The sequence below is a fragment of the Pseudodesulfovibrio piezophilus C1TLV30 genome (assembly GCF_000341895.1).
Taxonomy (GTDB): domain Bacteria; phylum Desulfobacterota; class Desulfovibrionia; order Desulfovibrionales; family Desulfovibrionaceae; genus Pseudodesulfovibrio; species Pseudodesulfovibrio piezophilus.
Genome location: NC_020409.1, coordinates 425,343 through 656,028, shown reverse-complemented (window position 1 = coordinate 656,028; position 230,686 = coordinate 425,343). Strand labels below are relative to the sequence as shown.

Here is a 230,686-nt window from a genome sequence, read left to right as displayed (position 1 = left end):
TACAATGTTGTAAAGTGATATGTAAAGAATATATGTCACCTCATATGTAAACTGTAGATCGTAACTTTACTAATATCAATGCCTAACGCCGCTTTAGTCGAAGACTAAAGCGGCGTTAGCCGCTTCTTTTGCGCGATTTTGCATTGACACTTGTTGTTCTGATGGGGCAGATTGTTGACAGTTCCCTTATTACCTTTTGAACTCGTGCTGCTGGCGCGAGAAGGGCAATAGCTTTTTGGGTACATTTTTGCGCATCGTCCTAATTGAGCATTCGACTCAAATGCGGAAAAAATGACCTCGGAAACCAAGCTTCCGAATCCAACAGCTGGGGGCACGATGCTTTTGGGAAACCTTTTGCGCGCTGCCCATAGACACCATTAGTGTCAGCGCGGAAAAAGCCACGGCTCAGTACCCGGTTCAAGTACTGAAGGAAGTTATGCCGCTCAGCGGTCATGGGGATCTAGTGATTCTTCCTGAAGCAAAAATCTGATTGGTCTCAAGAAGAGTCGCCCTGATCAGGGGCAATAATTCTGATCAAAGTGAAAAGCGATGGCCAAGAAATACGGAAGCCCAAAGCGTCAAGTTAAGCTCGTTTATGAAGTGTCTGGTATCAAACGCATAGGCTCTTCTAAACATGCAGCCAAGGAGGTTGCCAGAAAAGACGGGGCGAGGACCTGGCGAGATTTGGGTAAGAAGCTCGGTATTCATTCGTATAGTACTGCAGATGCTTATCGAGAGTGTTGGAGAAGGTGCTTTATTCACGCAAGGGATAAGTATGGTTTGAGGCAATTGACTCGGATAGAAGCCCGGCACGTTCAGTCGTATTTAGAAGAGTGCATTGAGAGGGGGGTGGCAAGAGCTACATACAATCAGTACGCAGCTGCCCTGAGTAAGCTGGAAGTGGCTCTTAATGGCTTCGCAGATAAGACGGGGATGAAGCGACGTTTTGAGCTGCAAAGCGGCATTGAGGCTACGAGAGAGGATGCAAAAGAGCTGAAGCGGTTTGAATCGACGAGGGCGTACCATCAACCTGAAGCTTTAATCCAATTTGTTTCTAATGCTGACCATCAACTCGCAGCTCAGATGCAATATGAGGCCGGGAGTCGAGTTAATGAGATTTCGTTGATTCGGAAAGGTCAACTTCGGCCAGGGGGGCAGTTTGAAGCGAAGGGGAAGGGGGGGAAGGTGTTGAGGCCGCAACTTTCTCCTGCAACATTTCAGAAGTTGAAAGAGCATATTCAAAAGTACGGTAAATTTAAAATTAATAAGGATCATTATAGGGCTGGTTTGAAAGAGGCTTCCGCGCTTACTTCTCAGAAGTATAATGGTTCTCATGGGCTTAGATGGAATTACGCGCAACGGCGTATGAAAGAATTACGTCAAGGTGGTGTTTCTTATTATGAAAGCCTAGGTCGTGTATCCAAAGAAATGGGCCATGAGCGGCCCGATATTACGGAGCATTACTTGAAATGACGTTCGAAGAGTACGGGCTTAAATGCTATATGGCGAAAGAAAAGGTGGCCGGTGGAAATGTTGAGAAGACGCTAAAGGCCTCATTTCTAGGGGTGAACGTTTCTTCGTTGCTGATGCTTGCCTATTTGAAAAGTTGGTTTCAGGCTTATTTATACAACAAGATTGGATCAATAAAGTCAAATGTTGATTCCTTTGGAAACGATAAACAGGGCTATTTGACCTTCTCTAAATGCCAGAAAGATGGGGAGGTCTTTTTGCATGCAAGGGTCGCGCTGCAAGGGCGTGTCTTGAATGAAATAACCCTTAACTACCAGCAGGTTGTGATGGTTGAAATCGTTTTGAATAAAGCCGTAAATTTTCTAGATGTAGATAGTTAGACAGGTATACCCCCCTTCTCTCGGAAAGTCGAAAGGGGCTCATCGGTCAAGTTTTCTTCTTTTTCGTTTTGACCCTTGGTGTTGTAGTTTTTGAAGAATATTTTTGGGAGTTGATAAATGAAATTGAAGAAGGTTCAGAAAAACCTCGATAAATCGTGTAACTACTGTGGCAAAATATGCGAAGGACGATGGGTAAAGAGTCGGGTTTGCGAACAGTGTGGAAAGCAGATTATTGAAGAATCCGACCTAGAAGGCACTCCAGGGGCAGTTGTTTGGGCGGAGCATATACGGCTCGAAGTGAAACCTTATCTAACAGAGATGGTGTCGTTTTTGGAGTCGAAGGCTGTAGATGAAGAGGATCTGGTGGTTAGTCAGGCGGATGTTCCACATATTCAATCCGTATTTGAGGCTACGATGGCCGACAAGTCTGCTTCATCTTGGATTGAGAAGTTTAGGTATCCGAATAAAAGAAAGGTGTTGGATCACCTTGTCTTTTCTGCCCTGAAGAGGAAAATGAAGAGGCATTGGCGTTGGGATAAAGATCGAACTACTGTGTCTAGTCGTTAAGGGCTAATCCCCAGTTGGGTGTTTGGAGAAAGGTGTCAAGTGTACCAACTTGATACCTTTTTTTATGTCTACTAAATCGTCTTCTCCTGATTTTACCATATTTGACGATTGGACTCAGTTGGGCCAAGTTGAGCAAACGTCAAATTCTAACGTGAGGTTGAATAATGGGCAAAGTTGAAGAAGTGGTATGTTCATTTATGAATTATGGCCCAGAAGCTCTTCCCGATCTTACTTCTTTGAAGTTCAAGAAACGTCTTTCGGCGTATTTGGATATTTATCGTGAATTCCTGAAGCTTTCAGACTTTATCATTGATAGCGAGATTGGGAAGCGAACTGTGAAGTGTAAGCCGGGGTGCAGCTTTTGTTGCAACCAGATTATTCACGCTTATCCCAGCGAATTGCTGTGCATAAATGAGTTTCTAGATAAGCAGCCTGGCATCCGGAATAGCTTTGCTGAGAAGTATCCACAATGGGATGTCGATTTTGAACCATTTAGAGAAGCCTTTTGGGATAGCTTCAAACAAATGCCCACCAAAAGGGCTGAGTTTAGATCCATCTGCCGCGAATTTAGCTCTCAATGTCCGTTTTGTGACGATGGGGTTTGTTCAATTTATGCAGTCCGGCCAATGGTCTGTAGGACATGGTTCACGAAGCGGAGGTTTACCAGTTGCAATGAGAAAAACAACAAGGATAAACAGTTGAAGTTGTCGTGCTATGAAGGCCTTCATATGGCGCAGCTGCATCTTGATCAGTATTTCATGGAGCAGTTTGAGATTGAGGGGCTGCCGCTCGGAGCCTTTGTTTCAACTTTGTCACATGGTGTATTTTTTATGAACAGTTCGTCCCTGTATATTAAAAGTCTTAAGCGGAAGGCTTCATAGTTATAATGCTCTTACTTGATTGTAGACTTTAATGGTATGAAATGTTTGCCATTCTGATTCTTTACTACACGGCATTCAAAAGGTATTATAAGTTTTTTGAATCAACAATCTGATTGATGGCAAGTTTAGCATGTCGGTGAGGAGCCTAGATGCCACCCATTTTTTCATTACCGCAGGATTTGATTGAGCAGTTGGGGATAACTGAGGTCCATGACTGCTTTCAAGGTGCTCAAAAATATGTGTTCATTGTGAGTCGTGGAAATGAAAAGTTTGCTTTGAAGATGTTCAGGTACCGCTTTAATGAGCGGGATGAGCGGGAGCTAGATTTTTACCTTGAAAATAAGCACCTTGATGGCATCCCTAGGGTTGTTGAAGTCGTTCTTTACAAGGGTGAAACTGTTGTCATTGAGGAGTATATCGAAGGGCTTCCGCTTAATAAGATGTTGCGTCTCAAGTGGGAAGATTCATCGATTAAGACATTTGTTCAGGGCCTTTGTGGCGTGATGGAACCAATATGGCAGGAAGGCAAAACGCATAGGGATTTAAAGCCAGAAAATATAATCGTTACAACTGGTGGTGGGATTTATGTAATCGATTTCGGCATCTACAAAAATCCTGAAGACTCCACAATCACAACAACAGGATTTCAGCCTCACACAACGGGCTTTGCTGCACCTGAGCAACTGAGTGGAGATCGTGATGCCATTTCATATCGAACCGATTTTTTTAGTATTGGGATCATAGCTTATGTGATGAAGTATTCCTCTCTTCCGTTCGGTTCAACTGAGGATGAAATTCGTGCGACCTTTGCTGCCGATAGTTTCGACTATAATGTGGATGACGATTGTTCTCTGAAAAAGTTTTTTGAAAAGATATTTGTGAAGAATATTTCCTTACGTCCTAGAACTGTGAACTTGTTTTTAGAGGAGCTCTAATATGGAAATCTACCACCAACTAGGCCACAATCATAAATGGAGCCTTGATAGCCACTTTGTTAACGATATTGGTGATGGATTCATTTTTAATGCCTACAGTTTTATGTATGGAAAGATTGGCAACCCTATCAGTGGATATAAAGCAGAAGACTATCTGCCTATATCGATGATTGACCATCAGTTTTTTGGAAATAAGGCTTCTCAAGGTGGTAAGTTGGGCACGTATCCCTACCACCCTATCCATGATTCCTCATCACAGGGCACATGCGTGAGCGGTGTCGACTGCATAATGGCATCGATAAAGTATCAGCAAGAACTTGGACTTAAGAGGATAATAGTCCCAAGCTTTTTTTATGAACTGGGGGACGTCGCTAGAACTATTGATATTCTGAATAGGGTGAACAAGAAGCTTCAGAAGGTGAGGGGCGATGAGGAGTTTTATATGACTCTATGCTTTTCCGATAATCAAATCGCTAGTTCAGAGTATATTGAAAAGATTCTCAGAGCTGCAACTGATATGAGTATTGCCTTTGACGGATACTATATAGCAAGTGGTGCAAGCTTAGAGTACAAAAAGAAAATTAGCGTAAACGTAAGCTATTACACAAACTTGCTAAATGTACTTACGACTTTAAAGGCCCAGGGGTTTAAAACTATTTTAGGATACGCCAATTGGGACGCCCTGGTCTTTCTTTCCCTTGTTGATGTAGATGGTGTCACTATTGGCACATATGAAAATCTGCGAAACTTCAGTGTTACTCGATTCACAGAAGATACTGCTGGCGGCCCTTCAAAGGGTTGGTATTACTCTGAAAAGCTTTTGAACATGATCAAGGCGCAACAGTTGGGAATCGTTCGTGCAAGAAACTGTATCTCATTGATTGCAAATGAAAAGAATATCTTTTCGGATGTCATTCTTCAAGATGAGTATTATAGGGATACTCACAAGCCGGATGTTCACAAGAACTACCTGCTAGCAGTATCTCGTCAGTTGAAGGAACTGGCGGGCAAGCCGTTATCTGCTAGGCCATCTGCATTCTTGGAGCGTGTTGAAGAGGCCCGAGAGCTCTATGAGCGTTTAGAGAGAGACCATAAGGTCTTTCTGACAGATGAAAGTGCTGATTACCACCTTGGTATATGGCAATCTGTAATCAAGATGAATGCAGCTTAGTTAATACTTGCTCATTCAAAAGCATGTTCATTTTGCTGCTAATTGGCTGCTCGCTAGGCGGAGCATAAATAATATCTAAATCGCCACAATCGCGAAGGGTTAGTAGTCCAACCTCCATTTGTTTAAACAAGTGGAGGTTGTTTAATGCTGGCCTAGAGTTGGAAACCGGCAAGCAGACATAACTCTCATTCGAGAATGATTTATAGCGGTAAGCTTGATTAAGTGCTCTCTTCCAATTTTTGAGCTTTGCCTCTATCGCGATCGTGTTTTTTATAGAGCAGTAGTACTCTCTTTCAAGTCTAACAACATCGCTCTCAAGAGAGACATAGGCATCTTCAATAAGTGCTTCTACACATCTGTTGATAGAGCGTTTAGATGCCCTTGTCTTGTCTTCAATGCAGGGGAGTGTTGCCGATCTAACGTTTTTTAATAGCTCAAGAATGGTTATATGTAGATTCGAAAAGAAATTATTCCTCATTAAAGGCTTTGGCGGAAGGTATTGAGTGATGACTAAGTCGGCAATGCCATAGCCTAAGTTGACTTCATCTAAGACCAATGTCTCATCAGACTTCTGAAACAAAGGTCCTGGCAACTGCTCCTTTAGCAGGTCTACTAATGCTTGTTCAGAATCAAACATCATTAGTCCTCACATAGATATACGTTGCATCATCTTGATTTTTGCCTTGGATGAGCTTGTTTACTTCTTTCTTTGCGCCTGTAGGAGTGTGGCGTAAAAAGATATCATGAAATAAGGACTTATCTTTTTCAAAAAGAGAGCAGAAGCCGTCGGTGCAAAGCATATAATCAGAAAATGAACTTATAAATTCTTTGTAAAAGATGTCAGAGTGCTCTAGTTGCTCCATGCCAAGGTAGCGTGTCAAAACGCTTGGATGACCATCGATATGATGATCCTCTGTGAGCTGTTCGATAAATTGTTTGTCTACGCCATAGATTCTTGAGTCACCTAAGCTTGCAATCTTCACAGGTCGAGTTTTGTCTTTAGGGATGGCTAAAATAGCGCAGGTCGTATAGGGCTTTTTGTACTTACTCTCTCTGATCTTAGCATTCAGAGATTCAACTATTTTAACAAGATCAATGTCATTATTGTGTTTGTTTTCGTAGAAGATTCTCCCTAGCTCTCTGAGTGCTAAGTTGACTCCATTTTTAGCGTTGGCGAGGCTGCTAACGCCATCAAAGATCGCAAATAAGCTGTATCCATCGATGTCCAAATCGAAGGCCCCAACGCCATCCTTATTAGATGTTCTATTGGTGCCTTTTAACGATTCATATGCATATTGAACTGAACTAGTCGTCATTGCTCACTCTTAGGATTCAAAGATTGCAACGATAGCGCCTCTGCGACTTCTTGATCCTCTTTATAAGTTAGTGACATTTCTCACAATGTCAAGGACTAACGATGGCTGGTATTGTATTTATTACAGGTGGTTGCAGTGGGAAGTGAACCCACGACCTATTGAATGGGAGTCAATTCTTATCCTATTCTGACTCTTTACAGTTCGATTGTACTAACACAGGAGTTTAAACCGAACACTGATTTGGCTTTAAGTGTATTAGGAATGCTAAGGGCGCAGGAGGGCACTTGTTTGTGGGTGGTATAATAAATGGTATAAAATTTTACTTTAATTTTATATATATTTATAATCATTGTGTAAAATTATGATTTTCTGATCCCTCCCTCTCCGCCATATGAGTATCATGGGCTTTTCTTGAAAGAGAAAAGCCCATTTTTTGTGAGTTAGGCAATTTAATGGGGTGTATGATTGGTTCTAGGATGCTTTCTCTGACGTAGATAAACAGCAGGGCGACAACTGTTTGTTAGGCAAAACGCCCTATCAGGCTAGATAGAGCAGGGGGGGAGGGAGAAAAAAAGGTTATTCGGTTGTTTTGACTTCTTCCCAGAGGGCATTCATATGCATTAAGTCCAACTCGGAAAAATCTACCCCACGAGATTCTGCGAGTTCTTCCATCGCCTGAAACCGTCTTAAAAATTTCAGGTTTGATATGTCGAGTGCACTATTTGCCTTGATCCCTTTGCGTCTACCGAATTCCACAAGTGTCAAAAGATAATCGCCAAATTCCTGTTCAGAGGATTTCTTGTCACCGGACTTGAGAGCGTTCTGCCATTCCTGCCATTCTTCGTTGAGCTGTTTTTCTACTTCGTCATCTGACTGCCAGGTAAAACCGTTTCGAGCTGCTTTTGAGTTTATTCGATAAGCTTTGAGAAGAGGGGGAAGCCCTTTGGGCAGAGAGTCGAATACATGTTTTTTGTTGGTACCCTTATTTTCATCTTTTTTGATGGTTTCCCAATTGTCCAAGAGGGTTTCTCGGTCTTCAAAACAGGTGTTGGCAAACACATGAGGGTGGCGTCTGATCATTTTGGCAGTAGTATTTTTGAGGGAGTCAGAAAGCGTAAAGAGTCCTGCTCTTTCAAACAGGGTGCTTAGGAAGAGCAGAATGAATAGGACGTCCCCTAGCTCTTCCATGGATTCTTTGGGGTCGTTACTGCGAATCCCTTCAATGAGTTCAAAGGTTTCTTCGGCGAGATAATCACACATGGAGAGGGGGGTCTGCTCTTTGTCCCAGGGGCATCCCTCTGGGGCAAGCAATGTATCAATAATACCTAAGAGTTCCTGCATAGCGTCAGTATGTGGATTGCTTGCTTGTTCGCTCATTGGCGTTCATTCCTTGTGTAGGTGATAAGTACGAAATTCTAAGAAAAATTATTATTGCGGATTATCAATCTCATCGTCAAATCCAATAGCTTCTTTTGCTGAGTCCATGGCCTGTTGAGCTGATGGGAGCGAAAACCCTTTGGGCATAAGAGTCTCTCGTGCTCCTTCTGGTAACAGATCACCTGTTAACTTCATTAAGTGCTGGACGCGTGGGGCTATGCTGGATTCCCTGAGTTGAGAAGAGTTTGGAGAGAATGACTGAAGAAAAATGAGAAGAATTAATCCAATAATGGCACCCTCAACACAACCGAACAAAGCACCAGTGAGTCTATCGACCCATCCCAGCAGGGCTATCTCAAGCATGGATCGAACAGCTTTTGCTATGAGCCAAAAGAGTATAATCGTTCCGAAGAAAAGGATAACTGAAGCAAGGGCGCTTACAGTAATGGCGCTGTGAATATAAAGCTCTAAGTGGGGAATAAGGAGGTGCTGGTAATTGGTGGCAAGAAATATCGCCAGGAGGATGGCTATCAGTGAAAGAGCCTCCTGAACCAACCCTCTGAAAAAACCACGTATGGTAAATATGACGACTATGCAGATAAGTGCTATATCGAGAAAGTTCATGTAATTGAATCCTTAATAATATGAAAATGATTCTCCCAAGAAAGGAACTAGCAAACCATCGGGCAAATGTGAACAGGTTGTATGTTTTTTTTATGGCAGCGATTGCTACATGGGGTTGTGTCCGACTTTGAACTCGGATACATGGTACCGTCAGTCAGGCCAACATAAGGTGAGGAGGGCAGATGCAGGTCTATGAGACCGGTTTTTCCGGCCTTTTTGTGCTGGAGCCGAAGGTCTTTCAGGATGAGAGGGGCTTTTTTCTTGAAAGTTATAATAAGGATTCATTCCGCTTATTAGATATTGAATGTGATTTTGTCCAAGATAATCACGCCTATTCAAAAGACTTAGGGGTCCTTCGAGGTTTTCATTTTCAGAGGCCGCCCATGGCTCAGGCTAAATTAGTTTGGGTCACCAGAGGAGCTGTGCTTGATGTCGTCATTGACTTGCGACTCGGTTCCGTGACCTATGGAAAATATGCTCCAGTTGTCTTGAGTGCGTCGAATTTTAAACGAATGTTCATCCCGAAAGGGTTTGGACATGCATATATAACCATCATGCCGGATACGGAATTTCAATACAAAGTTGATGCTCCTTATTCGCCGGACCACGAGGGGGGGATTGCCTGGGATGATCCTACTATCGGTATGGATTGGACTCCCGCTTTGCATGGTCAAAAACCAATATTATCAGAAAAGGATCGTCGATTGTCCCGATTCGTCGATTTCCATTCCCCCTTCATATACGAGGACTACTAATATGCAGAAGAACAGGCCGCTCAAGGCCCAATTCGCCGAAGAGTGCCATGCCATTATCTTGGCTGGAGGGTCTGGCACCCGTTTGTGGCCATTAAGTCGTAACCTCCTGCCCAAGCAGTTGCTTGTCTTGGATGGGGAGCAAACTTTATTGCAGCAGTCTGTCGCCCGAGTGCTCGAGCTTTTTGACCCAGAAAAAATATGGGTTGTCACAAATGATGAGCATGTTTTCGAAGTGCGCAAGCAGATCGCAGAAATTTGTCCCAATATGGAAACACAGGTCCTGTCCGAGCCTGTTGGGCGAAATACCCTACCAGCAATCATGCTTGGTCTTGATAAGGTCGTGGAAGCAAACCCCCGCGCTCAGGCTGCGATTTTTCCTTCCGACCATTTGATAGGGAATTGTCAGGCTTGGGGGGAGGATATTGTTCAGGCCTCTTGTCTGGCTGCTGAAAAGCTCTTTGTCACTTTTGGTGTCAAGCCACGAACGCCTGAAACCGGGTATGGATACATCACTCTAGGAAAAAAAATATGCGATGATGCTTTTGCCGTGGATGGGTTTGTTGAAAAACCCGGATTGGAAAAGGCTGAGGCGTTTCTTCGAGAGGGGAGTCATTTCTGGAATAGTGGCATGTTCTTGTTCCGTGCTAAGGATTTCTTGACCCAAGTTGCCAAATTTCAACCGGATCTATGGGATTGGTGGATGGAAAGAGATCAAACGTCTCTGGTACAGGGTTATCGAGAACTTCCCAATATTTCAGTAGATTATGGTGTTGTTGAAAAGATAGACAATATAGCGGTGGTTCGTGCCCAATTTGATTGGGACGACCTTGGCAGTTGGGAAGCATTATACCGTATTGGTGAAAAGGATCAGAATGGCAATGTTATACAAGGTGATGTACTTGCTATGGATTGTCATAATTCATTGTTGATCAGTGAAGGGGGAAAGCTGGCTGTGGTTGGGGTGGAGAACATGATTATGGTTCAAACTCGCGACGCCACTTTGTCTTGTCCCATGGAACATGTACAGTCAGTGCGAGATGTCGTGGCTACTCTCAAGGCCGAGGGAAGCCGACTTGTGGAAAGTCATCCCACTGTTGTGCGCCCTTGGGGTAGCTACTCGGTGTTGGAAGAGGGGCCTCATTACAAAATCAAACGGATTCAGGTAAATCCTGGGGCTCGGCTGAGTTCTCAAATGCATCACCATCGGAGTGAGCATTGGGTTGTAGTGGATGGGACAGCTGAGGTCGAAGTTGATGAAAAGCCAGTAATCCTAGTGGAAAACCAGTCCATCGATATCCCCAAAGCTTCTCAACATAGACTTGCTAATCCGGGAAAGGTTCCTCTCAATATTATTGAAATTCAGAGTGGTCCATACTTGGAAGAAGACGATATCGTTCGTTTTGATGATGTTTACGGACGAGTTCAGAAATAAATTCTGTATGCCGTAAGGTCCCGATACTGTAAAGATTTTAGTGGTTGTATGCGCTTTTGAGAGATCGTGAAAATTTTCATATTCTCTTGACACGAAAACAATCCTTACCGTATGGGAACTTAGTTCAATTGGTGTGATTTTCACTTAAACTTTAGAGTGATGGGGCGAGGTTATGGAGGAAAGAAAAGCATCGAAACGGTGTGGAGGGGGACTTCCCTTTATCATCGGCTTCCTGACCACCTGCGTATTAGGTTGGGCTGTCATTCCGGGATTGTTCTACAAAGATGTCGAACAACCGATTTGGTTCAGTCATGCAGTGCACGTGGAAGATCAGGGAATGGATTGCGAAAGCTGTCATTATTTCCGGGATGATGGCTCTTATGCCGGATTCCCGACAAATGAAGTCTGCGCTGAATGTCACGCGGTCGATCCAGAGGAAGCAATGGAGGCCATTGCTGAAGAAGGAATCGACCCGAATGATTATGAAGCTATTATGAAAGCTGAAATCGGAGCTATTGAAGACAACTTGGCTTCTGGCGATGAGGATAAGCTGCAGGCAGAACGCGAGTATGTGGTCAAGTATTTGATCCAAGGCAAAGAGGTCCCTTGGTTGAACTATCAGTATCAACCGGATAATGTGTATTTCTCGCACAAGGCTCATGCTGGGCTTGACATTGCCGAGTTGGCAGACATGAAAAATGACCTGTCCAGCGTCGTCGATCCTTCGGTGTTCGACGAGCCTGCCGAACAGAATTGTAATCTGTGTCATCTTAAGGATATTCACCTGAATGATGTACCGCCGGCTTTTGAGCAGAACAGGCTGACTGGTTACAGTAAGACGACAATGAAGATGTGGAAGTGTGAGCGGTGTCATGCCCTCAAGGGCCAATCAAACGCCTGTTACACTTGTCACAAGTAGAGGGGTACTGAGAATGAGTGTAGCACGCAGAGCTTTTATACAGATGACTGTGGGCGCAACCGCCGGTATCCTTTTTACACCGACGGTTTGGACGGCCCTTGATGATGCGTCGATATGGACGCAGAACTGGCCCTGGATCCCCACCCTGAAATATGGTGAGGTGAAAGGAATTCCAACTGTTTCTAAAATATGCGAATCCGGCTGTGCCGTGAAGGTTCGCACCGTAGCTGGCGAAGCCTTCGGAACTGAAGGTAACGTGGACAATCCGCTCTCTGGTGGTGGTATATGTCCTTTGTGCGCCAATGGTGTGCAAACCAAAAACAGTCCGACCCGCATCAAGACACCGATGCTGAACGGTGAATCCATTACCTGGGAAAAGGCTACAGAAGTTGTTGCCGAAAAACTGGAAGCAGCCGGCAACAGAGTTGCTGTCATTTCCGGTGATCAGACAGGCACAATCAACGAAGTTTTATCCGCATTATTGGTCGATAAGGGAAGCGATGCTTTCTACGCCATGCCTTGTGATATGCAAGCTGCTGATAAAGCTTGGACTGGTTTGATGGGCGGCTCTGGTCAAGTTGGGTATGATATGGAAAGTGCGGATGTTGTTCTTCTTGCCGGTGCGGATGCACTGGAATCATGGGGACCAACCGTTGCGAACCTGAAAGCCTTTGCAGCCAACGAAGGTGGAAAATTCATCTTTGCTGGCCCTATGCAGACAAAGACCGCATCCGTCACCAGCAAATGGGTTCCCGTGCCGACTGAAGGCATGGCAGCTTTTACCCTTGGCGTATGCTATCATGTGTTGCAAGCTGGCAAATCCGTGCCCGCTCGTGATTTTGATCAGTTTAAAGCCATGGTTCTGAGTGGGTATACTCCTGTCAAGGTAGAGGCTGCGACAGGTGTCAAGGCTAGTGATATGGCCGAGGTTGCCAAACTCTTGCTCGCCGCTGAAAATCCGGTGGTGGTTCCAGGTGGATCCGTTGCCGCACATGCAGCCGCGTTCGCTTTGAACCTGCTGCTTGGTGGTGGAATGAACATTCTGCCAGAATTCGGAAAGGCTGTAGAAACGGCGATGACTCGTTCTGAGATGCTCAAGCAGGATATCCTGCAAGGTGTTGAAGCCGATCTGCTGTTTGTTTATGAAGCAAATCCCACGTATGCTTTGACGGAGCAAGTTAAAGCCGGATTCACTGTTGCCTTTGATTCGGTGAATACTGAGACTACAGCAGCTGCGGATCTTGTTCTCCCTACGCCTCATCCTTATGAGCGGTATGATGATCTGGTAAGTCCTTACGGAGTTGCTGCCGCCACATATTCAATGGGAGCGCCTGTAGCCAAGCCGATTTATGATGTCATGAATGCCGGAGACTTTGTTCTTGGTCTGATTGATCTCGGATTTGAGAGCTTCCAGGAAGTCATTGAAGCCAAAGTTGGAGTTATTGGTGCTGATCTGGATGAATTGACCGAAGGGGCTGCCTACATTCTTGAGGAAACTCCTGATATGTCGGGTGTCATTTTGGCTGCCAATGTTCTGAGTAGAGCAGCCGTTCCTGTCAAAGGAACTGGTGCAGTCAGCTTGGCTCCCTATACGATGCTCAATGTCGGTACAGCGAATCAGGCAACGACTCCCAATGCTCCTTGCACTATTAGCAATAACCAGCTTCTCGGCGATAATATGGTCGTGATGATGGCTTCCGTGACCGCCAAAAAACTTGGTGTAAACGTCGGCTCCAAGGTGAAGCTTTCCGGTGGCAATGGAGATTGTGAAGCTTTGGTCCAGATATTCGAAGGCGTGTTGCCTGGCGTGGTCGCTGCTCCTTTAGGGATGGGGCACACGGTCGGCGATGAGTTCTCGAAGGGCAAGGGCGATAATGTCTATAAGATCCTCACGGTGAGCTCCGAAGCTGCCACTGGCGCTTCCACATGGGCCGGTTCCACTGTGAACATCGCCAAAATCTAGGGGGAACCGACATGCATATGAAAGAATTCAAAATTAAGTGGGGCATGGTCATTGATATTGACAAATGCACCGGGTGCGGGGCCTGTATGGTCGGCTGCCAGGTGGAGAATAATATCGCTCCCATGACGAAAGAAGACCCCTATAACTATGTCCAGGCATTGACTAAGGACCGCGATGATGCGTCCAATAAGCTCAAGACCCTGACCTGGATGAATGTCTACGAACTGTCTAACGGCGAAGTCTTCCCGAATCACGAGACGGCATATCTGCCGAGACCATGCATGCAATGTGGTAATCCTGCTTGTGTGCCAGTGTGTCCGGTGGTCGCTACGGAAAAGAATGAGGAAGGTGGTATCGTCTCGCAGGTATATCCACGTTGTATCGGCTGTCGGTACTGCATGGCTGCGTGTCCGTATCACGCCCGGTACTTCAACTGGTGGGATCCCCTCTGGCCTGAAGGTATGGATAAGGGACTTAGTCCGGCCGTTTCCGTTCGTCCTCGTGGTGTGGTTGAAAAATGTAACTTCTGCCATACGCGTTATATGAACGCCAAAGATGAAGCGCGTCAAAATGGTGAGGACCCGATGAATCTGCCTGATGGTGCATATATTACCGCGTGTGCGGAAATATGTCCTACTAAGGCGATTACTTTCGGTGACCTGAATAATCCAGAGCATGTCGTTCACGATCTCGCCAAAAGCAAACATGCTTTTCGGCTGGTTGAAAAGCTCGGTCTGGAGCCTCAGGTTTACTACGCCTCGGAGCGCGAATGGGTCCGCAGGCAGGGCGACAACTACAACGCCGATGGCGGCGGTCATCACTAAAGGGAGCTGAACAATGGATAGCAAACTCTTCCCGGAAGGGACGCAGCGGTGCTCCTTCGGTCAGTACCTCATCTGGATGGCTTTCCTTGTGGGCGTCTTCCTGTGGGGCTTCTACGGAGCTGTGCTTGTATTGTATAATGGAATCGGTACTACCGGATTAGACAACTATTTCGGGTTTGGTGCCTGGATTACCTTTGACCTTGCGGTTATCGCACTTGGTGCTGGTGCCTTTTTCACTGGCTTGCTCAAGTATATTCTCAAGATAAAACAACTGGAAAAAATCATTAACCTGACGGTTATCGTCGGTTTTTGTTGCTATGCTGGTGCCATGTTGGTTCTGGTGCTCGACGTCGGTCAGCCCACACGTGCATGGTTCGGTTACTGGCATCCGAATGTTCATTCCATGTTGACCGAAGTTATCTTCTGCATCACCTGTTACCTGACTGTTCTCATCATCGAGTTTATTCCGTTGATTCTGGAACAGAAACAGTTGAACAAGATACCTTTTATTCATGCCCTTGCGCATAATATGCATGTCAATATGGCTTTGTTCGCCGGTATTGGTGCTTTCTTGTCTACATTCCACCAAGGTTCCCTCGGAGGAATGTATGGTGTCCTTATCGGGCGTCCGTTTTCCTTCCGTGAGGGATTCTTCATATGGCCGTGGACCTTCTTCCTGTTTGTCCTTTCTGCCGTCGGGTCCGGTCCGGTCTTTACCGTTCTGATCGCTACCACTATGGAGAAACTGACAGGCAAGAAGCTGGTGGACTTCAAGACAAAAGCTTTGATGGGTAAGATTGCTGGCACCATGTTGAGTGTGTACATGTTCTTCAAGATTCTTGACACATGGGCATGGGCGACTGGGTATCTGCCTTCCGTCGGCTTGACTTTTGATGATATGTTCTATGGTGTGGCCTACGGAAAGTGGCTGATGTTCTCCGAGATCATTCTCTGCGGTGTTGTACCTGCTATCATGTTGGTTGTGCCTGCAATAAGAAATCGTCCCGGTTTGCTTTATACAGCCGCTATTCTGGATTGCATCGGTGTTTCTCTGAATCGGTATATTTTCACGGTTCAGACTATCGCCTTTCCGTCTATGCCTTTTGATAAGTGGCAAGTCTACTTCCCGAATTGGGTTGAGTATGCAACTTCTATCATGATTGTCGCTTTTGGCGGAATTGTGGTCAGTCTTGCTTATCGTTATCTGCCGGTCTTCCCACTGGAGACAAAGTTAAACTATCAGTCTGGCGAATAAGAGCAAATACGTAATGAATTGAGAAGGCCCGTTCGAAAGAGCGGGCCTTCTTTTTATTTATTGCCTCACAATGCTTTATTTCGAAGATCCCCAATCAAGATTGTGAAGACGTCTCTTCTTTCATGTGGTAAAGAGTAACTGTTCGTTTCTTTTCTGTCCTGTCAGAGGTGGGAGTAATCGGAAATATTATATCATCACGACTCTATAGAGGAAAACACATCGGGGATAAGGTTCAACTCTTTGTGAATGTTCTCCTGAATAGAACACAAGTGAGCTTTGTGTCATAGAGTAAAAAACACGTTGTTTTCGTATTTGTCCGTCAGTAATTATAAGTCTTTTGCAAAAGTGTTTTTAAGGCGTAGATTCGTCTGTCAAATGAACGGTACCTTGACTTTTTTGCAGATTCGGATAAGTACTTACTGGCAATTCCGATGCCCGGTCTTACCAATCGGAAGCACCCGACAGACTGGCTAGGATTCATTTTTTTGCCCAATTTACGTTTGGAGTTTTTCTTATATGGCAATGATCGAAGTGCAGAAACTGCATAAATGGTATGGTGATTTTCATGTTCTTCAAGGAATCACCGAGTCCGTCAACAAGGGCGAAGTCCTCGTTATCTGTGGTCCTTCCGGATCCGGTAAATCTACCTTTATCAGGTGTATCAATCGGTTGGAAGAATATCAGAAAGGGCAAATCTTGTTTGATGGGAAGGATATTCTGGACAAAGATGTTAATATTAATGACCTGAGGGCAGAAATAGGCATCGTTTTTCAACAATTCAACTTGTACCCCCATCTCTCGGTGCTAAAAAATGTTACATTAGCGCCCATCAAGGTCAAGAATGTACCCAAGGAACAAGCGGAAGAGACAGCTCTTCAGCTCTTGGAGCGTGTTGGCATTCATGATCAGGCTCATAAGTATCCTGCAGAACTTTCCGGTGGGCAGCAACAGCGAGTGGCTATTGCGCGTTCCTTGGCCATGAAACCTAAAGTGATGCTCTTTGATGAACCGACTTCAGCTCTTGATCCTGAAATGATTAATGAGGTGCTGAATGTCATGAAAGACCTGGCTCGTGAGGGAATGACTATGCTCTGTGTCACACATGAAATGGGTTTTGCCCGAGAAGTCTGTGACCGGGTCCTTTTCATGGATGGCGGTATAGTTGTAGAACAAGCTCCGCCAGATGAATTTTTCAAAAATCCCCAGCATGAACGTACAAGGAACTTCCTGAAGGAAATTCTTTAATATTGGTATTCAACCCGTAATTCCTATTGAGAGAGGAGGAACTATGAAACGTCTGGTTATCGTTCTGGCTTTGGTATTGTCCTTCATGTTCGCGGCATCTGTGGCCTCGGCCGGCAAAATTGAAGATGTTAAAGCTGCCGGTGTACTTGTCTGTGGTGTTAAGGACTCTGTGAATCTTTTTGGTTTCATTGACCCTGACACCAAGGATCTGGTTGGCTTTGATGTTGACGTTTGCAAGTACATTGCTTCCAAACTGGGTGTGAAGACTGAATTTAAAGTGGTTACTTCCAAGAATCGTATCCCGATGTTGGCTCAAGGGTCAGTCGATATCCTGGCCGCAACCATGACTCACAAGTTCTCTCGTGACGAGCAGATTGATTTTTCAATCACCTACTTCATGGATGGTCAAAAGCTCCTTGTGAAGAAGGGATCTGGCATTCTGTCCACAGATGACTTGGTGAACAAGAAAGTTGGAACTGTTAAAGGGTCAACTTCAGAAAAGAATATCAAAGCTGCTCAGCCCAAAGCTCAGGTTATTTCTTATGATGAATATCCGCAGGCTTTTATGGCTTTAAAGCAGGGTAAGGTGAAAGCTGTCACTACTGATTCCGGTATTCTCGCAGGTCTGAAGGCTGGCGATGACAACCCAGATAATTGGGAGATTGTTGGAGAATTTTTCTCTTCAGAGCCATATGGATTGGGTGTGCCTTCCAATGACTCTGCTTTCCGCGATTTCGTCAATAAGGCCCTTAACGAGATGTGGCTCGACGGTTCATACCAAAAAACGTTCAAAAAATGGATGGGATACGACTTGCCTGCCGGTTGGTCTATCGAAATCTGGCCCATGTAATTTGATAGTGTCTTCTTACCGGGAGTACCCCAGGGTGCTCCCGGTTTTCCTGTTTTTCTATTTCACTCAAACCGACGGATAGAGCCTTGCAGTATACGTTTCACTGGGATAAAATGTTTTCCGGCGAACCCGCTCTTTGGATGTGGGAAGGATTTGTCACAACATTGCAGATTTCTACAATCGCTTTGATCTGTGCCATGATTCTTGGGATCATAATTTGTATCATGCGGATGGTTCCATTTAAACCTTTGCAATGGCTGAGCCTTGCTTATACTGAATTTTTCAGGAATACACCGCTGCTTGTTCAGATTTTCTTTTGGTACAATGCTTCCCATTTTGTGATCCCCAGCGCCATTAATGAATGGATGAATGATTTGTACTATTGGTTCCCCGGACCTTTTTCACTCTTAGGACATACTTTTGTCGGTGAGTGGATTCTTTTCAATGTTGAGTTGATTTCCGGTGTGATTGCCTTGACTGTTTATAGCTCTGCATTCATTGCCGAAGAGATTCGAGCTGGCATCTTTTCCATCCCTAAAAATCAACTTGAGGCCTCGCGGGCAGTAGGACTTTCTTTTCTGCAGGGATATCGTTATGTCATTTTGCCACAAGCTTTGCGGATTGTTATACCACCACTCATTTCCCAAGCTTTAAATCTTATCAAAAACTCATCTTTGTGTATGGTTATTGGGGTGACTGATCTGATGTATATGGCGAGTCAGATAGAGTCATACCACGCCATTCCGTTCGAGGCATTTTCCGTTGCATTGTTGATTTACCTGATCATTTCTCTGGTCGTCTCCTTCTGCATCACTATGTATAATAAACACTTCATGATCCAGGTCATGTACTAGGGGGATACTTTGATGCATTGGGATATTGTTCTAGATAATTTTGATTACTTCCTTTGGGGGCAAGCTAAATTCAATGGTGTCTTTCCATTTGTTCACAACTTGGGTGGGTTAGCTGCTGCAATTATACTCGCAGGCGTTGGAATCTTTGGCGCTTTTTGGATAGGACTCGCGGCAGGCCTGATGCGTCTTTCTCGTAGATGGTGGGTTAAACTGACAGCTGTCATTTATATAGAAATGATACGCGGAATGCCGCTCTTGCTTCTCATATTCTGGTTTTTCTTTCTTGCTCCAGTTCTGATAGGTCGTTCTTTGCCGGCTTTCTCTACAACAATGGTCTGCTTTATGATTTTTACTGCGGCATACGTAGCTGAGATTGTTCGTGCTGGGGTGCAAGCCTTGCCTAAAGGACAGATGGAGGCTGCGCGAGGCTCGGGACTATCTCATTACCAGGCTATGCGATACGTTATTCTTCCACAGTCATTGAGGAATATGATCCCCTCTTTTGTCAATCAATTTGTATCGTTGACAAAAGACACATCTCTCGCAGCCATACTTGGTGTCAATGAGTTGACCCGGACTGGAGTTCAGGTTGATAATAGAGAAATGGTTGCTTCGTTCGAGGTATGGATTACCATCGCGGCTCTGTACTTCATGGTTTGTTACATGTTGACTTCATACAGTCGTCGACTTGAAGCACAGCTTTCGCGATATCAGGCTCGGGATCGCTAAGTGATACCGAGACAAGAGGACATTGCGTCCTATCTTGACCATACGCTGCTTAAACCCACCGCCACGGTCCGAGAGTTAGATGAAGTCTGCTCTTAGGCCGTGCGGTTTGGTTTTATGGTGTTAGTGTTAACCCTCATTTTGTTTCGCGAATAAGCGCAAATTTGGACGGGGCCAATTCACTCGCTATTTTGGTGATAGTTTTTCCTTTAGGGGCAACCTTTACAGAAGTAAAAGTTCTTGAGGCACGAGCAGCCATTGCATCAGGAGCGTGTGAAGTTGACATGGTTATGAATATTGGAGCGTTCAAAAGTGGAGACGAGTTGTTTATCGCAGAAGATATTGTATCGGTTGTCAACGCTGCGTCCGGTAGCCTTGTTAAGGTTATTCTTGAGATATTAATCTTGTCCAAAAATGAGACTGGGAGAGCATGCCTTTTGAGTCTTGAGAGTGGAGCTGCTTTTGTTAAGATATGCACCGGTTTCGGTTACGGTGGAGCCTCAGTTGAAGCGGTAAAAATAATGCGCAGGACTGTTGGTTTTGATATCGGGGTGAAAGCAAATGGCGGAGTTTTGAACTATAAAGATGCTCTTGCCATGATAGAGGCCGGAGCTAATCGACTTGGAACGTCGGCACCTGTTGCCATTATTTCGGGTCAAATGGGGGAAGAATGCCAAAAATAATGCTTCAGAATTTTAAAAAACCCGAAGAAATCGAAGCTGAATCGTTTCGCATTATCGATTCGGAAATCCCTGAACCGCGAAAATTTGATGGCCAAAAATGGCAAATAGTCCGCCGTATGATTCACACAACGGCTGACTTTGAAATGCTCGATCTTGTCAGATTTCATGAAAATGCCTTGGAGTCAGGAATTGAAGCCCTGCGCTCAGGAGCAACCTTGGTTACTGATACGGAGATGGCCAAACGAGGTATTCCTGTTCGTAGACTTACCCCCTTAGGCTGCCAGGTTCATTGTCTTATGAATGACAAAAGAGTGGTCATAAGAGCGAAGAATGAAGGTATTACGAGAGCTAAAGCAGCTATCGACATCGCGATTCAAGAAATAAAACCGAAGATTTATATTGTTGGGAATGCTCCTACAGCGCTCATTCGGCTTGTTGAACATTTTGATCTTGGGAATGTTTCGCCTGCTCTGGTGGTCGGAATGCCTGTTGGTTTCGTGAATGCTGCGGAGTCAAAATATTTACTGATGAGTCGTGACATCCCTTATATTGCGGTAGAGGGGCGTAAGGGGGGGAGTGCTCTTGCTGCATCCGTGATCAATGCATTGGCTCTTCTTGCTCTTTGATTTTTATTTTTTACAAAACAAAAAAAGCGTCGGAAATAAAGATTTCTGGCGCTTTTTTTTTGTTTTTCATTTTTATTTTAAGAATCCCTCGGAAGGAATTTTCGAAAAGCCTTTACACAGGAAAAGAACCTGTTAGGAGTTCAGGTATATACCATTGGGTATGAAAATCTATTGACGTTGTCTTGAACAACTTGCTGGGCATGATGCTCAGAGTAAAAGCATTGGTGGAAGGAGCTATGGCCAAGAGAGAAAAGGGAAAAAGTAAGGTTACCGTCTATCCTGACTGGTGTAAGGGGTGCGGCATCTGTGTTGAATTCTGCCCAGTCAAGGTTCTTGAATTGAGCGATCAGGGGAAAGCTGTGGTAACACACGAGGAGGATTGCATCCGGTGTGGATTTTGTGAACTGCACTGTCCTGATTTTGCGATTATCGTAAAAGATAAGGAAGAAGGTGAGGGAAATGATGACCCTTCAGATGTGCATTCCAAGAAGACCAAGGGAGCATAATAGTTATGCCTAGGCCCAAAAAACATAGGGAAATTTTTGCTTTAGGTAATGAGGCAGTGGTTGAGGGAGCTCTTTTGGCAGGATGTTCTTTTTATAGTGGATATCCTATCACGCCTTCTTCCGAAATTATGGAGATCATGGCCAATAGGCTCCCAAAGCTTGAAGATGGAGTTTTTCTTCAAATGGAAGATGAAATAGCAAGTATGGGTGCCGTCATTGGTGCTTCTCTTGCTGGTAGAAAGGTTTTAACAGCAACCAGTGGTCCTGGCTTTTCACTGAAGCAGGAAAATCTTGGATACGCTATCATGGCTGAAACTCCATTGGTTTTGGTAAATGTTATGCGGGGCGGCCCATCCACGGGGTTACCAACATGTCCGGCTCAGGGAGATGTACAACAAGCGCGGTGGGGAACTCATGGAGATCATCCTATAATCGTTTTATCTGCATCCAATGTTCAGGAATGTATGGATATGACAATTACGGCGTTTAACATGGCTGAAAAATATCGAACTCCAGTCATATTACTTCTTGATGAGGTGACCGCCCATACGCGTGAGAAAATAGAGATTCCTAATGAGGGTGATTATGAGGTGTTTTCTCGAACTATCCCCTCTATGCCACCAGAATGGTATAAGCCGTATGAAGAGACCGTTCGCGGAGTTCCGCCCATGCCACCGCTTGGTTCAGGATATCGTTTTCATACGACAGGTTTGACACACGATCGGAATGGATTTCCCACTCAGCGCCCTGAAGAAGTCGTTGAATTGATGGAGCGCATTCATCGTAAAATTGATCAATTTTTTTATGATATTCAATTGGTAGGCGAATATCTACTCGACGATGCCGATATTGTCGTCATTGCGTATGGCAGCGTTGCCAGGTCTGCCGAACTCGCCGTTCAAAAAGCCCGAGAGAATGGTATGAAAGCCGGACTCTTGAAGCTCAAGACTTTGTTTCCATATCCTCGTCGAAAAACCGAAAAGGTTTTAGCTCATGCTAAAACCCTTGTTGTACCAGAAATGAATATGGGGCAGATGTCGAGAGAGGTTAAGCGAGTGAATATGGGGAGGGCTGCAGTTCGTACCATCAATCGTATTGACGGGCAGATTGTCACTCCTACCGAAATTCTCAAGGTTATCATGCAGGGATAGTACGATGAATACATTTACCGGAAATGAAATAATTCATCAATATTTGAGGCATAACAAGAAATTTCCTCATGTATTGTGTGCAGGTTGTGGGCATGGCATCGTGCTCGGTACTCTTATCCGCTCTCTTCACTCTTTGGGAATTCCCAAGGATGATGTTGTCATTGTTGCTGGGATTGGGTGCTCGGGGCGGTTGGCTGTTTATGTGGATTTTAACACTATTCACACCACACACGGGCGTGCTTTGACTTTCGCTACTGGTATCAAGATGGCCAATCCCAAGCTTAACGTCATAACCATCATGGGTGATGGAGATGCCTTATCCATAGGTGGGAATCATCTTATCCATGCGGCCAGAAGGAATATTGGTGTTACAGCCTTAATCCTCAATAATAATATTTATGGAATGACTGGTGGTCAAAGTTCTCCCGCGACACCGGCGGGTTCAACCACCATGACTAATCCATATGGTCAGCTTGATAAGAGCTTCGACACCGTTGAATTGGCCAGAGGGGCTGGGGCTAATTATGTGGCACGAGGAACTGTCTTTCACGTCAGAAAGCTTGAGAGAGTTTTGACCGATGCTATTGCCCGGCCTGGCTTCAGTGTGGTTGAAGCCATCACCCCGTGCCATACGCAATATGGGCGTAAAAATAGCTATAAGACTCCTGTGGATATGTACAAATGGATGAAAAAAGCGGCAGTGCCCATAGATCGATATAATGAAATGCCAGAGCAGGAACGCGAAGACCGTATTCCTATCGGAGTTTTCGTGCAGAAAGATCGAGATGGCTTTGAGGAAAAGTATTCCGCCTTACAAAGACGGCTCCTTGAGCAAGTTGAAAAGGGGGACAAATAATATGAAACCGCAACAGGATTTGGATCGTTTTGAAATACGGTTCTCCGGTCTTGGCGGGCAGGGAATTATTACCCTTGGGCGTGTCATGGGCCAAGGGTTGGCTCTTGGTCATGGATATAATGTCACTCAGACCCAGAGTTATGGGCCTGAAGCTCGCGGTGGTTCAAGCCGATGTGATCTTGTTATCAGTTCAGAATCGATTAGTTACCCAAAGGCTGAGAGTTTGGATATATTGGTCGCGCTTTCTCAGGAAGCTTGTAATGCCTACTATCCTTATCTAAAACCTGGTGGTATTTTGATTCTGGAGTCGGATTTGGTTCCACAGCCACCGACGAATAGATTTCTTGGGTTAGCTTATACCAAGCTAGCCAAGGAGAAAGTTGGCATTGTTCAGGCTATGAATACAGTTGTGCTTGGCTCTCTCTCATTTCTTTTGCCCTTCATAAATCAGGCTACAATGCGGAAAAGTTTGGAGTCATCACTTCCGGCCAAGATCCGAGCGGTGAATACCAAGGCCTTCAATTTGGGGCACCGATTAGCCAAGAAGGAATGGGGAATGGACGCTGGTGATGTTTGGTCGATAGATAGTTAGCTCAGACTCTGTAAATTAAAATGGGGAAGCTTTCTAGCTTCCCCATTTTTTTTGAGAGTGTCTTTACATTTCAATACGGATGTTTTCTGGACTGAGTTTTCTTTCCAGTCGTTTTGCATAGAGGCTCATAATGTAACTGAACATGAAATACAAGACCACGACAGTGGTATAGATTTCAAAGGGATAAATCATAAGCCTGTTGTTGACTGCGTAGGCAGCTCGGGTCAGATCCATGACGCCGATGATGTAGAGCAGAGAAGTATCCTTGAAGGCAGCGATGAACATCCCTACCAAAGCAGGAAGCATTTGTTTGAGAGCTTGTGGGAGGACTATTTTGCGCATGGTCTGGAAGTAACTCAACCCGGAGGCTTTTGCTGCTTCAACTTGGCCCACAGGAATATTTTCAATGCCCCCACGGACAGTCTCTGCGACATACGCACCAAAGAAGAAGGTCAAGGCAATGGTGCCAGCCCAGAAGGCGTGAATATCGATTTTGAAAACAAAATCCAGCACGACTTGATAAAACCAGAAAATGACGAGGAGTAGGGGAATTCCACGGACTAATTCGATGTAAAGCATACAGGGGATTTTGATGGCCCTGTTCTTTGCTGTACGCCCCATACCGATGAAGAGGCCAATGATAAAGCTACCACTGATAGAGAATATCGAAATGAGCAGGGAGCCCGAGAGGCCTCCAAGTCCCATGAAGAATTCTGTATCATCTCCCTTTGGAAATCTCCAAATGAGCAATGACTTCAAGTTTGCAAAGATTACATCAAAATTAAAGGCAGCGACAGCCATTATTATTAAATAGATGAGATACAGCAGGGCGATGACAAAGAGAGTCTTTGCCGCTTGTATCAGGGTTTTCACACTTGTATGAAGCAGGCGGCGAAACGGTGAAACCGTGCGAGCTTCGGGAGGTTTTCTAAAGTACCAGAATATGTATTCAAGACTGGAGCCTATTAGGCCAAAGGGCATGAAAACAATATCGGCAATCCGCCGGAGGAAAGACGTCTCGCCTCTTGGCATGATCTTGAGTTTTTCGTTTACTATATTGAGAATACACGCAATCGTCAGCGAGAGTATCAAGTAAATAACGGTAGCAGCGGTAATGGATTCGAATGTGCGGTATGTCAGTGAAAGAACTTCCTGCATGGACCAAAAAAGTTCGGTCACTCCGATGGTCATGGCAAGGGATGTATTTTTCATATTGTTGAGAAATTCACTTCCCAAGGGGGGGATAATTTCTCGAAAAGCCAGTGGCAGGATAACCTTGCGTAGAGTTTGTGTGAAGTTCAAACCTGATGAGTAGGAAGCTTCCAGTAATCCTTTGGGAATAGATTGTATACCGGCTCGGATAATTTCAGCCATGAATGCGCCTGTGAAGATGCCACAACCGATTGTAGCTACCCAGAATTCAAAATCAAGTTCAAAAATTTTAAATCTGATTTCATCAGGAAATGCATAGGGGAATGCAAAGTTCCAGAAAAAGAGCTGAATGAGAAGTGGGGTATTGCGGAATAGCTCGACGTAACAGGTTGCAAACCAGTATACGGGTTTGAAACTCGAAAGTCTGGCCAATCCGAAAATAGTTCCGAAGAGGAGCGCTATGACGGCTGAGTATATAGTAATCGTCAGGGTCAGGTTGAGACCGTTGAGCATCAGATGTCCCATGTGCCCATACTGACCTTCGGTGACGAAGACGGCCCAGTCAAAGTCGTATTTGAATTCGAAGAAAAAGGTGAAATAACAAACCACCAAGCCGAGCATTGCCAGCAGGGTGAGGTTCTGAACCCAGGCCTTTTCAAAATATCTTTTCAGCATGTATATATCCGAAGCAAAGGTCCCGAAGCCGGGGCTTCGGGACCTGGTTTGGCGTTCAGCTCTGGGCTTAAGGCCACATTTCGATCTTGGAAGTCATGGGGAACGGATAGGAAGACTCAGGACCGAACCATTTATTGTAGATGGTCATGTAGGTGCCGTCTTTCCACATATCCTGCACTGTGAAGTTGATGGCGTCACGCCAAGCAGAGTCATCTTGGGGCAGGCCGATGCCATACGGCTCATCGGAGATGAAATCTCCAACCAATTCGAACTGGCCGGGAATCTTTGCTGCATATCCAAGAAGAATTGTGGAGTCAGTGGTAATAGCTTGGACACGGCCGGAGCGCAGAGCCTCAAACATGGCAACTTCGCCATCATAGCCTGTTACTTTCGGGGACGGATTGCCAAGTTTCTTCAGGTATTCTGTTGCATTGACAATAGAAGTTGTTCCTTGCATGGAACCAACTTTCAAGTTTGCCAGATCCTTGATATCTTTAACTGCGCCTTTTTTTGCCAAGAATTTTTGGCCATCAAAGAAGTAGGTGATGGAAAAATCAATCTTCTCATCACGGACGCGTTTGTGAGTCATGTTTGACAGGACCATATCAACCTTGGGCGGATTGGTCTGAACAAAGGAAATACGTGTGTTGTTGTTAACGACGACCTTTTCGAGCTTGGCACCAAGGCGCTTGGCTATTTCGGTAGCCATGTCGACATCAAAGCCGACCCACTCATTTTTTTCATCAATGAAACCAAAGGGAATACCTTGGTTTGAAAGACCAGCCTTGACAACCTTGGTGGACATGACGCGGTCATAAGTGGGACCTGCGAAAGCGGCTACGGAAGCAGCCATGACCAGCAAAGCGGCCAGGACAGTGATTTTGAGAACTCTCATTTACCTCTCCTAACAGTTGAGTTCAAAACACAAGCCCGACCAGCACACTGCCGTCGAGCATATATACCTTAACTAATGGCTAAGGATCTTGCTGAGGAAGTCCTTTGTGCGTTCACTTTGAGGGTTATTGAAGAATTCTTCGGGTGTGTTTTCTTCAATGAGGTTACCGCCATCCATAAAGATGACGCGGTCAGCAACTTCGCGGGCAAATCCCATTTCATGTGTTACGCAGATCATGGTCATGCCCTCACGGGCAAGAGATTTCATGACGTCCAGGACTTCGTTGATCATCTCCGGGTCAAGAGCTGAAGTCGGTTCGTCAAAAAGCATGATTTTAGGTTGCATAGCCAAACCTCTGGCTATGGCGACGCGTTGTTGTTGGCCTCCGGAAAGTTGCGATGGATATGCGCCGGCTTTGTCGGGAATATCAACTTTTTTAAGTAACTCCATGGCCAATGCTGTCGCGTCTCCCTTGCTTTGATGGCGAACCATAGTGGGAGCAAGAAGTATGTTTTCCAGTACAGTCATGTGCGGGTACAGATTAAACTGCTGAAAGACAAAACCGACTTCTGCCCGAAGCAGGGCCATATTGGTCCGAGGGTCTGAGACATTCATGCCATCAACCAGAATGTCTCCCTCCTGGGTCGGCTCAAGTCGGTTTATGCACCGAATCAATGTGGATTTTCCTGAGCCTGAAGGGCCACAGATAACCACAACTTCGCCTTTTTGTATAGTAAGGTTGATATTATTGAGGACATGGAAATCCCCATACCATTTGTTAACATTTTTGAAAGAAATCACAGAAAACTCCCCAATGACTTTATTCGGGCCAGAAGACCAGAGCTGTGCCTAGCAAAATATTATACGATGAGCAATCATAATTCAGCCATTGCAGAATGATTGCGAATTATATTCTGTCAATTTTGTAATTTTCGTATATTGAGTAAAATTTAATATATACAGGGTGTTGACATATTAACACTCTGTCATGGACAAAGCCAGACCACCAAGAGATGTTTCTTTGTATTTTCGAGACATATCGCGTCCAGTTTGTGCCATCGCATGTATGGCTTTGTCCAAATTGACGATATGGTAGGATTCATCAAGGGTTGAAGCTATTAGATAGGCATTGTAGGCCTTGACTGCCCCCATGGCATTCCTTTCAATGCAGGGAATCTGAACATACCCCCCCACAGGGTCACATGTCAGGCCTAGATGGTGTTCCATTGCTATTTCTGCGGCATTTTCAGTAACCTGAAATCGATAGCCTCGAGCGTAGGCCAGAAAAGCCGCAGCCATTGCCGAAGCGACCCCTACTTCCCCTTGGCAGCCGACCTCTGCACCGGAAATTGATGCATTGTGCTTACACAAAAAACCAATCGCAACTGCAGCAAGTAATCCTTGACGAACCTCTTCCTGTAAGGCGCCCATGTGTCGTTTAAGCATGAAAACGACAGAGGGAATAACTCCTGCTGCCCCACAAGTCGGAGCTGTTACAACACAACGACCTGACGCATTTTCTTCAGACGCGGCAAGGGCATAGGCGTTCAGTGCCTTAATGAAGCCTGGTCCCTGAAAGTGCTCTTCCTTGGCTCGCGCATACATTACAGAAGCTTTTCGCTTCAATCCTATTTCACCTGGGAGGAAACCTTCTCTTGATATGCCGGTTTCAACTGCGTTTTCCATAACTTCAATAATCTGGTCTAAACCAGCATTAATTTCATCAAGACTCTTGCCAGTAAGAGCCTGTTCGTTTGCAAGAATAAGTTCATGAAGGCGGATGTGATTCTCTTTCAGGTGCTTTTTTAACTCAGCCATGGAGTTGTATGGATAGAGAGGAAGGCTACGCTCTGGTTCCTTCCAACCTTGCCATCGCAGAAAACCACCACCGACTGAAAAATAAATTCGTTCACAAATTACTTCACTATCGGCTTTTATTCGAAAGACCATCGTGTTGCTATGCAGATAGCTATGTTGAACCTGGTCAAAGATTATGTCGCTTGGACTATATGGAATTTCAAGTCCGCCAAGGTTCAGCTGAAAGATTTGGCTTAAATTATCACATTGCTCAAGAATATTGGGTTGGCAGGTATGTGGAAGATGGCCAAGTAAGCCAGACATGACGGCTCGACGAGTACCGTGTCCTTCTCCTGTCGCTGAGAGGGAGCCGAAAAGACGTATTTCGAGTGTATTGCATCGCTCCTTCTCTTTCTGTGGAAGGTGTCGAGCAAAGTCCATGAAGTCAAATCCCGCTTTCATTGGACCAATAGTATGGGAGCTTGAAGGTCCTGGACCAATTTTGAGTAGCTGGAAAATCGAAGTATTTATTGGTGGCATTGAGTATCCATTTTAATACTGTAAGGTATCGTTTAAAGTTATTGAAGTAGCATACGAAAAATCAGAGCTGAGGAGAAGATTTTTTCGGCTACTAGACGTGTTTTGGAATCTTTTATATAGAGTAAGTTGGAATTCCATAGGCTGTGCATGTGTACGGTCCAACAAAAAGCGTGCTCCTGTTGAGTACAAGGAGAAGTTTAATGAAACAATTCAAGAGTCTTAGTTTCATAATTTTTATAGCGATTTTGCTTGTGCTGCCGAGTCAAGCCTTAGCTCATTGCCAAGTTCCTTGTGGTATTTACGATGACAATGCTCGCGTAGAAGCTCTGTTGGAAGATGTTGCTACTATACGAAAAGCAGTAACCATGCTTCAGGAGTTGGTCGATAAAACAGATATCCAGTCTCGTCAGCAGTTTGTTCGTTGGGTTGATAATAAAGAAATACATGCTCAAAAAATTATCAGCACCATTTCTGATTATTTCCTGACTCAACGAGTCAAGGCGGATCAGAAAGATTATGTTGAACGTTTAAAGAAGCATCATGCCGTTATAGTCGGAGCCATGAAGGCCAAGCAAAATGCTTCAATAGAGCCAGTGGATGCTCTTGAGGGATACGTCAAAGCTCTTCTTGAGTATTACCCTGAGCATAAGCACTAATCGGTATTTTGTGTACCGTCAGGTCGCGCTCGAAAGACTCTTCTTTCGGGCGCTTTTCTTTGGGGAGGGCAAGAAAATTTGTTATTGAAATGTGTTTTGCTCTGGTGCAGGTATTTCTCAATTGGATTGTCATAGGAAGGTGACTAAAGATATTTTTTTGATTGACTAATCAGTCAAAATAAAGAATATATTATAATATTCTGTTATTCCAATATGTTAAGCATGAAAAAAAATCTGGATAAAAGATTAAGATGTGTTATCGTTTAGACGTGAGTCAGGAAAGTCCTGGCAGATTAAAAGAGACAATTCAAATTTTGAGGATAATACAATGAAAACTTCTGGAATATTTTTTGTGCTGTTTCTTATGATATCGGCATTCATTTTTTCATCCCAGGAATCTTATGCCGCTGGGCCATACAAGGCTACATCTGTTGCGGAAGCAAAGGTTTCTGGCATTGACACCAGTGTTGTATTGAATGGGCATTTTGTTCGCCAAATTAAGGACAATGAGTTTCTGTTTGCAGACAATACAGGCGAATTGCTGCTTTATGTGAATGATGCTGGAATACAACAGGCTGTCAATGAAAAGAATGAGGTGCAGGTGGAAGGCATGATCGTTCAAAACTTCATGTACACTGAAGTTCAGGCGTGTGCTGTTAATACCATTAACTAAGAGTTGAAGTGTTGATTGAAGAAGGGGAGGGCAATAATGTCCTCCCTTTTTTTTATGCTTCGACCAACAAGGACATGGACCATGTGGCAGAGTTGGTGATCTTGAAATGTGCTCGAATTATTCAAGTCTCAACAGGGTCAGTGTGATATAGTTATCATAATCTAATAAATTGATTTTGTCTGATGCTTGCATATATGAAAGTGCCTCCCGCATGAGCAGGAGGCACTTTACACAGTTAAAGAGGGGGATTTACCCTCTCATTTTGCTATAATGGAACTCGTGGTCCTTTTATCTTCCATCGTCGCATGCGCTGCCGCTTTCAGGACGTGAGTGTTCTGCTGTGCTTGTTGATTCGCAAAAAGGCTCTTCCAGGTCTTTGGGCGCGATGAATTCTTCTGCGGCCATATATTCTAATTGAGCATAGCGATCAGCATAATTTTTTTCGATTTGACTACGAAGCCTTTTTGCTGTGTCAGGCTGGAATTTTTCAAGCATGGCGTAGCGGTTTTCGCCGGAAAGGAATTCCTGCAGAGAGCCGTCAGGTGCTTTAGATTCCAACATAAAGGGATTTTTTCCTTCGCTTACTCTCTCAGGATTGTACCTGTATAATGGCCAATACCCTGAATTGACAGCCAGTTTTTGTTCGAATTGTGTTTTACCCATGCCCTTTTTTATTCCCTGATTAATACATGGAGCATAGCAGATGATAAGTGAAGGGCCACTATAAGCTTCCGCTTCCTTAAATGCCTTAAGCATTTGTTGTTTATCTGCTCCCATAGCTACTTGTGCTACATAAACGTATCCATAAGTCATGGCCATGCGTCCCAGATCTTTTTTGCCGGTTCGTTTTCCGGCAGCGGCAAACTTGGCGATAGAACCAAGTGGTGTCGCCTTTGAAGACTGACCGCCTGTATTAGAGTAAACTTCGGTATCAAGCACCAGGATATTGACGTCTTCACCTGAGGCGAGCACATGGTCAACACCACCATATCCGATATCATAAGCCCATCCGTCTCCACCAAAAATCCAAATGGATTTTTTGGTGTAAATATCAGACATTGAGGCTATTTCGCCAAGTAGCCCCTCTGTTTCCCCGTGCAATGCTGCTTTCAATTTGTTGCCCCATTCGGCAGATTCTTCATTTTTATCCATATTGGCAAGCCAGCCAACAAGTGCTGTTTTCGTGTCTCCCTCACATCCATCCGCTAAAACTTGTCGGGCAAGCTGAGAGAGTTTTTCTCGACGATGTGATATAGCCATGTCAATACCATAGCCAAATTCCGCAGCATCTTCGAACAGGGAGTTCCCCCAGGCGGGACCATTCCCGTTCGAATTGATACAATATGGCGTAGAAGGAGCTGAGGCTCCCCATATAGAGGAACATCCGGTTGCATTGGCAATGATCATTCGTTCCCCAAAGAGCTGTGTAAGTACTTTGACATATGGTGTTTCACCGCAACCGGCGCAGGCACCGGAGAATTCCATAAGTGATTGGCGAAACTGGCTTCCTTTGACTGTCTCGCGCTTGAATGCATCTTTGTAAGAAACGGTTTCTGAAAAGTTAAAGTTGGGAATTTGTTCATCCACCTGGGAATCTAACGGTTGCATAACAAGTGCTTTCTCCTTGGCCGGGCAAATATCTGCACAATTGCCGCAGCCGAGGCAATCCTGGGTATTAACTTGGAGTCTGAAGTGCAGTCCCTTGACGTCTTTTCCCTTGGCTTCGAGAGTCTTGAATGTGACCGGTGCGGACGTCATTTCATCTTCCGTTGATAGAACCGCGCGAAGAGCTGAGTGTGGGCAAACAAAGGCACACTGGTTGCATTGAATGCAGTTGTCAGGAATCCATTGAGGGACGCTTATGGCTACTCCGCGTTTTTCATATTTTGCAGTTCCGGCAGGCATCGTGCCATCAATGGAAAATGCAGAAACAGGTAAAGTGTCGCCCTGTTGGGCGAGAATAGGGCGCATAACATTAGTGACATATTCAGGGACCGCTTCAGCAACAGGTGTTTCGTTTGCAGGTGTTGTCCATTCTTTTGGAACTGGAATCTCAACAATGGCATCGATGGCAGCGTCCACGGCTGCATTATTCATACTGACAATTTTATCACCCTTTTTACCATATGCTTTCTGGATACCATCTTTCAGTAACGAGACAGCCTGATCAAAGTCGATAACGTCGGCAAGTTTAAAAAACGCTGTCTGCATGATCATATTAATTCGTCCACCAAGGCCGACTTCTCCTGCTATTTTAACTGCATCTACCGTATAGAATTTGAGTTTTTTTTCGGCTATTTTTTTACGCATGGATGCGGGGAGTTTGTGATCCATATCTTTAGCAGACCATGACGTGTTTAGTACAAAGGTGCCGCCGTCTTTTATACCGTCAAGTATGTCGTATTGATAAACATAGCTTGGGTTATGACATGCTATGTAGTCGGCAGCAGTGACGAGGTAGGTTGATTGAATCGGTTTTTCGCCGAACCGTAAATGGGATATCGTGATTCCACCTGACTTCTTTGAATCATATGCAAAATACCCTTGTGCATACATGTTCGTATTATCACCAATAATTTTTATGGCCTGTTTGTTTGCTCCGACTGTTCCATCAGAGCCGAGGCCCCAGAACTTGCACTGTACAGTGCCTTCCGGGGTGGTATCCAGGGCCTCGGCAACAGACAGGGAAGTATGAGTGACATCATCTTCAATGCCGACATTGAAATGTGATTTGGGCGTTGGATTTGCCATGTTATCAAACACTGCTTTGGCCATAGCGGGAGTAAATTCTTTTGAGCCTAACCCATAACGCCCTGATATAACATTGTTTTCATGTTTATTCTCATTGAAGACAGTGCAGACATCCTGATAGAGAGGATCGCCTAATGCCCCAGGCTCTTTGGTACGATCCAGAACTGTTATGGTCGATGCCGTTGCAGGAAGGACAGACAGTAGGTGCGTTGCTGAAAAGGGGCGAAAGAGTCTGACTTTGATCAAGCCGACCTTTTCTCCATGTGAGAGCAGTGTATTAACGACTTCTTCAATCGTTTCGCACGACGATCCCATGGAAATGATGACGCGGTCAGCATCCGGCGCACCAACATAGTCGAAAATTTTATAGCGACGCCCTGTGAGCGTGGAAACTTTTTTCATAGAGTCTTCGACAATAGAAGGAAGAGCTTCGTAGAATCGGTTTGTAGCTTCGCGCCCTTGATAATAAATATCAGGATTTTGGGCAGAGCCACGAATATTGGGATTTTCTGGACTCATGGCGCGTTTTCGAAATTTTTTGATTTTCTCCATGTTAACCAAGGGTTTCATGTCTTCGTAATCTATGGTTTCAATTTTTTGAATCTCGTGAGAAGTTCGGAATCCATCGAAAAAGCTGACAAAAGGAACACTTGATTCTATGGCTGATAAATGTGCAACCAAAGACAAATCCATAACCTCCTGAACCGAAGCAGAGGCAAGCATGGCAAACCCTGTTTGACGGCATGCCATCACATCCTGATGGTCCCCGAAGATTGAGAGAGCGTGGGCTGCTATTGCCCTGGCCGAAACATGAAAAACACCAGGGAGCAGTTCGCCTGCTATTTTGTACATATTGGGGATCATGAGAAGAAGACCTTGGGAAGCGGTAAAAGTCGTCGTTAAGGTGCCGCCTGCGAGGCCACCATGAACTGCTCCTGCTGCACCTGCTTCGGATTGGAGTTGCCGAATTTTGACCTGCTGGCCAAAAATATTCTTGCGGCCTTGCGCTGCCCACTCTTCGGCAATTTCACCCATAGTCGATGATGGGGTAATAGGGTAAATTGCAGCTGTCTCAGTGAGAGCGTACGCTACGTGCGCTGCAGCAGTATTGCCATCCATGGTTTTCATTTTCTTTGGCATGATGTGCTCCATTCTATTGTGTCAATTACGTATATATTCTGGGGATTACGCCCTTAGTCATTGACGACTTCTGCCGTGGCTTTCGCGATTTCTAATTCCTCGTTGGTGGGGACCACGAGAACTTTGATCCGACTCTGTTCAGTATTAATATACCGTGCCTCGGCGGTTTTTTCATTATTTTTTGTGGGGTCAATATTGATACCGAAATTCTCTAAACCATCACATGCCATAGACCTGACATCAGGATCATTTTCTCCGATGCCAGCAGTGAAAACAATGGCGTTCACCGATCCGAGGATCGCAAGATAGGCACCGATGGTTGCCTTGACCCGGTAGGTAAACATCTCGAAAGCAAGCTGTGCATCGTCGTCACCGTGAAGCCGGGCTTCATGGATGTCACGCATGTCGTTCTTTCTACATATTCCTAATAATCCACTTGATTTATTGAGTAATATATCAATCTCGGAGAGGGGTAATCCTTTGTTTTTTGCAAGAAAAATATGAAAAGCCGGGTCAATATCTCCACATCGAGTCCCCATCATGAGGCCAGCCAACGGAGTCAAGCCCATAGAAGTCTCAATGCATTTACCATTTTTTATGGCAGCCATGGAGCAGCCATTACCAAGATGCACAGTAATGAGACTGGTCTCTTCAATTTTTTGTCCGATAAAGACTGATGCTGTTTTACTAACATATTTATGTGAAGTGCCATGAAAGCCGTATTTGCGTACCTTGAACTGTTCATAAAATATCTTCGGCACAGGATACATATAGGCATGCCTTGGAAGTGTTTGATGGAATTCGGTATCAAATACTGCAACATTTGGTGTTTCGGGGAACAGGATCATTGCCTGTTCAAGGCCTATGAGGTTGGCAGGGTTGTGAAGGGGGGCGAGTGGGATATTATCTTTGATCGTATTCATGACATTTTCATCGACCAATACTGGGTGAGAGAAAGATTCACCCCCCTGAACAACTCTATGTCCTATTGCGTCGATTTCATGAGGGGATTGGATAACTCCATTGGTGAGTTTTGAAACCATAAGCTTCATCGCAGCCTCGTGATTGAGAATGGGCAATTCTTCCGTATCCTTGGTATCAGGCCATTTGTCTGGAAAAGATCTTTGTGTGATTTGGCCCATGGACTCACCTATCCGTTCCACCACGCCGCTCGCCATGACTCTCTGGGTGTTTATATTTCGAAGCTGGTATTTCAATGAAGAACTGCCGCAATTGATAACGAGAATGTTCATAACAGGAATCCTTTTTGCCTGTATCCAAGTGTGTGACAGGAGACAGGGTGCCAAGATACTCGTATAGTATTGATGGTCAACATTGTTTATGGTGTGGTCTTGATATTATTACCTTGAAACATCGTAGGAGTCCTTTTTCTTTTCCCGGAAGCGGGAGGGTTTTCGCAGCAAAACCCTCCCGGACATGAGCGCCGTATTGTTGTCGAGGGAATACTGCGTCATGTTACTTTCTGGGAAAGCATATTTTGTCCTTATTCTTCAAATGTGTTCAAAACTCCCTGAGTTTCCTGTGCAGAGTCGCCATCATAGCAGAGCAAGCCGCAGCGAAGGCAGCGATCTGCCTCTTTTTGCGCTTGTCTCTCCGAAAGAGTCCCTTCTACCTCATTGAATGTACAATTTCTTTCCTCGCCATAACAAAGGAGAGGAAGAGTCGCTCGTTCTTTCTTTTCTTTAACACTAACTTCCTTGAATAACGTATATGGGATCATTGTTGTTTGTGTCTGGTCGGAGAGAGGAATAATGCCCTTTGTCATATGGTAGTGCATGGCTCGTGCGGCTTTTCTGCCATCGCCAATTGCCGATATGACCAAATCAGGTCCAGTATAGACATCTCCGGCAGTAAAGACTCCTGGTATAGCTGTTTCGAAAGTCTCGGAATCTGCAACAATTGTTTGCCATCGGGTTGTTTCCAAAAGGCAGCTTCCTTCTTCTTCATTTTCATAAAGACACTTGAGATCTGGTTTTTGTCCTATGGCCGGGATAATCAGATTTGCACACATACGTTGTTCAGAGCCTTCTTTCTTGATAGGTTTTCGCCGACCAGATTCATCTGGTTCTCCCAGTTCCATCTCATAATACTCCAAATGAGTGGCGTGGTGCTTTTCATCTCCAATGACTCGCGCAGGGGCTGCCAAAAACTTGAACTGGACTCCTTCGTCTTCTGCTCCAATAATTTCTTCCATATCAGCAGGCATTTCAGCACGAGTTCGTCGATACATAAGAGTGACCTGTGCCCCGAGACGAATACAGGTCCTCGCAGCATCAATAGCGGTATTTCCTCCTCCTACGACGATGACATGTTCTCCTGTTTCAATCTTTTGTCCCATGGCGTGTGCAGTGAGAAATTCGATACCGCCCATGACACCATTCAGGTCTTCTCCTTCTGCATACATACCTGAAGCTTGCCAAGCTCCAATACCAATGAAGATAGTCTCAAAGTTGTCTTTTTTGAGTGTCTCAATGGTAAAATCAACACCGAATTTTGTATTCATTTTCGCTTCGATCCCAAGATCGAGTATGCCTTGAATCTCCCAATCAAGATCTGCTTTAGGAAGGCGATATTCCGGAATGCCATAGCGGGTCTGCCCACCAAGTTTTGGCATTGCTTCAAAAATGGTTGGTTGATGCCCCAGTCGACGTAGAAAATAAGCGCATGAGAGGCCTGCTGGACCTCCGCCGATGATGGCGACTTTTTTCCCGGTATCTTTGGCGCAGGAAATAGGGAGGTGTTTTCCTGTATGAAGTTCCCTATCTGCCACAAACCTTTTGAGCATGTTTATACCGACGGTCTCATCCACATATTGACGGCGGCATTCAGTCTCGCAGGGGCGGGGACAAACTCGTCCACACGTTAGAAGAAGAGGATTACGCTCTTTGATAGTCATAATCGCACCATTGTAATCACCAGATTTTATCTGTTCAATATATCTGGGAATATTTATTTGTGCAGGGCATTTTTGGCGACATGGGGCAAGACAGTCTGATGTGAGGTTGAGATGGAGCAGACGAGCAGAGATTCCAGCTACACCAATAACTCCACGAGGGCAGGCGTCAACGCAGTTTCCACATGCCTTGCATGCCAATGGATCAATGATTGGAAGATTCTGGTCATTCATTTGGATAGCATCGAAAGGGCAGGCCCGCATACAGGTTCCCAGGCCGAGACATCCTTCAGGACAGGATTTTGAACCACCATAGAGGAGATGGGCGGCTCGGCAGTCATGTGCTCCTTCATAATGGAAGGAATCGGATGCACGCATTCCTCCTGAGCAATCCCGGATAGCGAGTTCCGGTTCTCTTTCAATAACCTCCTGCCCCATAATTCCTGCAACAAGCAGACTCATTTCAGAGTCGGCAACAATACAGACTGTCGCAGGAGCCTTGCCAGCCACAATTGCTGCTGCTGCACCTGAACACCCAGGGAAGCCACAGCCACCGCAATTGGCTCCGGGGAGGGACTCTTCAATCAAATTAATCCGTGGATCTTCTTTTACGTAGAGGAGTTTCGAAGCTATACCCAATATTGCAGCAGCTCCAAGACCTATGCTGAAAAGAGTGAGTCCTGATATTAATATCATATGATTAGTTCCTCTGATGAATGGTGTCGGCTCTACTGTATTTCAAATTTTTTGATTTTAAATCATTCCCTTGAAAGCGAAAAAAGTCAGGGACATCAGCCCTGCCATTATCAAACCGATAGGCGTTCCTCTCATGGATACTGGGAGTCTTCGAACGGCCAGTTTTTCACGAATTCCAGCGAGAAGAACCAGAGCGAGCATGAAGCCAAGTCCGGAAGCAAAGGCGAAAAGTACGGATCGGAGCAGACCGAATTCCTCTCGCTGACAGATCAGAGCGATACCCATGACTGCACAATTTGTTGTAATGAGAGGTAAAAATATGCCTAGGGATTTGTATAAAGGAGGAATCATTTTTTTGAGAAACATTTCTACAAATTGGACTAATGCTGCAATAACCAGAATAAAGGCCAATGTTTGAAGATAACCGAGTCCAAAGGGGATAAGCAGATGGTGTTGAACCAACCATGTAATCCCTGTGGCCATAACTGCGACAAAGACAACGGCTCCACCCATGCCGATTGCAACACCTGACTCTTTGGATGTGCCTATGAAAGGACAATTCCCGAGATATTGGGCCAGAACAATGTTGTTGACGAACATTGCACCAATAAAGAGAAGAAAGTAATCTTGCATTGTTTATGCTCCACTATGAACAGTTTGACGCTTTGCCACATCCGCCGCACGCTCCGCAATCGTGTGTAGGACCTTCTATTGCGGCTAACCCTCTGCGTTTTCGCTGTATGTTTTCAACAAACGTCATCAAGGCGAGTAGAATTCCGAGGCTGACAAAAGCTCCAGGTGCCTGGACCATTAATCCGACGGGTTCGAAGTCTCCCCAGGCAACGTACGTACCAAAGAGTTTTCCGGTTCCAAGAATTTCACGAAGAGCCCCGAGAAACGTGAGCGACATGGTGAATCCGACCCCCATCCCCATGCCATCGGCCATGGCCATAAGTGGGGAATTTTTGGAAGCAAAAGCTTCAGCTCGCCCGAGGATTATACAATTTACCACTATCAAAGGAACAAAGATGCCGAGTTGTTGGTAGAGAGGATAAGCAAATGCTTGCATAAGAAGTTCAACCGCCACGACAAGCGAAGCGGAGATAGCAATAAAACAGGCAATACGGACCTTCGAGGGAATTATCTTTCGTAGTAATGAAACCACGAGGTTTGAGAGGGTGAGTACAAAGATAACAGCCACCCCCATGCCAAGGCCATTTTGAGTCGTATTCGTGACAGCAAGGACTGGACAGAGGCCGAGGACCAGTTTGAAGGGGGGGAGATCTTTCCAGAGTCCTTTGGAAAATTCTTTCCATAATTGATTCATTGTCTTCTCCGAATGAGGCATTTGTCAGCCTAGGACCAGCCGTCGGCAAGTTCTGTTTTGAGTTGCATAAAGAGAGATATTGCATCTTGAACCGCAGCGACTGTGCCGGTTGACGAGATGGTTGCCCCTGCTACAGCGTCTATATCTCCACCATTTTTTTTGAGAGCTATGGATTGGATTGGGTGGCCTCTGAATTGTGTCGTATAACCATGTTCGGCAACACGGGAACCAAGGCCCGGAGTTTCTTTCAGGGTTGTGATGCCAATGCCTGAAAGAGTTTGAGTAGAGATATCAAAACCAACCATGACACCGATATTTCCGCCATATCCTTTGCCAGAAGTTTCAAATGCTATGCTTTCGAGGATTCCATTCTTTATGCCTGGAAATACTGTCACTACTCGAGTATTCAGAGAATATTTTTTTCGGTCTTTTATGGGGTCATTGTCGTGGCTCTTCAGCACATACTCAATTGCCGGAGCCTGAACAAAGGTCAGTACCTGCTCTTCGATTACAGGTGAGGTGATCTCCTTCAGTGCGGCAAGAGAAATCCCTGCAAAGCCACAGATAAGAGAAAGAACAAGCATCATTTTCATCATTTCTTTCATATGTCACCTCACACCAAAGGGCCGGGGGCGAATTCGCTCGAAAACCGGAGTAAAAAGGTTTGCTATTAAAATGGCAAAAGGGACGCCATCCGGGTATGAACCATAAATTCGAATAAGAACAATCATTATCCCGATGAGTAAGCCGAAGAGGAGCATGGGGATTTGTCTGTTGGGTGAGGATGAACCATCGGTTGCGAGGAAAAAGGCTCCGAAAAGTGTTGATCCGGTCAGGAGGTGGAAGCCGGGTGTTGCGTAAATGTTTGGATTGAGCATGTTGAAGAGTCCAGCGGTGATACAGACTCCGCCGATGACCCCCATTGGAATGATGGATGAAACATGCCTCTTAGCCACGAGGATAATGCCACCAAGCAAGATTCCGGCTATTTGAACAGCACCTAATCCCCCAAGCTGTTTGCCCAGAAAAAGTTGTTTTGTATCGGTTATCATGACCGAGTTCAGTCCGAAGTCCTTGAGTTGGGCCAGGGGGAATGTCAGGTCGGCAGAAAGCATGGAAGCATCAATATCCATGAAAGCAGGCCATGAGATTCGGCAAACCGCCCATCCGATGAGAGGAGCACAAAAAGGGCTTCCACCGAGGGGGCCAAAAATCATTTTTCCGAGAATTATGGAAGTGGCACTTCCAAAAGTGACAAGCCACCAAGGTGCTGATGCCGGTAAGAGGAATGCAAAGGATAATCCCACGATAAAGGCATGGAGATTCTCAAGTTCACTTTTACTTTCCATAAGCCAATGACAGAGAGCTTCTGTGAAAATTGCAGCACTCATAGAAAGACACATGACCCTAAGAGCTGGCATGCCATAGTTGGCTAGCCCCATGGTTGCTGCCGGAAGCATAGCCAGTAGAATGGCAAACATCCTGCCGCGTATTGAAGTGCCGTAATGACGATGGGGCGGGACAGATACTGTCAGATGAAATGGGATAATTGGCTTCATAGTGCTCCCTCCTCCCTGGATTTGACTGTACCAAGGGCCAATTCCTTTTTTGCTAAGCGTATATACTGGAGCATGGGGCGGTGTGCGATGCAAAAAAAGCCACAGAGTCCACATTCAAAACAAGTGTTTACAAATTCTTCGGCAGCTTTTTCATAGAGGCCAAATTCTGCATAGCTGGTAATCATGGCAGGATCGAGACGGGCGGGGCAGTGTCGGACACATTCTCCACACCCAACACAGGCCGCATCCAGTGCGATTGGGACAGGGGTTCGAATAAGTGTAATGGCATTGGTCTTTCGATCTACTCCTTGCGTCGCTGATGCCGCAGCTGCACCGCGCAGAGCGCCTCCTAGGACGATCCTGTCGTGATCAACTAATTTTTCTCCAAAATGTTCTAAAATGTCACCGACTGCCAAGCCAAGAGGGACAATGTGTGCTTCTTTACCAATTGTGACCATTGTTTCAAATAAAGGGAGTCCGGTTTCCATAATTCGGCCAATGTGGAATAGCGTTTCCAAGTCAACCACGAGTGTCTTTTCTGGTGATTCAATGCCGGTTACGGCTAAGGCTACCAGGGGATCAAGTCCTGCCGGGTATTGGTCCGAGATTTCGACGCAGAGGAGGTTTCCCAGTGAATTTGATGTGCCTTTGAGTGTTGCCATGACAGTCAGTTCTGGTTTGTAGAGGGTTTGAATGACTTCAAGTCCACATTCAAGAGGGGCTTGAGACGTAACCAGAAGTTCCTTACGAGTCAGAACACCAATTTCTGCATCAACGCTATTGATGATAAGAGTCTCGACCTCGGCTATGGGAGGAATGTCGGCTCCAAGTTCAAGAAGTTTTTTATAGAGTTGCTGTCCTTTGAATTTATTGAGATCAGTAAAATCTACTTCTTCGTTACCTTCGGCTGTTATACGGATACGGAATGAATCAAGATGGCTGACTCGCCCTGCCACGGGTGAATGGATATCACCCATGCCTTGGATTGAAGAGGTCGCCAACCTTTGCCCTCGTTTGACGGTTTGCCCACATGTCACCAGGGGACAATATTGCATCAGGGTGAATTCCGCCTGTTTAATTGGAAGGATATCTTGGATATTCATTGTTCTGATTACCTACTAATGTGGCATTTGTTGCAATCGTCGGGACCATATGGGCCAGCTCCTTCTTTTTCGTGACAGGAGAGGCATTGATCATGAAATGCATTCATACGTGGAAGAACCAATTCTCGTGCTTCGGCTTCATGGCATGAATTGCAGGATGTATAGTCTCCTTCATATTTGGTCATATCCACTTGGACATGGCATGATTTGCAGCTTGATAATCCAGTCTCAAACATATCCTCATGACAATTTGCACAGCTTTGATGTCCTGCTTGTCGCATACTGATCAGTCCATTGATATCATGGGACTTATGGCAGTGAGAACATCGCTGAGGGGTGGGTTCTATTTCTTTGCCATGGTGACAATCAGAGCAGTCGTCAGCATATTCTTTGTGTTCTTCGTGATTAAAGATAACTTCGGCAAATTCAGTATGATGGCATCGGACACAGTATGTTTCATCTGGAAAGGAATCCATGTGACTGGCAATGAATTCTTCATTAAATTCATTCGGGTGACAGGAGCCACAATGTAACGCAGTGTCATCTTGTGAGAGAGGTTTCTGTTTTTTGTCATGATGACATGTGGCACAATCTATTTTGTAATCCCGGTGGTGTATCAGGTGGGAGAATATGACTTTCCCCCCATTGTTTTCAAAAAGTATCCGTACTGGCATGTGTTGTGTTTTTCCTGGATGAACGTAGCCGAAAATAGCTACCACCAAGAGAAGAACAGCTACCAATATGATCGGAATTATCTTCGATTTTGAGCGCATCTTTCCTCTCCGCCGTAAGATTACGGCAGCTCAAGTAATAAAATTGATGACCGGGGGCTGAACCTACGGGCGACCGGTTGGTCGCCCGTAGGCAGGATATTATTTAGGCATGACAGCCCAATCCGGTACGACATTGAGGTCTACACCCCAGATGACGGGCAGGAAGTATACGACAAATGCCGTGATTAGAATGGTTCCAAGGATATTCAACCATAAACCGGCTTTTGCCATTTGTTTGATTGAAACACATCCACTGCCGAAGACAACGGCATTTGGAGGGGTGGCAACCGGGAGCATGAAGGCAAATGATGCAGCGACACAAGCTCCGACGATTGTAGCGTATGGATGGACTCCCATGGCAATGGCTGCACTTCCCATGATTGGGACAAGCAGAGTTGCCGTAGCGGTATTTGAAGTTATTTCCGTCAGGAAGATAGTGATCAAGACAACAACAGCCACAAAAATGAGAATACTTGTTCCTTCTAAAGCTCCAAGTTGAGAAGCTATATAGGAGGCAAGTCCTGTCTTTGCAAAACCGTTAGCAATGGCAAGACCTCCACCAAAGAGCAAGATGACATCCCAAGGGATTTTGACTGCTGTTTTCCAATCCAGAAGGAATTCACCTTTTTTGAAGTTTGTAGGCAGAGCGAACAGAATCAAGGCACCAAGGATACCGATTGTTGCATCATGGATGTACCCGAAGTGGGGCATGGCATCGATGATGAAAGGAACTTTTTTGAGAAAGCCACGTGCCAACCAGAATACGGCGACAAAGCAGCCTACGATTACAATTTTCTTTTCTTCTGATGACATGGGACCAAGTTTCTTGACTTCATCATTAATAATCTTGTCCCCACCGGCAATTTGCATGCTTCCCATGGGGAAGAGCCATTTCGTCAATATAAACCAGGACAAAAGGACCATAATGGTGGCAAGAGGAACTCCGAAGAGCATCCATTGGCCGAATCCTATTTCAACACCAAACATTTTTTCGACCATACCTGCCATGACTGTGTTTGGTGGAGTACCAATGATAGTGCCGACTCCACCCATGGAGGCTGCATACGCGATACCCAGCATGAGGCATTTTCCAAAGTTCGCTTCCGGCCCGGTATTGGTGCTGGAACGGAGATCACTGGATTCAAAGCCTGTTGCCTGTTGGATGACAGCCATTCCGATAGGGACCATCATCATTGTGGTCGCGGTATTGGAGACCCACATGGACAGAAAGGCCGTGGCGACCATGAATCCCATGATCATTCGTCCGGGGCTGGTGCCTATTGCACGGATAGTGTAGAGGGCGACACGTCTGTGCAGATTCCATCGTTCCATAGTCACAGCCAGGAAAAAACCACCCATGAAAAGATAAATAAGATGGTTGGCGTAAGGAGCGGTCGCGGCCGCAGATTTCATGATCCCGAGCAGGGGGAACATGGCGATAGGGAGGAGCGATGTCGCAGGAATGGGAATCGCTTCGGTGATCCACCAGATGGCCATGAGAGCAGTGACGGCTGCTACCCGCCATGCTTCGACTTTCATGCCTTCCGGAGCCGGAATGATGAGCATTAAGACAAAGATGACGGGGCCTAAAATAAACCCGATGATTTTGCCATTTCCGCTCTCTGCAGCTTGAGCACTCATTGTTTTTCCTCTCTTGTCTTGCGGTGTTCATCACCGCGTGTTGGACAGCAATCCCAGTGCTGGCTCCCTGAGGTCTTCAGGGCCGGGCAGGGCCGCAACTCCCCGCCCGGAAGGATTGATGCTAAATCCCAAGGTCGTATGAATCCACAAAGGAACTCACTCGTTTCGTGGAGTCAGCAATGCGTTGACGCAACTCTTTCCGATATTCATCAAGATTGAGTTGCTTTCGTGCAATGCCAGCCTCCATGGCGGCCTTGGCCACTGCCACGGAAACATATTCGATCAGACGAAGGTCAAGCGCTTTGGGGATGACATAGTCACGACCGAATTCAAGTTTATCGACGCCATAAGCATCGCATACGGATTGAGGAGCCTCTTCCTTGGCCAGGTCTGCAAGGGCTTGGGCTGCCGCTAGCTTCATTTCCTCCGTAATGGCAGTTGCTCCGCAATCAAGCGCTCCACGGAAAATAAAAGGGAATCCAAGTACATTGTTGACTTGATTTGGATAGTCGGAGCGACCTGTGCCCATGATGCAATCCGGGCGGGCCTCCTTGGCGTCGTTGTATGTTATTTCCGGATCAGGGTTGGCGCAGGCAAATATGATCGGGCAATTGTCACTCATGGATTTGACCATGTCTTTGGACACCATGTCCTTGACAGATAAGCCGAGGAAGCAGTCCGCACCAACCATGGCTTCAGCAAGAGATCCATACTCGATATCCGTAGCATATTGTTGTTTGAATTTATTCAAGTCAGTGCGAGACTTGTTAATATGTCCACGTGAATCAAACATGGCAATATTTTCAGGTTTGACTCCCATGTTTCGGTATAGATTGGTGCATGCAATGGCCGAGGCCCCTGCGCCTGAGACGACAACCCGAAGGTCCTGAGCTTTTTTTCCTGAAATTTCCACGGCATTCATCATGCCTGCGGCAGTCACAATAGCTGTGCCGTGCTGATCGTCATGGAAGACAGGAATGTTCATTTCCTTTTTTAAAGTCTCCTCAATGTAGAAGCATTCCGGAGATTTGATATCTTCGAGATTGATACCACCAAAAGTCGGTTCCATTGATTTTGCAATTTCAATGAGTTTGTCAGGATCGGTCACATCGAGGTTGATGTCATAGCAGTCAACGTCGGCAAAGACCTTGAAGAGCACACCTTTGCCTTCCATAACCGGTTTGCCCGCTGCTGCGCCGATATTTCCCAATCCAAGAACCGCTGTTCCATTGGAAATAACTGCAACCAGATTGCCTCGTGCAGTATACTCATAGGATTTTGTCTCATCTTCAGCGATTTCAAGGCAGGCTTCAGCCACACCAGGGCTGTATGCCATGGATAAGTGTTTTTGTGTTGCGCAAGGTTTGACTGGGACAACTTCGATTTTCCCCTTTCTCCCCATGGAGTGGTAATCGAGAGCTTCCTGTTTGGTAAATAAAGCCATTTCTATCTCCTTGTAGTTAGATTTTGTTATTCAATGCCTGCAGCTTTGCGATCCGGGACGGCATAAAGCTCCCCGCCATGAGAGTCATTGATGACAAGAAGTGGAAAGTCTTTGACTTTCATCTCACGAATAGCTTCGGGACCGAGTTCGTCAAATGCAATAACAGTGGATTTGACGATGGAATTCGAGAGAAGAGCACCAGCTCCACCCGTTGCGCCAAAATAAACTGCAGTATGATTCTGCATGGCTTGACGGGTTTCATCGTTGCGCTTTCCTTTTCCAATGGTCGCTTTCAGTCCAAGGCTGTGCAATCTTGGCGCATAGGAATCCATTCGGTAGCTCGTGGTAGGACCGGCAGCACCGATTGGTCGGCCAGGGGGAGCCGGACTTGGTCCGACATAATACACTGCTGCGCCTTCCAGCTTGAATGGCAATTCTTTATCTTCATCCAGTAGATCTATGAGTTTTTTGTGAGCGGCATCTCGCGCGGAATAGATGTATCCGCTCAAGAACACGACATCTCCGGCTTTGAGTTGTTTGATATCTTCATCCGTCAATGGAGTTGTGAGTTTGTATTCAGCCATTAGAGTTCGACCTCCTCGTGCCTCTGAGAGTGACACTGTACATTGACTGCAAGTGGCAAACTCGCCAAGTGACAGGGTTCGATGGCCAGTTTGACGCTCAGAACGGTTGTCTTGCCGCCAAGCCCCATGGGTCCGATCCCCAATTTGTTGATAGAATCTTCGAGTTCTTTTTCTTTGGCTGCGATTTCAGGGTCAGGATGAGTGTCATCAAGTCGACGTATTAACGATTTCTTCGCTATTTTAGCCGCATGATCGAATGTTCCTCCTATTCCAATGCCTATAATAGTGGGAGGGCATGGATTAGGACCTGCTTCAGCTACACGGTTGATGACAAATTGTTTGATGCCTTCCCAGCCTTGGGCTGGGGCGAGCATTGTGGCGCGGCTCATATTTTCTGCTCCACCGCCTTTGGCCATATATATGATTTTGAGCTTGTCCCCAGGAACAAAATCATAGTGGATGACTGCCGGGGTTCCATCTCCCGTATTGACACGAGTCAATGGGTCGCAGGCGGATTTACGAAGATAACCTTCTGCATATCCTTTGCGTGTACCTTCATTGATCGCGTCTCGGATATTGCCATCAATACGAACTTCATCTCCGATTTCAACGAAGTAGACAGCAAGTCCACAGTCTTGGCACAAAGGCAGTAGAGTCTCTTTGGAGAGGTCTGCATTCTCCAGTAATTGACGAAGCACTTCCTTGGCAGATGCACTTGTTTCCTCAGCCATGGCCTGTTCGAGCTTGGCGCGGACATCGTCCGGAAGTTCGGTGTTGGCCTTGATGCACATGGAAGCCACTGCATCAATGATTTCAGATGGATTGATAGTGCGCATAATTACTTCTTTTTAAATATGTCTTTGAGTGCCGTAATACCCATTTTACGACGAAGGAATCCCAGTTGGTTCTGCAAGGGCAAGCCTTTTGGGCAAACATCTTCACAGGCCAACAGGCCCATGCAGCCGAATATTCCTTCATCACTTCCAATGACTTCATAATATTCTCTGTCAGTGCGTTCATCTCGAGGATCCACCACAAAACGGGCAACTCGATTGAGAGCAGCTGCCCCCATGAAATCGTCACGAAGACGTGCTGTTCCACATGCCGAGACGCAGCAACCGCATTCTATACAGCGCTCCAGCTCATAAATGTCTTCAGCTATGGCGTTGTCCATGCGTTCCTCTTCCGCAGTTGGATCGAAGACTTTCCTGGTGTGAATCCAGGATTCTGTCTTTTCATACATAGTGCGGAACCAGACGCCGGTGTCGACGGAAAGGTCTCCTATCAGCTTGTACACTGGAAGCGGGTGAAGGATGATGTGGCCTGGTTGGTCTTTGGTTTTGGTTTGACAGGCCAGCCCTGGACGTCCGTTGATAACCATGGCGCATGCACCACATATTCCTGCTCTGCAACAGAAGTCGAAGACAAGACTCGGGTCCTGTTCTTCGCGTAGTCTATTCAGTGCTATGAACAGGGTCATATTCGGGGTTTCGTCAAGGGAGTATGTTTGCATACGCGGGATATCCCCCTTTTTTTGGGGATTATACCGGAATATCTCGAATTTTATTTGTCTACCCATGATGGATTCCTTTTTTAAACCGGGTTACTTCTTTTTGCCGATTTCGGTCACAGGGCTTTTTACAGTTCGATCAGTGACATATTTCTCGTCAGCTGGAATGATCGTTCCACCGCCGTAACCGCGGTCGCCCGGAGGCAATTCGAAAACAGGAGTGGTATCTTCATAGACAAATTCCGGCATGTCCGAGCCTTCTCGCCAGTAAGCCAGAGTACGATTAAGCCAGTCTTTGTCATTGCGATCAGGGAAGTCTTCCCGATTATGGGAACCGCGAGATTCGTTTCGTTGCAGGGCAGCTTGAGCGATACACATGGCAAGCTTAACCTGACCTTCTATTTTGAGAGTTGCGGCGAGTTCGTGGTTTGGACCCTCTCCACTGGATACAAGGCCGACTTTGCGAGATTTTTCCAGGGTTCCTTGCAGGGTCGCCACGCATTCTTCAAGCCCCTGCTGATTTCTGAAAACGAAACAGCCTTTCATAAGAGCTTCCTGCATCTCATTACGAACGTCATAGACGTTGAGTTTCCCCTTGCGGCCGTGGATCACATCGTGAATTCGTTCTTTCTGCTGTTTGACTGCGCTGTTAATGCAGGCCGTATCAAACTTGGTCTCGTAACCTTCAAGGAATTCGACAATCTTTGCGCCGATGATTCCTCCAGCTACGACGGTCTCAGCGAGTGAGTTTCCCCCCAGACGGTTGAATCCGTGCATATCCCAACAGGCTGCTTCTCCGGCAGAGAACAAACCTGTCAGGCCGTAGACTGCTCCATCTTTATTCGTTCGGATGCCAGCCATGGTATAGTGCTGCGTGGGGCGGACCGGGATTAACTCCGTACGGGGATCAACCCCGAGGAAGTGATGGCAGATTTCATCAACTTCTCGGAGTTTTGTGGAGATGTGTTTGTCTCCAAGATGGCGGATATCAAGCCAGAGATGCTCTCCGTATGGACTCTTGACCCCTTTGCCTTCGCGCATGTGGTGTGTCATCCATCGAGAGACAACATCGCGTGATGCAAGCTCTGCTTTATCCGGTTCATAGATGTGCATGAACCGTTCTTCGTTGCAATCCAGCAGAGTTCCTCCATCGCCTCGACATCCTTCAGTCACAAGAATATCCGTTGGGACAATTCCTGTTGGGTGAAATTGAATGGATTCAGGGTTTCCTATGGGGACCAAACCGGTATCGTGAGCGAGGATATGTCCTCCTCCATCGCAGATAACAGCATTGGTTGTGGCTTTGTAGATGCGGCCAAAACCGCCGGTGCAAATGGTTGTTGCCTTGGCCAAAAAAACTTCCAGTTCGCCAGTGCGCAGACATCGAACCACGGCTCCCATGCATGATTCTCCGTTATGAATAAGGGCGATGGCTTCTTTTTTGTCAAAGACATCAATGCCCAATTCTGCACACCGATTGTCCATGGTGCACATAACGGCATGGCCAGTTCCGTCTGAAGTGTAGCAGGTTCGCCATTTGGCGGTCCCACCGAATGAGCGGGCAGTTATGAGTCCTTCATTTTCTTCTTTTTCAAATTTTTCGAATTTTTCTCCGCCTTTGAAATAGAAGGACTGTCCGGGAACTACGCGATTCCATGGGACCCCCCAGTGCGCTAAGCGACGCATTTCAATGGGAGCGGCATCAGCAAAAAGCCTGGCGACTTCCTGGTCACATCCCCAATCAGAACCTTTGACAGTATCTATGAAGTGGATGTCGGGTCCATCTCCTTCACCTTTGGCACAGTTGCCTAAAGCTGCCTGCATTCCACCTTGTGCTGCGGATGAATGAGAACGTCTTGCCGGAACGATGGAAAGGCAGGTGGCTTTGAATCCCTTTTGGGCCGCTTCACAGGCTACACGCTCTCCGGCCAGCCCGGCACCAATGACGAGCAGATCTGAATAGTAAGTTTGCATAGAATGAACCTCGTTAGCCTAACGTTACAAAGCGAATCAGGGTAATGACACCGATGACCATGAAAATGGTGAACAGGGTCTTTTCGAATTTCTTGAACCCTTTTCGCTGGTCTGATTTCACGAAGCCCCATTTCACGGCAATGCGGTAGAAACCGACACTGACGTGAAGCTCCACACATGGAAGGAGAATCATGTAAAAAATAAACCACCAAAACTGTTGCATTCTGGCAGCTGATTTCGCGGCTGTAATAGGAAGATCATTGAGAACAACCCACATGTGTATCGCTCCCAAAATAAGAATGATCATGGCTGTTCCAGCCTGGATAACCCAGAGCCATGTATCTTTGTGCTTGAGCATCTTTGCATGTGCCCAGATAGTTGTTTGTCCTTCAACTCGGAAAGGTATCTTGCGCGCTGCGAGTATAAAATGGACCAAAAAGGTCAGAAAAATAAGTGGGCCGCCTACTTGGGCCATAAATGTAGCCTCAAAAAAATTGGCGATGGCATTCATGATGCTTGGCGAGATCACCACAGAAGAGACGAGCAGCATGTGACACCACATGAAGAGAATCAGACTTGCTCCGGTCAGCATCTGAAGCCAGTCGAGACCGGCGTCGATACGGGACGCACCCGGGACTGATGTCGTGTAGGTTTTCATCTTAGGTTCACCTGTTGTTCTTGATTTATATGATACTGGCGACGCCAGGGCCTCATGCTTGATGTGAGTGCGTCGTCTGGCGGACGCAACAAAAGCGGCGAGAGCAAATAGATCACATTCGGATTTTGGCGTGCTTCAGACACCCTATGCATTTCCAAACCTCCTCCTTAAATGAAATTGGATCGCAACGAGTGACAAATAAGCAACAGGTGTGCCATGGGATTACATTTTGTAATCCACTGTAAAATAGACGTTTATTTTTTGAAGAGAAGTGATATCGGCGGTTTTCTGCTTATAGTATATATAATCATAAGCAAAAAACCGCCGATGTGTTATTCAGGTCTTTTCAGATTGTACTTGACCATTTTTTCATTAAGGGTGCGACGGGGTATTCTCAGATCGGTAATGACGCTTTTGATATTTCCATCATTGCGTATGAGAGACTCTTGAATGAGATGCCTTTCAAAAAGGGTGACTTGATCCTTGAGGGATACTGCCGACTCTCTTCGGTCAACTACCTTACATGATAGGAGCTTGGGAATTCGTTCTTCTGCCGGAAGCGAAGAGAGAATGTATCGTTCAGCAAGGCTTTTGAGTTGACGGACATTGCCGGGCCATTCGTAGCCCATCAAGGCCGATATACTGCCAGGTCCTGGAGGATCGACTGTTTTGCCATATGTGTCAGCTGCCCTTTCCAGAAAAAAAGAGAAAAGAAGGGGGATATCTTCCTTCCGGTCTCTGAGTGGCGGAACCATCATTTCTACTGTGTTAATTCGAAAATATAAGTCCTCTCTGAGACGTCCCTCATCAATTGCCTTTCGTGGGGGTTCATTCATGGCGGAGATCAGCCTGAAGTCTACAGAGTGGGACGTGTTAGCTCCAAGAGGAGTAATTTCTCTGACTTCGAGGGCACGGAGGAGTTTTCCCTGAACATCCATTGGCATGGAGTTCAGTTCGTCCAGGAAAAGCGTTCCTCCATTGGCGGCTTCAAGCTTTCCTATTCGTTTGCCTTGTGCCCCAGTGAAAGCTCCCCCTACATGGCCAAAAAGCTCACTTTCCGCCATATTGACAGAAATAGTAGCGCAGTTGAGTGCCAGGTAAGGGCCATTTTTCAGTGAACTCATATTATGGATGGCGCGGGCAATAACCTCTTTCCCCGTACCGGTTTCTCCCAAGATCAGAATGTTGGCTACTGTCGGAGCTATATGCCCAATTTCTTTTTTAAGGGACCGCATCAGAGGACTCGTTCCGACCAAGCGGGAATCGATATCCTCGCAGCCTTCCAGGGCTTTTTTTAGTCGTCGATTTTCTAGAATAAGGCTTCTTTTTTCTTGAGCACGTTTGATGGTTTCGACGATTCTTTCGGGGTCAAATGGTTTTTCCACAAAATCATATGCACCACCTTGAATGGCGCTCACAGCCATGGCAATATCACCATGCCCCGTGAACAGGACAACCGGTATATCCGGATCAATGGATGCAATCTTTTTTTGAAAGGCGAGTCCATCTAGGCCGGGCATTTTGACATCCGAAAGGACAATGCCGTCATAATCGCTTTCTATGTGGTGCAGCGCGGTTTGGGCGTCACCAAAGTCTTTGACTATAAAGTCCGAAAGTTCAAGCCACTGACGGGCTGAATCGCGAACAGACTGTTCATCATCTACCAGAATAACATGCCGCATGCCTTACCCATCCTGTTTTTTCCTGGACAATGGAAGATGAACGAAAAATTCCGCACCGTGGTGTTCTCGATTGGCTGCGCGAAAATCTCCGTTCATATCTTTGATTATTTTATAGGAAATAGAGAGTCCAAGCCCAACTCCGATGCCTTCTTTTTTTGTTGTTACAAAAGGTTCAAAAATGCGTTTGTCTACCTGTTCAGAAATGCCGGGACCGTTATCCCAGACATGGATTTTGGCTCGCTCTTTTACCTGCCGAAGACTGACGCCGATAATTGGTTTTTCTGTCTCCTGGAGGGCATCCAGAGCATTTCTGAAAAGATTGATAAGGACTTGCTCCAGGCGAACACGGTCACCGATAATATAGACGGGGTCATCCGACATATTTAAATCAAGTTCACAGTTTTCCACATGAAACTGATGCTTCATTAAAGTCAAAGATTCTTGAATCGCGAGGCGAAGGTCAAATTCACTTTTCTTATCAGAGGATTTACGTGCAAAAGATTTCAATTGTCCTGTAACTTTTCCCATTCGGTCGCCGAGTTCAGAGACCTTCTGCAAAGTTGGGTCAAGGTCCTCAGTTTTCCCCCGCTTCAGCATCAATCGACAACTTGCAATGTATGTTTTGACAGCGGCAATCGGTTGGTTCAACTCATGGGCTATAGCTGTCGCCATTTCACCAAGGGCTGCCAATTTACCCGCTTGAACAAGTTCTTCCTGCGCAGCACGAAGTTCGTGTTCCGTTCGTTTGCGCTCTTCAACCTCAAGTGCCAGTTTTTTATTGATGTCGCGGATATGTCCGGCTTCAATGGCTTGCAACCTGGAGAAACGTTTTTGCTGGCGTTCTCGAAAAAAAAGTCGAGTAAGAATGGCAAGACCAATCAGGACGAATGAAGTCAGAGATGTTCCAAGGGTGCGTTCCCATAGCTGACCTTGGGGCATGAGATAGCTGATAGTCCAATCCATACCGGGAATAGATCTGGAATTTTCCAGGAAGCGTTCATTACCAATACTCACTTCACGGGCAAAACCAAGACGGACTGTGGTTTTCGAAGACAATGGTCTAAGTTTGAATTCGGGGTATTGCTCTCGATCATGTATTATTTTTAGAGTTGCCTTGGAGAGAGGAGCTAATGTTCTGTATTTCCATGCTGGTCGACTGGCCAAAACAATCACACCGCTTGAGTCAGCCACAAAGAGGGTTTCTCCTCCTTCCTGCCATATATTCTCTAAGGGGGATAAGACTATTTTGGCGACAGCGACACCGACGACCTCATCTCCGCTGCGTACCGGATGTGAGATATAGAAACCAGGCTCTCCGATCGTGATACCAACACCAAAGAATTTGCCCTGCATACTTTGCATAGCGTCTTGAAAATATGGTCGAAAACTGAGGTCAAGGCCGAGAAAATTTTTCTCTTCACGCCAGTTGCTCGCGGCAATGACGACTCCCTGTTTGTTAATGACATAGAGTACTGATGAACCGGCTATGGTGTTTGCTTTTTCCAGGAATTGGCTCACGGACTGTGGGGAGCCTCCGTCTTTAAGCAGGCGAGCGACCATGCCTGTTTCGGAAATAAGGTAGGGAAGATACTCAAATTTTTTAAGTTCTGATTTGAGTGTACTTTCATACAAATTGAGTCGTTCCGTAGAGACTCTTTCCAGATCATGTAAGTAATCATACTGGACAAGGAGGGCTACTCCAAAAGGAATTCCTAGAAGAATCAATGCACAAATCACAAAAGGAATTGTTCGAATGTTGATACTTCTCAGAAAATTCATTGATAAACCTGATCCAAATTTAAACTGCGTGTTAAGACCGATAGGCTAAAATCCGCTCAATACTTCTGATGGTGTTTGATTCTTTTGATCCGTTGTTTAACTAAGTATCTTTCATAACAATGTTTTTAATCTATAATTCATTTACCTATTATGAGATTAAAGCAAGATTGATACCGATTAGTAACAATAATTTCATCGGGCAGGAAAGTTCTTGGAGAGAATAACGGATTGATCGGGAGAAAACCAGACCGCAGCGGTTGTTGGATAATATTTATCGAGGAATTCCTGTCCATTGATCGGCCCCATGATAAAGAGTGTGGTAGCCAAAGCGTCCGCACGTTCTGCGGTGTCGGAGATGACAGTGACTCCGATGGATTGGTGCGCTGAGAGCATAGTGGAAGGGTTAATAATATGATGTCGTCGTTCACTCCCTTTTTTGTCTTCGAATGTGACATATTGTTGATAATCACCTGAACCGCAGACGCCTTGTTCTCGAATGGCGAGCGTGCCGAAGAGCTTTTTATCACGAGGATGACGGATTCCAATGTGCCATTCTCGGTCTCCAAAGCAATAAAAGTCTCCGCCTGCTTCGACTATTCCGGATTTGATACCTTGTTTTTTTAAAACGGTCACTGCGGTATCTATTATTGTCCCTTTGGCAATTCCCCCCATATCGAGTGCCATCCCCATCCTGGCAAGGCGGATTCTCTTTCCTGAAGTATCTATCTCAATAAGTCTGTAATCAACGAGTCCTTTCTTCTTTTCTGCAAGATGCGTATCCAGTGCATAGTAGATTGGGGATGTTGTTAAAGCACCGACCGAAGGATCAAAGATTCCTTGTGATTGTCTGCTGATGACCAATGTTCTCATGATGAGGCCAAAAGACCTCTGTGATGGTTTGACCCAGCCATGGCCTGCATCTCGATTAATTCTTCCGATGGATCCATGAGGACTGCGAAAGTCGAAGTCCTGCTGAAGCGCACGCATGGTCGTAAGGGTTTTTCGAGCGGCATCATCTGCTTTTTTTTGACTGTCAGCGACGAGGGTCAGATTGACAATGGTGCCCATAGCAACATCGGTGAATTGGTATATTCCATCATTTATATGGGAATCTTTTTGCAAAAGCACCTTACTCCTGACGGCTGCTGGAATAATCAGAAATAGAGCTAAAGTTAGTGCAACTCCCCATGCGATTCCTCTGCCAAAATGAAAGTGACTCTGAAGTGCAGAGCACAGTAATGGAACACAAGAAAGTGCGCCTAGAGTGGCTGCAATTTGGAGAACAGGATTGATAGAGTGTAGTTCCGGAATAAGAAAGCCGCCAAGCAATGGGCCAATCAGAAAACCGAGACCTGCTGCCAGGTGAGCGGTCCCAAAAATCTTACCTTGTTGTAACGATATATCGGATGCCATTGACATTGATGCCGGAACAGAAAGAGCGGCACCTATGCCCATCGTTGATCCAAGGGTGATAAATTGCCAGGAGGTTTCGGCTTCTCCAAGAAAAAACATGGCTAAGGAACTTAACAGCATGCCACAAATTGTCATATGCAGATCAGGCTTGTGTTCAGCAAATCTGTTTATTGCCAGAAGTCCGAGGCAGGTTGCCAGGCCAGGAATGGCAAAAAGGAGGGCGATCTTGATGCCTCTGCCTAGAATTATACTCAGTAATATTGGGTAGAAAGCAGCCAGAAATCCAATTCCAATAGTACGGCCACCAATAGCAATTAAGAGCGCAAGGGTCTGTAATCCGAAGGAAAAAGATGTGTGTTGTTTTGAAGGAGATACTGTCGTTGTTGTTTGTTTTGGGAGTAAAAAGATGCTGACAAGGCAGCTCAGCCCCATGCATATCGACAAGCCTATTAAAATGGGCTGAACTGATCCTTTGATATAAAATATCCCTCCAATCAGGGGGCCGATGAAAAGAGCTATATGATATGAGAAGGCGTGAAATGCAAAAGAGCGTGGAAGTGATTTCCTGGCAATATTACTTCCCAAAATGGCCATTCCGACTGGTTTTATAAGTCCGGAAATGAGTCCTAAGGAGAATTGGACAAAATAAAGAACCTCTAAGTCATTTTTCAAGAGTGCGAAGAGTGGAATAAGACAACCGGCTAAAGTCGCACAGATCAGCACAGGCTTTGGTCCGAATTTATCAGCGGCAGCTCCACTGAGAGGTGCCGCCAAGAGTTTGGCAAAATAATATCCGGCAAAGGCACTCCCAAGCCAAGCTCCACTAATTTTCTCATCCAGACTCATAAGTGGAACTACAAAAGAAAAAAGGCCAATGCCTAACGAGGTGAAAAAGCCGATAGCCATGACCACTGTAAGCAGTCTAAATTTATTGGATGGCAATTGGGAGTGCACTCTATCCATATGAATATTTTTTAGGTATAGGTTTAATTAAACTGACTTAACAGAATGTTTTTTAAATAATTTTTCAATATGAACCCCCTGCAGTTTTATAGAACCTGTATTGTTCATATTTGCGTTATCTCTTTCTTTCCTGCCTATCATTCTGGCAGGCACATGTTCTGTCCGTTCATGATGGTTCCTGTCAATCTTTTGTGTTCTCTGCGTTAGTGACACAAATGTCCAGATTTTAGAATTCTAGGGTTTGAAAAAAGATTTTACAGCCCATCTAAATAAAGAGAAGAGCTATGAAGGTGTTCTTTTTGACAAAGCCTTATGGTAAAAAAAGTCTGCTTGAAAGATTTGATTCTGTTTTAAATATAACCGGAAAAATTCTGATCGTTTCAGGGGGAGCCGGTATCGGCAAGAGAGTCGTTATGCGAGAGTTGGGACAACCTCTTGTTGAGTGAAAAGTTGTGTGTCAGGGACAAATTTAATCAATATCGACATTGGCAACAAGCATATAATCAGATGAAGGATGGGGAGCGAAGGTCAAGCTGGCGATCATGGAAGATCATGCTGAAGGGGGGATATTTAGGTTCCAGTGAATCAGGTATGAGTACATAGTTTTTGTCTCTATTTCATACCGATATTTCTGCTGATGGCGGGTCGTAAAAGAAAATTGTCTCAATTGACTCCACAAGGAAACGTTGAGTGGAGCGATGCCGTTAGTCGTATGTTACAGATAAATAAATGGCAGTTCTTGACGCTCTTTAGAATCAACTTTCGGGGAAATGGCCTCTTTATATGAGCCAGTCATGATTATATTGTCAAAACAACTGCCTACTGCGCTATATTAAGCGGGTGTAGGTTCAGATTTACACCCGCTTAGTAACAGAATAGCAGTATTAGATTCCGTCTTCTCTGGACTGATGCCCCGGCCCTGCGTCAAGTTCAACTTCATAGGGCTTATCGGGACGTTCGAAAGTGCATAGCCCAAACTCATCCGTTCGTCCTTTCCAGATGAGAGCGTTATCTTCTTTACTGTAGAGATTGACTGCGATGCCAGCACCCATGACACCATTTGAAAACATTCCTTCAAGTTCGACCATGTTGTCTCCGTCATCGCTCAGAGTAAAATATAGTGTATGGGCGTGAGCATTAAAGCATAAGAACAATATGAAAAGTGGAATAAGTACGGTAGTAATTTTCATGTTTAAGTCCTCCAGGAGCAGTGACTATGTATAATTAATTAATGAGGGAGACGGCTAAACTCGTGAATCAATCCAATGTTTTTTTAGCAGTTGATGAAGGTCTCATAATGGGGCGATATTTTTCCCCGAAGAAAGAGCCCACTGTGTTCGAGAAGTAGTGCCATCCCATTGGGTGAGTTCAATCCAAATTTCGACGCCTTCAAGTTGCCGGGGAAGGCGAAGTGGGGCAAACGCTATTTTTTCAGCTCCTTTAACTCGAACGCCTCGCGCACTTGACCCTTTGGCTTTCGTTAAACCGATGAGTATGGTGCGTGCATCCTCGAATAGACCTCCCTCAATATTGGGGAAAACCATTAAACGCCCGCCTGGCTGTATCGGGTTGATAGCATCATTTCTAGGGCCAGCCTTGATTCGTAATGAAACATTGAATGGGCCTGCTTGTTGAGAAGAGAATGCTTGTTGTGGAAGTGCTGGCTTTGGTTGGCCCATTGAAACCATATGCATATAACCAGCGATCAAAGCGACGAGCACCAGCACGTTGATATATTTGAAAAGTCCCATGGGACCGCCCCAAGGTTTACCCCAATGCCAGACCTTTCTCCAGCCAAGTTGCTTTATTGATTGCCGTGTACGCTTGAGTGAAAAATAAAGCCCTGAGACTGAGAGGAAGCAAGTTCCGAGACCGCAAAGAAACCAGATGCCTTTCATGATCATTTGAGCAGGCCAACCCCAGTTCTTCGGCAGTAATTCTCCATGATGTAACTGGCTCATTCCTTGAAAAGCGTATTGACTCAAAGAGAGATCCTCGGACAAATTGGCTCCGATAATTTCAGATGTAAAAGGGTTGATGGATATGGAATTAGAGTCTTTGCCATGAAGATATTCATCTCGATCGCCGTAAACAACAAAGGGCATATTCAGATTCATCGGGGGCATGATACCAGTAATGGTCATATCTGGATACGCAGAGAGAACAACGGATATGAGGTGGGCCCCGCTTTGCCGATGAGGTGTTTGTGGGCCGAGTGCATCAAGGTCCGCTTGGCTGATATTATGAGGTGAAGGTTGGGTCTCTATTATATTGGGCACTAGGCCGAGGTGAGCAAGAGGGAAGTTGTAAAAATACCAACTTCCAGTCAAACTGATAATAAGCAAGAATCCAATCGACCACAATCCAATAAGCCTATGGAGATCACCAAGCAGTATACGTGTGCCGCGTTTAAAGCGGGGGATTTTGAAGAGAGATTTCCAGAACCGTTTGTAGATAATTAATCCGGAAATCGTGATTGCGAGCAATAATACTCCACAGAAATTGACAACGTAAAAACCGAATAATCCTTGAAAGAGTACTGCGTGCATGCGCGCTATGAAGCTGTGTACAGTCATATCAGGTATTTCACCAATTATTTTTGCAGTATAGGGGTCAATGCTGACTGTACGACGCTTGTTGTCTGGGAAAATGATCGTTGTCTTGGCAGGAGCATATCGATCATGGGCGGCCATATCTATATATGTTATCCCCATTCCGGGATAAGCCTGAGTTACAGCATCATATATGGCTCCTGGGTTGATTTTACCTACCCCTTTTTGGGGGAGAGATAGCCGCATTTCAGGGTATATCAATTGATCCATTTCCGGAGCAAAAACAGCCAGAGTTCCGGAAAAAAGGACAAGAGAGAGAAGGATAAAGAACCACAATCCTGCAGCAGAATGGATGGCCGATGCGATTCGCACCGCGGGTCCTTTGACCCGCGGTTTTGTTTGAATTGTATTTTTTGATAATGACATTGAGAGTCCTCTGTCTAAAAGCTATACTTTATGCCAACACCAAATTTTCGAGGATTGCCGACAATTGCTCGTCCAACCGTCAGTTCACTGATTGTATAAAATGAATCAAATACATTGTTGACATATCCATAGACGGTAAACGGGTCGTATTCATAACTGGCCTGGAGATCGACAACAGCATAATCTCCTGCGGAAAGACTATCGTTGGTATCTTCGCTTTTATATTCTCCCACATAACGTGCGCGGCCACCGATGGTTAGATTTTTAATAAGTTCATAATCAGCACCGAGAGACAAAGTAATGGATGGAGAGCGCATGAATGAAGCACCTTCAGCATCTATGCCACCAGCATCATCGAATTTTTTAATCTCGGTTTGAAGAAGGCCGAGCCCTGAGTAGATGTGGAGCTTCTCTGTGGGGAGATAGTCAGCACTTAATTCAAGACCGTAGCTCACAGCTTCTTCAGCATTGGCGATTCCATAAACAGCGCTGCCATAGAAATCTCCGGCAAGATAATTGAGTTGGTAATCGGAGTAATCTGCGTAGAAGATATTGGTGTTAAGGACGAGTCGGTTTTCAAGTAACTTGATACGGGAGAATATCTCATAGTTCCATACTGTTTCTTCATCGAAGTAGTTTGTTGAGCCATCTGACCACAGAAGTGTCACTCCACCAGGGTTGAACCCTCGTGAAACAAGTGCACCAATTCTGACATTATCAGATACATCATACCCGATCGATATTTTTGGAAGAATAGATTCAAAAGTTTTGTCATATTCCATGTCTATGTTGTATAGACTCCCGCCAACAGTTGCGCCTGACCGGTCCTGCCGGTCTTGCTCATACCGAACCCCCATTGTCAGATCCAACCGGTCCGTGATATCGTAATTCACTTCAGTGTAGAGTCCGAGACTCGTTTGCAAATCATCAAAAGTCCCTTCTCCTGCAAGGCTGTAATTGAGGTATTCATCACTATTGGTGTGTTGGTAAAAGACCCCCATAAGCCCTGACAATCCGGATTCCTGATTTTCCCAATGCAATGTAGTCTCATTGGATACTTCATCTTTTTCCGATTTGGCTTTCCCAGATGTTGGGAGATCAACATAGCGATTGCTGTCAATGTCGGAGTATGAAAAACGGTTGCTGAGCTTTATTGAATCTGAAAATTCATATGAAACATCATGTATTCCTGTCGTCGCGATCAGACGTCTTGACGGCAGATTCGTAGAGATAGACTTCAAGTCTTTGATGGAGCCTGTTGTTTTGACATACTCAGCCTGTGGTGCCTCATTTCGAGTGCTTCCGAGAGTGAATTTCATTCTCAATTCAGGAAGACTCGTGGGCTCCCACAAGACCTTTCCTCGAATAACGCCGTTGAGAAAGGTATTAGGGTCTGGTCCATAATCCGACGTCGGCTGAATATCAATGAAACTGTCACTTCGTTGAAGATCTGCAGACAGAAGAATGGCAAGTTGGTCTTCCACAAGAGGGCCTGAAGCTGATGCTGAGATTCTGCCGCTTTTATAATCACCGTACTCGGCCTGTGCTTTGAAATGTGGTTCATATGTAGGATCGGAGGTGACAACATGAATGGCACCAGCAATAGAGTTTACTCCCTGAGAAGTGGTTTGTGGACCTCGGAAAACCTCGACTCTTTGAACATCCCATACAGAGGTGGCCCCAAATATGAATTCATCGAAACTGACAGAGCGTCCATCAACTGTGATAGTAGCCCTCGGCCGAGAGCCTCCAAAGAAGGCATAGACTCCACTTAATGGGCCACCCGCTTTAACACCTCGGATTGTTGGCCCTTCATTGCTGTTTCCTCCCAGGTCAACGTTTGGAATAGTTTGAAGGATGTCGTCAACTTCTTTGAAAGAAGGGGTTTTCTCTATGTCTTCACCTGAAACGACTGCAGTGGACGCCGCAGTCTCATACAGTGTGCGTTCCGACCGTTCCCCGGTGACTATGACGGGAGCAAGTTGAAGTCCCTGTTCTTCATTCTTATCCGAGGCTTTGGATGAGGAGGACGTCTCTGTATTGGTCAAGATGACCTTTTTTTTGAGAAGAATAGACCCGTTAGATGAATGCTGCCTCTCAAGTCCAGAGTCTTGAAGCAGTTGGTTGATTGCTTGCTCAATAGAGAGCCGCCCGGAGACTGGTGGTGCAATTTTATCTCGAAGAATATCACTCGGTGCAACTATAGTTACTCCATATGTTTTACCAACTGATACCAAGGATTCTTGAAGAGACTGCTGTGGCAAGTCTAATTCACGATACTCATCTTGAGCTAGTGCTTGAGTGGCTAATAGTGTGATGAATAAAAAAAAGAAAGTTGCTATAAAAGAGTTGCATTTTGGTACAGTAATAGTCGAAGTTACCACGTGATTTTCCTCCTCAGGAAGTGTTAGCTGATGCGGTTTGAGTCGCATCTACTGTATAAGACGCCCGAGAAGAGGGAGATGTAACCATAGGCTGAGTAAAAAGTGATATCTAAAGAAAATTAATTAAAAGCACTATAAATACGTAAGCTCTCGGTTGAGGATTCAAGCCGAATCGGCAAGATCTCTGTTAGAGTCTGGAGCGTTTTATCAACATCGTTACTATTGAATGTGGCAGTTATTTTTATATTTGCAACGAGCGCATCATGGATACTGATTTTTCGGCTTTGGTATCTGTTCATATCCGCTACGATTTCCGATAAAGGTGTGTCGATATATGCTAGAATATTGTTTCTCCATAGACCAATGCTTTGAGGCTGGATGTGAGTAACTGGCTGTAAACCTTTTTCAGCCAGGATTGTCAGTTGTTCGCCAGCCTTCAGAATCTTGGATTGTACAAGAGGGGAGTGTGATGTTGGAGGCTGGGGGGGCTTTGTTCTATCCAAAGGAGAAATCTTTTGTAAAGCTGTTACGCTTACCACTCCCTCTCTGACTGCAACCTGTATTCTTTGGGTATTATGACGAACATCAAATATTGTGCCATGAACTGTGATTTGATGTTCTCCGGACACGACGATAAAAGGTCTTTTCGGATCTTTCGCTACTTCATAAAATGCTTCACCGGTACTCATTTGTATATGTCTGCTTGTTCGAGTGAAGGTGACCTTGACTGATGTGTCAGCACCCAGCGTTATCCGGCTGCCGTCGGCAAGGTGAAGAGTCTTTTTTTCTCCTATTCCAGTGGCGAAGATCTCCCCCGAATACGAGGGAAAAAGTATAATTTGGGGAAAACAAAGAAATACAAGCAGTACGAGCGCGCACACTCCTCCAAGACCATAGAACGCTGGCTTTGATTTTTTATTAATACACTCGTGTATTCTCCACACGACGGATCTGGTCCGTTCTCGCCATGTTGGAATGAAAAAAGAATCATCAAGAGATTCTTGTTTTAAGAATTCCAGATCCTGCCAAAATTTTTCAACTTGCTCATAGGCCTCTTTATGCAGTGGGTTTTCTTCGAGCCATTTGACAAATGCGTTTTTGTCCACGGTGGAAACGTGATCATCCGCCAAAGTTGCGCGCCACTGACAGGCTACGTTTATGATATTTGCGTCAATCTCATGCATAGTTACTTTTTTGTGCTGCTTCTGAGTTCATTATGCAATGCAGTGTAGAGATCGGAGGTAGCTCTGGCAACATGTTTGCTGACTGCTGGGCGAGATATTCCCAATTTTTCTGAGGCTTTGGTGTGGCTTAATCCTTCGATTCTTGTTAAAATAAATGCTCTGCGTCGTTGCTCTGGCATTTGGCGAAGTGTCTGTACAGCCAGCCCAATCTGTTCTTTCCCTTCTAAAATACGTTCAGGAGTTAAAGGGTATTCTTCTTCCTGCCCATAGAGATTCTTTGTTTCTGCATGATATTTGGTAGCCAATCGTTTTGAACGTATATCGGAAATAGCGATATTATGTGCTGTGCGCCAGAGGAATGCCTTGATGTTGCCAATGGGTCCCGGATTTTTTCTAGTCGCTATTTTTTCAAAAGCATTTTGGGCTATGTCTTCTGCTTGTTGTGGGCATGAACGGAATTGTGTTTTTAGGTACAAAACCAATGAATCAAAACTCGCTCTATACAATTTCTTGAAGGAGTCGTCATAATTAATGCAGAGAACTTCTGCATTTCTTTTGTCCTTATTGTTCAAAATGATCCGCCATATCTTCGTTTGAAACAATGATAATGAAATTCAAAATCAACTAAATGGTTGATAGATAAATGTCAATCAAGATTCGACTCATTCAGGAACTAAAAGATTCTGTACGAGTGGTTTCATTTATAACCTCTTATAATGATTTTTATCGGGGGGTGCGCATGGCAAATTTACGCCAATTCATGAATTGGAAAATAAACAAGAGACAAAGGCAATGACAGACATGTGAGACCAGTATGGAGAACCAAATTCCTTCAGAATTGAGCCAGATAATCTGGCATGAAAAGTAGGCTAAGGGTATTCTGATAAACCAGGCTGTAATACCAAACGAGATCATCGTATAAAAGGTTGCTCCAGCCCCATTCATAATTCCTCCTAGAATCATTGCTCCGACTGTAAAGGGAGTGGCTGGGAGTACATATGACAAGTATGAGAGAGTATTTTTTTGAACGATCGCATCCGGTGCAATGAAATCCAAAATAGGGACACGAAAGTTCCATAGACAGAGCGCTGCCAACGTTATGACCGCGGTTCCGACCCCGAGGATGTTCAGAGCAATTTTCTGTGCTTTATCGTGTTGGCCTTTTCCCAGAGTTTGCCCAATGAGGATGGATGCTGTTAGGTTTAAGGCGAATGCTGGCATGAGCAAAATGGATTCAATGCGCATACCTGCTGCAAAACCAGCAAGTGGCCCCACATGTTCAACGGGAAGATATCTGATTATGATGTAAAGAATTATATAGCTTCCCTGCCATAAGATTTGTGTCATCGCAGCTGGCCATGCGTAGCTATAGAGGCATCTCCACGCAATGCGTATCCAGCGTAGAGGTGGGAAGAGTGGGAAGACTAAAAGTCCTGTCCGATACATATTATGAACATTACAAATGGCTCCCAAAGTGACTGAACAGAATGTTGCCCAGGCTACCCCCCTATATCCCAAATAGGGAAATCCCCAGAGTCCTAACCCGAGTCCAAAATCCAAAATCCCATTAAGCGAAGTAATAAGACACATAGAGTAGAGTGGGAACTTGACTTTTTTGTACGCCTGAAAAATGGCATTTGTGCTTAACAATAAATAGTAGGCAGGCAGTACGTAAAGATAGACACTTAGAAAATATGCAGTAATTGGGAGAATGGATTCTGGAACGTTAAGTATTTGTAGGAAGGCATTTTTAGCCACGCTGAATACGATGGTAAAAAAAATACCGAAGCTGATTGCAAGGATAAAAAGAAGACTAGTATAACGTTCTACTCGCTTTCGTTGTCCTGCGCCCAACGATTGAGATATGATTGCAACAGCTCCGCTTGATATTGCTGTCGCAATGATCAAAAAGAAAAAAATGGAAATTGAAATTAACCCCAGAGAGGCTTGGACCTCCTTGTTTATGTGGCCTGCAACAACAATATCAGCTAGTGCCACTAGGAACTGAGCGAGCATCATCAAAAGTTGAGGCCATGTGAGGGCAATTATTTCTTTTAATGAATCAAGATAGTTAATAGAAGAATTGTGAGCTTTAAAGTCAATATTCATTAATAAGTCGAAGGGGTAAGGTTGTGGAATAGTCCAGTATGTTAATTTTTATGTAAAATAGATAGGGGAGTGATAGGGTACGATCATATAATTATGACGCATAATGAACTGGTATTGTAACCAGATGGAAAGAAATTGAATGCATTTATGCAGACCAAAGCGAATACTTTGTCACGATTGGGGTAACTAAAATTTGATTATAACATAATAATATCAGTGACTTTAGGATGCACGCTAAGAGAGGCGTATTGAGATGCGTCTTAAGTAAAATTTTACTTCCAGTTATCTCGAGAAATAGGCAAAAGAAAGCCTCTATCACCATTGAGTTTTCAAAGACAACAGGGGCTTTTATCTCCATGGCGGAGAGGGGTGGGATTCAAGCCTTGATCCCTGTGTCTCCTGGAATCATTGATATTTTCAGTTCTTGTGTCGGTGTGACAGTTGGCAAGTTGAGATTTAGCGTTCGATAGCAATTGAGCAACTTTTTAAGCCATCCTAGTTGATATGAGAAGTGGGTCTAAGAAACTGGACCACAGTATAAGGGGGGACATATGATAGCCGAAGGAGGCTTTTCGATGTCCAAGAAGAGAAGAAGATTTACTGCTGAATTCAAAGCCCGTGTAGCCCTCGACGCTTTGTCTGGCGAGCACACACTTTCCGAGCTGGCCAGCAAGTATGGAGTTCACACCAACCAGATATCCACGTGGAAACGACAAGCCAAAGAAGGTATTGTCGCGTCATTTTCTGGCAAGGCAGAGAAGAGCCAGCAAATGGACGATGCACATATCAAGGATCTGCACGCTAAGATCGGCCAACTTCTGATCGAGAAGGATTTTTTGCAACAAGCCTTCGCCAAAATCTGAGCTGCGAGCGAAGGCGTGAAGTCGTCGACAAAGAGCATCCACAACTCAGCGTCCGGCGACAATGCAGAATCCTCAAACTGCAACGCTCAACATACTATTATCAGCCGATTGGCGAATCATCGTATAACTTGGAGTTGATGAAACGCATCGACGAGTTGTTCATGGAGCTACCATTTTTCGGCTCACGCCAGATGCGCAACATTCTGCGGGATGAAAGGCATCTGGTTGGCCGTGGTCGTGTGAGACGACTTATGCGCAAGATGGGCTTGATGGCGATTTACCAAAAACCGAGGACGAGTGATCCTCATCCACAGCACAAAATATATCCGTATTTGTTGCGGAACATGAAGATCACAAAGCCAAATCAAGTTTGGTGTACCGACATTACTTACATTCCGATGAAACGAGGCTTCTTGTATCTCGTGGCAATCATGGATTGGCATAGCCGGGCAGTATTGTCGTGGCGTTTGTCGAATACGATGGAGGCCGACTTTTGTGTCGTAGCTTTGGAGGATGCGATCAACCGTTATGGAGAACCTGAGATATTCAACACAGACCAGGGGAGCCAGTTCACCAGCTATGAATTCACAAAGACTCTGCGGGATGCTGGCATCCGCATTTCAATGGATGGCCGAGGACGCTGGATGGATAACGTCATGATCGAACGACTCTGGAAGTCTTTGAAATACGAATGTGTCTACTTGCGGGAACTGGAGACAGGAAGTGAGCTGCGGAGTGCCTTGGCCTGGTGGTTTAACTTCTACAATAATTGGGGTCCTTCTTAAGACCTTTGACGGACGCAAGCCGATGGAGATATATCAAAGCGGTCCCATCCCAGAGGGGGTACCCCCTCTGGGATGGACCCACAAGGCGGCGTAACACGTAAAACTGTCCACCTTAAATTCGCCGCTCAGTGGTCCGATAAAGTGAACCCACTTCTGGACATGAAGTCCTTAGGGCCGCAATCCCTCAGGGGCTTCCTCTTGGAAGTCTTACGGTTCATCTTGAGACCCACAAAGACCTTGAACGCCTGTTGCTTCTCAGTACGTGTCAGAGGTAGGCCGTGTTGCATGTTCGCAGACGCAGCCCTCCACCTAACCTTGGCTTGTGACATTCCCTTCAAGAGAATTGCATCAACAGGGTAGGCAGGGTTGATAGTCTTCATAGCTGCTAGACGGTGGAACCCGTCCACTACCCAATATCTATTACCTAACAGAGCAATCTCAATAGGCGGCATATCAATACCATTCAGGTAGTTGTTCCGGTAGGTCTCCACCTGTTCAGGATTGAGTTTGTGCCTTATCTGTATCTGTGCGCTGACGAAGATCGCATTGGCTTCCAAGGTAAGCCTCTCATGTTTGTTCGTCATATCAGTCTCCCTTAATGTCTCTCCACTTCCTCGGAGTAGGCTCTACCCACACCTCAGGAGGCGGGAGTAAGTAATGACCATCCTCAGTCCTCTCAGCAATTCGCAAGAGTCCTGCGGGGTATAGTGCCTGAGGTTGTCCAATTCGTTCCATACTTCGCAACCATTCTATTATCTCTTCATCAGTCAGCTTCTCTTCCGGTTTCAGAGTCAGAATCTTTCCTGTGTATGTGAATCCTCGATACTTCTCAGGTATAGCCATCTACTTGCCTCGCGCCAACGTCACATTCCCAAGCCCCTGAGGAACCTTGGTCTTGTAGTCACAGTCCTTGTCAGTCCCTACAGGTGCATCAACAATAGTGAGGACAGGCAGCTTCCCGCCGTTGTCACAGGTCTTCCGTACAGTCGTGCCATCTTTGCGTATCTCTTGCTTCTTACTGGTCATGTTGTTCTCCATTTAATCGTGCGTCCAGTTCCTCCGGTGTCGGGAGGTCTTTCAATATGGTTGTGTATGCCTGTTGCATAGCTTCCTGCGCCCTCATTGGGTTCAGGCTCTCAAAGGTAATTCCATTGTCGAGTAGGAACCCTCGCGCCTGTGCTAACTGTGCCGCCTTGATCTGGTCGGCAGGGAGCTTCATGGTCGCAATGGTGGCAGTGAGAGTCACAAACCATAGCTCAGTCATCATGGCTTCGTGCATCTCTTGCTGTTCCTTGGTCATGTTGTTTACGTCTACGTTCATGTCTACTGCACCTTCCTGAACAACAGTGAGAGTTCATCCTTCACCTCATTGACCGGGGAGCCAGCCTCAGAGATAGCCTCTACATTCCTTGCCAGTAGCTCCAAGGCTCTCCGCATGATGATAGAGGTGGATACCTCCTGCCCTCCAAGGTTCTCAGTGTAGAACCCTTTGATGAGGTAGAAGTTGTAGAGGGTCATCTTATCGGAGTAGAAGTACATCCGCTTAGAATCCTTACCTCTTGTCAGGTACGTCTTAGTGGGCTTGTCAGCCTGTTCATCTGCCGTGTGCATAGTTGATATGCCTCCTGTTTGTGTCACCCTATGGGTGCAGAATTTGAAACGAATAGACCTCCCACACCACCTCACCAACGCACAACAACGCCACTAGCAGGGAGAGCTAGTGACGCTGCCATGGGTCGCAATACATACGTGGTTTGCACTCCACGCATGAACTCCAAACGAATGGAGAAGAGACAAGGGTAGACCTCAGGGTAGAGGTCGATAGGCCATTCAGAAATGATTGGGTGTGAGTATAGCCACCATATGTGAGGTGACTGTGAGGGAGATGTTGTTTGCCGAAGCACTGTATCATTTGTTCAGGCATCCTCTAAGTCAGCCTCACATATGGCTGCATACTGCACTTGATAATTCGCATGTGCATCCCAATGGGTGCGCTTCATTATCTTTAAGTGTCTAGTAATCACAGTACCGGTATATCTAAGAGACAAGTGGCTCAGATTTATATGGATAGTGAGGTGGATGGCTACAGGGTCGCTACTGGCTGTCATACAGCCCCTCCATTCATGCTCATTCAGGTGGGAATGGCGGCGAGTATGTTACTCTAGGAGATATAGTATCTAGTGTAGATGTAGTGATACCAACGGTTGCCGGGAGTCTGTCGCGTTATCTGTCGCGTTCAAGCTCTGAATTACGCCGGGAATGGTGGCAGATTGTAGAGAATGTGGTGGGTGTGTAGAGGAAGGAATTAATCCCTCTCAGGCTGGTAGACAGGTAGGCAAGGGGGGAATCGCGGTTGTATACGTATTATACATCCCTTCACATTTTGTAGTCGAATTTATTTGGGGTAAGTGATAAGGCATATTGAAAGATTTGGAGAGATTATGAGGAAAATCAGGAAGCTGCCTAGTGGTCGTTATCGCGCCCCTAAACTGTTCATCGGTGATATTGAACGAATTGTTGCTGTGTTATTGAAGTATTCTGAGGATATTGAGATACGTGACGGGGATTATGTCTTTGATAGTATTGATGAATTGAAAGAAGTGAATAAAGGGAAGGAGCTAGACTACCTAACAATAGACTCTTCAAACCCCTATGTTTACCTCTCAGTATCCAAGAACACTTCACTAAGTATTTCGAGTGACGCTCCTGAACCAATAGCGGCTTTCCATGAAATTGATGCCATACTACAAGCCGCAGAGAGAAAGAGGACGATCTTAAATAGATACTCGTGGTTATTCTATCTGTTGATAATCCCAGTTGGTTACGCTTCGATTAAATCCATAATGAAGGACTCTATCACTCTGGTAGAAATTCTGTGGATGCTTCCCATTAATTTTGCATACTTGGCTTGGGCATATTATGAAATGCGTAGCCTACAAATCAAAGCAGAAGTGTATATCAAAGGTCCAGAGGAAGTTACCTCCTTTCTTCAAAGAAATAAGGACTCTATAAAGGTTGGACTGATCGTCGCTGTGCCAGTGGCTTTCTTCTCAATAATAGGTACTTTGATAGGTCAGAAAGTGATGGACGGGCCTTCCCACAACGTTGCTGTTGAGTCTACCACTTCGTCAAATGCGACAGATCAAGACCGGGATAAGTAAGCCTACTCATTCCCTCAGACAATCTCTTGATTGAACTACCAGACCCATAGGACTCGCCTACGGTCCTAGGAGCATGACCCATGAGTTCATCCCTCAGGTCTTCTGCTACGTCACCTTCTCGGAAGCCATCCTTGGCAGCGTGACGGAAGGAATGGAACACTTTCTCTTTACCCCAACCACCGTGTTGACGGGCATATCTTCCCCACCATTTTGAGAATGAGGAGGTCAGTTTACCATCCTTACCTCGCTGTAGGTCGGGGAATATCCGTCCACTCTTAATGGACTTCACGTAGGTCAGGAAGCCAAGTTTAATCAGTTCAGGGTGTATTGGTATCCTGCGCTTACTGTTCTCAGTCTTGGCTTCATCAAGTTCCCTGAGGTCAATGTAGTGAACGCCTCGTTCCTTCCTCACGTTGTCCTTGGTAATCTGACCAAGCTCCTCAAGTCGTGCGCCAGTGAACGCAGCCAGTAGTGGTAGCCAGTATGCAGCTTCACCTTTCCCGCCTATGGGTCTGTCATTCTCGGTGTAGACCGGGAAACGAAATATCTTATTCATGTCTTCAACAGAGTATGGGAGTCTGTCGCTGCCAGCCTTCTGCTTCCTCAGGGAGACTTCTACCTTGATGCCCTGTGCAGGGTTATGGTCACAGTAGCCATTCCTCACAGCATAGCCATAGACCGCCCTGAGTGCGCTCAGAGCCTTGTCATTGATAGTCTTTGCGGAGAGTGGTGCTATATCATCCCGTCCCTTCATGGCCTTGACCATCTCAAGGACAGTCATTCCCTTCATCTCACTGGGAACCCGTGCAGGAAGCTGTACCAGTACATCCTTGAATGTACGGATATGAGTAGGGGTAACGTCATCAAGGGCTATGTCATCAACCCCTAAGACCTGAGTGAACCTATGGATATGGGCAAGGTAGTCACGAGCGGTATTCCCTTTGGGCTGTCGCTCCTCGACGTACTTCTTGAAGACGCTCCGTAGGGTATTGCCTTTGATCTTGTCGGGAGTCTGGTCAGGTACTTCCACCTGTATCTCATCCTCACTTGGAGGAACCTCAGGTGTAAGTATGATCTCACCTTGCTTCCTTGCAAGCTGTATCTCAGTGGCTTCAATCAAAGCCTTCATGTACTCCAAGGACACTTCATAAGGGATGTCAGATTCATTCTTCGTCCATTCCCTTATATGGGATTTGACTGCATCTACATCCCCACGGGCATAGGCTTGTTTGATGTCATCAAGCTGTTCCTGAGACCTGAGGAGGTAGCCTTCGTGGTCTTCATCTTCAATGAATCCACCTGAAACACGTAGCTCATCATCAACTTCCAGCATGTGTTGCTTCATCAGTAATGCACGGCGTTTCATCTCAGGTACAGACATAGGTGTAGAAGACTCAGACGGTCTCCTGCTATTGTCTCTCTTGATGATCTTCCTATGCTCAGTGAACTCTTGGTCAGAGCGCACGGCCTCAATCCTCACAAGCTCATAGGCTTCCTGAGGGTCATGGGTCTGTAATGATCTTTTGATTTGTTTCCTCCCACCATAGACGGTCAGGAGGTCAGCAGGAACTTTCCTACGGAAGTAGAACAGTCCAGTTTTGGAGCGAAATAAGTAGGCTGGTTTGGTCATAGTAGACTCCTCAGGTGTACCAGATTGGTGTACCCTCTTGGAGTCGGAACCTACTTTATTACTTATATTTTTAGTCATAATGATGACTTAGCTGTCAATGGCGGAGAGGGTGGGATTCGAACCCACGTATGGTTTGACCCATAACTCGATTTCGAGTCGAGCGCGTTACGGCCGGACTTCGCTACCTCTCCGTGTCTTCAGTAGAATTGTCCTTACTGATGTCGAGCGCTTATAAACAGACTCGGCGAAGCTGGCAAGTCCTTTTGCCGGTTTCGCCGAGTTATTTTGAAAGACTCGTGTTAAACGATGCGTTTAGTGATTGGCACAATCATGATGGTCACAGACTATCAGTTGATCTTCAACTTTGCCCGCCAAATAGTTGGCTGCTACAGTGTCGATTTCGCCGGAGCATCCTCGAATTACTTTGATGTTATTCGATTGTAATATGTTGACAGCGCCTTGTCCCATGTTTCCAGCAAGCATAACCTTCACACCCATTTGCGAAAGGATGGGAGCAATATCAGATTTGCATCCACAGCCTTCGGGTGAATCCATCGGTTCTTTTGAAACGATTTTGTTGTCATTATCCAAAGTAATGATTGTGTAATGGTCACAATGACCAAAATGATCATCAATACAACCATCACGAGTCGGCAGTGCTATTTTCATTATTCTCTCCTGAGCTGTTTTATTGTTTCAACGGGAAAGCCGGAAATAGAATAGCCTGGATATGGATTTTGTAAAGCTTTAGCAATAATCAGATCGTGCAGGTATGAAATTAACAAATAAGATAAGTTCTTCATTTCTGTTGCTTGTTTCGTTTATTGAGGAAAAAGCGTTTCAAGATTGATGAACATTCGTTTTCCATAACTCCGGAGATTGTCCACATATGGTGGTTGGAAAATGAGAGTTTTGCTCCGTCCAGATTGGAGAGCATTGCGCCTGTTCGTTTATCAAGAGCTCCTATAACAACTCCTGCAACTCGTGCATGAATGAGTGCACCGGTACACATGATGCATGGTTCAAGGGTTACAGCAAGGATCGTATCTTTAAGACGATAATTTTGTACTGTTGTTGCAGCCTTGCGTAAACAGAGAATTTCAGCATGTCCGGTTGGGTCATGCAGGCCTATCGGTTGATTATGCGCTTGGGCTATTAATTCACCGGTCAAAGTAAAAAGGGCGGCCCCCACAGGAATTTCACCAATTTGGGCCGCCTTGCATGCCTGACCGAAAGCCACATCCATCAGTGATCGCCAGTTGAGTGGGGGAGGGGAGTGGAGGGGCATGTTAGTATTAACTCGGTATTATTGATCTTTAAGATAATTAACCCCGGCTTCAAGCACAGCGAGGCCAAGAGTTTGCGTGTTGCCTTCATTTCTTGTCCACGAAGGGTGATTGGTCGGGTGGTTGTATGCTTCAGGATGAGGCATCAGGCCAAGTATGCGACCTGTGGGGTCTGTCAGACCCGCAATACCAAGAGGGGAGCCATTAGGATTGAGTGGATATTCTTGAGTTGGTGATCCCGTTTTAGGGTCTGTGTATTGTACTGCGTGAAGATTGTTCTTGATAATTTCCTCGAGTAACGCGTCATCCATGGGGATGATTTTCCCTTCACCGTGCCGGATGGGAACGTCTAAATACTCAATTCCTTTGGTGAAAACACATGGTGAGTCCGGGTTTGTCTTTAATGTGACCCACCGATCTTCAAAACGTCCCGAATCATTGTGGGATAATGAAACTTGACGTTCAAAATATTTTCCACCCACAGCTGGAAGTAAGCCCAATTTACATAACAATTGAAAACCGTTGCAGATGCCGAGAATGACTCCTCCATTCTTAAAAAACATTTTCAATTGATCAAGAATTGGAGTACCTTCCTGCGTGTTTGACCATCTCCACCGTAGAGCAGCTGCTTGTGCTGCCCCAAGGTCATCTCCATCGAGAAATCCACCAGGACAGAGGAGGAAATTGTATTTATCCATCGAGACGTGCCCGGCTGCGAGATCGGAAAAGTACACTATGTCTGCACTGTCCGCTCCTGCGGTCTTAAGGGCATAGGCGGATTCGTCGTGACAGTTCGTACCGTACCCGGTAATTACCAGAGCATTAACGCGAGCCATGAAATTCTCCTCTTCGTATTGACTTTGTGGCTGTACCCTGCAAAATTTGCGAAGCAGCGATTGTTGGGCAGGAACATACTTGCCCGGCGCGTGACAGTCAACATTGACGGCACATGAGTTTTTTCATGTTTTTTCTTTATAATTCAAGCATAACGAAGGGGCTTTCTCTCGTATGAAAACCAAGTTCATTTTTATTACCGGTGGCGTTCTCTCTTCTTTGGGGAAGGGACTCTCTGCTGCTTCTATCGGCGCACTCCTCCAGGCGAGGGGGCTAAAAGCTACTATCCAAAAGCTCGATCCCTATATTAACGTCGATCCTGGTACGATGAACCCCTTCCAGCATGGTGAAGTCTTTGTCACTGACGACGGTGCTGAAACGGATCTCGATCTTGGGCATTATGAAAGGTATCTGGGGACGGCACTGAGTCAGCAAAACAATTACACCTCCGGTTCTATTTACAATTCCGTAATTCAAAAAGAGCGCCGGGGTGACTATCTTGGTGGAACTGTTCAGGTTATTCCGCACATCACCGATGCTATCAAAGAGGCGGTTATCAACCTTCCTAATGGTGAAGATGTCGCTCTTATTGAGATTGGTGGTACTGTCGGGGATATTGAGGGACAACCTTTTCTCGAGGCAATACGTCAACTGAAGAATGATTTGGGCAAGGAAAATGTTCTTTATATTCATTTGACTCTCGTTCCATACATAAAGACTGCTGGAGAAATGAAAACCAAGCCGACGCAGCATTCCGTGAAAGAACTTCGGAGTGTTGGAATCCAACCTGATATCATCATTTGTCGGTCAGAAGAAGAATTAGAAGAGGATCTTAAAAGAAAGATTGCTCTCTTTTGTGATGTTGATACGGATGCAGTTTTTTCTGGAGTTGATGTTTCTTCCATCTACGAAGTCCCTTTGAAGTTTTATGAAGAGGGTGTGGACCAGAAGATTGCAATTCTCCTTAAATTACCTGCTAGAAATGCCGAACTGGCTCCTTGGGAAAATCTTGTTCATACTTTGAAAAATCCCAAAGGGACTGTTAAGATTGGTATTATTGGAAAGTATGTAGATCTGACAGAAGCATACAAAAGTCTGCATGAAGCTCTTGTCCATGGGGGCGTGGCCAACGAAGTCAAAGTTGAACTTGAGTATGTCAATTCTGAGAAAATAACGGCAAAAAATGTTGAGAAGAAGCTTGCGAGCCTGGACGGAGTGCTTGTCCCTGGTGGATTTGGATCACGAGGAGTGGAAGGAAAAATTATTGCTATCCAATATGCTCGAGAGAACAAAATACCCTTCTTTGGAATCTGTCTTGGAATGCAGTGTGCCTGTATTGAATTTGCGCGGAATGTCATTGGACTGGAAAATGCCAACTCTGTTGAATTCGATGCCGCAACAGAACATGACATCATATATCTGATGAAAGAATGGTTTGATTTCCGTACGAAGAAGACAGAAACTCGCTGTGAAGAATCTGATAAAGGGGGAACCATGAGGCTTGGTACTTACCCCTGTAAATTGAAAAAAGATACAGCTGCTCATAAAGCATATCAGACTATTAATATTGACGAAAGACATCGGCATCGTTTTGAATTCAACAACGAATATATTGAGCAGTTTGTGAATAATGGGATGGTTCTCTCGGGAACTGCGCCCGATGAATCTCTGGTGGAAATAGTTGAGTTGCCGGATCATCCGTGGTTTCTTGGATGCCAGTTTCACCCAGAGTTCAAATCCAATCCCATGAAACCACATCCTCTGTTCAGAGAATTTATCAAGGCTTCCAAGCTTGATAGGGATAAGAGGGGAAAATAATTGGCTCTAAGCGAATTATATCAAAAAAGTCGGTCCGGTCCGTTTATTCTGGCCGGACCGTGTGTCATTGAAAGCCGTGAAATCGTACTGCGTGCAGCGACAACGCTTGCAGCGATCGCAGATCGGCTCGGTTTGCCGTTGGTTTTTAAAAGTTCTTTTGATAAGGCGAACAGGACTTCTGTTACGAGTTTTCGAGGGCCTGGAATGCAGGAAGGCGTGCGTTTGCTTTCTGAGGTCAAGGCTGAAACCGGGCTTCCTATTGTTACGGATATTCATCATCCTGAACAGGCCCCCTTGGTTGCGGAGGTCGCTGACGTTCTCCAAATTCCTGCTTTTTTATGCAGGCAGACAGATTTGCTTGTTGCAGCAGCAAAGACAGGCAAAATTGTTAATGTGAAAAAAGGCCAATTCCTTGCTCCTTGGGATATGGAAAATGTCGTGAATAAGCTACGGGCCTCGGGTAATGAAAATATTTGGCTGACAGAGCGTGGGGTAACGTATGGATACAATAATTTGGTTGTAGACATGCGCTCCATTCCTGAAATGCGAAAATTTGATGTGCCAGTAGTTTTTGATGCAACCCATTCGGTCCAGTTGCCGGGGGGGCTTGGCAAGGCCTCTGGAGGGCAGCGGGAATATATTCCTGTTTTGGCTTCGGCTGCAGTTGCCGCCGGTGCAAACGGGGTTTTTATGGAGTGCCACCCTGATCCGGATAATGCAAAATGTGATGGGCCGAACAGTTTGCCACTTGATGCTGTGGAGGCTCTCCTCACCCGCCTCAAGGCTCTTTGGGAGTTGAATAATGGCTGATCGTGCTTTCAAGCTTGCCCAGAATATAAAATTGCTTGTGCTTGATGTTGATGGGGTTTTAACAGATGGAGGTTTGTACTATACCAATGAAGGTATGGTCATGAAACGGTTTAATGTTCAGGATGGTCTCGGTATCAAACTCGCCCAGACGGCAGGGCTTGAAATTGGTGTTATCACCGGGTTGGATCAACCTCCGGTTGAAAAAAGAATCTCTGAGCTTGGTATTAAGCATTATTATGCTGGCAATCATCGAAAAGTTCCTTACTTGATTGAAATGTGTGATAAAATAGGAATAAAGCCATCTGAAGCTGCATTTATTGGAGATGACTGGATTGACCTCGGAGTAATGAAATATGCCGGACTCGCGATGAGTGTGTCCAATGCCATGCCCGAAGTTCTTGAGATTGCAGATTGGGTCTCTACTAAGCGTGGAGGCCATGGTGCGGTTCGTGAAGCCATTAGCTATATTCTCAAAGCTCGTGGCTTATTTGAAGATGCCATGAAGCGGTGGGTAGACTAGATGAAAAGGCGTTCTGCGCTTTTCTTTATACTCATTTTTGCTCTTGGTTTGCTCTTGGGGATAGCTATCAAGGAGACTTTTTTCACCGATATTCTTGTCACTCCAGAAAAAGCTTCGGGAGGTGGCAGTCGAGATGAAATTTTGGATCAATCAGATATTGTAGCGCAAGATATAGAACTGGTCCAAGGAAAGCAGGGGGCTATGACGTGGAAGTTGCTTGCAAAAAAAGCTCAGTACAATCAGGAAAGAAAACTCATTGGCGTTGAGCATCCCCAATTGACAGCTTTTTATGGCGAAGATCGACAAGAAGTCTATGTCAAGGCTGATCTTGGCGATGTTGATCAATCCAATGATAATCTGACCTTATATGATAATGTGACGGGCCGGTTTGGTGATATTGAATTGCTTGCTCAACATCTCGATTATGTTGGTGCCATGCATAAGGTCTACCTTAAAGGTGGCGTCATTGTTCGTAGACCTGATATGACATTGACTGGTGCAGCCGTTGAAATTGATCTGATTAGTCGCGAACTCATCGCAGCTGGCGGGGTCGAGGCCTTATTCTCTCCCCAAAAATATAGTGGTATGTCCCTTAATAAATAGAGATATGGTGTGTTTTCTATGAAACGTATTTCCCTCTCCATAATTTTTTGTGTCTGCATCATGGTTGCTGCATCTTCGGTTTACGCCGATGGGTGGGGGGAAATCCGTGAAGCCACTCAGAATTTGAATGTTCGAGCCAAGAGAACTGCTCAGAGTAAACACAGAGTCACCTTGTTAAAAGGACAGAAAGTCAAAGTTGATTTTGTTGAAGGGAATTGGGGGGCCGTCTTCGACCTCAATGCCACCGCACATGACGAGAAGGATGCTCTTGGATATTCTCATATGCGTTTTTTGGCACCGGCCCAGATGAAGCAGGAAAATGAGAAAGATATCGTAGTTTCTTCAATACCTTTACCTCCCAGTGGGGAAGGTGAAGTCAAGGCCGACGTTCAAGCAGAAGCTCCTTTTTCACCAAGTGCATTTGGTGTCACTCCGGGAAGAGTTCCTATCAAGATATCTTCAGAACGCATGATTTATGATGAGAGTGGGAAGATGGTTTCTTTTGTTGGAAATGTCGTTGCTGAACATGGTGATTTAACTCTTTGGGCCCATAAATTGTCTGCATACCTTGCTTCGAGCTCTGATAAAAAATTTTCGGCTGACAGTATTGATAAAATCGTAGCAGAAGGGAGTGTGAAAGCCCAAAAAGGGCGTTCACGAGGATCATGTGGCAAGTTGATTTATTTTGTCAGTCGTCAAGTGCTTCGGATGGAAGATAATCCTCAATTACAGGATGGTCCTAACAGTTTAACAGGTGACGTCATTAATTTTTACGCCAAGGAAAATCGAAGTGAGGTTGTTGGTGGAAATGGCAAGAGAGTACAGGCTGTTTTTATGACCCCTGACAGTGTCAAGGTGCAATAATGTCTGATGGTTTGATAGCAACAAATCTGTCCAAAAGGTACGGCCAAAAGGAAGTTGTACACGGCATAAATCTGGAACTGAATCCACAAGAAGTCGTTGGATTGCTTGGGCCAAATGGTGCAGGTAAAACAACTACTTTTTATATGCTTGTTGGGATTGTTAAGCCAAATACTGGGCAGGTTTCTTTGTCGGGGAAAGCTCTGACGAATAAACCTTTGCATGAGCGGGCTCGGCTTGGGGTGAGTTATCTTCCTCAGGAAAATTCTATTTTTAAAAAACTATCAGTTCGTCAGAATCTCGAAATAATACTTGAACAGACGTCTTTGAGTTCCAAGGCTCAGAAAAAAAGAGCTGAAGAGTTGATGGAGATGTTCACTATCAGCAAACTTGCGGATCAAGCAGCCATGTTTCTTTCAGGAGGGGAAAGACGTCGCTTGGAAATTGCAAGAGCGCTCATAATGGATCCGAAATTTATTTTGTTGGATGAGCCTTTTGCCGGTGTTGACCCTATTGCTGTTATTGATATTCAGGATATCATTTCCGTTCTGAAAAGCATGGGGATAGGGATTCTTATTTCTGATCATAATGTTAGAGAAACATTGAATATTTGTGATAGAGCATATCTTGTCTACGAGGGGACTGTTATTCTCGAAGGGACTCCAGATATTATCGTGCAAGACAGTCGAGCTCGTCAAATCTATCTCGGTGAGGATTTTCGTCTTTGATTTCTTTTTTTTGTGCCTTTCAACTCATTGATGATTTACACATACCGTAAACATTGGTACACTTCTTTCATATCATTTTCTCTTTCTCATTAATCCAATAGTTACAATATATTACTCAAGGAATGGCTTGCTTACAGATTTTCGCTGTGGCATAGTAGCAGCGAGATGTAGTAAAAAAACTATTAATGTAGAAGAATATAACTTGAAATATAGATCTTGTTTAGTCTTTAAGGCTTCATAATATGGGACTTGAACTCAGACAACAACTCAAGCTTTCTCAGCAACTGGTCATGACTCCCCAGTTGCAGCAGGCCATAAAGCTGTTGCAACTTTCTCGCCTTGAGCTTTTGGAAACTGTTCAACAGGAACTTCTGGAAAACCCTTTTCTGGAAGAAACAGAAATTGAGACAGAAATCCGAGAGAAAGAGGAGTTAACTGAATCTCAAGCAGAAGAAGAGCTTGTGCGGACAGCTGATTGGGAAAATTATTTGGGAGAATTCTCAAGTACTTCTAAGCAGGCGTCGGCACGTGATTCCGAGGTACCTGAAGAAGGACTTTCTTTTGAGGCTCGGCTTGCCTCAAAACCCTCACTGGATGGGCATATGAGCTGGCAAATGAGATTGTCTAATTTCTCAGAATCAGAAATTGCTATCGGTGAAATCATTATCGGTAATCTTGACCATAATGGCTATCTTCAGGCCACTAATGAAGAAATTATGAGCATGGTCGATGCTTCGGATGAAGAAATTGAAGCTGTGATTTTGCGACTCCAGCGGTTGGACCCTGTTGGTGTGGCTGCTCGAACGCCACAAGAATGTCTTCTCGTGCAAATGGATGTTTTAGGGCTTGATGATCCTATTCTGTTCTCCTTGGTTAAGGACCATCTGGAAGATCTCGAAAAAAACCGTTATAAGCCCTTAGCTAGGAAATTTAAAATTTCCATGGAAGACCTCAAGAGTTATCTTGATTTAATGCAGACGTTGGATCCTATGCCTGGGACCAATTTTTCCAGTACAGAACCTCACTATGTAAGTCCTGATGTCTTTGTATACAAGTACGGTGATGAATTTGTGATTATCCTTAATGAGGATGGGATGCCTCGATTGCAGATGAATTCATTTTACATGGACACTATGCGGGATGTTGCGGATAAGGAAAAAGATTATTTTCAGGAAAAGATGCGTTCTGCCGCGTGGTTGATGAAAAGTCTGTACCAGAGGCAGAGAACGTTGTATAAAGTAGTCGACAGCATCGTACGATTTCAAAGAGGTTTTTTTGAAGAAGGAGTTACAAAACTCAGGCCTTTAATTCTTAAGGAAGTTGCTGAAGATATCGAAATGCATGAATCCACCGTGAGTCGGATTACCACAAGTAAATATGTTTCGACTCCTCATGGTATCTTTGAGTTGAAATTTTTCTTCAACAGCGCATTGGATTTGAATGATGGTTCGCAAGTCGGTTCAGAAAGTGTTAAGGCACTCATCAAAAAAATGATAGCGAACGAAGATACTAAAAGACCGTTAAGTGATGAAAAAATTGGTGAAATTCTTAAGGATGAGCTTGATGTTAATATAGCTCGACGTACTGTTGCCAAGTACCGTTCAGCAATGGGAATTGCATCTTCTTCAAAGCGTAAACAATATTTCTAAGTTCAGTTTCTTTCACCTTTTGAACAGGAGGTAGTGTATGAACATAAGCTTCACTTTCAAGAATTTTGAGCCGTCTGACCATTTGAAGGGTTATGCACAAAAGAGATTTGAAAAGATAGGTAAGTTCGTTCCCGACTCCGAAGCAGATCTCCAAGTCAATCTTTTAGTAGAAAAGTTTCGGCACAAGGCTGATGTTATTTTGAATGCTGACAACATTCATATCTCTGCATATGAAGATTCAGAAGATATGTATTCTACCATTGACATGGTTTTGGATAAGCTTGAGGCTCAACTGCGTAGAATGCGTGAAAAGGTCAAGAATAGAAGCAAGCAGGCTCGTGGCAATAAGGTTCAAATGAACTTCTTTTCATATGACGATGTGACAGGAGAACATATACCTACAATTGTTGGCACTGATAGTTACGAAGCAAAGCCAATGTCAATAGATGAGGCTGCGGAGCAATTAAACACGTTTGATAATGAATTCCTCGTTTTTCTGAATGCGGAAACTGAGGATGTTAATGTAATTTATAAGCGAAAGAATGGCGATTACGGATTAATCGACCCTGGTAATTAAATTATGAAACTCGGTGATTATTTAGAAAAGAATTTCGTTCTTTTCAATCTCGCCTCTGATACAAAATCTGAGGCTTTGACAGAACTTCTCGCCCCTATTGGCGAAGCATATCCTGAGATGGACACGGACCAAGCGGTTCGTGTCCTTCTTGAACGTGAGAGCCTGGGAACAACCGGCATTGGTGACGGGATAGCCATTCCTCACGGCAAACTTGAAAATATCGAGAAGGTTGTTATCGCTGTGGGACGAAGTCTCCAAGGGGTCGAATTTGAAGCCCTTGATCATAAGCCATGCTCAATCTTTTTCCTTGTTCTTGCACCTGAGAATAGTGCTGGTATGCACCTTCGTATATTGGCCCAAATCTCACGCATTCTTAAGGATGAGGCTTTTCGAAAACGTTTTATTGAGACTGAATCTCATGATGAGTTATGGCAACTTCTCCAAGATGTTTAAGGTCTTTTAGGATGATTTCTTGATTTCCCACAATTCTTTTCCCGTTGTTGTCGTTACAGGTATTTCTGGTTCCGGCAAAAGTACAGCACTCAAGGTCTTCGAAGATTTGGGTTTTTTCTGTATTGATGGGCTTCCTTCGAGTATGTCTGCTAAAATTGCTGAATTAATTTTAAAGCAGGATTCAAAATACCGAGGGTTGGCTCTTGGGATGGATATGCGGCAACTTGAGTTCAATGATGGTTGGAATCATGCGCTCAAAGAGTTGGCTGCAATGGGAATTGTTCCTCAAGTTCTTTTCTTGGAGGCAAAACAGCCGGAACTTGTTCGACGATATGCCACTACCAGACGGCTCCACCCTTTGGAAAGTCAATCCCTTGGCCTTGATAAAGCTTTGGAGAAAGAACGAAGTCTTCTTGAACCTATTCGAAGCAAAGCTGATCTCGTTTTGGATACAACTGACTACTCTGTGCATGATTTGAGAAGAGTTTTGCAGACAAAGTGGACAGCTATTGAAGAGCTTGGCCGGGGTATGCGTGTTCACATCATCTCTTTCGGTTTTAAGTATGGCGTTCCCACTGAAGCTGATTTCGTTTTTGATTTGCGTTTTTTGCCTAATCCATATTTCGATAAAAACTTAAAACCACTTTCCGGGCTGGATAAGTCTATTCAAAGTTATGTACTTGAGAGTCAAGTCGGGAGCGATTTCAATAGTAAATTTCAAGATTTTGTAACATACATGCTCCCTCTCTATGCCGATGAAGGACGATATAGAATTACGCTCTCTCTTGGTTGCACAGGAGGGCGGCATCGGTCGGTTTCCGTGGCAGAGTCATTGCTGGCGACCTTGAAAAAAAAGGGATATGCAGTGACTATTGAACATAGACACATGGAACTGGGATAAAAATGATTGCTACATCTGGAAATAAGAGAACTTCAGAAGTCGGAGTGGTGCTTGTCACGCATGGAGTGTTTGGTAAGACGCTCCTTGAAGCTGCGATAACTGTTTTAGGCCCCCAAATGAATTGCCAGGCTGTTGGAGTTGACGTGAATTTAGGGGTTGATGAAACAATGGACTCAATCCGGAGAGCTATCCGATCTGTTGAAACAGGAAAAGGAGTTGTGGCACTCACAGATCTTTTTGGCGGGTCTCCAACAACCATGAGTCTTTCACTCATGAAATCAGAGAATCTCGAAGTTATTACTGGTGTTAATTTGCCCATGCTTGTTGCAACGTTGCAGTCTCGAAAGATGGAAATAGATGCTGTTGCAGAAAAAGCTAAGGCTGCAGGAATACAAGGCATAAAAGTCGCAGGAGCCATGCTGCGGAAGAAAACAAAGAAATAGGTTGGCCGTGACACTTGTTCGCATTGATAATAGACTTATTCACGGCCAAATCATTGAGACTTGGCTTCCTTATACAGGGGCAAAGGTAGTCATTGTTGCAAATGATGAACTGGCTGGTGATACATTGCAACAGGAAATCATGTCCTTGGCTATACCCCAAACAGTCTCAAGCCTTTTCATCAGTATTGAGGATCTTGCTCAAGAGATAGGGATGCTTGAGGCGGGGAATATCTCTTCAATACTTGTTCTTTTTTCCAATTGTTCAGACGCCAAAAGAGCGTTTGATTTTGGGTTTGACTATACTAGTCTTAATATTGGAAATGTTCATTATAGCCCTGGGAAAAAACAGATATCCCCAAGCGTAGCGCTTTCCGATGCTGATGAAAGTTGTTTGAAACAACTTTCAAAAAGGGGAGTCATTCTTGATTTTCGTTGTGTCCCCAACGATCCTGTGCAGGTGAGGTTTTAGCCATGATCGAGAGCAATTCTTACCTTTGGTTTGCACAAGTCGCTTTTTTTTTGCCTTCTTTTCTCTTTTTAGGGTCTCGCTCAATGTTGGTCTTCTAGAACGTCCTTTGGTTATAGGGCTTTTTTGGGGCTGCTTGACCGGGAATTATGTCAATAGTTTTAATATTGCCATTTTTTTTGAACTCTTCTGGCTTGATCTCATTCCCGTAGGCACATTTATTCCGCCACATTTGACCGCCGCGACTTTTTCAGCTCTCTCTCTCTCTACTTTTTTTGGCCTGACACACCCCGCAAAAATAATGGGTGTTCTTTTTGCCAGTATGCCCTTAGCTCTGCTTGGAACGCGTGTTGAAGCATGGTTTAGAGAACAAGAACGAGGAAGTTATAACAGCTTGCTTCATTGGGCTCGAAAGCCAAATACAAAGGATCTTCCAGCGAGACTCATTTTGCGTTCAGTGCTCCGTTCTTTGCTCCTTTCTTGGGGAGCGTTTTTTTGTGCGATACTTGTTCTAAAATTCACATTCAAGACTGTTTTTACTCTTTATCCAGCATTTCTCACGTCTATAGATATAACCTGGCCGCATTTATGGATCGCTGCCAGCATGGGGGGGCTTATGGCTCTTCGTTTGAAAAGAGCCTATGCTGTTTTAACTACCGGGGTCATTTTAATTACCCTTTTCGTACTTTATGGACGTTTTTAGCTTGGCACCTTGCACAGTTTGTGATATTTGGCACATTCTATTTCAAGGCGAATATTCCTGATCACAGGATTAATTTAATTAGGAGGATTTTAGATATGGCTATTTTGGTTGTTGGACACAAGAACCCGGACACCGATACTATTGCTTCTGCGATTGCTGTCGCCGATCTTTTCTCTAAGCGTGGCCAGGAGGCCAAGGCTATCTCCCAAGGGGAAATCGCCCCTGAGACAGCTTTTGTGCTCGAAAAGTTTGGTCTTGCTGCACCTGAAATCGTAACCGATGCGACAGATCAGCAGATTATTCTGGTTGATCACACTGATATTTCTCAAACTATTGATAATCTTGATAAAGCTGAACTGATTGCTGTAGTTGATCATCACAAACTGGGTGATGTCACGACTTCGAATCCTCTCGAGATGTGGGTTTGGCCTGTCGGCTGTACTGGAACTGTCATCAAATCCATGTATGATTTTTATAATATTGAAATTCCGGCTAATGTTGCTGGGATTCTTCTGTGTGCAATCTTGAGTGACACTGTCATGTTCAAATCTGTGACTTGCACTGATCAGGACAAAGCCGCAGTTGAAGCTTTGGCAAAGATTGCTGGTGTTGATGATGTTATGGCTTTGGGCATGGAAATGTTTAAAGTCAAATCAGCGGTTGATGGTGCTTCTCCTGAAGAGCTGGTCTTCCGTGATTACAAAGACTTTGATATGTCCGGAAATAAAGTTGGTATTGGTCAGTTGGAAGTTGTTGATCTGTCCATGCTGGATGCACACAAAGAGGCCCTTCAGGCTGAGATTGAGAAGGTGAAAGCTGATGGACGTCATTCAGTTTTCTTGCTGTTGACTGACATTATGAAAGAAGGCTCTGAGATGCTTATTGCATCTGATGATGCTGCCGTTGTCGAGAAGGCTTTTGGCATTGCCCCCAATGGGACTTCTGTTTACCTTGAAGGGGTGATGAGCCGTAAGAAGCAGGTTGCACCTAACTTCATCAAGGCTTTCGAAGCCTAGTAAACGACCTACTGATTGAAGCGCAAAGTACGCCCGGTGTGGATAGTCCACGCCGGGCATTTTTGTATTGAGAGGATCTAACATCAAGAATTTAAATGCAAAAAACTCACTTCAGTTTAAACGGAAGTGAGTTTTGGACGATCTTTAATCTGTAGAGAAAACTAGATAACTTTGGCTTTTTTAAGAACTTGTTCCAATTTAGGTCTGTTTTTTTCCTGCAGTGGTAAAATAGGCAATCGAAATTCAGCAGCTGGGAAAAGTTCCATCATATTAAGAGATGTCTTGACTGGAATGGGGTTCGTTTCCATGAACATAGCCCTATTTACCGGAGCCATTTTCAAACTGCACTCCAATGCTTTACCAAAATCTTTAGCAAAAAAAGCATGGCACATATCACTCATCATCTTAGGCATTATGTTCGATATGACGGAAATAACTCCGCAGCCTCCAACGGCCAATAATGGTAAGACCGTAAAATCGTCGCCGGATAAAAGCTGAAATTCTTTTCCACATTTTTCAATAACTTGTGCGGCCTGGTTCATATCACCAGTGGCCTCTTTTACGGCTATGGCTTCAGGAACTTGATCTATTATCTTTTTGAGTGTGGCAGGGAGCAGGTTGAGTCCCGTTCTTCCAGGCACATTGTAGATGACCATAGGAAAAGGAGCTGCAGACGCAATTGCCTTGAAGTGCTCCACAAGCCCTTCAGGGGTTGGTTTGTTATAGTAAGGAGTAATTTGAAGTGTCGCGTCGGCTCCTGCAGCCTTTGCCAAGAGGGTAAGTTCAATTGCTTCTTTTGTACTGTTTGACCCGGCACCTGCTATAACCGGCACACGACCTTTTACTTGGTCTACACAGATAGATATCAATTTACCTTGTTCAGCATGGGTCATGGTGGCGGCTTCTCCTGTCGTCCCACATGGAACCAAGCCATCAATACCTTGTTCTATTTGCCACTCTATGAATTCTCGATACGCAGGTTCATCAATCTCGCCATTTTTAAAGGGAGTCGAAAGGGCTGTAAAAGCTCCTCGAAGTTCCATGGTCGTTCCCTCCTGAAAAGTATATACGGTTTGAAAATTTAACCCTAGCTTGCTTTTTATCGCAGGACTTCATCTACAGCGGGGTTATCTTTATATTGATCATTCAGGCCTATTGATATTGATCTGAAATGTTCTGTTTGCGTCCATTTATTCAGTTCATTTTGACGTGGCCAAGAAAAAATCTGTATTTCATTGATCGTTCGTCCCTTGTCGTAGGGGCGTACCCATATGCATCGTCCATCAGCCTCCACACGTCCATTGACACCAGAACCAAGACCACTTCCCATAAGTAAATCCGGCACTAATTCGGGGCTAGCGGCCAAGTATTCTCGTTCACCGATCCATCCCCAGTCAGAAAGGGCGACAATGAGTTTTGCTTGAGTGCGTTCCGTTTTTATAAGGCCTGTAATGCTATCTATTATCTTTTGGGAAGGCTGATCTTGTCCTGGGGGCAATGGAGGCAATCTCAAAAAGACAATTCTCATACCATTACTCATGGTCATAGTTGAGACAGGAGCCTTGAGAGCGGATTTTCGCGTTGTATCTAAAACTGTCGAATCAAATAATTCCTCTTCTTGCTGTGCGAGAAGAGCAACATCGTACTTCATTAAATCGAATGCTTTGGTAAGAATGGCAAGTTGTTGCAAAGGAGGCTTTTCCCCACTTGGCGACATAAATTCCCATCCACCTGAGACAAGAATACATGAAGTTTGCGCTTTCTTGACATCCAAAAAATACGTAGCTCGCCGAGCTATACCACCAAGGGTTTTACCTCCTCAAGAGGGGCATGGCCGTGTTGTGCCATACGTATTTGCCGAGTAGAGAATAGTTAAAACTGGTTGTTTCGCGTGCGCAGGGCCAGAGACAACAAATAATGCCGCAACGAGCAGCCAATATGAGAGCCAACGCATTCTAGTCGTTGATAAATTCTTTCAACTCTTTTCCCGGACGGAAGAAGGGCAGTTTTTTAGGACGGACCTGGACAACGCTTCCGGTTTTTGGATTGCGTCCGGTATAGCCTTCATATTCTTTGATTTTGAAGCTTCCAAATCCTCGGATTTCGACACGATCTCCTCGAAGTAAAGCTTCTTTCACTGAATCAACGAAAGCTCCTACAATTTTAGTCGCTTCGTCTACATGCATTTTTTTCTGTTCGGACAGAGCCTTGATCAATTCGCTCTTGTTCATGGTTTCCCCCTGAATCATTGAGTGGGTACAAGCTCTAGTGTGGAGCCTAGGTAAATAAAAATGAATCTTACTAAAATTCTTACTAACTATGCCGAAAAATGGCTCTTTTCGTCAACCCCTTATTTGCTATTTCATAAGGAAGGGAAATCTTTTAATATGGGACGCTCTGCTATTCGTTGCTTGTTATCTTCACGATAATGCATTATTTTTTTAGCTAAGGCCCTGATATCCTTGCTTGCTTTTGCCTCAGGCGAATATTTCATCAGTGGGGTTTGATGGCGTACGGATTCCACGAGAACTGAGTCTTGATGAATAAATCCGAGGTTTCTCAAGTCAATGTTCAAGAAATTTTTGCATGCAGCAGCCAGCCTTTCAAAAGTTGTTTTTGCTTCGGATTGAGAAAGAGCTTGGTTAACTATTACAAGAAAATCTTTAACTTGATGTTGGGTGACTAGAACTTTGATCATTGCATAGCTATCTGTCAATGATGTTGGTTCAGGCGTCACAACGACTATTCGAAGTTGAGTCAGTGCTGCAAATGAGAGGACCGTATGACTGATACCAGCACCAAGGTCAAGCATGAGGTAATCGTACGTATTTGCTAGAGAAATTAGTTTTTTAAAGAGAATGTCCTGCATATCCTCATCCATTTCTACTAACTCGGGTACTCCGCTTGTGGCAGGGAGCATGTCAAAACCATTTTCTATTGGAACAATGACATCTCTGGCATCCACGCCTGTTTGTAACAAGTCATGTAGCGTGCGTTCCGGGGAGATTCCAAGGAGAACGTCTAAGTTAGCCAAGCCCAAGTCACAGTCCATGAGGAGTGCTTTCATGTGCGCTTGGTAGAGTGCATATCCAAGGTTAAGGACAATATTAGTTTTGCCAACTCCGCCTTTTCCGCTCATTATGGCAAGACTCAGAGTATTATTTGTATTCATGTCCTGTCTCCGTTATTTTCCACCAAAGAGGAATTGCTTTTCGTTTGCTTGGACAAGCGTATCATTAGGGACATTATCTACGAAATCGAGTTTCGATACCTTGACCTGGTCTTTTCCGGATGTTTTGGCAAAGTAAAGGGCTTCATCTGCCAACTTGAGAATTTCCTCCGGCAGAATATCCATAGCCCCTTTGTAGCATGTAAGTCCTACAGAGCAGGTCACATTAAATTGAGGACCTCCTCCAGAAGGGGTAAATTGGATTTTTTTGAACTCTTGCAGTAGCCGTGTCAATAAGCGCTGTGCTTTAACTATACCTGAACCAGCCATAATTAATGCAAATTCTTCGCCTCCATAACGGGCAGCGAGATCATATCGGCGAGTACTTTCCTGAAGCATTTTGGAAAAAGTCACGAGTACTTCGTCTCCCTTGGGATGCCCGTATGTATCATTAATGGATTTGAAATTATCCAAATCAAAAATAGCGAGCGAGAGGGGAGTTTTAGAACGCTTGGAACGCTCCATCTCTATATCAAAAGTGCGATTAAAGGCTCGTCTGTTTGCGAGGCCTGTTAATGCATCATGATCGGTTTGATAGGCAAGCTTTTCCAAAGTCGTCTGAAATTGTTTCAGACAAGGAAAAGCATCGCCATTAATCGGCAATGTAAGCCATTGTGAAAAATCGTGTTTTACAGCAAGTTCTTGCCATTCTTCTGTTGAAATTCCTTGAAATAATCTGAATATCCAGATTGCTTCAGCAGGCTTTTCGTACAGGTTGGGGACAAGTTTCTCGCCAAGTTCATCTTGGAGCGCCGCGAGTTCTGTCGCAAGCTCATCCTCGGGGAATTGGTTATGATTTTCCGTGTGCATGAAGATAGAGTAGGTGGTTTCTGATCATTTCGTCCAAATCTCCGTCAAGAAAAGCATCAACATTCCCTATTTCACTATTGGATCGATGGTCTTTGACCAGTCGATACGGCTGTAATGTATAGGTTCGTATCTGGCTTCCCCAAGCGATGGATTCCTTTGACTCATATTCTTGCCTGCGACTATCCTCGATTTTCTTTAATTCGAGTTCGTAGAGGCGAGCTTTGACCAAGCGTAAAGCTGTTGCTTTATTTCTGTGCTGCGATTTTTCATTTTGGCATTGCGCAACGATACCTGTCGGAAGGTGAGTTATGCGAACAGCCGAGCTGGTTTTATTAACACTTTGTCCTCCAGGTCCGCTTGATCTGAAGGTATCAATCCTTAAATCCTCATCTTTGACTTCAATCTCGATATCGTCGTCCATATCAGGATAAACATCAACCGATGCAAAAGAAGTGTGTCTCCTGCCGGAAGAATCAAATGGTGAGATTCTGATGAGGCGGTGTACCCCTGCCTCTCCTTTCAAGAGACCATAAGCATATAAGCCTTCAATTTGGAGTGTAACACTTTTGATCCCAGCTTCATCGCCAGGTTGAAAATCAAGTTGTGTGGTCTTGAATCCTTTGCGTTCAGCATAGCGAGTATACATCCGCAGGAGCATCTCTGCCCAATCTTGTGATTCGACACCACCAGCGCCAGGATGAATCTCTAGGATGGCATTTGTCTTGTCATGTTCAAAAGCGAACATTGTTGCCATTTCAGTACTCGCCAGTCGAGTTTTAAAAAGATCGACTTGAGCTTCCAAAGCATCTAACGCTTCTTCGTCCGGATCCTCATGCGCCAATTCCAGCCAAGCATCTAGATCTTCCTTTGCCTCTGCCAAATCATCATACATGTTTTGTTTAGCAGAGAGTTGGCTTTTCTCTTTTAGAAATGGTGTAAGATTCTCTGGCTTATCCCAAGCGCCAGGTTTTGAGAGTTCCTTCTCGATCTCATCGAGTCGCGACACTGTTTCAGCGTAGTCAAAGTCGCCCCCAAAGGGAGGAAAATTTATTAACGAGTTCTGCTGAAAGGGCCTTGAGTTCTGCGTATTCGGTCATTCTAAATTTAATTCCTGATAATATCTTTTTTTCTGACTCCAATGAAGAGCCATAAACAGACTAGTGTCGTCAAGGTATAAATGCCAAAAGAAATTTGTGAAAAATTGTTATGATAGACAGTGTTTTTCGTCAAAGGGGTGACTGTTTGAGTCAAAGATTGGGTTTGAAATTGTTTGCTTTTTGAGCATATTCGTCCCAGTGGATCAATAAAAGCTGAAATCCCATTATTGGTACTTCGCACCAGCCAGCGTCCTTGTTCAACCGCTCTCATGATGGAGAGGTCAAAGTGTTGCTTGGGAGCGGACGTGTTTCCAAACCATGCATCATTACTTATATTGAGCAGTACTGTCGCACCTTGTTCAACTTGATGCTGTGCCAACTCTGTGAATATTGCTTCATAACAAATGAGCATCCCAAGAGCAACGCCATCAACTATGATCGGTTTATTTTGAGTGCCGGGAACAAAATTGCCTGCAGCCTGAACAAGTTGATCAAAGGGGAGAATATTAGCGAAGGGCATGTACTCCCCAAAGGGGACAAGGTGCTCCTTGTCGTATGATTGCATCATGAGTCCCATATCATCCATAAGCCAGGCTCGGTTGAGGAGAACGTATTTTCGCGTCTTCAGATCAATGACGCGATAGGCTGGGGAACCTATTATAAAGTTGGTTTTGGTCGTTTGGGCAAGCTTTTCAAGAGCAGTTTGATACGGAGAAGCATCCTGCAAATAAAAAGGCATTGCAGTTTCTGGCCAGACTACTATTTGAGGAGAAAGTTTTTGAACAACATCTGTACTTAATTTTATGTATTTTTGAACAGTTTCTGCTTGAAATTTAGGGTCCCATTTCTGCCCCTGGTCAACATTTCCCTGTACTATGGATAGCGTATAGGAAGGATCATCCTGTGAGAAAGTTTGCAGTCTGAAAAAACCGAAAAGGAGGATAATGGCTGAGATTCCTATGGCGAGTATTATTGTGCTGCTATCGGTCCGAGAGAATAGCATGGCAACACTGAGTATTGCCAAGAGTCCTGAGAGCCCATACGCTCCGAGGATTGACGCTCCTTGAATAGCTATGGGCCATGATGCAAAAGCTGAAGCAATATTCATCCAGGGAAATCCTGAAAACATGCTGCCCATAAGCATTTCCATGGAAGCCCACGACAGGCCGGCAGTGATACATACGGTTAACCCATCTGCCCGCCTACTTGCGTGATAGATAAGAAGAGAAAAGAGACTGTAATAGAGTGCGAGAAAGGCTGCGAGCAATATTGGGCACGGAAGAGCTAAATACCATGGAAGTCCACCGTAGGATTGTACAGGGATGACCATCCAGTAAAAACAACCAATGCAAGCCAACAAGCCAGCCATCCAGGAAAATTTCAGCGCACTTTTCCAACTTGTGGCGCGTAAACCGATACCGGCAAGCCCAAGCGGAAAGAGCAAGATGGCTAAAGGAAAATGAAAGAGTGGATTGTCAAATCCTATCCAAGCACCTAAGGCTGAAAGGAAAACTAGGAGAAACACCTAGCTTTCCTCCAGAGGTGCAATTCGTATTGACCAGACTTGTCTGTCGTCAGCTTCTAGAACGGTAAAACGTTTTCCTTCGATGGTAAAGAACTCACCTTCATTCGGGATTCTTCCAGCCATTGCAGCAAGAAAGCCACCTATAGAATCCACGTCCTCACTTTCGAGGTGTAACTCACACTTCTCACAGACTTCATCCAGAGGAACACGGCCTGAGACGATATACGTCCCCTTAGATATCTCTTCAATTTCTTCAGGGCGTTCCTGGTCGTATTCGTCAGCTATTTCACCGACAATTTCCTCAAGAACATCCTCCATTGTCACCATGCCAGAAGTCCCACCGTATTCATCCTGGACAATTGCCATATGAAGCTTTTCCCTTTTGAAAGATGATAAAACTTCATCGAGATTGCTTTCTTCAGGGATATAGAGAGCCTGTCGCATCAACTCTGTAACAGGCATATTTTGTTTGCCTTCAAGGAGTGGGACGAGGAGGTCTTTAGCATGGACGATTCCGACAATATGATCTCGGGTGTCCTTGTAAATCGGAATTCTGGAGTGAGCACCTTGGGTAACTATGATGTCAGCAATGTCCTGAACTGTACTATTCTTTTCAGCGCAGGCCATGTCTGTTCTTGGAACCATGATTTCTGTAACTTGTTTTTCGTCGAATCCCAAGACATTGAGGAGCATTGAAACTTCGTCGCCTTCAATTTCTCCTTCAGCTTTGGCTTCCAGGATATGTTCTTCCAACTGTTGTCCGTTCGAGCCAAATAATTTTTTAAAAATGTTGGTAAATCGACTGTCAGACCCATCGTCCAAGACCAGACTCCTTGATATATGTTACTCAATTCGTTTCATCTGTATATTCGATACAAAAGACACTGTATGAAAAATATTTAGTCTGTGGAACAGCATGTGTCAACAGAGAAACCTGGCGGTTTTGTTACAGCAAACCAAGTTTTTTCAAATGAATTTCCAGGCAGGATATGGCAGCAGGAGTCACTCCGGAAATTCGACTGGCTTGTCCGAGTGTCATTGGGCGCACGTGTGTCAACTTTTCACGAACTTCAGTTGTTAACCCTGTAATTGTGGAATAATCGATATTATCAGGAAGAGAAATTTTATCAAAAGTTATAAACTTGGCAACGAGTTCCTTCTGTTTAACAAGGTAGCCGGCATATCGGGTTTGAATCTCGGCTTCTTGCAGAACCTCTTGTTCGATTGTCTCCAGTTCAGGGAAAAAGGGATATAATTTTTCAATAGCCATATTGGGCTGACGGAGGAGGGCTGCGAGTTCCACAGCTTTACCCGGCACAGCAGCGCCTATTTCTTCGATTAATTTTCGTGTGGGGAGATTTGGCGTAATACGGATAGATTGTAATCCTTCAAGAACTGTGGACATCTGTTTTTTCTTAGCAGAATATCGATCCCACTGAGGGGTGTTTACCAATCCTCTTTGCCGGCCTATGGGGGTCAGGCGCTCATCTGCATTCCCCTCTCTGAGCAAAAGTCTATGTTCAGCTCTTGAGGTAAACATTCTGTAGGGTTCCATGGTGCCTTTTGTGACCAGGTCGTCAACAAGGACAGCCATGTAAGCCTGATCTCTTGAGAGTAAAAAGGGAGCCTCACTGCGATGTTTTGCTACGATATTCAAAGAAGCCCATAAACCTTGTGCTGCTGCTTCTTCATAACCAGAAGTTCCATTAATCTGGCCGGCAAGATACAACCCTGAAAGGTGTTTTGTCTCAAGAGTTGGCTTGAGTTGGGTGGGATAAACATAGTCGTATTCAATGGCATATCCGGGGCGAACTATCTGCGCATTTTCCAGCCCCACGATTGCCGATATCATTTTTTTCTGAATATCGAAGGGAAGGCTGGTAGGAATACCACTTGGATACATTTCCGGATGATTTAACCCTTCTGGTTCAATGAAGACTTGATGTCTGTCTTTTTCCGGAAAGCGAGCGACTTTATCTTCAATGGAGGGGCAGTATCGTGCTCCGATTCCTTCAATAACACCTGTAAACATTGGAGAGCGATCAAAGCCAGAGCGAATAACTTCATGCGCGACTGGATTGGTATAGGTCAAATAGCAGGGAACCTGTGGAAGTGGGACCGTTTTATTACGAAAGCTGAATGGTGTCGGCGGAGTATCTCCGGGCTGAATCTCCATTTTGTCGAAATCGATAGACTCTTTAAGCAATCGTGGGGTTGTACCGGTCTTGAGTCGCCCCAATTGTAAACCAATATCTCGAAGTGAATCGGAAAGAGTCAGCGAAGCTGGATCTCCTAGGCGACCACCGCTAAAGTTATCAAGACCAACATGGATCAGCCCTTTGAGAAACGTACCGGTTGTCAGCAAAACACTCCGGGCGTGTATTTCTTCTCCCAACCGTGTGACAACCCCTGTGACTTCCCCCTTTGCGGTCATTAAAGTACTGGCCGTATCTTGGAATACCCATAGATTCTTTTGATTGAAAATAGAATGTTGAACGACTCGCATATACTCAGCACGATCAATTTGAGCGCGACTGGAGCGAACTGCCGGACCTTTTCGCGTATTAAGGATACGAAACTGAATGCCCGCAGCATCGGCCCATAGGCCCATCATGCCACCAAGCGCATCGATCTCCTTTACCATATGACCTTTTGCAAGCCCGCCTATGGCGGGATTGCAGGAAAGATGGCCAATCCGATCGGCATTAATTGTTAGCAAGAGGGTGTCTAGTCCAAGTCGCGAAGCAGCCATAGCTGCTTCACAGCCCGCGTGCCCAGCACCCACAACAATAAGATCAAACTTCTTGGGAAAAGGGGCTTTCATTCGTATCCTGACTCGCTATAGAAAGCTTAAGAAATGAGAATGTCAGCGATGACTTTCGCATCTCCGAGTGTACTTTTTATGGATGCTGATTCATTAGGCTGGTGAGCGTTATGATTGAGAGTTGCCCAGACTACAGCCTGAAATCCTTTCCGGCGTAAAAAGGCTGCTACAGTGCCACCACCAACGCCAACAGGGCGGGGATTGTTTTTATATATCCTTTTGACACTGGTTATGACTTTTTGAACAATTTCACTTTCTACAGGAGTGGCCGGAGCGGCCTGTTCACGCATAGGGACTTCATAGGAGATGGTAACTCCATATTCCTGCGCTACTTCCTGCCCGAATTCCTTGATTTTATTTAAGACATCGTCAAGATCATATTCCGGCATGACTCTGCAATCAATGTAGAAAATGTCCCGTCCAGGAATGGTGTTGACATTGGTAACATTGGCTTCTTTCATGGTTGGCTGGAAAGTGGACCTTGGTGGGTTGTATATTGGATCTTCAGCGTTGAATATCTCTTCCAATTTCTTTATTTTGAGAATAAAAGCTGCAGCAGGGACCAGGGTGTTTATCCCTTCATCCGGAGTCGAGGCGTGACATTGCTTGCCATCAATAACGACTTTAAGCCAAAACATTGATTTCTCGGCAACTTCGACCATTTCAGATTGAGGTTCCCCAAAGTCTGGCACTAAAAAAAGATCAGTCGTTTTAAACAGCTCGGCATGATGCTCTACCAAATAATCCAAGCCATAGACTGACCCTGTTTCCTCATCTGCAACAAACAAGAGACCAAAGTTGATCTCTGGCGTAACATTATGATCAAGCAGAGCTTGGGCTGCCAAGAGAGAGGAGACAATGCCTTGTTGATTATCTTCAACACCTCTTCCGTAAATCATATCCCCATCGCGAACTAGCTCATAAGGATTCGAGTTCCACAGGGATTCATCTCCTGGAGGAACAACGTCAATATGGGAAATCACCCAGAGCGTTTTTTCTGTGTTTTTTCCTGGAATAATACCTGCAATATTGGGGCGATATCCACAAGAGACATCCTTTGCAGGAGTATTCAGTTCACGAATTTCGGGAACTCCAATGGATTTGAGTTTTGTCAGTAGAAAATCGGCTTTATCTTTTTCCCCATCGCCACCGTTAATAGGTCCGAGAGCTGGCAAAGCCGTAAGAGATGATTGAAGTGTCACCACCTCTTCAGCTTGTTGATCAAGAGTACTGAAAATTATATCCATTGATTCCTCCCAAAGTTTGGTACTGTACAGCGTACCTTATGAAATTCCTCATATAAACAAAAAAAGGCGGGGACTTGCCCCGCCTTTAATTTGAGAGAATGATTTCTAACGTCCGCGTGCGGCGCGTTTGGATGCTTTCAGCGGGTTAACTTTAACTTTACCAGTCTTATCCACTTCAGCACGGACGTGGGTTGCAAAGTTGCAGACGCCATGTGCCCATTTACGTTCAGGTTGTGCGTAGGTGGGACAGTAATTGTCACCTTCGACAGCTGCGACGCGTTCACAGCCCTCACATTTCTCAACGATAGGTTCCATCACAACGCCTTTGTAAGTCAAACCAGCGTCGGTCTTGACTGCGCCTTCCAGGGAAATAACTTTTGTCTTGGCCATAGTATGCCTTCCTCCTAAAAATGATACGGCTAATGAATGCCCGGAGGCATTGAAATCTTATTTTGGTGCAAGAGCAGAATTCGATATGCACCCAGCATGGGTGTTGTCAAGTTTTTTTAGACTTTTTTTGTGTGTCAATCATCCTTAAAATCCATTTTTTTGCTTCTAACACCTCGTTATTCAAATCTTTTATAGAAATAGTCGTGAAATTGCCATCGCGATATAAAATTTTCCCAGCCACCATCGTCATCGATACTTCCATCCCTGTGGCTGCATATGCAAGGTGTGAAACCGAACTATACATCGGCAACAGATTGGGGCTTGAAATGTCAAGTGCGACGAGATCTGCTGGATGGTTTATTGCGATCTGTCCAAGCTCTGGCCATCCAAGGCAGATTGCTGAGTTACGGGTAGCCATGTCCAATACAGTCTGTGCTCCTATAGCAGAAGCATCTCTATGTCTAATCTTTCCCAGAAGGGCGGCAAAAGCCATTTCGCGGAAAAGATTCAACTGGTTATTGCTGGAAGCTCCATCCGTCCCCAATCCAACGGTTATTCCCACATCAAGCATTTTTTGTATCGGCGCAATCCCGGAGCAGAGTTTCAAATTTGAGACTGGATTATGAACAACACAGACATCATTTTCCGCTAAAAGTTCTATTTCAGCATCAGTAATATCCACACAATGATGAAGAACTGTTCTTTTACAAAGAAGCCCCAACGTATCGAGCAATTTTACAGGTCGTAAGCCGTATCTTTTGAGACATTGGTTAGTCTCGACAGCAGATTCTGCAAGATGAATTTGCCATGGAATTTGAAGCTGTTCAGCGAGTTCAAAACTCCCTTGTAATTCATCAGGCTTAACAGTAAAAACTGCATGTGGAGTCACCGCAGTTCTCACGAGATCGCTATTGTTAAAGTACTCCTTGAGCTTTCTGTTTTGTTCCCAGCAATCATTCGCCGTGGCAAACATAGGAGAAGGAAAGCTGAAAAAACCTTCTCCCAATACGGCCCGTATACCAGAACTTTCAGCTATATCACCAGTAACTTGTTCATGAAAATATCCATTGAGGAATGCAGTACAGCCAGTGCGAATCAATTCGGCACAGCCGACTTGCGCTCCGACTTTCAAGAGTTCCTGCGTTAACTGTCTTTCGACGGGCCAAATATGTTTTTCAAGCCACTCCATTAAAGGAAGGTCATCAGCCATTCCTCTAAAGAGAGTCATCGGTAGGTGCGTGTGAGCATTGATCAAGCCTGGTAGTACTATTTTCCCGGAAAGATCAAGCTTCTGAGTTGAAGAAAAGGAACTTTCAATTTCTGCAAAAGTACCGACACCACAGATGTAGCCATTAAGGATAGCTATCCCACCATCTTGAATAATACGACGTGTTTCATCCTGTGTAACAATTTCATCGGCTTTAATAATGGTGTCGCATTGTACGATCTCAGAGGAATGGGAATGGCTCATGACATCAAAGTTTAGTCGATATTTTTGATAGTTTCACGCAAAAGTGCGACAACTTTTTCCACATTGCCTTGAAAGACTTTGAGGATCTCATCCCAGGTTACCGGGGCTTCATCTTCCTTCCAACAGTCATAATCTGTGCTCATGGCTACCGCAGCATACGGAATGCCAGCTTCATTCGCCAGGAGACATTCTGGAGCGACACTCATATTAATGACATCTGCCCCCCATTGGCGAAACATTTTGGATTCGGCACGCGTGGAAAATCGAGACCCTTCAATTGTGATAACAGTCCCTTTTGTGTGATGTGTAATATTAAGAGATTGGCACCCTTGGGTGAGTAATTTCCTTAATTTGGCGTCAAAAGGATCAGCCATTCCTGTATGAACGGCACCATGGGAAGGGAACTCCTCATAAAAAGAAACATCCCTGCGGCGTGTAAAATCGATGAATTGATCGAGAATGACAAGGTGGCCTCGATCAATCTTTTCTCGCAAAGAACCGCACGCAGTGGTTGCTAGAATCATATCACAGCCGACTTCCTGAAGCGCTTTGATGTTTGCACGATAATTGACAAAAGTCGGAGGTACGGTGTGTGCCCGTCCGTGTCTTGCCAAAATCACGACCTCTTTGCCTTCTATTTTGCCACTTTTTAGCATTGAAGAGGGAGTGCCATATTGCGTTGTTACATCGAGGTCTTGCGCGTCTGAGAGGATATCAGGGTTATCCAAACCACTGCCACCGATTATACCTATTTGGGTCATACAACTACCTTTAATTAATTTCGATCAAGAAACTGTGTTCCTGTCCCGCCTCTTCGAGAATCCGGTCTCCGTCAAGAAAGCCAAGTTGGATCACGAACCCGCATCCAACGATATCACCTCCGGCATCTTTTACGAGTTTGAGCATCCCCTCAGCAGTCCCGCCCGTAGCGAGGAGATCATCTATCACAAGTATCTTTTCACCAGGCTCAATGGCATCTTCATGTATACAGAGAGTGTCTGTTCCGTATTCAAGATCGTATGTAACACATCTATTCTTATATGGTAGCTTGCCGGGTTTTCTGACCGGGACAAAGCCGATACCCATTTTATAGGCAAGTGGAGCACCAAAGATAAAACCTCGGGCTTCGGCTGCAACTATTTTAGTGGCTCCAGAGTCCTTGAATTTCTCAGCAAGGCTGTCGATTGCATAGCGAAAGGCTTCCGGAGTGCTTAGAATTGGTGCAATATCAAAAAAAACGATTCCTTCTTTGGGATAATCTGGAATATCCCGCACATAGTCTCTTAAATTCATTTAATTCCTCCTGTAGGTGAATTCCGATGTCTCATACGGTTTATCCAGATATCGTGTCAATGATGTTGCACAGTGCATGGTCTTCGGCTAGTTGTCTGCCTCACGGAGAATATCTTATGACTGAATCGAACAATGTACATCGAGCTAAAAAAAGTCTCGGACAGAATTTTTTGCAAGACCAGAATATTTGTCGGAGGATCGTCGAGGCCATCGCTCCGCAGAAGAGCGACTTCATAATTGAAATAGGGCCAGGACAAGGGGCGTTAACTTCATTCATTAAGTCAAACAATCCTACAAAATTTATGGTGCTGGAATTAGATGACGAATTAGCCTCTAGGCTTGAATCGAAATATCCTGACATTGAAGTTGTCCGTACAGATGCTCTTAAGTATTCTTGGGAATCTTTAGCTCACCTAGGACCCTGTAAAATAATTGGTAATCTTCCATACAATGTCGGGTCAAAGCTCATTTGGGATATAGTGAGCCAAGTCACGTCGCTTCAGCACGCCGTTTTTATGGTTCAACATGAAGTCGCACTTCGGTTAACTGCGACTCCTGGGAATAAGGCATATGGAGGGCTTACAGCATGGGTGAACAATTTTGCGAACACCCGCTATTTATTCAAGGTTCCTCCAACCGTTTTCCGCCCAAGGCCAAAAGTTGATTCTGCTGTGGTATCTTTTACACCACTTCCACGTTCTCAGTGGCCAGCAAATCCAACGAATCTTTCGTTGTTAATAAAAATGCTTTTTCAGAAGCGGCGAAAGCAATTATCGACAATTCTCAAAAAACATTGGTCGGAAGAGGTTGACCTGTGGTTTGAAAATGAAAAGGTCAAACCGGAAGCGCGACCTGAGACTCTCACTCCCCAACAATTCTTGGGGCTATCGCAATGCGTGTGTATCAAAAAATCGTAGAGATCGGTTTCAAGGGCTTTTGGGAATAAAGATAAGCGCGAAAGGTCCATATAGCGTAGTTTTTTTCTGTTTTTTAGGTCGTCGGGCTAGACACAAATTGAAACTTCAATTAAAGGCCAAGAGGAAAGTTGTTAGGAAAAGAAGTGTGTACGAATGTTTCTTTGAATCTATTTGCACTTCACGCGATACTTTAGGTTAATCTTATTGAGGAGGATGGACTGATGACAAAGGCTGAGTTGGTAGACAAAATTGCTGAGAAGGCCAATATGACCAAAGCACATGCCGAGCGTGCATTGAATGCCTTTTTGGAGACAGTTGAGGGAACACTTGTGAGTGAGGGGAAACTCACATTGACGGGGTTTGGAACTTTCATTGTTGACGAGCGGAAAGCTCGAGTTGGCCGCAACCCCCGGACTGGTGCTGAGATTAAGATCGAAGCTACTAAGGTTGTTAAATTTCGTCCTGGCAAAATCCTTAAGGATGCAGTTAAGTAATCAGGAGTTGAGATATGATTCACGGTGAAACAGTACACAGTTCCCTGCCTATGGATCTCCCATGGTGGATGCCTGATCATTTTGTTTTCTTTGGCGTACTTTATGTTGTTCTGGGAGTTCTTGGAGCAGGTTTAGCTTATACCATAATTAAATCTTGGTGTGATTCGAAAAAAGCACAACATTAAGCGTGTCTTTTATTTTTTTTTAGCCTGCTCTCCATGGGAAGCAGGCTCTCTTTTAGTCTCTTAATGAGAGAGAGTTTTTCATTATCTTTGAAAAAAAGTTTTTTTTGAGTTGCTTTTTCTCTTCAGTCAGTTTATCTAACTTCTCCTATTTCGCTAGCCCACCATTTGAGTGGGCAGTTCACCGAGGAGGTGATTTACTTTGCCCGGCGTTTACTTAGATGACAGTGATAACTTCGACATTTCTCTGCGACGTTTTAAGAAGCAGGTTGAAAAAGCAGGAATTCTTTCCGAGTTGAAGAAGCGTCAACATTACGAAAAGCCAAGTGTGCAGAAGAAGAAAAAGAAAGCTGCCGCCAAAAAAAGGCTTGCCAAAAAAATGCGCAAAATGCGTGGAATGTAGAATGAGTCTATCAAAGAAAATAGACAAAGACTACATTGAGGCTTACAAAGCCAAAGCTACGGTCAAAGTGGCCGTCTTGAGGCATCTCAAGACGGCCATCAAAAATCGTTTGGTTGATGCTCAATGTGATTCTTTGTCCGATGATGAAGTTCTTGAGTTGATTACTAAGCAGGTAAAACAACGTAAGGATTCTTTTGAGCAATATACCAGCGCAGGCCGGGATGATCTTGCAAAAATTGAAGCCGAAGAGTTGACGGCTCTTGAGCAGTACATGCCGAGGCAGCTTTCAGATGATGAACTCTCAGAGATAGTTGATCAGTTCATTGTTGAGGTCGGAGCTGTTGACGCTCGGGATATGGGCAAGGTGATGGGAGCTGTTCTCGCAGCTTACAAAGGGCAAGTTGATGGCAAAAAAGCCAGCAACTTGGTCAAGTCCAAACTTGTTTCCTGACACTCCTAAAATCTCAATGACTCACATGGAGTCCAGAACCTACCAGGTCCTAGAGTTTCCGAAAATTCTCGGAGCGCTGGCTAGTTTTGCTGTTTCTGAAGCAGGGGCGTCGGCTTGTCTTAACCTGCGCCCTTATCCTGAAATAGAGCAGGTTTGGCAGGCAACCACACTTTTTGAGCAAGCCGCAGCCTGGAATGCCGAATCCGATTTTGTCATAAAACCCTTTCCTGACCTTCAGGGGCTTTTTGACTATCTTGAAAAACAAAATGGTGTTTTGGATCAAGATGGACTTTTTGCCTTGAAGCAAGCGCTTGATCTCGTCAAAGCTTCTCGCGAATCTTTATCTTTTTACGAAGAGAGAGGATGGGAATTCCTTTGGGGTATTTTTTTTGGATACGAATGGCCTGTCAAGACTATGTCCGCAATAGGGCGATGTCTGGATATGGAAGGGGCTATCAAGGATGAAAGTTCTCCAGGCCTTCTTTCTGTCAGGCAGGAAATCAGATCCATACACCAACGCTGCACCAAAAGGGTGAAAGAGTTTATCCTGCGTGAGAATATGGGACAGGCATTACAGGATGAATTCATAACCATTGCATCCGATAGATATGTTCTTCCCTTGAAAGTTAATTTCAAGAATAAAACACAGGGCATTATTCACGACTATTCACAAACAGGTGAAACTTGTTATTTTGAGCCTGTTTTTCTTGTTGAAACGAATAATCGGCTACAGGAACTCAAGAGAGAAGAGAGAGAAGAAGAGTACCGTGTTTTGGCATATCTTACGGATCTTGTCAGACAAGAAAAAAATAATATTTTTGAAGCCTATAAAGGGCTTGTGCAACTTGATGTTTTGCTGGCAAAAGTCGCCCTTGCCAGTCGTATTGATGGAAGAACTTTGGAAATGACTGAAGAAGGTGAGCCGAAGTTGATCAAGGCAAGACATCCTTTGATCGCGCTTGCAGATGATTCTGTCCAACCGTTGTCTATCGAACTACTCCAGGGCCAAAGCGCGTTGATTGTGAGCGGGGGAAATGCGGGGGGGAAGACCGTTTGCTTGAAAACTTTGGGGCTTATTACTTTAATGGCCCTGACAGGTCTTCCTGTACCGGTAGCGGAAGGAAGTCGCTTGCCTATGTGGACCGATATTTTTGTCGTTATGGGTGATGAGCAATCACTTGAAGAAAATGTTTCGACATTTACGGCGCAAATCCAGTACCTCAAGCGTGTTTGGGATAAGGTCGGTCCTCAAACTCTTTTTATTCTTGATGAGTTTGGTGCTGGAACGGACCCTACTCAGGGCGCAGCCCTTGCTCAAGCCGTTATTGATTCTCTCGTGGAACGGAAGGCGATAACGCTTATTGCCACACATTTTCCTGCATTGAAAGCTTATGCGATGGCAATGGACTCAGTCCGTGCTGCCAGTGTGTTATTTGACCCTAGTACAAAGCGACCGTTGTATAAACTCGCCTATGATCAGGTGGGAGCTTCCATTGCTCTTGATGTAGCTCGAGAGCATGGTTTACCTGTTTCAATTTTGGAACGAGCTGAAAAATATTTATTATTGGATGGCTCTGATACTTCTCATGTTCTGGATAAACTGAATAAGATTGCCGTGGAGAGAGAAGGTGCTTTAACTGCTCTTGAAAAAGAGCGAGCTAAGATGGAGCGAAAGCGGGCTCAACTTCAAACTCAATTTGAAAAAGAACACGGGCAACTTCTTGATAAGATTCAAGGACAGGCGCAAGATGTTGTCAAGAAGTGGCAGGCAGATAAATTAGGACATAAAGAAGCTCGGAAGCAACTGGCGCGAGTTCGTGAAAAAGCAGAAGAATTGTCACCGCTTTCTCAAAAGCCACCAACAATATTCAGCTTTGAAGATCTAGTACCGGGGTTAGAGGTCGCTTATTTGGCATGGGATAAATCAGGAACAGTTCTTGAGGTCAATGCAAAAAAGAAGCAGGCAAAAGTTGATATTGGTGGAGTTGCGATGTGGGTCAAAGCCCAACACCTTGGACCTGCTCGAAAAAACAAATCAGTCAGTTCTCCTCTGAAAAACAATTCAAAAATTTCATCGGACCTCGTCGTTGAAGTTGATTTGAGAGGTAATAGGGCAGATATGGCTTTGGCTGAATTGGAACGAGCCATGGATAATGCTCTTCAAAAAGGAGCTGGTAAAATTGAGATTATACATGGACGAGGGACAGGGGCATTACGTCGAGAAGTTCATGGTTTTTTAAAATATTATCCATCAGTTGCAAGCTTTTCTCTTGCCAATGAAGAACATGGCGGAGATGGTATGACCGAAGTAATTCTCAAGTAGCCGACCCATGTCGGCGTGGAGGCGCGCTATGGATAGAAGTGCTGTGGAGGCTATAAAGGCCAAACTCAGCATTGCGGATATAGTTCGCCGTTATGTTGACCTGAAGCCTGTTTCAGGCCGGTGGATGGGAGCATGTCCATTCCATCAGGAAACGAAGCCCTCGATGTCTGTGAATGATGAGGAAGGCTTCTTTTATTGTTTTGGCTGTCAGGCCTCTGGCGATGTCATAGATTTTTACTCGCGAATCAATGGGCTTGATTTTCGACAGTCGCTTGAACAACTTGCAGGGGAAGCTGGGATTGAACTATCTCATGTTCCTCATGACCCCCATGTTGCAGAACGTAAGGCACGAAAAAAAAGGCTTTACGATATGCATGAGGAATCAAAAAAATATTTTCAGCGAAATTTGAGCATTTCGACAGGAGATATAGCAAGGCGATATCTCCGCAATCGAGGCCTAACTCAAGAGATTATAGAGAAGTTTTGTTTAGGATTTAGTCCAGCTGATTGGCATGGCTTAGATAATTACATACAGTCAAAAGGATGGACATCTGAGCAGGGTGTTGAAGGTGGGCTATTATCTAAAAATGACAAAGGGAAGATATATGACCGCTTTAGGGGACGACTGATTTTTCCCATTCAAGATTTATCAGGCAAGGTCATTGCTTTTGGTGGCAGAATAATTACAGATGGAGAACCGAAGTATCTCAATAGTTCTGATACTCCGATCTATAAAAAAGGTGACCACCTTTATGGTTTGAGTTTAGCTCGCTCTACCATGACGAGAACAAAGCGTGCAATTTTGACTGAGGGGTATATGGATGTCATTTCGCTTCACCAGTTTGGATATACAGATTCCTGTGGAGTACTTGGGACGGCATTAACTTCGGAACAAGTTAAAAAACTTGCTGGATTCTGTTCTCGAATTGACCTTATTTTCGATGGTGATGGAGCTGGACGAAAGGCTGCATTGAAAAGTAGTCGAATGATATTGCTTCAAGGAGTAGCCTGCAAAGTCGTTCTCATGCCCGAAGGAGAAGATGTAGACAGTTTACTGCAAACGAAGGGCGTGGAAGGGCTTGAAGTATGTATGAATGACGCTCCGGCTGGGTTGCAATTTTGTATGAATACTTTGCGTACCGAGTTTGCACCACGGGAGATCATTGCTTGGGCCAAAAGTTTTTTAGCCGAATTATCCGACAATTCTCTTAAGGCCTACTACTTGCCTCGCATTGCAGACGGATTGGGATTGGCAGAGGCCGATTTTAGACGGGATACAGGAATCTCCAGCCCTGCTAAGAGGACTCTGCCACGTACAGAACAGTCCTCACACCATCAAAGCGATCCGATACAGCCTTTTTTTCAGCAGGGCAAGGAAGATAAAGATGATAGTTACTTTTTGAAATTTCCAATTCAGTATCCGGATTATATTCCGGCGCTGGTGGAAAAAGGTTTTGAGCGTATTTTATGCACTGATTGGGCGAAGGCTTTGTGGGAAAAGCTTGTCAATGTGCAGCACGGACACATATTGGGCCTGCTGAATAATCAAGAAAAGAGCTTTTACATTAAAAGTCGAGAAGAAGTGCATGAATCTATACTCTCTGGGCGTGAATTACTGGACGAATGGGAACATATCTGCAATAAAATTGCGATTGGGCAAAATAAGCATACTAGACGTCAGCTTAAGGAAGCCTTACATCAGGCTCAACTCAGCGGCGATCGGCAGCGAATAAACGAATGTTTTCGGGCTTTGGAAGAATCTCTCAGGAGGGACGATGAGCAACATTAAGGAAATCCAGCATATCAAGACTCTTATCGCTGAAGGTAAGAAAAAAGGATTCCTGACCTACGATGAATTGAGCAAGGCTTTACCGGCCGACTACAATTCGGCTGAACAATTGGAAGAAATCCATGCTATTTTTGAGCAGATGGGTATCGCTCTTGTAGACGCTGATGGCAACGAAAAGAAATTTGAAGCCGATGACAAAGATCTTAAGTTGACGGAAAAGGATGAAGATTCAGCCGATTATGCATCAAGGAGTACTGATCCTGTTCGTATGTATCTTCGTGAGATGGGAGCTGTTCCTCTTCTTGACCGAGAAGGGGAAGTAGTCATTGCCAAGAAGATTGAAAATGGTGAATTGGATGTTTTGTATTCCCTTATTGAAGTTCCGGTAGCCGTTGAAGAGTTAGTTGCTGTTGGCGAAGACCTTGAAGAAGGGCGAGTCAAACTCAAAGATGTCGTTAAGACCATTGAAGAAGACGATCCAAGTGAAGATGAAATGAACCAGCGTCAGCGCGTCATTCATCTTTTGGCTGAAGTCAAGAAACTCTACAAGAAAAAACGCAAACTTTACGATAAGCTAGACTATTGTGCCAATCTGGATAAACGAGTTTACGGTGTCCAGAAAGACATTCTTGGCTATAAAGATGAAGTCGTCACACGTTTGCGTGACATAAAGCTCGAAAAAACTCTGATTGATCGTATTATTGAGACTGTTAATGATTATGTGCGGCAAATGCATAATTGTCAGCGGGATCTTTCTGCTTATATTCTTTCTGTCGGGCAGACCAAAAGTGAAATAGAAGAATTATTTAAGAAAGTGGATGACCGTGAAACCAATCCTGTTGTCGCTGCGGATGTTCTCGGCATGACAGTTGAAGAGTTCTTTTCTTTCAAAGAAATGCTCGCAGGAAAACTGGAGATAATGAATCGTCTTCAAGATAAATGCTGCCACTCGGTCCATGATCTTGAGGAAGTTTTATGGCGCATCAAGCGAGGAAATCAGTCAGCCATGCGCGCTAAGCAGGAATTGATTCGTGCAAACCTGCGTCTGGTTGTTTCCATAGCCAAAAAATATACAAACCGTGGGCTTCAATTTCTTGATCTTATTCAGGAAGGAAATATTGGGCTTATGAAGGCTGTGGACAAATTCGAGTACCAGCGAGGATATAAGTTCTCAACCTATGCTACATGGTGGATAAGACAGGCTATTACGCGTGCTATTGCTGATCAGGCGAGGACGATTCGTATTCCTGTGCATATGATCGAAACCATAAATAAACTTATCAGAACTTCTCGGTATTTGGTGCAGGAACTTGGACGAGATCCTTCTCCTGAGGAAATTGCGGAACGTATGGATTACCCCCTTGAGAAAGTCAAAAAAGTTCTCAAGATTGCCAAAGAACCAATCTCACTTGAGACTCCAATTGGCGACGAAGAAGATTCGAGCTTGGGAGATTTCATAGAAGATAAGAAAGCGACTGCGCCGGCTGAAGAAGTGGTGTCAACCAAGCTGGGAGAACAGATCGCATCGGTTCTTTCTGATCTGACACCGAGAGAAGAGCAGGTACTGCGAAAACGCTTTGGAATTGGTGAGAAATCTGATCACACCCTTGAGGAAGTCGGGAAGCTCTTTAATGTAACCCGTGAGCGTATACGACAGATTGAAGCGAAAGCATTGCGGAAATTGCGGCATCCTGTCCGCAGTGCTCTTCTCAGGTCTTATTTTGAGAATTAGGAAATATCCTGTTTCTAGGCCGGAAAGAAAACTTTCCGGCCTTTCTTTTTGCCTAAGGGAAGTTCGACAGTGACTCTGGGAACAATTTTAGTAACATTTTCGGTTCCACTTCTAGCAGTTCTTGCTGATTCTGTTTTGGGTGATCCTCAAAATTTTCCACACCCGGTTCGACTGATAGGCAAGATATTGAATTCTTTAGAAAAACTAATACGACGTGTAGAGCTTGATTTGTATATTGCGGGATGGGTAACACTACTTTTACTCACTCTTGGAGCTTGGAGCCTCGTTGCTTTTCTTACAGCACTTCCGTATCTTGGATTTTTGTTATCTATTTATCTGAGTTATGCAGGCTTGGCATTGGGATGTTTAGTTCAAGAAAGTCGAAAAGTTGTTCATCAACTTGAGATTGGAGACTTGAATGGTGCAAGAAAAGAACTGTCGATGTTGGTAAGCCGCGATACGACTACGCTCGATGAAGATGGAATTCGCCAGACTCTTGCAGAGACTTTGAGTGAAAATCTGAATGATGGTTTCGTCGCTCCTTTATTTTATCTCACCCTTCTTGGCCCTGAAGGACTCTGGGTATACAAGGTTGTCAGTACCATGGATTCAATGTGGGGGTACAAGACTGAAAAATATAGGATCCTTGGATACGCCGCAGCTAAAATAGACGATATTCTTGCTTTCTTTCCTGCACGGATAACTGCTTATAGCTTGTTAATGATAGGGAGACTGAGGAAATTACAGTCTGTTCAGGCTGTGCAGTCTTTTCCTTCAGATGCTAGAAAAATGGAAAGCCCCAATGCAGGGTGGCCAATGGCAGCCACGGCTTGGTTATTAGGTGGTCAAATGGGGGGGAGAACCGTTTATTTTGGAGAGATAAAAGAAAAACCTATCCTTGGGCCGAGAGGACAGAAGTGGACAAAAGAAATGATTAGCGAATTGTTTCTTATCAGTAAATCAACGGGCTATCTCGTCTCTTGTCTTTTTATTGTCATACTACCCTGGCTACGATTCCTTTTATAATGAAAGGCTCCGGAGAGCCTTTCATTTATTTTCCCAATTCTTTACTTCGTTTATATGACTCAAAAATTCCATCCATAATATCACCACGAACAGATTGTCTATCAAAATGCATTAGAGCCCTGATAGTTGTTCCTGCTGGTGAGGTTACCATCTCGCGAAGTTGAGTCACAGAGAAGGAGCTTTCATTGGCTAGAGTGGCAGAGCCTGTAAAGAGGCCTTTTACCATTTCTGTTGCCTGTATTCTGGTTAGGCCAAGCGCCACTCCGGCTTCGACCATTGCTTCCATAAAATAGAAAACATATGCCGGACCAGAACCAATAACACCGGTGAAAGCATCAAACTGTTTTTCTGGGAGGATGTGGACTTGACCTATCCCCTCAAACACAGAAGGTATGAGCTTTTTCATTTCTTCAGTCAGGTCTGAATCTTCCAGGCAAACTGCTGAAACTCCTTTATTAACAAGAGCGGGAGTGTTTGGCATGACACGAACGATCGGGCACAAAGAGTCGGACCATTTTTTTAACTGTGCTTGAGCGATACCTGCACAGATGGAAATAAGACATTTGGAACTATTCAGTTCTGGAGTAATTCTTTTTACCACAGACTCTGCGTGCTGAGGTTTTACCGAAATGACGATTATATCGCATACTTGGGCTAATTCTTGTGCAGACGCTTGAGAGCTCAGCCCAAACTCTTTTCCCAATTCTCCGAGTCTGGTTTCATTGTGGTCCACACCATGCAATTCTAAATCATTGCGAGTGCCCAAACCCCGGATAATGGCTGTTCCCATATTCCCGACACCAATGAACCCGATTCGTTTAGTCATTATCCCACCAATTCATCATCGTTAAAGAAATAGGCTACCTCTATTTTAGCCGTATCCGGACCATCTGAGCCATGGCATGAATTGTTTTGAATATCTATGCCGTAAGCCGCTCGAATAGTTCCTTCAGCCGCATCAGCTGGATTAGTCGATCCCATTAAGGTACGATACTTTTCAATAGCATTTTCACCTTCAAGGCAGCTCACAACAACTGGGCCAGAGATCATATATTCAACCAATTCATTGAAGAAAGGGCGTTCCTTGTGAACTGCATAAAATCCTTCAGCTTGCGGGCGATCCATGTGAATCAATTTCATAGCTTTGACCTTCAGTCCGGTATCAGTGATCATCTTAAGAATCTCAGCGATAAGTCCACGCTCAACTGCATCTGGTTTAATGATGGAAAAAGTTTTTTCGATTGCCATTGAAGCCTCCATTATGTCTTTTTAATCTAATGGCGTGTAATCGCCAGTGAACAAGGTGGGCTATCCGGAAAAATAACCCTAGCACAATAACATGCGGTCGGAAATTTCTGCTTCACCACGCAGCTGTGAAAACCGCAGCAGAAGATCTTCGACCTTGAGATTTTTTTTCTCATCACCGGAAATATCAAGAACAATTTCACCGCGATGAAACATAATTAGTCTATTTCCCATTGTGATGGCCTGGTTCATATTATGAGTGACCATTAAGGCTGTCAGGTTGAGAGATGAAACTATTTCTTCTGTTAAATCGAGAATCATGCCACCCGTTTTTGGGTCTAGGGCTGCCGTATGTTCATCGAGTAATAAAAGGTGTGGGCGGACAAGGGTAGCCATAAGCATTGTTAACGCTTGTCTTTGCCCTCCAGACAGAAGACCTGTTTGCGTTTTGAGTCTCTCTTCAAGCCCCAACTTGAGAACAGAGAGTTTTTCCTGAAAGAACTCACGGTCCTTTTTTTTGACGCCAAAACGCAACCCTCGGCGTTGCCCTCGCTTGAGGGCCATGGCTAAATTTTGTTCTATCGTTGCTCCGGCACAAGTTCCAAGAAGAGGGTCCTGAAATACTCGTCCTATGAGCGATGCCCGTTTATGCTCTGCCCATTTTGTTATATCATGTTCCGCCAGTGTTATAGTCCCAGTGTCAAGTGTAAAAGAGCCAGCAATCGCGTTGAGAAACGTAGATTTACCTGCTCCGTTTGAACCAATAATGGTAACAAAGTCCCCTTTATTGACCTTAAGGCTGACTTCATTCAATGCAGTCACTTCATTAACATCGCCTCGGTGGAAGGCTTTATTTATTTTTGAAATATTGATCATTTCTAGCTCCTGGCCATGAACTTTTGCTTCACTCTGGGCATGACGAGTGCAATAATTACGAGCAATGCTGTAATAAGATTCAAATCACTTGGTGTAATTGCAAAGTCTCCAAGTTTTAGTCCCAAAGCAAGTGCGATAGCTATCCTGTAGAGTACTGATCCCAGAAGAGCTGCGATAAGGGCTCGTGATATTGTCTTATCTCCAAAAATGGTCTCACCGATTATAACGGAAGCGAGTCCTGCAATGATTGTCCCCACCCCCATATTGACGTCAGCCGCTCCTTGATTTTGTGCGACAAGAGCACCCGATATTGCGACAAGAGCATTTGAAAGGCCAACACCAAAAATAATGACGTTGTCAGTGTTGACACCTTGACTTGTAATCATTTGCTTGTTGTCGCCTGTAGCAAGAAAAATTAATCCCTGTTCTGTGTGAAGGAACCATATTAAAAGAGTCACAGCACAGGCACAGATGATAAAAAATAATGCCGGTGTCGATAGATGCGGAAGCAACCCTGTGGTTTCGATAAACCAATCCACGATAGTATCTTGCCCAAGCAAGGTCATATTAGGACGCCCCATGATGCGAAGATTGATAGAGTAGAGTGCTATCATGGTCAGGATGGACGAAAGAAGATGAAGTATTTTGAATTTTGTATTCAATATTCCTGTGATTGATCCTGCAATAAAGCCGGCACAAGCAGCCAGCAGAATGGCCAGTACGGGAGAATAACCTGATGTGATGGCTACAGCAGATACAGCCGCCCCGAGAGGCAAACTTCCATCAACCGTCAAATCTGGAAAGTCGAGGACTCTGAAGGTGAGATAAACTCCAATAACCATAAGTCCGTAGGCAAAACCCTGTTCAATAGCCCCGAACAGTGCATAACTTGTCATTGATGTTCCTGATTTTTATTAACTGTCAATATATACAACGAACCGATATCAAAGAAAAAGGCGCGTTTGCAGCAACGCGCCTTTTATAATGAATCCCATAAATACGCAAATCAAGTGTGTTTTATTGAATAACTTTGGATGCTCGTTTGATAAGATCATCAGGCAAAGTTATCCCCATGGAAGCAGCAGCTGTTTTGTTAATATGCAAATTAAGATCATTGAGAAATTCAATTGGCATATCAGCTGGTTGAATGCCTTCGACTAGGATTTTATATGCCATATCTCCTGTTTGCAAACCCATTTTGTAGTAATCGACTGCAACAGCGGCAATCGCGCCACGTTCCACGGAGTCTACATCTCCTACAATAAGCGGTAATTTGTTTTGCCTACAAACTTTGATAGCAGATTCCAAGGCGGAGATTGCGGTGTTATCGGTTGGAATATAGATAACATCTGTTTTTCCAACAAGGCTTTTTGCTGCTTGGTAAACGCCACTTGAATTAGCTATGGTCGCCTCTTCGAGTTTCAAATGTGATTTCAATATTTCTTCACGCAGTTTTTGTACTAATGCGACAGAATTGGGTTCTCCAGCATTGTAGATAACTCCAACAGATTGAGCACTTGGAACAACCTCTTTGATTAAAGCAACATGTTTATCCATAGGGCTGAAATCGGACATACCTGTTATATTTCGGCCATGTGTATTCTTCAAATCATGGACAAGGCCAGCAGAAACGGGGTCAGTCACTCCAGTAAAGAGAATAGGGCAGTCTTTTATTTTTTGGGCTGCCGCTTGGGCGCCAGGCGTGGCAATTGCAAGAATAAGATCTGGATTTTCACCTCGCATTTGACTGACTATCTGAACATTGGTGGCAGCGTTTCCTTGAGCAATATGGACGTTAGCTGTTACATCCACTCCCTTTTCTTTGAGGCGGTCAAGAAAACCATTGCGCATGGCATCCAGGGACGGGTGCTCAACAATTTGAGTAATGGATATGGTATAATTTTTACCTGCGAATGCACTTGAAGCAAACATAAGTATAGCCAACGTGATCAAAATGATTTTTCTCATGAAAAACACTCCTAATTATATAAAGTCCAAAAAATACATAGAAAATTTATCACTCAAGAATACTTAACTTTAAAAGCAAGGGAGGCCGAATGATACGGCCTCCCTCAGAAAAGGTAAACTCGGAACTCCTAAAAACGGATTTCTTCTTCCTTGATAACTTGAAAGGATTTGTTGCCTTTAACTCTACCCGGCAGTCCATGAAATTTACGAACTCCTTCGACTTCTGCCTCAAGTAATTCATCTTCGTCAGTATCAAGAAGAATAATATCCCCTTCCTGCAAGTAAAGAAGTTGGCGTCCGCTAATAGTAGTCCTTCCCATGCGTACAACCATCTCTACAGGGGTTTCCATAAGCCGTTCTTTAAAACGATTTATCCAAACATGATCAACTTCCAAGCGCTCAGACTGGAATGAGGCATGCAATTTTGATCTGATAGGTTCCATTGTTGCATAGGGGAGGCAAACAATAAGCGAGCCGATGGCATTTTCAAGTTCCACTTCGAAGGTAACTACAATAACAACATCCGACGGAGGGACTATCGCTGCAAATTGTGGATTTACTTCCGTACGAACTAACTCGACATGCACTTCGTGAACAGGTTTCCACGATTCTTCCATATTGGACAAAGCGATTTTAACGACACGTTCAACAATAGCTTGCTCAATGGGAGTAAAATCTCGTCCTTCTACCTTCGGTTGGCTCCCTGCACCGCCGAAAAAGTTTTCAACAAGAGCAAAGACCAAACGCGAATCCACTACCAGTAGAGCATTTCCGCGTAAGGGGTCCATTTTAAAAATGGATATAGATGTTGGTACCGGAAGTGAGCGCATAAAGTCGCCAAACTTTGACATATCAATAGAAATTGGATTGATATCGACACGTTTGCGCATGGTATTTGCGAGGGCATTTGTGCAGAGCCGTGCAAAACGGTCATTAACGATCTCCAAGACAGGCATACGACCTCGTATAATCCTGTCCTGATTTGCAAGGTCAAAAGCAACCACACCAGAATCATCTTCTGGTATTTCAGTCTCTGTCTCGACATCCCCGCCTGAAAGTCCTCGGAGCAGGGCATCAACTTCATCTTGTTCGAGGATTTTGCTCATCTAGGAATCGCCTCATTCATTTAATCCCCTAAGAAGGGGAGGACATATGTCGAAATTTTGAACTCAGTGAAACAACTAGCAAAAAGTAGTCCGTATATATTAATCTCTTCGGCATAAAATTGAATTCACTTAACTATTTGTTACACGCGCTCTGCCAATATGGCAACATTTGCTTATCCAACTGAGCCGTTTTCATCTTAATAAAATCTCAAGTTTTTCTTATCTTTTATATAACATTTTAATATGACAATCAAAATCAAGAAAATGAGCAACTTGCTATTTCCTTTTGAGTCTTAAAAACAAAAAATAACGTATATTTTTTATTGTGGTGGTAGTTGTGACAACGATATAAGTTGAATCATTTTATTTCTGCCCTTGCTCCATTTTTGGAGTGCGGCAAGAGTTTGCGGATACGGATGCCCAATCACAATGGAGTGCCCCTGCTTAAGTGTCACTTTTTCAGCTTTTTTAAGCTGATGGATAATCGCATCAATATTTTTAATGTTATCAATAAAAACATCGCGCTCATAGAAAGGTATACCAACTTCAGAAGCAATTGATTTTGCGACACTTTGAGACGTCGTCAGGCTATCGAGAAAAAAAAGACCTTTTTGTTTAAATTCGGATAACGCTATTTTCATGCCTTTTTTGTCAGAAGTGAAGCGCGACCCCATGTGGTTATTGACACCGATAGCTTCTGGGATTTGAGAAAGATTAAGGGCTATTTGAGCGCGAATTTCACTGGCACTCATCGTAACAAAAAGGGCATCTTCGCCAGGGTTGTACTTGGGATACCCCATGGGTTCCATCGGAAAATGAATAATGAGATCATGTTGGGTTTCACGAATGAGTTTCACTGCTTGACGTGTGAACGATGCATGCGGCCAAACTGCCAAGGTGATCGGGAAATCGAGAGCCACCAACCCATGTAAAACTTTCATGTTCTCACCTATATCATCAATAACGATAACCATTTTAGGGCCAAGGCTTTCCGATTGGCGAGAAAGAGGGACAGGTTTTTTTTCAAATAAAAGTTTATGAGTAGGAAGCCCTTCAATGGTAATCACCAACTCTTGATCATTGGTAAGAGTTATATTTGCATTTGGGGCTTGCTGTTGCAGGTAACCTCTCAATGTCTTGAGAAAGAGAGAGTATTCTGGGGGAGAAGGAAGTTGTAACACTTGGTAATGGAAATTTTCCCCCTCACGCTTGTGTATCTCAACACTGAGAAGATCCAACTGAGACATCGCAATTTTCATGGATTGCATTGTCTTGATGATGCCTAAATCTACAACTTTGACCTGATCTTCCAACGTGAAAGAACTCTCCTCTTCATACACCCGTTGAGTGTACGGTTGTGGCGTCATAACCACCGGTGGAGGAGGCGGAGTTTGGGTCAAAATATGAACAGCGAGCATTACTAATGCGCCAAATGCAGCAATAAACAGCAATATGAGAGGACCGGGCTGATAGAGCTTCCTCAAAAGCTTCTTCAGCCCGGTCTGTTCATTTTTTGTCTCTTCCTGGGAGTGTTCTTCCATGGGAGAAGGGGATCCCTTATTTTAACGCTTTGAATTTAGGAAGACTTTTTACAAGTTCCAACGCCATTCTTAATTGGTTATCCCTTGCGAGTCTGTCGTGGGCCTGTTCAGCATCTTTGTCAGAATGAGGTTTGGTTTTATTGCCATTTTCGAGGTGTCTATTCAAATCTTTTTCTCTGATCGTCAGACGGTCCCGCATCGCTTTCTCGTCATCTTTAACTGGGGCAATAAATGGTATTCTCAAATCGGGGTCAATTCCACGAGCCTGAATAGAACGTCCAGCAGGAGTGTAATAAAGTGCCGTGGTCAATTTGATTCCTGTGCCGTCAGCCATTGGAATGATTGTTTGTACCGACCCTTTACCAAAAGATCGTTCACCAACAATCAGCCCACGTTTATGATCCTGCAAGGCTCCTGCTACGATTTCCGAAGCTGAGGCCGAACCTGCATTAATGATCGTCACCAGAGGGACGCGCACATCATCCGAATTTCGTGCAGCAAAGAAATCTTTTCGATTCTTTGCATCTTTTCCCTGAATATATACGATCGTGCCTTCATCGATAAAAGTATCGGCAACGGAAACGGCTTGTCCAAGTAACCCTCCAGGGTTATTCCGTAAATCGAGGACAATCCCTTTCAGGGTATGTTTTTTTTGATACTCAACAATTTCTTGACGCATATTTTTTGTTGTGGACTCTTTGAATCCAGTGAGGCGTAAATAGAGATAGCCGTCTTCAAGGGATTGAGTTTTTACGCTGATAATAGGAATGGTGCCTCGAACAATGGCAACATCTTCAGGGTGATTTGAATCCTTATGTAAGATCAGCAGATGAACGATTGTTCCCTTGTCTCCACGGATTCTCTTGACTGCATCAAGCAATGTCATGTCTTGTGTCGACTCTCCTTCTATTTCAAGGATAATATCACCTGCAAGAAGACCGGCTTTATCAGCGGGAGTATCTTCAATGGGTGTGACGACAATTATACGGCCTTGATCAAGACTGATCTCGATACCAATACCGGAAAATTTTCCAGCAGTATCTTCCTGCATCCCCTTATAATCCTCAGGCGTCAGGTAAGATGAGTGGGGATCAAGTTGCTCAATCATTCCTTTTATTGAATTGTCAATAAGCTCTTTCCGGGAAATCGGTTTGACATAGTAGCTCTCAACCATGTCAAGCACCTGCGAAAAACGCTTAAGCGCCTCAAAATGACCATCAGTTGCCGCCTGAGTTTGAACAGGGGAAACAGTCAAAGTGAACAGCAAGAGAAAAGTGATCAGCCAGAGCGTAATTCGCATATGTCCTCCCGTAAAACGGAGTGGGTTCAGAGTGGGATGATGCCTTAGCGAAGGGCAGTCAACCAAAGCTTCGGGTTAATTGGTTTTTGATGAAAACGCAATTCAAAATATAGTCCAGGACCACCAACCTTTGGTGAATAGCCTACAACCCCGAGAGGTTCATCTTTTTCGACTTCCTGGCCGTTTCGTACATATGTCTTTGATAAATATGCATAGAGACTGTAATAGTCATATCCATGATACACGATTACAACATGGCCAAAACCTCGTAACGTATCATTATGAACAACTTTGCCCCAAAAAACAGATTGAACTTTTGTATCGGCTGTTGTGCCGAGCGTCAGCCCTCTTCTTGGTGGCTTGGATTGAAGATTAAAGGAACTGAGTAAATGTCCGTGAACGGGCCATGGAAGTGCTCTTTTGTAGAGCGTGAATTTCTTATTTTTTTGTGATTGAAGTTGGTACTTTAATTCTTCTATCGTTGCGAGTATCTCATTGAGTTCAGACTCAATAGTTTGTTTTTTTCGACGCGTCTTGCTTAAATTCTTTCGAAGAATATACTTGTTCTTCAGTAGGTTGTCTTTATTTTTATTTATCTGAGATAATTGGGTTTCGGCTTCTTTTTCAAGAAGTTGTTGTCGTTCAAGGTTATTGCTGATCTTATCTGAATTCAGTTGGGCTTCATCCATTTTTTCCTGAGTTGCTCCATACACACATGCCAACCAGTTAAAACGGCGATCAAACATATCCCAACTTTGCACTCCTTCGAAACGAGCACGAATATTTTGAAGATGTATGGGCCATAAATACTTCATTAGACTGGATAATTCAGTTTTTATTTGAGCCTTTTCTGCCTCTAGGATAAAATGATCACTTCGTGCTTTTTTTTCATTTTGTCGAATTTGTCTCAGGATTCTCTCTTGTGAGGATATTTTGCTGCTCAAGCTTCTTATACCATGCTCTATACTACTAAGCTGTAAAGATATTTTGCCGGCTTGGCGAGTAAGTTCCTTGACTCTCACTTCTTTGTCATCAGCTTTTTTGTTTTCTTGCAGGAGTGTTTTATGAAGCGTTTCTCCTGTCTCCATAGCATGGGAAGTGAATGGTAATAAAAACAAGAAAAGAGCAAATGGCAAATAAATATTTTTCATTAATTCAGACAAAAAGAAAAGGTTGGAGCGGGCATGAATCACAGACCCCGACTTTTTTTTTGCACCATTGTTTACCAGTCCTCACGATGAGTGCATGGAATTCGTTGTAAACTGACACATCTTGGGGGAGGGAGTCCATGAAAAGAGCCTGTAGTTCATGATAATCAATTCCATCGTGAACAAGATCATGTCTGTGCAAAATCCTTTGTGTATATGCATCTACTACAAAAACAGGCAGTTGAAGAGCGTAGAGCAAAATGGCATCCGCTGTTTCAGGCCCTATCCCATTTACTCCTAAAATTTTTGGACGGATATCCTGAATTTCTTGTGAAGCCAAGTTTTCGATATCGAAACTTGCCTCAATATTAAGAAATTCGAGAAAGTTTTTAATCCTTCGAGTCTTTATATTGTAATATCCCGCTGGATGAATCAAGTTTGATAATTCTTCGAAGGAAAGGGAATACATTTTCTCCGGTGTCAGGTTGCCCGTTTTTTTTAGATTGCCAAGGGCCTTTTCAACGTTCTGCCAGTTTGTATTCTGAGTTAGGATAGCGCCGATTGCAATTTCAAAGGGCGAGTCACCAGGCCACCAATGACTTGGCCCGAGTTTGTCTCTCATTGCGTGGTAAAGTGATATGAGCGTGGCGGCCTGTCCCATCTTAGTTCTCCACAGTCTCCCAAACAAGACAAGACCATTCTCCTTCAATGAAGCGAGCAGGTGTTCCTATATTATATCTTTCATACGTTTCAGCCACAGCATCTGCCTGTTTTTCGGTGAGTATCCCTGAGAGAATCAAGCTCCCACCTTTTTTTATATGAGGTATGATGTCTGAGGCCATTTCTATCAATGGTCCAGACAAGATATTAGCAACGATCACATCATAATTGATGTTCCTATCCAGAGAGTTGATGCTGCCAACTGCAAGTGTTAATTTTCCGCAGACCTTATTGTTTTTTACGTTCTCTTTCGCACAAATAATAGCCTGTGGGTCAGTATCAAGGCCAAGGCCAGTAAGTCCCAATTTACCAAGTCCAATCCCCAGGATTCCTGATCCAGTACCAAGATCAAGAAATGTCTGGTCAGAGTGCAGTGCTTTTTTATTCCATAGATTCCCTATGGTTTTCAAGCAAAGGGCTGTCGTTGGATGGTGACCTGTTCCAAATGCCATTTTAGGTTCAATAATAATATTTTGAGAAGTTTCTGTTCCTTGACTTTTTAACCAAGGGGGGAGGATCGTAAATGTTTTCCCACATGTGACCGGTGTAAAAAAATCTTTCCAGGCTAAAGCCCAATCTTCCTTTTTTTGTTCTGAATGGAGAATTTCAGCGTCTGGAAAATGGGATTCAAATTCTTTGACTATTTCAATTCCCAAAATATGGTCTTCAAGAAACAAAGTCATTCGCCTCCCCTCTGCACTCGGAGTTTCCTCCCAGCCATGGGGAACCTTGGAGGAGATGAATATTCCCGCTTCATCTGCCTTGTCTTCAGCGATTGTAAATTCAATTTTAAATAATGTAGACATCTTTGCTTGCTCCATAAAAGCGAGAGGGGGCCAGGAATTTTGATTCCTGACCCCTGGTTGTGCTGGGGAAATTAGAAAACCGTGTCCATAAAGGACCCTTTCCCAGTATATTGTGCATCCTGCAGAGTCGTTTTATTATCCTGTTTTTCAGCCAAGTTTTTAGTGAGAGGAGAGATTGCAAATTCGTCAGGAATATTGAATGTAGAATCAACATTTTCTCGGTCATCATCCCGTGTGGGAAGAGTGCCACTCAGGGATTCAATGCCTACAATATTGCTCATATATTCACCACCTCACGTTTCAACTACGCGTACCCGTTGCCGTGGTCAAGGTCGGCTATGTTTCAGATTCCTCAAGAGCTGCATCCAATGCAGCAATAAAGATATTAATATCTTCATGTGTAATAGTTAAAGGAGGAACAAGACGCAGAATTGTTCCTTGAGTCAAATTGCATATAATGCGTTTATTCAAAAGAGATTTCCATATTTCAGAACCATTGAAAGCCAACTCAATTCCAAATAAAAGCCCAAGACCTCTGGGGCCTATAATCTTTTCCGGGTACTTTTGTTTAAGTTTAAGTACTTGCGCGCTCAAATACTTTCCCATTTCAAAAGCTCGCTCGGAAAGTTTTTCTTCCAGCATGATATCTATTACTTTTGCTGCCACAGCAGAGACAACTCCGCCTCCACCAAAGGTGGTAGCATGTGATCCCGGTTCAAATGCTCGGGCGACTTCATCCCTGCATAGGACAGCCCCCATTGGCAGTCCATTTGCCAGCGCTTTTGCCGATGTAAATATATCAGGTGTAATTCCATAATGTTGGTGCGCCCAAAAACGGCCTGTTCTGCAAAGTCCTGTTTGAACTTCGTCAACAATAAGAAGAATTCCATTTTCTTTACAGAGTTCGCTAATATCTTGAACAAATTCAGAAGAAAGAGGGCGCACACCACCTTCACCCTGAACCATTTCAATCATGATAGCCGCAGTTTTATCACTTACAGCTCCTCTCAATGCATTGGTATTTTCAAAAGGAACGGTAATGAAGCCTTCAGGAAGAGGATGGAAGCCTTCCTTGATAGGCCCAGCTTGACCTGTGGCAGTCAAAGTAGAGAGAGTCCGGCCATGAAAAGATTTTTCCAAGGTAATGATTTCGTGTCGGTTTTTACCTTGAATTGTATGCATATACTTTCGTGCCAGCTTTATAGCACCTTCATTGGCTTCCGCTCCAGAATTACAGAAGAAAACTTTGTCTGCTGCACATGTGGAAAGGAGCTTTTCAGCAAGTTCTAATTGCGGTTCTTGGTAAAAAAGATTGCTCACATGGACAAGTTTTCTGGCCTGTTCTGTCATGACATCCGCAAGTTCTTCTCGGCAATGCCCCAGGCTGCAGACTGCTATTCCAGCCAGGAAATCAATATACTCTGTATTTTCTAAATCGTATAATCTACAGTCTTCTGCTCTTGCAATGGCTAAAGGATATCTACCGTATGTATTGCAGAGCAGATTGGACTCTTTTTCTTTTATTGCATCAAATTTACTTGTCATCTCAAAACTCATTTTTTTGAGGAATACTATAATTTCCCTGTTGAGCCAAAGCCGCCTTCACCTCGTTTGGTGGAGTTCAACTCTTGCACCGGGTTGATTACAGCTTGGAATATGGGCATAAAGATCATTTGTGCGATGCGCTGGCCGCGCTTAATTCGTCGAACTCGATCAGAAGTATTGAGCAGAGAGACCTTTATTTCTCCTCGATAATCAGGGTCAATGACGCCCACTCCTTGACTAATCGTGAGTCCTTCTTTAGTCCCAAGGCCGCTTCTTGAAAAGATATAAGCAGCAACACTTTTCTCATGAATCTCAATAGAAATTCCAGCAGATATGGCTGCTTTTTTTCCTGGAGCTATCTCAATTTCAGATGACTTCAAGCATGCTCTCAGGTCAAGCCCAGCTGAGAATTCGGTAGCATACTCAAGATCATAGTCAGCCCACATGTCATCTATAAATTTAACATCCACATCAATTTTTCTCATACAGTAAAATCCAATCCTTGTGTTTGATTGGTAGTTATTGTCCTAAAGCCAGGCTCTGTCAATTCCTCTCATTTCACAGTCTTTCAAAAAAGTTGTCGAGTTGACCCGACAAAATATCAGTGTCCAAGATAGAATCTTTGTTTCCAGCAACGTATAAAGATGTCATTTGCCAATCTACAAAAGGGTGTTCTTTTTTTAGAATGAAACAAGAACTTATGATAAAATCAGCTTGAAATTCGAAAGATAAACACGGGAGCGATGAGGTGATGAAACTGTTTTTTCGATACTAACAACTTTGTTTAAGTTCATTTATTCTAGATTGTTATACATACTATTGACAGCTTTCTTTTGGACGTGCAATGTTGTTTTATCGTATATGTTGTGTACATTTTGCTCGATTGTAAAAAAAGGCTCAAGGTTATACCTGTAAGATAAGTTTTTATTACTTTTTTGGCGAAAACAAATGAGGTGTTTGCTTTGCTGCTTCAACCAGCCAATAAGAATTACCATGAATTTTGCATTGATAGAGACAAAGAGCTCTGTATCAATTGCAAGGTTTGTATAAGGCAGTGTTCTTATGATGCTCACTTTTGGGATGAAAGCAGACAAAAAGTGACGCATAACAACGCCCTCTGTATAGGCTGTCATCGTTGTGCAGCTTTATGTCCAACCGCTGCTTTAAGTATTCGAAATACGCCTTCCGGTTTCAGGGAGAATAGTCTCTGGAGGGCAAATTTTTTGCAAAATATTTATAAACAAGCAGAAACAGGCGGAGTTCTTTTGGCGGGAATGGGGTCTCCTGTCGATATCCCGGTTTACTGGGATCATATGCTGCTAGATGCGAGTCAAGTCACCAATCCTTCCATCGATCCACTTCGAGAGCCCATGGAGTTGAAAACTTTTCTTGGCGCAAAGCCTAAAAGGGTGACTGTTTTCCAAGGTAAAAACGGGAACCCGTCGCTTAAAACAAAATTGGCACCACAAATTGAGCTATCAATACCTATCATGTTTGCGGCCATGAGTTTTGGAGCTATCAATTTCAATTTACATAGAGCTATGGCGAGAGCTGCGACTGAAACCGGTACAGCTTACAATACGGGTGAGGGGGGACTTCACCAATCTCTCTACAAATACGGTAAGAATACGATCGTACAGGTTGCATCTGGGCGTTTTGGGGTTCACTTGGATTACCTTAAGGCTGGTATTGGCATTGAGATCAAAGTCGGACAGGGAGCAAAGCCCGGAATTGGAGGGCATCTCCCCGGTGAAAAGATCAATGATAAAGTTTCTGAAACGCGTATGATTCCTCTTGGATCTGATGCAATTTCACCAGCACCGCATCATGACATATATTCAATCGAAGACCTTCTTCAGTTAATATATGCTTTGAAAGAAGCCTCTGAATACAAAGTTCCCATATCTGTCAAAATCGCAGCTGTTCATAATGTGGCGGCTATTGCATCTGGGATAGCTCGAGCTGGAGCAGATATTGTCACCATTGACGGGATGCGAGGCGGGACTGGCGCGGCTCCGGCAATGATTCGTGATAATGTCGGGATTCCCATTGAACTTGCTTTAGCTCAGGTAGACCAGCGCCTGAGAGACGAAGGAATCAGACACAAGGTTTCCGTCGTTGCCGCAGGGGGAATTCGTTGTTCAGGTGATGTGGTCAAATCTATCGCATTGGGAGCGGACGCCGTTTATATAGGGACTGCTACTCTTGTCGCGGTGGGCTGCACGCTTTGTGGCCGGTGCTACACAGGAAAATGCCCATGGGGAATTGCAACAAATGATCCCCAATTATCCAAAAGACAAAATCCAGATATTGCCGCAAAAAGACTCACGAACCTGATACAGGCCTGGGGACATGAAATAGAAGAAATGCTAGGTGGAATGGGGCTTAATTCTATCGAAAGCCTCCGAGGTAATCGTGACAAGTTACGTGGGGTAGGGCTGTCTGATACTGAACTTGATATTCTTGGTATTAAACATGCCGGTCGTTAAACGGGTATGACCGGATGTGCACTGAGTTCATTAAATTTAAGCTAAAACTTCAAGAAAAAAAACAAAAAGCAATTTGTTGTCGGTACGCCGGATGTTCTTTTGTGGCCCGATGATTAAAAAAAAATTGGAATCCTGACGTCGTTGAAGTTGATTAAGAAAAAGTCTTTTAATGCAGAGATGCAAAAGAGTAAAAAATGAAAGCACCTGATAAATACCATGATTTTGAAAAGGACATATCGGGCTGCGGTGTTTTTGGAGTCATTCACAAAAAAAGGGGGCTGATTTCGGGAAACATACCGATTGCAGCGATGAAATGCATGCATGACCGGGGCAATGGACTTGGGGGAGGTTTTGCAGCGTATGGGATCTACCCGGAACACGCAGATAAATATTGTTTTCATCTCATGTATGACAGCAAAGCCGCAATAGAAAAGGTTGAGAAGCTGTTGCGGACATATTTTGACATGCATTACTTCGAAGCTATTCCGACCAGAAAAAGTCTTGCAATAGCAAATCCTCCTCTCTTTCATCGTTATTTTGTCACCGTTTCAAACAACCTCATCAACGAATTTTCTCATTTAATTGAAGAGGATTATATTGTTGCTGTGGTTATGAAAATCAATACGTCTTTTCCAGGAGCCTTTGTTGTTTCAAGTGGGAAAAACATGGGTGCATTCAAAGGGGTAGGTTTTCCTGAAGACATAGCAGATTTTTTCCGCCTCGAAGAATATAATGCATATATATGGACAGGGCATAACCGTTTTCCAACCAATACACCTGGGTGGTGGGGAGGTGCCCATCCCTTTACAATTCTCAATTGGTCTATAGTGCATAATGGTGAAATTTCCTCTTATGGTATCAACCGTCGCTACTTGTGTGAGCATGACTATCTCTGCACAATGATGACAGATACCGAAGTCGTGGCCTACGAACTTGATTTATTGATACGCAAACACGGTCTTTCTTGGGAAATGGCTGCAAAATGTTTTGCTCCTCCCTTTTGGGATGAAATAGAAAAAATGAATTCCGAGGATAAGGAGCTTTATACTCTTCTTCGCACGACGTATGGGTCAGGAATGTTGAATGGGCCTTTTGCCATTCTTGTTGCTGATAATAATCGTTTGATGGGGTTAAACGACCGCATAAAATTACGGCCACTTTTGGTGGCTGAAAAAGATGATATGGTTTTTATGTCAAGTGAAGAGTCAGCTGTACGGGATGTTTGTCCCGAATTGGATAAAGTCTGGATGCCCAAGGCTGGAGAACCAGTTATTGTTAATCTGGAGAATTGAAATGCAGAATAAAAGAGATGAACGAACCCTTGAGGCAGGGCAGATATATTATAAACAATTCAATGAAGAGATCAGAAATTTGGTTAAAGACGGAGTTACTCAATTCACTATAAAAAATTGCCATGGCCAGCGCTATATTGGGATAGCAATGGAAGGAGACCTTGTTTTTGATATTTATGGAGTACCCGGTCAAGACTTAGCAGCATTCATGCGTGGTCCCTATATACGCGTCCATAACAATGCTCAGGATGGAGTGGGAAATACCATGGATGGAGGACGCATCGTTATTGAGGGGTTAGCCGGAGATGTTCTAGGCTATGCCATGAGAGGAGGAGAAATATTTGTTCATGGAGATGTCGGCTACCGTGTCGGCATCCACATGAAAGCCTATCTTGAACACCAACCCAAAATAGTTATAGGGGGGAAGGCTGGAGACTTTCTTGGTGAATACATGGCTGGTGGAATTATTTTGCTCTTGGGCATGTTTTCTGGTAAGCCTGATGCGCCTGTTGCGGGACGAAGTCTTGGAACAGGAATGCATGGTGGCGTAATTTATGTCCGAGGAAAAGTTCATCAAGAGCAACTCGGGTCTGGTTTGCACGCGCAACCGGTCGACTCTGAAGACCTTAAAGTCATTAAAGAGCTTACCAATGAATACGCCAAAGAATTGAAGCTGGACAGCAAGGAAATTTTAAGCGAGAACTTCGTGAAAATTCGTCCGTTCTCGCATAGACCGTATGGTAACTTGTACGTTCCCTGCTAATCGCTGACGACAAACATTATTACCCTGTCTGGAGGAACTATGTTCTTCGATTCCGTAGCCTACGCGATGGCCCCTCCTGCTGGTGGAGCCGGGGCCGAGGCTGGTGGACTGGCTGGCATTCTAGGTGGTCCGCTGCCGATGCTCGTGCTTATGTTCGCCATCTTTTATTTCCTTCTCATCCGCCCTCAGCAGAAGAAGCAAAAACAGCACAAAACCATGTTGGAAGCCTTGAAGAAAGGCGACAAAGTATGGACCAATGGTGGTATCCTTGGCATGATTGTTGATATTGATGGTGACAATCTCACACTTGAGATAGCCAAAGGTGTCAATGTTGTTATTAAGCGCGGTTTTGTTGCCGACAAAGACGGCAAGCCCGCAGCTGATGTAAAGAAGTAGGCTTGACAACCCGGAAATAGGACTTCCGTGCGGGCCGGACCACATATATGTGGACTGGTCCGCGCTTGTGTTTAATGAAGTTCTACCTTTTTGGTTGCAACATGTTTGTATCATAGGAGTTTTCATGCAGAGTCTGCGTTGGAGAATCATTATAACCCTGATTGTTCTGGCTCTTGGATTGGCATATGTCTTGCCTTCTGTTCCAGGCGTATCCGGTTCACCGCTCGGCAAAATTCTGCCGGGTAACTCCGTTAATCTTGGTCTTGATCTCAAAGGTGGTATACATCTGACACTTGGTGTGGATATGGATACTGCCATGCATAATAATCTTGCTCGGCTGGGAGATGATCTCAAAGCTTCAGCACGTGAAGATGAGATTTTTGTTTTACGTCCCAATGTGGTGTCGGATAGTCGCATTGAAATTGTTCTCTTGAAGGGTGACCAGCAGAATGCTTTCGAAGAAGCTGTCAAGGATAAAAGCCCTTTTGATATAGAGTCGATGGACCCCATGGATGATGGCAAAGTTAAATTTATTTTATCTGTATCGCCTCAGTACCGTAAGGAAATTGAAACTCTGACCATGGATCAGGCCATCAAGACAATTCGAAACCGTATTGATCAATTCGGTGTGGCGGAACCAGATATTCGTAAACAGCAGGGGAATCGCATCCAGGTGCAGTTACCAGGGTTGCAAGATCCTGAACGAGCTATCAAAATTATTGGCCAAACAGCTCATCTTGAGTTCAAAATGGTTGATGATACAGCGGACATCGAAAAAGCAACGAAGGGAATCCTTGCCCCAGGGCGAGAGCTTTCCGTTCTCATGAAAAGGCAAGCCAACGGGAGCTATTCCGAAGACCCGATTGTCCTCAAAAAAGACGCTGTCTTGACTGGTGAGTATATTACCGATGCCAAAGTTAGATTGGATTCGTGGAACAAACCTTATGTTGGAATCTCATTCAACAGCAGGGGAGGCTCTATTTTTGCTAATCTGACCGCTGATAATGTTAATAAACGGATGGCAATAGTTCTTGATGGCAAGGTCTATTCTGCTCCTGTTATTCAGGAAAAGATTGCTGGTGGACGTGCATCTATTACCGGTCAATTTACCCGTGAAGAAGCTCGAGACCTGGCCGTTGTTCTCCGTGCTGGTTCCTTACCCGCACCAGTCGTGATACTTGAGCAACGTTCAGTCGGACCATCTTTGGGACAAGAATCAATTGATAAGGGAATCATGTCTGCGGCTATCGGTATGGCACTGGTTCTTGGCTTCATGATTTTTTATTACGGTTTTGCCGGTTTCGTGGCCGATGTGGTTTTATGCCTCAACATTATGCTCATTCTGGCAGGATTGGCAGTTTTTGGAGCAACATTAACACTCCCTGGCATTGCAGGAATTATTCTGACAATAGGTATGGCTGTTGATGCCAATGTTATTATCTTTGAAAGAATACGAGAAGAATTAAGGCGTGGTCTGACAGCTCGTGCAGCAATTGCTGAAGGATATAGTCGTGCGACGCTGACAATCATGGATGCCAACGTAACAACAATCATTGCGGCTATTATTCTGTACCAATTCGGAACAGGGCCGGTGAGAGGATTTGCAGTCACGCTGACCCTTGGCATTCTCACCTCCATGTTTACGGCCATTTTCGTGTCGCATATACTGTTCGACGTTTACACTAAAAGCCGCTCCGAAAGCACTAAGCTGAGCATTTAAGGGGACGATTATGGGACTTCAATTAATCAAACCCAATACCCATATTGATTTTATTGGTATTAAAAAGATCGCTTTTCTTCTTTCTGCCATCTTTATTCTTGCAGGTCTTACTTCATTGGTTCTTAAAGGTGGACCAAAATATGGTATTGATTTTGCTGGAGGTATGATCGTTCAGGTTAAAGTGGACCATACAACAGATGTCAATGAGTTAAAGGGTGCCTTGAAAGGAGTTGAACTTCCTGGGTTGGTTGTTCAAACTCTTGGACTTGAAGGGGATAATGAATATCTCATCCGTACTTCCACTTCTGAAGTCGCTTCTCAGGAAGTTAGAAAGCACATTTCTAATGCTCTTGAGAAAAACTTGAATGGAAAGGGATTTGAGATACAACGTTTAGAGATGGTCGGTCCTAAGGTCGGAGCGGATCTTCGTAGTAAAGCGCTTGAGGCTCTTTTTTACGCAGTTCTGATCATTGCCGTCTACATCTCAGGACGATTTGAGCAACGTTGGACTGTCGCGGCAATTATGGCCGCGGCGCTTGGTGGTATCATCTATGGAGTAGGTCTTACTGGGCTGGATATGGCGTGGTTGACCATTATTGCACTTATCGTCACCGTTGGACTCTGTTGGTATTTAAAACTCAACTACGCACTCGGTGCTGTTGTCGCTCTCATTCATGATGTTACCATTACTGTTGGTATTTTTTCCATACTTGGTAAGGAATTTGATCTGACAATTATTGCTGCTCTCTTGACGATTATTGGTTATTCTCTCAACGATACGATTATTGTCTTTGATAGAATCCGTGAAAATGATACCGATACAAAACGGTCTGGATCATTTGGAGCGGTTATCAATAAATCTATCAACCAGACTTTGTCTCGTACTATCATGACATCTTTAACAACACTTCTTGTTGTTGCGTGTCTTTATGTGGTTGGAGGCAGTGTCATCCATGACTTTGCACTTGCTTTGCTGATTGGTGTTGTTGTTGGTACATATTCCTCAATCTTTGTTGCGAGTCCGATTCTTATGGGATTTGGTCCAAGTGAATCGGCAAACGAATCAATATAACAGCCAAATACAATCTTAGAAAAGGGGACATGCCTGATGGCTTGTCCCCTTTTCTTTGTCTTGGAGTTTTTAGACTTCAAGCCAAAGATCGTAAAGTGAAAAAGTTATTGAAGTTCGATCAATTCTGAAAATGGTAAATAAAAGGAAGGCATCGAATCTTTAAGTTGAACGCCAGTTTTCCGCAACATATAAGCCTTTTCAAGTAAATAAGAGAGCTTTTGAACTGCAGCTTGATGAGTCATCCCTCCTGGTCGGATATTTGATATACAATTCCTAACCTCATCTGTATTACCAACTTTTGGAGCATACGTTAAATATATTCCCATAGAATTTGGCGCACTCAAGCCGGGACGTTCACCTATAAGGACAATAGAAAGAGTTGCATTCAACACAGCTCCAATTTCATCGGCAATAGCTACTCGACCATAAGTTACCAGGCATACCGGAGCAAGTGTGAGCGGTGTTTCTTTTAGGGTGTTCATAAATTCTGTAAAAAAAATCAGGCCATTTTCATGAATAGCACGCACAGATAAACCGTCGCAAATGATGAAAGAAATATCACATTTTTTTGGAGCGTTCTGAATTACTTTTTCTAAAGATGCTGTATCAAGTTGTCTCCCTAAATCCGGGCGCGTCAAATATTCATTCCTGTTCTCAACCTGACTTTTTAATGAAATACATGAATAACCTTGGCTCTCAATTTTTCGGATTAATGTTTCTCGTTGAAAACTCTTGTGCACGGCATCCTTAGCTTGAGCATGAGCAAGTTTGAAAGCAAGGCTCTCTTTCAAGGGAAGGCTTGTCCCACAACGCCCAAGGCTAATTCTGGCATCGGTAAATTTTTTCAGGGAATCCCAATTGTCAGCTGTGACAATTTTTTTTTTGCTGGTCATATCTTTAAGTAGCTCAACAAAACGCATCAGGCAGAGCTAAAAACTGATTCGTTTTTGCAAGTGGTAAAAGGGTTCCAGTGCTATCATAAATTCCTATTTTTTCTAACCACTCTTCAAATTCAGGGGCTGGTTTTTTATTGAGCAGCTTTCGAAGATAACAAGCATCATGAAAAGATGTTGATTGATAATTGAGCATAATATCGTCAGCACCAGGTATTCCCATGATGAAATTGCAATGTGCTGTTCCTAAAAGTGTCAGCAGGGCATCCATATCATCTTGATCTGTCTCAGCGTGATTTGTGTAACAGATATCCACCCCCATCGGCAGCCCCAGTAGTTTGCCGCAAAAATGATCTTCTAATCCAGCTCTGATGATTTGCTTGCCATCATATAAATATTCAGGGCCAATAAAACCGACAACTGTATTGACGAGGAGAGGATTAAACTTGCGAGCTACAGCATATGCTCGAACTTCAAGTGTCTGCTGATCAACACCGTGATGAGCATTTGCCGAGAGAGCACTTCCCTGTCCTGTTTCAAAATACATGACGTTATTTCCAACAGTCCCTCTCTGAAGAGAGAGTGTCGCTTCATAAGCTTCCTGTAGTAGATCAAGCGTGATACCAAAACTCTTATTTGCTTTTTCTGTTCCGGCAATAGACTGAAAACAGATATCAACCGGTGCTCCTCTTTTGATCGCTTCCATTGTGCTGGTGACATGGGTCAACACACACGATTGGGTTGGGATATCGTACTGATTGATTATTGAATCGAGCATATGAAGAAGTCGAGTTGTACTTTCAAGGTTATCAGTCGCTGGATTGATCCCAATAACAGCATCTCCACATCCATAGCACAGACCATCAAATGTCGAAGCAGCTATCCCCTTGAGATTATCAGTAGGGTGATTCGGTTGCAATCTTACAGAAAAAGTACCCGGAAGGCCTATAGTATTCCTGAACCCGGTTATGACTGAACACTTAGAGGCAACAAGAACAAGATCTTGAAGACGCATCAATTTGGATACTGCTGCAACCATCTCTGGGGTCAAACCGGGAGAAAGTATTTTGAGTGATTGAGCGTCTACTTCATCCGTAAGTAACCAATCTCTTAATTCTCCAACTGTAAAACCCCGAATTTTCTTGAAAGCAGACTTATCATGTCCATCAAGAATCAATCGCGTAACCTCATCATCTTCATAAGGGATGACGGTTTCATTTAAAAATCGTTTGAGTGGCACTTCAGCCAACTCCATTTGAGCTCGAATCCGTTCTTCTTCCGTTCGGGCTGCAATACCGGCCAAAATATCCCCTGAACGTAAGGGGGAAGCAAGGGCTAGAAGAGTTTTCAGATCTTTTCTGACTTTTATCACATGGCACCTAGTCTGATCGAGAATGGGGCGTCCCTGGCAATGGAAAAAAGCCCCAACAAAGAATTGGGGCTTCAAGTGCTTAAAAAAGAATTTTATCAGCAGGCCTGCGTTCAGGAACAACCTGTTTATCAATCGTCCCTTCGTTGTATTCTTTACTTACATAAAGGGCACAGAAGCATGCTCCATATTCTGCAACATCTTTTTCTCGATAGACACATGGACAGATGATATCTTTATCCGCTTCAAGCTCTTCGTTTGCCAATCGACAGGGGCAAGCCATATAGCCAAGACGTTCTTTGTTGATCAGCAGGCTTTCAAGCAGGGGATGGGTCATCTCCATATCAGCATTGAAATAATATCCTTTGGGTTCCTGAATTCGTCTCAAGTTTTCATAAAGAGTTTCAGCGTTCATGATTACTCTGACTCCTGTAGTGCTTTGTCGATTTTGTCTTTGTGATAACCAACAACAACGGTATCTTTGATAACAATTGTCGGGAATGAAACTGCCGGATTATGACTTTTGAGTTCTCTCACAATTTCTTTTCTTTCATCACCCTTTAATTTATCAACATGAACACAATCGTATTTGACTCCACATTCGTCGAGGTATTTTTTCGCATTTTTGCAATGAATACAGGTTGAGAGTGCGTATACTTTTACATCATCCATATCAAACGCCTCCGGGTCGAATGGTTCTTGTTCATTTTTTTCAATAAAAGTTGTTGGAGCATTCAGAGGCTCTTCGTCTAAAATACCTTCAAAAAAATTTTTGATGAATTTGAGCATGCCTAACTCCTTCGTAAGGTCAGTTCGAGTTTCCTGACAGCCAATGAACAAAAAAAAGTCAGGATAAAATACATGACCATAACCGTAGTCCAAACTTCAAAACTTCGGTAGGTCGTTGTCATTATTTGCTGAGCTTGGAAGGTCAACTCTTCAATTGAGATGACTGACACAATAGCTGAATCCTTTATAACAGATATAAACTGTCCAGCCAGCGCTGGCAACATTCGTTGTAACCCTTGTGGCAGTATAACATAAACAAGGGCTTGCCAGCGACGCATTCCGAGCGCAGTGGAGGCCTCCCATTGACCAGGCTCAATAGATTCAATCCCGGCACGAACAATTTCCGTTATATAGGCACCTTCAAACAGAGTTAGTGTTAAAACTGCGGCTAGAAATTGAGGGAATCGATTGGTGGGGCCGAAGAAGATGGACATGACTGTTTTGGCTTCTGCGGAGAGACTGTAAATAAAGTCATCCATATGTAGTGCTGTCATAATCTGATCTGCAACAAAAAAATAAAAAATAAAAATCAGAACCAATGGTGGAGTATTGCGGATGAGACCAACATAAGTCGTTGCGACCTGACGCTTGAAAAGAGAAGGGCTTACACGAAAAAGTCCTATAATGATACCTATGCCCAATGAAAACAAGGAGGCCCAAATACTGAGGCGTAGGGTTGTCAGAAGTCCTTGTGTGAGTAATCCGGCTGCCCATACTTTGTGTGAAGGGTCATACCGGATCAGATATTGCGGGATAACCTCCCACTTCCAGTGATAATTGAGACCTGTAAATGCCTTAAAAAAGACAAAACCAAGTCCCCCTGCCAACATCGTCAGTAAGACGATGTCAAGCAGGGAAAAGGATAAGTATTTTTTTTTAAAGAACACCAGGATTCAACCGTTTATTGCAATTGATCTTCCCAATCATGTGTAAAAAACCAATGCTGGTAACGATTCTGCAACCATCCTTTGCTCATATTCACACGAACCCAGTTATCAAGCCAGTTCAGATAATCTAAGTCTCCCTTACGAATCGCAAACGAGATTGGCTCTCTAGTGAAATCCTTACCAAGAGGAAGGTAGAGTTGATCGGGATACTCTTTCGCCAGATTGACGGGCAGAGGATTAGAGGCAACTAAAGCATCAACTCGTTTGTTCAGGAGTTCCTGTACTGTTTGAGATTCTTCGTCGAAAAAGAGTTTTTTGGCATTCGGAAGAAAATTTTTCGCTGCCTCGGCTGCAGTTGTACCAAGGCGAACTGCGATAACAGTTTCAGGGTTGTCGAAGTCTTCCAATGTTGAACGATTTCCTGCTCGGGTTTTACTTGCGATAAGAGACATTCCAGAAAATTCGTAAGGTATTGTAAAGTTAACCTTGAGATTTCGTTGTGGTGTGATTGACATCCCACCGATAATGATATCGAATTTCCCTGTTAGAAGGGCAGGAATGATACCAGACCACTTTGTGGGGACCAGTTCAACTTTTACCCCCATATCTTCGGCTATTTTTTGGGCTACTTCGATCTCGAAACCAATATAATTTCCCGCCTTATCTTTCATAGCCCAAGGTTTAAACGTATCAAAGCCAACTTTTATGGTTCCTCTCTGGAGGATAGTTTCAAGTTGGCTTGTCTGTTGGGAAGAAGCAAGATTGGAGTCGCCTTTACCGTCCTTCTCGGGAGCTTGGTCACACCCCAAAAGCGAGATAGCCAAACAAAAAACGGAGACGAGAAACATTGAGCGTAAGTGTTTCATTTTACAAATTCCTTTGTCCATATAGAAAAATGGACGCGTCAGGGTTACAGCTTGCAGGATTCCTGAGCAAAGGTCACATGAGAAACTCCTAAAATGGCAATTAAGATTCCTTTGCCTGTGCTAATAGCTCTCCAGATAGTCATAATGATCCTCCTAACTCAGATTGTAGAATCCATATTTTGTGTCCTCTGCTCAAGTATGCGTACCAGTGTAGAAAGTGTGAGCGTGATACACAAGTAAATAGCAGCGACCGTAAACCATATTTCAAAAGTGAGAAATGTCTCTGCATCGATAATTCGTCCCTGTTGGGTCAAATCCAAAATAGCCACGGTGGAGACAAGGGCAGAATCCTTAATCAAAGAAACAGCCTGACTCGTCAGTGGAGGGATAATACGTCGAATAGCTTGTGGAAGGATGATATATCTATACATTGGATAGGCATTCATACCAAGACTTTTGGCAGCTTCCCATTGGCCTTGATTGATGGAAGTTATGCCCGCTCTGAAGATTTCGGACGCATACGCCCCCTCAAAGAGGCTCAAAGCAATGACTGCGGCCCAGAATCCGGACATATTCAGAATTGGGGCTATGACAAAATAAATGAAGAATATTTGGATAAGCAAAGGGGAATTGCGAATCAACTCCATATAAATACGCGCAAGTCCACATCCTATCCGCGCCCCTGTCATTCGCAAGAGCGCTGTTATCAAGCCTATCACGAGCATAAAGAACATGGAAATAGCGGTAATTTCCATAGTCACTGCCAATCCCTTCATAAGAGGGCCCCAAGATATTCCCTTCTCAGTTATTTGTCCAAAATACTGGGGAATCCGATACCATTGCCAATTATATCCAAGTTTTTCTGAGCCTGAAACAATCAGCCATACCAAGACCACCATGAGCAAAATATACTTACAGGTATCAAAAAGAGCCGCAGTGGATACTCGATTTTTTCTTAAAGGTGGGAACATCTTGTGCATGTCTTCTCTGGGTAATCAGTTGATAGAGGGTTATGGACACTGTCCTGTGTAACCATACCAGATTCAGAAGAAGAATCCAGAGTGTCATTGTTCTCAATGGAATGAGATATTTTTAGCTACTTACCTCGGCGTCTAGCATATCCTTGATCTGCTCAAAGACTTTCTCTGGAGAAGCAGAAGCATCTGCAACCTTCACCCTATCTCGATTTAATGCTGCCCAAGTGAGATACCCTTCGCGGATTCTTTTGTGGAAGGATATATGTTCAGCTTCAAAGCGTCCTTCTTCATTGGTTTTGTTTTCTTCAAGATTTCTAGAGTTGGCACGTTGGAGGCCTACTTCTGGATCAATATCGAGAAGAATAGTGAGATCTGGCCAGAGCCCGTCAACAGCAACATCATTGAGTTGTTGTAGAACCTTTGTATCCAGTCCTCTTCCAAAACCTTGATAAACTATCGTGGAATCTGCGAATCGATCACAGAGAACAACTTTACCGGCTGCCAAGTTGGGGCGTATAATTTGAGACACGTGTTGTGCTCTATCTGCCAGATAAAGAAAGAGTTCTGTCTGCGGTGTTATGTCCTGATTCTCCACATGAAGGAGCATTTTTCGTAGCTCTTGCCCAACACGACTGCCGCCAGGCTCAAGGGTAAGAAGGACATCTTTTCCGAGAGAGGTAAGGTACTTCTCAACCTTAGCTATCTGCGTCGTTTTACCCGTCCCCTCTATACCTTCAAAGGTAATAAACATTGGTTCTCCGGCTTTTCGTGTTTCTTTTTCGATTTATCCGGGGTTGATGGAGCTTTGTAAATATTTCGGTCAAGGAATCGCATATAAGGTGACCATTCCAGTCCATTTTTATCCATCTCACCATAAGCTTGCTCAATTATGTTCAGCTTTGCATCCATATTGTCTGCGAAATGTAAAACAAAGGCTTCCGGAGTTTTGGGACGAACAGGAGAACCAAAATCATGTTCTCCATGGTGGCTTGTGATCAGATGCTTCAAGTGTAATTTGATTTTTTCATCAAGCCCTTTGGCTCTTTTTAGAAAAGGTTCAAGTTTATCCTGACCAATTTGGATATGCCCGAGAAGCCTGCCTTCATCAGTGTAATCGTTTACCATTCCTCCTGAGAGTTCCCAAGCTTTTCCTAAGTCGTGGAAAATAGCGCCCACCAAGAGTATTTGACGATCAAGGTCAGGATAGACTGTACACAACGCCATACATGCCTTGGCAACTTGGAGTGTATGTTCAAGGAGACCACCTATATAGGCATGGTGAACAGACTTTGCCCCAGGGGCTATAAGCATTTTTTGACGAATCTCTTCGTTATTGAGAACCTTACGACACAATGACTTGAGTGGCGTGTATTGAATATGCTCGATAACGAGATCTTCAATGGCTTCCATAAGCTCTTCTGGAGGAATACTGGATGTCGGCAGAAAATCAGAGTAATCAATGAGAGTCGAATTGACGTCGATCAACTCCATGTGGTCTACTTTAAGTTGATTCTTATCTCGATAACTTTCAATAAAGCCACGTACGAGAGCCATTTGACCAGGTTCTAGAGTAGGGTATTCCTGACTTTTAGGGCTCCAGATTTTGCCATCGATTTTACCTGTAGCATCTTGGAAAGTCAGACTCCAGTATGGACCATTTCTAGACTGGGCCATACTGGCCGCACTGAGAAGAAAGAGATCATTGACTGGCATTCCGGCCGACAGGTCTTGAATATATTGCGACTTTTGGGTCACGAATCTTGCTATCTCGCTTATGTTGAGGTACCTCGCCCATTATGATTTTCGTCAAAGAGGGCGGGAGCGTGGTCATTTTACCCGCTACAAGGTTATGAACCCGATTTCACTTGAATTGTCAAATCAATCAAAAGGGTGATATATGTATATACTTCTTGCTAATGATGATGGAATTCAAGCGGTTGGACTTCGCGCCCTGTATTTTGCTCTTGTTGAAGCAGGGCATGATGTTCGTGTTGTCGCTCCTGTCACAGAACAATCTGCGGTTGGACATGCGGTGACTCTTTCGATGCCTATCAAAGTGAAGGATTTTCGGGAGAATGGATTTGTAGGCCAAGGGGTCTATGGAACTCCTGTTGATTGTGTTAAGTTAGGTCTAAGTACCTTATTGGATCAAAAGCCAGATTTGGTTTTGTCTGGCATTAATGCCGGTGCTAATGTTGGCGTCGACATACTCTACTCTGGAACAGTCTCAGCCGCCACTGAAGGAGCGCTTATGGAAATTCCCTCCATGGCGGTATCCATGGATAATTACAATCCTGTGGATTTGACAAATCAGGCCCAATACTGTGCTGCATTGCTGCCCCAAATTCCATGGAATTCATTGCCCGCAAAATGTGTTTTGAACCTCAACTTCCCGGATTGTCCCATAGAAGAGGCCAAAGAACTCGTTTTGTGTGCGCACACTCGCGCGTCATACGAAGACGCTTATGAAACAAGAAGGGACCCGCGCGGCCATTTGTATTATTGGTTATGCGGAGCCATTCCTCCGAAAAGAATCAGCGAAGATAGGGATAGGGCGTTATTAACAAAAAAACATATAACTCTTACTCCATTGCATTTTGATTTTACCGATAGGAAAACAATGGATCTTCTTAATAAAAAGCTTATATAAATACGGTCATTTTTAAAATAATGGAAATGTTTTTTTCTTTTGTCCCATATACAATAAGTATTGGGGCAATATATTTAGCACATCCAGGAGGACACTCACATGGCTACTAAAATAGGCCTGAATGGTTTTGGTCGGATCGGAAGGTATCTCGCAAGATTAATTGCAAATGAAGCGGATTTGGAATTGGTTGCAGTCAACGCGCGGGCTTCCAATGAAGATTTAGCACATCTTTTGAAATATGATTCTGTCCATGGATCATTCCTGGATGTTGAACCAACCGATGATGGTTTTCTCATGAATGGGAAAGCGGTTACCGTGACTCGGAAGGCTCCTGGTGAATGGATCTGGGGAGAGTTGGGCTGTGATATTGTTGTAGAATCTACAGGTAAATTTACAGACCGAGAAAGTTGCGAAAAACATTTGGCATGTGGTGCCAAAAAGGTTTTGATCAGTGCACCTGGAAAAGATGCTGATATCACTGTTGTCGTTGGTGTCAACGATGAGCTTCTTGCTCCAGAACATAATATTATATCCAATGCATCCTGCACGACAAACTGCCTGGCTCCTGTGGCCAAAGTCATCAATGACCAATTTGGCATCAAGCATGGAATTATGACAACGGTCCATTCCTACACCATGAGTCAACGTATTCTGGATGGCTCACACAAAGATTTGCGCCGCGCACGTGCTTGTGCGGTCAATATGGTTCCGACCACGACCGGTGCGGCCAAAGCAGTGGGGTTGGTTATTCCAGAGCTTAGTGGTGTGCTTGACGGCATGGCAATTCGGGTTCCTACGCCAAATGTCTCCTTGGTGGATCTTGTTTGCGAGTTGAAGCAAACGACGACAGTTGATGAAGTTAATGCTTCTCTCAAAGCCGCTGCCAATGAATCCATGGGCTATACTACTGAACCTCTGGTTTCGGTCGACTTTATGGGGTCGACTTTTGGTGGTGTTGTTGATAGCTCGCTGACTCGCATAATGGGTGGAACGCAATTGAAGCTTATTGTCTGGTATGATAATGAAGCAGGCTTTACCAACCAACTGCTGCGTTTGACAAAACAGGCAGCCAGAATGCTTTAAATCTTTGACGAGAATAAAGCCGCTCTATCTGAAGATAGAGCGGCTTTTAAATTTCTCAGAACCTATGCATATCCGATAGGGATCCCAAGAAAACAATGAGAATAGAGACTCTATAGGGTGTCCCGAAGGTCATCTTTGAAAAGTTTGTAATTGACGGAATCAACGACAGCCTGCCAACTCGCTTCGATAATATTATGAGAGACGCCCATTGTTGTCCATCGTTCATGCTTATCTCCCGTTTCAATAAGCACGCGGACAAAAGAAGCTGTCCCGCCAGTATCTCGGACTGCACCCGATAAAACACGAACTTTAAAGTCCAGCAATTTGACTTCACTAAGTTTCGGATAAAATCGTTCCAAACCTTTCCGGAGTGCACGGTCTAACGCATTGACAGGGCCCATACCAGTTGCTGCTGTATGCTCAACCTGACCTTTCACGTCGACGATGACAGTTGCCTCGGTAAAAGGTTCTGCATCCTCTTCCCTTTTTGCATCAACAACGAAGAAATTCTGAAATCTAAAGTAATTGAGAGGCGTTCCAAGCGCTTCCAACAAAACCAATTCGAAGGAAGCATCTGCCACAGAATATTCATACCCCATGCTTTCTTTTTGCTTTAGTTCTCTAAGAAGGAGGTCCACGGTTGGATCATTTTTACCAAGCTCATACCCCAATTCTCTTGCTTTAAATAAAATATTACTTTTACCGGCTTGGTCAGAAAGCAATACTCGTTGTTCATTTCCAACTGTTTCAGGAATGATGTGTTCGTAAGTTTTGGCATCTTTGAGAATTGCGGAGACATGAATCCCACCCTTATGAGCAAAGGCGGATGCCCCAACAAAAGGTTGTCGCATAAATGGACGTAAGTTAGCAATTTCACTAATATAGTGAGATGTGCTTGTAAGACGCTCTAGATTGCCTTGCCCAATTGTTTCAAGGCCCATTTTAAGTTCGAGATTCGGGATGACAGAACATAAATTGGCATTTCCACACCGTTCTCCGTATCCATTGATTGTTCCTTGAACCTGGCATGCACCGAGCCGGACGGCTTCAATAGAATTGGCGACCGCCATTTCTGAATCATTGTGCGCATGAATTCCCAGACTCGCATTGGGGAGCGCCTTTCGCACAGCGGATATGGTTGCCGCGACCTCATGTGTCAGAGTGCCGCCGTTCGTATCACATAAAATGAGTCTTGAGGCACCGGCCTGATAGGCAGCCTTCAGTGCTTTCAGCGCATATTCAGGATTGTTTTTGTACCCATCAAAAAAATGTTCTGCATCAAATATAACTTCATCAACACGTTGACATAAATAATCAATACTATTCGAAATCAGTTCAAGATTTCTCTCAAGAGGAATGCCAAGTGCAGTCGTTGCATGGAGATCCCAACTCTTTCCAAAGATGGTAATAACTGAAGTTTCCGCCGCAAGAAGAGCATTCAAATTCGCATCTTGAGCAGGTGTTTTTTTTGCAAGATGAGTGGAACCAAAAGCAGTAAGCCGCGCAAATTCAAAAGTATGCTTCTTTATCTCGTCAAAGAATTTTTTGTCGGTAGGATTGGAACCGGGCCAACCTGCTTCAATATAATGAATACCAAGCTCATCTAACTTATGCGCAATGCGTATCTTGTCTTCGGTGGTCAGGTTCAGTTCTTCAGCTTGGGCTCCATCACGCAGTGTGGTATCGTATATCGTTATTTTTTTCATAATGTCTCAAGTGGTTCGCCTCCATCTAAATGAAAGGCATTATGCAGTGTCCTGACTGCTAATTCCGTGTATTTGTCATCGATCAGACATGTCACCTTGATTTCAGATGTGCTGATCATGAGGATATTGATATTCTCATCGGCAAGCGATTGGAATGCGCGTGCAGCGACTCCTGAGTGGTTACGCATGCCGACGCCAATAATCGAGACTTTCGAGACATTGAGATTGCTGTTGAGCTCTTCAAAACCTATTTCATATTTAAGTTCTTCAAGAGTTCTGATTGTTTGATCGACATCAGCTCGAGGGACCGTAAAGGTCATATCTGTTTTACCGTCTTTGCTCGGATTCTGAACGATCATATCGACAAGAATTCTTTTATCGGCCAACGGTGAAAAAATCTGAGCGGAAACCCCAGGTGTATCCGTTACGCTGACAAGCGTAATTCTGGCCTGATCCTTGTCGTATGCAATTCCTGAAACAAGAACGGATTCCATACTTTCGTCCTCCTGCGTGACTATAGTGCCCAGTTCATCTGAAAAAGTTGAGCGGACATGAACGGTTACATTATATTTTTTGGCAAATTCAACAGAACGTATCTGAAGTACTTTCGCTCCCATACTCGCCATTTCCAACATTTCATCATAAGCAATTCGGTCAATCTTGCGAGCGTCAGAGCACATATTCGGATCAGTTGTGAAAACACCAGGAACATCGGTATAAATTTCACAGACATCAGCTTTTATGGCCGCAGCGAGGGCAACAGCAGAGGTGTCTGACCCACCACGACCAAGTGTGGTAATTCTAAGCTGCTCATCACACCCTTGAAATCCGGCAACGACTAAAACATCATGCTCATTTAGCAGACATTCCAATTTTTTTTCATCAATATTGACGATGCGAGCTTTACCGAAAGCACAGTCCGTTTCTACGGGAGCCTGAAACCCCAAAACAGAACGAGCTTTAACTCCTTGTTGCTTCAGAAGCATTGCAAAAAGAGCACAGGATACCTGTTCACCTGTGGAGACCATGGAGTCCAATTCTGCGGGGTCAGGATTATCTGACCATTCTTTTGCTAATCCAAGAAGTCTGTTTGTTTCTCCCGCCATAGCAGAAAGAACAACAATGACTTTATTCCCCTCACGATAAGGACGCAGGACCTTTTGCATCACTTGGCGTTGACATTCAAGGTTGCGAACTGAGGTTCCACCGAATTTTTGTACGACGATGTTCATTTTCGCTCTATGCTTTGCTTACTTGAGTTTAAATTCATTCGACAAAGAGGTGACTACCTCCTGTGACGACTTTCCAGTGGCATGAACTGTGACATTTCGTCCAGTCTCTGCGGGGCTCCATTCAAGAAAAATAGAGTTATCCGGCCATAATGATGGGGCCAGAAACTGAGCCCATTCAATGATAGTCAGTATACCTGGATCATCCATATACTCAAAAAGAGCTTCATCAGGAGGAAGACCTTCCAGACGATAGAGATCAAAATGAGCAACTGGTGGTTCGGTTGGGTAGAGGTTAACAATATTGAAGCTTGGACTTGAAACTTCTGCCAACTCGGCCCCATGCAATGATTCGACTAACCCTCGAACAAGTGTGGTCTTTCCAGAACCAAGGTTTCCCTGCAAAAGTATTGCAGGGAAAGGGTTTACCTTGCTGACGACCTTTCCAAGACTGACACCAAATGCAAGGGTTGCTTGCGTATCTTGAAGATGGAGCTTCACGTTCTCCAAATCCTTCTACCCTTGTAAAAGAGTCTTTAAAACATCTTCCTTTCCTACGACGCCAACAAGCTTATCGTCATCCAACACCGGGAGAGTGTACAGTTTCTCATTGGCCATCATGGTTGCGATATCTTCCATTTTTGTTTCAGGAGAAATAAAAATTGGAGCGGGAGTCATTGCTTCTCCAACAGTAAGAGCAGAGATCTTCTTCATTTCTCTCTCTAATTCCTCATGTGAAGAAAGAGGAAAAACTCCATCCAAAAGAGTGAAGAAAGAAGGAAGTGTCACCTTTTTCTGTTGAGCGACGAGGTCGGCCTGACAGAGAACACCAACAACTTGTCCGTTGTCAATCACAGGGGCTCCATTGATCTTGTTTTCAATCAACGTCCTGGCTGCAGTCGCCACATCCGTATCAGGTGTCAGAGTAATACATTCTGTGGTCATTATATCTTTGGCCTTCAGCACGATGAAAACTCCTTGGTATGCTGTTTTACTGCCTGAGGCAGCCTATTTGCTATGTCTGTTGCCAGATTGCCTCTGGCGGGAAATTCGTTTTTGAGCAATCGTCCTGTAAAACCATGCCAATACACAGCAGTGCAAGCCGCAGTGAAAGGATTGAGATCGCGAGCCACCAAAGAGGCGATGATTCCTGATAAAACATCCCCTGAGCCTCCAACCGCCAAGTTTGGTTCTGCAAAAGGACTCAAACAGGTCATTGTTGTATTCGAAATCAAAGTACCTGCCCCTTTTAGCACGAGAGTAGCGTTCGATCGATCAACAAATTGCCGAGAACAGGCCAATCGATCCTTTTGTATATGCTGAATGGATGTATGCATTAATGTCGCCATTTCTCCAGGGTGTGGAGTCAGGATCATCGAATCTGTCAGGTCTTTCAGCATTTCAGGAAAATGCGATATACCAAAGAGGGCATCTGCATCCAAAACAGTCTGCGCCGTGCACTGTGCAATAAAACCTTTGAGAAAATCAACTGTTTTGGGAGCACGTCCAAGACCAGGGCCGACAACCACAGCATCATAATCGGAAAGATTTTCAAGAAGTGTCTCCGCCATGCCAGGTGTCCAATGCTCCCCCTTTCCAAGCGGAAATATCATTATGTCCGGGGAGCCTGCCTTAATTTCGCTCATAAGACCGCCAGGGCAGGCTATTGTCACTAATCCAGCGCCACTTCTCAGAGCTCCCATGGCAGCCAGATGGGGAGCTCCTGTCAGTCCCAGAGAGCCTCCGATTATGAGTATGCGTCCGGCTTTTCCTTTGTGAATATCAGGAGAAGATTTCGGGATATTGTCCATGGCCTCATGAGAAATGAGATAATGGCGAGGGGGAGAAAGGCGTTGGATACTTTTGGGTATACCAATCCCACAGACGTGAATTTTTCCTGTGTACTTTTGGGCTTCAGGAAAAACAAGCCCAAGCTTCGGAGCTTCAAACGTCACTGTACACGTTGCCCGAACTGCTTCGGGATCAGGGAGTCCAGTAAGACCATTAAGTCCGGAAGGAAGATCAACTGAAAGGATATAGGCATGTTGGGATTGTATATTGATAAATTGTACCAATTCTAAAAAATCTTTCCGCAGTGGGCCTTGAAACCCTGTTCCGAGCAGACCGTCAATAACAATATCAGGATGACCGAATCGAGATAAATCAGATGACCCGATGTGCCGAAAGGGCACATCTAACTTGTGTGCCCATATAAGGTTTTTTCGAGTATCTCCTCGGTATTGCTTTTTGTTTTTTGAATGGAAAACAATAACATTGCCTCCCAAATCCTGAAGCTGTCTGGCAATAGCAAACGTATCACCGGCATTGTTCCCAGCTCCTGCAAAGCAGAATATATTGGCACCATCAATCTGCCCGTATTCTTCCAGAAGAATACTGACCACCTGGCGGCTGGCAGATTCCATGAGAGTGAGCCCTGGGATACCAATTGTAGAGATGGTTTCTTTCTCCCAGACTGCTATTTCATCTGGGGTCGGTAGGGGCTGTAACATAGTTTTCCTTGGTTCGAGTCCTAGCCTTCCAGTACTACGGTGGCTGCCGCTGTGTCTCGAGAATGAGTGAGCGTAATATGAGCGGATGTTGCTCCAATTTCAGCGAATTTTTTAAGACCTTTTCCGAGAAAGAAAATTTCAGGTTTCCCACTTGAAGTATGGAGGATTTCAATACAATGAAAATGTATCCCACCGGAAAATCCAGTGCCAAGAGCTTTTACTGCCGCTTCCTTACCAGCAAAGAGTGCCGCCAATCGAGGAACGGGATTTTGAGGAAGTTGCTCAATTTCTTTTTCTGTCAGAATTTTTTGAATAAACCTGCTTTTGAATCGTTCCCAATTCTGCTGAATACGATTTATTTCACATAGGTCGAGCCCCAATCCCTTGATCATCGTTCTATCCGCCTAGACAACAAAGGTTCGAATGAGTTCTGCCATATCTCGGACAGCACGATCCAATCCCACATATATTGCCCGAGCCATGATCGCATGACCTATGGAGTATTCCATAATCCCAGAAATGGCCTTGAATGGTAAAATATTGCGATAATTGAGGCCATGTCCAAGATTGACCTTAAGTCCAATATTTTGAGCAAGTTTGATTCCCTGGATAAGCTTGTCAAATTCTTTTTGGCGTTCGATGATTGATTTAGCATCCGCATAGTGACCCGTATGCAACTCAATATATTCGGTCCCGATAGTTTTAGCTGCTTCAATCTGCTTTGGCTCGGCATCGATGAATAAGCTGGAGCGAATTTCTTTCTCATGAAGAGGGAGGAGGTACTCTTGAAGATACTTTTCACGTCCTATACAATTCAGGCCACCTTCGGTTGTTAATTCTTCCCGTTTCTCAGGAACCAAACAGACAAACTCAGGATGAATATCCAAGGCGATTGTTTGCATCTCTTGAGTCGCCGCCATTTCCAGGTGCAGACGAGTATTGCATGTTTGCTTAATCAACTCCACATCTCTATCTTGAATGTGTCTTCGATCTTCTCTTAGGTGTGTTATTATGCCTGTGGCACCTGCAATCTCTGCAATGTATGCAGCAGAGACAGGTTCTGGTTCAATTCCCATTCTCGCTTGTCTGAGTGTGGCGACATGATCGACATTTACGGCAAGTACCGGCATATATTATTCCTCCGAGATCGTGGATGATGTTGATTTCAAAGTAATTAAGACTTCTGATGGTTCTTGGCAACTCTCAAGGGCAGTCTTGTGACAATATATTTTGAAAAGCCCTTGAAGTTGACACCTCAAGCATCAAGGGGGTATCGGCTGAGTCTTGTAGAGATATTCACATTTTAGTTGGAGTTATATATTCATGAACGTATGCATTGTCGGAACTGGTTATGTGGGCCTCGTCTCCGCTGCCTGTTTTGCAGAAATGGGCAATAATATCATTTGTGTGGATGTTAATCCAAAAGTTGTGGAAACCCTGGAAGCGGGGAAAGTTCACATTTTTGAACCTGGTCTGGAAGAACTTGTCAAACGGAATACTCAGGAAGGGCGTCTTCACTTTACGACAGATCTTAAGGATGGCCTTGAGCAGTCACAGGTTGTTTTTATCACGGTCGGCACCCCTTGCGGGGCGGATGGGCGTTGCGATCTCAAATATGTTGATGCTGTCGCGCGCGAAGTTGGACAGAGTATGAAGTCGCCGAAAATTGTGGTGGACAAGTCGACCGTTCCTGTTGGAACTGCAGATCATGTACGAGAAATCATTGCAGGAGAACTCGCCAAACGAGGAGAAGACATCAGTTTTGATGTTGTTTCCAACCCTGAATTCCTAAAAGAGGGCGATGCGGTCAATGACTTTATGAAACCGGACAGGGTCATTGTTGGTACTGAAGATGAAGAGTCGGCCAAAGTCTTACGTGCTTTATATTCGCCATTCGCCCGTAGCAGGGAAAAGCTTATAGTCATGGGCGTGCGTTCTGCCGAGATGACCAAGTATGCAGCAAACTGCATGCTCGCTACCAAGATTTCGTTCATCAATGAGGTTGCCAATATTTGTGAGCGCGTTGGAGCAAACGTGACTGAAGTTCGCGCAGGTATTGGATCGGATAGCCGGATCGGTTACAGTTTTATCTACCCCGGTGTGGGGTATGGTGGCTCATGCTTCCCAAAAGATGTCAAAGCACTGATAGGGACTGCAAATGACCACGGTTACAATGCTCGGCTTATTCGTTCTGTAGACGAAGTGAATGATGATCAGAAACATATCCTTGCTGACAAAGTGAAGGCCTACTTTGAACCACAGGGAGGTGTGCAAGGACGCACATTGGCTCTTTGGGGTATCGCCTTCAAGGCTAATACGGATGATATCCGTGAAGCCTCTGCAACGGAAGTGATAAAAGATTTGACCGCATTGGGCATGAAAGTAAAGGCTTATGACCCTGTTGCAAATGAACGGGCTCGTGAAGAAATAGGACACATAGAAGGGCTTGAAATTCTCGAAAGTCAGTATGACGTTTTGCAGGGAGCCGATGCCCTTGCTGTTGTCACAGACTGGAATCAATTTCGCAATCCGGACCTTGATCGAATCAAGGCTTTGCTCAACGCTCCTATCGTTTTTGATGGACGAAATCTCTACCTTCCAGAACGCATGGGGCAGGCTGGATTCGCCTACTTCAGTATCGGTCGTCCACCTGTCAAATAAAACTTTCATAGACAACAAAAAAAATACCTCGACCCGGTAAAGGTCGAGGTATTTTTTTTGTTGTCTATGAAAGATCAGCTAGAACTGAACCTTAAAGCATGTGCGAAATTGCAATTCCTGCAAAATTACACGCTCATATTCTGGATTGTATTCGACATCAGTCTGTTCTTGCAGATCCAACATTTTAGCAAGCTGTTGGGTTTCTTCCCAAAAATCCAGCAACTCCTCATCTGCCAAGCTTTTGACTTGCTCTTCAAGAGAAGCATGATCACTGAAGGAGGCGTATTGACCCATGAAGTACGTCCCATCCTTATATTAAAAATTCAAATGAAATCAACCAAGTAGCGTTGAGTTGTTGCTTAAGTTATTCCTTTATTTACTGTGCGTCAACACAACTTTGGTTACATATAATAATAAATGCTCGTCATTATCTGTGATAACATTTGTACGATTAGGCTTTGATAAAAGTGTTTTGCACAAGAAATTGTGTATTCTTGTCAACAATTTCATATGGCTATATATTTTAATTGACAAATTGCATCGCCATTGACAGAGTGAATACGTTAAAAATTTTCAGACGCAATCAAGCGGATTTTTCGCGAGGTGAATATGAACGTTGAAGTTGAAGATTTTGTCGATATTGATGATGTGGAGTCTGATCAGGAACTCATCCAGCTTGTGACTTTCAGTATTGGTGAAGAGGAATTCGGAGTAAATATCTTGCAAGTTCAAGAAATTATTCGAACTATGGAAATCACAAATGTCCCGCGTGCCCCTGATTTCGTCGAAGGAGTCATCAATCTTCGAGGCAAAGTCATCCCGATCGTTGATATGCGCAGCCGCTTTGGTCTAGAGGCTAAGGATCATGACAAGTATACACGGATTATAGTTGTTGAATTCGAAATGATCATTGTTGGATTTGTTGTTGATTCCGTTTCTGAGGTCTTACGGATTCCTGCAAATTCCGTACAGCCTCCGCCACCTGTTGTTGCAGGGATGGATTCCGATTACATTGATGGAGTCGGAAAACTTGAAGATCGCCTTCTCATTTTGCTTGATCTTGATTCATTACTTAATAATGAAGAAATTGAAGCTTTGACTGGCGTCTAACAAAGGTAGATTCTAGATGACAATCCGCCTTTCTCCCGATAGGGGAGAAGGCGGATTTGTTTTTTGCAAATAGTCAACCGCCAGCCATTATCAATACATGTCATTAACACTCCCCCCACCTATTCAGGATTTTATCAAAGGATCAACAGATTCTGTTCGAGTTTTTAAAAGTGGACCGGCTACGCAGGCTTTTGTCGCAGTGTCATTGATAGCCCACCAACAGAGTTCTGTTTTAATCGTTCCCGGTGCTGCTGAGTTCAAGCAAGCAAAAGCGCTGCTTTCACTCTTCTCCACAAAAAAAACAGATGAAATACGACCGACGTGGGAAGAAGAGTGGATTACATTTCCTCCGTATAATCCGCGTCAACCAGATGCTCAATCCTGGAGCGAGAGATGGGCAGCTCTTTATGCTTTGACATACGGTAAGAAGCCATGTGGTGTCTTAATGACTGTTGACAACCTTTTGCCACATTGGCCCGATAAGTCTGTCCTTCAAGAAAATTGGGTAGCGCTGTCAAAAGGGGAAGAAATGTCTCCAGAGCTTCTTCTGGAACAATTAATTTCCTGGGGATATGTTCGCCGAAAGTTAGTATCAGGAGCAGGAGATATCGCCATGCGTGGTGATATCTTGGATATTCAAGCCCCAGGGTACCCACTCCCGCTTCGACTTGAATTTTTTGGAGACAGTCTTGAGGAGATTCGACTTTTCGATAGCTCTTCCCAGCGTTCAAAAGCCGACTTGGACGAGGTCATTCTTCTACCTGTTTCCCCTGGGATAACTACGGAAAAGTATATATCCGAAGCCCAAAAAGTCTGGGAGAAACTTCGCAAAACCGGAGAGATATCCTCTACAGAGGAATTTGCTTTAACAGAGCGACTTGCGATGAATGACGGCTTTGTCTGGCCCGGTATGTATTATGCTTCGCCCGTTGGATTGGAATCTCACTTTCCTTCAGGAATGAATTATCTCCTGTCTTCCGGAAGTTCACTCAGAGCTCGTTTGGAAGATCAAGATCAAGCTTGGCGGGGCTATATTGAAGAAGAAGCACGGCAAAAACGAATTCGTTGGCCTCTTCGTTTCTTCTGCCGTTCTCATGAAGGAGCCCGGCAGGTATGGCAGAAAAAACGTCAGATTGTCTTTGAAGAACTGACTATTGGTCGAGAAAAAAATGGCATCGATATGGCGGAGGCGCCCTATAGTGATTTCACAGATCTTTTTTGGAAACCTGAAGCAGCTCGACGTCCATGGTCTGCTCTTATGGACTCATTGAAAGAATGGGGAAGGGCTTCTGGGCAGACTATACTCAGCTTTCGTTCAGAAAGATCTCGACAGAAATTTCTCAATCTCGCGTTACAAGAACAGCTCCCTCTCAGTTTGAAGTACTCACCTCGAACTCGTGGCCTGTTTGCCTTAGTCTCTCCGCTGCGAAAAGGTATGGAACTCATATGGAGTCAGACACGGATCCTTGGTGAAGAAGTCCTTCAACCTGAACCCGTAAAAGTTCACGCAGGGCGAGATAAAGCCTTTAAAGGACTTGATAAATATGAAGATTTAAATGAAGGAGATTTGTTAGTCCATCGAGACTATGGGCTTGCTCAATTCGGAGGTTTGCATCACATGAATGTGGGAGATGCTGCCAATGACTACCTTTTGTTGTTTTTTTCTGGTGAAGATAAGCTGTTTTTGCCTGTAGATAGATTAAATCTCATACAACGTTTCAAAGGTCCCGAGGGCAGTGGAACTCCTTCACTCGATAAATTGGGGGGCACACGTTGGGCAAAGACAACCGCCAGAGTACGAAAGGCTATTGAAAAAATAGCTCATGGATTGGTTGAAATGTATGCTTTTCGTAGAGTGGCTAAAGGATTTTCTTACGGGCCTTTGGATGACATGTATGCCGAATTTGAAGCGACTTTTGGTTTTGAAGAAACACCTGACCAGGACAAAGCTGTTAAGGATGTTTTCCGAGATATGGAAAAAGCGGAACCAATGGATCGACTCGTATGTGGTGATGTCGGTTTCGGAAAAACTGAAGTTGCCTTGCGCGCTGCTTTCAGAGCGGCCCTTGAAGGATTGCAGACTGCTCTTTTGTGTCCTACTACGGTTTTGGCAGAACAACATTATCAAACATTCAGCAAACGGATGGAAGGATTTCCTGTTCGAATCGGCTTACTAAGCCGTTTTGTTTCCCGTAAGCGTCAGAAAACAGTTCTTGAGGCTGCGGCTAGGGGGGAAATAGACATTCTTATCGGGACGCATCGACTTCTATCTAAAGATGTCGAATTGCCTAATCTTGGTTTACTCATCTTGGACGAAGAGCAGCGTTTTGGCGTCAAACATAAGGAAAAACTAAAACATTTCAGACAAAATATCGACGTTCTTACATTAACAGCAACCCCCATCCCAAGAACGCTTCAGCTTTCTCTGTCGGGCATTCGAGGATTATCTATCATTGAAACGCCGCCTTTAGATAGAAAACCGGTTGAAACCGCCATAACGGAACGAGAAGCTCTTTCCCTTAAAGCTGTTTTGCGACGAGAGCTTGATCGAGGTGGGCAAATCTATTGGGTGTATAATAGAGTTAATGGGTTGGAACGTGTGGCTGAATTTGTTCGAGAACTTGCACCAGACGCAAAAGTGGGTATGGCTCATGGAAAGATGACCGAGAAAGGACTTGAGGAAACCATGAGAGGGTTTTGGCATGGAGAAATTGATGTCCTTGTCTGTACCGCTATTGTCGAATCGGGTCTTGATTTTCCCAATGCTAACACACTTATTGTTGACCAAGCTCAACTCTTTGGACTCGGACAGTTGTATCAGTTACGCGGACGAGTCGGTAGAAGTGACAGACAGGCTTATGCTTATTTTGTGGTGCCCAAAATCGATGATATTTCAGAGATTGTTCGTAAACGTCTGCGCATTATTTTGGATATGAACTACCTTGGTGCGGGATTTAAAATAGCAATGGAAGATTTACGACTTCGCGGCGCTGGTAATATTCTCGGTGAAGCTCAGTCGGGGCAGATTGCCAAAGTGGGGCTTGAACTTTTTCTTGAAATGCTTGAGGAAGAGGTCCGTAGACTACAGGGGGAATCTGAAGCCCGGGCTTCGGAACCAGAGTTGAATTTTATCTTTGAAGCGCATATTCCTGGAGACTATATCGACGATGCCAGAGAACGGTTGCGTTACTATAAATCGCTTTCTTCTGCCAAAGATGAAATAGCTCTCAAGGAATTGGAAGCGGAAATAAAAGATAGATTTGGCCACTTGCCACAGCAATTGGAAACTTTTTTTGGAGTTCTGCATATTAAGCAATCACTCTCTCGATTGCAGGCGGAAAGAGCAGAATTATACCCTGGGCGTGTTGTTGTAACCTGGGGAGCACAGTCCTCTGTAAATCCGGCCGAACTCATGGGATGGATCAATGAACGAATTGAAAGAGCGAAGCTATTACCTCCAACAAAATTGGAATTGAGATATACGGATTCCATTTCTATGCGTGAAGCCTTGGATAAAACAGCTGTCGAACTTGAGGAACTCCTTGAGAGTGAAACGCCCGCATCAGTCCAATAAAGAGTAGAAGAGAGAATAATGAAATACAAAATACTATTGTGCATAATGGCTTTTTTAGTCTGCGGATGCAGTAATGATGCTGATGACATGGGAATTATCGCCCGTGTGAATGATGCACCAATCTACTTATCCCAACTCGAATTTCAGCACGACCAATTTCAGGCAGATACAGCCGGAACGTATGTCCCCAGTGTTGAAAAACTTAAAGAAGAATATGGTGAAATCCTTACAGATTTGATTGTTCAAGAACTGGTTGTTCAAGAACTCACTCGACGGGACCTTCCTGTTACTGAGCAGGAATTGCTCAACGAGGAAGAAACTGTCCGTGCGGACTATCCTGAAGGGGCTTTTGATCAAATGCTGGTTGAGGAATACATTGATTTAAAAGCATGGAGAAAGCAGTTAAGAAATTATCTTGCAATGAAAAAGTTTTTCCAACAAGTACTGAGACCACAAATCAAAATAGATTATAAAGAAGCGGAAAACTATTATCGTGAACATATTTCCGATTTTTATCTTCCTGAAAGTTTGCGAATTCTTGTTGTTCGAGGTCCCAGCCGTGAGATTGTCGGTAAAGCCGTAGAAAAATTCATGAAGGAAAAAAAACATGCTGGTCTTGCCACCGTATTCGGCGAGGTTGAGACAAGAGAAGTCGTTGTTCGTGAGGGCAGACTTTCCGCAACATGGAAGAATGCCATTTCTGATTTGAAAGTCGGACAGTCGAGTGGAGTTTTAACAGATAGATTTGGTTTTGAGGCCTTAGTTCTCCTCGAAAAAAGTCCTGCGAAGGTACTTGCACCAGCCCAGGCGTATCCTTTGGTCGAAAAAGCTCTTCTTGAAAACAAACTCCATGATGCTTTTGAGAACTGGTTAACCAAAAGTATCGCATCGGCAAATATATTAGTGAGTAGCCATCTTTTGCAAGAACATCAATCAGATGAGGTTCGTGATAGTCCAAATGATCTTCTTGAGGCTCAAGATGCTTTGAATGCTGCCCCAAATGGCACTGAGTAAGGGAAGTTCATCTCGTTGCATAGTTTAAGTAAAGAGACTATTATTCGTCAAAAAAATGATAAGTAAAATTCCGTAAATTGGAATTTCAAGGAGTTTTCTGTGTTGCGATTTTTGTTTTTTTTGATTGGGACCGTGTTTTTGGCACTTCCCCATCAAGCTTTCGCAGAAGAGGTTGTTTTTGATCGAATCCTCGTAAAAATAAATGATGACATCATTACTCAATATGATCTTGATGAAGAAATGAAGCCGATTCTCGCAAAAATAGGCGAAATACACCTGACGGCAGCCGAACAAGAGCAGATGGTCAAACTTCGTAAGCAGATGCTCGAAAGGATGGTCAGCAATAAACTCATGGCGCAGGAAATCAAGAAATTTGAAATTAATGTTTCAGAGAATGTCGTTGATAATGAACTTGCGAAATTCAAACAGGAACGGGGACTCACGGATAAAGAGTTTCATGAAACCCTTAAACATGATGAAATGACTCTTGATGAATTTCGATCAAAATTGAAAAATGCTATTGAAAAGCAAGAATTGCTCAGTTTCATGGTGCACAGCAAAGTCCTTGTCACAGATAGTGAAATCCAGGCTGAATATGAGGCCAAACACGATGAGTATGTATTAGGAAAACTGGTTTCATTATCAATTATAATGCTCCCGGAAAATATTTCCGCCCAAGAGGTAAAAAAGAGAATTGAAGAAGGCGAACTGACCTTTGCTGACGCAGCTAAAAAATATAGCATTGGCCCTGGAAAAGACAAAGGGGGCGCTATTGGAGATGTCAATTGGAGTGACCTTGCTGATGATTGGAAAGAATCCATCAAAGGGATTCAGGAGGGAGGTGTCAGTCGCCCATTATCAATTCAAGGGAAAAGCGCACTCTTATCCCCTGTCAAAATTGTCGAGGATAGACTTGTCCCTCTCGAAGAGGTACGAGAATCTATTTTCAAGAGGTTAATGGATGAAAAAAGAGAAAGAATTTTTGATGAATACTTCGACAAGCTGAAAGAAAGTTCAGTCATTGTCTACATGGATTAGCTCATAGGTTGTAACACGGAGACCCCGATGAATTTTGAAGAACTTGGACTGACGCTGAAACAAGAACGAGAGCGAAAAGGGCTGAGTATTGCCGTTGTCATGGAAGCGACCAAGATCAGTCGAACAAACATTGTTGCCATGGAAAGTGGAGATCGCGGTACTTTGCCTCATCCCGTTTATGCAAAAGGATTTGTGAAGAGTTACGCTCGGTACCTCGGTCTTGATGCGGATGAATTGTCGATGATTGTGGATCGAGAGTATCAGGATGAGGCCGATGGGCCAGAAGAACATATTTATGAAGTGTCACCAGCAGCTGAAAGAGCCTTTCAGGATGGAGACTCTCTTGAGTCCAAAAGGAAGTCTGTTTGGCCACTCATACTCGTCGCAATTTTTCTGATTGGCGTGGTGGTTTTGTTACTCATGAATTTCAAAGGAAAAGATTCTGATGACGATATCGCAAGCGTGATCCAATCGGAACAAGCAGTTTCACCTGAGAAAACAACTATGCCTGCCCCTGAAGTTGAAGAAGATCAGAATCTTCAACCTATCCAAGAATTAGATGAGGGGACAGAGGGTGCTGAAGTGGGTGAGCTTGTTTCGCAAACTCAAAATGAAGCAAGCCAGGGCAAAGCTCAAGAGCAGATCCCTCCTGTTCAAGAAGAAGCCCAGTCTTCACTTGCTGAAGTTGAGACTGATGCGACAGACGTTAGTAAAGAAGTTGAGAACACTGTCGTAGATTCTGATGAAATGGATTCCGGAATTTCACACGAAAAGCAAAAGTATGATCATATATTGATCATTAGAGCTACGACAAACAAAGGGTGTTGGATTGGATTGTGGAAGGGGGATGAGACCAATATGGCAAGAGATTTTGTCTTGAAGAAGGGCGAACCGCTTCGTCTCATGTTCAATAATCCACGTCGAATTCGTATTGGCAATGCAGCAGGAGTGACAGTCTTATACAATGGGAAACCATATCCTCTCGACAATGCCAAAGGGAATATTCAGACCCTGCGCTTTGGAATGGAATAAAAAGTAGAGAGACTAATGACTAAGAGCGAGGACTGGCATGAGTGTCACCGAAAAAGCGCTTGTTCTGAAGGTCGGGCGCTTTCGGGAAGCTGATGTATGGGTCAAACTGCTGACTGCTTCACGTGGAATTTTCAATGCATTTGCTTTTGGCGGAAGTAGGAGTCGACGAAGGTTTGTCGGTTGTCTTGATCCTCTCAGCCATGTACTCTTCACCATAGGGGAGAGTCGGCGCAGTGATTACATTGTTCTCGAAGAAGGTTCACTTCTTTATAATTATCCTACCATTCGACAAAATCCGATAAAAACAGGAATAGCCGTCAATTGTATCAAATTTGTAGAAGCAGTTGAAGTAGGCCCATTCGATGGGAAAGAGACATATTCATTGTTGTTGGAGACCATGAAGATGCTCGATAGTAGTGATGGCGCTCTCGATTTTATTCCTTGGCTTTTTCGTGCAAAATTTACTTTTGAGATGGGATTTTTACCTGATTTTTTGCATTGTGGATGTTGTGGAAGCTTTGTTTGTACAAAAAAAGGTTTTCAATTTGGCATCGAAAAAGGGCAGGTAGCCTGTCCGACTTGTCTTTCAGGCGGGAAACCGTTAGATGGACTTGCTCGACCTATTTCTACCGGAACCTTGCGAGCCCTTGACTGGATTCAGCAAAGCTCACCTGCGGACTGGATTTCTGTTGGTATGGATAGCAAGGTCCGACGCCAGGTAAGTCAATTGGTTGAGTTGTTCGTTGCCTATCACCTAGGCTTGTCTTGGGAAAATGGTATGTATAAAAAGGTATGAGTTGGAGTAGCTGATGAATTTTCAGGATGTTATATTAAAACTTCAGAATTTTTGGGCGGACTACGGATGTGCTGTTGTTCAGCCGATGGATATTGAATGTGGGGCTGGTACATTCAATCCTTCAACTTTTTTTCGGGTTATTGGGCCGGAGCCTTGGAAAACGGCATATGTCGAACCTTCACGAAGGCCTACAGATGGCCGTTATGGTGAGAATCCCAATCGCTTGCAGCATTACTATCAATTTCAAGTCATTCTGAAGCCTTCTCCTGATAACGTTCAGGAACTCTACCTTCAAAGCTTAGCCACTTTGGGAATTGATGCAAAGGCGCACGATATCAGATTTGTCGAAGATGATTGGGAGTCTCCGACATTAGGAGCATGGGGACTTGGCTGGGAAGTTTGGCTTAATGGCATGGAAGTAACACAGTTTACATATTTTCAGCAGGTTGGAGGTATTGACCTCAAACCCGTATCAGTTGAAATCACGTATGGCTTAGAACGTATTTCGATGTACTTACAGGAAAAAGAATCAGTATATGACCTGAAGTGGAATGATACCATTACTTACGGACATGTGTTTCACCAGAATGAAATAGAGATGTCCAAGTATAATTTTGAACTTTCCAACGCAGATATGTTATTTGATCTCTTTAATAAGTTTGAAGCAGAATGCCTGAACTTATGCGAAGAAGGACTTCCTTGGCCTGCTTACGATTGTTGTCTCAAGTGTTCACACTCTTTCAATATGCTTGATGCGCGTGGGGCCATTTCCATCACGGAACGCGCAACCTACATTGGACGTGTACGAAACTTAGCATCACAAATAGCCCGTCTTTATGCTGATCAGCGTCAAGAAATGGGATACCCCATGTTGGGAAAATAAGCGTTACAGATTAGAATCAGAGAAAAAAAGAGAATAAGCATGGCCGAATTCATATTGGAAATCGGAACCGAGGAAATGCCTGCCCGGTTTGTCCCCCGGTTGGCATCTGAGTTAAAAGAAAGTTTTGTCAAACTCCTTGATGAAGCAATGGTGCACCATAATGGTGTTTCAACCTATGCAACTCCCAGACGCATTACCGCGCACGTTGTTTCTATTGCTGAGACACAGCGTCGAGAAGAAGAAACCGTTACTGGGCCTCCTGCTCGTATAGCCTTTGATGCAGAGGGTAACCTCACGAAAGCTGGGGGAGGCTTTGCCAAGACACAAGGTGTGGACACAAAGGCTCTTTTTAAAATAGATACAGGAAAAGGGGAGTATCTTGCCGCAAAGAAAACCGTGGGCGGTAGGAAAACCCTTGACGTCTTACCCAGTCTCTGTTTGGAAGCTTTGAATTCACTGACTTTTCCAAAGAAAATGAGTTGGGGAGATTTTAATTTCACCTTTGGTCGTCCCATCCGATGGCTGTTAGCACTTTTTGATGAGACTATCGTTGAATTTTCCGTGGAAAACATGGCTTCCGGACGCGAAACTCGTGGGCATCGAGTTATGGGAGCTGGCCCTTTTGCTATTCAGTCAGCTAAAGACTATTTTGACGTTATCAAGCAGGACTGTAACGTTATCATTGATCCCCAAGACCGCCAGGAAGCTATTGTACGTTGCGGCAATAAGCTTGCACACAAACTTGGTGGGAAAATTGTCTGGGATGATAGTTTATTGGAAGAAGTAGCAAATCTTATTGAGTTCCCCAACCCTCTTATAGGCGATATAGACCGACTCTATTTAGAACTCCCTCGGGAAGTTCTTTTGACTTCCATGCAATCACACCAGAAAAGCTTTGGTGTTGAAGATTCTCAAGGGAATCTCCTGCCCTATTTTTTAACGACGCTCAATCTTGAACCAACGAATATAGCTCTTGTGAAAAAAGGGTGGGAAAGGGTTCTCAAGGCTCGTTTGGAAGATGCCCGTTTTTTCTGGGAAGCAGATTGCAAAGTGGATTTTCAAACGTGGCTTGATAAACTTGAAAATGTGGTTTTTCTCGGCCCCCTTGGATCTGTTGGTGATAAATCCCGACGCATGGAAAAGCTCTGTGGAAAATTGGCTGAGGTTCTTGATCAGTCCAAATCCATTCTCCCTGGAGAAATAGAAAAATATCGAGCAGCTGGACGTTTGGCCAAAGCTGACCTTGTTTCTGAAATGGTCATAGAGTTTGATTCCCTGCAGGGAAAAATGGGGGGGATTTACGCGGAGCGTTCGGGGAAAGGGGAAATAGTTTCAAAGGGAATATATGAGCACTATCTCCCTGCTGGCCCAGATACTTCAGTTCCCCCAAGCTTATCGGGTGCACTTGTTTCCATCGCAGATAAGATGGATACTCTTGTTGGATGCTTTGGGCTAGGAAAAAGCCCCAAAGGAGCCAATGATCCTTATGCCTTACGTCGATGTGCAATTGGTATTGCACGAATTATCATGGATCATAATTTGGACATAGATCTGGAAGCATTCCTCAAAATATCCCAAGCTGCTTATGGGAAAAATATAAAATGGAAAGTAACTCCTGATGAATCAGTGAATAATCTTGTTTCTTTCTTTGAACAGCGCCTTCGCGCATTCTTTATTGGTCAAGGATTCGACTCTAGAGCAGTGAATGCTGCACTAGGAGCAGGATTTAATGATATATGCACGCTTAAAGCACGCCTGGAGGCTTTAGGTGTATTTACTCAAGAGGATGATTTTGAGCAGGCTGTTTTGACATTCAAAAGAGCAGCTAATATCATTCGAAAACAGGGCGATGAAGCAGGGCAAACCTTAACGGGTTTTTATGATCCTGAATTGTTTGAAGATGAACATGAAAGTAACTTTGGCAATAAGTTGGATGAAATCCTGCCTCACTTTGATGAGTTGTGGCAAGCTGCTGATTTTTCAGGCTTGATGGGGCTTCTCCGGGAGTTGCGCCCCTCGGTTGACAGCTTTTTTGAGAATGTCATGGTTATGTGTGATGATGTTGATATTCGTCTCAACCGACTGAATTTACTGAAGGCACTTGTTAATAAATTGGGGCGGCTTGCCGACTTCAATGCGTTACAAGTATAAAAAAGTCTTGACATCAGAGAGAGAGTCCATATAAAAAGCTCTCCCTTTGGGAAGAATAAAAAACAAAAGCTTTTTAATACGATAAAAAATTGATCAGGAGAAATTACTTTGGCTAATCACAAGTCCGCCCTCAAAAGGCACCGTCAGAGCTTGAAGCGTCGCGCCCGTAACCGTATTTCCAAGACACGTATCAAGAACACCGTTAAGGCTGTTCGTGTTGCCATTGAGGAGAAGGACGTTGCAAAAGCTCAAGAGGCCCTGAAAGAAGCGAGCTCCATTCTTGATAGAGCTGCCCGCAAAAAGGTTATTCACGCTCGTCAGGCAGAACGACGTATCTCTCGTCTTCAGACTGCTATCAATAAGATTGAAGCCTAGTTTCATCTGATCGCTGCAGATTATGTAGCCCGCCACACTTTGTGTGGCGGGCTTTTGTGCTGTTTATAAAGGTATTTATTTCCCTTCGCTTGCCAACTCTTGAAGTTGTTCAATATCAAGAATGGTTATTTTCTTCCCATTGATGTCTATTATTCCTTGTTCGGTAAAACGTTTGAAAATACGCGAAAGAGTTTCCTGAATAGTTCCAAGATAAAACGCTATCTGTCCTTTGGGGAGGTCAAGTTTGAAGGTATCAGACTCTTGCGACGATCGTAGGAGAAGAAGGTAGGAAGCGACACGTGAAGGAGCTTCTTTTAAACTGAGATCGTCAATTTTATTGACTAGAATTCGAAGTTTCTGTGATAGCATTGCCATCATTTTCATAGCAAGATCCGGATCAGCTTTGATCATATTTTCAAAGTCCTGGCGGGGGAAAAAAAGCGCTTCACATTCTTCGATAGCTTGAGCGTGAGCGGGAAATGTTCCTCCTTCAAAAACTGGAACTTCACCAAAAGCTTCTCCAGGCCCAAAAATATGGAGAATCTGTTCTTTGCCAGAAGGCGAAGTTCTAAAAATTTTGACTCGCCCTTTGATTGGAGCAAAAAATCCATGGGCAGGAATATCCGCCTCAAAGAGGATTTGCCCTTTCCCATACCGCTTCAGAATAGATATTTCTGCAAGTTTATTAAATTTTTCATCAGGCAATCCCTCGAAAAACATGACAGATTTTACTGCCTCAATTTTATTCATACGTTTGTATCTCCAAAAACAAGTTATACTTCGAATAAGTTGACCTAAGTCATGGCTCTCGTCAAAAAAAATGTTCATCATTCTGACAGAAAGAGAGACAACCATGAGAAGATCCTATTTGGCCATACCGATACTCGCGCTTTTACTTTTAGCTGCCCACGCGCTACGGCAAGCTGATTTTGGTCAGTTCATAGCTCTTGTGATGCTCGTATGCATATTGGGCACACGAAACTCATGGGTCCGATTGGTCTGTATTGCGGTACTTGTCTATGGTGGTGTTTTTTGGGCTCAGACGACAATTGATTATATTCTTTTCAGACAAGCTTTTCATATGCCTTGGGTCAGACTCACTTGTATTATGGGCTCTATTCTCATTGTAAACAGTATTGCTCTGTGGGTGTTAAACAGTGAGGAAAGTCAAAGATTTTTTTCTCAATCCAAACAAACTGAACACATTCGTTTTGCCTCTTTTTTTCTTACAATCTCAGGTCTTGTCCTTGCGAAGTCCATGGCACCCTTTCCGATCCTCCTTATTGACCGATACCTTCCAGGGTGGGGGTGGGTGGAAGTCATGCTTCTTGGATACTACGCACAAGCATTGAGTAGTGCGCTTATATCACCTGAAAAACATATTTTTTATCGTCCTCGTATATGGGGCCTCTTTTCAGTTATCTTTTTTGCACAATTTTTCCTTGGCATTTTGGGTTTTGATCAGATGCTTATGACTGGAGTTCTTCATCTCCCTGTACCAGCATTAATTGTCTCTGGCCCCCTTTATCGAGGTGAAGGCTATTTTATGATCATTCTCTTTATAGTGACTCTTTTATTGGTAGGACCGGCTTGGTGCAGTCATCTTTGTTACATAGGTGCCTGGGATGATCGTATGAGTCGTTTTGGTCCTCGCCCCCAGGCGAGAAGGGGGTTGAAACAGCTTAGTATCATTGGGCGTTTGGTAACCCTAACACTCTCGATAGGAGGTGCTATTCTGTGTCGATCAAAAGGTATTCCCGTTTTAAATATGCTTATATATGCAGCGGCTTTCGGAGGACTTGGAATTTGTCTTATGCTCTTCATTTCAAGGCGAGTAGGCATGATGACTCATTGTACGGCATATTGCCCAATGGGACTGATTGCAGTCATTCTTGGCAAAATATCACTATGGCGTCTTCGAATATCTCCTCAGTGTACAGGGTGTGGGGCATGTATCAAAAAATGTCGTTACAATGCATTGGACAAGGTTCAGATAGAGTTACGGAAACCAGGATATTCATGTACTTTATGCGGTGATTGCGTCTCTGCATGCAAGCATGGGCATATAGGATATCGGTTGCCTTTTTTATCTGAAAAAAAAGCGAGAGAAATTTTCATAGTTTTGGTTGTCAGCTTACATGCCATTTTTTTAGGCGTAGCAAGAATCTAAATTTATAAATAAGATGAGGTGGTATTATGACTATTATACGGAAAATGATTAGTATTGATGAGAACTTATGCAATGGCTGTGGAGAGTGTGTGCCTTCTTGTGCAGAAGGGGCCTTGGCCATAATTGATGGTAAGGCTCGATTAGTGAGTGACGTCTATTGTGATGGCCTTGGAGCTTGTCTTGGTGAATGTCCCACAGGTGCGCTTAAGGTCGTCGTCAGGGAAGCAGATGATTTTGACCCTCACGCGGTATCTGACCTGCTGAAATCACAAGGAAGAAGTATACCAGAGCACATGCCAACCCCACAGAGCCTGCGAATTGAAAACCATCCAACTCCTCAGCCGAGACAGGGATGTCCGGGTGCCGCTCTGCACACGATGACACCATGCGGTCAAGCCAATATTCCTACGTCCTCACCAAGCACACCATCTGCTTTATCCCATTGGCCTGTACAACTTAGGTTGGTTCCCCCCACCGCCCCTTTCCTCCGGGAGGCAGATCTGTTGCTGACAGCTGACTGCGTTCCTGTTGCATTTCCAGGGTACCATAGCAGTTTCTTGCCAGGTAAAGTCGTTCTCATGGGATGCCCGAAGTTTGATAATAAAAATGAATATATTGAAAAATTAGCAGCTATTATTAGAGAAAACAGACTGAATTCTATTACCATAATGGAAATGGAAGTTCCCTGTTGTTCGTCAATGAGTATAATTCTTACAGAAGCAATTAAAAGGGTAGGAGTTGCAGTAAAAACAACTCGTATCATTATCTCTCGCGACGGTAAGATTTTGGAAACAACCCCTGTGAAGGTTGAAATTTAAGGAGCCTACGATGAAGAAAATCGAATTGTTTGAAAAGCATGGATTTAAGGACTCAAATTTTTCCAATTACCTTGTACATGAATCTGAATATATGAAGGTGATTAATTTCAACTTCAAAGCTGGTCAAACGTTACCTGTGCATTCTCATGACCTTGAAGGGGAGTTGACATTGACCATCCTCGAAGGAGAAGGTGAATTCTTGGCTGCCGATGGAGCAAGTATGCCGGCTCATGTAGGAGATGTGCTTATTTCAGAGATATCAGAACCCCATGGCGTCAAGGCAAAGACAGACTTGCGTGTACTGGTAATGATCACACCTCCAATTTAAACTGAATAGAGTCACTACCACCTGTGTCCCAACTTGTAGCGAACTCAACAAGTTGGGACACTTCGTTTATAATCATAGGAAAGGAAACCATGGAAAAACTTCCTCCCAAAAAAGCACTCCCCAAAGGCGTTTTAGCTCAAAGAGAGAACGGACTGTATTCATTTTCTCCCCGTACACCACTCGGTCAGATTTCAGCTGAATACTTGAATATCATTAATACAGTCGTGCAAGAATACAACTTGCCAAGTGTGCGACTAACAGCTGGGCAAAAACTTAAAATTCAAGGGATACCTGAAGGCTGTGTCGACGAAGTTATCGAACGCCTTGGGCCTATTGGAGAATTTAGTAAATGCTATGTCCAGACTTGCCCCGGCAAAACCACATGTAGACTTGGTATGCAGGATTCCATGAGTATGGCTGACAAACTCGAAAAACTTTTAAATACAATAGAGTTGCCTTGGAAATTCAAAGCAGGAGTTTCTGGTTGCTCCATGTCATGTTCTGAAAGTTACGTTCGTGACCTCGGGCTTGTGGGAAAGAAAAAAGGATGGACAATTCTCTTTGGTGGAAATGCTGGAAAAAGAGTTCGTATCGGGGATATCTTAATTGAAGATGTTGGCGAAGAAAGAGCCTTTGAAGTTATTTGTAAAACTCTTGATTTTTATTGTGAAAAAACAAAAAAAAGAGAGCGCACGGCGCGATTTGTCGAACGAGTTGGCTTAGAAGCGATCAGGGATGCTGTCTTTTCTTCCTGATCTCAATTATTTCAGGAGTTTTACTATGCAAAAAAATGATACGCCTCAAGGCGCTATCCTGCAACGCGACAAGAAAACCTATGCGATTGTTCCTCGCACTCCCGTCGGACTTGTCTCACCAGAGATACTTGAAGCCTTGGCGCGGGTTGGTCGTAAGTTTGAAGTGCCGATCATGAAGATAACTTCAGGTCAGAGAATCGCACTCGTAGGCCTCGAGGAACACCAGGTGGAAGAAGTTTGGAACGAGCTAAAAATGGATATTGGTCCAGCTGTTGGATTATGTGTTCATTATGTGCAAGCCTGTCCAGGAACTGAAGTGTGCAAGTTCGGCCTCCAAGACTCTCTTGGCTTTGGCCTCGAATTGGAGAAAATGTTTGTCGGCATGGAACTTCCGGCCAAACTAAAAGTTGGAGTCTCTGGGTGTACCATGTGCTGTGCGGAAAGCTACGTTCGGGATATTGGACTGATTGGGAAGAAAAAAGGATGGACAATGGTCATTGGAGGCAATGCCTCAGGCCGCCCTCGAATTGGTGATATTCTGGCAGAGGATCTCTCTCGCTCGGATGCGCTTGAGCTTGTAAATCGATTTCTCATTTACTATCGTGATAATTCAACCAAACGCAATCGATCGTCAATGTTGCTCAAAAAAATTGGGATTGATGGTGTCAAAGCTGCATTGCTTTAAAAAAACAACTTTGAGATTTCGGTATATGGGGCGCTCCAAGAGAGGGGCGCCCTCATTTTTTGCCCATTAAAATCAAAGGAGACAGAGATGCCTCTTGTTGCGCAGACTGTGAAAGATAGGTACTAGTTGGTGGGTTGTGTATTCTTGTTTCAAGGAGAAGAGAATTGAGGATTATTATCATTGGGGCTGGTGAAGTAGGCTACCATATCGCGCAACGACTTGCTGTTGAACACAAGGAAGTGGTCGTCATTGATAAGAGTACAGAAGCTCTAAGAAAATTGGCTGAAGCCTCTGATGTGCAGACTATCCGAGGATCTGGTAGTAGTCCCGCTATTCTTGAAGAAGCCGGCATTGCTCAGGCTGATATATTTCTTGCTGTTACAGATAGTGATGAGATCAATCTCATTGCATGTTTTTTTGCCAATATGCTGGGTGGTGAAAAGGTTACGAAGCTCGCCAGAATTCGTGGGGGAATGTATACAAATTACAAACATCTCCTCATGGCTGAAGGGGCTGGAATCACCAAAATCATTAATCCTGATGAAGAGGTTGTTAATTCGGTTCTTCGTTTGATGAGCGTTCCTGGTGCGGTTGAAATCAACGAATTCGCAGGAGGTAAAATCCGGCTAATTGGGATCAATCTTCCTGATGAGAGTCCTATCTTGGGAGCGAAACTGCTTAATTTGAGAGAGAGAATAGGTGATGACCTCGGAGTGGTGATTGCAGCCCTTGTTCGTGATGACGAATTGATAATACCAAGTGGTCTAGATGAAATTCGAAAAGGTGATATTGTCTACTTTGTGTGTGATATTCTTGATCAAGAAGAAATCCTCGAGCGAATAGGAATATGTGTCGAACCTGTTCGGGAAGTTATGATCATTGGTGGTGGGAATATTGGCTATAAATTGGCAAAAGCTCTCGATAACAAATTTTATCACACACGGATTTTGGAGAATCGTCAAAAACGGTGCAATTTTTTATCAGAAAGGCTCAATCGTCCAATTGTCCTTATGGGAGATTCTACGGATCAAGAAATTTTACGAGAAGAAAATATTCAGGATATGGACATGGTTATCGCTGTAACCGGAGATGAAGAGACTAACATTCTGACTTGTCTTTTAGCAAAAAGCCTTGGAGCCAAAAGAACCATCACACGGGTCAATAATTTTGGGTACATGCCCCTTATCGAACCTATTGGCATTGATTATGTTGTCTGCCCTCGGCAATCTGCGATCAATTCTCTTCTTCATTTTATCCGGAGAGGAAGAATTATATCTTCTGTCAATATTCGAGGTGAAGAGGCGGAAGCTCTTGAGGCCTATGCTTATGAGGGATCACCAATTGTCGGTAAAGCGGTTAAGGATATCAATTTCCCGCGAGGGTGTCTTATTCTGTGCTTTCAGCGTCAAGACGAAGTTCTCATACCTCGAGGAGATACGATTATTCAACCGAAGGATCTTTTGATTATTATTTCGACGAGAAAAAATATTCCAAAAGTTGAAAAAGTCTTAACCACGAAAGTGGAGTTTTTCTAAATGCGCTGGAGATACGTCCTGCATATTATCGGCGCATTGGTGGCTTGCATCGGCATGACGATGTTTTTCCCCCTCCTGTGGGGACTCTATTATGCAGATGGTACAGCTGGCCCACTCGCAGAATCTATGGCGATCACTCTTCTCTGTGGAGTTATTCTCTTTGCCATATTTCGCGACCCAGAGGCATCAAAAGCCTCTTCTGTCATGACGCATCGAGAAGGGATGGCTATTGTCGCCCTAGGGTGGTTTGTTGCTGGAGCCTTTGGAGGACTGCCTTTCTATCTCAGTGGTACTTTCCATTCGATCGTTGATTGTATATTTGAATCATTATCAGGCTTCAGTACAACTGGTTCGTCAGTTCTCACGGATATTGAGGCTATTCCAAGAGGAATTCTTTTTTGGCGGAGTCTCACCCATTGGCTCGGGGGTATGGGTATCATAGTTCTTTCACTTGCTATTCTACCATTTCTTGGTGTTGGTGGAATGCAATTGTATAAAGCAGAAGTGCCAGGACCAGTTCCTGACAAGCTCAAGCCTCGCATTAAGGACACTGCGGTTACCCTCTGGAAAGTCTATGTATTCTTTAGTGTCGTTGAGACTGTATTATTGATGTTCGGTGGCATGGATTTCTTTGACGCTCTCTGTCACACTTTTGGAACCATGGCAACTGGGGGTTTTTCTACAAAGAACACTTCAGTAGCAGCTTTTAATAGTGCCTATATTGATTATGTCATAACAATTTTCATGTTTATTGCCGGTATCAATTTTACTCTCCACTACATGCTTATGAAATGGCGTCCAATGTCTATGCTCAAAGACCCTGAGTTTAGGGTATTTTCGTGCATGGTTATTCTTTTTACCGGAGTTGTTGCCGTTGCATGTTATTCCGCAGGGAATTATGAGACTGTATCGGACTCTATAAGATACACCTCTTTCCAAGTGGCATCTATCCTGACCACAACCGGCTTTGCCACGGCCGATTATGAACTCTGGCCAGGCATTACCCAAGCTATATTGCTTTTTTGTATGTTTGTCGGAGGCTGTGCAGGATCAACCGGCGGAGGTATGAAAGTCATGCGCATCATGTTATTGATAAAGCATTCATACAAAGAACTCTTTCGTTTAATTCATCCTCGTTCAGTCAATCGAGTAAAGCTTGGGCAAACAGTAGTGCAAGATGATGTTCTCAGTGGAGTTTGGGGCTTCTTTATTCTCTGGATAGGTTTATTTTTTCTTGCAGCATTTATAATAGCTGGGACTGGGGTTGACGTCGTTACTTCCTTTGCGGCTTCATTGGCTTGTATCGGCAATATCGGCCCCGGAATAGGAGGGGTAGGGCCAACTGAAAATTTTGCATGGCTTCCGGATACGGCAAAATGGGTGTTGACCTTTTGCATGGTTCTTGGTCGTTTAGAAATATACACTGTGGTGATTTTATTTGTTCCTGAATTTTGGCGTAAATAAATTATCTCATGCAGAAGTTGAAGAATTGAATTTCTCAGGAATGTACTTTTACACTGAAAACTTTTTAGTATTCATCTAGAGTAAATCTTTTTTTTAAATAACTATTTGTTATAAAAACGAAAAGGGGGATATTATTCCCCCTTTTCTTACTTTGTTCGCCAATGAATCGATAACATTTTAATCGGTTCTGAAATGACATCCTTTGGTCTTTTTATTACGAAGTGCTGAGAGTGTAACAATATATGCAGCTTGTGAACCATGAAAGAGGTCAATGATGGGTTTGCTTAGAGCAGTCTCTTTATAAAAATCCTGAAGATCTTTAGTCAGTTTACTCAAATCAGAAAAGGCACGAGTCAAACGAGCTTTTGTTCTGGATACACCGACATAATTCCACATCGTGTTACGAATATTAGCCCAATCCTGAGCGACAAGAGCAGGATCTTCATTTGGTTTATCACCACCTGGTACCCAATCAGGAATTGCGTCATTGAGCTTACGGCTTTGTTTTGAACTTTTTGTCAATCTCTTAGCAATATCTTCACCAGCGCTATATCCCCAAAGCATACCTTCCAAAAGAGATGTACTTGCCAGCCGATTCGCCCCGTGAATTCCTGTACAACTGCATTCACCAGCAGCATAAAGATTGTCCAATGTGGTCCGTCCCCGGTTATCCACAAGAATACCTCCACAAAAATAATGTGCAGCAGGAACGACTGGAACAAGATCACGTCGCATATTAATGCCAATAGATCGGCATTTCTCAAATATGGTTGGGAATCGTTTGCTCACGTCATGTTTGACTTGAGCAACATCAAGATAGACACATTCGTCACCAGAATGAAGCATTTCATTCATTATAGCTCGCGTTACAATATCTCGTGGGGCCAAATCGGCACGAGTATCATACCGAGGCATAAAGGCCTCCCTTTGAGCATTCACAAGAACAGCTCCTTCTCCTCGAACTGCTTCAGAAACAAGGAAGCGCCTGTCTCCTTTTTGTGCTCCCCCATAAAGAGCTGTGGGGTGAAACTGTACATATTCACAGTTCATCAAACGAGCTCCGGCTCGATGCGCCATGGCCAGTCCCGAACCTATAGAGCTGATAGTGTTCGTTGTATGCAGGTAAATCTGCCCAATACCGCCAGTTGCGAGGAGAGTATATTTTGAGAGAATAGTTTCGACAGATTGCAATGCTTCGTTGAAGACATACGCTCCAACGCATTGATTAGAAAGACTATAGTTAAAATCAAGATGGTGGGCGTGATGCTGTGTTGTGAGTAAATCAATGGCAGTCCTTTTGGTAAGAACTCTGATATTCGAATGTTCCAAAACTTCTCGGGAAAGAACATCCATGATATTCTTTCCTGTATGGTCATCACAATAAAGGATACGCGCTAAAGAGTGTCCACCTTCTCTTGTTAGGTACCAGTCCCCAGGGACTCGTTGGTTAAAGGGAATTTTATATTTATCCAAAAAAATCTCATGAAGGACTTCTGGACCGCGCCGACAAAGATACCGAACGGCACGAATATAATTATGATTCCAACCTGCCGTAAGAATGTCCTTTTCAAGCAACTTGGGTTCATCTTCATCACTTCGGTAGACAATTCCCCCTTGTGCGAGAGCGGTGTTACCATCTCCGATATTTTCATCAGCAGTGATGAGAATAACATCAAGCCCTTTATCAGCCAACGTCAGAGCAGCTAACGCTCCGGATATCCCGGATCCTATAATGAGAGCATCACAATGAAAGCGTAAATTGTACATTGGGTAAACCCAGTCTTCTAACAATTAAGCGCATACTTTAAGCATACGTTCCAAAGCCCATTTAGCTGGTTCTCTGATTTCTTCGGCAACTGTCACTGGAACTGTTTCATGAATATTTTCCAATAGATTTGCCAGATTATGAATTGTTGTTTTCCCCATGTCATCGCATCGGCTAACAGCAAGTGGCTTGATTGTTTTTTCAGATTTAAATTGCTGTGCCAACCGATTCACCAAGTTTTCCTCAGTCCCGATGTACACAGTTGATCCTGAAGGCGCTTCAGATGCATACTTAATCAGAAAAGTTGTCGACCCATGCCCATCAGATGCAGCAACAACTTCCGGGGCACACTCCGGATGAACAACAATATGCGCATCAGGTTCATTCAATCTGATTGTCTGAATGCTCTTTAAAGTGAATTCTTCATGAATGGGACAATATCCGGGCCAAATGATCAGTTCCTTGTCATCGGCGACTTTGGAATCGACAAAAAGATCAACGACACCTTCTTTTATTCCTTCGGGTTGCACGAGTTGCTTCTCGAGAGGAATGCCCAGTGCATGGGCCGTATTTCGAGCAAGGTGTTTATCTGGAAGAAAAAGAACTGAATCCCCTTGTTCACAGGCCCATTTAAGCATTCTTTCAGCATTGGCGGAGGTGCAGACAGAACCATCAAAGCGGCCAACGACTCCTTTAACGGCAGCAGAGGAATTTACATAGGTTAATGGAATAACCTTTCGCCCATTGCTTTGAAGTATCTCCAACGTTTTTTCAACTCTCTTAGCGTCTGCCATATCCGCCATGGGGCATGTTGCAGTAATATCCGGAATGTAAATTTTCTGCCCGGAACGCTGAAGAATTGCCGCCGATTCTGCCATAAAATAGACACCACAAAAAACAATATGCTCCGCATCGAGACTACTGATACGCCGTGATAATTCGAGCGAATCTCCCCTAATGTCAGTTAGCGCAACAACATCATCTGACTGATAGTGATGACCGAGAATCGCAAGATTATCGCCCATTGCCTCTTTGATTCTATGAATCGTATCGACTGACTTTTCCACGGGTACTCCTATCTAGCCCAAGGGAATGAATTGCATGCTAAAATCGCTTGAAGGCGCTGAATGAGTCAATTTGCCTACTGATATGAAGTCAGGCCCTGATCCGGCAATTTCCCGAATCGTATCGAGAGAAACATTGCCACTAATCTCAGATTCAATAGAGTCAGGGATCAAAGTTAAAGCCTCTTTGGCCGTTTTCGCGTCCATATTATCAAGCATAATTCGTTGGATTTGACATTGGCAAGCTTCTTCAACCTCAGCAAAGGTTCGGCATTCAACTTCAATGGGAGGGCAGGGGGAGTTTGTTCGTAGAAGAGTCTCGACCGCATGCGTAATACTGCCGGCTCGGTCTATATGGTTATCCTTAAGCATGAGCATTTCAGAGAGAGTCATCCGATGATTTTTGGCACCGCCAGCCAAAACAGCGTACTTCTCTGGAAACCTGAGACCTGGAAGTGTTTTCCGAGTATCCAAAAGCTGCACTCCTGTCCCTTCAAGAGCTTCGACATATTGAGCTGTCATATTGGCGATCCCTGACAAATGACATAAAAAATTTAATATGACTCTTTCCGCTTTGAGGATTTGGGTTGCAGGACCTTGCAAAGCCGCAACCATGGTGCCTTCGGAAACAGTTTCTCCGTCATCAACATTGAGATGAACTTGGCAGTCTTCACCACCAAATTCAAGAACCAGAGGGATGATCGGAAGACCTGCAACAACGGTTTTTTGCTTTGCAACAATCAGAGCTTGCGCCATGTCGTTCTCGGAAAAAAGTCCCATTGAAGTGAGGTCTGAACCATCCTCTGCAAGGGCAATACGAATTGTTGCGAGGAGAAACATCCGGGCTTCAGCCTGGAAGAAAGTATCAAAAGTGCTGGTAGACATACCTATTCCTAATTTTCTTAGCTTGATGTTGGCAACTAAAGCACCATATGGCTTTCGTCAAGAGGTAGGTGACTTGATGAAATATTTCACAAATATATAACACTAATCTGGAGTGAAGTCTTTGACCTTAATAGTGAATTGGGCTAGGACTTTTTTCCATGTGTGCAAAAGATATAATAGATCTCGTTGAGGAAAAAGACTTCGAAGGGTTGACTGCTGCCGAGCTTGAAGCTCAGCATCCGGCTGATGCAGCAGAAACCATTGAAGGCCTTGACATTTCTGATCAGGTCAAATTCGTTAAACAGCTTCCGATTAAGGATGCTGCCGAGTCCATCGCCGAGATGGATGATAACGATCAAAAAGCTCTTATTCAGCATTTGAATAGGGGACTTGCTGCACGCATTGTCGAAAGAATGGCGCCGGATGATGCGACTGATCTTTTGGTCGGACTAGACGATGATCTACGGCAGGCTCTTCTTAAACGAGTTCCTGAAGAAGAGCGTGCTGAACTCAAGACTCTTTTGACTTTTGATCCGGATACGGCTGGAGGTGTCATGAACACCGAAGTTGTTATTCTGGATCAAAATTTAGATGCTGATCAAGCCATATCCAAACTTCGAGAGGAAGTAGAAGACAAAGAAATTCCTTATTATGCCTACCTTACGGACTCCAAAGACCGCTTGGTGGGTGTTGTTTCGTTACGAGATTTATTGCTTGCTAAACGAGGTGGCCCGCTCAAGGAATTGGTAAAAACACAAAATCTAATCACTGTCGGGTACAACGTTGATAAAGAGAATGTTGCTCACTTAATTGCTCATTACAATTTACTTGCATTACCTGTCGTTGATTTTGGCAACCGATTGCTCGGTGTCGTTACAGTAGATGATGTCATTGATATCATTCATGAAGAAGCAAGTGAAGACATGCAAACCATGGTTGGTGCCGGAGCAGATGAAACAACAGACTCTCCGGTCGCGTTTTCCGTAAAAAAACGTATTCCTTGGCTAATCCTTAATGTCGTAAACTCCGCTATTGCAGCCTATGTCGTCCATTTATTCGATCAAGAGATAGCTACAATGGCTATTTTAGCAGCTTTAATGCAGATTGTATCCAACCAGGCTGGCAATACGGGACAACAAGCGTTGGCTGTTATGATCAGGCAATTGGCCATGGAGAAATTTGATAGGAAGAAAGCTTGGTACGCAGTTTTTCGTGAAATTAAAATCGGAATCCTGAACAGTATGGTGATTTCCGTACTTGTTTTTATCTGTATCGCCTTTATGACTCATGATTATGCTCTTGCGACTTGTATGGCAGTCGCACTCATTATAGATATGTTAGTAGGCTCATTGTCGGGAGCATCAATACCATTGATATTGAAAGAAATAGGTCGAGATCCAGCTCAGGCATCATCAATATTTTTGACTACGATAACAGATTCAATAGGCTTTTGGAGCTTCCTTGGGCTTGCAGGTATCTTTGTTATTTAACTGATCCCACCCCAAAAGCCTGCCATCTTTGATGGCAGGCTTTTCAGACTGCTGACAAACCCTCGCCTTTTGGCGAGGGTTTTCTTATACTGTTTTTATGCTGAAAACGCCTAAAGACCAACAAGTAAAGATGGAGTTTGTTTCGATCAATGACCTGGTCCCACAAAACCATCTTCTTCGAAAAATTGCCAAAGTCATAGACTTTTCCTTCATCCGCAAACGCACCAAGGAGCTGTACTGCGAAGACAATGGACGACCAGCCATTGACCCGGTAGTGCTCTTCAAAATGCTGTTTATTGGCTACCTGTTCGGAATCCGTAGCGAGCGACAACTCGTGAGAGAGATCGAGGTCAACATGGCTTATCGATGGTTCCTCGGATTTGGCTTGCAGGACAAGATTCCCAATGCCTCGACCCTCAGCCAGAACAGGCGGCGCAGGTTTAATGGAACCAGCGTTGCCCAAGACATTTTTGATGGGATCGTAGTTCAGGCCATGCACAAGAATCTTGTTGGTGGGCATACGCTTTACACCGACTCAACTCATCTCAAGGCCAATGCGAACAAGAATAAATACAAGGAAAAGCAGGTCAGTAAAAGCACAAAATCCTACCTCGGCGAACTCGATGAAGCCGTGGAGGAAGATCGACGTGAGCATGGCAAAAAGCCGCTAAAAGTACGATCTGTCGAGCCTGAAGAAAAGCAGATCAAGCAAAGTACGACCGACCCTGAAAGCGGTTATATGGTCCGAGAAGGTAAGCCCAAAGGCTTCTTTTATCTGGATCATCGCACGGTAGACAGCCGCTGCAACATTATCACCGACAGCCATGTGACCTCGGCGGCCTTGCACGATAGCGTGCCGTATCTGGAAAGGCTAGAAAGGCAGATTGATCGGTTCGATTTTTCAGTGAAAAACGTAGGACTTGATGCCGGATATTTCACACCACATATATGCAAGGCGCTGATAGAAAAAGATATTTATGGCGTCATTGGCTATCGTCGGCCACCTCGTCGCAAAGGAATGCTCCCCAAACGACTGTACCAATACCAGCCTGAAACCGATTGTTATATCTGCCCAGAAGGTCAAAAACTTCACTATGTGACAACGAACCGAGAAGGGTATCGACAGTACGCTTCTTCGCCAGAACAGTGTCAATCCTGTCGACGACTTGGAGAATGTACGACGAGCAGAACTCACAAAAAGACAATCAGTCGGCATGTTTGGCAGAACCATAAAGACTTGATCGATCAGCACCGCCTCAGCGAGTATGGAAAGCGGGTTTACGTCCGGCGAAAAGAGACCGTTGAACGCAGCTTTGCCGATGCGAAAGAATTGCATGGGCATCGCTATGCCCGCTTCCGAGGCTTGTCTAAAGTGCAAGAGCAAAGTCTGCTTTCCTCCGCCTGCCAGAATATGAAGAAAATGGCTATGATGCTGGTTCCAACAGGCATTTTGCATGCAATATTGTCATCATTTTTACGTCATTTCCGCTTAAGAGCCCTTTCAGGTGGTTCTTTCACGACAACAACCCAACAAAACAACCTTTTGGCGACGTGATAAAAAATCGAAGCATGAGAAAACCCCACTTTCAAAAAAAAGTGGGGTTTGTCAGCGATCTGAAAAGCCTGCCATCTTTGATGGCAGGCTTTTTTATGTGGAACAAGCAATATAACATATTATGACTTATGAATAATCAAGATTTTGCAAATGACCGAGAAGGGAGTAGGGCGGCTATTGAAAGTGTTAAGGAAAGCCCAACTCCCATAAAGCTATATATTTTGAAGCCTGTCCATGCTGCCATAATGCCCAATGAGCCCCCAGCTATAATGCCTAAAAGCATCAGCAGTGAATTTATCGGTCGTTTGTTCCACGCAAGGATTGCTACAAACATTGGAGCCACAACACCACAGACATAGATGTCATTTGCTGCAAGCAGAAGAGAAAGAATACTGCCCCCGGATTTGGCAACCCCGAGTGCTCCCAATCCTATTACAAACATGAGCAACCTGCATCGGCCAGTATTGCTTCCACCAATAAGATCATGCTCCAAAACTGTAGCAGCCGTAATCAAGCATGAATCTGCAGAAGAGATGATGGCTGAAAGCAAAGCGAACAAGAGGGCCGTTCCTGCCCATGCGGGCATAGTTGCAGGAACTACTTGTGTTAAGATGGAATCGGCATCAGTTCCACTTGGTGCCAATCCTCGAGCATAAAGGCCAATACAAACTATGCCTATGGCAGAAAGAGTAATGCATATGACAGCGAAGAAAGCGCCGTTTTGAGCTTGCTTTTCGCCTCGAGTAGAAAATAAACGCCCAAAAAGCATAGGACACACGACATAGCTCCCACCCACAATGACCATGAAATAGGTCCATTTTGAAAGAGGAAAAGCGTCATTAACAAATTCCAATTTAATATTCATGAGAGAAACAGAGGACGCATGCCCTGTATAATAAAGAGCGAGCGCTAATCCAACAATAACAAGAAAATATTGGACAAAATCACTTTTGAGAATAGAGTTTTGTCCACCAAGCATCGTATAGGTCGTAATAACAGCGGCACAACAGATAAGAGCAACTGAATAGTCCATACCAGATAAAGCTGTAGCAGCCTTTGCTGCTGCTATATACTGAGCTGCAAGTATTGATGCCCATGCTGGAATAATAATTAAAGCCATCAGCCGTCGAGCTGAGGGTGAAATAAACTTTTCAGCCATATCAGGCAGGGTGTATACACCACTTCGTCTCGTCTTGGCGGCAAGAAATGTGCTGAGTACAAGAAGCCCAACTGCACCGGAGCCAAGCCACCAAAAAGCCGGAGTACCTGAGGAAAAAGCCAGACCAGTCATGCCAATTGTAGCAGAAGCACCTACGCATGAAGCTGTTATGGAAACACCTGTGACAGTTGCTCCACAACGTCGACCTGCCACAGCAAATTCTTCGAAATCCTTTCGCTTGCAGTACTCATAAATCCCCATGCCTATGAAAAAAACAAAATAGAGAGACAGAATATACATTTAATTCCCTTCAACATGTGCATTCGTTGATATTGCATCGAAAATAGCCGTGCCAAGAGTTTTTATTTCATCATGGCTCATTGTATAAGGAGGCATGGTGTATATGAGTTTCCCAAATGGACGCAACCAGACCCCCCTTTTAATAAAAAAACTCTGTAATTTTTCGACATCGACAGTGCTATTTAATTCAACCACACCTATAGCGCCAAGCACTCGAACATCTTTTACAGCAGAAAGTCTACGACAAGGAGTCAAGGCTTCCTTCAGCCAACCTTCAATATTATTGACAAGATCAGCCCAATTAGTTGTTTGTAAAATTTCAAGACTCGCATTCGCAACTGCGCAAGCAAGGGGATTGGCCATAAAGGTCGGGCCATGCATAAAGACACCACCATCACGAGAGATGGTGGCTGCAACTTCATGTGTTGCCAATGTGGCAGCCAAAGTCATAGTGCCACCAGTCAAAGCTTTCCCAACACACATAATATCCGGAATGACATCACTCCATTCGCATGCAAAGAGCTTTCCTGTCCTTCCAAATCCGGTAGCTATTTCATCAAGAATAAGAAGTATTCCAAATTCATTCGCGAGGGCTCGCAATCCAGACAGATACTGTGGATGGTAAAAATACATCCCGCCAGCTCCTTGAACGATAGGTTCAAGAATTATCGCGGCAAGTTCAGCTTCATGTTTACTGATTATCTCTCTGGCTTCATCAAGGCAGGCAGGGAAAAACTCATCATCAAACCCACAAGATGGACGTGATGCAAAGATCTGTTGGGGGAGTAGACTTGAAAAAAGGTGATGCATACCTCCTGTTGGGTCACATACAGACATGGCCCCAGAGGTGTCACCATGGTATCCACCACGTATTGTAAAAAGCTTTGTTCTCTTTTTCTGACCATCCGCCTGCATGTATTGCAATGCCATTTTTATGGCAACTTCTACACTTACCGAACCGGAATCTGCGAGAAAAACATGATCAAGGCCATCCGGTGTCATTTTCTGTAGATTACGACAGAGCTTAATGGCTGGATCATGAGTCAACCCTCCGAACATAACATGCGACATTCTCCCCAGTTGGAAGCGGAGAGCACTTTTGAGCTTAGGATGTCCATAACCATGGATAGCACACCACCATGAGGCCATACCATCAATTAATTCTGCTCCATCTTCCAGTATAATTTTTGTTCCCCGTGTGCCATGGACCTTGACACTCGGTAAAGGATTAAGAGCGGAAGTATATGGGTGCCAGATGTACCTCTGGTCAAAATCCACTTCAGCTTTTACACAGTCAATATCATCTGTTGTTTTTTTTTCTAGTGCTGCAACTATTTTTTTCGTGTGATGAATTATAGATATCGCACGTTTTTCTCTCGTGAAATATGGAATCTCAGCAAGAATGGAGACATCACCATATTCAGCGATCGTCTCAATGTTGTTTTGCCTCAGATAAGCATCATCCTGAACAGGGGAAGTATTTGTCATCACGATACCTGCAAGGGTAAGACCACGTTCACGAATGGCTTTAACTGTCATAAGCGCATGGTTCACGACTCCCAATCGGTTGTCTGCAACCAAAATTACGGGAAGGGCAAGTCGTTCCATAAGATCTAGTAAGGTTTCCCCCTGGCCAAGAGGCACGAGGGCACCGCCAGCGCCTTCAACGAGAACAAGCTGTTTATCTGCAGAAAGTTGTTTTATGTCATAAGTGAGCTTTTCAACATCCAATTCTTCTTCCACCAGTTGAGCCGCAAGATGAGGGGAACAAGCAGGATGGAATTTTCGACAACAAGCATCAGGATAGCCTTTTGGAAAATAGCTTTCAGTAAACTGCGCGTAAGTCTCGACATCTTCTGCAATGAACCCATCAACAGTCTTTCGACATCCTGTTTGAATAGGTTTGATCGCAAGAGCATTATGGCCAGCATCCAAGAAGCAGCGAAGTAGAGCAGCAGTGACATTTGTTTTACCGACACCCGTGTCAGTTCCAGTGATGAAATATCCATTCATATGATGTGTGTTTATCTTCATAGGTTGAAATAGAGAACATTGGAGAAGAAACATACATAGGAGCCAAAGTTTGAGCAAGTTTGTATTTATTCGAGCTGTTTAAACATCTGTTTAAACAGCATATTTTAGAAAACTAATATTTACTGACATCAATTAATACAAAAAACAGATAAAATAGACCGAAAGCTTATCAGTAAGTGAGCAACCCGAAAAATTAAAACCTAAGTGTTTTTGATTTAATTGTTTAATTTAAGACACTTAAACGATTGTCTCATAATGTAAATTATGTAAACTTTAAAAAATAAGCTTATTCGAAACCACGAATCTTATTTAATTTATGACGATTGAGAGTTCTGTTGAGGCCTGATACATTACACTATCAATACAGGATCAATGACCTACTAACGATGACATTACAGGTTTGCAAATGAATTTTAAAATCACTGGCATACTCTTGGTACCCCTTTTGGCTTGGAGCTTGACTTCAAGCGTAGCCCTCGCAAAATCTTCGGATTCTTTTGAGGACTGGCTTAAAAAATATGAAGCATGGGACGTGTTGGAAAATGAATACGCAACTCACACGGAACCCTTATCACCTGTCAGTATCCTCCAGAGAGCAAAAACATATCTAAACCTCAAATCTCCTGAAAAAGCTTTGGACCTAATTAACACCCTCCCAACTTTAAGTGATAACGCAACTGAATTCGAACGTTTATGGACAGGTGGTCAAGCCAACCGAGCCCTGGGAAGACTTCCACAGTCTGTCCTGTGGTACAGTCAGGCAGCATCATATGTTCAAAACAAACAAGAACTCATCAAGTACTTTAAAGACGCCAAACTAGCGACAACCTGGGGAGATGTCTGGCTAAAGCTTTATTGGGCATACTTGTCAAATTACACTATCTCAAGAAGTTCTCAGGAAAAGGTACTCTCACAAATCGCTCAAATAGGCTCAGACATCTGGGGGACAGACTTTTGGAAATTAGCACAGTCCGTTGTATCAAAAAAAATCAAAAATTCTAGCTTGTTGGGAAAAACGAGTGCAAAAGAGTCAACTGTTACTTTAACAATTACACAAGAAGATAAATTAGCTATTTCACAAGCAATGGCTTTGCTTTCGCTCGAAAAAGTGAATGATTCCAAAGAAAAAATTCAAACAATCTCCAATTCTCCTCTTCGATCTTTTTGGGTTTCATTCATTGATTATGTTGCTCAGGGACAAGTTCCTAAAGGGCTCTCGACTTTTCAAGATGGTGGATTTATTAAGGCCAGCGCTTTTTGGGAAGGGAATATACTTGCTCCTTTTGTTCATAACAAAAACAATTGGTTTTTAGGAAACTCAAACTCAGCGACATGGACGCAGTTTCGAAATAAAGTTCTTGTAATGTCTCTTGAGGATGCCCAAAAAACGATTGATAATGAGCTAGGTTCCATGTTGCTTTCCACGGAAACGAGGATTCTTCTTCGCCATTTCAAGCTCGCACTTCTCTTGGCGACCGGAACCGGTCCATTAGATCCATCGTTGTTGGATGGTGTTGTCCAAAACCAACTTCCACTAACATTACAACTGGCTGACATGCGTTTGTTAAAGAAAGACTTTACTGAATCATATCCCCAAGACAGTCTGCAAAATCTTCAAACCGCTCCCCTGCTCTTTGCACTCAGTCAGGCTGCCGGAGAACTGGATCATTCAGACGAAGAAGCCCCATTTTGGATATCATCCCAGGATGAGAAGCTCGAAATTTTGGCTAATAAGATCTACCCTCTCGACAGGCTTTTGACGTTGGCCAACTGGAAAGCTCAATTCAAAAAAAAGCCAACTTCAGAATTGGCTAAAAGAGGAGCTTTCCTTTTTGAAAAAACAACCTTCGGGACTCAGTGCCTCCTCTACCTCACCCACCAGTCACTTCAAGCTAAAGACCTTCAGTTGGCTGCATTTTATCTCAACAAAATCAACCATACGGAATTGCCAACATCACAACGTATTGACTGGTTAAATGCCAAGGCAACTTTGGAGTTTGATTCTGGAAGAAATGAAGCTGCACTCGAAACATTCAATCAGATGGATAAGCTCAATGCTCCCCTTCCCGCAATGATTCGATTAAGAGTTGCCCTCCTCTATCAGCAACAGCGTGATTTTTCTTCCGCTAAAAAACAATTATTGGTCATCCAGACTGAAAATAAGGATCTGTCAACTGAACTCAAAGCTGAAATCCTTTTTTGGCTTGGTGAAGGAGAACAAGCTGTCAAACATACGGAATCTGCTTTAAAATACTATCTCACACTAGCATGGAAGTATCCTCAAGAAAATATATGGGCTCTTACTGCTATGTATCGAGCTTCTTTGATCTATGAAAAAAGAGGAAACTACCCAACAGCAAAAAGGCTATTGACCACTGTTGTTAAAAATGCAGGTAGAAAATCGCAAAGGGAGGCAGCTAAAGCTCGCATAGATGCTATTAATAATAAGATGGGGCCCCCCAATAAGACTCAGGATTTTCAGTTCCCATTTTAAGAGCACACCCACCGGCTATAAGCCGGTGGGTGTGCTCTGGAGTTATATCTGACCTTTTATCTCAAAAAACATAGGGGCGGACTGATTACTTTCTATCATTCAAAACAACTCCATATAGGCTGTAAGCGTCTTCAGCTTCTTTTTTGCCAACACGGCTTCAAGAATCTCCATAAAATCAGCAACTCACACTCTTGGTATGTCAGTTTGTCACGAGCAAAGCGATCTGCGAACAAGAGTTCCTTGAGAAAGAGATCAATGATTGGTGAAAATTCCTGATACGGAGATTTAATGACCGAGATTTTACCCCTGATAAGTCGGCACGTACACGAGCTTCATAAGAAGTGGGTCCACATTGTTCGATCACTGAGCGGCGTTTTTAAGGTGGACAGTTTAACGTAACTACGCCGCTAGTCGGGGCCACCCCCTCTGGGGTAGGGGGCGCGCTTGTGATATATCTCCATCGACTTGCATCCGCCAAAGGTTGTATGAGGACGCCGATTATTGTAGAAGTTGAACCACCAGGCCAGAGCACTTTGTAGCTCACTTCCTGTTTTCAATTCCCGCCAATAAACACATTCATATTTCAACGACTTCCAGAGGCGTTCGATCATGACCTTGTCCATCCAACGCCCTCGGCCTTCCCTTGAGATGCGGAGCCCTGCATCCCTCAGAGTCTTCGTGAACTCGTAGCTGGTAAAACAGACTCCACTGATCCGTGTTAAATATCTCAGGAACGCCATAACGGTTAATCGCATCCTCCAAGACTGCAACACAAAAATCAGCATCCATTGTGTTCGACAAACGCCACGACAATACTGCGCGGCTATGCCAATCCATGGTTGCTACGAGATACAAAAAGCGTCGTTTCATTGAAATGTACATGATGTCGGCGCACCAAACCTGATTGGGCTTCGTAATCGCCCGATGACGCAACAAATCCAGATAAGTCTTGTGCTGCGGATGTGGCTGGCTTGTCCTTGGCTTTTGGTAAATCACCATTAAGCCCATCTTGCGCATGAGTCTTCTCAGGCGACCACGGCCAACCCAATGCCCTTCATCTCGCAAGATGTTGAGCATCTTCCGAGTCCCAAAGTACGGCAGTTCAATGAACAACTCATCAATACGTTTCATCAAAGCCAAGTTGTACGGAGATTCGCCGATCGGCTGATAGTAATACATTGAGCGTTGCAGCCTAAGAATTCTGCATTGCCGTCGGACGCTGAGCATTGGATGCTGGCTCTTTTGGGCCTTGCCGGAAAATCCGGCAACGATCTGTTCTTTTGCTTGCATCTTCTACTGGGAGATCTGATTGGTGTGGACACCATACTTGCTGGCCAGTTCGGAAAGAGTATGTTCTCCGGACAATGCATCCAGGGCAACTCGGGCTTTGAATTCAGCAGTAAATCTTCTTCTCTTTTTGGACATCGAAAAGCCTCCTTTGGCTTCTATATGTCCACCTTAAGCTGTGGTCCAGTTTCTTAGACCCACTTCTCTGGCATCTGGACCGTCCTTCGCTCGGAGCAGGATGACGGTTTAGCCATCATTGTGCCACATTTGTGGGTGGTGGGCACACATACATTTTCGACAAAAAAATTGAATGTGAAAATGTAAAAAAGAGGAAGGGTTGCAGCTTGTTAGCTGCAACCCTTTTGATTACGTGGTGCCGAGGGGGGGATTCGAACCCCCACGGAATTTCTTCCACTGCCCCCTCAAGACAGCGTGTCTACCAATTCCACCACCTCGGCACGATATGCTTATGAGCTATTCGCTCTTAGCGTCGTTACCTGTGTCCTTGAAAGATACGGCGGGCTTTTGCTGCTCAGCCGGAACAATCGGTTGGACGACACCCTCACCCTGGAGCATTATAGAATCCTGTTCAGAGACTTTATTGCCAGTAAGGACGTTGTAGGTCAGAGAGGTAATCAGGAAAACTGTAGCCAAACCTGCTGTTACCTTGACGAGAAGTCCTCCTGCACCGGAGCTACCAAACATGGTGGAGCTACCGCCGCCGAAGATCACTCCCATTCCCTCGTGACCGGACTGAAGCATTACCGCGCCAATCAGAAAGATGCAAGCTAAAATATGTATGACAATCACTAAAGTTTCCACAATCTTATCCTTCTACTAACTCGTTTAATTTGACTCGCACCGCTTGGCTAAAACGATCTCGGAAAAGCTTTCGCCGTGCAAGCTCGCGCCTCCTACCAATACTCCGTCGACGTTGTCAAGCGCTATAATCTTACCACAATTACTTGATTTCACACTTCCACCATACAAAACCCTAATTTTATTACCATTATTCCCAAAAATTGAAATCAGAGTTTTTCTAATAAAAGTATGAGCAGCTACGATTTCTGCTTCCCCTGCAACTTTTCCAGTGCCAATTGCCCAAACAGGTTCATAGGCAATACTAATGTTTTCAGGTGAAATTTTTCTTGAAATTTTTTCTAGCCCAAGATCAAGTTGACGCTTTAAAACCACTTCTATTTGATTTTTTTCTCGCTCATCATCAGTCTCACCAACACATAAGATTATTTTTAACCCACTTTGTACCCCATACGCAGTTTTTCTACCTATAAGAGTATCGCTCTCCCCCATGATATGGCGACGTTCAGAATGTCCGGTTAAACCATAAGCCGCTCCAGCATCAGTAAGCATTCTTGGAGAAATTTCGCCAGTAAAGGCACCTTCTTCTTCGCAGTAAAAGTTTTGCCCTCCTGTTGAAAAGCCCTTGATACTCTTAAATTGTTTTGAGACACCTCGTAGCGAAGTAAAGGGAGGCAGAACCAAAAGCTCTCTGTCCTCAGGGAGTACAGCCCCGGCCATTTCGACAATTTCCCGAGCGGTAGTCTGAGCTTCATCCCACGTCTTAAACATTTTCCAATTTGCAGCCATCAATTTTTTCATTGAGTTACACACTCCTTTAGAGTCTTGAATGCAGGCAATTCTTTTCCCTCGAGGAATTGAAGAAATGAGCCGCCACCAGTGGAAATGAAACTAAACTTCTCTGCAAGGTCCAGAAGATGCACGACAGCATCCGTGTCCCCTCCCCCGACAATACTCACGGCATCCTTTACTTCAGCAATAGCTTGACAAATTGCAAGGGAACCTTCTGCGAAGGCCGGTGTTTCAAAAAGCCCCATAGGTCCGTTCCAGACAATAGTTTTTGATTGAGCAAGAAGTGCCACAAAATTTATAATCGTTTGGGGGCCAATATCAAGAACAAGTGCATCTTCAGGAACTGATTCGATAGAACAGATTCCATCAGACTCCACTGCTTCATGGGAATATGCAAATTTGAAATCAATAGGTAAATGGAGTCGAGTTCCGAGTTTTTCGGCTTTCAACATCAAAGCTTGAGCATCTTCAACCAAATTTGCTTCGACAAGAGATTTACCAACAGCATATCCCTGCGCCAGAAGAAAAGTATTGGCCATGGCTCCACCAATAATGATATCATCAACGTTGCCTAAAAGATTATTCAAAATTCCAAGTTTTGTAGAGACCTTTGCCCCACCTGACACACAAACATACGGTCGACGAGGCTCTCGTAAGGCATCTCCCAGGTATTCAAGTTCTCGTTTGATAAGAAAACCAGCACAACATTCTTTCGCATACCGTGGAATATCAACAACAGAAGCATTCTCCCTGTGTGCGACTCCGAATGCGTCATTCACATAAACATCTGCCATACTGGCTAAAACCTTCCCAAAATCACCACGATCTTCTGCCTTTTCCCCGATCTCTTCAGGATTAAACCGCAAATTTTCCAGCATTAATGCTTGCCCAGGTTTTAATGCTGCCGCCATTTTTTGTGAAATATCTCCAATCGTATCCGGCGATAAAAGAACATTGATCCCCAAAAGTTCGCCAGTTCTCTCGGCAACTGAAGCCAGAGACAACTCTGGCACAACCTTGCCCCCCGGCTTACCAAGGTGAGCACATAAAATGATGGCAGCTCCTTGATCCAAGGCATATTTCAATGTTGGTATGGCAGCTCTAATACGATTATCATCTGTTATAGTTCCAGCATCTTGCGGAACATTAAAATCAACCCGAAATAGCAGTTTTTTCCCTTTAATATCGATCTGATCTATAAATAACATGGTCTTTCCTTTCATAAAATCTCTGAAGTAAAGTCATACATGAACAACAAAGCATCTTCTTTTGTATCCGGATAGTAATTTAGGCGGACCCCAGTCTGCCTATAGCCAAACTTACGATATAATCCAATTGCTTGAAAATTTGACCTTTTGACATCTAAATAACTTTTCTTGATCGCTTGCTTACGACATATTTTAAAAGCTTCAGTCAACAATAGCGTTGCAAGCCCTTTTTTCCTGTGCGCAGGATGGACCGCAAGATTAAGAATCTCCATCTCATCTTCAATAAGAGAGAAAGCGATATAACTGACCAGAGTACCTGCGGCCCATGTTCCAAGGATAGTAAAAATACCTCGGTCAAGCCCCAAAAGGAACTGCTCACGTGTCCAATGGTAAGCAAAACAGATGCTTTCAAGCTCAACCACCTCATCTAAATCCACCGCAGTGAGCCTGACTACAGTCTGGTCCATTATATGGCCCTCATGGTTTTCTCTATACTAGTAATGTATGAGGGGAAAGTGTACACACACATTATTCTCGTTAATCATGTCAAAAAAAAGGGAAGAAGGGAAAGTGCCGGAAAAAGTATTACTCGACCAATATGCATCCAGCCACGTTGTTGAAGTCGTTGATGATAACAACTCCCCTTTTGCAGTACTCCCCAAGGATCTTGTTCACAGACAACTTCTCAAGCATCGTTCTGTACAAGTACTTGTTTTTAATCCCCAAAAAAAAATCTACCTACAAAAAAGAAATAAAAGAAAACGTTTTTTTCCAGGCAGATGGGATGTTTCAGCTCGTACACACCCTTTGGTGGGAGAATCTTCTCTTGATGCTGTTTTTCGAGTGCTTGAGACCAAGTTGCACCTTGAGGTGGACTCTCCTCAATTCACACAATCACTTGCAGCATGTCCTGAAACAGGGTTTGAAAATGTTACAATTTTCTCCGTTTACAAGAATATACAACCAATATCTCCCAATGTTGAAGAGGTTTCGGAAGGATATTACTTCTCCAGAGAGGAATTAACCTGTCTGATCAAAGAATTTCGAGAACTCTTAACTCCAAACCTCGTTACATTATGGGAAACAGGTTTTCTCTTCAATCATTAGCTCCTGAAGACTGAAAGCAAAAAACTTCTTACGCCAGCCTCTCCTAAGAGCGTCTTTGGATAAAAAACTCAACACTTCTATTGAAAGTCTTTTCCTCATCACTTGTAAAGTAACAAGCTGGAATTTCCCCTCGTTGACGATGGTAGTGAAGACATTCGCAACACAAACCATGCTTGTCGCACGAGTGTGTACATGTGCAGTATTGTTCATTAATCTTTGATCGTGGACATTGATCTTTTTTCTTCATAACACCTTCTCCACCAACGCTATAACAACAGCCATAAGTACCATAAGGACTTTAGACAAACTCATATTTTGTGTCAACGATTCTAGTCTATTATTGTCACAACCGACGTACTTCCAGGCAGTTTTTAAAGACAATAAAATGAAATTCTTTCAACGCCTGACACAGCGAAGATATTGTCAAATCCGTTGAATTTTTGATAAGATAGGTATATATATTCTTAATTGTAGTAATTTTATTCACAGAGTATCTTTACCATTAGCAGATCACGGATAAATATCCATGTGGAAGAAAGCATTCAGCAAAGCACCTGCTTATAAAAAATATGTCAGGAAAAACTCCAAGGAACCAAAGTTGCAGACTTTGGAAGATCTCAAGGAGTTCCTTGATTACAGTCACATAAAACATTGTCTCCTGAAACCTTATTTCATAAATGAAAACTACCCTCTTGTTGAAGCAAGGGAACTGCTCCCATCCTTTGAGGTCGATCTTTATGAATATAAAGCACTTCCTGGGATGAGCCTGGTCGCCTTTGAGCGTCAACTGAATTCCTTTCAAGAAGTCTTTCAATATGATGCACTTCATGCTCTTTCCGATTGGAATGATATGCAAGGAAAAGACTCATGTCTCATTGAAGATAACTTAATAGCTACTAATCTTCGGACGTATCAAAGCCGCCTTCCTAAAAGACACCATCAAGAATTTATCAAGAAGTTTGATGATACAGATATCACGACAATGAAGAATTATGGAGGACTCCTTCGATTCCTTTTAGAACTCGAACGAGCTCATGTTCTTGCTCATGATTCCACCGGGGAATTTACTCTACAAGGAATATATGCTTCTCTTCCCTCAAACTTGGACAGTGAATTGAAACAGTTTGGGTTAAAAATTGGCAAGTTCCGTCCGGGTGATAACCTTATGTATGAATGCAATAGGCTCTTCGTCTATCAATTCATGATGGAACTTCACGGTTTCCCAATTGTTTCTGAAAGACGCACCTCCTCTGCCATGTTTGCCATACGCCTATTACGCTCTGGCGAGCGCTTTATAGTGCGTGTTCTTGGACAAAGTGATCGAACTATAACAACGATGATGTCTCCACCTGCAACAACCCCAAAACATTTAAAAAAATATCCCCGAGTAGAAAAAACCGCCCTTGTCCAAGTCAATGAAAATCAAAAAGACACGATATCCATGCTTGAAGAAAGAGGTTTCTTTGTTGATGTAAAGAAGCGGATTGTCATTCTTCGCGTTATATATCAACAGCATGAATATAGCCCTAAAAATGTAAGAGAAGAACGAGCCTTGTCTGTTTTGAGGCAAGAAGTCATTCACCCTGTGACAGGTGAGGTGATTGACAATCTCAATATCATTCAAAATGTTCACAATATGATTTTACGTCTTAATGATATTGTTCAAGGTGAATATCGGATTAAAGTAAACTACAAGCGTAATGAGTTAATCAATAATACGGATACTCATGAGAAAAGACTTAAAGTTCTCTATGTATGGCTATCAAAACACATGCACCGTATCATCGACTACTCAGATGAATATTATTCACAGGTAGTACGAGTGCTTGATGGCTACCTCCTCGCCCCAGATAACTATGATGTTTTCAATGAACACTATGCACTACATCAGGAAGTATGGTCTCGATACAGCCAAATACAACAAGCCAGAAAAGTACGTATTCTTGAGGATTTGCGGTATCGAAAATACAAAGGAGAAACAGTCTCCTACAAACAAATGCTCGAACTGATGAATGAAATTCTGGGTGAACTCAAATTTGAGATTGTCAACTATTTTGACAAACTAGTCGTCAAGGTTCTAATCATTGGCGGCGATGTGATATCCGACCCGTATCTGAGACGAAAATATGTTGAGGTCTCTGAAACTCAACTTTCGCCTTATGGTAAAAAGATCAAAATACTCTACGGTCAGTTCATGAGACTTCTGGATGAATTCCGTTCAATCAGAAAATCTCGAGCCTCTGGCTCAACTGGCCCTGGATTTTTCTAAAACACGTTTATGGAGGAATGAATGGAATCTTTAGCAAAGACTCCCCTTACCGATTGGCATAGAGAAAATGGAGCCAAAATGGCACCTTTCGCTGGCTTCGATATGCCTGTCCAATACAAGGGAATAATGATTGAGCACAAACATACTCGAACCCAAACTGGTATTTTCGATATCAGTCATATGGGTGAATTTGCTCTGACTGGAAAAGGCGCAATGAAGGCTTTAAACAAAGTCGTCAGCCATGATCTCGAGACATTGGCACCAAATAAGTGCAGATATGGCTTCCTTCTCAATGAACGAGGCGGAATACATGATGACTTGATTATTTATTGTCTAGCAGAAGACGAGTACATGTTAGTTGTTAATGGTGCTTGCAGAGAAAAAGACTTCAATCACATTCAATCTCATCTTCCTGATTCCCTCTTTTTGGCCGACATCAGTGAACAAACGGCAAAAATAGATGTTCAAGGCCCGCAAAGTTTAGACGTCCTCAACACCCTTCTGGGATCACAATGGAATCAACTTAAGTACTTCTGTTTTGCCAATGATGACAGTCAGGGATTTCCTATGATCGTCAGCAGAACCGGCTATACTGGAGAGTTGGGATACGAGCTCTACCTCCCTTCCGAAGCAGCCCTTGGAATATGGGAAAAACTTATCAAGGACGAGAGAGTCCAACCCATCGGACTCGGAGCGCGTGATACACTTCGTCTTGAAATAGGGTACCCACTCTATGGTCAGGATCTGGATGAGAATCATACTCCTCATGAAGCAGGGGCAGGTTTTTTTCTCAAAAAAGAATCTGATTATATTGGCAAATCAGGATTGACCCAAAAGAATGAAGCATTAATAGCTTTATCTATTGATGGGCGACGCACTGCACGCCATAATGATCCTGTTTTTCTTCCCTCAGGTGAAAAAACAGGCATTATCACGAGCGGCTCTTTTGCCCCTAGTCTGGGGCATTGTATTGCCTTGGCATATGTCAAAGCAGAAGATGCACAGCAGGATGAATTCATCATCAAAACAAGTCGTACTGAATTGAACGCCAAAAAAAGTTCACTTCCATTTTATACTCAAGGAACTGCGCGGATCAAGATTGATTAAAAACGGATTAACTTTTCCTGATACTTAAACATCTTATTCCAGCAAAAGAGAAAGCCCAGCAGAATCTGCTGGGCTTTCTCTTTTGCTTTGAACAAAAACTACTTCGGCTTTAGAAACAGCAATTCCTTTTCAAGTTTATTTTTCTCTTGAGCAAGAATGCCTTTATCGAGTTTTCTATCGGTTACAGGCATTGGTTCCCCAATATAAATGGGACAACGGGAAAAAGGAAGAGGAAGGAGGAAGTGATCCCACGACTGGCTAAAAACTTTTCTGGTAACAGGGTATGCACGCACAGGTACTATTTGAGCTTTTGCTCTTTGTGCCATGAAAATCACTCCATCTTTGGATTTATGACGAGGGCCTCGAGGTCCATCAACTGTTACGACAGCCATTTTATTTTCTTTTTCCATAATTCTTTTAGCCTGAAGAAGCGCTTTAACCCCGCCACGAGAACTTGAGCCACGTACGGTCACAAAACCAAGCGTCTTGAAAATCCTTGCGATAAATTCTCCATCTTTACTTTGACTGATCAAAGGAAAAACGTCCTTGGCAATACCCAATGAAAAAGCAACAATGGGAAACAGTTCTCCATGCCACAAAGCAATAACATATGATTTCCCGGTCTTGTTTTGTGCGATAAGAGAATCCAAATCTCCATGAACCTCAAAACGGAGTGTTTTTGCCCAGAGTTTAAATAAGAAGGCAACAAGAGGAGAAAAGGTCGTTGGATTAATAGGTATTTTCATAGTTTTTTTTGTCCTTCACCTCTTAATAGCTAGAGATATTTGAGAGAGCAAGTTTTGATAGATTATTGAGAGAGCATTATGATGCTTATTTATTCATCAACCTTATCTATTTGACCTCTTTTAGATAGATATGATTCACTAATAGACTAAGGAGGACGTAAATGTCTCAAATACTAATAGAATGCCAGGGGCTCCCCTGCCCTCAACCTGTTTTGAAATGCAAACAGGCAATCGAAGAACAAGCTCCAGTTTCCATTTCAATTAAAGTCGACAATAAAGCGGCTCAAGAAAATGTTTCACGCTTTCTTTCAACCAAGGGGTATGACACAGACGTGGAAATTGTTGGCGATGAGTATGTTATCACCGGCCTAAAAAAAACTGAGGAAGCATGTTTAGCATGCGAAGAGATGAGCAACGCGGAACTTGCGGAGATTGACCAGCAAAAAATTCTAGTCTTTATCGCCTCTGATGTGATGGGTACTGGAGATGATGAGTTGGGCAAGAAGCTCATATATAACTTTATCCTGACACTTAAAGAGATGGGAAAGGATTTATGGCGGGTCGTCATGGTGAATGGCGGAGTGAAACTTGCTGTTGCTACAAGCCCTTGTATGGAAGAACTGTCGAAGCTGGAAGAAGCTGGAGTATCTGTCCTTGTGTGCGGTACATGTCTTGAACATTTTAATCTCACAGAAAAAAAAGGAGTTGGTACTGTCACCAACATGCTTGATATTGTGACAAGTTTCCAACTTGCTTCCAAGACCATTCGCGTCTAGAACGATGATCACTCGCAACGAGTTGAGTCGATCAACTCGTTGCGTATGTTCTCCTCAACCTTTTGGCATGAGCTTAAGAGCGACCATGGAAAAAAAAGTAAAAATACGTCTCAATAAATTTATCGCTCAATCCGGTGTGACCTCTCGAAGGGGGGCGGATGAACTTGTTTTCAACGGAACAATCACTGTCAATGGAATTGTCGCCGATTCGCCTGGAATCAAAGTTGATCCAGCATCTGATACGGTCATATTTAATGGGCAGCCTCTTCGTCTCCCTTCTCAGGGGCAAGCCCTCACAATTATGCTGCATAAACCGATAGAGACTGTGACCACTGTCAATGATCCACAAAACAGGCAGACAGTACTCGACCTACTTCCTCGTGAAATACAAGCCTTACGGCCTTTTCCTGTCGGGCGCCTTGATTACTATTCCGAAGGCTTGTTGCTCCTAACAACAGATGGAGATCTCTGCTACCGCCTAACGCATCCGAAATACCACCTTCCAAAAATCTATACGGTAACAGTCAGGGGGAGGATTCCTGAGAAAATGCTTCACACCATGCGTTCTGGAATGACTTTGAAAAATGGCGAGCAACTCGCTCCTGTGCATGTTGTTTGTCAGAAACCTGTCGCGGGCACGCAGACAATGGAGTTAAGTCTTATCCAAGGAATAAATCGCCAAATCAGACGTATGTGTGATGAATTTGAACTCACGATTTTGCGATTGCACAGAATCAAACAAGGCCCTATTGAACTAGGAAAATTAAAAAGAGGACAATGGCGAGAATTGTCCTCAAGTGAAATGCTTGCGCTTAAAAAAGCCGTAAAGATGAATTAAAATCCTTGGGTATTATCTTCTATTGTTGTTCCTTCTGGCGGGAAAAAAGAAAACATTGATGTGGGGAAATCAATGTTCAGTTTAATATCATTCAACTGCACTTCATTTCCATTTCCATAAAAATCAACAATCATAACTTTGCGCAATATCCCAGTATCCGGCTCAACTCCAATATAAGCCATCACAAGTCCGGGTTCTGCTTCTTTAGGGATGAGTTGCAGGACAATGCACCCTTTCCCCCATCGAGTCTTCACAGCTTCTGATCCCTGCCAATCAGTTTTGACGATGAAATCGTCATTAAGCCGCGCCTGTCCGGAAATAAAACGAAGAATTGTTTTTGAATTAAAAAGTGTTGCCACATCATACTTCAATGCGAGTTCTTCATCTGCAATATAGTCCCATGCGAACTCAGGACCAACGACCAGTAGCTCTTTTTCCGGTTCCAAGGTTTCCCACCGCACTTGTGATGGTTGTTTAAACCATATTTGGCCTTTCCGTTTATCGACTTCACCACTAGCAACATTCGTTAATTCTTGTGTAAACTCAGCTTGGAATGTCTTTATTTTTTCATAGCGCTTCTGAATACGTTCAGCGAATTGATTTGCAGAATCCTGCTCTGCTCCCCATGCGTTGCAAACAAAAAAACAATTAATCAAAACAAAAACAACGATCCAATATTTTCTCAACATTCAACAATCTCCACTTATTCCGCGCCAATCACTTTGCGAGGCTTGCTGCCTTCCTGTGGTCCCAGGATGCCATCCATCTCCATTTGCTCAATATATCTTGCTGCCCTGTTAAATCCAATTCTAAAACGACGTTGCAGAAGTGAAATTGAAGCTTTTCCCTGGCCAAGTACAAATTCTACAGCCTCATCATATACAGGGTCATCAGATTGCCCCACACCGCCAGTCCCGCCAGGACCGCTTGTTTCTTTTTTCCAATCAGCAAAATCAAGCTGAAAATCCTGAGGTACATTCTCTTTCCAGAATTTTACAACTTGTGCAATTTCTGTTTCATCAACGTAGGCTCCATGCATACGCTTCAGTTTCCCCCCGCTGGGTTTAAAAAGCATATCTCCCTTCCCTAGCAGACGTTCGGAACCAACCGCATCCAGAATAGTTCGTGAGTCAAACTTCGAAGTTACGAAAAAAGAAATACGAGTGGGAAAGTTTGCTTTAATCAAACCAGTGACAACGTCGACACTTGGGCGTTGTGTGGCAAGGATCAAATGGATTCCGGCTGCCCGTGCCAATTGGGCCAATCGGACAATGCACTGCTCGACATCTTTTGCTGCTGTCATCATCAAATCAGCCAATTCATCTATGATGATGACCAAATATGGCATTGGCTTCATATGTTCAAATTCTTCCGGGAGAGTTCCGCCAAATGAATCCAGTTTCTTGTTGTACCCCTCAATATTGCGAACTCCCAATTGAGCCATTTTCTGATATCGACAATCCATTTCAAAAACAGCCCACTCCAGTGCACTTTTCGCAAGGTTCATCTCAGTCACAACAGGATGTACCAGATGTGGAAGTTCTGCATATGGAGCAAGTTCGATACGCTTAGGATCGACGAGAAGCAGTTTCACTTTGTCTGGACCGGCTTTATACAACAAGCTCAATAAAAAACCATTTATTCCTACAGATTTACCTGCTCCAGTGGCACCAGCAACAAGTAAGTGAGGCATTTTCGCCAAATCAGCAGTTCGGACAGCTCCGTGAATATCTTTGCCTAATGCCAATGTCAGGGGAGATTCACTTTTGGTGAACTCACGAGACTCGAGGACTTCTCGAAGATAGACAATTTCACGATCAATATTGGGAATTTCAATTCCCACACTATCTTTTCCAGGAATAGGCGCTTCGATACGCACAGATTCGGCCTTGAGAGCAAGAGCAATGTCATCTGTTAAATTTTCGATTTTACTGACTTTAACACCCGGTGCTGGCTTAAACTCAAACATCGTCACAACCGGCCCAGGGACAACCTGTTGGATTTCACCCTGAACATTAAAATCATTAAGGCATTCCTTGAGTCTGTCAGCAAGAGGTTGCAAGACTTCAGGAGTTTGCGTGGTACGCTGCTCTGGTGGAGAAGAAAGAAGATCGGTACTTGGCAGGTCTCCACCCCCCGTAGCTCTCACAGACGATGATGGTATCTTTTTCTTTGATGAACCATTTTTTTTAGATTTTTTCTTCGAAGAATTTATTTGATCCAAATCCACGAATTCCAAATCTAAGTCAGCTTCAAGATTTTTTCCCTTTTGAAGATTCTTTTTTTCCCCACTCTGTTGAGCTGTTCGGCGCTCTCTTCTCTGTTGCCGACGATCTTGAGCCCCTTTGTTATATCGATTCCACCAAAGGCACAGAAGCTCCCAGAGAGATTCCCATGTAAAGCCTATAACTGCCTGGAGTGATATAACAGTAATAAAAGTCCATAAAAGGAAAGCTCCTAAAGGCCGTAAATAGGGCAGTGTAAATCGTGAAAGAATCTCACTTCCCAAAAAGCCTCCCCCCATTAATCCATAAGCATCTGCAGGGACTGTGTAGATCCAAGGATGAGAAGCCCATGCTTCAAATGAAATAAAAAGACCTAGCGCACCGATCCAGTGAATTGCAGACATTCGTATTCGTGAGACAAAACGAGAAAGTCCAATGTACAAAAAATAGAATGGCCATGCCAGTGCACCCAATCCGAATATTTCAACGAGAAACCCTGCACAATAGGCTCCAGCAAGTCCAACAACATTCTGAACTTTCCCCCCGATGCTCACAGCTTGGTTGAAACTGGGGTCTTTGGAATGGAAAGACAAGACACTCAAAAACAAAAAAGCAGAAAGAAAAAGAAAGAATAAACCAATAAACTCCCTCCTTCGCCCCTTACCTTTTAATTGAGCAGATGTAGTACGTTGAGCCATATATTCCTCGCTTCCGAAAAAAAGGTCCTGGACAGAGAGCTGCCCACGACCTTTTTACGCAAATTTCACAGAGTGTTGCAAATTCAGTCTATTCGCGACCAAGATACTCGCTACTTCTGGTATCCACTTTAATAACGTCGCCCTCGTTAATAAAAAGTGGTACCTGAACAACAAGGCCAGTTTCCATCGTAGCAGGTTTGGTTGCGTTGCTGACACGATCTCCCTGCACTCCCGGGTCAGTTTGCGTAACTGTCAGGTTGACATTAGCTGGCAAATCCACGCCAATAAGCTCCCCATTATACAGAAGGACCTTGACTGTATCACCTTCTTTGATGAAGCCACCTGTTTCACCAACCGCTTCTCCTGGCACATTCATCTGTTCATAACTCTCAAGATCCATGAATACAAAGTCAGTACCATCTTTATATATGAACTGCTGTTCGACAACTGCCATATCTGGCTTTTTGACCTTTTCACCTGAACGGAAAGTCTTATCCAGCATTTGTCCGGTTTTCAATTGACGAAGCTTGGTTCTGATCATAGCTCCGCCCTTGCCCGGCTTAAAGTGCTGGAATTCGACAATCTCAAAGGGTTTACTGTCTATTTCAATTTTCAGGCCTGTCCTGAAATCCTTGGTTGAAATCATATTTTCTCCGAATTCATTTTTTACGGCTAGGCCGATAGGGGGTTGTTGGTACCGAGAAGATGCTCATGGAGCGCCAAAGTGGCAAGGGCATACCCCAGAATGCCAAAACCGGCAATAACACCATGGCACTGCCCACCCATTATTGACTGCTGGCGTAAAGGTTGATCCATTCGCGCCCATATATTGCTGATGTGAACCTCAATGCAGGGAATCTCAATCCAGGCCAGGCAATCGGCAAGAGCCAGACTGGTATGGGTATAAGCACCTGCATTAAACACTATACCATCTACTCCATTTTTCCAGGCTTTTTCAAGCCTATCGATCAAGGCCCCTTCGCAGTTGGATTGATAAAATTCCAATTCAATATCAAGAGCCCTGTCTCCCATAACCTGATCAAGGAGGGACGGCATGTCTTCCATTGTTTGGGAACCATATATTTCAGGCTGCCTTTTGCCAATATATCCCAAGTTAGGACCATTCAACATTAATATTTTAAGCTTATTCATGATACCCTCAGATCTAGAGAAAAAGGCTGACGGAAAAGAGTACGCACAGCTTGACTCAGTGGCTCAAAAAGAGAACATTGTCGTTCCACAAACATCAACAGCAAAACGGTACCTCTTTATGAACCGAACCATTGAGTTAGTCAAAACAATATACGAAATCAAGCAGCTTGAGGACTTCCCGGAAGTTCAGATAGCTTTGGCTGGGCGTTCTAATGTCGGAAAGTCGTCTCTTGTTAATAAACTGGCTGGGCGTAAAAAATTAGCAAAAATTAGCTCTAAGCCAGGGAAAACCCGGAGTCTCAATTATTATCGGGTCGATCCTGACGGGTTCTACCTTGTTGATTTACCCGGATACGGATATGCTAAATGTTCAAAAACGGAACGTGCTAAATGGGCAAATCTCATAGAAGCGTACATGAAAAACAACCATCAACTTCGAGCGGTTGCAGTACTTCTTGATTCTCGCTTAGAGCCTCAGAAACTGGATATTGAATTAACATCCTATCTCAAAAGTATAGGAATCCCAGTAATTCCAATCTTGACCAAATCAGATAAGCCCAAACAACGGGAAAGAGCTAAGCTCCAAAATCAGTGGAAGGATATTCTCCAGCAGGAAAAGGCACCACTGTGCTTTTCAAGCAAAACAGGCATGGGAGAGGACAAATTATGGGAGCTTTTTGCAGAGTATGCAACGCCTTAAACTAAGCCTTTGAAGGAAGCCTACCCACAACCCATCCACGAAATGAAGACTGAAAGCCTGGCAAGGCAACCCATGCAAGCCTGAGAGAGGCCCCACCTCCCATAACAATATTCCCCATCCACGCTGCGAGAAGAGGGGTCAATACCCCTTTCTCTCCCGCTGTCGCGCCTACGACATGAATTCCATATTGTATAAAAATCAGAATTAAAGAGATCCCTATATTTGCATAAATATTCTCTGAAAAAGTAACCAAAGCAAGGGCAAGAAGCGCCATGGTTGCAATGGAAAAAGCATATGCCCATTTTCCATGCCACGCTGTTTTCAGGATCTCTACATTTGAACCGGATTCCTCTAATTTTGTAATTGCTTTTGACAATTCAAATAAAGGAAGTTGCGCCTTATTTCCTTTGAGTTCCACTGCTGCATACGCCTTAAGATTCTGACGCACAGACAAAAACTGTGAAAGTCGATGAACTGACACAAATGTTCTCGTATCGAGTTCATGAACATCAAGCAATCCCCAACCGTTATCATCAATAAGGGCTTTCTTGGCTTGCAGGATACGGATAAGCTCCTGATTATCCGTGGCAAATTCATATACAGTAACTCCAACGGCCCTATTCTTTCCAGGATACGCCTCTTGAGCAAGAACGATAAATGGACCATCTCGAAACCAGAGATCTTTAATCGTCAGTTCATCTAGATGCTTGTTATGAACATCTTCTTTCCAAATACGATTGGCTTCCACTTCGCCAAAAACCCCAAGAAATTGAGAGAAGACAAGCTGTCCACAACTCCACACGACAGCATATATCAAGAAAAATCGAATAAACCATGCAAAGGAAACTCCACCGGCCCGCAAGGCAAGCATTTCTCTGCTTTTGTTGAGTATGCCTAATTGGATCACCATAGACAGAAGAAAAATAGCTGGAAGCAATTGCGAAACAATCAGAGGTATTTTGACAAAGAAATAGAACAGTATTGTTTCAGCACCTAATCCCGCGCGAATAAAATCATCAAGACGATCAAAGACATCTGAAAGCAAATAAATACACGTTCCAGCAGAGAGGCAGATCATCATAAGATAGAGGTTCTGCCTAATAAGATAGCGGGGTAAGACTCCTATTCCCAAAGCCCTCATGTACTTAGGCCCCCCTTACTTTTCATATGCGTAATCCAGTCAACAACGGGGAGAGTTCGCTCTTCATTCGCATATTTAATACCCAATAAGGCGATTAATACATAAAGAATGTTGGGCAGCCAAAGGCCATAAATCGGCGGAATTGAGCCGGATTCCCCCATACTTACCCCTATAGAAAACATTGAATAATACACCAAAAAAAGTCCCATAGCCATTACAAGCCCATATTGTTGCTTTAGTCCTCGAAAAACATACGCTATCGGGATAGCAAATAGCCCCAAAATGAGACATCCCAAGGGAAGAGTTAACCTTTTGAAATACTCAGTATCAACCTTCCTATAAAAACGAGGGGATGCGGATGGAGCCGAGGAAGGCATTCTTCTAATCTCACTCAGGCGTTCGAATGTCATATCTTTCGCTTTTTGTTCAGTAAAATTAAAACCTCCAAGAAGTTTCCCAAGATCTAATTTGACTGAATAAGTTCCGAATTTGAGTATATTTAATTCGTCTCCATCTTGACGGAAAATTTTACCTTTGTTGAATATGACTTTCACTTCAGCTGTCTCCGGCGTTGAGACTATTCTCGCCTCGGGAGCAGTAACAATGACTGAAGTCCCTTTAATTGATTCATCCCTGACAAAAGCAAACTTCAACTCCCCTTTCTCATTATCAACCTGATGCGCATAGAAAGTAATACCTGGGAATTCCTTATTGAAGACACCCGGTTGCAACGCGAATTTTGAATGAGTTTTTGCGAAATCATAAAGTTTTACTTTAAACATATCCATGCCCCAGGCAAGTCCCCAGAAAGATATGGCAAACGTAAAAAGTGTACATAGAGTACAAAATAAGATTGGTGCTGGAAGCATTTTATAAAGACTGACCCCATTAGCCTTGAGTGCAGTCAATTCATTATCTGTACTCATTCTGAGAAATGTCAAAAACACACTCAGCATCGTTGCGATCGGAGTTATCAATAGGAGGAAAAAAGGCATAAGAAAAAAGAACAACTGTAAAATATTGAAAAAACCAATATTCTGAGACAGAAAAAGACTTCTCAGTTGGAGCATCCGCCCAATCAGTATTAAGCCAAGCAAGCAGGAAACAGTGAGACCAAAAAGACGCAGTAGCTCGAAAAAGATTTGTTTATGAAGTAATTTCACAGTTAAACTAAACCTTGTTCTTCCCTATAAAACCGTTGAAGAAAATCCACATCTTTAGGACTCAGATTAAACCGCACGGCAGCTTTCTCTAATAAATAGTGCGAATAAAGAATGTCATTGACTTGAATTTGCTCACTAATCCAGGCGACCGCTTTGCGTGTCAATTCATTTTGGGTAATTATTGTTGCCATACTTCCTCTACTTTTAATTGATTCAGTCAGGAAATACATCACCTTTCAAGGGCTTGCAAGAGACGGTTTCTTGAGATAGCCCTCTTTATTCTACCCTCTTTTACTCCACTCTGACGAGGACTTTATGCCGCCATTATATATTGCAATCATTTTGGGGATTATCGAAGGAATGACTGAATTCCTTCCAGTTTCAAGCACAGGTCACCTGATTATCGCTGGCCATGTTCTTGGGTTCGTAGGGGCTAAGGCTGAAACATTTGATATAGTTATCCAACTCGGCGCAATTCTAGCTGTGGTCGTTGTGTACTGGGATAGATTTTGGGGATTGCTTACACCCAAGCAGAATATAAAATTCTCTGGGAAATACGGTATATATCTTCTTTTCCTGACATCTATCCCAGCCTCCTTGCTTGGCCTTCTTACACATAAATACATAAAACTGTATCTTTTCAGTCCTACCACTGTCGCATGGGCTCTTGGGGCTGGAGCTGTCATGATTATTGTCGTGGAATCGGTGCCTAAGAGAGAGCGCATTTCTTCAGTAGATGAAATATCACCGTGGTTAGCTTTTGGAATTGGCTGCTTTCAATGTTTAGCCCTGTGGCCAGGTTTTTCGCGTTCTGCTGCAACAATCATGGGTGGAATGCTTCTTGGTGTAAAACGCTCTGTAGCTGCGGAATATTCCTTTCTAGCAGCAGTCCCGATTATGTTTGCTGCGACCGGCTATGATTTTTTAAAAAATTACCAACTTTTTAACTCAAATGATCTTTTTTTCCTCTCAGTAGGTTTTAGCGTATCCTTCCTTTCAGCCTGGTGTGCCATTAAGGGATTTATTTATCTTCTTGGCAAACTCTCTCTACGTCCATTTGCTATATATCGTCTGATGTTAGTTCCAATAATTTTGCTATTTTTGTGATTAATTCCATAAATTTAAATTTTTTCAATTTTCCTCTTGCCAAGCAGTCTCAGGCGGTCTATACACTTCTCCGCTTCGGCGAAATAAAACAAGTGGCGAGGTAGCTCAGTTGGTTAGAGCATGCGGCTCATATCCGCAGAGTCGGAGGTTCAAGTCCTCTCCTCGCTACCAGCAAATTAAGGGTCTTCATAATTTAAAGGTTATGAAGACCTTTTCTTTTAACAACAACTCTCTTTGCTTTAACTTCATCTCATTTTGCCTTTTCCGATAACCGTGAGGTTAGCCATACAATATAAACTCAAAAAATGGTTGCCAAATGAAGTACCAGCCATATATAGGTTCTACCGGATTGTTCTTTGAAAGGGGGCGCACTGGTTTCGACGGGGATAGTTGAAGCCGAGGTTGCAGGTCGAGGTTGGTCGATGGCCTCGTAAAAATCGACCAAAAGATAATTGCAAACGACAATTACGAATACGCAATGGCTGCTTAATTGCAGAGTTGCACCTGACAACATAGCTTGTCACGATTCTTCTGCCGACGCCTTATGAGCAGAAAGAATCGTCAAAATATAAGGCTAGTGATTTGGGTGGGTTTCTTCGGCCAAATCATGAAATAATAGGAGGACTAGCTCAGAGGCCGCTTGGTTCGTGGCAATCCTCTGAGTGAAACTTGAAATCGAGCCTAAACCTGTAGAAGCCTTGTGTTGATCGTTCTCGGACGCGGGTTCAATTCCCGCCGCCTCCACCAAACCTGATAAATAAACCGCCTCTAAGGCGGTTTTTTTATTTTTGCTAACATTTATAAAAAAGACAAAACTCCAATTCTCCCTTTCTAATAACATTCCAATTTTAAAAACTATATTATCAATATCCTCAGAGAGCATTCATGATGAGTATATGAAAAGAATCTCTCTCATTGCTCTTAAACATCTCTTAAGGTACTGTTTTAGTATTGTTCATTATACCCATGAATTGATGGAACTGATATGGATATAAAAGCTTTCATACATGGTGGATTAAGCCTTATTGGTCTCTTCCTCATCTTAATCTCAATAGGATGTGGAGACTCCTCACCGATAATAATAGGTTTTTCAGGCCAATTGACGGGAAAGATGTCCGATTTAGGTGTACATGGAAGGAACGGAGCAATTCTGGCGATTGAAAAAATTAATGCCAACGGAGGTATTAACGGACGTTCCCTTAAATTGATCTCGGCTGATGATCAAAATACAGCAGAAGGTGCCATTGAAGCCGATAAAGAACTCATTGAAGCCGGAGCAATAGCCATTATTGGGCACATGACCAGCACGCAGACTATAGCTGTAATGCCTCTGATCAGCGAAAAAGGAATCATTCTAGTCTCTCCAACAACATCAACTCCAAAATTGACAGGGAAGACTGATCGTTTTTTCCGAACAATGGTTGAAAATCCAATTCAAAGTAAAGAACTCGCAACTTATTCAAGGTTCGCTCTGGATGTTGATACTGTTTTAACAATTTCAGAGTCTGATAACCAAAGTTACAGCTATTCATTCAGAGATGGGTTTGTCCGTGAATTTGAAAAAGCAGGAGGACAAATTCTTGACAATAGAACATATTCAACAAGTAGTCCCATAGACTGGAATCCAATCATAGACACACTTATCGCTCTCAAGCCTGATGCGATACTCCTAACATGCCCTGCTCAAGATGCAGTATCTTTTGTTCAACGCGTGCGGAATGCTGGCATAAAAACACAAATTATCTCTGGAGCATGGGCGTATACTGAAAAACTTCTAAAGTGGGGGGGGCAGTATACAGAAGGTATGGTTTTCGTGATTGATTTTGCCGCTGATAATCCAAATCCCGAATATATTAAATTCCGTGAATTTTACAAGAACCGTTTTGGCTATCCCCCTAACTTTGCGTCTGCATTTAGCTATGAAGCGATCTTGACTCTCGCTGCCGGACTCAGAAAGACCGGAGGAGATCTGAAAGGTTTGGAAAAGGCTCTCGCTCCAAGTCATCTCATTAATGGTGTCATTGGACCGTTTAAACTCAACGAATTCGGTGATGTTGAGCGCCAAACTTTTATTGTCACCATAAGAAACGGAGAATTCAGGACCATAGAGATGAGATAAATTGTAAAATAAATTACTTCTAATTCAGACGGATGATATAATGGCAGCACTCTCTTTGCGACATCTTGTTCAACGCAATCTAACAAACTGGATGCTCATACCAAGTATTTGTCTCATACTTTCTTTAGGCGCCTATGCCGCGTATGAAAAAAGTCACGATTTTGAGATTAAAAATACTATCCTTACTCAATCTTTAAGCAAACACATTACCGCACACCTCAATGATGCCAAGGTGGCATTGGCTTCTCTTTCGACAAGCATTACTCGTTATGACCCCTTTTGGTTTCACTGGGTACTCAGTAATTTTCTTCAAGCCTATCCACATTTTGAACGTTTGGTTTACCTGGACGCAAAAGGAAAGATCCTCGCTACCTCACCACAGGCCAGCGAACTCATTTCCATGGAAAATTTTATCGATAAAGTCTCACTAAAACCAACTATCATTTCCGAGCCCACCCCCTCTCCAGCTACTCAGAATCTCGTCGTTTACGTTGGTATTCAATTACAAAATGGAAACATACTCATTGGAGAGCTAAGCCTCTCTTCCCTTCAAAAGCATCTCGAAAATCTATTACCTGAAGGAGAAGGCAGCCTCATTCTTTGCGACCATTATGGTAATCTTATTTCTCACCCAGACTTCAAAAGGGTTATCATTCAAGATAATATAGGTAATCTCAGTATTCTCAAAGATTTTGAATCCGGCTCACATTTGACTTCTATCTATCAAGACGATGATACATATTATTTAGGAACTGTGTCTCAAATCAATCAAACCAGCTGGCTCCTTTTGATATCAAAGCCAATTCAAGAAGTCTTCCTCCCTATCTTGTCTCCTTTGCTCGCTCTTCTTACGATTATCCTGTGCCTCTTCTTTATGTTTGCGCACTACCTTCGATATAGATTGCGCGAGAGCATTATCAAGCCATTAGCACACTTTACAGAATCTATTGAACTGACAGCTCAGGGGCAGTATCGCAAACCGAACTTTGAACAAGACAGCTTTTCAGAACTTGCCATCATTGAACAGGAATTTGATGAAATGGTGAAGCAGGTCAATTTGAGAGAACAGGAAATCAAAGAAAATGAAGAGCGATTTAGACAGTTGGTAGAAAATATCCATGAAGCCTATTGGATCAATGACATTGCTGACAATCGTATTGTCTACGTCAGCCCATCCTATGAAATTATTTGGGGTAGACCAAGAGAATCTCTCTACGATGACCCTGAATCATTCTTCCTAGCTATTGATGTAGAAGATAGACTTAAAGTTATTGAAGCATTCAATTCATTGCGCTCGGAAGGCAGGATCCTTGATGAAGAATTCAGGATTCTTTTACCGGATGGGAAAACACGTTGGATCAGGGCACAATCTTTTCCTGTTTATGATGATGAGGGAGTACGAGTCAGAATTGTTGGAGTGGCAGAAGATATAACAGAACGTAAAGCTATTCAGACTGCACTGGTTTCCGCTAAAATGGATGCAGAAACAGCCAGTCAAGCAAAGACGGAATTCCTTACAAACATGAGTCATGAATTACGTACTCCACTCAATGGTATCTTAGGTATGCTTCAGCTCTCCAGAAGGACTTCTCTCAACAAAGAACAGGCTGATTACATTGAAACAGCTATCAGTTCCAGCAAGGTACTTCTCAATGTAATTAATGACATATTAAATATTGCTCAAATTGAGGCTGGAAGACTTGCATTGCATCCCCAACTCTTCTCTATCCATGATGTCATGGAAACGATATTTAAATTCTTCAAGCACTCATCGGAATCGAAGAAAATCAGCTTATCAATGAAAGTAGAATCAGATGTTCCAGAGTACCTTATAGGGGACGAGATACGTATCAGACAGATACTCTTCAATCTTGTTGGTAACTCCGTTAAATTTACAGATGAGGGAAGTATTCATATTCATGCTCAAGTTCTCCCTATACAACGCACTCAAGGCATGATTGATGTGCTCTTCATGATTTCCGATAGTGGTATTGGCATTCCTTCAGAAAAAATTGCCTATGTTTTTGAATCTTTTACACAAGTGGATGGTACTTATACACGTCGCTATCAAGGCACCGGATTGGGCTTGGGCATTGTAAGAAGTCTTGTCGACTATATGAATGGTTCGATTACCGTTGACAGTGAATCAGGAGAAGGGACAACTATGTACGTCAGTCTTCAGCTTGCCCTTCCCAGTCATGACCAAAAGACACAAGTTGAAGAAGAGGAAGAAGAGATTGCGACAACCCGAAAATTATCCATTCTTGTTGTCGAAGATGACAGGGTCAACCAGATAGCCATAAGCAGAATGCTCGAAAAAATTGGACATCAAGCAACTTGCGTCGGAGATGGGAAAAAAGCATTAGCAACACTTGTTCAAGCGCAATTTGACTGCATTTTTATGGATATTCAAATGCCCATAATGGATGGGATAGAAGCAACGAAAATGATTAGAAATGACAAGAAACTTGCTGACGTCTCAACCATTCCCATAGTTGCTTTAACTGCCCACGCAATGCCAGAGGATAGAGAAAATTTTTTACGAGTGGGAATGAACGACTATATATCCAAACCAGTTTCTTTCGAACAACTCGCGGCAGCTCTTAAACGCTTAACAACACACCATATTGATATTCAGTAAGAATACCCTTTTTCAACAACACACATATAAATATTACCATTTGGAACGCCCTTGGGGTAAATAAAAAAATTCTACTCTTCTATTTGTCCTTTTATTGGCTTCTGTTGTGCTCGGCAAAATAGGTTTCGCACTTGCATATCCGACAGCTTTCATTCTCTTGGCAGAGATATCCGAATGGGCCAATATATATCGCAAACAGGTCGCAGCCCTCGCAGCTGACAGCTCCCAGTTAGAAGAATATAAAGTCGATTCTGGCTGCTCACCATCAGTATGGCCTCGAATGACAAGATTAAAATCCTTATCCTTCATTCCATCTATAACAATCTTCAAGGCCTGCTGAGCTGCAGGAGAAAGAGTTACTGTCCCCTTGGCAAACATGGCACTATTATCAAAACGAAGCATAACACCCGATTTATCACTGCTGATTCGAGCCATCTTTGAGAGATCTTTTGCTCGTATAAATTGTTTCAAACGCGCTCCAAGTTCTACAATTGCTCTGTTCTCTTTTACACTTTTGCGTTCTTTGAAACTCGACTCAGCATACGGCGTTGAAAGTGCGGCGCTATCTTCAAGTTGGACTCCTAAAGCATCTTGAATAGACCCCATCATCATTTTGAAATTAGTGACATCGGAATTTGTAAATGACAGTAACAGCACAAAAAAACATAATAACAGAGTAACCATATCCGCAAATGTCGCCATCCATGCAGGAATACCTTCTTCCTGAGGAGGAGGTGAGGATTTCACTCCACCTGATTGTTCTTCGATAGGTTCGTCAGCCATACAGCATTCCCCTACCAAGCATCGCGCTGTGGCATATGAAGATAAAATTCGACACGCTGATTTTTTAATCTGTTTTGAGGAGAGTCATTAGGAGCTGCTGGTCTTGTATCCGCATATCCAACAGCTTTAGCACGACTAATCTCTATCCCCCCACGATTGACAATATAATCAAGGGCCACTGCGGCTCTAGCGGCGGAAAGTTCCCAATTTGAAGGGAATTTTTTAGTGGATATCGGTCTATCATCCGTGTGCCCCCTGACCACCAAATTCAACTTGTAATCTTTGAGGACTTTAATGACATTATCTAAAATTTTATATGCACTCCCCGTCAAATGAGCCGATCCTGGATCAAAAAGAGAAGAAGAATTCGCGCTGAATATGACACCATCTCTATCTGCAGTAACTCCAGTTCCTTCTTTCAGGGAAACATCTTCATCTTCCATGAGAGATTTGATCCGCATAATGACCCCAAGCAATAATCTCTCATCCTGGGATATCTTAGAGGCAAGCTCTTTAGTCGTTGAACTTGTATTAAACAACGCCATATCATCCGAAACTGCTCGTAATTCTTTTACTCCAAACGCCCCTTTAATAGATCCGAGGGCGTCTCGATACTTTTGCTCACTTTGCTCGGCAAAAGAAAGAAGTAACACAAAAAAACACAACAAAAGTGTCACCATATCCGCAAAAGTCGCCATCCATCCAGGTAACCCTTCATCTCCAGGAGGCTCTTCCGGGGGCTTGCGTTGAACTTCTTCTACTACTTTTTCAGCCATGATAAAAAACCTAATCGACGAACATATTAGGATGTTTCTTCACGCATAGCCGGAGAAAGAAATGCTTGAAGCTTTTCTTTTACGACCGATGGATGATCTCCCCTTTGCAAGGAGGACACCCCTTCAACCATAATCTGCATGAATAACGCATCCTCTGCAGACCGTTCCTCCAATTTGGTCGCCATTGGCAGAAATACACAGTTAGCCATGACTGCTCCATAAAATGTTGTCAATAAGGCGACAGCCATGGCTGGACCGATGGAAGAAGGGTCAGACAAATTTGAAAGCATATTAACTAAACCGATCAGAGTACCGATCATGCCAAAGGCTGGTGCCATAGCCCCCATTCCCTTAAATACTGCTTGCCCCTGTCTATGCCTTTGTTTCATGAATTCTAATTCAATTTCCATAACGGATCTGACAAGCGCTTCACTCGACCCATCAACGACCAACATGACCCCTTTCTTCAAAAAGGCATCATCAATACTGACCTTTTCAAGAGCGACAAGGCTTTCCTTGCGAGCAGTATCTGCCAGAGATGTTATGAGCCGAATGATTTCTTGAGGATCGCTTGACTTAAAAAGTAAAGTCTTAAGGCCTACTTTAATAGTCCCTATGACGGTCCCCATCGGAAACATGACAAAAGTAACAGCAAAGGTGCCACCAATAACAACGACAATGGATGGGATATCAAGAAATCCGGCAGCATTTCCTCCCATTAAAATTGTCGTAACGACCAAACCAAACGCGCCGACCAATCCTATAAGAGTTGCGATGTCCATAAGCTATCTTTTAAGTTTTTTGGCAGCAGCGCCAATTTTGACTTCATCATTTTCATAATAAAAATAAACATCTTCCAAAAAATCATTCACTTTTAAATAAGCAGATCCGATACTTATTTCGACACCAGGCTTAACAACACCAGTAACCAGTACTTTGCATTTCTCAATATGTTCTGTACCACGAATACCTTCCCAGAGCTTACGTTTAAGCATTTTAACCAGTGTCAATTCTTTTTGGGCCACTTTAAGCTTGTCTTCAATGATTTCTTCCTTCTCCGCTGATTTATGAAGAATACCTTCATACTTGGAGATTTTCTCGTTTAACAGCTTAATGCGTTTATTATATTCTCCATCTGCATAGAGTAAGGTCGGATTGTACCCCAGAACCAACGCCGTATCTGTTCCCAATCCACCACCAAGTTGGCCGCCTACATAAATATAGTCATGACAGTAGTAATGGCCACCAGTAAGACGCCCCCCCACCGCCAACCGATTCCCTGCGTAGACGTCACTATGCATTAATGCACCCTTAACCAAAACATCCTCACCAGCCTTTAAAGTACCAAATTCGCAAAAAGATACTTTGATACTTCTTCCGGCTTCAAGGAAGGCTTCTTTTCCACCTTTCACACCACCTCGACAATTAAGATCCCGCAATGCCTCTATGTGAGCTGCTTCAACTTGACCCTGTACAGTAATGTCTCGTCCATGCGCAGAAAAACCGGAACGTATTGATCCCCCAACGATCAGGTTACCAATAAAATTGATATTTCCAGTATGAAAATCGATATCATTAGGGAGAGTAAGACTTTCCTTTACGACAATCTTTCCATCAATATATCCGACACATCCATTTACGGCTGCATAAAGCTTATTAGGATCGCTTCGCTTAATCCCTGTTCCTTTGCCCGCTGGGAATGTCATATCATCATAGATAAAACGAGAATCATGCTCCTCGACCTTTGCATCCTCTATCAGCCACCACTCAGCTAGGACCATTCCAATCTCAACATTTTGAACAAAATTCAGTTCATGGTGATCAACGCTGCCATCATCTTGCATCTGAGGCTTCAGGCGGTGAAGATCTAAATCAGGATCAAAATGGTGCTTAAGTAAGAATGGCATTATTCCTCTGTGTAATATTTAAAGGACGCATACCCCAAGTCACATATAACACTTCAAAAGCCTAGAATAATTATATATTTTACAAAAAAAATTATAGTAAAAATTACCAAAACAGTCAATTCATTTAGCGAATACATATGCTTTAACACACTTTTTTCAACAAGTAGATTTTTTACCTAAAGAAAACATCAGATCGGCCGATAAAATAAACGTAAGAGGCAAATCAGGTTGGGATGATTCGTGTAACACCAGGGAGGGAGACCATGAATATCCCCGAAATAAGCACAGAATTAAAGGTTGGTATACGCTCGGAGAGTGGTACACCGGCTCAAGTTGTGGATGAGACACAAGGCCACAACGGATCAGCAAGAGCCGCTCCTGACATCACTCAAAAGCAGGATACTTCGCAACAAAATCGACAACCAGAAACATTTTCCAAAGAGAAGTTAGACGAACTCGTCATGGATGTTGAGCAATTCCTTGAAAGAAATGATATCCAGCTCAAGTTCAACGTTCTTGAAGAAGATGATACCGTACAGGTTGAAATAGTAGATAGCGACGGAAAAACTATACGCAAAATCCCTGGCGATGATCTTCTAAAGCTCTCAAAATCACTTAAAAATCTCGAACGTGGCTTTTTAGACGAAGTTTCTTAGCAAGAGTACCATTGTACTTCCCTTCGCCCCCAAAACTGATGGATTGGGGGCTTTTAGGCTTTGATCTTGAGAGTCCTTGCCAACCACATAGAGTTGATGCATATTAATAAAGAGGACTGAGAATGAGGAGGATATATGTCAGAAATAGGTATAACCACTTCGAGCATGTCATCAATGGCGCTGGAAAACCAGGCTGCTGGAGCTGAATCCATTCAGGAATCGTCCAGCACAGTGATTTCGGGGTTGAATAAGGAAGGAAGCGACAGTCATGACAGAGCCATGGCAGGCGCAGAAGTTGTGTCCCGATCAACTGAATTTTTTGGAGCAGGAACCCACCTTGGTTCAACTGGAACCGAGATAGACACGGCACAAGCCATCAACTCCACTCTTATAGATGGTGGTGGAAGTATTACCAATAGAATAGCATAATCCAGGAGGATTTCATGAGTAAGGTTCTTTACATCAAAGCCTCGCCGAGGGGGGCTCGTTCACATTCAATTCAATTAGCTGACGCTTTTATTGCTGCACTCAAAATCCATTCACCAGATTCAGAAATCATTGAAAAAGACCTTTTCGCAATGGATCTTCCAGAGTTGAATAACGATACTCTTGTCGGCAAATACAATATCATGCACGGAAGAGACTTTAGTGAAAAAGACAAAGAGAATTGGGCTTCTGTTGAAAAAGTTATTGAAGAATTCAAGGCTGCTGACAAACTGGTCTTTGCCATACCCATGTGGAATTTCTCAATACCATACCGCCTGAAGCACTTTATGGATATAGTGGCACAACCAACGTACACCTTCCTCGCCGGACCCGATGGCTACAAAGGATTAGTTCAAGCCAAAGCTTTTATAGCATACTCGCGAGGTGGAGATTACACAGACGATTCTCCATACAATTTCCAGGCCTCATATATGAAGCACTACCTCGGCTTCATAGGGGTTACAGATATTCAATCAATTGCAGTACAGCCGACTCTTGGGACCCCGGAAGCCAGAGATACATCCAAGGGAAAAGCAATAGAACGCGCTCAAGAAATCGCAAAGAAATTTTAAAGAATCTGTTGAGTATAAAAGAAGAGGGCTCTGTCGTGACAGAGCCCTCTTCTTTTTACCTTATTATGAATGACTACCACAGCTTTGAACGTTGGACCTCCAAAGCTGCTTCCTGTTCATCAAAAGAATCAAATCCAGCATGCTTCATTGCGTCTGCGACTGTATTGTCCCAATTCCAACTCGCATAGATGACAGGCTTATGAAAAGTACCTCGGAATTGTTCCATTTCCTGACGATAGAATTCTTCTTTTGGCGTTTCCATATGCTCACGAAGCTGTTCACTAAAACGATCCAGTTCTCCTTCGTACCATTCCATGAAATCTTCAGGGGATTTATATTTTTTGAGAATATGGCCGTAGCTGTTGTTCTCCAATAATTCACACAATTTATTCATGTGTTGTTTTTTCAACCATGCCCCAAGATCGCGGGTCTTAATATTTTCGGCTTCAATTGCTGCCATATCAATTTTTGTTTGGTGATAGGTATCTGGCACAACAGATGCTGAAACAATACCGGCAATGGTCACAAGCCCTCGCAGGATCACACTGTTACTCACGCCTTGCCCACAAAAACCGACCTTCTTGCCTACTTTCTGCCCGGCAAAAATAGCACAAAGAATAGCCCAAACAACAGCTGGATCTTCTTCGTCATAGATATGCTGAAGACTGGCATTATCTCGATCTGTAGCTAAAACCATTTGAGTCATATCGTTGGACCCTATGGAAAAACCGTCAACCTCCTCCAGGAATTCCTTGCATAATATGGCGTTACTGGGAATTTCAGCCATCAGGATTATTTTCAGATCATCTTTTCCTGATTCGAGGTTATGAACCTGACGAAGATAACGTTTCATACTGCGAGCTTCTTCAAGAGTCCGCACAAATGGGAACATAATACTCAAATTCTTACCACCATAAATACCACGTGCAAGCTTGAATGCTTCAAGTTCCCAGTCGTGTATATTTCTGGACACACCTCGGTAGCCGATCATAGGATTATCTTCATAGGCCTCAAATAAAGAACCACCCAAAAGATTACGGTACTCATTCGATTTGAAGTCTGTAGTCCGATAAACGATATTGCTTCCATAGAAAGCCATGGCAAAAAGGGCTAAGCCTTGTGACAGTGTCTGAATATAGTTTTCTTTACCTGTCGTGTACCCTCGTGCCTCGAGAATTCCACGAATCCTGTCCGGCAGTGTTGCAACTTCATCCATCTCGGATTTCAGCCCCATCTTGAGAGCCACTTCTTCTCGAAGTGCTGTAACTTCATCAAGGTAAGCGACAACTTCAGGTTCATCTTTTAATTTTTTAACATAGTTAGCGACTATCTGCTCATGCTCTTGACGAGCTTTCCAGTACTCCGTCCGGGGTTCCGGCATAGGCTCCAACATGTCATGAAAACCGAGAATAACAGCTATGTGGGCATCCAAGTCAATAGACGTTTTCAGAACATCCAAACGCTCGGTAGCATGAGTAATGTGATCATCAAGCTTGTGGTCCATTTCACGCAACTTACGATGCATGGCAAGTACTCCATCCGTACTGCGCGAACCTTCTTGCTCAGCCAATGAGTCCATTTCTTTGGAAAGTCCTGTAATCAAACCAACATATTCACGTAATTTAAGCGGCATACGAATCAAGCCATCCGCCAACTGCTCTTTCATAACCTTAGTCAACCGCTTGTCCATTTCCATGAGCTTTTGATCAACAAGGTCGTTAAGGTCATCCTTGTCATATGCTTCAAGAGCCATTGGGTGAACCCCAATATTTCCAAGCATAAACTCAGCGCGGAGCAATCCAACCTCAAAGTCAGGGACATTGCGTAACCGTGAGAGAAACAAAGACTGTCCTACATCCGCAAGAATGAGACCGACTTTTGTTTGAGTTGCAGGCAAGTTGGCTACATTGATTTCACCACCAACTTCAACAAGAGGAAGCTCTCCTCGGTAGACCTTTCCACGAGAGCCATCGACTGTGACCTGTTGGCCATCCAGAGAACGTAAAGCCTCAAGACGTTGAATTCCAATAATTGCTGGAATCCCAAGCTCTCGCGAAGTGATGGCAGCATGACTCGTATCTCCCCCAACATCAGCTAAAATGGCTGAAGCGATACGCATTCCAGGGACCATATCCGGATCAGTCCGTTCAGCAGCGAGTATGTCGCCTTTGTTTACCTTGTTAAGTTCCAAGGCAGAACGAAGATACCGGACAGTCCCCTGCCCAGCACCACGCGAGGCTCCATTACCTTCAAGAATAACCTCGGCAGAGTCGACAGCTTTCTTATCAACTTCAAGGCGGCGCATAAATATTGTATCGGGGTGCAACTCATAATCTTCATTCCAACGAGTCTCTGGTCGAGCCTGTACGAACCAAAGGCGGTCTGTTTTATCGATACAAAATTCTGTATCCATAATCATTCCGCCATACGCTTTCGAAATAGCACGAACTCCCTGAGCAACCATCTCAGCTTGAGCAATCGACAAAGCCCACCGAGCCACCTCGTTTTCAGGAACCTTTACGACATGAGTCCCACTGCCGTCTTCCTTGTAAACGATCTTCTTTTCCTTGCATCCCATATAACGGATAACAACTTCATGACCGCCATCACGCTGGAAAACATAAAATTTATCAGGAGTAACCATGCCTCCAACAACTGCTTCGCCAAGTCCGTAACTTGTGTCGATGGAGACCAGATCATTACGATCTGTTCCCCGACATCCTGTAGCGGTATCTGCGCTAAAAGCTGTCCCTGAGATAACAGGATTGATCATGCGCATGATGCAAACAGATAAGGAAGTGTGTTCAATGGCCCATTCTTTTTTTGCATTCTCTGCAATGGAATCATCACCAGTCTCTTCTGCCTTGGTGATGGCATCAAGAATGGCTTCACGCCGATATGTCATTGAACGAAGATTATATGCTGAAGCACAATCCCAGTGGTACGCCTCAAGACATGTTTCTGGTCCAACAATATTTAAATATGTATCCTGAAGCCCGGCAAAAGCCTTTTTGCGGCTGTCCTCACCAGCGGCAGATGAACGCACAGCAACAGGCACATCGTCCATTCCAGCTTCACTGCATATAGAAAGATATGCCTCTTTGACTTCCTTCTGAATCTCTACAGGCAATTCTACTGACAAAATTGCAGACTGCACAAGGACTGACCGCATTCTCAACTGATCAATCCCCTCTGGGGAAGTTGCGAATCCTTCAACGACATTATTAACGAACGTACGCAGTTTGATGGAAGTTCCAGATTGCTTATCTGCTTGTTCACGAATCTTTTTTCCAACTTCACGAACGAAATGCTGAAGGAACTCAGAGTCTTCGTTCACTTCATCGGAATTCCAATCTATTTTATTATACTCTTTATCAACTGTGGCACGAACCACAGCTGCATTGACCTTGGTGTCATCTAAAATAGTATGAAAAACATGTGAGGAGATAGCCCTGAATTCAGGAGCTCTGATGCCCTGGATCTGGCTGATAATAGCAGTATTGTAATTCTTACCGCCGACAAGAAGTTCCGCATCTTCACCGATGAGTTCTATCTCGGCTCCATTGAGGACCAACTTTTCTTTGAGACTCTCAGCTTTCGCTTCCGCTTTTAGGGTCGCGTTATTCGCACCTTTTTGAACGGGCTTTTTCTGGGTCTTGGCCATCTTTTCCTCCTGGTATGTTCGTGCGGTTCGCGGTGTTGTGGTAACGACCACGATCCGAGGCCCACGATTCCCTATGATTTAAAATGAATAAAAATCAATCTTGAATGAACGTTGAGTACCCGCTTACAGGGTATTCAACTCTTCCGTCAATGAAACTATTGGTTCTACCTCTGAACAAATTTAGCTAAAAAAAGCATCTTATTCATACTGTATAAACATAAATGGCAGGTAATAAAAGTATAAAAAAAAAGAAGGATGACAGGCTTTAAAAGCCAATCACCCTTCTTCAGTTTATTCACTCAATTTAAAAAATTAGTTCATTTTATTTTAGAACCAATTCTCAGTTCAGCAAAATAAAGTTATACCTTCTGGCCACAGTTGGGACAGAAATTATACTCTTCTCCGGGAATCTCATGCTTACATGTGGGGCAGGAACCTGCGACAGGCCCAAGCTCAACAATCAACTCACCTTCAACAACGGGAATCATCTTTTTATCTTCTGTATAATTACCAGATTTAATCACCCGACGAACAGTGCCGTTCACAGGAGATAAAACAGATTTTTCTTGTTTCATGATAGATATATTAAAGAGCTCTTCTCCAGCTTTGACCTTGTCACCAGGATGAACATGTGTCACCCAAAGATCTCCGTTGCTGGGTGATCCTACATGGTATTGATTGGTCGGATCTGCCATCTCTGTTGAATCCTTTCCTCCACTGTCTGGTTCGGCCACTTTTACCTGATGACTCATTATCTCTGAATCCAAGACATATCGAACAACAGTCATCCCATTCTCATCTGGTTCTGAAATGTCTAAAATTCTCATTCTATGGGGCTTTTTACAATTCCCTTGAAAATTCAGGACTTCGCCTTTCTCCAAGCCTTCAAACCAAACGTCAACTGGCAAATTATTAACATTACCAAACTTCTCACAAAACTCGATCGTCGTGATGGCATCACCAGGATGATTGAGATACATGATAAATTCTTCTTCCGTCGGCTGACGATGTAATCTTTTTTGTAAAGCAGCTTTTTCAGCAGGCAGGTCTACATCGGGCAACGTTGTAAGAGGGGAATCTTCTGTGCGTTCCGCTATTGCAGTTTCCCATCCTTTTCCAAAAGCGGACTGATAGACCCAGTCAGCAGGAAATCCAAGAGGGAGCTTGCCGAATTTTCCAAGAAGCAAATTCCTAAAGGCATCATTGGAATCCCGATAGATATCCAAACGAGCTTCTCTTTCAAGATTGGTCAATTCCTCTTCTCGACAAAGATTCGCAATGTCGAGCATATTGAGTATCCGACGAACCTCACGCTCTCCTCCGCGCTTATATGCACCTGTAACTCCCAGAAAAGCAGTATTCCAAGTTATCTGCGATCCAGGGGTCACATCATGATACCGTACTATCTTGCGTGTTCCTTCCAAAAATTTCAACATATATGGCAGCAATTTGATGTATCCTTGCTTCAGCGCTCCTTCTTGAGAAGAAGACGTCGCTCCGCCCGGCATGCCATGCCGAACGACATCATGATCAATGCCTTGGAAATATGGTGCGGTATAGCGGTCATAATAAGGCATTATCTGCTTGAGCCGAAAGTTGGTAGCCCGAACCATATCTTTATCAATATGAGTCTTCAGACCCACTTCATCCTCGATGTACGTTGCTGTAGATAAGACTTCTCCTTGTCCGTACCAACGAACAGAAGCACCAACAGCAACATCGATAATATGGGCACCGGCTTCAGCTGCAGCTCCCATGGTTGGAACAAACAACCCATCAGTGTAATGACGATGGCTATGGATAACCAATTCAGGGTATTTCTTTGTTATTGCACCAATCAACTCACGCATGAATCTGGGAGGACAAACTCCAGCCATATCTTTGAGACCGAGAATGAATAGTTTTTGCGCTTTTTTCTCACTGACCCCTGCGACGTCTGCACACATGCGAACAATCTCAGATGTCACAGTTAAATAGCGCTCCACCGTAAACCCTTTGGCCCAAGACAAAGAAAGCGACGGCTCGAAAACATTCTTTGTTGAATTCAAAGCCACTTCCGCAAATGGCCGCATATTCTCTATGTGGTTAAGAAAATCAAAACACCGGATAACATCGTAATGTTCATTGATCATCTCCCCAGTCATACGCATGGCATTCTTTGGCTGAGGCTTATATCCCAATACATTTGTAGAACGAATCAATATCTGCTTCAATGACTTCGGAGCAAATCTGTTCCATTCTGCAGCCTCAAGAAAGGGGTATGTCATATTGGCAAGCATAGCGACATGGAAATGTGCTCCACCACCATTTTCGAGTGAAAAGAAACCACACTTATCAAGGCTGGGCCCAACAATGGCATCTTCAGCTAAGCGAAACCTATTGCCGCTATTTGATTGCGTAATGTCACGAGTGGTCGTATCCGTCATATTGATTATTCCGGCTTCACGATCGGCTCGCAACGTATCAAGAATGGTATCTCTATCCATTCCGCGCACAAAGTGCGGTTCAAACCATGTAGAAATTTCCGGTGGTTCAGCCAACTCGAAACGTCCTACACGTTTATCATCGCGCCCTCTATACTCTCCAAGTTGGAGATATTTATTGTATCCCAGTGCAGAAATTTCGGCGATTAAACGAGTCATACGCAAAGAATCCGGTTCTCTATCAGAATAGTCCATTAATTCTGCGTAATTTTGCCGTACAAAGTTGGTATCATAGTCGGCATCAACAAACTTTTGATGCTCAATGATCTTTCTATGAAACGGAATAGTCGTCTTCAATCCACCAATCATGTACTCTCGTAGAGCGCGCTTCATCAGGGCAACAACCTTATGCCAGGAGTTACCGTAAGAAATCAGCAGTGCAGCAGCAGAGTCATAATTGGATGGGAATCTGTAGCCGTCACCAATACAGGAATCGATCCTGATTCCCTGGCCACCCGGTGAAACATATCGTGTGATTCGACCAGAATTAGGTTCAAAATTTTTCTGGGGATCTTCACAGTTGATGCGGCACTGGAAAGCCCACTGGTAAGCCTTTGTCTTCTCGTCACTCAGCCTGAGTTCAGCACCGAAAGCAATGGCAATCTGTTCTTCGACAAGATCAATTCCATACCGGCATTCCGTAATACCATGCTCAACCTGAAGACGGGTATTGACCTCAATCAAATAGGGCACACAATCTTTATCAACAAGAAATTCCACTGTTGCCAGCGAGTAATACCCAACGGCAGAAACAAGACGCCGAGAGTATTCCTTCAGCTGTTGGCGAAGCTCTTCTGTATACTTTGGCCAAGGTGATGGAGTTATCTCAATCAGCTTTTGATGATTTCTTTGGACTGAACAATCTCTTTCATCAAAGCAAAAGACATTGCCGTACATATCGGCAACAACCTGAATTTCGATATGCCGAACAGAAGTCAATAATTTTTCTACATAGAGCCTAGGATTTCCAAAAGAAGCCTGAGCTAAAGCCGATGCTTTGGAAAAAGCGTTTTCCAAATCCTCTTCTTTGTAAACTTCATAAATCCCACGGCCACCACCGCCCCCCTCAGCCTTAAGCATCACAGGGAAACCAATCTCCTGTGCAATCACACGGGCCTCAGGGATCGAAACGGCTCCCTCTGAGCCCGGGACAACAGGAACATTTTGCTCTTGCGCCAACTTCCTAACCGCAACTTTATTTCCGAGTATTCTCATCGGTTCTTGTGGAGGACCGATAAAAATCAGACCGGCCTCTTTACACTTAGCCGGAAAAGAATCATCTTCGGCACCAAATCCCCATCCAGGATGAATGGCTACGGCATCGTTGGCCTTGGCTTTTCGAATAACTCGGTCAAGATCAAGATAAGCACGCGGATCTGCGCCGAGCATGAGCAGCTCATTGGCTCCTGAGGTTGCGGGAGATGTTTTATCAACATCCGTGGCGGTCATGATCGCCTTTGCGTTGAACATCTCAGTAATTGAACGGGAAATACGCCGAGCCGGGATTCCCCGGTTGGCAACAAGAATGCGTTTCCCCTTAACCTCTTCAAGCACCTTTTCAAAGGACTTCGGTTGCATGGATACCACTGATCTCCTTAAACAGAAATGACTGAAAATCGCCTCTTGGCGTAAAGCCTGCCACGAAAATGGCTATAGAGGGGCAATTGAACCGGAGAAGAGAACTCCTTCCCCTTCTGCGTGACAAACCTTGAGTCCACCACGAGATGAAATTCCGACGACCTTGGCAAAATAGGCTTCTTTATCCCCTTCCTGGACCAAAATCTGCTTGCCTAACCATGCAAGCCGATTGGTGAGGGCCGAACGGAATTGGGATGGAGTCAACTCGCCAAGCACAAAGTCATACACCCTTTTACTGTGGTTCACAAGGGTTTCCCAGAGCTCAAGGACCCCCAATGAACCAAACTCTGTTTGCAAAACAGCCGCTGAAACAGAATGATTTTCGCGCATGAGCGCATCAGGTGGAGACTGAACAAAATTCAACCCGAATCCAAGAATATCTACCCCTCCTTGCTCTTCAATCAGGATCCCACCAATTTTACGATTATTTTGGAGAAGGTCGTTGGGCCATTTTATTTGAGTTTGAGCACCCGCGAGAGCAAGTCCATCTGATAAAAGATAGCCACAGACAAGAGGAAGAAGATCATTCATTGCACCTCTCCAAATCCCCTCTTTTGGCGTTGCTGGAAGAAGAGCTGAAGCATGGAGATTGCCAGGCGGAGAGATCCAATGACGCCTCAATTGCCCGCGCCCATGACTTTGTTCAACAGCAATGAGAGTGCCCCATTCTCCAAGTATATTATTCTTCTCCAGAGCACGAATTGCCTCCATCGTTGTTGAGCATTTGCCACAAACTACAATGGTCAAGTCTGTCACTATGGAGCTTTGAAGAAAATCCCCGACGCCATCTACTGTTACGATATCATTCCATGGTCCACACCGTTCAATTTCCCTTTTCCATAGAGGACTTGTTAGAGAAATAGATTCCGTGGTTGAAGGACTCACAAGGGATTGATCTCCAGATTCCCACAAATAAATTCCTGGTGGCAGCATGATTTACCTTATGATAGTTACTGGATATGAATATTTATCTCGCTGGCGGAGCTGTGCGCGATCTCTTGTTGGGAAATTCCATTACTGACCGCGACTATCTTGTAACCGAAATAACTCAGGAAGAGTTTAAGAGAAGATTCCCGCTGGCTAAAAGAGTTGGCAAGTCTTTTCCTGTTTTTCTTATCAATGGATGCGAATTTTCATTTCTAAGAGCTCCCACTCTGGATAAAGATTTAAAGAACAGAGACTTAACTGTCAATGCTCTCATCTTGGATGAAAATGGTACTCTTCTCTGTCATCCCAAAGCACTTGAAGATCTGCATACTTTGACATTGAGACCCGCATCTTCTCATGCTTTTCAGGAAGACCCTCTTAGAATATTCCGAGCAGCACGCTTCTGGGCCAAATTTCCTGATTTTTCACCACACCAAGAGTTACTGGACAGTATGCACTCTGTCGCCAGGAAAGGCTTACTAAACACTCTTGCCCCTGATCGTATAGGCCAAGAAACTCTCAAGGCCCTCTCTTCGGCAAGGCCAGGCAACTACTTGCGCCTTCTGGCCCTTGGAGGATGCCTTTCACCATGGTTTACAGAGTTTGACGGCGGATTATCCATACCTGCTGGCCCCTCCAAATACCACAATTCCAATGTAATAGAACACACCGCAGAGGTAATGGATCGCATGGCTGGCGAAAGCAAACAAGTTTGGATGGGATTTTGTCATGATCTTGGAAAAACCTCCACACCCAAAGAACTCCTCCCCTCTCACTATGGTCATGATAAAAGAGGAATAAAAAGAGCGGTGGACATCGCATCGCGAATACGTCTGTCTAACAGTTTTTCCCAAGCTGGTTCTCAAGCAGCACGGTGGCATATGCTTGTAGCCCGTTATGATGAATTACGCCCGACAACAAAGGTAGACTTACTCGTTGACCTTCATATTTCCAAATGCCTTCAAGGAGTACTCACACTCGTTGTTGCTGATCAATCTCTCAATTTCACAGAACGTGCGTTGCGAGACTTAGAGTTAATTTTATCAGTTTCGTTGCCACCTAATATGCACAATAAAGGACCGGCCTCTGGCAAGCTGCTCAGGGAGCTACGGGCAAGCGAATTACGCCGTTACAGTTAAATAATAACGTTCTTATTTTGACAAAAAAAACTGGAGCACATAATAAATCAACACCACATACTTAATTTTATGTTCCCAACTGACTTAAATTTAACGGAGTAGATGCTATGAGGCTAGTTACCCGATCTGATTTCGATGGCCTTGTTTGTGCCACATTGCTGAAACACATGAATATTATTGATGACTATCTCTTTGCTCACCCCAAAGATCTCCAAGACGGTAAGGTTGAAGTCAGTAAAAAAGATGTTTTAGCTAATGTTCCGTATGTTCCGGGTTGTGGCCTCTGGTTTGATCACCACACAAGTGAAAAAGACCGTTTAGGTGATATAGAATTTGAGGGGAGAAGTACTCCACTCCCAAGTTGTGCGCGTGTCATTTATGAATATTATGGTGCTGACAAATTTCCTCCAGGTTTCATCCCCATGATGGATGCGGTTGATAAAGTTGACTCTGCTGCTCTCTCTACAAATGATATAACCAAACCAACAGGGTGGATTTTGCTTGGCTACATGATGGACCCTCGAACCGGATTAGGGCGATATCGCGATTATAGAATTAGTAATTATCAGCTCATGCTTGATATGATCGAATATTGCAGAACTATGACAGCGGAAGAAATCATGCAGCTTCCAGATGTTCGAGAGCGCATTGATAAATATTACGAAGATGAACCTTTATTTATCGATATGTTGAAGGCAAACACAAAAGTACATGACAATGTAGTGGTGATTGACCTGCGTGATCAGGCACCAATTTATTGTGGGAATCGATTTATGGTCTATACTCTCTTTCCTGATTGTAATGTCAGTATCCGCGTCATCTGGGGATTCAAGAAACAAAATGTTGTCTTAACCGTGGGGCACTCCATTACGAACAAAACGAGCAAAAGCGACATCGGGAAATTGATGTTAACTTTCGGCGGCGGAGGGCATCAAGCGGTAGGCACCTGCCAAGTCCCAGAATCAATTGTACCTGAGACTTTAGAAAAAATTATCACCCAACTCAATACGGATGGGTAATCCTTAAAAAACAAAAGAATTCCTTGTTTCACAACGGATTGAGGCAAGGGGTTCTTGAACCCGCCCAGCTATAAGACAATCACGTATCTCACTCGCTGCCTTTCAAAAAGTCCTCCCCCAAGATATGCCCCCATCGCCTTGACAGACGCCAGAGGGGTGCTCATCTCCCGTCAGCAAATATTCTTTATCCACTCTGAGAGAGTGAAAACTGAGTGCTTGCGAACACGCACTATGCTATTCTTTTTCCGTGGTATGAGTTACTTAGGTGACCTTAAATATTAATGGATGGCATTCCATCAAGAAATGGGGATAACAATGCTTCTTAATGAACATAACAGTAAAATTCTTTTTTCTAAAATTGACATTCCAACACCCAGAGCAATAACAGTCGCTCCTGGCCAGGCGGAAGAGACCACTCCTCCCTTTCCTTTGCCCTGGTATTTAAAATCTCAAGTACTGACCGGTGGACGGGGTAAAGCCGGTGGAATTCTGCGTGTTACTCGCGAGGAAGATTTCATCGACACAGCAAAGACTCTTTTTTCTTTGAAAATAAAAGATCAGCTTCCTCCTTTTATAAGAATTGAACCTGCTATTCCCATCGAGCGCGAATTCTACCTTTCACTGACTCTATCGAGAGAGAAAAAATGTATTTTACTCACTGTTGGCAGGCAAGGCGGTATTGAAATAGAAAAGTTAGGAAAAGAGAATCTGTTGGTGCAACAGATTTACTTGCCAGAAGGTCTTCTCCCTCATCAGATTCGCTCGGCTTTTTTCCATCTGAATATAACAAATGATAATTACGGGATGTTTTCAAAGATTGTATCGAACCTTTTTAAGGGAATGTTGGATTACGGCCTCCTGATGGCAGAGATCAATCCATTGGTCATTGATAATAAAAATCAATTTACGGCTTTGGATGGCAAGGTTGAAATCGATGACAACTATGTCGACCTGAACCCTGCCATGGAAGAGTTTTACCAACGTGAACATGCAACTGCTGAAGAAAACACAGCACGAGATGCCGGCCTTTCCTATGTAAGCTTACCAGGTTGGGTTGGACTGATGGTCAATGGCGCAGGGTTGGCAATGGCCAGCATGGACCTGCTCAACCTTTCAAATCTTCCAGCAAGCAACTTTCTTGATCTTGGCGGAGCAGCTGATCAAAAACGCATGCAAACAGCATTGGAATTGCTCTTTGGCGACCATAAAGTGAAAGCAATTTTCATTAATTTATTTGGGGGAATACTGTCCTGTGAAAAAGTAGCGCTTGCATTGAAGGGAGCACTCAATGGAATGCCTCCTCAGAAACCCATTGTAGCCAGAATGGCCGGCAATGATGCGAATGCGGGGCTTGCGATACTCACTGCTATGAATACGAAGAATTTACATATTGCCAATGACATGCAATCTGCAATTTGCTTATTGCACGATTTTACCCCGAAAAACGCCCCCCCCTCTGTCGTTAAATCCATGCTTAGTTTTCCTCGACAAACAAGAAAAAGATATAAGAAACAGACAGATGGATATCCATTTGAACTATCAAAAGAAACACCAGTCCTTGTCCAAGGAATAACAGGCCGAGAAGGCCAACTCCATACACGGCTGATGCTTGACTATGGAACAAATGTGGTAGCTGGAGTGACTCCCTTTAAAGGGGGCAAAGATGTCTTAAATATTCCAGTTTACAATTCCATTGTAGAAGCCAAAGCAAATCATGAGATCGGTGCCACTATTATATTTGTACCTCCTTCCTTGGCAACTGATGCCATCATGGAAGCTGCCTGTAATGAAATTCCGTGGGCCATTTGTATCACCGAAGGTATTGTACAACATCAAATGATAGCAACCTTGGAACAAACAAGACATTCAAAGACAAAAATAATAGGCCCCAATTCTCCGGGTATTATTATACCGGATGCCATGAAAATAGGGATTATGCCGACGACTCCATTCTCCGCCGGTCCCGTGGCAATCCTCTCCCGTAGCGGTACACTGACCTATGAAGTTGCCGACCGTCTTACCTCCCGTGGAATAGGGCAGTCACTCTGCTTGGGAATTGGCGGAGACCCTTTCATTGGGACTGATTTCGTCGAACTTTTTGAAATGCTCAAATATCATGACAAGACAGAGGCTATTGTGGTTCTTGGGGAAATCGGTGGACAAGCCGAAGAGAATCTGGCTGAATACGTTCTTTCGACGGGATTTCATAAACCAGTTGTCTCATTCATCGCAGGATGTACTGCGCCTCCCGGCAAACGACTGGGGCATGCAGGAGCTATTCTCGAAACAGAAATGGGCATCGAACAAAAGCTCAAAATCATGCATCAAGCTGGTTTTACGGTGTGTTTAAACCTTGAAACCATAGCAGAGACTCTAATAAGCATACTAAAATAACAGGATATCTCTTTGAAAGTCCTTCTTCTTGATTTAGGAAAAATAATTCGTGGTGGGCAGCGACAAGTCTTTTATTTGGCTCGATACCTCAAACAAACTGCGGGAGTGGAACCAATAGTGGTCACTCCTCAAGGGGCGCCACTTGAAGCAATCCTTAAAGAAGTTGGAATCCGTTGCTTCACGCTGCCCTCAGGGTGTGACTGGAATCTTTTCAATATATACCGGTTTATTCATATCGTTTCTTCTGAAAAACCGGATATAGTGCATACCAATGATGCGAAAGGAGCATCTCTCGCTGCTCTTGCCAAAATGTACCTTGGCAATTTTAAACTTATCCATAGCAGAAGAGTTTCATACCCTTTGAAGACTGGATGGAGTCGGAAAAAATACCTATACGGAGATGCGCTCGTCGCAGTCAGTAAAGAGATTCAACAAATACTTATACGCTGTGAAATCCCAAGAGAAAAAACAACGACAATCCACAGTGGCATTGATGCTACACTGTACTCCAAAGAAAAGCATGAGCACCGCCTCTTAACTATCGGCGCAGTTGGAGCCCTCAGTACGCAAAAGGGATTCGAAGTTCTTATTGAAGCCTTGGCTGAACTGAAAAAAAAGAAGACTCTTCCAGATTGGCAATGTCTTATCGCCGGGGATGGGCCTCTTTTACAGCAATTGAAAATCAGGGCAGATGAATTAGAACTCACGGGATCAATCATTTTTCTAGGCTATAAAGACAGCAAGGAAGTTTTACCTGAAATTGATATTCTTGCCGTCCCTTCAATTGATGGAGAAGGATCTAACGCCGTGATCAAGGAAGGCTGGGCCTCCGGCACTCCCGTGATTACTTCTGATCTCCAGTCGAACCTTGAACTTGTTACGCATGAGCAGGATGGCTTGATCTTCCAAAACCGTGACGCCAAGGATTTAGCTTTGGCAATCGTACGGCTTATAGAGGACAAACAACTTTCTGATAAATTGATCGAAAACGGTTCAATTACAATAAATGGCTTCACTGACATTACAATGGCTGAGAGATATATGCACCTTTATCAGAAACTCGTCTCTTAAAATCGCCTATTTTTAGAAGTGGGTCTAAGAAACTGGACCACAGTATAAGGTGGACATATGATAGCCGAAGGAGGCTTTTCGATGTCCAAGAAGAGAAGAAGATTTACTGCTGAATTCAAAGCCCGTGTAGCCCTCGACGCTTTGTCTGGCGAGCACACACTTTCCGAGCTGGCCAGCAAGTATGGAGTTCACACCAACCAGATATCCACGTGGAAACGACAAGCCAAAGAAGGTATTGTCGCGTCATTTTCTGGCAAGGCAGAGAAGAGCCAGCAAATGGACGATGCACATATCAAGGATCTGCACGCTAAGATCGGCCAACTTCTGATCGAGAAGGATTTTTTGCAACAAGCCTTCGCCAAAATCTGAGCTGCGAGCGAAGGCGTGAAGTCGTCGACAAAGAGCATCCACAACTCAGCGTCCGGCGACAATGCAGAATCCTCAAACTGCAACGCTCAACATACTATTATCAGCCGATTGGCGAATCATCGTATAACTTGGAGTTGATGAAACGCATCGACGAGTTGTTCATGGAGCTACCATTTTTCGGCTCACGCCAGATGCGCAACATTCTGCGGGATGAAGGGCATCTGGTTGGCCGTGGTCGTGTGAGACGACTTATGCGCAAGATGGGCTTGATGGCGATTTACCAAAAACCGAGGACGAGTGATCCTCATCCACAGCACAAAATATATCCGTATTTGTTGCGGAACATGAAGATCACAAAGCCAAATCAAGTTTGGTGTACCGACATTACTTACATTCCGATGAAACGAGGCTTCTTGTATCTCGTGGCAATCATGGATTGGCATAGCCGGGCAGTATTGTCGTGGCGTTTGTCGAATACGATGGAGGCCGACTTTTGTGTCGTAGCTTTGGAGGATGCGATCAACCGTTATGGAGAACCTGAGATATTCAACACAGACCAGGGGAGCCAGTTCACCAGCTATGAATTCACAAAGACTCTGCGGGATGCTGGCATCCGCATTTCAATGGATGGCCGAGGACGCTGGATGGATAACGTCATGATCGAACGACTCTGGAAGTCTTTGAAATACGAATGTGTCTACTTGCGGGAACTGGAGACAGGAAGTGAGCTGCGGAGTGCCTTGGCCTGGTGGTTTAACTTCTACAATAATCGGCGTCCTCATAAGACCTTTGACGGACGCAAGCCGATGGAGATATATCAAAGCGGTCCCATCCCAGAGGGGGTACCCCCTCTGGGATGGACCCACAAGGCGGCGTAACACGTAAAACTGTCCACCTTAAATTCGCCGCTCAGTGGTCCGATAAAGTGAACCCACTTCTTTTTGTTCCGTCTAATCTAGAAAGAGTATTAGCAAAACTCACAATCAAGAAGCAGATGTGAAAAATAGCCGACAACAAAAGCGACATAAAAAAGAACGAAAAGCTTGAGCCCTTCCCCTCCCAAAATAACAGCTGGTACAACAATGATAGGCAATGGAACAACCACCATAGCCCACCATGTATGTGTCCATCCCCTATGTGACCCCATAGGTGGCAGCATTGCAAAAAGGCCGAGCCAAGAAGCCCATAAATAATGCTGTTGTAGTATGAACCCCAGATCAACAATTGCAAAAATCAAATAATAAAGGCGTTGACCTTTCGAATCAGTGTCTACATCCGGGAAAAGCGCTCCAAGCAGACAAAAGCCAATTAAACCCAAAGCCAGTAACGGCGTAAGTAGTAGCCAGCCAAGAAGTGTCACGCCCACAAGCCCCATCACAGCAAAAAACAGTCCCCCCGCCAGATGTCCTTTATAACCGGGCATCCGATTATGAGCCTAAAGGGCGCGTAGAGAATACTAACATTGGCCGTCTCTCATTTTGCCGACACTTCTCAAAACGAACTGACATGCTTCTTCATAAAGATTATCCACTTCATAGGGAGCTAAAAAACGGGTACGAACAGCACCAACAATATTGGCATACACCATAAATGCTGTTTGGGTGACAGGTAGTGGACAAATGGATTGATCATCAATTCCTTGTGTTAAAATATCCTCAATAAGATTGATAAGCTCCATAAACTTTTTGCCAATCCTCCCCCTATCAAGCTCAGGGTTATCATCACTAAAGGGCGAACAACGAATCATGGTTGGAAAAGTTTTTGCGTGTGTCACAGTAAAGTCGAGATATGCTCTCACAAAAGTCCCTAAGGCCTCACAGCCTGAGGCACTTTGAGCAATCTTCCCCCTGAGATCTTCGATCATTACGTCAATAAGGTCACTTCCAGCCTCCATAAAGAGGTTTTCCTTGTTATCAAAATAATGAAAAACCAACCCTGACGCCACCCCAGCTTCCACTGCAATCATTTTCATGGTTGTACCCGCGTAACCACATCGTGCAAAAAGCTCCTGGGCTGCATTCAGTATCAGTTCTTTCTTTGACATCCACTATCCTTTCTGACTCTCAACGAGCTAAAAAAACTTTTTTGACCAGCATATATGGCATATTTTCACGGTCATAATTACATAATATGAGTCAAAGCTTTCTTCAAGTTGTATTATACGAGCGTATCTCAAGAACAAAAAAAGGCGAGATTATAACAATCTCGCCTTTTCAAATTTATCAAACAAGAATTACATAGAATCTGAAGACTGCAATTCTTCAATTTGCTTATCGATCGCCTTTTGCAGCTTGTCTGGCAGCCCCATAATGTCGGTATTCAAAAAACCTCTCACAATGGTAGACGTTGCTTCATCTTCATCCATCCCACGAGCCATGAGATATTCAATTTCCTCTTGCGCAATCTTGCCAACAGACGCCTCATGAGAAAGCTCGACACCTTCGGCAGTTCCATCAAGTTCTGGAATCGCCCAGATACGGCCATCTCCCAAAATAAGCCCCTGGCATTCCAAGTGTCCTTTACTTGGCACATGACTGGCGGCGATATGCCCTCTATTGATAATGGTCCCACCACTTGCAATAGTTCTGGCAATAATCTCACACCGAGTATGTGGCGCGTTCATAATAACGCGATTCCCCATATCCAAATGAGACCCCTCTGATGCGACAACAACAGAATTGAAACGCGCCACAGAGTGAGGACCATTCAATGTGATAGCTGGGTACATTTGCAAGTCTTTGACTGGTTTTAGCAGCACATAATTAGAAAGGAATTTACCGCCCTCTTCTACCACTCCGGCAGAGCGCGGACGCACGGCTACGCTTTCACCCCAATTATGAACCATGGTAAAAGTCAAGGAAGCATTTTTTTTGACAAAGAATTCAGAAATACCAAGATGAGCACCAGCCTTGGTCCCATGTGCAACGGAACATCCTGTTATGATATGAGCCTCTGCACCTTCTTCTATGATGACAATGTTATGAACATTTTGCCCAACCTGCTCAGATTTGAGCATAAGGCATGATTGAATGGGGTCTTTGATTTTCGCACCAGCCTTGACGCGAATAAAATACCCACCATGCAAATTGTCATCGGCAGATTGAGTGAACTCATCCTTATCCCGATCAACCAACTTCCAGAAATACTCTTTCAGGCCATCATATTTCTTCAGGGCGTCCTTGATATCCATAATTTCGACGTTATCGTCTTTGGATTGACAGTGAACTGCGGACTGATCCATTTGAAGATACGATGCGGAACGCATATCCAGGTCAGAGACAACCCCTGCCATGAGAAGTTGATCCTGATCTTCAGCAGACAATGCTGTTAAATCAGATAAAGCCTGCTGCTCAAATCCATCAAATTTATATTCGGAAAGATCTACTTTACTCATCGTACTGACTCCTTATGCGATGCTAGTTCATACAACGCACGCATTCCTGATAGCCGTGCTGACGAATGTGATCGAGAATATCGCGAGGTCTTCCTTCGCAGCACAAATGCCCTTTATAGAGTACTTGACCACGATCGGCGTTAACATAGTCGAGAATATAGCCTGTATGTGTGATGATCAACCCGGCTGTCTTGGTTTGGGCTTTGCGTTCCTTGAGGCTCAAATCCGGGGCAACATTGTAATTACCATCTAAAACATCGCGAGCTACCCGACCAACGAGTTGCATATTCTCCATATCGACACCGGATTCCGGCTCATCAAAAAGAACAAGATCCGGCTGTTGTGCCATCAACTGTAACAGTTCCGAACGCTTTATTTCTCCACCAGAAAAACCGGCATTGATATCGCGATCAAGGAATTCAGTCATATTCACTATCTCAGCGAGCAAGTCAGGATCAACATTACCTTTGCGAGAACACATTTTGACCAAATGTCGAGTTCTCAGACCGTGAATGGTCGGCGGGCGTTGAAAGGACATGCCCACACCCAGCCTAGCTCGCTCATACATAGGAGCTTCAGTAATGTCTTCGCCTTTGAAAAAGATTTTTCCCTGAGTTATCTCATACCCATTAAACCCCATAAGGGTCATAAGTAGAGAGGTCTTGCCTGAGCCATTGGGACCGAACAGTATAAAGGTCTCACCTTCCCTGATTTCCAGGTTGATCCCTTCAAGAACCTGTTTATCACCGATATTGACATGCAAGTCTTCAATCGTCAGCATGTATTCCCTCACTTTGAATCAATGTGCGAACAGGTCTTCTACTGAAGCCTGTTATGGAAGTCCAGTCAATCGTATTGGCCAGGACAGGAACACGAGGTACAAATCCGCTTTTTCTAGATAAGTACCCAAATGATAAACGCAACATCGGAATGGAGAAAATATATGGGAAAAAAAAATAAAATCAAAAACCTTGGTGACCTGAAAGCACTCAATTTTAAGAAAGAGAACAAAGATGCCTACTCTCTCCCTTATGAAAAAAAAGAACGCCCAAGAGAGTCGCCTGAACCGGATGATCATGCTGATGAAGCCTTGTTCTTTTCGGCTATGCAGGGAGTCAAACAAATGGATGGAACCCAGGGAAGACAAATATCACCCCAGACAAACTCTTCATGCTCTTCAGTTGACCTAGATCCTGAAGAAAAAGTCAAAAGAGATTTACAGAGCTTCCTTCGAGGGGCTTTTGAATTTGAGCTCGAATATACGGAAGATTTTATGTATGGATATGTGCGGGGTCTTGATATCAAAACATTTCAGCAACTCAAAGCTGGATCATTTGATATTTCTGCAAGCCTCGACATGCATGGAATGACGACAGTTCAAGCTCATGAAAAATTGCTTTCATTTATGCAAGAAAATCATCGGCAAGATAATAGATGTGTCTTGGTAGTGACAGGTAAAGGAATCAACTCGCCAGGAGGACAATCGGTCCTTCGACGAGAAACGGAGTCTTGGCTGACACACGATCCCCTTAAACAGGTTGTTTTGGCTTTTTGCACAGCACAACCCAAACATGGAGGGGCTGGGGCAATCTACATTCTTCTGAGAAAACAAAAAAAGACTGAAGGGAAAATAGCTTGGGATAAAACGTTTAACAGGGAAGAAATGAGCTAAAAAAAACGGCCTTCACGCACATGAAGGCCGTTTTTTTATGCATAAGCAGCAACTGAATCTTCTTGTGGCGAAAGATGGTCTGCGCCCCCTCCCATACCAGCCAGTTCTTTGGCAATGGCAAGTTCTTCTGCTGAGAATATCTTATTGATATCAATTATGATGATAAACTGTTCATTCTGACGCCCCATACCCTTAATATACTCTGCATTGATTGCCGCCCCCATCTTGGGAGCAGGCTCAATGGTATCCGGCATCATTTCAAAAACTTCTCTCACAGAATCCACAAGAGCCCCCATAACGGTGAACTCTCCATCAAACTCAATTTCAACAATGATAATACATGTATCAACAGTATCTTCACCCTTGGACATGCCTAATTTAAGCCGCATGTCTACCACAGGGACAGCATGGCCTCTGAGATTAATGACTCCCCTCATGAATTCCGGAGTGCGAGGTATTTTAGTGATAGATGTCAATTCGAGAACTTCCCTGACAGTCCCAATATCAAGGGCGAAGATCTCTTTTCCCAAGGTAAACGTCAAAAATTGATTGATATCTTTCAGGGCTTCATCGGCCATGGTACTCTCCCCGTATTAATTACGAATTCTCAGTTGGAGTACGCCCATTGGTTACTGCCTACCTAAAAAAAAGCATACACCACCGAGCGTTCTAGACTTATTTATACGCAGATGAGAAAAAACACCATTATAATCAGCCATATTTTTATTTTTAGTCAAAAGAAAATAAGAACACAACTCAACTCTATGATGTATATTTCTTTGAAAAAACACGCTGTTGAATTTTTTTTCTAAAAAAGGGATTGACAATCATACGCCACACAGATAGTTACTCCCCTCGACGTCGGGATGTAGCGCAGCTTGGGAGCGCACTTGAATGGGGTTCAAGGGGTCGAAGGTTCAAATCCTTTCATCCCGACCAACAATGAAATACCCCGCTGGACTGACTGAGTCAGTCCAGCGTTTCATTGAAACACAGCAAAGAAGCTGACGTAGCTCAATCGGTAGAGCGCGTCCTTGGTAAGGACGAGGTAGGCAGTTCAATCCTGCTCGTCAGCTCCAGATATTAAAACGCCGTCTCATTGAGCGGCGTTTTTTCGTGCCACACTTATTTTTGTTGTTGATTTCTTCCCACGATTAACGTAGCAAGCTTACTCTGTAAGAGTTAGAGTAAATTTTATCATAATCTCCTGTTAATTTGCTGACGTAGCTCAATCGGTAGAGCGCATCCTTGGTAAGGATGAGGTAGGCAGTTCAATCCTGCTCGTCAGCTCCAGAATACTCAAAGACCAGTCAACTACTGACTGGTCTTTTTTTATTTAATAAAATTGGCCGTTTTTTTTACATAGACCATTGTCGATTGGACCTCGACCTGAATTTATTGAACAAATTCATTCATGGTATCAAAGATTGCGTGCCCTTTATCCCGACGTTCCAAAACAAGCACATCTTCTAACTTCACGACTTGTTTGACCATCTGATCCAGCCGAGGTTCAATATTCACGAGTAACCAGATTTTACTTCTTTTCCCCCCATTCACAGGCATACAGGCAATGCCTTCTACATTATATGCTCTTCTGGCGAACAACCCACAAATATGGGACATGACACCCGGATGATTACTCACTGTCAACTCAAGTACCGTTTGTCTAGTCATTACTATACCCTCCTATCATTTCCGAATTTGCTGCTCCTGGAGGAACCATTGGATAAACAGGAGCATCCGGGCTCACCGGGACATGTATCAATGCAGGTCCTGTCTTTGAAAATGCTTCAATCAATAGAGCAATAGGATCGTCTGTTGTGGAGAAATCATAAGTCGCAACGCCAAACCCCTTTGCTATCTGAATAAAATCAACTTTCTGAGTATAATCAGATGCATAATAGCGTTTACCATAAAATAGATCCTGCTGTTGCCGCACAAGTCCGAGAGCATTATTATTAGTCAGGATAATCTTAACATTCACCCCTTGTTCCATGGCTGTCGCAAGATCTTGAATATTCATCATGATGGACCCATCTCCACTAAAACAAAGAATCAACTTTTCTGGTTCAGCCAAGGAGGCTCCAATGGCGGCAGGGAGTCCAAAGCCCATTGTTCCCAACCCTCCAGAAGTCAACCACTGCCTTGGGTATTTGAAAGGATATGCTTGAGCTGTCCTCATCTGGTGTTGCCCAACATCGGTACAAACGATAGCCTTTTCTCCTGCTAATTCTGCAGCTTTAATAATGACACCATAGGGAGAACTCGGATTTTCGGAATCCGGAATAATCATAGGATTCTCTTCTTTCAGACTCTTTACCTGAAGCAGCCATTGCTCTCTATCCTTCTTCACAACAAGAGGGGCAAGTGCTTTTAAAACACTCCCAACATCACCAGTAACTGTTGCGTGAGCATTTTTTATTTTGTCCAATTCACTCGGATCTATATCAATGTGAATTATCTTTGCCTGTGGGCAAAATGAAGGCACGCGTCCTGTTGCACGATCATCAAAACGAACACCAACAGCGATTAGCAAATCACACTCCTCAAGAGCCAAATTTGTATATCGCGCTGCATGCATGCCAAGCATACCCAAATTTAATTGATGATCATCCGGGATGAGCCCCAACCCCATTAATGTTAACGCTGATGGAATATTCCCCTTTTCTGCCAAGAAAAGAGCTGCATCTGACGCTTCGGACTGGATAACACCTCCACCAAGATATAAAATTGGTTTTATGGACTTATTTATCATCATGGCGGCACGCTCAACTTCTGCCAAAATCAATTCCGGTTCACTGTCTTTCTTTCCGGGCAAAGGCCATTCATCAAATTCCATGATTGCGGATTGAATATCTTTGGGGATATCAATAACAACAGGCCCAGGCCTTCCGGAAGATGCTATACGAAAGGCATCAGGAATGACGTCAAAAAGGTCCTCTGGAGAACGAACAAGAAAGTTATGCTTTGTAATAGGAACACTCAGTCCATAGGTATCAACTTCTTGAAAAGCGTCGGTACCAATCATGGAAAGAGGAACTTGACCTGTAATGCAAATAACAGGAATAGAATCAAGTTTGGCATCAGCGATGGCTGTCAACGTATTTGTCGCCCCCGGTCCTGATGTCGCAAAAAAAACAGCAGGCTCACCGGTCACCCGAGCGATCCCCTGAGCAATGAACCCTGCTCCTTGCTCGTGCCGGGCAAGCACATGGCGAATATTTTTACTCCTACTCAGAGCATCATACATTGGCAGATTTGCTCCACCAGGAATCCCTGCGATAACTTTGACACCCTGACGTTCCAAAAGTTTGATGATGATTTCAGCGCCACTCATTTGCATGTCGAACCTCCTGAGGTCCCATCTGTCTCCGGCGAGTGCAAAACAAAACCCCCGCCGGTTGCACCGACGGGGGTTAAGAAACATCCTGATTTTATTCTACAATCCCACTAAAGTGCGTCCTTTATGACATCACCTACTACTACGTCTACGACGACGACTGTGCTTACAGATAGAAGCACATTAAGAATAGTTCTG

214 protein-coding genes, 6 tRNA genes, 1 other RNA gene and 2 pseudogenes are annotated in these 230,686 nt (G+C 44.0%); 100 read left to right on the top strand and 123 right to left on the bottom strand.

Annotated features, from left to right (window positions below; genetic code table 11):
• The first annotated feature begins 549 nt into the window (after positions 1-549).
• From BN4_RS03220 to BN4_RS03195, 6 genes are all read left to right on the top strand, one after another.
• Complete coding sequence (locus BN4_RS03220; RefSeq protein WP_015413920.1) at positions 550-1,473, top strand: site-specific integrase; 924 nt, start codon at positions 550-552, stop codon at positions 1,471-1,473.
• Complete coding sequence (locus BN4_RS03215; RefSeq protein ID WP_015413919.1) at positions 1,470-1,850, top strand: hypothetical protein; 381 nt, start codon at positions 1,470-1,472, stop codon at positions 1,848-1,850. Before BN4_RS03220 ends, BN4_RS03215 begins: the two co-directional genes overlap by 4 nt.
• A gap of 117 nt (positions 1,851-1,967) precedes the next feature.
• A complete protein-coding gene (locus tag BN4_RS03210) occupies positions 1,968-2,417 on the top strand; it encodes a hypothetical protein (RefSeq protein WP_015413918.1) in 450 nt (149 codons plus the stop codon).
• Positions 2,418-2,581: 164 nt separating this feature from the next.
• Complete coding sequence (locus BN4_RS03205; RefSeq protein WP_015413917.1) at positions 2,582-3,298, top strand: YkgJ family cysteine cluster protein; 717 nt, start codon at positions 2,582-2,584, stop codon at positions 3,296-3,298.
• Between the two features lie 149 nt (positions 3,299-3,447).
• Positions 3,448-4,233, top strand: a complete 786-nt coding sequence (locus BN4_RS03200; protein ID WP_015413916.1) for a serine/threonine protein kinase — start codon at positions 3,448-3,450, stop codon at positions 4,231-4,233.
• Position 4,234: 1 nt separating this feature from the next.
• Positions 4,235-5,404, top strand: a complete 1,170-nt coding sequence (locus BN4_RS03195; RefSeq protein ID WP_015413914.1) for a hypothetical protein — start codon at positions 4,235-4,237, stop codon at positions 5,402-5,404.
• Here the strand turns inward: BN4_RS03195 and BN4_RS03190 are convergent.
• From BN4_RS03190 to BN4_RS03175, 4 genes are all read right to left on the bottom strand, one after another.
• Positions 5,385-6,044, bottom strand: coding sequence for a hypothetical protein (locus tag BN4_RS03190; protein WP_041720110.1), 660 nt, complete (start codon positions 6,042-6,044; stop codon positions 5,385-5,387). The two genes, BN4_RS03195 and BN4_RS03190, sit on opposite strands and share 20 nt — an antisense overlap.
• Positions 6,034-6,720, bottom strand: coding sequence for a PP2C family protein-serine/threonine phosphatase (locus BN4_RS03185; protein WP_015413912.1), 687 nt, complete (start codon positions 6,718-6,720; stop codon positions 6,034-6,036). Before BN4_RS03185 ends, BN4_RS03190 begins: the two co-directional genes overlap by 11 nt.
• Before the next feature lie 576 nt (positions 6,721-7,296).
• On the bottom strand, positions 7,297-8,097 hold the full coding sequence (gene mazG / locus BN4_RS03180; protein ID WP_015413910.1) for a nucleoside triphosphate pyrophosphohydrolase: 801 nt from the start codon (positions 8,095-8,097) through the stop codon (positions 7,297-7,299).
• Between the two features lie 51 nt (positions 8,098-8,148).
• Positions 8,149-8,721: a CvpA family protein gene (locus tag BN4_RS03175; RefSeq protein WP_015413909.1), complete on the bottom strand. Its 573-nt coding sequence runs from the start codon at positions 8,719-8,721 to the stop codon at positions 8,149-8,151.
• Between the two features lie 182 nt (positions 8,722-8,903).
• On the opposite strand from BN4_RS03175, the gene rfbC reads away from it, so the two are divergent.
• From rfbC to BN4_RS03095, 16 genes are all read left to right on the top strand, one after another.
• The gene (gene rfbC / locus BN4_RS03170) at positions 8,904-9,476 is read left to right on the top strand and encodes a dTDP-4-dehydrorhamnose 3,5-epimerase (RefSeq protein ID WP_015413908.1); all 573 of its coding nucleotides are present in this window, start codon (positions 8,904-8,906) and stop codon (positions 9,474-9,476) included.
• Between the two features lies 1 nt (position 9,477).
• Entirely contained in the window at positions 9,478-10,908 is a 1,431-nt protein-coding gene (locus BN4_RS03165) for a mannose-1-phosphate guanylyltransferase/mannose-6-phosphate isomerase (RefSeq protein ID WP_015413907.1), read from the top strand.
• Between the two features lie 172 nt (positions 10,909-11,080).
• Positions 11,081-11,827 (top strand): cytochrome c3 family protein, encoded by a 747-nt coding sequence (locus BN4_RS03160; protein WP_015413906.1) that lies wholly within the window; start codon positions 11,081-11,083, stop codon positions 11,825-11,827.
• Between the two features lie 13 nt (positions 11,828-11,840).
• The gene (qrcB, locus tag BN4_RS03155; RefSeq protein ID WP_015413905.1) at positions 11,841-13,790 is read left to right on the top strand and encodes a menaquinone reductase molybdopterin-binding-like subunit QrcB; all 1,950 of its coding nucleotides are present in this window, start codon (positions 11,841-11,843) and stop codon (positions 13,788-13,790) included.
• A gap of 11 nt (positions 13,791-13,801) precedes the next feature.
• Complete coding sequence (gene qrcC, locus BN4_RS03150; protein ID WP_015413904.1) at positions 13,802-14,614, top strand: menaquinone reductase iron-sulfur cluster-binding subunit QrcC; 813 nt, start codon at positions 13,802-13,804, stop codon at positions 14,612-14,614.
• Positions 14,615-14,627: 13 nt separating this feature from the next.
• Positions 14,628-15,869 (top strand): menaquinone reductase integral membrane subunit QrcD, encoded by a 1,242-nt coding sequence (gene qrcD, locus BN4_RS03145; protein WP_015413903.1) that lies wholly within the window; start codon positions 14,628-14,630, stop codon positions 15,867-15,869.
• 516 nt (positions 15,870-16,385) lie between these two features.
• Positions 16,386-17,114 carry an amino acid ABC transporter ATP-binding protein gene (locus BN4_RS03140; RefSeq protein ID WP_015413902.1) on the top strand — a complete coding sequence of 243 codons (729 nt, stop codon included), beginning with the start codon at positions 16,386-16,388 and terminating at the stop codon, positions 17,112-17,114.
• A gap of 43 nt (positions 17,115-17,157) precedes the next feature.
• Complete coding sequence (locus BN4_RS03135; RefSeq protein WP_015413901.1) at positions 17,158-17,964, top strand: ABC transporter substrate-binding protein; 807 nt, start codon at positions 17,158-17,160, stop codon at positions 17,962-17,964.
• A gap of 86 nt (positions 17,965-18,050) precedes the next feature.
• Entirely contained in the window at positions 18,051-18,818 is a 768-nt protein-coding gene (locus BN4_RS03130; protein WP_015413900.1) for an amino acid ABC transporter permease, read from the top strand.
• 12 nt (positions 18,819-18,830) lie between these two features.
• A complete protein-coding gene (locus BN4_RS03125; RefSeq protein ID WP_015413899.1) occupies positions 18,831-19,547 on the top strand; it encodes an amino acid ABC transporter permease in 717 nt (238 codons plus the stop codon).
• Positions 19,548-19,708: 161 nt separating this feature from the next.
• Positions 19,709-20,227 carry a deoxyribose-phosphate aldolase gene (gene deoC / locus BN4_RS03120; protein WP_015413898.1) on the top strand — a complete coding sequence of 173 codons (519 nt, stop codon included), beginning with the start codon at positions 19,709-19,711 and terminating at the stop codon, positions 20,225-20,227.
• Entirely contained in the window at positions 20,215-20,853 is a 639-nt protein-coding gene (locus tag BN4_RS03115) for a precorrin-8X methylmutase (RefSeq protein ID WP_015413897.1), read from the top strand. The genes deoC and BN4_RS03115 overlap by 13 nt, the downstream gene beginning before the upstream one ends.
• 236 nt (positions 20,854-21,089) lie before the next feature.
• A complete protein-coding gene (locus tag BN4_RS03110) occupies positions 21,090-21,359 on the top strand; it encodes a 4Fe-4S dicluster domain-containing protein (RefSeq protein WP_015413896.1) in 270 nt (89 codons plus the stop codon).
• 5 nt (positions 21,360-21,364) lie between these two features.
• Complete coding sequence (locus tag BN4_RS03105; RefSeq protein ID WP_015413895.1) at positions 21,365-22,510, top strand: 2-oxoacid:acceptor oxidoreductase subunit alpha; 1,146 nt, start codon at positions 21,365-21,367, stop codon at positions 22,508-22,510.
• Between the two features lie 4 nt (positions 22,511-22,514).
• The gene (locus BN4_RS03100) at positions 22,515-23,366 is read left to right on the top strand and encodes a 2-oxoacid:ferredoxin oxidoreductase subunit beta (protein ID WP_015413894.1); all 852 of its coding nucleotides are present in this window, start codon (positions 22,515-22,517) and stop codon (positions 23,364-23,366) included.
• A 1-nt stretch (position 23,367) separates the two neighbouring features.
• Positions 23,368-23,958: a 2-oxoacid:acceptor oxidoreductase family protein gene (locus tag BN4_RS03095; protein WP_015413893.1), complete on the top strand. Its 591-nt coding sequence runs from the start codon at positions 23,368-23,370 to the stop codon at positions 23,956-23,958.
• A gap of 63 nt (positions 23,959-24,021) precedes the next feature.
• Here the strand turns inward: BN4_RS03095 and BN4_RS03090 are convergent, their stop codons facing one another.
• From BN4_RS03090 to BN4_RS03075, 4 genes are all read right to left on the bottom strand, one after another.
• The gene (locus BN4_RS03090) at positions 24,022-25,785 is read right to left on the bottom strand and encodes an amino acid ABC transporter permease (RefSeq protein ID WP_015413892.1); all 1,764 of its coding nucleotides are present in this window, start codon (positions 25,783-25,785) and stop codon (positions 24,022-24,024) included.
• A gap of 67 nt (positions 25,786-25,852) precedes the next feature.
• The gene (locus BN4_RS03085; protein ID WP_015413891.1) at positions 25,853-26,680 is read right to left on the bottom strand and encodes an ABC transporter substrate-binding protein; all 828 of its coding nucleotides are present in this window, start codon (positions 26,678-26,680) and stop codon (positions 25,853-25,855) included.
• Between the two features lie 72 nt (positions 26,681-26,752).
• Complete coding sequence (locus tag BN4_RS03080) at positions 26,753-27,481, bottom strand: amino acid ABC transporter ATP-binding protein (RefSeq protein ID WP_015413890.1); 729 nt, start codon at positions 27,479-27,481, stop codon at positions 26,753-26,755.
• A gap of 174 nt (positions 27,482-27,655) precedes the next feature.
• Positions 27,656-29,017: an L-serine ammonia-lyase gene (locus BN4_RS03075; RefSeq protein WP_015413888.1), complete on the bottom strand. Its 1,362-nt coding sequence runs from the start codon at positions 29,015-29,017 to the stop codon at positions 27,656-27,658.
• A 200-nt stretch (positions 29,018-29,217) separates the two neighbouring features.
• Between BN4_RS03075 and BN4_RS03070 the strand changes: the two genes are divergently transcribed.
• Together BN4_RS03070 and BN4_RS03065 are read left to right on the top strand one after the other, a co-directional pair.
• A complete protein-coding gene (locus BN4_RS03070) occupies positions 29,218-29,673 on the top strand; it encodes a superoxide dismutase, Ni (RefSeq protein ID WP_015413887.1) in 456 nt (151 codons plus the stop codon).
• A 328-nt stretch (positions 29,674-30,001) separates the two neighbouring features.
• A complete protein-coding gene (locus BN4_RS03065; RefSeq protein ID WP_015413886.1) occupies positions 30,002-30,346 on the top strand; it encodes a NirD/YgiW/YdeI family stress tolerance protein in 345 nt (114 codons plus the stop codon).
• Positions 30,347-30,634: 288 nt separating this feature from the next.
• Here BN4_RS03065 and nifJ read toward each other — a convergent pair whose 3' ends face one another.
• The 25 genes from nifJ to BN4_RS02935 form a co-directional block, all read right to left on the bottom strand.
• A complete protein-coding gene (gene nifJ / locus BN4_RS03060; protein ID WP_015413885.1) occupies positions 30,635-34,237 on the bottom strand; it encodes a pyruvate:ferredoxin (flavodoxin) oxidoreductase in 3,603 nt (1,200 codons plus the stop codon).
• Between the two features lie 53 nt (positions 34,238-34,290).
• Positions 34,291-35,490, bottom strand: a complete 1,200-nt coding sequence (locus tag BN4_RS03055; protein ID WP_015413884.1) for an acetate kinase — start codon at positions 35,488-35,490, stop codon at positions 34,291-34,293.
• A gap of 251 nt (positions 35,491-35,741) precedes the next feature.
• The gene (locus BN4_RS03050; protein ID WP_015413883.1) at positions 35,742-37,847 is read right to left on the bottom strand and encodes an FAD-dependent oxidoreductase; all 2,106 of its coding nucleotides are present in this window, start codon (positions 37,845-37,847) and stop codon (positions 35,742-35,744) included.
• A 57-nt stretch (positions 37,848-37,904) separates the two neighbouring features.
• Positions 37,905-38,480 (bottom strand): electron transport complex protein RnfA, encoded by a 576-nt coding sequence (locus tag BN4_RS03045; RefSeq protein WP_015413882.1) that lies wholly within the window; start codon positions 38,478-38,480, stop codon positions 37,905-37,907.
• Positions 38,481-38,493: 13 nt separating this feature from the next.
• The gene (rsxE, locus tag BN4_RS03040; RefSeq protein ID WP_015413881.1) at positions 38,494-39,174 is read right to left on the bottom strand and encodes an electron transport complex subunit RsxE; all 681 of its coding nucleotides are present in this window, start codon (positions 39,172-39,174) and stop codon (positions 38,494-38,496) included.
• Between the two features lie 29 nt (positions 39,175-39,203).
• Positions 39,204-39,779: an RnfABCDGE type electron transport complex subunit G gene (gene rnfG / locus BN4_RS03035; protein ID WP_015413880.1), complete on the bottom strand. Its 576-nt coding sequence runs from the start codon at positions 39,777-39,779 to the stop codon at positions 39,204-39,206.
• 3 nt (positions 39,780-39,782) lie between these two features.
• The gene (locus BN4_RS03030) at positions 39,783-40,733 is read right to left on the bottom strand and encodes an RnfABCDGE type electron transport complex subunit D (protein WP_015413879.1); all 951 of its coding nucleotides are present in this window, start codon (positions 40,731-40,733) and stop codon (positions 39,783-39,785) included.
• Positions 40,730-41,836: a 4Fe-4S dicluster domain-containing protein gene (locus BN4_RS03025; protein ID WP_015413878.1), complete on the bottom strand. Its 1,107-nt coding sequence runs from the start codon at positions 41,834-41,836 to the stop codon at positions 40,730-40,732. Before BN4_RS03025 ends, BN4_RS03030 begins: the two co-directional genes overlap by 4 nt.
• An 8-nt stretch (positions 41,837-41,844) precedes the next feature.
• Positions 41,845-42,510: a cytochrome c3 family protein gene (locus tag BN4_RS03020; protein ID WP_231856603.1), complete on the bottom strand. Its 666-nt coding sequence runs from the start codon at positions 42,508-42,510 to the stop codon at positions 41,845-41,847.
• Between the two features lie 198 nt (positions 42,511-42,708).
• On the bottom strand, positions 42,709-44,250 hold the full coding sequence (locus tag BN4_RS03015) for an SLC13 family permease (protein WP_015413877.1): 1,542 nt from the start codon (positions 44,248-44,250) through the stop codon (positions 42,709-42,711).
• Between the two features lie 121 nt (positions 44,251-44,371).
• Entirely contained in the window at positions 44,372-45,694 is a 1,323-nt protein-coding gene (locus tag BN4_RS03010; protein WP_015413876.1) for a malic enzyme-like NAD(P)-binding protein, read from the bottom strand.
• A gap of 26 nt (positions 45,695-45,720) precedes the next feature.
• A complete protein-coding gene (locus tag BN4_RS03005) occupies positions 45,721-46,278 on the bottom strand; it encodes a Fe-S-containing hydro-lyase (RefSeq protein ID WP_041720108.1) in 558 nt (185 codons plus the stop codon).
• Positions 46,278-47,114 carry a fumarate hydratase gene (locus tag BN4_RS03000; RefSeq protein WP_015413874.1) on the bottom strand — a complete coding sequence of 279 codons (837 nt, stop codon included), beginning with the start codon at positions 47,112-47,114 and terminating at the stop codon, positions 46,278-46,280. The genes BN4_RS03005 and BN4_RS03000 overlap by 1 nt, the downstream gene beginning before the upstream one ends.
• A 2-nt stretch (positions 47,115-47,116) precedes the next feature.
• Complete coding sequence (locus BN4_RS02995; protein WP_015413873.1) at positions 47,117-47,857, bottom strand: fumarate reductase iron-sulfur subunit; 741 nt, start codon at positions 47,855-47,857, stop codon at positions 47,117-47,119.
• A 24-nt stretch (positions 47,858-47,881) separates the two neighbouring features.
• Positions 47,882-49,762 carry a fumarate reductase flavoprotein subunit gene (locus BN4_RS02990; protein WP_015413872.1) on the bottom strand — a complete coding sequence of 627 codons (1,881 nt, stop codon included), beginning with the start codon at positions 49,760-49,762 and terminating at the stop codon, positions 47,882-47,884.
• Between the two features lie 13 nt (positions 49,763-49,775).
• Positions 49,776-50,420, bottom strand: a complete 645-nt coding sequence (locus BN4_RS02985) for a hypothetical protein (protein WP_015413871.1) — start codon at positions 50,418-50,420, stop codon at positions 49,776-49,778.
• Between the two features lie 332 nt (positions 50,421-50,752).
• Positions 50,753-52,102 carry a sigma-54-dependent transcriptional regulator gene (locus BN4_RS02980; RefSeq protein ID WP_015413870.1) on the bottom strand — a complete coding sequence of 450 codons (1,350 nt, stop codon included), beginning with the start codon at positions 52,100-52,102 and terminating at the stop codon, positions 50,753-50,755.
• A gap of 3 nt (positions 52,103-52,105) precedes the next feature.
• Entirely contained in the window at positions 52,106-53,881 is a 1,776-nt protein-coding gene (locus BN4_RS02975) for a sensor histidine kinase (protein ID WP_015413869.1), read from the bottom strand.
• A 192-nt stretch (positions 53,882-54,073) separates the two neighbouring features.
• The gene (locus BN4_RS02970) at positions 54,074-56,257 is read right to left on the bottom strand and encodes an MFS transporter (RefSeq protein ID WP_015413868.1); all 2,184 of its coding nucleotides are present in this window, start codon (positions 56,255-56,257) and stop codon (positions 54,074-54,076) included.
• A gap of 884 nt (positions 56,258-57,141) precedes the next feature.
• Positions 57,142-57,345 (bottom strand): hypothetical protein, encoded by a 204-nt coding sequence (locus BN4_RS02965; protein WP_051053210.1) that lies wholly within the window; start codon positions 57,343-57,345, stop codon positions 57,142-57,144.
• A gap of 204 nt (positions 57,346-57,549) precedes the next feature.
• A complete protein-coding gene (locus tag BN4_RS02960; protein ID WP_157871249.1) occupies positions 57,550-59,181 on the bottom strand; it encodes a PepSY-associated TM helix domain-containing protein in 1,632 nt (543 codons plus the stop codon).
• Positions 59,182-59,249: 68 nt separating this feature from the next.
• Positions 59,250-61,283 (bottom strand): TonB-dependent receptor, encoded by a 2,034-nt coding sequence (locus tag BN4_RS02955; RefSeq protein ID WP_162138609.1) that lies wholly within the window; start codon positions 61,281-61,283, stop codon positions 59,250-59,252.
• A gap of 455 nt (positions 61,284-61,738) precedes the next feature.
• Complete coding sequence (locus tag BN4_RS16995; RefSeq protein ID WP_015413863.1) at positions 61,739-62,803, bottom strand: FecR family protein; 1,065 nt, start codon at positions 62,801-62,803, stop codon at positions 61,739-61,741.
• Positions 62,804-62,805: 2 nt separating this feature from the next.
• Positions 62,806-63,375 (bottom strand): RNA polymerase sigma factor, encoded by a 570-nt coding sequence (locus BN4_RS02940; RefSeq protein ID WP_015413862.1) that lies wholly within the window; start codon positions 63,373-63,375, stop codon positions 62,806-62,808.
• A gap of 151 nt (positions 63,376-63,526) precedes the next feature.
• Positions 63,527-64,912 carry an MATE family efflux transporter gene (locus tag BN4_RS02935; protein ID WP_015413861.1) on the bottom strand — a complete coding sequence of 462 codons (1,386 nt, stop codon included), beginning with the start codon at positions 64,910-64,912 and terminating at the stop codon, positions 63,527-63,529.
• A 575-nt stretch (positions 64,913-65,487) separates the two neighbouring features.
• Between BN4_RS02935 and BN4_RS17620 the strand changes: the two are divergent.
• Positions 65,488-66,654, top strand: a pseudogene (locus tag BN4_RS17620) (IS3 family transposase).
• A gap of 31 nt (positions 66,655-66,685) precedes the next feature.
• On the opposite strand, the gene BN4_RS02920 reads toward BN4_RS17620, so the two are convergent.
• Genes BN4_RS02920 through BN4_RS02900 form a run of 5 tightly spaced genes read right to left on the bottom strand, consistent with a single transcriptional unit; the run spans position 66,686 to position 68,171 of the window.
• Complete coding sequence (locus tag BN4_RS02920) at positions 66,686-67,144, bottom strand: ParB/Srx family N-terminal domain-containing protein (RefSeq protein ID WP_015413859.1); 459 nt, start codon at positions 67,142-67,144, stop codon at positions 66,686-66,688.
• A 1-nt stretch (position 67,145) separates the two neighbouring features.
• On the bottom strand, positions 67,146-67,403 hold the full coding sequence (locus BN4_RS02915) for a hypothetical protein (RefSeq protein ID WP_015413858.1): 258 nt from the start codon (positions 67,401-67,403) through the stop codon (positions 67,146-67,148).
• Entirely contained in the window at positions 67,404-67,586 is a 183-nt protein-coding gene (locus BN4_RS02910) for a hypothetical protein (RefSeq protein ID WP_041720105.1), read from the bottom strand.
• Positions 67,576-67,881 carry a hypothetical protein gene (locus tag BN4_RS02905; protein WP_015413856.1) on the bottom strand — a complete coding sequence of 102 codons (306 nt, stop codon included), beginning with the start codon at positions 67,879-67,881 and terminating at the stop codon, positions 67,576-67,578. The genes BN4_RS02910 and BN4_RS02905 overlap by 11 nt, the downstream gene beginning before the upstream one ends.
• Positions 67,882-67,883: 2 nt before the next feature.
• The gene (locus BN4_RS02900) at positions 67,884-68,171 is read right to left on the bottom strand and encodes a hypothetical protein (RefSeq protein WP_015413855.1); all 288 of its coding nucleotides are present in this window, start codon (positions 68,169-68,171) and stop codon (positions 67,884-67,886) included.
• Between the two features lie 830 nt (positions 68,172-69,001).
• Here BN4_RS02900 and BN4_RS02890 point away from each other — a divergent pair.
• On the top strand, positions 69,002-69,721 hold the full coding sequence (locus tag BN4_RS02890) for a hypothetical protein (RefSeq protein WP_041720103.1): 720 nt from the start codon (positions 69,002-69,004) through the stop codon (positions 69,719-69,721).
• Here the strand turns inward: BN4_RS02890 and BN4_RS02885 are convergent.
• The 5 genes from BN4_RS02885 to BN4_RS02865 form a co-directional block, all read right to left on the bottom strand.
• Complete coding sequence (locus BN4_RS02885) at positions 69,678-71,351, bottom strand: site-specific integrase (RefSeq protein WP_015413852.1); 1,674 nt, start codon at positions 71,349-71,351, stop codon at positions 69,678-69,680. The genes BN4_RS02890 and BN4_RS02885 overlap by 44 nt on opposite strands.
• Before the next feature lie 98 nt (positions 71,352-71,449).
• Positions 71,450-71,542: transfer RNA gene (locus BN4_RS02880), tRNA-Ser, on the bottom strand.
• Positions 71,543-71,663: 121 nt separating this feature from the next.
• Positions 71,664-72,020, bottom strand: coding sequence for a NifB/NifX family molybdenum-iron cluster-binding protein (locus BN4_RS02875; RefSeq protein WP_015413851.1), 357 nt, complete (start codon positions 72,018-72,020; stop codon positions 71,664-71,666).
• A gap of 130 nt (positions 72,021-72,150) precedes the next feature.
• Entirely contained in the window at positions 72,151-72,639 is a 489-nt protein-coding gene (gene tadA, locus BN4_RS02870) for a tRNA adenosine(34) deaminase TadA (protein ID WP_015413850.1), read from the bottom strand.
• An 18-nt stretch (positions 72,640-72,657) separates the two neighbouring features.
• Positions 72,658-73,473 carry a phosphoribosylformylglycinamidine synthase subunit PurQ gene (locus BN4_RS02865; RefSeq protein ID WP_015413849.1) on the bottom strand — a complete coding sequence of 272 codons (816 nt, stop codon included), beginning with the start codon at positions 73,471-73,473 and terminating at the stop codon, positions 72,658-72,660.
• 172 nt (positions 73,474-73,645) lie between these two features.
• Here BN4_RS02865 and BN4_RS02860 point away from each other — a divergent pair, with 172 nt between their 5' ends.
• The 14 genes from BN4_RS02860 (at position 73,646) to BN4_RS02795 (ending at position 85,019) form a co-directional block, all read left to right on the top strand.
• Positions 73,646-75,289, top strand: coding sequence for a CTP synthase (locus BN4_RS02860; RefSeq protein WP_015413848.1), 1,644 nt, complete (start codon positions 73,646-73,648; stop codon positions 75,287-75,289).
• The gene (gene kdsA / locus BN4_RS02855) at positions 75,290-76,099 is read left to right on the top strand and encodes a 3-deoxy-8-phosphooctulonate synthase (RefSeq protein WP_015413847.1); all 810 of its coding nucleotides are present in this window, start codon (positions 75,290-75,292) and stop codon (positions 76,097-76,099) included.
• A complete protein-coding gene (locus tag BN4_RS02850) occupies positions 76,092-76,619 on the top strand; it encodes a KdsC family phosphatase (protein WP_015413846.1) in 528 nt (175 codons plus the stop codon). The genes kdsA and BN4_RS02850 overlap by 8 nt, the downstream gene beginning before the upstream one ends.
• A complete protein-coding gene (gene lptC / locus BN4_RS02845; RefSeq protein ID WP_015413845.1) occupies positions 76,620-77,222 on the top strand; it encodes an LPS export ABC transporter periplasmic protein LptC in 603 nt (200 codons plus the stop codon).
• Positions 77,223-77,393: 171 nt separating this feature from the next.
• The gene (locus BN4_RS02840) at positions 77,394-78,086 is read left to right on the top strand and encodes an LptA/OstA family protein (RefSeq protein WP_231856569.1); all 693 of its coding nucleotides are present in this window, start codon (positions 77,394-77,396) and stop codon (positions 78,084-78,086) included.
• On the top strand, positions 78,086-78,811 hold the full coding sequence (gene lptB / locus BN4_RS02835) for an LPS export ABC transporter ATP-binding protein (RefSeq protein ID WP_015413843.1): 726 nt from the start codon (positions 78,086-78,088) through the stop codon (positions 78,809-78,811). The genes BN4_RS02840 and lptB overlap by 1 nt, the downstream gene beginning before the upstream one ends.
• Positions 78,812-79,053: 242 nt before the next feature.
• Positions 79,054-80,460, top strand: coding sequence for an RNA polymerase factor sigma-54 (gene rpoN / locus BN4_RS02830; RefSeq protein WP_015413842.1), 1,407 nt, complete (start codon positions 79,054-79,056; stop codon positions 80,458-80,460).
• A gap of 37 nt (positions 80,461-80,497) precedes the next feature.
• Entirely contained in the window at positions 80,498-81,037 is a 540-nt protein-coding gene (gene hpf / locus BN4_RS02825) for a ribosome hibernation-promoting factor, HPF/YfiA family (protein ID WP_015413841.1), read from the top strand.
• Positions 81,038-81,040: 3 nt separating this feature from the next.
• On the top strand, positions 81,041-81,490 hold the full coding sequence (locus BN4_RS02820; protein WP_015413840.1) for a PTS sugar transporter subunit IIA: 450 nt from the start codon (positions 81,041-81,043) through the stop codon (positions 81,488-81,490).
• A 19-nt stretch (positions 81,491-81,509) separates the two neighbouring features.
• On the top strand, positions 81,510-82,391 hold the full coding sequence (gene rapZ / locus BN4_RS02815) for an RNase adapter RapZ (protein WP_015413839.1): 882 nt from the start codon (positions 81,510-81,512) through the stop codon (positions 82,389-82,391).
• Between the two features lie 2 nt (positions 82,392-82,393).
• A complete protein-coding gene (locus tag BN4_RS02810) occupies positions 82,394-82,834 on the top strand; it encodes a PTS sugar transporter subunit IIA (RefSeq protein ID WP_015413838.1) in 441 nt (146 codons plus the stop codon).
• Between the two features lie 7 nt (positions 82,835-82,841).
• Complete coding sequence (locus tag BN4_RS02805) at positions 82,842-83,303, top strand: PTS sugar transporter subunit IIB (RefSeq protein ID WP_041720580.1); 462 nt, start codon at positions 82,842-82,844, stop codon at positions 83,301-83,303.
• Between the two features lie 25 nt (positions 83,304-83,328).
• On the top strand, positions 83,329-84,003 hold the full coding sequence (locus tag BN4_RS02800; protein ID WP_015413836.1) for a PTS sugar transporter subunit IIC: 675 nt from the start codon (positions 83,329-83,331) through the stop codon (positions 84,001-84,003).
• A gap of 95 nt (positions 84,004-84,098) precedes the next feature.
• A complete protein-coding gene (locus BN4_RS02795; protein WP_015413835.1) occupies positions 84,099-85,019 on the top strand; it encodes a manganese-dependent inorganic pyrophosphatase in 921 nt (306 codons plus the stop codon).
• A gap of 161 nt (positions 85,020-85,180) precedes the next feature.
• Here BN4_RS02795 and dapA read toward each other — a convergent pair whose 3' ends face one another.
• The 14 genes from dapA to BN4_RS02725 all read right to left on the bottom strand — a co-directional run bounded on the left by dapA (position 85,181) and on the right by BN4_RS02725 (position 98,905).
• Complete coding sequence (gene dapA / locus BN4_RS02790) at positions 85,181-86,062, bottom strand: 4-hydroxy-tetrahydrodipicolinate synthase (protein WP_015413834.1); 882 nt, start codon at positions 86,060-86,062, stop codon at positions 85,181-85,183.
• Between the two features lie 56 nt (positions 86,063-86,118).
• Positions 86,119-86,973: a UshA-like (seleno)protein family 2 gene (locus BN4_RS02785; RefSeq protein ID WP_420705214.1), complete on the bottom strand. Its 855-nt coding sequence runs from the start codon at positions 86,971-86,973 to the stop codon at positions 86,119-86,121.
• A gap of 1 nt (position 86,974) precedes the next feature.
• Positions 86,975-87,268: an HU family DNA-binding protein gene (locus BN4_RS02780; RefSeq protein WP_157871245.1), complete on the bottom strand. Its 294-nt coding sequence runs from the start codon at positions 87,266-87,268 to the stop codon at positions 86,975-86,977.
• 113 nt (positions 87,269-87,381) lie between these two features.
• A complete protein-coding gene (locus BN4_RS02775; RefSeq protein ID WP_015413831.1) occupies positions 87,382-88,191 on the bottom strand; it encodes a MinD/ParA family protein in 810 nt (269 codons plus the stop codon).
• Positions 88,192-88,203: 12 nt separating this feature from the next.
• Positions 88,204-89,058 (bottom strand): GGDEF domain-containing protein, encoded by an 855-nt coding sequence (locus tag BN4_RS02770; RefSeq protein WP_015413830.1) that lies wholly within the window; start codon positions 89,056-89,058, stop codon positions 88,204-88,206.
• Positions 89,039-90,155, bottom strand: a protein-coding gene (prfB, locus tag BN4_RS02765) for a peptide chain release factor 2 (RefSeq protein ID WP_157871243.1) whose coding sequence is annotated in 2 segments (ribosomal slippage) — positions 89,039-90,079 and positions 90,081-90,155 — 1,116 coding nt in all. Because the reading frame shifts where the segments join, the coding sequence is not laid out codon by codon here. The genes BN4_RS02770 and prfB overlap by 20 nt, the downstream gene beginning before the upstream one ends.
• Positions 90,156-90,162: 7 nt before the next feature.
• The gene (gene lnt, locus BN4_RS02760; RefSeq protein ID WP_015413828.1) at positions 90,163-91,680 is read right to left on the bottom strand and encodes an apolipoprotein N-acyltransferase; all 1,518 of its coding nucleotides are present in this window, start codon (positions 91,678-91,680) and stop codon (positions 90,163-90,165) included.
• Positions 91,681-92,502 carry a hemolysin family protein gene (locus tag BN4_RS02755; protein WP_015413827.1) on the bottom strand — a complete coding sequence of 274 codons (822 nt, stop codon included), beginning with the start codon at positions 92,500-92,502 and terminating at the stop codon, positions 91,681-91,683.
• A 124-nt stretch (positions 92,503-92,626) separates the two neighbouring features.
• Positions 92,627-94,504, bottom strand: a complete 1,878-nt coding sequence (gene mnmG, locus BN4_RS02750) for a tRNA uridine-5-carboxymethylaminomethyl(34) synthesis enzyme MnmG (protein WP_015413826.1) — start codon at positions 94,502-94,504, stop codon at positions 92,627-92,629.
• A gap of 26 nt (positions 94,505-94,530) precedes the next feature.
• Positions 94,531-95,751 (bottom strand): M20 family metallo-hydrolase, encoded by a 1,221-nt coding sequence (locus BN4_RS02745; protein ID WP_015413825.1) that lies wholly within the window; start codon positions 95,749-95,751, stop codon positions 94,531-94,533.
• Positions 95,752-95,856: 105 nt separating this feature from the next.
• A complete protein-coding gene (locus BN4_RS02740; RefSeq protein ID WP_015413824.1) occupies positions 95,857-96,141 on the bottom strand; it encodes a PxxKW family cysteine-rich protein in 285 nt (94 codons plus the stop codon).
• A gap of 106 nt (positions 96,142-96,247) precedes the next feature.
• Positions 96,248-97,612, bottom strand: coding sequence for an amidohydrolase (locus tag BN4_RS02735; RefSeq protein WP_015413823.1), 1,365 nt, complete (start codon positions 97,610-97,612; stop codon positions 96,248-96,250).
• Between the two features lie 11 nt (positions 97,613-97,623).
• Positions 97,624-98,373 (bottom strand): S-methyl-5'-thioadenosine phosphorylase, encoded by a 750-nt coding sequence (gene mtnP / locus BN4_RS02730; protein WP_015413822.1) that lies wholly within the window; start codon positions 98,371-98,373, stop codon positions 97,624-97,626.
• A 10-nt stretch (positions 98,374-98,383) separates the two neighbouring features.
• Positions 98,384-98,905, bottom strand: a complete 522-nt coding sequence (locus tag BN4_RS02725; RefSeq protein ID WP_015413821.1) for an adenine phosphoribosyltransferase — start codon at positions 98,903-98,905, stop codon at positions 98,384-98,386.
• 116 nt (positions 98,906-99,021) lie between these two features.
• On the opposite strand from BN4_RS02725, the gene rsmA reads away from it, so the two are divergent.
• From rsmA to cbiB, 9 genes are all read left to right on the top strand, one after another.
• A complete protein-coding gene (gene rsmA, locus BN4_RS02720; RefSeq protein WP_015413820.1) occupies positions 99,022-99,822 on the top strand; it encodes a 16S rRNA (adenine(1518)-N(6)/adenine(1519)-N(6))-dimethyltransferase RsmA in 801 nt (266 codons plus the stop codon).
• Between the two features lie 221 nt (positions 99,823-100,043).
• A complete protein-coding gene (locus BN4_RS02715; protein WP_015413819.1) occupies positions 100,044-100,316 on the top strand; it encodes an HU family DNA-binding protein in 273 nt (90 codons plus the stop codon).
• 14 nt (positions 100,317-100,330) lie between these two features.
• Positions 100,331-100,501 (top strand): hypothetical protein, encoded by a 171-nt coding sequence (locus BN4_RS17905; RefSeq protein ID WP_015413818.1) that lies wholly within the window; start codon positions 100,331-100,333, stop codon positions 100,499-100,501.
• Between the two features lie 199 nt (positions 100,502-100,700).
• The gene (gene rpsU / locus BN4_RS02710) at positions 100,701-100,901 is read left to right on the top strand and encodes a 30S ribosomal protein S21 (protein ID WP_015413817.1); all 201 of its coding nucleotides are present in this window, start codon (positions 100,701-100,703) and stop codon (positions 100,899-100,901) included.
• 1 nt (position 100,902) lies between these two features.
• Positions 100,903-101,352, top strand: coding sequence for a GatB/YqeY domain-containing protein (locus tag BN4_RS02705; protein WP_015413816.1), 450 nt, complete (start codon positions 100,903-100,905; stop codon positions 101,350-101,352).
• A 25-nt stretch (positions 101,353-101,377) separates the two neighbouring features.
• Entirely contained in the window at positions 101,378-103,675 is a 2,298-nt protein-coding gene (locus tag BN4_RS02700) for an endonuclease MutS2 (protein WP_041720102.1), read from the top strand.
• Between the two features lie 28 nt (positions 103,676-103,703).
• Positions 103,704-105,464 carry a DNA primase gene (gene dnaG, locus BN4_RS02695; RefSeq protein WP_015413814.1) on the top strand — a complete coding sequence of 587 codons (1,761 nt, stop codon included), beginning with the start codon at positions 103,704-103,706 and terminating at the stop codon, positions 105,462-105,464.
• Positions 105,451-107,196, top strand: coding sequence for an RNA polymerase sigma factor RpoD (rpoD, locus tag BN4_RS02690; protein ID WP_015413813.1), 1,746 nt, complete (start codon positions 105,451-105,453; stop codon positions 107,194-107,196). The genes dnaG and rpoD overlap by 14 nt, the downstream gene beginning before the upstream one ends.
• Before the next feature lie 69 nt (positions 107,197-107,265).
• Entirely contained in the window at positions 107,266-108,222 is a 957-nt protein-coding gene (cbiB, locus tag BN4_RS02685; RefSeq protein WP_015413812.1) for an adenosylcobinamide-phosphate synthase CbiB, read from the top strand.
• 25 nt (positions 108,223-108,247) lie between these two features.
• On the opposite strand, the gene proC is transcribed toward cbiB, so the two are convergent.
• The 14 genes from proC to dut all read right to left on the bottom strand — a co-directional run bounded on the left by proC (position 108,248) and on the right by dut (position 120,962).
• Positions 108,248-109,048: a pyrroline-5-carboxylate reductase gene (gene proC / locus BN4_RS02680; protein ID WP_015413811.1), complete on the bottom strand. Its 801-nt coding sequence runs from the start codon at positions 109,046-109,048 to the stop codon at positions 108,248-108,250.
• A complete protein-coding gene (gene ndk, locus BN4_RS02675) occupies positions 109,048-109,470 on the bottom strand; it encodes a nucleoside-diphosphate kinase (protein WP_015413810.1) in 423 nt (140 codons plus the stop codon). The genes proC and ndk overlap by 1 nt, the downstream gene beginning before the upstream one ends.
• Before the next feature lie 78 nt (positions 109,471-109,548).
• Positions 109,549-110,343 carry an ABC transporter ATP-binding protein gene (locus BN4_RS02670; RefSeq protein WP_015413809.1) on the bottom strand — a complete coding sequence of 265 codons (795 nt, stop codon included), beginning with the start codon at positions 110,341-110,343 and terminating at the stop codon, positions 109,549-109,551.
• A gap of 2 nt (positions 110,344-110,345) precedes the next feature.
• Entirely contained in the window at positions 110,346-111,239 is an 894-nt protein-coding gene (locus BN4_RS02665) for an ABC transporter permease (RefSeq protein ID WP_015413808.1), read from the bottom strand.
• A 121-nt stretch (positions 111,240-111,360) separates the two neighbouring features.
• On the bottom strand, positions 111,361-112,311 hold the full coding sequence (locus BN4_RS02660; protein WP_015413807.1) for an ABC transporter substrate-binding protein: 951 nt from the start codon (positions 112,309-112,311) through the stop codon (positions 111,361-111,363).
• Positions 112,312-112,439: 128 nt separating this feature from the next.
• A complete protein-coding gene (fliM, locus tag BN4_RS02655; protein WP_015413806.1) occupies positions 112,440-113,417 on the bottom strand; it encodes a flagellar motor switch protein FliM in 978 nt (325 codons plus the stop codon).
• A gap of 320 nt (positions 113,418-113,737) precedes the next feature.
• Positions 113,738-114,958 carry a divergent polysaccharide deacetylase family protein gene (locus tag BN4_RS02650; protein ID WP_015413805.1) on the bottom strand — a complete coding sequence of 407 codons (1,221 nt, stop codon included), beginning with the start codon at positions 114,956-114,958 and terminating at the stop codon, positions 113,738-113,740.
• 16 nt (positions 114,959-114,974) lie between these two features.
• Positions 114,975-116,258 carry a S41 family peptidase gene (locus BN4_RS02645; protein ID WP_015413804.1) on the bottom strand — a complete coding sequence of 428 codons (1,284 nt, stop codon included), beginning with the start codon at positions 116,256-116,258 and terminating at the stop codon, positions 114,975-114,977.
• A gap of 44 nt (positions 116,259-116,302) precedes the next feature.
• Positions 116,303-117,409, bottom strand: coding sequence for a murein hydrolase activator EnvC family protein (locus BN4_RS02640; protein ID WP_041720101.1), 1,107 nt, complete (start codon positions 117,407-117,409; stop codon positions 116,303-116,305).
• A gap of 4 nt (positions 117,410-117,413) precedes the next feature.
• Positions 117,414-118,067, bottom strand: a complete 654-nt coding sequence (locus BN4_RS02635) for an endonuclease III domain-containing protein (RefSeq protein ID WP_015413802.1) — start codon at positions 118,065-118,067, stop codon at positions 117,414-117,416.
• 1 nt (position 118,068) lies between these two features.
• Positions 118,069-118,932 carry a 50S ribosomal protein L11 methyltransferase gene (prmA, locus tag BN4_RS02630; protein ID WP_041720100.1) on the bottom strand — a complete coding sequence of 288 codons (864 nt, stop codon included), beginning with the start codon at positions 118,930-118,932 and terminating at the stop codon, positions 118,069-118,071.
• A 71-nt stretch (positions 118,933-119,003) separates the two neighbouring features.
• Positions 119,004-119,213 carry a hypothetical protein gene (locus BN4_RS02625; protein ID WP_015413800.1) on the bottom strand — a complete coding sequence of 70 codons (210 nt, stop codon included), beginning with the start codon at positions 119,211-119,213 and terminating at the stop codon, positions 119,004-119,006.
• Between the two features lie 55 nt (positions 119,214-119,268).
• Positions 119,269-120,477, bottom strand: coding sequence for an aspartate aminotransferase family protein (locus tag BN4_RS02620; protein WP_041720099.1), 1,209 nt, complete (start codon positions 120,475-120,477; stop codon positions 119,269-119,271).
• A gap of 26 nt (positions 120,478-120,503) precedes the next feature.
• Complete coding sequence (gene dut / locus BN4_RS02615) at positions 120,504-120,962, bottom strand: dUTP diphosphatase (protein WP_015413798.1); 459 nt, start codon at positions 120,960-120,962, stop codon at positions 120,504-120,506.
• A 477-nt stretch (positions 120,963-121,439) separates the two neighbouring features.
• On the opposite strand from dut, the gene BN4_RS02610 reads away from it, so the two are divergent.
• The 6 genes from BN4_RS02610 to secF all read left to right on the top strand — a co-directional run bounded on the left by BN4_RS02610 (position 121,440) and on the right by secF (position 128,209).
• Entirely contained in the window at positions 121,440-122,966 is a 1,527-nt protein-coding gene (locus BN4_RS02610; protein ID WP_041720098.1) for a glutamate synthase-related protein, read from the top strand.
• A gap of 194 nt (positions 122,967-123,160) precedes the next feature.
• Positions 123,161-124,258 carry a class II glutamine amidotransferase gene (locus tag BN4_RS02605; protein WP_015413795.1) on the top strand — a complete coding sequence of 366 codons (1,098 nt, stop codon included), beginning with the start codon at positions 123,161-123,163 and terminating at the stop codon, positions 124,256-124,258.
• A 1-nt stretch (position 124,259) separates the two neighbouring features.
• Positions 124,260-125,021 carry a GltB/FmdC/FwdC-like GXGXG domain-containing protein gene (locus BN4_RS02600; RefSeq protein WP_015413794.1) on the top strand — a complete coding sequence of 254 codons (762 nt, stop codon included), beginning with the start codon at positions 124,260-124,262 and terminating at the stop codon, positions 125,019-125,021.
• Between the two features lie 39 nt (positions 125,022-125,060).
• Positions 125,061-125,417 (top strand): preprotein translocase subunit YajC, encoded by a 357-nt coding sequence (gene yajC, locus BN4_RS02595; protein ID WP_015413793.1) that lies wholly within the window; start codon positions 125,061-125,063, stop codon positions 125,415-125,417.
• A 124-nt stretch (positions 125,418-125,541) separates the two neighbouring features.
• Positions 125,542-127,137, top strand: coding sequence for a protein translocase subunit SecD (gene secD / locus BN4_RS02590; protein WP_015413792.1), 1,596 nt, complete (start codon positions 125,542-125,544; stop codon positions 127,135-127,137).
• A gap of 10 nt (positions 127,138-127,147) precedes the next feature.
• On the top strand, positions 127,148-128,209 hold the full coding sequence (secF, locus tag BN4_RS02585; protein WP_015413791.1) for a protein translocase subunit SecF: 1,062 nt from the start codon (positions 127,148-127,150) through the stop codon (positions 128,207-128,209).
• A gap of 104 nt (positions 128,210-128,313) precedes the next feature.
• On the opposite strand, the gene eutC is transcribed toward secF, so the two are convergent.
• The 9 genes from eutC to BN4_RS02540 all read right to left on the bottom strand — a co-directional run bounded on the left by eutC (position 128,314) and on the right by BN4_RS02540 (position 135,745).
• Complete coding sequence (gene eutC / locus BN4_RS02580) at positions 128,314-129,102, bottom strand: ethanolamine ammonia-lyase subunit EutC (RefSeq protein ID WP_041720097.1); 789 nt, start codon at positions 129,100-129,102, stop codon at positions 128,314-128,316.
• Positions 129,103-129,115: 13 nt separating this feature from the next.
• Positions 129,116-130,474 carry an ethanolamine ammonia-lyase subunit EutB gene (locus BN4_RS02575; RefSeq protein WP_041720096.1) on the bottom strand — a complete coding sequence of 453 codons (1,359 nt, stop codon included), beginning with the start codon at positions 130,472-130,474 and terminating at the stop codon, positions 129,116-129,118.
• Positions 130,475-130,553: 79 nt separating this feature from the next.
• Positions 130,554-130,886 carry a ferredoxin-thioredoxin reductase catalytic domain-containing protein gene (locus tag BN4_RS02570; RefSeq protein ID WP_015413788.1) on the bottom strand — a complete coding sequence of 111 codons (333 nt, stop codon included), beginning with the start codon at positions 130,884-130,886 and terminating at the stop codon, positions 130,554-130,556.
• 2 nt (positions 130,887-130,888) lie between these two features.
• A complete protein-coding gene (locus BN4_RS02565; protein WP_015413787.1) occupies positions 130,889-131,260 on the bottom strand; it encodes a glutaredoxin family protein in 372 nt (123 codons plus the stop codon).
• A 2-nt stretch (positions 131,261-131,262) separates the two neighbouring features.
• Complete coding sequence (locus BN4_RS02560; RefSeq protein ID WP_015413786.1) at positions 131,263-132,147, bottom strand: amino acid ABC transporter permease; 885 nt, start codon at positions 132,145-132,147, stop codon at positions 131,263-131,265.
• A 14-nt stretch (positions 132,148-132,161) separates the two neighbouring features.
• Complete coding sequence (locus BN4_RS02555; RefSeq protein WP_041720095.1) at positions 132,162-133,013, bottom strand: transporter substrate-binding domain-containing protein; 852 nt, start codon at positions 133,011-133,013, stop codon at positions 132,162-132,164.
• 158 nt (positions 133,014-133,171) lie between these two features.
• A complete protein-coding gene (locus BN4_RS02550) occupies positions 133,172-133,789 on the bottom strand; it encodes an amino acid ABC transporter permease (protein ID WP_322785961.1) in 618 nt (205 codons plus the stop codon).
• 316 nt (positions 133,790-134,105) lie between these two features.
• Positions 134,106-134,741, bottom strand: a complete 636-nt coding sequence (gene tmk / locus BN4_RS02545) for a dTMP kinase (RefSeq protein ID WP_015413783.1) — start codon at positions 134,739-134,741, stop codon at positions 134,106-134,108.
• Positions 134,717-135,745 (bottom strand): 3'-5' exoribonuclease YhaM family protein, encoded by a 1,029-nt coding sequence (locus tag BN4_RS02540; RefSeq protein ID WP_015413782.1) that lies wholly within the window; start codon positions 135,743-135,745, stop codon positions 134,717-134,719. Before BN4_RS02540 ends, tmk begins: the two co-directional genes overlap by 25 nt.
• 142 nt (positions 135,746-135,887) lie before the next feature.
• On the opposite strand from BN4_RS02540, the gene surE reads away from it, so the two are divergent.
• The gene (gene surE, locus BN4_RS02535; protein ID WP_015413780.1) at positions 135,888-136,640 is read left to right on the top strand and encodes a 5'/3'-nucleotidase SurE; all 753 of its coding nucleotides are present in this window, start codon (positions 135,888-135,890) and stop codon (positions 136,638-136,640) included.
• Between the two features lie 99 nt (positions 136,641-136,739).
• Complete coding sequence (gene gap / locus BN4_RS02530) at positions 136,740-137,723, top strand: type I glyceraldehyde-3-phosphate dehydrogenase (protein WP_015413779.1); 984 nt, start codon at positions 136,740-136,742, stop codon at positions 137,721-137,723.
• A 110-nt stretch (positions 137,724-137,833) separates the two neighbouring features.
• Here the strand turns inward: gap and cimA are convergent, their stop codons facing one another.
• Genes cimA through BN4_RS02495 form a run of 7 tightly spaced genes read right to left on the bottom strand, consistent with a single transcriptional unit; the run spans position 137,834 to position 144,298 of the window.
• Positions 137,834-139,429 carry a citramalate synthase gene (gene cimA / locus BN4_RS02525; protein WP_015413778.1) on the bottom strand — a complete coding sequence of 532 codons (1,596 nt, stop codon included), beginning with the start codon at positions 139,427-139,429 and terminating at the stop codon, positions 137,834-137,836.
• Positions 139,426-140,661 (bottom strand): aspartate kinase, encoded by a 1,236-nt coding sequence (locus tag BN4_RS02520; protein ID WP_015413777.1) that lies wholly within the window; start codon positions 140,659-140,661, stop codon positions 139,426-139,428. Before BN4_RS02520 ends, cimA begins: the two co-directional genes overlap by 4 nt.
• Before the next feature lie 18 nt (positions 140,662-140,679).
• The gene (tsaE, locus tag BN4_RS02515) at positions 140,680-141,159 is read right to left on the bottom strand and encodes a tRNA (adenosine(37)-N6)-threonylcarbamoyltransferase complex ATPase subunit type 1 TsaE (protein ID WP_015413776.1); all 480 of its coding nucleotides are present in this window, start codon (positions 141,157-141,159) and stop codon (positions 140,680-140,682) included.
• Positions 141,160-141,174: 15 nt separating this feature from the next.
• Complete coding sequence (locus tag BN4_RS02510; RefSeq protein WP_015413775.1) at positions 141,175-141,624, bottom strand: CBS domain-containing protein; 450 nt, start codon at positions 141,622-141,624, stop codon at positions 141,175-141,177.
• On the bottom strand, positions 141,618-143,168 hold the full coding sequence (locus tag BN4_RS02505) for a bifunctional ADP-dependent NAD(P)H-hydrate dehydratase/NAD(P)H-hydrate epimerase (RefSeq protein WP_015413774.1): 1,551 nt from the start codon (positions 143,166-143,168) through the stop codon (positions 141,618-141,620). Before BN4_RS02505 ends, BN4_RS02510 begins: the two co-directional genes overlap by 7 nt.
• A 20-nt stretch (positions 143,169-143,188) precedes the next feature.
• Positions 143,189-143,560 (bottom strand): holo-[acyl-carrier-protein] synthase, encoded by a 372-nt coding sequence (locus tag BN4_RS02500; RefSeq protein ID WP_015413773.1) that lies wholly within the window; start codon positions 143,558-143,560, stop codon positions 143,189-143,191.
• A 12-nt stretch (positions 143,561-143,572) separates the two neighbouring features.
• Complete coding sequence (locus BN4_RS02495) at positions 143,573-144,298, bottom strand: pyridoxine 5'-phosphate synthase (protein ID WP_015413772.1); 726 nt, start codon at positions 144,296-144,298, stop codon at positions 143,573-143,575.
• Positions 144,299-144,491: 193 nt separating this feature from the next.
• Here BN4_RS02495 and BN4_RS02490 point away from each other — a divergent pair, with 193 nt between their 5' ends.
• Positions 144,492-145,829, top strand: coding sequence for a UDP-glucose dehydrogenase family protein (locus BN4_RS02490; RefSeq protein ID WP_015413771.1), 1,338 nt, complete (start codon positions 144,492-144,494; stop codon positions 145,827-145,829).
• A gap of 78 nt (positions 145,830-145,907) precedes the next feature.
• Here the strand turns inward: BN4_RS02490 and BN4_RS02485 are convergent, their stop codons facing one another.
• The gene (locus tag BN4_RS02485) at positions 145,908-146,123 is read right to left on the bottom strand and encodes a hypothetical protein (protein ID WP_015413770.1); all 216 of its coding nucleotides are present in this window, start codon (positions 146,121-146,123) and stop codon (positions 145,908-145,910) included.
• 315 nt (positions 146,124-146,438) lie between these two features.
• On the opposite strand from BN4_RS02485, the gene BN4_RS02480 reads away from it, so the two are divergent.
• The 9 genes from BN4_RS02480 (at position 146,439) to rpsT (ending at position 157,802) form a co-directional block, all read left to right on the top strand.
• A complete protein-coding gene (locus BN4_RS02480) occupies positions 146,439-146,939 on the top strand; it encodes a chemotaxis protein CheW (protein ID WP_015413769.1) in 501 nt (166 codons plus the stop codon).
• A gap of 97 nt (positions 146,940-147,036) precedes the next feature.
• Positions 147,037-150,513 carry a transcription-repair coupling factor gene (gene mfd, locus BN4_RS02475; RefSeq protein ID WP_015413768.1) on the top strand — a complete coding sequence of 1,159 codons (3,477 nt, stop codon included), beginning with the start codon at positions 147,037-147,039 and terminating at the stop codon, positions 150,511-150,513.
• Between the two features lie 18 nt (positions 150,514-150,531).
• Positions 150,532-151,527 carry a peptidylprolyl isomerase gene (locus BN4_RS02470; RefSeq protein ID WP_015413767.1) on the top strand — a complete coding sequence of 332 codons (996 nt, stop codon included), beginning with the start codon at positions 150,532-150,534 and terminating at the stop codon, positions 151,525-151,527.
• 99 nt (positions 151,528-151,626) lie between these two features.
• Positions 151,627-152,565 (top strand): SurA N-terminal domain-containing protein, encoded by a 939-nt coding sequence (locus BN4_RS02465; RefSeq protein WP_015413765.1) that lies wholly within the window; start codon positions 151,627-151,629, stop codon positions 152,563-152,565.
• Between the two features lie 27 nt (positions 152,566-152,592).
• A complete protein-coding gene (locus BN4_RS02460) occupies positions 152,593-153,597 on the top strand; it encodes a helix-turn-helix domain-containing protein (protein WP_015413764.1) in 1,005 nt (334 codons plus the stop codon).
• A 37-nt stretch (positions 153,598-153,634) separates the two neighbouring features.
• The gene (recO, locus tag BN4_RS02455; protein WP_015413763.1) at positions 153,635-154,393 is read left to right on the top strand and encodes a DNA repair protein RecO; all 759 of its coding nucleotides are present in this window, start codon (positions 153,635-153,637) and stop codon (positions 154,391-154,393) included.
• Between the two features lie 13 nt (positions 154,394-154,406).
• A complete protein-coding gene (gene glyQ, locus BN4_RS02450; protein WP_015413762.1) occupies positions 154,407-155,276 on the top strand; it encodes a glycine--tRNA ligase subunit alpha in 870 nt (289 codons plus the stop codon).
• Between the two features lie 39 nt (positions 155,277-155,315).
• Entirely contained in the window at positions 155,316-157,427 is a 2,112-nt protein-coding gene (glyS, locus tag BN4_RS02445; RefSeq protein WP_015413761.1) for a glycine--tRNA ligase subunit beta, read from the top strand.
• Between the two features lie 108 nt (positions 157,428-157,535).
• Positions 157,536-157,802, top strand: coding sequence for a 30S ribosomal protein S20 (gene rpsT, locus BN4_RS02440; protein ID WP_015413760.1), 267 nt, complete (start codon positions 157,536-157,538; stop codon positions 157,800-157,802).
• Positions 157,803-157,877: 75 nt separating this feature from the next.
• Here rpsT and BN4_RS02435 read toward each other — a convergent pair whose 3' ends face one another.
• Complete coding sequence (locus tag BN4_RS02435) at positions 157,878-158,552, bottom strand: Crp/Fnr family transcriptional regulator (RefSeq protein WP_015413759.1); 675 nt, start codon at positions 158,550-158,552, stop codon at positions 157,878-157,880.
• A 103-nt stretch (positions 158,553-158,655) separates the two neighbouring features.
• On the opposite strand from BN4_RS02435, the gene BN4_RS02430 reads away from it, so the two are divergent.
• The 7 genes from BN4_RS02430 (at position 158,656) to BN4_RS02400 (ending at position 165,557) form a co-directional block, all read left to right on the top strand.
• The gene (locus tag BN4_RS02430; RefSeq protein ID WP_015413758.1) at positions 158,656-159,972 is read left to right on the top strand and encodes a 4Fe-4S binding protein; all 1,317 of its coding nucleotides are present in this window, start codon (positions 158,656-158,658) and stop codon (positions 159,970-159,972) included.
• A 26-nt stretch (positions 159,973-159,998) separates the two neighbouring features.
• On the top strand, positions 159,999-160,790 hold the full coding sequence (locus BN4_RS02425) for an ATP-binding protein (protein WP_015413757.1): 792 nt from the start codon (positions 159,999-160,001) through the stop codon (positions 160,788-160,790).
• Positions 160,791-160,800: 10 nt separating this feature from the next.
• Positions 160,801-161,118, top strand: a complete 318-nt coding sequence (locus tag BN4_RS02420; protein WP_015413756.1) for a cupin domain-containing protein — start codon at positions 160,801-160,803, stop codon at positions 161,116-161,118.
• A gap of 89 nt (positions 161,119-161,207) precedes the next feature.
• Complete coding sequence (locus BN4_RS02415) at positions 161,208-161,873, top strand: nitrite/sulfite reductase domain-containing protein (RefSeq protein ID WP_015413755.1); 666 nt, start codon at positions 161,208-161,210, stop codon at positions 161,871-161,873.
• A 25-nt stretch (positions 161,874-161,898) separates the two neighbouring features.
• Positions 161,899-162,558, top strand: coding sequence for a nitrite/sulfite reductase domain-containing protein (locus BN4_RS02410; protein ID WP_015413754.1), 660 nt, complete (start codon positions 161,899-161,901; stop codon positions 162,556-162,558).
• 164 nt (positions 162,559-162,722) lie between these two features.
• Positions 162,723-164,093 carry a Trk system potassium transporter TrkA gene (gene trkA, locus BN4_RS02405; protein WP_015413753.1) on the top strand — a complete coding sequence of 457 codons (1,371 nt, stop codon included), beginning with the start codon at positions 162,723-162,725 and terminating at the stop codon, positions 164,091-164,093.
• Positions 164,094-165,557 (top strand): TrkH family potassium uptake protein, encoded by a 1,464-nt coding sequence (locus BN4_RS02400; RefSeq protein ID WP_015413752.1) that lies wholly within the window; start codon positions 164,094-164,096, stop codon positions 165,555-165,557.
• A 177-nt stretch (positions 165,558-165,734) separates the two neighbouring features.
• Here the strand turns inward: BN4_RS02400 and nadB are convergent, their stop codons facing one another.
• Genes nadB through nadC form a run of 3 tightly spaced genes read right to left on the bottom strand, consistent with a single transcriptional unit; the run spans position 165,735 to position 169,271 of the window.
• Positions 165,735-167,324 (bottom strand): L-aspartate oxidase, encoded by a 1,590-nt coding sequence (gene nadB / locus BN4_RS02395; RefSeq protein WP_015413751.1) that lies wholly within the window; start codon positions 167,322-167,324, stop codon positions 165,735-165,737.
• A gap of 24 nt (positions 167,325-167,348) precedes the next feature.
• The gene (nadA, locus tag BN4_RS02390) at positions 167,349-168,389 is read right to left on the bottom strand and encodes a quinolinate synthase NadA (protein ID WP_015413750.1); all 1,041 of its coding nucleotides are present in this window, start codon (positions 168,387-168,389) and stop codon (positions 167,349-167,351) included.
• 12 nt (positions 168,390-168,401) lie between these two features.
• Complete coding sequence (gene nadC / locus BN4_RS02385; RefSeq protein WP_015413749.1) at positions 168,402-169,271, bottom strand: carboxylating nicotinate-nucleotide diphosphorylase; 870 nt, start codon at positions 169,269-169,271, stop codon at positions 168,402-168,404.
• Between the two features lie 158 nt (positions 169,272-169,429).
• Here nadC and mgtE point away from each other — a divergent pair, with 158 nt between their 5' ends.
• The gene (gene mgtE, locus BN4_RS02380; protein ID WP_015413748.1) at positions 169,430-170,761 is read left to right on the top strand and encodes a magnesium transporter; all 1,332 of its coding nucleotides are present in this window, start codon (positions 169,430-169,432) and stop codon (positions 170,759-170,761) included.
• A gap of 97 nt (positions 170,762-170,858) precedes the next feature.
• Positions 170,859-172,316, top strand: a complete 1,458-nt coding sequence (locus BN4_RS02375) for an IS1182 family transposase (RefSeq protein ID WP_015413747.1) — start codon at positions 170,859-170,861, stop codon at positions 172,314-172,316.
• 136 nt (positions 172,317-172,452) lie between these two features.
• On the opposite strand, the gene BN4_RS02370 is transcribed toward BN4_RS02375, so the two are convergent.
• Together BN4_RS02370 and bioA are read right to left on the bottom strand one after the other, a co-directional pair.
• On the bottom strand, positions 172,453-173,775 hold the full coding sequence (locus BN4_RS02370; RefSeq protein WP_015413746.1) for a sodium:solute symporter family protein: 1,323 nt from the start codon (positions 173,773-173,775) through the stop codon (positions 172,453-172,455).
• Positions 173,776-175,788: an adenosylmethionine--8-amino-7-oxononanoate transaminase gene (gene bioA / locus BN4_RS17450; protein WP_015413745.1), complete on the bottom strand. Its 2,013-nt coding sequence runs from the start codon at positions 175,786-175,788 to the stop codon at positions 173,776-173,778.
• Between the two features lie 427 nt (positions 175,789-176,215).
• On the opposite strand from bioA, the gene BN4_RS02360 reads away from it, so the two are divergent.
• Entirely contained in the window at positions 176,216-178,303 is a 2,088-nt protein-coding gene (locus BN4_RS02360; RefSeq protein ID WP_015413744.1) for a tetratricopeptide repeat protein, read from the top strand.
• Between the two features lie 407 nt (positions 178,304-178,710).
• On the opposite strand, the pseudogene BN4_RS02355 reads toward BN4_RS02360, so the two are convergent.
• The 6 genes and pseudogenes from BN4_RS02355 to rimI form a co-directional block, all read right to left on the bottom strand.
• Positions 178,711-179,728: pseudogene (locus tag BN4_RS02355) on the bottom strand (IS3 family transposase).
• A gap of 233 nt (positions 179,729-179,961) precedes the next feature.
• Positions 179,962-180,048: transfer RNA gene (locus BN4_RS02345), tRNA-Leu, on the bottom strand.
• A gap of 16 nt (positions 180,049-180,064) precedes the next feature.
• Positions 180,065-180,412, bottom strand: coding sequence for a preprotein translocase subunit SecG (gene secG, locus BN4_RS02340; protein WP_015413742.1), 348 nt, complete (start codon positions 180,410-180,412; stop codon positions 180,065-180,067).
• 24 nt (positions 180,413-180,436) lie between these two features.
• Positions 180,437-181,210, bottom strand: coding sequence for a triose-phosphate isomerase (gene tpiA, locus BN4_RS02335; RefSeq protein ID WP_015413741.1), 774 nt, complete (start codon positions 181,208-181,210; stop codon positions 180,437-180,439).
• A complete protein-coding gene (locus BN4_RS02330) occupies positions 181,207-182,424 on the bottom strand; it encodes a phosphoglycerate kinase (RefSeq protein ID WP_015413740.1) in 1,218 nt (405 codons plus the stop codon). Before BN4_RS02330 ends, tpiA begins: the two co-directional genes overlap by 4 nt.
• On the bottom strand, positions 182,421-182,876 hold the full coding sequence (gene rimI / locus BN4_RS02325) for a ribosomal protein S18-alanine N-acetyltransferase (protein ID WP_015413739.1): 456 nt from the start codon (positions 182,874-182,876) through the stop codon (positions 182,421-182,423). Before rimI ends, BN4_RS02330 begins: the two co-directional genes overlap by 4 nt.
• 103 nt (positions 182,877-182,979) lie before the next feature.
• Between rimI and BN4_RS02320 the strand changes: the two genes are divergently transcribed.
• On the top strand, positions 182,980-183,516 hold the full coding sequence (locus BN4_RS02320) for an NUDIX hydrolase (RefSeq protein WP_015413738.1): 537 nt from the start codon (positions 182,980-182,982) through the stop codon (positions 183,514-183,516).
• Between the two features lie 43 nt (positions 183,517-183,559).
• Here the strand turns inward: BN4_RS02320 and BN4_RS18030 are convergent, their stop codons facing one another.
• Positions 183,560-183,763, bottom strand: coding sequence for a DUF6485 family protein (locus BN4_RS18030; protein ID WP_083863061.1), 204 nt, complete (start codon positions 183,761-183,763; stop codon positions 183,560-183,562).
• 279 nt (positions 183,764-184,042) lie between these two features.
• Here BN4_RS18030 and BN4_RS02315 point away from each other — a divergent pair, with 279 nt between their 5' ends.
• Positions 184,043-185,785 carry a hypothetical protein gene (locus BN4_RS02315; RefSeq protein WP_015413737.1) on the top strand — a complete coding sequence of 581 codons (1,743 nt, stop codon included), beginning with the start codon at positions 184,043-184,045 and terminating at the stop codon, positions 185,783-185,785.
• A 21-nt stretch (positions 185,786-185,806) separates the two neighbouring features.
• Positions 185,807-186,892, top strand: a complete 1,086-nt coding sequence (gene gcvT, locus BN4_RS02310; protein ID WP_015413736.1) for a glycine cleavage system aminomethyltransferase GcvT — start codon at positions 185,807-185,809, stop codon at positions 186,890-186,892.
• Positions 186,893-186,990: 98 nt separating this feature from the next.
• Here the strand turns inward: gcvT and BN4_RS02305 are convergent, their stop codons facing one another.
• The gene (locus tag BN4_RS02305; RefSeq protein ID WP_015413735.1) at positions 186,991-187,638 is read right to left on the bottom strand and encodes a lysophospholipid acyltransferase family protein; all 648 of its coding nucleotides are present in this window, start codon (positions 187,636-187,638) and stop codon (positions 186,991-186,993) included.
• 161 nt (positions 187,639-187,799) lie between these two features.
• Between BN4_RS02305 and yedF the strand changes: the two genes are divergently transcribed.
• A complete protein-coding gene (gene yedF, locus BN4_RS02300) occupies positions 187,800-188,414 on the top strand; it encodes a sulfurtransferase-like selenium metabolism protein YedF (protein ID WP_015413734.1) in 615 nt (204 codons plus the stop codon).
• Between the two features lie 85 nt (positions 188,415-188,499).
• On the top strand, positions 188,500-189,252 hold the full coding sequence (locus BN4_RS02295; RefSeq protein WP_015413733.1) for a pseudouridine synthase: 753 nt from the start codon (positions 188,500-188,502) through the stop codon (positions 189,250-189,252).
• On the opposite strand, the gene BN4_RS02290 is transcribed toward BN4_RS02295, so the two are convergent.
• The 4 genes from BN4_RS02290 to BN4_RS02275 form a co-directional block, all read right to left on the bottom strand.
• The gene (locus BN4_RS02290; protein WP_015413732.1) at positions 189,249-189,941 is read right to left on the bottom strand and encodes a LolA family protein; all 693 of its coding nucleotides are present in this window, start codon (positions 189,939-189,941) and stop codon (positions 189,249-189,251) included. The two genes, BN4_RS02295 and BN4_RS02290, sit on opposite strands and share 4 nt — an antisense overlap.
• A 14-nt stretch (positions 189,942-189,955) precedes the next feature.
• A complete protein-coding gene (locus BN4_RS02285; RefSeq protein ID WP_015413731.1) occupies positions 189,956-192,175 on the bottom strand; it encodes a DNA translocase FtsK in 2,220 nt (739 codons plus the stop codon).
• Between the two features lie 88 nt (positions 192,176-192,263).
• On the bottom strand, positions 192,264-192,821 hold the full coding sequence (gene efp, locus BN4_RS02280) for an elongation factor P (protein WP_015413730.1): 558 nt from the start codon (positions 192,819-192,821) through the stop codon (positions 192,264-192,266).
• A gap of 26 nt (positions 192,822-192,847) precedes the next feature.
• Positions 192,848-193,327, bottom strand: a complete 480-nt coding sequence (locus BN4_RS02275) for a type II 3-dehydroquinate dehydratase (RefSeq protein ID WP_015413729.1) — start codon at positions 193,325-193,327, stop codon at positions 192,848-192,850.
• A gap of 118 nt (positions 193,328-193,445) precedes the next feature.
• Here BN4_RS02275 and yihA point away from each other — a divergent pair, with 118 nt between their 5' ends.
• Positions 193,446-194,027, top strand: coding sequence for a ribosome biogenesis GTP-binding protein YihA/YsxC (gene yihA / locus BN4_RS02270; RefSeq protein ID WP_015413728.1), 582 nt, complete (start codon positions 193,446-193,448; stop codon positions 194,025-194,027).
• Between the two features lies 1 nt (position 194,028).
• Here yihA and BN4_RS02265 read toward each other — a convergent pair whose 3' ends face one another.
• The 3 genes from BN4_RS02265 to BN4_RS02255 are packed head-to-tail and all read right to left on the bottom strand — an operon-like array spanning position 194,029 to position 196,522.
• Positions 194,029-195,168 carry an LptF/LptG family permease gene (locus BN4_RS02265; protein WP_015413727.1) on the bottom strand — a complete coding sequence of 380 codons (1,140 nt, stop codon included), beginning with the start codon at positions 195,166-195,168 and terminating at the stop codon, positions 194,029-194,031.
• Positions 195,165-196,331, bottom strand: coding sequence for an LPS export ABC transporter permease LptF (gene lptF / locus BN4_RS02260; protein WP_015413726.1), 1,167 nt, complete (start codon positions 196,329-196,331; stop codon positions 195,165-195,167). The genes BN4_RS02265 and lptF overlap by 4 nt, the downstream gene beginning before the upstream one ends.
• A gap of 2 nt (positions 196,332-196,333) precedes the next feature.
• Positions 196,334-196,522 carry a hypothetical protein gene (locus BN4_RS02255; protein WP_015413725.1) on the bottom strand — a complete coding sequence of 63 codons (189 nt, stop codon included), beginning with the start codon at positions 196,520-196,522 and terminating at the stop codon, positions 196,334-196,336.
• A 124-nt stretch (positions 196,523-196,646) separates the two neighbouring features.
• Here BN4_RS02255 and BN4_RS02250 point away from each other — a divergent pair, with 124 nt between their 5' ends.
• The 5 genes from BN4_RS02250 to BN4_RS02230 all read left to right on the top strand — a co-directional run bounded on the left by BN4_RS02250 (position 196,647) and on the right by BN4_RS02230 (position 202,198).
• The gene (locus BN4_RS02250) at positions 196,647-197,438 is read left to right on the top strand and encodes an undecaprenyl-diphosphate phosphatase (protein ID WP_015413724.1); all 792 of its coding nucleotides are present in this window, start codon (positions 196,647-196,649) and stop codon (positions 197,436-197,438) included.
• Positions 197,439-197,532: 94 nt separating this feature from the next.
• Positions 197,533-197,609, top strand: a tRNA-Met gene (locus tag BN4_RS02245).
• A gap of 191 nt (positions 197,610-197,800) precedes the next feature.
• Positions 197,801-198,185, top strand: a transfer-messenger RNA (tmRNA) gene (gene ssrA / locus BN4_RS16925).
• Positions 198,186-198,423: 238 nt separating this feature from the next.
• Positions 198,424-199,557, top strand: coding sequence for an ABC transporter substrate-binding protein (locus tag BN4_RS02235; protein WP_015413722.1), 1,134 nt, complete (start codon positions 198,424-198,426; stop codon positions 199,555-199,557).
• A gap of 40 nt (positions 199,558-199,597) precedes the next feature.
• Positions 199,598-202,198, top strand: a complete 2,601-nt coding sequence (locus BN4_RS02230; protein ID WP_015413721.1) for a response regulator — start codon at positions 199,598-199,600, stop codon at positions 202,196-202,198.
• A gap of 33 nt (positions 202,199-202,231) precedes the next feature.
• Here BN4_RS02230 and BN4_RS02225 read toward each other — a convergent pair whose 3' ends face one another.
• The 4 genes from BN4_RS02225 to BN4_RS02210 are packed head-to-tail and all read right to left on the bottom strand — an operon-like array spanning position 202,232 to position 205,664.
• Positions 202,232-202,981: a flagellar motor protein MotB gene (locus tag BN4_RS02225; protein ID WP_015413720.1), complete on the bottom strand. Its 750-nt coding sequence runs from the start codon at positions 202,979-202,981 to the stop codon at positions 202,232-202,234.
• An 11-nt stretch (positions 202,982-202,992) separates the two neighbouring features.
• The gene (locus BN4_RS02220; protein ID WP_015413719.1) at positions 202,993-203,757 is read right to left on the bottom strand and encodes an OmpA/MotB family protein; all 765 of its coding nucleotides are present in this window, start codon (positions 203,755-203,757) and stop codon (positions 202,993-202,995) included.
• A gap of 26 nt (positions 203,758-203,783) precedes the next feature.
• Positions 203,784-204,539 (bottom strand): motility protein A, encoded by a 756-nt coding sequence (locus BN4_RS02215; RefSeq protein WP_015413718.1) that lies wholly within the window; start codon positions 204,537-204,539, stop codon positions 203,784-203,786.
• Between the two features lie 3 nt (positions 204,540-204,542).
• Positions 204,543-205,664: a DUF342 domain-containing protein gene (locus BN4_RS02210; RefSeq protein WP_015413717.1), complete on the bottom strand. Its 1,122-nt coding sequence runs from the start codon at positions 205,662-205,664 to the stop codon at positions 204,543-204,545.
• Positions 205,665-205,927: 263 nt separating this feature from the next.
• On the opposite strand from BN4_RS02210, the gene BN4_RS02205 reads away from it, so the two are divergent.
• The 3 genes from BN4_RS02205 (at position 205,928) to BN4_RS02195 (ending at position 207,378) form a co-directional block, all read left to right on the top strand.
• Positions 205,928-206,320 carry a flagellar protein FlaG gene (locus BN4_RS02205; protein WP_015413716.1) on the top strand — a complete coding sequence of 131 codons (393 nt, stop codon included), beginning with the start codon at positions 205,928-205,930 and terminating at the stop codon, positions 206,318-206,320.
• 135 nt (positions 206,321-206,455) lie between these two features.
• A complete protein-coding gene (locus tag BN4_RS02200; protein WP_015413715.1) occupies positions 206,456-206,749 on the top strand; it encodes a hypothetical protein in 294 nt (97 codons plus the stop codon).
• A gap of 14 nt (positions 206,750-206,763) precedes the next feature.
• A complete protein-coding gene (locus tag BN4_RS02195; RefSeq protein WP_015413714.1) occupies positions 206,764-207,378 on the top strand; it encodes an FMN-dependent NADH-azoreductase in 615 nt (204 codons plus the stop codon).
• Positions 207,379-207,451: 73 nt separating this feature from the next.
• On the opposite strand, the gene BN4_RS02190 is transcribed toward BN4_RS02195, so the two are convergent.
• The 3 genes from BN4_RS02190 to BN4_RS02180 form a co-directional block, all read right to left on the bottom strand.
• Positions 207,452-211,042, bottom strand: a complete 3,591-nt coding sequence (locus tag BN4_RS02190) for a PEP/pyruvate-binding domain-containing protein (protein WP_015413713.1) — start codon at positions 211,040-211,042, stop codon at positions 207,452-207,454.
• A 359-nt stretch (positions 211,043-211,401) separates the two neighbouring features.
• On the bottom strand, positions 211,402-215,103 hold the full coding sequence (locus tag BN4_RS02185; protein ID WP_041720090.1) for a pyruvate carboxylase: 3,702 nt from the start codon (positions 215,101-215,103) through the stop codon (positions 211,402-211,404).
• A 72-nt stretch (positions 215,104-215,175) separates the two neighbouring features.
• Positions 215,176-215,874, bottom strand: coding sequence for a biotin--[acetyl-CoA-carboxylase] ligase (locus BN4_RS02180; protein ID WP_231856599.1), 699 nt, complete (start codon positions 215,872-215,874; stop codon positions 215,176-215,178).
• Positions 215,875-216,122: 248 nt separating this feature from the next.
• On the opposite strand from BN4_RS02180, the gene BN4_RS02175 reads away from it, so the two are divergent.
• The 5 genes from BN4_RS02175 (at position 216,123) to BN4_RS17615 (ending at position 222,960) form a co-directional block, all read left to right on the top strand.
• A complete protein-coding gene (locus BN4_RS02175; protein WP_015413710.1) occupies positions 216,123-217,229 on the top strand; it encodes a polynucleotide adenylyltransferase/metal dependent phosphohydrolase in 1,107 nt (368 codons plus the stop codon).
• A gap of 107 nt (positions 217,230-217,336) precedes the next feature.
• Positions 217,337-218,248: a DHH family phosphoesterase gene (locus tag BN4_RS02170; RefSeq protein ID WP_015413709.1), complete on the top strand. Its 912-nt coding sequence runs from the start codon at positions 217,337-217,339 to the stop codon at positions 218,246-218,248.
• Between the two features lie 315 nt (positions 218,249-218,563).
• Complete coding sequence (gene sucD / locus BN4_RS02165) at positions 218,564-220,642, top strand: succinate--CoA ligase subunit alpha (RefSeq protein ID WP_015413708.1); 2,079 nt, start codon at positions 218,564-218,566, stop codon at positions 220,640-220,642.
• 12 nt (positions 220,643-220,654) lie between these two features.
• Positions 220,655-221,713 carry a glycosyltransferase family 4 protein gene (locus BN4_RS02160; protein WP_015413707.1) on the top strand — a complete coding sequence of 353 codons (1,059 nt, stop codon included), beginning with the start codon at positions 220,655-220,657 and terminating at the stop codon, positions 221,711-221,713.
• 81 nt (positions 221,714-221,794) lie between these two features.
• Positions 221,795-222,960 (top strand): IS3 family transposase gene (locus tag BN4_RS17615; RefSeq protein ID WP_407635864.1). Its coding sequence is split into 2 segments (ribosomal slippage): positions 221,795-222,070 and positions 222,073-222,960, totalling 1,164 coding nucleotides; the frame shifts between segments, so codons are not numbered across the junction.
• Between the two features lie 89 nt (positions 222,961-223,049).
• On the opposite strand, the gene BN4_RS02145 is transcribed toward BN4_RS17615, so the two are convergent.
• From BN4_RS02145 to BN4_RS02130, 4 genes are all read right to left on the bottom strand, one after another.
• Positions 223,050-223,505 carry a metal-dependent hydrolase gene (locus BN4_RS02145; RefSeq protein WP_015413704.1) on the bottom strand — a complete coding sequence of 152 codons (456 nt, stop codon included), beginning with the start codon at positions 223,503-223,505 and terminating at the stop codon, positions 223,050-223,052.
• 33 nt (positions 223,506-223,538) lie between these two features.
• Complete coding sequence (locus BN4_RS02140) at positions 223,539-224,126, bottom strand: TetR/AcrR family transcriptional regulator (protein ID WP_015413703.1); 588 nt, start codon at positions 224,124-224,126, stop codon at positions 223,539-223,541.
• A gap of 189 nt (positions 224,127-224,315) precedes the next feature.
• Positions 224,316-225,476: a SufB/SufD family protein gene (locus BN4_RS02135; RefSeq protein ID WP_015413702.1), complete on the bottom strand. Its 1,161-nt coding sequence runs from the start codon at positions 225,474-225,476 to the stop codon at positions 224,316-224,318.
• Positions 225,477-225,498: 22 nt separating this feature from the next.
• Positions 225,499-226,257, bottom strand: coding sequence for an ABC transporter ATP-binding protein (locus BN4_RS02130; RefSeq protein ID WP_015413701.1), 759 nt, complete (start codon positions 226,255-226,257; stop codon positions 225,499-225,501).
• A gap of 162 nt (positions 226,258-226,419) precedes the next feature.
• Here BN4_RS02130 and BN4_RS02125 point away from each other — a divergent pair, with 162 nt between their 5' ends.
• Positions 226,420-227,148, top strand: a complete 729-nt coding sequence (locus BN4_RS02125; protein ID WP_015413700.1) for a Smr/MutS family protein — start codon at positions 226,420-226,422, stop codon at positions 227,146-227,148.
• 35 nt (positions 227,149-227,183) lie between these two features.
• On the opposite strand, the gene BN4_RS02120 is transcribed toward BN4_RS02125, so the two are convergent.
• Positions 227,184-227,726 carry a chemotaxis protein CheW gene (locus BN4_RS02120; RefSeq protein ID WP_015413699.1) on the bottom strand — a complete coding sequence of 181 codons (543 nt, stop codon included), beginning with the start codon at positions 227,724-227,726 and terminating at the stop codon, positions 227,184-227,186.
• Between the two features lie 284 nt (positions 227,727-228,010).
• Between BN4_RS02120 and BN4_RS02115 the strand changes: the two genes are divergently transcribed.
• The 3 genes from BN4_RS02115 (at position 228,011) to BN4_RS02105 (ending at position 228,441) form a co-directional block, all read left to right on the top strand.
• Positions 228,011-228,087: transfer RNA gene (locus BN4_RS02115), tRNA-Pro, on the top strand.
• Positions 228,088-228,151: 64 nt separating this feature from the next.
• Positions 228,152-228,227, top strand: a tRNA-Thr gene (locus BN4_RS02110).
• Positions 228,228-228,365: 138 nt separating this feature from the next.
• A tRNA-Thr gene (locus BN4_RS02105) sits at positions 228,366-228,441 on the top strand.
• A gap of 102 nt (positions 228,442-228,543) precedes the next feature.
• Here BN4_RS02105 and ilvN read toward each other — a convergent pair.
• Together ilvN and ilvB are read right to left on the bottom strand one after the other, a co-directional pair.
• Entirely contained in the window at positions 228,544-228,822 is a 279-nt protein-coding gene (gene ilvN / locus BN4_RS02100) for an acetolactate synthase small subunit (RefSeq protein ID WP_015413698.1), read from the bottom strand.
• Positions 228,815-230,491, bottom strand: a complete 1,677-nt coding sequence (gene ilvB / locus BN4_RS02095; protein ID WP_015413697.1) for an acetolactate synthase large subunit — start codon at positions 230,489-230,491, stop codon at positions 228,815-228,817. Before ilvB ends, ilvN begins: the two co-directional genes overlap by 8 nt.
• Positions 230,492-230,686 lie beyond the last annotated feature (195 nt).

Bases quoted from the DNA above. Each gene is read 5' to 3' on its own strand.
- BN4_RS02130 (WP_015413701.1), bottom strand. From the start codon at position 226,257: ATGCTGACGATTGAAGACTTGCATGTCAATATCGGTGATAAACAGGTT.
- BN4_RS02715 (WP_015413819.1), top strand. From the start codon at position 100,044: ATGACAAAGGCTGAGTTGGTAGACAAAATTGCTGAGAAGGCCAATATG.
- BN4_RS02920 (WP_015413859.1), bottom strand. From the start codon at position 67,144: ATGACGAACAAACATGAGAGGCTTACCTTGGAAGCCAATGCGATCTTC.
- rnfG (WP_015413880.1), bottom strand. From the start codon at position 39,779: ATGAAAGAAATGATGAAAATGATGCTTGTTCTTTCTCTTATCTGTGGC.
- BN4_RS02305 (WP_015413735.1), bottom strand. From the start codon at position 187,638: ATGAAAATACCTATTAATCCAACGACCTTTTCTCCTCTTGTTGCCTTC.
- BN4_RS16995 (WP_015413863.1), bottom strand. From the start codon at position 62,803: ATGCATGAGATTGACGCAAATATCATAAACGTAGCCTGTCAGTGGCGC.
- BN4_RS02735 (WP_015413823.1), bottom strand. From the start codon at position 97,612: ATGAGCCATTCCCATTCCTCTGAGATCGTACAATGCGACACCATTATT.
- BN4_RS02935 (WP_015413861.1), bottom strand. From the start codon at position 64,912: ATGAATATTGACTTTAAAGCTCACAATTCTTCTATTAACTATCTTGAT.
- BN4_RS02205 (WP_015413716.1), top strand. From the start codon at position 205,928: ATGAATATCCCCGAAATAAGCACAGAATTAAAGGTTGGTATACGCTCG.
- lptC (WP_015413845.1), top strand. From the start codon at position 76,620: ATGAAAAGGCGTTCTGCGCTTTTCTTTATACTCATTTTTGCTCTTGGT.
- BN4_RS02810 (WP_015413838.1), top strand. From the start codon at position 82,394: ATGATTGCTACATCTGGAAATAAGAGAACTTCAGAAGTCGGAGTGGTG.
- qrcD (WP_015413903.1), top strand. From the start codon at position 14,628: ATGGATAGCAAACTCTTCCCGGAAGGGACGCAGCGGTGCTCCTTCGGT.
- secD (WP_015413792.1), top strand. From the start codon at position 125,542: ATGCAGAGTCTGCGTTGGAGAATCATTATAACCCTGATTGTTCTGGCT.
- dapA (WP_015413834.1), bottom strand. From the start codon at position 86,062: ATGGAACTTCGAGGAGCTTTTACAGCCCTTTCGACTCCCTTTAAAAAT.
- BN4_RS02905 (WP_015413856.1), bottom strand. From the start codon at position 67,881: ATGAACGTAGACGTAAACAACATGACCAAGGAACAGCAAGAGATGCAC.
- mazG (WP_015413910.1), bottom strand. From the start codon at position 8,097: ATGAGCGAACAAGCAAGCAATCCACATACTGACGCTATGCAGGAACTC.
- BN4_RS02995 (WP_015413873.1), bottom strand. From the start codon at position 47,857: ATGGGTAGACAAATAAAATTCGAGATATTCCGGTATAATCCCCAAAAA.
- BN4_RS02375 (WP_015413747.1), top strand. From the start codon at position 170,859: ATGCTGAAAACGCCTAAAGACCAACAAGTAAAGATGGAGTTTGTTTCG.
- BN4_RS03115 (WP_015413897.1), top strand. From the start codon at position 20,215: ATGCCAAAAATAATGCTTCAGAATTTTAAAAAACCCGAAGAAATCGAA.
- dnaG (WP_015413814.1), top strand. From the start codon at position 103,704: ATGGATAGAAGTGCTGTGGAGGCTATAAAGGCCAAACTCAGCATTGCG.
- BN4_RS02565 (WP_015413787.1), bottom strand. From the start codon at position 131,260: ATGCTCAAATTCATCAAAAATTTTTTTGAAGGTATTTTAGACGAAGAG.
- BN4_RS02660 (WP_015413807.1), bottom strand. From the start codon at position 112,311: ATGAGAAAAATCATTTTGATCACGTTGGCTATACTTATGTTTGCTTCA.
- BN4_RS03010 (WP_015413876.1), bottom strand. From the start codon at position 45,694: ATGGCTTTATTTACCAAACAGGAAGCTCTCGATTACCACTCCATGGGG.
- hpf (WP_015413841.1), top strand. From the start codon at position 80,498: ATGAACATAAGCTTCACTTTCAAGAATTTTGAGCCGTCTGACCATTTG.
- BN4_RS03210 (WP_015413918.1), top strand. From the start codon at position 1,968: ATGAAATTGAAGAAGGTTCAGAAAAACCTCGATAAATCGTGTAACTAC.
- BN4_RS02505 (WP_015413774.1), bottom strand. From the start codon at position 143,168: ATGTTACAGCCCCTACCGACCCCAGATGAAATAGCAGTCTGGGAGAAA.
- BN4_RS02220 (WP_015413719.1), bottom strand. From the start codon at position 203,757: ATGGCTGAAAAAGTAGTAGAAGAAGTTCAACGCAAGCCCCCGGAAGAG.
- BN4_RS02135 (WP_015413702.1), bottom strand. From the start codon at position 225,476: ATGAGTAAAGTAGATCTTTCCGAATATAAATTTGATGGATTTGAGCAG.
- BN4_RS02625 (WP_015413800.1), bottom strand. From the start codon at position 119,213: ATGAGCAATATTGTAGGCATTGAATCCCTGAGTGGCACTCTTCCCACA.
- nadB (WP_015413751.1), bottom strand. From the start codon at position 167,324: ATGTACAATTTACGCTTTCATTGTGATGCTCTCATTATAGGATCCGGG.
- mtnP (WP_015413822.1), bottom strand. From the start codon at position 98,373: ATGACCCAAATAGGTATAATCGGTGGCAGTGGTTTGGATAACCCTGAT.
- BN4_RS02650 (WP_015413805.1), bottom strand. From the start codon at position 114,958: ATGGAAGAACACTCCCAGGAAGAGACAAAAAATGAACAGACCGGGCTG.
- rsxE (WP_015413881.1), bottom strand. From the start codon at position 39,174: ATGAATCAATTATGGAAAGAATTTTCCAAAGGACTCTGGAAAGATCTC.
- BN4_RS03160 (WP_015413906.1), top strand. From the start codon at position 11,081: ATGGAGGAAAGAAAAGCATCGAAACGGTGTGGAGGGGGACTTCCCTTT.
- BN4_RS02620 (WP_041720099.1), bottom strand. From the start codon at position 120,477: ATGACAAGTAAATTTGATGCAATAAAAGAAAAAGAGTCCAATCTGCTC.
- BN4_RS03175 (WP_015413909.1), bottom strand. From the start codon at position 8,721: ATGAACTTTCTCGATATAGCACTTATCTGCATAGTCGTCATATTTACC.
- BN4_RS03070 (WP_015413887.1), top strand. From the start codon at position 29,218: ATGAAACAATTCAAGAGTCTTAGTTTCATAATTTTTATAGCGATTTTG.
- BN4_RS03220 (WP_015413920.1), top strand. From the start codon at position 550: ATGGCCAAGAAATACGGAAGCCCAAAGCGTCAAGTTAAGCTCGTTTAT.
- BN4_RS02480 (WP_015413769.1), top strand. From the start codon at position 146,439: ATGAACGTTGAAGTTGAAGATTTTGTCGATATTGATGATGTGGAGTCT.
- BN4_RS03185 (WP_015413912.1), bottom strand. From the start codon at position 6,720: ATGACGACTAGTTCAGTTCAATATGCATATGAATCGTTAAAAGGCACC.
- BN4_RS02215 (WP_015413718.1), bottom strand. From the start codon at position 204,539: ATGGACATCGCAACTCTTATAGGATTGGTCGGCGCGTTTGGTTTGGTC.
- BN4_RS03095 (WP_015413893.1), top strand. From the start codon at position 23,368: ATGAAACCGCAACAGGATTTGGATCGTTTTGAAATACGGTTCTCCGGT.
- BN4_RS02175 (WP_015413710.1), top strand. From the start codon at position 216,123: ATGAATATTTATCTCGCTGGCGGAGCTGTGCGCGATCTCTTGTTGGGA.
- qrcC (WP_015413904.1), top strand. From the start codon at position 13,802: ATGCATATGAAAGAATTCAAAATTAAGTGGGGCATGGTCATTGATATT.
- BN4_RS02145 (WP_015413704.1), bottom strand. From the start codon at position 223,505: ATGCCCGGTTATAAAGGACATCTGGCGGGGGGACTGTTTTTTGCTGTG.
- ndk (WP_015413810.1), bottom strand. From the start codon at position 109,470: ATGGCAATCGAAAAAACTTTTTCCATCATTAAACCAGATGCAGTTGAG.
- BN4_RS02605 (WP_015413795.1), top strand. From the start codon at position 123,161: ATGAAAGCACCTGATAAATACCATGATTTTGAAAAGGACATATCGGGC.
- BN4_RS02665 (WP_015413808.1), bottom strand. From the start codon at position 111,239: ATGACAAGTTATGCACTGTTCGGGGCTATTGAACAGGGTTTTGCCTAC.
- ilvB (WP_015413697.1), bottom strand. From the start codon at position 230,491: ATGCAAATGAGTGGCGCTGAAATCATCATCAAACTTTTGGAACGTCAG.
- BN4_RS03015 (WP_015413877.1), bottom strand. From the start codon at position 44,250: ATGAGTGCTCAAGCTGCAGAGAGCGGAAATGGCAAAATCATCGGGTTT.
- BN4_RS02490 (WP_015413771.1), top strand. From the start codon at position 144,492: ATGAACGTATGCATTGTCGGAACTGGTTATGTGGGCCTCGTCTCCGCT.
- mfd (WP_015413768.1), top strand. From the start codon at position 147,037: ATGTCATTAACACTCCCCCCACCTATTCAGGATTTTATCAAAGGATCA.
- BN4_RS02885 (WP_015413852.1), bottom strand. From the start codon at position 71,351: ATGACCAAACCAGCCTACTTATTTCGCTCCAAAACTGGACTGTTCTAC.
- ilvN (WP_015413698.1), bottom strand. From the start codon at position 228,822: ATGACTAGACAAACGGTACTTGAGTTGACAGTGAGTAATCATCCGGGT.
- BN4_RS02550 (WP_322785961.1), bottom strand. From the start codon at position 133,789: ATGAAGGGATTGGCAGTGACTATGGAAATTACCGCTATTTCCATGTTC.
- BN4_RS02775 (WP_015413831.1), bottom strand. From the start codon at position 88,191: ATGAATACAAATAATACTCTGAGTCTTGCCATAATGAGCGGAAAAGGC.
- BN4_RS02290 (WP_015413732.1), bottom strand. From the start codon at position 189,941: ATGTTGAGAAAATATTGGATCGTTGTTTTTGTTTTGATTAATTGTTTT.
- BN4_RS02200 (WP_015413715.1), top strand. From the start codon at position 206,456: ATGTCAGAAATAGGTATAACCACTTCGAGCATGTCATCAATGGCGCTG.
- yihA (WP_015413728.1), top strand. From the start codon at position 193,446: ATGAACCGAACCATTGAGTTAGTCAAAACAATATACGAAATCAAGCAG.
- gap (WP_015413779.1), top strand. From the start codon at position 136,740: ATGGCTACTAAAATAGGCCTGAATGGTTTTGGTCGGATCGGAAGGTAT.
- rsmA (WP_015413820.1), top strand. From the start codon at position 99,022: ATGACTGAATCGAACAATGTACATCGAGCTAAAAAAAGTCTCGGACAG.
- BN4_RS02520 (WP_015413777.1), bottom strand. From the start codon at position 140,661: ATGAACATCGTCGTACAAAAATTCGGTGGAACCTCAGTTCGCAACCTT.
- prmA (WP_041720100.1), bottom strand. From the start codon at position 118,932: ATGTCTACATTATTTAAAATTGAATTTACAATCGCTGAAGACAAGGCA.
- yajC (WP_015413793.1), top strand. From the start codon at position 125,061: ATGTTCTTCGATTCCGTAGCCTACGCGATGGCCCCTCCTGCTGGTGGA.
- BN4_RS02780 (WP_157871245.1), bottom strand. From the start codon at position 87,268: ATGATTCAGGGGGAAACCATGAACAAGAGCGAATTGATCAAGGCTCTG.
- BN4_RS02460 (WP_015413764.1), top strand. From the start codon at position 152,593: ATGAATTTTGAAGAACTTGGACTGACGCTGAAACAAGAACGAGAGCGA.
- BN4_RS02865 (WP_015413849.1), bottom strand. From the start codon at position 73,473: ATGGCTCGCGTTAATGCTCTGGTAATTACCGGGTACGGTACGAACTGT.
- BN4_RS02500 (WP_015413773.1), bottom strand. From the start codon at position 143,560: ATGATCAAGGGATTGGGGCTCGACCTATGTGAAATAAATCGTATTCAG.
- BN4_RS02235 (WP_015413722.1), top strand. From the start codon at position 198,424: ATGGATATAAAAGCTTTCATACATGGTGGATTAAGCCTTATTGGTCTC.
- BN4_RS02965 (WP_051053210.1), bottom strand. From the start codon at position 57,345: ATGGTCGAACTTGAAGGAATGTTTTCAAATGGTGTCATGGGTGCTGGC.
- BN4_RS02400 (WP_015413752.1), top strand. From the start codon at position 164,094: ATGCGCTGGAGATACGTCCTGCATATTATCGGCGCATTGGTGGCTTGC.
- dut (WP_015413798.1), bottom strand. From the start codon at position 120,962: ATGAGAAAAATTGATGTGGATGTTAAATTTATAGATGACATGTGGGCT.
- BN4_RS02360 (WP_015413744.1), top strand. From the start codon at position 176,216: ATGAATTTTAAAATCACTGGCATACTCTTGGTACCCCTTTTGGCTTGG.
- BN4_RS02795 (WP_015413835.1), top strand. From the start codon at position 84,099: ATGGCTATTTTGGTTGTTGGACACAAGAACCCGGACACCGATACTATT.
- BN4_RS03135 (WP_015413901.1), top strand. From the start codon at position 17,158: ATGAAACGTCTGGTTATCGTTCTGGCTTTGGTATTGTCCTTCATGTTC.
- mnmG (WP_015413826.1), bottom strand. From the start codon at position 94,504: ATGAAAGCCCCTTTTCCCAAGAAGTTTGATCTTATTGTTGTGGGTGCT.
- BN4_RS02670 (WP_015413809.1), bottom strand. From the start codon at position 110,343: ATGATCAATATTTCAAAAATAAATAAAGCCTTCCACCGAGGCGATGTT.
- cimA (WP_015413778.1), bottom strand. From the start codon at position 139,429: ATGAAAAAAATAACGATATACGATACCACACTGCGTGATGGAGCCCAA.
- BN4_RS02745 (WP_015413825.1), bottom strand. From the start codon at position 95,751: ATGGATATAATTTTCAGTACTCTTGATCAACAAGCTGAAGAGGTGGTG.
- nadC (WP_015413749.1), bottom strand. From the start codon at position 169,271: ATGTCTACCAGCACTTTTGATACTTTCTTCCAGGCTGAAGCCCGGATG.
- mgtE (WP_015413748.1), top strand. From the start codon at position 169,430: ATGTGTGCAAAAGATATAATAGATCTCGTTGAGGAAAAAGACTTCGAA.
- BN4_RS03025 (WP_015413878.1), bottom strand. From the start codon at position 41,836: ATGAATATCCAAGATATCCTTCCAATTAAACAGGCGGAATTCACCCTG.
- BN4_RS02555 (WP_041720095.1), bottom strand. From the start codon at position 133,013: ATGAAACACTTACGCTCAATGTTTCTCGTCTCCGTTTTTTGTTTGGCT.
- BN4_RS03030 (WP_015413879.1), bottom strand. From the start codon at position 40,733: ATGAAGCCAATTATCCCATTTCATCTGACAGTATCTGTCCCGCCCCAT.
- BN4_RS02330 (WP_015413740.1), bottom strand. From the start codon at position 182,424: ATGAAAGGAAAGACCATGTTATTTATAGATCAGATCGATATTAAAGGG.
- tadA (WP_015413850.1), bottom strand. From the start codon at position 72,639: ATGCCCCTCCACTCCCCTCCCCCACTCAACTGGCGATCACTGATGGAT.
- BN4_RS02975 (WP_015413869.1), bottom strand. From the start codon at position 53,881: ATGAATTTTCTGAGAAGTATCAACATTCGAACAATTCCTTTTGTGATT.
- BN4_RS02225 (WP_015413720.1), bottom strand. From the start codon at position 202,981: ATGGCTGACGAACCTATCGAAGAACAATCAGGTGGAGTGAAATCCTCA.
- BN4_RS02635 (WP_015413802.1), bottom strand. From the start codon at position 118,067: ATGGGACAGGCCGCCACGCTCATATCACTTTACCACGCAATGAGAGAC.
- BN4_RS02985 (WP_015413871.1), bottom strand. From the start codon at position 50,420: ATGAAAACCTACACGACATCAGTCCCGGGTGCGTCCCGTATCGACGCC.
- BN4_RS02900 (WP_015413855.1), bottom strand. From the start codon at position 68,171: ATGCACACGGCAGATGAACAGGCTGACAAGCCCACTAAGACGTACCTG.
- BN4_RS03045 (WP_015413882.1), bottom strand. From the start codon at position 38,480: ATGCAAGATTACTTTCTTCTCTTTATTGGTGCAATGTTCGTCAACAAC.
- BN4_RS02285 (WP_015413731.1), bottom strand. From the start codon at position 192,175: ATGGCTCAACGTACTACATCTGCTCAATTAAAAGGTAAGGGGCGAAGG.
- BN4_RS02740 (WP_015413824.1), bottom strand. From the start codon at position 96,141: ATGGCCAAGACAAAAGTTATTTCCCTGGAAGGCGCAGTCAAGACCGAC.
- BN4_RS02470 (WP_015413767.1), top strand. From the start codon at position 150,532: ATGAAATACAAAATACTATTGTGCATAATGGCTTTTTTAGTCTGCGGA.
- BN4_RS02495 (WP_015413772.1), bottom strand. From the start codon at position 144,298: ATGCCGGTACTTGCCGTAAATGTCGATCATGTCGCCACACTCAGACAA.
- BN4_RS02125 (WP_015413700.1), top strand. From the start codon at position 226,420: ATGGGAAAAAAAAATAAAATCAAAAACCTTGGTGACCTGAAAGCACTC.
- glyQ (WP_015413762.1), top strand. From the start codon at position 154,407: ATGAATTTTCAGGATGTTATATTAAAACTTCAGAATTTTTGGGCGGAC.
- BN4_RS03050 (WP_015413883.1), bottom strand. From the start codon at position 37,847: ATGATATTAATATCAGGACTCACTCTTTTCAGCATAGGTCTTGGAGCT.
- BN4_RS02425 (WP_015413757.1), top strand. From the start codon at position 159,999: ATGACTATTATACGGAAAATGATTAGTATTGATGAGAACTTATGCAAT.
- BN4_RS03020 (WP_231856603.1), bottom strand. From the start codon at position 42,510: ATGCCAGTACGGATACTTTTTGAAAACAATGGGGGGAAAGTCATATTC.
- BN4_RS02875 (WP_015413851.1), bottom strand. From the start codon at position 72,020: ATGAAAATAGCACTGCCGACTCGTGATGGTTGTATTGATGATCATTTT.
- secF (WP_015413791.1), top strand. From the start codon at position 127,148: ATGGGACTTCAATTAATCAAACCCAATACCCATATTGATTTTATTGGT.
- BN4_RS02410 (WP_015413754.1), top strand. From the start codon at position 161,899: ATGCAAAAAAATGATACGCCTCAAGGCGCTATCCTGCAACGCGACAAG.
- BN4_RS02185 (WP_041720090.1), bottom strand. From the start codon at position 215,103: ATGCAACCGAAGTCCTTTGAAAAGGTGCTTGAAGAGGTTAAGGGGAAA.
- BN4_RS03200 (WP_015413916.1), top strand. From the start codon at position 3,448: ATGCCACCCATTTTTTCATTACCGCAGGATTTGATTGAGCAGTTGGGG.
- BN4_RS02430 (WP_015413758.1), top strand. From the start codon at position 158,656: ATGAGAAGATCCTATTTGGCCATACCGATACTCGCGCTTTTACTTTTA.
- BN4_RS02295 (WP_015413733.1), top strand. From the start codon at position 188,500: ATGGAAAAAAAAGTAAAAATACGTCTCAATAAATTTATCGCTCAATCC.
- BN4_RS02415 (WP_015413755.1), top strand. From the start codon at position 161,208: ATGGAAAAACTTCCTCCCAAAAAAGCACTCCCCAAAGGCGTTTTAGCT.
- eutC (WP_041720097.1), bottom strand. From the start codon at position 129,102: ATGACCAGCAAAAAAAAAATTGTCACAGCTGACAATTGGGATTCCCTG.
- BN4_RS03075 (WP_015413888.1), bottom strand. From the start codon at position 29,017: ATGCCACCAATAAATACTTCGATTTTCCAGCTACTCAAAATTGGTCCA.
- BN4_RS02645 (WP_015413804.1), bottom strand. From the start codon at position 116,258: ATGCGAATTACGCTCTGGCTGATCACTTTTCTCTTGCTGTTCACTTTG.
- BN4_RS02970 (WP_015413868.1), bottom strand. From the start codon at position 56,257: ATGGATAGAGTGCACTCCCAATTGCCATCCAATAAATTTAGACTGCTT.
- BN4_RS03000 (WP_015413874.1), bottom strand. From the start codon at position 47,114: ATGCGCACTATCAATCCATCTGAAATCATTGATGCAGTGGCTTCCATG.
- BN4_RS02435 (WP_015413759.1), bottom strand. From the start codon at position 158,552: ATGAATAAAATTGAGGCAGTAAAATCTGTCATGTTTTTCGAGGGATTG.
- BN4_RS03165 (WP_015413907.1), top strand. From the start codon at position 9,478: ATGCAGAAGAACAGGCCGCTCAAGGCCCAATTCGCCGAAGAGTGCCAT.
- recO (WP_015413763.1), top strand. From the start codon at position 153,635: ATGAGTGTCACCGAAAAAGCGCTTGTTCTGAAGGTCGGGCGCTTTCGG.
- BN4_RS03085 (WP_015413891.1), bottom strand. From the start codon at position 26,680: ATGAGAGTTCTCAAAATCACTGTCCTGGCCGCTTTGCTGGTCATGGCT.
- BN4_RS03215 (WP_015413919.1), top strand. From the start codon at position 1,470: ATGACGTTCGAAGAGTACGGGCTTAAATGCTATATGGCGAAAGAAAAG.
- BN4_RS02770 (WP_015413830.1), bottom strand. From the start codon at position 89,058: ATGCACACGGAAAATCATAACCAATTCCCCGAGGATGAGCTTGCGACA.
- BN4_RS03105 (WP_015413895.1), top strand. From the start codon at position 21,365: ATGCCTAGGCCCAAAAAACATAGGGAAATTTTTGCTTTAGGTAATGAG.
- BN4_RS02180 (WP_231856599.1), bottom strand. From the start codon at position 215,874: ATGGAGGCAATTCGTGCTCTGGAGAAGAATAATATACTTGGAGAATGG.
- BN4_RS03005 (WP_041720108.1), bottom strand. From the start codon at position 46,278: ATGGCTGAATACAAACTCACAACTCCATTGACGGATGAAGATATCAAA.
- BN4_RS03110 (WP_015413896.1), top strand. From the start codon at position 21,090: ATGGCCAAGAGAGAAAAGGGAAAAAGTAAGGTTACCGTCTATCCTGAC.
- BN4_RS02705 (WP_015413816.1), top strand. From the start codon at position 100,903: ATGAGTCTATCAAAGAAAATAGACAAAGACTACATTGAGGCTTACAAA.
- gcvT (WP_015413736.1), top strand. From the start codon at position 185,807: ATGGAATCTTTAGCAAAGACTCCCCTTACCGATTGGCATAGAGAAAAT.
- qrcB (WP_015413905.1), top strand. From the start codon at position 11,841: ATGAGTGTAGCACGCAGAGCTTTTATACAGATGACTGTGGGCGCAACC.
- lptB (WP_015413843.1), top strand. From the start codon at position 78,086: ATGTCTGATGGTTTGATAGCAACAAATCTGTCCAAAAGGTACGGCCAA.
- rimI (WP_015413739.1), bottom strand. From the start codon at position 182,876: ATGGACCAGACTGTAGTCAGGCTCACTGCGGTGGATTTAGATGAGGTG.
- BN4_RS02250 (WP_015413724.1), top strand. From the start codon at position 196,647: ATGCCGCCATTATATATTGCAATCATTTTGGGGATTATCGAAGGAATG.
- proC (WP_015413811.1), bottom strand. From the start codon at position 109,048: ATGACTAAACGAATCGGGTTCATTGGTGTCGGGAATATGGGAACAGCC.
- yedF (WP_015413734.1), top strand. From the start codon at position 187,800: ATGTCTCAAATACTAATAGAATGCCAGGGGCTCCCCTGCCCTCAACCT.
- BN4_RS02910 (WP_041720105.1), bottom strand. From the start codon at position 67,586: ATGACCAGTAAGAAGCAAGAGATACGCAAAGATGGCACGACTGTACGG.
- BN4_RS02600 (WP_015413794.1), top strand. From the start codon at position 124,260: ATGCAGAATAAAAGAGATGAACGAACCCTTGAGGCAGGGCAGATATAT.
- tmk (WP_015413783.1), bottom strand. From the start codon at position 134,741: ATGTTTATTACCTTTGAAGGTATAGAGGGGACGGGTAAAACGACGCAG.
- fliM (WP_015413806.1), bottom strand. From the start codon at position 113,417: ATGAGCAAAATCCTCGAACAAGATGAAGTTGATGCCCTGCTCCGAGGA.
- BN4_RS03055 (WP_015413884.1), bottom strand. From the start codon at position 35,490: ATGAACATTCTCGTTATCAATTGCGGCAGTTCTTCATTGAAATACCAG.
- BN4_RS02700 (WP_041720102.1), top strand. From the start codon at position 101,378: ATGGAGTCCAGAACCTACCAGGTCCTAGAGTTTCCGAAAATTCTCGGA.
- BN4_RS02570 (WP_015413788.1), bottom strand. From the start codon at position 130,886: ATGAACGCTGAAACTCTTTATGAAAACTTGAGACGAATTCAGGAACCC.
- BN4_RS02195 (WP_015413714.1), top strand. From the start codon at position 206,764: ATGAGTAAGGTTCTTTACATCAAAGCCTCGCCGAGGGGGGCTCGTTCA.
- BN4_RS02990 (WP_015413872.1), bottom strand. From the start codon at position 49,762: ATGCAAACTTACTATTCAGATCTGCTCGTCATTGGTGCCGGGCTGGCC.
- BN4_RS02190 (WP_015413713.1), bottom strand. From the start codon at position 211,042: ATGGCCAAGACCCAGAAAAAGCCCGTTCAAAAAGGTGCGAATAACGCG.
- rpoD (WP_015413813.1), top strand. From the start codon at position 105,451: ATGAGCAACATTAAGGAAATCCAGCATATCAAGACTCTTATCGCTGAA.
- BN4_RS02420 (WP_015413756.1), top strand. From the start codon at position 160,801: ATGAAGAAAATCGAATTGTTTGAAAAGCATGGATTTAAGGACTCAAAT.
- BN4_RS02915 (WP_015413858.1), bottom strand. From the start codon at position 67,403: ATGGCTATACCTGAGAAGTATCGAGGATTCACATACACAGGAAAGATT.
- BN4_RS02120 (WP_015413699.1), bottom strand. From the start codon at position 227,726: ATGGCCGATGAAGCCCTGAAAGATATCAATCAATTTTTGACGTTTACC.
- BN4_RS03125 (WP_015413899.1), top strand. From the start codon at position 18,831: ATGCATTGGGATATTGTTCTAGATAATTTTGATTACTTCCTTTGGGGG.
- tpiA (WP_015413741.1), bottom strand. From the start codon at position 181,210: ATGAAAAAATTGATGGCTGCAAATTGGAAAATGTTTAAGACGTGGGAT.
- BN4_RS02255 (WP_015413725.1), bottom strand. From the start codon at position 196,522: ATGGCAACAATAATTACCCAAAATGAATTGACACGCAAAGCGGTCGCC.
- BN4_RS02275 (WP_015413729.1), bottom strand. From the start codon at position 193,327: ATGAATAAGCTTAAAATATTAATGTTGAATGGTCCTAACTTGGGATAT.
- BN4_RS02850 (WP_015413846.1), top strand. From the start codon at position 76,092: ATGGCTGATCGTGCTTTCAAGCTTGCCCAGAATATAAAATTGCTTGTG.
- BN4_RS03205 (WP_015413917.1), top strand. From the start codon at position 2,582: ATGGGCAAAGTTGAAGAAGTGGTATGTTCATTTATGAATTATGGCCCA.
- BN4_RS02820 (WP_015413840.1), top strand. From the start codon at position 81,041: ATGAAACTCGGTGATTATTTAGAAAAGAATTTCGTTCTTTTCAATCTC.
- rfbC (WP_015413908.1), top strand. From the start codon at position 8,904: ATGCAGGTCTATGAGACCGGTTTTTCCGGCCTTTTTGTGCTGGAGCCG.
- BN4_RS02210 (WP_015413717.1), bottom strand. From the start codon at position 205,664: ATGCCATTCTTACTTAAGCACCATTTTGATCCTGATTTAGATCTTCAC.
- BN4_RS02640 (WP_041720101.1), bottom strand. From the start codon at position 117,409: ATGAAAAATATTTATTTGCCATTTGCTCTTTTCTTGTTTTTATTACCA.
- BN4_RS03100 (WP_015413894.1), top strand. From the start codon at position 22,515: ATGAATACATTTACCGGAAATGAAATAATTCATCAATATTTGAGGCAT.
- BN4_RS02315 (WP_015413737.1), top strand. From the start codon at position 184,043: ATGTGGAAGAAAGCATTCAGCAAAGCACCTGCTTATAAAAAATATGTC.
- sucD (WP_015413708.1), top strand. From the start codon at position 218,564: ATGCTTCTTAATGAACATAACAGTAAAATTCTTTTTTCTAAAATTGAC.
- BN4_RS02230 (WP_015413721.1), top strand. From the start codon at position 199,598: ATGGCAGCACTCTCTTTGCGACATCTTGTTCAACGCAATCTAACAAAC.
- BN4_RS18030 (WP_083863061.1), bottom strand. From the start codon at position 183,763: ATGAAGAAAAAAGATCAATGTCCACGATCAAAGATTAATGAACAATAC.
- BN4_RS02860 (WP_015413848.1), top strand. From the start codon at position 73,646: ATGAAAACCAAGTTCATTTTTATTACCGGTGGCGTTCTCTCTTCTTTG.
- BN4_RS03090 (WP_015413892.1), bottom strand. From the start codon at position 25,785: ATGCTGAAAAGATATTTTGAAAAGGCCTGGGTTCAGAACCTCACCCTG.
- surE (WP_015413780.1), top strand. From the start codon at position 135,888: ATGTATATACTTCTTGCTAATGATGATGGAATTCAAGCGGTTGGACTT.
- rpoN (WP_015413842.1), top strand. From the start codon at position 79,054: ATGGGACTTGAACTCAGACAACAACTCAAGCTTTCTCAGCAACTGGTC.
- BN4_RS02725 (WP_015413821.1), bottom strand. From the start codon at position 98,905: ATGAATTTAAGAGACTATGTGCGGGATATTCCAGATTATCCCAAAGAA.
- BN4_RS17905 (WP_015413818.1), top strand. From the start codon at position 100,331: ATGATTCACGGTGAAACAGTACACAGTTCCCTGCCTATGGATCTCCCA.
- nifJ (WP_015413885.1), bottom strand. From the start codon at position 34,237: ATGCCAAAGAAAATGAAAACCATGGATGGCAATACTGCTGCAGCGCAC.
- BN4_RS03190 (WP_041720110.1), bottom strand. From the start codon at position 6,044: ATGATGTTTGATTCTGAACAAGCATTAGTAGACCTGCTAAAGGAGCAG.
- BN4_RS02980 (WP_015413870.1), bottom strand. From the start codon at position 52,102: ATGCGGCATGTTATTCTGGTAGATGATGAACAGTCTGTTCGCGATTCA.
- bioA (WP_015413745.1), bottom strand. From the start codon at position 175,788: ATGAATGGATATTTCATCACTGGAACTGACACGGGTGTCGGTAAAACA.
- BN4_RS03065 (WP_015413886.1), top strand. From the start codon at position 30,002: ATGAAAACTTCTGGAATATTTTTTGTGCTGTTTCTTATGATATCGGCA.
- BN4_RS02485 (WP_015413770.1), bottom strand. From the start codon at position 146,123: ATGGGTCAATACGCCTCCTTCAGTGATCATGCTTCTCTTGAAGAGCAA.
- BN4_RS02170 (WP_015413709.1), top strand. From the start codon at position 217,337: ATGAGGCTAGTTACCCGATCTGATTTCGATGGCCTTGTTTGTGCCACA.
- BN4_RS03140 (WP_015413902.1), top strand. From the start codon at position 16,386: ATGGCAATGATCGAAGTGCAGAAACTGCATAAATGGTATGGTGATTTT.
- glyS (WP_015413761.1), top strand. From the start codon at position 155,316: ATGGCCGAATTCATATTGGAAATCGGAACCGAGGAAATGCCTGCCCGG.
- BN4_RS02140 (WP_015413703.1), bottom strand. From the start codon at position 224,126: ATGTCAAAGAAAGAACTGATACTGAATGCAGCCCAGGAGCTTTTTGCA.
- BN4_RS03195 (WP_015413914.1), top strand. From the start codon at position 4,235: ATGGAAATCTACCACCAACTAGGCCACAATCATAAATGGAGCCTTGAT.
- BN4_RS02890 (WP_041720103.1), top strand. From the start codon at position 69,002: ATGAGGAAAATCAGGAAGCTGCCTAGTGGTCGTTATCGCGCCCCTAAA.
- BN4_RS02370 (WP_015413746.1), bottom strand. From the start codon at position 173,775: ATGTATATTCTGTCTCTCTATTTTGTTTTTTTCATAGGCATGGGGATT.
- efp (WP_015413730.1), bottom strand. From the start codon at position 192,821: ATGATTTCAACCAAGGATTTCAGGACAGGCCTGAAAATTGAAATAGAC.
- BN4_RS02265 (WP_015413727.1), bottom strand. From the start codon at position 195,168: ATGAGGGCTTTGGGAATAGGAGTCTTACCCCGCTATCTTATTAGGCAG.